Source organism: Amycolatopsis sp. NPDC051102 (assembly GCF_040682815.1).
In the GTDB taxonomy this organism is placed as follows: Bacteria; Actinomycetota; Actinomycetes; order Mycobacteriales; family Pseudonocardiaceae; genus Amycolatopsis.
This window is the reverse complement of the sequence record NZ_JBFBBT010000008.1, coordinates 1-225,481: the sequence shown is the minus strand read 5'-3', so window position 1 is coordinate 225,481 and position 225,481 is coordinate 1. Positions and strand designations below refer to the sequence as shown.

At 71.4% G+C, this 225,481-nt stretch carries 213 protein-coding genes; 126 read left to right on the top strand and 87 right to left on the bottom strand.

Annotated elements, in window-relative coordinates; genetic code table 11:
- Positions 1–149: 149 nt before the first annotated feature.
- The 5 genes from AB0M93_RS23755 to AB0M93_RS23735 are packed head-to-tail and all read right to left on the bottom strand — an operon-like array spanning position 150 to position 8,423.
- A complete protein-coding gene (locus AB0M93_RS23755; protein WP_364276354.1) occupies positions 150–4,820 on the bottom strand; it encodes a DEAD/DEAH box helicase in 4,671 nt (1,556 codons plus the stop codon).
- Entirely contained in the window at positions 4,813–5,601 is a 789-nt protein-coding gene (locus AB0M93_RS23750) for a DeoR/GlpR family DNA-binding transcription regulator (protein WP_364276353.1), read from the bottom strand. Before AB0M93_RS23750 ends, AB0M93_RS23755 begins: the two co-directional genes overlap by 8 nt.
- A complete protein-coding gene (locus AB0M93_RS23745) occupies positions 5,573–6,850 on the bottom strand; it encodes an MFS transporter (protein WP_364276352.1) in 1,278 nt (425 codons plus the stop codon). The genes AB0M93_RS23750 and AB0M93_RS23745 overlap by 29 nt, the downstream gene beginning before the upstream one ends.
- On the bottom strand, positions 6,847–7,875 hold the full coding sequence (pdxA, locus tag AB0M93_RS23740) for a 4-hydroxythreonine-4-phosphate dehydrogenase PdxA (protein WP_364276351.1): 1,029 nt from the start codon (positions 7,873–7,875) through the stop codon (positions 6,847–6,849). The genes AB0M93_RS23745 and pdxA overlap by 4 nt, the downstream gene beginning before the upstream one ends.
- Complete coding sequence (locus tag AB0M93_RS23735; RefSeq protein WP_364276350.1) at positions 7,872–8,423, bottom strand: four-carbon acid sugar kinase family protein; 552 nt, start codon at positions 8,421–8,423, stop codon at positions 7,872–7,874. The genes pdxA and AB0M93_RS23735 overlap by 4 nt, the downstream gene beginning before the upstream one ends.
- 182 nt (positions 8,424–8,605) lie before the next feature.
- On the opposite strand from AB0M93_RS23735, the gene AB0M93_RS23730 reads away from it, so the two are divergent.
- The 4 genes from AB0M93_RS23730 (at position 8,606) to AB0M93_RS23715 (ending at position 12,749) form a co-directional block, all read left to right on the top strand.
- Positions 8,606–10,444 (top strand): Hsp70 family protein, encoded by a 1,839-nt coding sequence (locus tag AB0M93_RS23730; RefSeq protein ID WP_364276349.1) that lies wholly within the window; start codon positions 8,606–8,608, stop codon positions 10,442–10,444.
- A gap of 51 nt (positions 10,445–10,495) precedes the next feature.
- On the top strand, positions 10,496–10,690 hold the full coding sequence (locus tag AB0M93_RS23725; RefSeq protein WP_364252571.1) for a DUF3046 domain-containing protein: 195 nt from the start codon (positions 10,496–10,498) through the stop codon (positions 10,688–10,690).
- A 240-nt stretch (positions 10,691–10,930) separates the two neighbouring features.
- The gene (gene recA, locus AB0M93_RS23720) at positions 10,931–11,977 is read left to right on the top strand and encodes a recombinase RecA (RefSeq protein ID WP_003054505.1); all 1,047 of its coding nucleotides are present in this window, start codon (positions 10,931–10,933) and stop codon (positions 11,975–11,977) included.
- A 244-nt stretch (positions 11,978–12,221) separates the two neighbouring features.
- Complete coding sequence (locus tag AB0M93_RS23715) at positions 12,222–12,749, top strand: regulatory protein RecX (RefSeq protein ID WP_364276483.1); 528 nt, start codon at positions 12,222–12,224, stop codon at positions 12,747–12,749.
- A gap of 188 nt (positions 12,750–12,937) precedes the next feature.
- On the opposite strand, the gene AB0M93_RS23710 is transcribed toward AB0M93_RS23715, so the two are convergent.
- The 5 genes from AB0M93_RS23710 to edd form a co-directional block, all read right to left on the bottom strand.
- A complete protein-coding gene (locus tag AB0M93_RS23710; RefSeq protein WP_364276348.1) occupies positions 12,938–14,638 on the bottom strand; it encodes a DUF6119 family protein in 1,701 nt (566 codons plus the stop codon).
- 268 nt (positions 14,639–14,906) lie between these two features.
- A complete protein-coding gene (locus AB0M93_RS23705) occupies positions 14,907–16,160 on the bottom strand; it encodes an MFS transporter (RefSeq protein WP_364276347.1) in 1,254 nt (417 codons plus the stop codon).
- Positions 16,161–16,176: 16 nt separating this feature from the next.
- On the bottom strand, positions 16,177–18,144 hold the full coding sequence (locus AB0M93_RS23700) for a PEP/pyruvate-binding domain-containing protein (RefSeq protein ID WP_364276346.1): 1,968 nt from the start codon (positions 18,142–18,144) through the stop codon (positions 16,177–16,179).
- A gap of 215 nt (positions 18,145–18,359) precedes the next feature.
- Positions 18,360–18,965: a bifunctional 4-hydroxy-2-oxoglutarate aldolase/2-dehydro-3-deoxy-phosphogluconate aldolase gene (gene eda, locus AB0M93_RS23695; RefSeq protein WP_364276345.1), complete on the bottom strand. Its 606-nt coding sequence runs from the start codon at positions 18,963–18,965 to the stop codon at positions 18,360–18,362.
- The gene (gene edd / locus AB0M93_RS23690; RefSeq protein WP_364276344.1) at positions 18,962–20,845 is read right to left on the bottom strand and encodes a phosphogluconate dehydratase; all 1,884 of its coding nucleotides are present in this window, start codon (positions 20,843–20,845) and stop codon (positions 18,962–18,964) included. Before edd ends, eda begins: the two co-directional genes overlap by 4 nt.
- Before the next feature lie 235 nt (positions 20,846–21,080).
- On the opposite strand from edd, the gene AB0M93_RS23685 reads away from it, so the two are divergent.
- The 4 genes from AB0M93_RS23685 to AB0M93_RS23670 are packed head-to-tail and all read left to right on the top strand — an operon-like array spanning position 21,081 to position 24,906.
- Positions 21,081–21,368, top strand: coding sequence for a hypothetical protein (locus AB0M93_RS23685; protein WP_003054488.1), 288 nt, complete (start codon positions 21,081–21,083; stop codon positions 21,366–21,368).
- A complete protein-coding gene (locus tag AB0M93_RS23680; protein WP_364276343.1) occupies positions 21,365–22,189 on the top strand; it encodes a hypothetical protein in 825 nt (274 codons plus the stop codon). Before AB0M93_RS23685 ends, AB0M93_RS23680 begins: the two co-directional genes overlap by 4 nt.
- Positions 22,190–22,240: 51 nt before the next feature.
- Entirely contained in the window at positions 22,241–24,157 is a 1,917-nt protein-coding gene (locus tag AB0M93_RS23675) for a fumarate reductase/succinate dehydrogenase flavoprotein subunit (RefSeq protein ID WP_364276342.1), read from the top strand.
- Positions 24,154–24,906: a succinate dehydrogenase/fumarate reductase iron-sulfur subunit gene (locus AB0M93_RS23670; RefSeq protein WP_364276341.1), complete on the top strand. Its 753-nt coding sequence runs from the start codon at positions 24,154–24,156 to the stop codon at positions 24,904–24,906. The genes AB0M93_RS23675 and AB0M93_RS23670 overlap by 4 nt, the downstream gene beginning before the upstream one ends.
- 59 nt (positions 24,907–24,965) lie before the next feature.
- On the opposite strand, the gene AB0M93_RS23665 is transcribed toward AB0M93_RS23670, so the two are convergent.
- Entirely contained in the window at positions 24,966–26,705 is a 1,740-nt protein-coding gene (locus AB0M93_RS23665; RefSeq protein ID WP_364276340.1) for a restriction endonuclease, read from the bottom strand.
- A 196-nt stretch (positions 26,706–26,901) separates the two neighbouring features.
- Between AB0M93_RS23665 and AB0M93_RS23660 the strand changes: the two genes are divergently transcribed.
- Positions 26,902–27,123, top strand: a complete 222-nt coding sequence (locus tag AB0M93_RS23660; RefSeq protein WP_364276339.1) for a hypothetical protein — start codon at positions 26,902–26,904, stop codon at positions 27,121–27,123.
- Positions 27,120–28,235, top strand: coding sequence for an amidohydrolase family protein (locus AB0M93_RS23655; RefSeq protein WP_364276338.1), 1,116 nt, complete (start codon positions 27,120–27,122; stop codon positions 28,233–28,235). The genes AB0M93_RS23660 and AB0M93_RS23655 overlap by 4 nt, the downstream gene beginning before the upstream one ends.
- A 177-nt stretch (positions 28,236–28,412) precedes the next feature.
- On the opposite strand, the gene AB0M93_RS23650 is transcribed toward AB0M93_RS23655, so the two are convergent.
- A complete protein-coding gene (locus AB0M93_RS23650; RefSeq protein ID WP_364276337.1) occupies positions 28,413–28,508 on the bottom strand; it encodes a DUF397 domain-containing protein in 96 nt (31 codons plus the stop codon).
- Positions 28,505–29,356 carry a helix-turn-helix transcriptional regulator gene (locus AB0M93_RS23645; protein ID WP_364276336.1) on the bottom strand — a complete coding sequence of 284 codons (852 nt, stop codon included), beginning with the start codon at positions 29,354–29,356 and terminating at the stop codon, positions 28,505–28,507. The genes AB0M93_RS23650 and AB0M93_RS23645 overlap by 4 nt, the downstream gene beginning before the upstream one ends.
- A 170-nt stretch (positions 29,357–29,526) precedes the next feature.
- On the opposite strand from AB0M93_RS23645, the gene AB0M93_RS23640 reads away from it, so the two are divergent.
- The 3 genes from AB0M93_RS23640 to AB0M93_RS23630 all read left to right on the top strand — a co-directional run bounded on the left by AB0M93_RS23640 (position 29,527) and on the right by AB0M93_RS23630 (position 31,715).
- Complete coding sequence (locus AB0M93_RS23640; protein WP_364276335.1) at positions 29,527–30,570, top strand: DUF4037 domain-containing protein; 1,044 nt, start codon at positions 29,527–29,529, stop codon at positions 30,568–30,570.
- Entirely contained in the window at positions 30,563–31,219 is a 657-nt protein-coding gene (locus AB0M93_RS23635) for a YoaK family protein (RefSeq protein ID WP_364276334.1), read from the top strand. Before AB0M93_RS23640 ends, AB0M93_RS23635 begins: the two co-directional genes overlap by 8 nt.
- A gap of 148 nt (positions 31,220–31,367) precedes the next feature.
- Complete coding sequence (locus AB0M93_RS23630) at positions 31,368–31,715, top strand: GNAT family N-acetyltransferase (protein ID WP_364276333.1); 348 nt, start codon at positions 31,368–31,370, stop codon at positions 31,713–31,715.
- A gap of 13 nt (positions 31,716–31,728) precedes the next feature.
- Here AB0M93_RS23630 and AB0M93_RS23625 read toward each other — a convergent pair whose 3' ends face one another.
- The 5 genes from AB0M93_RS23625 to AB0M93_RS23605 form a co-directional block, all read right to left on the bottom strand.
- Positions 31,729–32,466 carry an SDR family oxidoreductase gene (locus AB0M93_RS23625; protein WP_364276332.1) on the bottom strand — a complete coding sequence of 246 codons (738 nt, stop codon included), beginning with the start codon at positions 32,464–32,466 and terminating at the stop codon, positions 31,729–31,731.
- 75 nt (positions 32,467–32,541) lie between these two features.
- Entirely contained in the window at positions 32,542–33,402 is an 861-nt protein-coding gene (locus AB0M93_RS23620) for an amino acid ABC transporter permease (RefSeq protein ID WP_364276331.1), read from the bottom strand.
- Positions 33,399–34,046, bottom strand: coding sequence for an amino acid ABC transporter permease (locus AB0M93_RS23615; RefSeq protein WP_364252523.1), 648 nt, complete (start codon positions 34,044–34,046; stop codon positions 33,399–33,401). The genes AB0M93_RS23620 and AB0M93_RS23615 overlap by 4 nt, the downstream gene beginning before the upstream one ends.
- 86 nt (positions 34,047–34,132) lie before the next feature.
- The gene (locus tag AB0M93_RS23610) at positions 34,133–35,059 is read right to left on the bottom strand and encodes a glutamate ABC transporter substrate-binding protein (protein ID WP_364276330.1); all 927 of its coding nucleotides are present in this window, start codon (positions 35,057–35,059) and stop codon (positions 34,133–34,135) included.
- A gap of 67 nt (positions 35,060–35,126) precedes the next feature.
- Positions 35,127–35,855 (bottom strand): amino acid ABC transporter ATP-binding protein, encoded by a 729-nt coding sequence (locus tag AB0M93_RS23605; RefSeq protein ID WP_364276481.1) that lies wholly within the window; start codon positions 35,853–35,855, stop codon positions 35,127–35,129.
- A 278-nt stretch (positions 35,856–36,133) separates the two neighbouring features.
- Here AB0M93_RS23605 and AB0M93_RS23600 point away from each other — a divergent pair, with 278 nt between their 5' ends.
- From AB0M93_RS23600 to AB0M93_RS23580, 5 genes are all read left to right on the top strand, one after another.
- Positions 36,134–36,805, top strand: a complete 672-nt coding sequence (locus AB0M93_RS23600; RefSeq protein WP_364276480.1) for a response regulator transcription factor — start codon at positions 36,134–36,136, stop codon at positions 36,803–36,805.
- A 2-nt stretch (positions 36,806–36,807) separates the two neighbouring features.
- The gene (locus tag AB0M93_RS23595; protein ID WP_364276329.1) at positions 36,808–38,205 is read left to right on the top strand and encodes a HAMP domain-containing sensor histidine kinase; all 1,398 of its coding nucleotides are present in this window, start codon (positions 36,808–36,810) and stop codon (positions 38,203–38,205) included.
- Between the two features lie 283 nt (positions 38,206–38,488).
- Entirely contained in the window at positions 38,489–39,379 is an 891-nt protein-coding gene (locus AB0M93_RS23590) for a hypothetical protein (RefSeq protein ID WP_364276328.1), read from the top strand.
- The gene (gene shbA / locus AB0M93_RS23585; RefSeq protein WP_364276327.1) at positions 39,372–40,172 is read left to right on the top strand and encodes an RNA polymerase sigma factor ShbA; all 801 of its coding nucleotides are present in this window, start codon (positions 39,372–39,374) and stop codon (positions 40,170–40,172) included. The genes AB0M93_RS23590 and shbA overlap by 8 nt, the downstream gene beginning before the upstream one ends.
- 293 nt (positions 40,173–40,465) lie before the next feature.
- Positions 40,466–40,687: a hypothetical protein gene (locus tag AB0M93_RS23580; RefSeq protein WP_364276326.1), complete on the top strand. Its 222-nt coding sequence runs from the start codon at positions 40,466–40,468 to the stop codon at positions 40,685–40,687.
- Between the two features lie 198 nt (positions 40,688–40,885).
- Here AB0M93_RS23580 and AB0M93_RS23575 read toward each other — a convergent pair whose 3' ends face one another.
- From AB0M93_RS23575 to AB0M93_RS23565, 3 genes are read right to left on the bottom strand one after another with little or no spacing between them, the layout of a single operon-like run.
- A complete protein-coding gene (locus AB0M93_RS23575; RefSeq protein ID WP_364276325.1) occupies positions 40,886–41,812 on the bottom strand; it encodes a TAXI family TRAP transporter solute-binding subunit in 927 nt (308 codons plus the stop codon).
- 37 nt (positions 41,813–41,849) lie between these two features.
- Positions 41,850–42,260 carry a hypothetical protein gene (locus AB0M93_RS23570; protein ID WP_364276324.1) on the bottom strand — a complete coding sequence of 137 codons (411 nt, stop codon included), beginning with the start codon at positions 42,258–42,260 and terminating at the stop codon, positions 41,850–41,852.
- 12 nt (positions 42,261–42,272) lie between these two features.
- Positions 42,273–42,788: a DUF2231 domain-containing protein gene (locus AB0M93_RS23565; protein ID WP_364276323.1), complete on the bottom strand. Its 516-nt coding sequence runs from the start codon at positions 42,786–42,788 to the stop codon at positions 42,273–42,275.
- 115 nt (positions 42,789–42,903) lie between these two features.
- Here AB0M93_RS23565 and AB0M93_RS23560 point away from each other — a divergent pair, with 115 nt between their 5' ends.
- The gene (locus tag AB0M93_RS23560) at positions 42,904–43,590 is read left to right on the top strand and encodes a helix-turn-helix domain-containing protein (protein ID WP_364276322.1); all 687 of its coding nucleotides are present in this window, start codon (positions 42,904–42,906) and stop codon (positions 43,588–43,590) included.
- A 1-nt stretch (position 43,591) separates the two neighbouring features.
- On the opposite strand, the gene AB0M93_RS23555 is transcribed toward AB0M93_RS23560, so the two are convergent.
- Complete coding sequence (locus tag AB0M93_RS23555; RefSeq protein ID WP_364276321.1) at positions 43,592–44,494, bottom strand: 2-dehydropantoate 2-reductase; 903 nt, start codon at positions 44,492–44,494, stop codon at positions 43,592–43,594.
- A 47-nt stretch (positions 44,495–44,541) separates the two neighbouring features.
- Between AB0M93_RS23555 and AB0M93_RS23550 the strand changes: the two genes are divergently transcribed.
- The gene (locus AB0M93_RS23550) at positions 44,542–45,102 is read left to right on the top strand and encodes an ABATE domain-containing protein (RefSeq protein WP_364276320.1); all 561 of its coding nucleotides are present in this window, start codon (positions 44,542–44,544) and stop codon (positions 45,100–45,102) included.
- 10 nt (positions 45,103–45,112) lie between these two features.
- On the opposite strand, the gene AB0M93_RS23545 is transcribed toward AB0M93_RS23550, so the two are convergent.
- Genes AB0M93_RS23545 through AB0M93_RS23535 form a run of 3 tightly spaced genes read right to left on the bottom strand, consistent with a single transcriptional unit; the run spans position 45,113 to position 48,953 of the window.
- The gene (locus AB0M93_RS23545) at positions 45,113–47,098 is read right to left on the bottom strand and encodes a hypothetical protein (protein ID WP_364276319.1); all 1,986 of its coding nucleotides are present in this window, start codon (positions 47,096–47,098) and stop codon (positions 45,113–45,115) included.
- Complete coding sequence (locus AB0M93_RS23540; RefSeq protein ID WP_364276318.1) at positions 47,095–48,228, bottom strand: 5'-methylthioadenosine/S-adenosylhomocysteine nucleosidase; 1,134 nt, start codon at positions 48,226–48,228, stop codon at positions 47,095–47,097. Before AB0M93_RS23540 ends, AB0M93_RS23545 begins: the two co-directional genes overlap by 4 nt.
- Positions 48,225–48,953, bottom strand: coding sequence for an NUDIX domain-containing protein (locus AB0M93_RS23535; protein WP_364276317.1), 729 nt, complete (start codon positions 48,951–48,953; stop codon positions 48,225–48,227). The genes AB0M93_RS23540 and AB0M93_RS23535 overlap by 4 nt, the downstream gene beginning before the upstream one ends.
- A 517-nt stretch (positions 48,954–49,470) precedes the next feature.
- Between AB0M93_RS23535 and AB0M93_RS23530 the strand changes: the two genes are divergently transcribed.
- A complete protein-coding gene (locus AB0M93_RS23530) occupies positions 49,471–51,303 on the top strand; it encodes a phosphatase PAP2 family protein (RefSeq protein WP_364276316.1) in 1,833 nt (610 codons plus the stop codon).
- Complete coding sequence (locus tag AB0M93_RS23525; RefSeq protein WP_364276315.1) at positions 51,300–52,625, top strand: jacalin-like lectin; 1,326 nt, start codon at positions 51,300–51,302, stop codon at positions 52,623–52,625. The genes AB0M93_RS23530 and AB0M93_RS23525 overlap by 4 nt, the downstream gene beginning before the upstream one ends.
- Here AB0M93_RS23525 and AB0M93_RS23520 read toward each other — a convergent pair.
- Positions 52,610–53,350, bottom strand: coding sequence for a serine/threonine protein kinase (locus AB0M93_RS23520; RefSeq protein WP_364276314.1), 741 nt, complete (start codon positions 53,348–53,350; stop codon positions 52,610–52,612). The genes AB0M93_RS23525 and AB0M93_RS23520 overlap by 16 nt on opposite strands.
- Positions 53,351–53,758: 408 nt before the next feature.
- Here AB0M93_RS23520 and AB0M93_RS23515 point away from each other — a divergent pair, with 408 nt between their 5' ends.
- The 5 genes from AB0M93_RS23515 to AB0M93_RS23495 all read left to right on the top strand — a co-directional run bounded on the left by AB0M93_RS23515 (position 53,759) and on the right by AB0M93_RS23495 (position 59,496).
- Complete coding sequence (locus AB0M93_RS23515) at positions 53,759–55,195, top strand: RICIN domain-containing protein (protein WP_364276313.1); 1,437 nt, start codon at positions 53,759–53,761, stop codon at positions 55,193–55,195.
- Between the two features lie 80 nt (positions 55,196–55,275).
- Positions 55,276–57,045 carry a cellulase family glycosylhydrolase gene (locus AB0M93_RS23510; protein ID WP_364276312.1) on the top strand — a complete coding sequence of 590 codons (1,770 nt, stop codon included), beginning with the start codon at positions 55,276–55,278 and terminating at the stop codon, positions 57,043–57,045.
- A 109-nt stretch (positions 57,046–57,154) separates the two neighbouring features.
- The gene (locus tag AB0M93_RS23505; RefSeq protein ID WP_364276311.1) at positions 57,155–57,475 is read left to right on the top strand and encodes a hypothetical protein; all 321 of its coding nucleotides are present in this window, start codon (positions 57,155–57,157) and stop codon (positions 57,473–57,475) included.
- Between the two features lie 57 nt (positions 57,476–57,532).
- On the top strand, positions 57,533–59,026 hold the full coding sequence (gene miaB / locus AB0M93_RS23500) for a tRNA (N6-isopentenyl adenosine(37)-C2)-methylthiotransferase MiaB (protein WP_364276310.1): 1,494 nt from the start codon (positions 57,533–57,535) through the stop codon (positions 59,024–59,026).
- Positions 59,023–59,496 (top strand): hypothetical protein, encoded by a 474-nt coding sequence (locus tag AB0M93_RS23495; RefSeq protein ID WP_364276309.1) that lies wholly within the window; start codon positions 59,023–59,025, stop codon positions 59,494–59,496. Before miaB ends, AB0M93_RS23495 begins: the two co-directional genes overlap by 4 nt.
- Before the next feature lie 19 nt (positions 59,497–59,515).
- Here the strand turns inward: AB0M93_RS23495 and AB0M93_RS23490 are convergent, their stop codons facing one another.
- On the bottom strand, positions 59,516–59,962 hold the full coding sequence (locus AB0M93_RS23490; protein ID WP_364276308.1) for a hypothetical protein: 447 nt from the start codon (positions 59,960–59,962) through the stop codon (positions 59,516–59,518).
- A gap of 533 nt (positions 59,963–60,495) precedes the next feature.
- Complete coding sequence (locus AB0M93_RS23485) at positions 60,496–61,809, bottom strand: DUF349 domain-containing protein (RefSeq protein WP_364276307.1); 1,314 nt, start codon at positions 61,807–61,809, stop codon at positions 60,496–60,498.
- 217 nt (positions 61,810–62,026) lie between these two features.
- Between AB0M93_RS23485 and miaA the strand changes: the two genes are divergently transcribed.
- A complete protein-coding gene (miaA, locus tag AB0M93_RS23480; RefSeq protein ID WP_364276306.1) occupies positions 62,027–62,929 on the top strand; it encodes a tRNA (adenosine(37)-N6)-dimethylallyltransferase MiaA in 903 nt (300 codons plus the stop codon).
- A gap of 10 nt (positions 62,930–62,939) precedes the next feature.
- A complete protein-coding gene (gene dapF / locus AB0M93_RS23475) occupies positions 62,940–63,767 on the top strand; it encodes a diaminopimelate epimerase (protein WP_364276305.1) in 828 nt (275 codons plus the stop codon).
- Between the two features lie 6 nt (positions 63,768–63,773).
- Here the strand turns inward: dapF and AB0M93_RS23470 are convergent, their stop codons facing one another.
- The 5 genes from AB0M93_RS23470 to AB0M93_RS23450 form a co-directional block, all read right to left on the bottom strand.
- On the bottom strand, positions 63,774–64,700 hold the full coding sequence (locus tag AB0M93_RS23470) for a RimK domain-containing protein ATP-grasp (protein WP_364276304.1): 927 nt from the start codon (positions 64,698–64,700) through the stop codon (positions 63,774–63,776).
- Positions 64,697–65,452: a hypothetical protein gene (locus tag AB0M93_RS23465; RefSeq protein ID WP_364276303.1), complete on the bottom strand. Its 756-nt coding sequence runs from the start codon at positions 65,450–65,452 to the stop codon at positions 64,697–64,699. The genes AB0M93_RS23470 and AB0M93_RS23465 overlap by 4 nt, the downstream gene beginning before the upstream one ends.
- A 19-nt stretch (positions 65,453–65,471) precedes the next feature.
- Positions 65,472–66,830, bottom strand: a complete 1,359-nt coding sequence (locus AB0M93_RS23460; protein WP_364276302.1) for a hypothetical protein — start codon at positions 66,828–66,830, stop codon at positions 65,472–65,474.
- A 132-nt stretch (positions 66,831–66,962) separates the two neighbouring features.
- Positions 66,963–69,488 carry a valine--tRNA ligase gene (gene valS / locus AB0M93_RS23455; protein ID WP_364276301.1) on the bottom strand — a complete coding sequence of 842 codons (2,526 nt, stop codon included), beginning with the start codon at positions 69,486–69,488 and terminating at the stop codon, positions 66,963–66,965.
- Positions 69,489–69,497: 9 nt separating this feature from the next.
- Positions 69,498–70,751, bottom strand: coding sequence for an MFS transporter (locus AB0M93_RS23450; RefSeq protein ID WP_364276300.1), 1,254 nt, complete (start codon positions 70,749–70,751; stop codon positions 69,498–69,500).
- A gap of 64 nt (positions 70,752–70,815) precedes the next feature.
- Here AB0M93_RS23450 and AB0M93_RS23445 point away from each other — a divergent pair, with 64 nt between their 5' ends.
- From AB0M93_RS23445 to AB0M93_RS23435, 3 genes are read left to right on the top strand one after another with little or no spacing between them, the layout of a single operon-like run.
- Positions 70,816–71,319 carry a winged helix-turn-helix domain-containing protein gene (locus tag AB0M93_RS23445; protein ID WP_364276299.1) on the top strand — a complete coding sequence of 168 codons (504 nt, stop codon included), beginning with the start codon at positions 70,816–70,818 and terminating at the stop codon, positions 71,317–71,319.
- 42 nt (positions 71,320–71,361) lie between these two features.
- Positions 71,362–72,810 carry a GTPase HflX gene (hflX, locus tag AB0M93_RS23440; RefSeq protein WP_364276298.1) on the top strand — a complete coding sequence of 483 codons (1,449 nt, stop codon included), beginning with the start codon at positions 71,362–71,364 and terminating at the stop codon, positions 72,808–72,810.
- 51 nt (positions 72,811–72,861) lie between these two features.
- Positions 72,862–73,890 (top strand): esterase-like activity of phytase family protein, encoded by a 1,029-nt coding sequence (locus AB0M93_RS23435; RefSeq protein ID WP_364276297.1) that lies wholly within the window; start codon positions 72,862–72,864, stop codon positions 73,888–73,890.
- Positions 73,891–73,966: 76 nt separating this feature from the next.
- Here the strand turns inward: AB0M93_RS23435 and lexA are convergent, their stop codons facing one another.
- Entirely contained in the window at positions 73,967–74,626 is a 660-nt protein-coding gene (gene lexA, locus AB0M93_RS23430) for a transcriptional repressor LexA (RefSeq protein WP_051736098.1), read from the bottom strand.
- A gap of 361 nt (positions 74,627–74,987) precedes the next feature.
- Between lexA and AB0M93_RS23425 the strand changes: the two genes are divergently transcribed.
- The 4 genes from AB0M93_RS23425 (at position 74,988) to AB0M93_RS23410 (ending at position 81,593) form a co-directional block, all read left to right on the top strand.
- Entirely contained in the window at positions 74,988–75,449 is a 462-nt protein-coding gene (locus AB0M93_RS23425) for a LysM peptidoglycan-binding domain-containing protein (protein WP_364276296.1), read from the top strand.
- An 859-nt stretch (positions 75,450–76,308) separates the two neighbouring features.
- Positions 76,309–76,803, top strand: a complete 495-nt coding sequence (gene nrdR, locus AB0M93_RS23420) for a transcriptional regulator NrdR (RefSeq protein ID WP_033261941.1) — start codon at positions 76,309–76,311, stop codon at positions 76,801–76,803.
- A gap of 34 nt (positions 76,804–76,837) precedes the next feature.
- Complete coding sequence (locus AB0M93_RS23415) at positions 76,838–79,651, top strand: vitamin B12-dependent ribonucleotide reductase (protein ID WP_364276295.1); 2,814 nt, start codon at positions 76,838–76,840, stop codon at positions 79,649–79,651.
- A 235-nt stretch (positions 79,652–79,886) separates the two neighbouring features.
- Positions 79,887–81,593, top strand: a complete 1,707-nt coding sequence (locus AB0M93_RS23410; protein ID WP_364276294.1) for a hypothetical protein — start codon at positions 79,887–79,889, stop codon at positions 81,591–81,593.
- A 1-nt stretch (position 81,594) separates the two neighbouring features.
- On the opposite strand, the gene AB0M93_RS23405 is transcribed toward AB0M93_RS23410, so the two are convergent.
- On the bottom strand, positions 81,595–82,143 hold the full coding sequence (locus AB0M93_RS23405; protein WP_364276293.1) for a helix-turn-helix domain-containing protein: 549 nt from the start codon (positions 82,141–82,143) through the stop codon (positions 81,595–81,597).
- 77 nt (positions 82,144–82,220) lie between these two features.
- Between AB0M93_RS23405 and AB0M93_RS23400 the strand changes: the two genes are divergently transcribed.
- Positions 82,221–82,832, top strand: coding sequence for an NAD(P)H-dependent oxidoreductase (locus AB0M93_RS23400; RefSeq protein ID WP_364276292.1), 612 nt, complete (start codon positions 82,221–82,223; stop codon positions 82,830–82,832).
- The gene (locus tag AB0M93_RS23395) at positions 82,832–83,146 is read left to right on the top strand and encodes a multidrug efflux SMR transporter (protein ID WP_364276291.1); all 315 of its coding nucleotides are present in this window, start codon (positions 82,832–82,834) and stop codon (positions 83,144–83,146) included. Before AB0M93_RS23400 ends, AB0M93_RS23395 begins: the two co-directional genes overlap by 1 nt.
- Here the strand turns inward: AB0M93_RS23395 and AB0M93_RS23390 are convergent.
- The gene (locus tag AB0M93_RS23390) at positions 83,136–85,148 is read right to left on the bottom strand and encodes a prolyl oligopeptidase family serine peptidase (protein ID WP_364276290.1); all 2,013 of its coding nucleotides are present in this window, start codon (positions 85,146–85,148) and stop codon (positions 83,136–83,138) included. The two genes, AB0M93_RS23395 and AB0M93_RS23390, sit on opposite strands and share 11 nt — an antisense overlap.
- A gap of 112 nt (positions 85,149–85,260) precedes the next feature.
- On the opposite strand from AB0M93_RS23390, the gene AB0M93_RS23385 reads away from it, so the two are divergent.
- The gene (locus tag AB0M93_RS23385) at positions 85,261–86,235 is read left to right on the top strand and encodes a neutral zinc metallopeptidase (protein WP_364276289.1); all 975 of its coding nucleotides are present in this window, start codon (positions 85,261–85,263) and stop codon (positions 86,233–86,235) included.
- On the opposite strand, the gene AB0M93_RS23380 is transcribed toward AB0M93_RS23385, so the two are convergent.
- Positions 86,228–86,797 (bottom strand): TIGR03086 family metal-binding protein, encoded by a 570-nt coding sequence (locus tag AB0M93_RS23380; protein WP_364276288.1) that lies wholly within the window; start codon positions 86,795–86,797, stop codon positions 86,228–86,230. The genes AB0M93_RS23385 and AB0M93_RS23380 overlap by 8 nt on opposite strands.
- Before the next feature lie 83 nt (positions 86,798–86,880).
- Between AB0M93_RS23380 and AB0M93_RS23375 the strand changes: the two genes are divergently transcribed.
- From AB0M93_RS23375 to AB0M93_RS23365, 3 genes are all read left to right on the top strand, one after another.
- On the top strand, positions 86,881–88,293 hold the full coding sequence (locus tag AB0M93_RS23375) for a PLP-dependent aminotransferase family protein (RefSeq protein ID WP_364276287.1): 1,413 nt from the start codon (positions 86,881–86,883) through the stop codon (positions 88,291–88,293).
- Positions 88,290–88,736 (top strand): hypothetical protein, encoded by a 447-nt coding sequence (locus AB0M93_RS23370; RefSeq protein WP_364276286.1) that lies wholly within the window; start codon positions 88,290–88,292, stop codon positions 88,734–88,736. The genes AB0M93_RS23375 and AB0M93_RS23370 overlap by 4 nt, the downstream gene beginning before the upstream one ends.
- 102 nt (positions 88,737–88,838) lie before the next feature.
- Positions 88,839–89,270 (top strand): CBS domain-containing protein, encoded by a 432-nt coding sequence (locus tag AB0M93_RS23365; RefSeq protein WP_364276285.1) that lies wholly within the window; start codon positions 88,839–88,841, stop codon positions 89,268–89,270.
- Here AB0M93_RS23365 and AB0M93_RS23360 read toward each other — a convergent pair.
- Positions 89,267–89,824 carry a hypothetical protein gene (locus AB0M93_RS23360; protein ID WP_364276284.1) on the bottom strand — a complete coding sequence of 186 codons (558 nt, stop codon included), beginning with the start codon at positions 89,822–89,824 and terminating at the stop codon, positions 89,267–89,269. The two genes, AB0M93_RS23365 and AB0M93_RS23360, sit on opposite strands and share 4 nt — an antisense overlap.
- Before the next feature lie 2 nt (positions 89,825–89,826).
- The gene (locus tag AB0M93_RS23355) at positions 89,827–91,380 is read right to left on the bottom strand and encodes a DUF4139 domain-containing protein (RefSeq protein ID WP_364276283.1); all 1,554 of its coding nucleotides are present in this window, start codon (positions 91,378–91,380) and stop codon (positions 89,827–89,829) included.
- Between the two features lie 85 nt (positions 91,381–91,465).
- Here AB0M93_RS23355 and AB0M93_RS23350 point away from each other — a divergent pair, with 85 nt between their 5' ends.
- The 3 genes from AB0M93_RS23350 to AB0M93_RS23340 all read left to right on the top strand — a co-directional run bounded on the left by AB0M93_RS23350 (position 91,466) and on the right by AB0M93_RS23340 (position 94,158).
- Positions 91,466–93,262, top strand: coding sequence for a Xaa-Pro dipeptidyl-peptidase (locus tag AB0M93_RS23350; RefSeq protein WP_364276282.1), 1,797 nt, complete (start codon positions 91,466–91,468; stop codon positions 93,260–93,262).
- Positions 93,262–93,921, top strand: coding sequence for a YdcF family protein (locus AB0M93_RS23345; RefSeq protein WP_364276281.1), 660 nt, complete (start codon positions 93,262–93,264; stop codon positions 93,919–93,921). Before AB0M93_RS23350 ends, AB0M93_RS23345 begins: the two co-directional genes overlap by 1 nt.
- Before the next feature lie 72 nt (positions 93,922–93,993).
- Positions 93,994–94,158: a BBE domain-containing protein gene (locus AB0M93_RS23340; protein ID WP_364276280.1), complete on the top strand. Its 165-nt coding sequence runs from the start codon at positions 93,994–93,996 to the stop codon at positions 94,156–94,158.
- A 4-nt stretch (positions 94,159–94,162) separates the two neighbouring features.
- Here the strand turns inward: AB0M93_RS23340 and AB0M93_RS23335 are convergent, their stop codons facing one another.
- On the bottom strand, positions 94,163–94,804 hold the full coding sequence (locus tag AB0M93_RS23335) for a response regulator transcription factor (protein WP_364276478.1): 642 nt from the start codon (positions 94,802–94,804) through the stop codon (positions 94,163–94,165).
- A complete protein-coding gene (locus tag AB0M93_RS23330; protein ID WP_364276279.1) occupies positions 94,801–95,904 on the bottom strand; it encodes a histidine kinase in 1,104 nt (367 codons plus the stop codon). The genes AB0M93_RS23335 and AB0M93_RS23330 overlap by 4 nt, the downstream gene beginning before the upstream one ends.
- A gap of 97 nt (positions 95,905–96,001) precedes the next feature.
- Between AB0M93_RS23330 and AB0M93_RS23325 the strand changes: the two genes are divergently transcribed.
- Together AB0M93_RS23325 and AB0M93_RS23320 are read left to right on the top strand one after the other, a co-directional pair.
- Positions 96,002–96,856, top strand: coding sequence for a M23 family metallopeptidase (locus AB0M93_RS23325; RefSeq protein ID WP_364276278.1), 855 nt, complete (start codon positions 96,002–96,004; stop codon positions 96,854–96,856).
- 255 nt (positions 96,857–97,111) lie between these two features.
- On the top strand, positions 97,112–98,161 hold the full coding sequence (locus AB0M93_RS23320) for a DUF4192 domain-containing protein (protein ID WP_364276277.1): 1,050 nt from the start codon (positions 97,112–97,114) through the stop codon (positions 98,159–98,161).
- A gap of 233 nt (positions 98,162–98,394) precedes the next feature.
- Here the strand turns inward: AB0M93_RS23320 and galE are convergent, their stop codons facing one another.
- The 3 genes from galE to AB0M93_RS23305 all read right to left on the bottom strand — a co-directional run bounded on the left by galE (position 98,395) and on the right by AB0M93_RS23305 (position 101,372).
- Positions 98,395–99,375 carry a UDP-glucose 4-epimerase GalE gene (galE, locus tag AB0M93_RS23315; protein WP_364276276.1) on the bottom strand — a complete coding sequence of 327 codons (981 nt, stop codon included), beginning with the start codon at positions 99,373–99,375 and terminating at the stop codon, positions 98,395–98,397.
- A 99-nt stretch (positions 99,376–99,474) separates the two neighbouring features.
- Positions 99,475–100,659, bottom strand: a complete 1,185-nt coding sequence (gene galK, locus AB0M93_RS23310; protein ID WP_364276275.1) for a galactokinase — start codon at positions 100,657–100,659, stop codon at positions 99,475–99,477.
- Positions 100,656–101,372 (bottom strand): metal-dependent transcriptional regulator, encoded by a 717-nt coding sequence (locus AB0M93_RS23305; protein ID WP_081911239.1) that lies wholly within the window; start codon positions 101,370–101,372, stop codon positions 100,656–100,658. The genes galK and AB0M93_RS23305 overlap by 4 nt, the downstream gene beginning before the upstream one ends.
- A 113-nt stretch (positions 101,373–101,485) precedes the next feature.
- On the opposite strand from AB0M93_RS23305, the gene AB0M93_RS23300 reads away from it, so the two are divergent.
- From AB0M93_RS23300 to AB0M93_RS23285, 4 genes are all read left to right on the top strand, one after another.
- Positions 101,486–102,331 (top strand): sulfurtransferase, encoded by an 846-nt coding sequence (locus AB0M93_RS23300; RefSeq protein ID WP_364276274.1) that lies wholly within the window; start codon positions 101,486–101,488, stop codon positions 102,329–102,331.
- Positions 102,332–102,492: 161 nt separating this feature from the next.
- Positions 102,493–103,662, top strand: coding sequence for an acetoin utilization protein AcuC (locus tag AB0M93_RS23295; RefSeq protein WP_364276273.1), 1,170 nt, complete (start codon positions 102,493–102,495; stop codon positions 103,660–103,662).
- A 2-nt stretch (positions 103,663–103,664) separates the two neighbouring features.
- Positions 103,665–106,346, top strand: a complete 2,682-nt coding sequence (locus tag AB0M93_RS23290) for a GNAT family N-acetyltransferase (RefSeq protein ID WP_364276272.1) — start codon at positions 103,665–103,667, stop codon at positions 106,344–106,346.
- Positions 106,347–106,349: 3 nt separating this feature from the next.
- Positions 106,350–107,483 (top strand): serine hydrolase domain-containing protein, encoded by a 1,134-nt coding sequence (locus AB0M93_RS23285; RefSeq protein WP_364276271.1) that lies wholly within the window; start codon positions 106,350–106,352, stop codon positions 107,481–107,483.
- Here AB0M93_RS23285 and AB0M93_RS23280 read toward each other — a convergent pair.
- On the bottom strand, positions 107,480–108,502 hold the full coding sequence (locus AB0M93_RS23280; RefSeq protein ID WP_364276270.1) for an acyl-CoA dehydrogenase family protein: 1,023 nt from the start codon (positions 108,500–108,502) through the stop codon (positions 107,480–107,482). The two genes, AB0M93_RS23285 and AB0M93_RS23280, sit on opposite strands and share 4 nt — an antisense overlap.
- Before the next feature lie 8 nt (positions 108,503–108,510).
- A complete protein-coding gene (locus AB0M93_RS23275; RefSeq protein ID WP_364276476.1) occupies positions 108,511–109,674 on the bottom strand; it encodes an acyl-CoA dehydrogenase family protein in 1,164 nt (387 codons plus the stop codon).
- 69 nt (positions 109,675–109,743) lie between these two features.
- Here AB0M93_RS23275 and AB0M93_RS23270 point away from each other — a divergent pair, with 69 nt between their 5' ends.
- From AB0M93_RS23270 to AB0M93_RS23210, 13 genes are all read left to right on the top strand, one after another.
- Positions 109,744–109,935, top strand: coding sequence for a ferredoxin (locus AB0M93_RS23270; protein ID WP_364276269.1), 192 nt, complete (start codon positions 109,744–109,746; stop codon positions 109,933–109,935).
- An 83-nt stretch (positions 109,936–110,018) separates the two neighbouring features.
- The gene (locus AB0M93_RS23265; RefSeq protein ID WP_364276268.1) at positions 110,019–110,876 is read left to right on the top strand and encodes a 3-oxoacyl-ACP reductase; all 858 of its coding nucleotides are present in this window, start codon (positions 110,019–110,021) and stop codon (positions 110,874–110,876) included.
- Positions 110,873–111,631 carry a glucose 1-dehydrogenase gene (locus tag AB0M93_RS23260; RefSeq protein ID WP_364276267.1) on the top strand — a complete coding sequence of 253 codons (759 nt, stop codon included), beginning with the start codon at positions 110,873–110,875 and terminating at the stop codon, positions 111,629–111,631. The genes AB0M93_RS23265 and AB0M93_RS23260 overlap by 4 nt, the downstream gene beginning before the upstream one ends.
- A gap of 85 nt (positions 111,632–111,716) precedes the next feature.
- Positions 111,717–112,505, top strand: a complete 789-nt coding sequence (locus AB0M93_RS23255; protein ID WP_364276266.1) for an ABC transporter permease — start codon at positions 111,717–111,719, stop codon at positions 112,503–112,505.
- On the top strand, positions 112,505–113,353 hold the full coding sequence (locus tag AB0M93_RS23250; protein ID WP_206792201.1) for an ABC transporter permease: 849 nt from the start codon (positions 112,505–112,507) through the stop codon (positions 113,351–113,353). Before AB0M93_RS23255 ends, AB0M93_RS23250 begins: the two co-directional genes overlap by 1 nt.
- Positions 113,350–114,672, top strand: a complete 1,323-nt coding sequence (locus tag AB0M93_RS23245; RefSeq protein WP_364276265.1) for an MCE family protein — start codon at positions 113,350–113,352, stop codon at positions 114,670–114,672. The genes AB0M93_RS23250 and AB0M93_RS23245 overlap by 4 nt, the downstream gene beginning before the upstream one ends.
- Positions 114,669–115,706, top strand: coding sequence for an MlaD family protein (locus tag AB0M93_RS23240; protein ID WP_364276264.1), 1,038 nt, complete (start codon positions 114,669–114,671; stop codon positions 115,704–115,706). The genes AB0M93_RS23245 and AB0M93_RS23240 overlap by 4 nt, the downstream gene beginning before the upstream one ends.
- Positions 115,703–116,734 (top strand): MCE family protein, encoded by a 1,032-nt coding sequence (locus AB0M93_RS23235; protein ID WP_364276263.1) that lies wholly within the window; start codon positions 115,703–115,705, stop codon positions 116,732–116,734. The genes AB0M93_RS23240 and AB0M93_RS23235 overlap by 4 nt, the downstream gene beginning before the upstream one ends.
- Positions 116,731–117,924, top strand: a complete 1,194-nt coding sequence (locus tag AB0M93_RS23230) for an MCE family protein (RefSeq protein WP_364276262.1) — start codon at positions 116,731–116,733, stop codon at positions 117,922–117,924. The genes AB0M93_RS23235 and AB0M93_RS23230 overlap by 4 nt, the downstream gene beginning before the upstream one ends.
- A complete protein-coding gene (locus tag AB0M93_RS23225) occupies positions 117,921–119,087 on the top strand; it encodes an MCE family protein (protein ID WP_364276261.1) in 1,167 nt (388 codons plus the stop codon). The genes AB0M93_RS23230 and AB0M93_RS23225 overlap by 4 nt, the downstream gene beginning before the upstream one ends.
- Positions 119,084–120,313, top strand: coding sequence for an MCE family protein (locus tag AB0M93_RS23220; RefSeq protein ID WP_364276260.1), 1,230 nt, complete (start codon positions 119,084–119,086; stop codon positions 120,311–120,313). Before AB0M93_RS23225 ends, AB0M93_RS23220 begins: the two co-directional genes overlap by 4 nt.
- The gene (locus AB0M93_RS23215) at positions 120,310–120,798 is read left to right on the top strand and encodes a hypothetical protein (RefSeq protein WP_364276259.1); all 489 of its coding nucleotides are present in this window, start codon (positions 120,310–120,312) and stop codon (positions 120,796–120,798) included. The genes AB0M93_RS23220 and AB0M93_RS23215 overlap by 4 nt, the downstream gene beginning before the upstream one ends.
- Positions 120,795–121,277 (top strand): hypothetical protein, encoded by a 483-nt coding sequence (locus tag AB0M93_RS23210; RefSeq protein ID WP_364276258.1) that lies wholly within the window; start codon positions 120,795–120,797, stop codon positions 121,275–121,277. The genes AB0M93_RS23215 and AB0M93_RS23210 overlap by 4 nt, the downstream gene beginning before the upstream one ends.
- On the opposite strand, the gene AB0M93_RS23205 is transcribed toward AB0M93_RS23210, so the two are convergent.
- Positions 121,274–121,777, bottom strand: a complete 504-nt coding sequence (locus AB0M93_RS23205; RefSeq protein ID WP_364276257.1) for a DUF4231 domain-containing protein — start codon at positions 121,775–121,777, stop codon at positions 121,274–121,276. The two genes, AB0M93_RS23210 and AB0M93_RS23205, sit on opposite strands and share 4 nt — an antisense overlap.
- A 24-nt stretch (positions 121,778–121,801) precedes the next feature.
- The gene (locus AB0M93_RS23200; RefSeq protein ID WP_364276256.1) at positions 121,802–122,281 is read right to left on the bottom strand and encodes a hypothetical protein; all 480 of its coding nucleotides are present in this window, start codon (positions 122,279–122,281) and stop codon (positions 121,802–121,804) included.
- Positions 122,282–122,344: 63 nt separating this feature from the next.
- Between AB0M93_RS23200 and AB0M93_RS23195 the strand changes: the two genes are divergently transcribed.
- The 3 genes from AB0M93_RS23195 (at position 122,345) to AB0M93_RS23185 (ending at position 125,853) form a co-directional block, all read left to right on the top strand.
- On the top strand, positions 122,345–123,586 hold the full coding sequence (locus tag AB0M93_RS23195; protein ID WP_364276255.1) for an aminotransferase class I/II-fold pyridoxal phosphate-dependent enzyme: 1,242 nt from the start codon (positions 122,345–122,347) through the stop codon (positions 123,584–123,586).
- A 116-nt stretch (positions 123,587–123,702) separates the two neighbouring features.
- Entirely contained in the window at positions 123,703–124,680 is a 978-nt protein-coding gene (locus AB0M93_RS23190; protein ID WP_364276254.1) for a ferritin-like domain-containing protein, read from the top strand.
- Positions 124,681–124,746: 66 nt separating this feature from the next.
- Positions 124,747–125,853 (top strand): FAD-dependent monooxygenase, encoded by a 1,107-nt coding sequence (locus tag AB0M93_RS23185; RefSeq protein WP_364276253.1) that lies wholly within the window; start codon positions 124,747–124,749, stop codon positions 125,851–125,853.
- Positions 125,854–125,908: 55 nt separating this feature from the next.
- On the opposite strand, the gene AB0M93_RS23180 is transcribed toward AB0M93_RS23185, so the two are convergent.
- Positions 125,909–126,952 (bottom strand): LacI family DNA-binding transcriptional regulator, encoded by a 1,044-nt coding sequence (locus AB0M93_RS23180; protein ID WP_364276252.1) that lies wholly within the window; start codon positions 126,950–126,952, stop codon positions 125,909–125,911.
- A 160-nt stretch (positions 126,953–127,112) separates the two neighbouring features.
- Here AB0M93_RS23180 and AB0M93_RS23175 point away from each other — a divergent pair, with 160 nt between their 5' ends.
- The 6 genes from AB0M93_RS23175 (at position 127,113) to AB0M93_RS23150 (ending at position 133,899) form a co-directional block, all read left to right on the top strand.
- Positions 127,113–128,393, top strand: a complete 1,281-nt coding sequence (locus AB0M93_RS23175) for an ABC transporter substrate-binding protein (RefSeq protein WP_364276251.1) — start codon at positions 127,113–127,115, stop codon at positions 128,391–128,393.
- The gene (locus tag AB0M93_RS23170) at positions 128,393–129,313 is read left to right on the top strand and encodes a sugar ABC transporter permease (protein WP_364276250.1); all 921 of its coding nucleotides are present in this window, start codon (positions 128,393–128,395) and stop codon (positions 129,311–129,313) included. The genes AB0M93_RS23175 and AB0M93_RS23170 overlap by 1 nt, the downstream gene beginning before the upstream one ends.
- Positions 129,314–129,321: 8 nt before the next feature.
- A complete protein-coding gene (locus AB0M93_RS23165; protein ID WP_364276249.1) occupies positions 129,322–130,209 on the top strand; it encodes a carbohydrate ABC transporter permease in 888 nt (295 codons plus the stop codon).
- A 17-nt stretch (positions 130,210–130,226) separates the two neighbouring features.
- Positions 130,227–131,588, top strand: a complete 1,362-nt coding sequence (locus AB0M93_RS23160; protein ID WP_364276248.1) for a GH1 family beta-glucosidase — start codon at positions 130,227–130,229, stop codon at positions 131,586–131,588.
- Positions 131,589–131,645: 57 nt separating this feature from the next.
- Positions 131,646–132,812: a HEPN-associated N-terminal domain-containing protein gene (locus tag AB0M93_RS23155; protein WP_364276247.1), complete on the top strand. Its 1,167-nt coding sequence runs from the start codon at positions 131,646–131,648 to the stop codon at positions 132,810–132,812.
- A gap of 73 nt (positions 132,813–132,885) precedes the next feature.
- A complete protein-coding gene (locus AB0M93_RS23150) occupies positions 132,886–133,899 on the top strand; it encodes a hypothetical protein (RefSeq protein ID WP_364276246.1) in 1,014 nt (337 codons plus the stop codon).
- Positions 133,900–133,908: 9 nt separating this feature from the next.
- On the opposite strand, the gene AB0M93_RS23145 is transcribed toward AB0M93_RS23150, so the two are convergent.
- Positions 133,909–135,705: a long-chain fatty acid--CoA ligase gene (locus AB0M93_RS23145; RefSeq protein ID WP_364276245.1), complete on the bottom strand. Its 1,797-nt coding sequence runs from the start codon at positions 135,703–135,705 to the stop codon at positions 133,909–133,911.
- 127 nt (positions 135,706–135,832) lie between these two features.
- Here AB0M93_RS23145 and AB0M93_RS23140 point away from each other — a divergent pair, with 127 nt between their 5' ends.
- The 6 genes from AB0M93_RS23140 to AB0M93_RS23115 are packed head-to-tail and all read left to right on the top strand — an operon-like array spanning position 135,833 to position 139,994.
- A complete protein-coding gene (locus tag AB0M93_RS23140; RefSeq protein ID WP_364276244.1) occupies positions 135,833–136,243 on the top strand; it encodes a polyketide cyclase / dehydrase and lipid transport in 411 nt (136 codons plus the stop codon).
- 11 nt (positions 136,244–136,254) lie between these two features.
- Positions 136,255–137,049, top strand: a complete 795-nt coding sequence (locus AB0M93_RS23135) for a metallophosphoesterase (protein WP_364276243.1) — start codon at positions 136,255–136,257, stop codon at positions 137,047–137,049.
- Between the two features lie 26 nt (positions 137,050–137,075).
- Positions 137,076–137,513: an SRPBCC family protein gene (locus AB0M93_RS23130; RefSeq protein ID WP_003074379.1), complete on the top strand. Its 438-nt coding sequence runs from the start codon at positions 137,076–137,078 to the stop codon at positions 137,511–137,513.
- Position 137,514: 1 nt separating this feature from the next.
- Entirely contained in the window at positions 137,515–138,648 is a 1,134-nt protein-coding gene (locus AB0M93_RS23125) for an ArsA family ATPase (RefSeq protein ID WP_364276242.1), read from the top strand.
- Complete coding sequence (locus tag AB0M93_RS23120; protein ID WP_364276241.1) at positions 138,645–139,040, top strand: hypothetical protein; 396 nt, start codon at positions 138,645–138,647, stop codon at positions 139,038–139,040. The genes AB0M93_RS23125 and AB0M93_RS23120 overlap by 4 nt, the downstream gene beginning before the upstream one ends.
- A gap of 15 nt (positions 139,041–139,055) precedes the next feature.
- Positions 139,056–139,994 carry an ROK family protein gene (locus AB0M93_RS23115; RefSeq protein WP_003074370.1) on the top strand — a complete coding sequence of 313 codons (939 nt, stop codon included), beginning with the start codon at positions 139,056–139,058 and terminating at the stop codon, positions 139,992–139,994.
- Between the two features lie 248 nt (positions 139,995–140,242).
- On the opposite strand, the gene AB0M93_RS23110 is transcribed toward AB0M93_RS23115, so the two are convergent.
- Positions 140,243–140,719: an SMI1/KNR4 family protein gene (locus tag AB0M93_RS23110; RefSeq protein ID WP_364276240.1), complete on the bottom strand. Its 477-nt coding sequence runs from the start codon at positions 140,717–140,719 to the stop codon at positions 140,243–140,245.
- Positions 140,720–140,745: 26 nt separating this feature from the next.
- Between AB0M93_RS23110 and AB0M93_RS23105 the strand changes: the two genes are divergently transcribed.
- Positions 140,746–141,588, top strand: a complete 843-nt coding sequence (locus tag AB0M93_RS23105) for an NUDIX hydrolase (RefSeq protein ID WP_364276239.1) — start codon at positions 140,746–140,748, stop codon at positions 141,586–141,588.
- Here AB0M93_RS23105 and AB0M93_RS23100 read toward each other — a convergent pair.
- Genes AB0M93_RS23100 through AB0M93_RS23090 form a run of 3 tightly spaced genes read right to left on the bottom strand, consistent with a single transcriptional unit; the run spans position 141,585 to position 144,020 of the window.
- Positions 141,585–142,724, bottom strand: a complete 1,140-nt coding sequence (locus tag AB0M93_RS23100) for a glutamate--cysteine ligase (RefSeq protein WP_364276238.1) — start codon at positions 142,722–142,724, stop codon at positions 141,585–141,587. The genes AB0M93_RS23105 and AB0M93_RS23100 overlap by 4 nt on opposite strands.
- A gap of 10 nt (positions 142,725–142,734) precedes the next feature.
- Positions 142,735–143,256, bottom strand: coding sequence for a hypothetical protein (locus AB0M93_RS23095; RefSeq protein WP_364276237.1), 522 nt, complete (start codon positions 143,254–143,256; stop codon positions 142,735–142,737).
- Positions 143,253–144,020, bottom strand: a complete 768-nt coding sequence (locus AB0M93_RS23090) for an alpha/beta fold hydrolase (RefSeq protein ID WP_364276236.1) — start codon at positions 144,018–144,020, stop codon at positions 143,253–143,255. The genes AB0M93_RS23095 and AB0M93_RS23090 overlap by 4 nt, the downstream gene beginning before the upstream one ends.
- A 212-nt stretch (positions 144,021–144,232) precedes the next feature.
- On the opposite strand from AB0M93_RS23090, the gene AB0M93_RS23085 reads away from it, so the two are divergent.
- Together AB0M93_RS23085 and AB0M93_RS23080 are read left to right on the top strand one after the other, a co-directional pair.
- Positions 144,233–144,994 (top strand): lysophospholipid acyltransferase family protein, encoded by a 762-nt coding sequence (locus tag AB0M93_RS23085; RefSeq protein ID WP_364276235.1) that lies wholly within the window; start codon positions 144,233–144,235, stop codon positions 144,992–144,994.
- Positions 144,995–145,011: 17 nt separating this feature from the next.
- Positions 145,012–145,500 (top strand): polyadenylate-specific 3'-exoribonuclease AS, encoded by a 489-nt coding sequence (locus AB0M93_RS23080; protein ID WP_364276234.1) that lies wholly within the window; start codon positions 145,012–145,014, stop codon positions 145,498–145,500.
- Here AB0M93_RS23080 and AB0M93_RS23075 read toward each other — a convergent pair.
- Positions 145,472–146,170 carry a TetR/AcrR family transcriptional regulator C-terminal domain-containing protein gene (locus AB0M93_RS23075; RefSeq protein ID WP_364276233.1) on the bottom strand — a complete coding sequence of 233 codons (699 nt, stop codon included), beginning with the start codon at positions 146,168–146,170 and terminating at the stop codon, positions 145,472–145,474. The two genes, AB0M93_RS23080 and AB0M93_RS23075, sit on opposite strands and share 29 nt — an antisense overlap.
- A gap of 68 nt (positions 146,171–146,238) precedes the next feature.
- Here AB0M93_RS23075 and AB0M93_RS23070 point away from each other — a divergent pair, with 68 nt between their 5' ends.
- Positions 146,239–147,348, top strand: coding sequence for an NAD(P)/FAD-dependent oxidoreductase (locus AB0M93_RS23070; RefSeq protein WP_364276232.1), 1,110 nt, complete (start codon positions 146,239–146,241; stop codon positions 147,346–147,348).
- 141 nt (positions 147,349–147,489) lie between these two features.
- Here AB0M93_RS23070 and AB0M93_RS23065 read toward each other — a convergent pair whose 3' ends face one another.
- Complete coding sequence (locus tag AB0M93_RS23065; RefSeq protein ID WP_364276231.1) at positions 147,490–148,572, bottom strand: 3-deoxy-7-phosphoheptulonate synthase; 1,083 nt, start codon at positions 148,570–148,572, stop codon at positions 147,490–147,492.
- Between the two features lie 283 nt (positions 148,573–148,855).
- Between AB0M93_RS23065 and AB0M93_RS23060 the strand changes: the two genes are divergently transcribed.
- Entirely contained in the window at positions 148,856–149,881 is a 1,026-nt protein-coding gene (locus tag AB0M93_RS23060; protein ID WP_364276230.1) for a 6-phosphofructokinase, read from the top strand.
- 50 nt (positions 149,882–149,931) lie between these two features.
- Here AB0M93_RS23060 and AB0M93_RS23055 read toward each other — a convergent pair whose 3' ends face one another.
- From AB0M93_RS23055 to AB0M93_RS23040, 4 genes are all read right to left on the bottom strand, one after another.
- The gene (locus AB0M93_RS23055) at positions 149,932–150,765 is read right to left on the bottom strand and encodes a CU044_5270 family protein (RefSeq protein ID WP_364276229.1); all 834 of its coding nucleotides are present in this window, start codon (positions 150,763–150,765) and stop codon (positions 149,932–149,934) included.
- Entirely contained in the window at positions 150,758–151,333 is a 576-nt protein-coding gene (locus AB0M93_RS23050) for an RNA polymerase sigma factor (protein WP_364276228.1), read from the bottom strand. Before AB0M93_RS23050 ends, AB0M93_RS23055 begins: the two co-directional genes overlap by 8 nt.
- Positions 151,334–151,398: 65 nt before the next feature.
- Positions 151,399–152,835 carry an aromatic amino acid ammonia-lyase gene (locus AB0M93_RS23045; RefSeq protein WP_364276227.1) on the bottom strand — a complete coding sequence of 479 codons (1,437 nt, stop codon included), beginning with the start codon at positions 152,833–152,835 and terminating at the stop codon, positions 151,399–151,401.
- 35 nt (positions 152,836–152,870) lie between these two features.
- Entirely contained in the window at positions 152,871–153,353 is a 483-nt protein-coding gene (locus AB0M93_RS23040; RefSeq protein WP_364276226.1) for a group II truncated hemoglobin, read from the bottom strand.
- Positions 153,354–153,421: 68 nt separating this feature from the next.
- Between AB0M93_RS23040 and AB0M93_RS23035 the strand changes: the two genes are divergently transcribed.
- Positions 153,422–153,754, top strand: coding sequence for a helix-turn-helix domain-containing protein (locus AB0M93_RS23035; protein ID WP_364276225.1), 333 nt, complete (start codon positions 153,422–153,424; stop codon positions 153,752–153,754).
- A 13-nt stretch (positions 153,755–153,767) separates the two neighbouring features.
- Here the strand turns inward: AB0M93_RS23035 and AB0M93_RS23030 are convergent, their stop codons facing one another.
- Positions 153,768–154,076: a metalloregulator ArsR/SmtB family transcription factor gene (locus AB0M93_RS23030; RefSeq protein ID WP_364276475.1), complete on the bottom strand. Its 309-nt coding sequence runs from the start codon at positions 154,074–154,076 to the stop codon at positions 153,768–153,770.
- A gap of 157 nt (positions 154,077–154,233) precedes the next feature.
- On the opposite strand from AB0M93_RS23030, the gene AB0M93_RS23025 reads away from it, so the two are divergent.
- The 8 genes from AB0M93_RS23025 to AB0M93_RS22990 all read left to right on the top strand — a co-directional run bounded on the left by AB0M93_RS23025 (position 154,234) and on the right by AB0M93_RS22990 (position 163,523).
- Positions 154,234–155,448, top strand: coding sequence for a glycoside hydrolase family 18 protein (locus tag AB0M93_RS23025; protein WP_364276224.1), 1,215 nt, complete (start codon positions 154,234–154,236; stop codon positions 155,446–155,448).
- Positions 155,449–155,502: 54 nt separating this feature from the next.
- Positions 155,503–156,168: a DUF2461 domain-containing protein gene (locus tag AB0M93_RS23020; RefSeq protein ID WP_364276223.1), complete on the top strand. Its 666-nt coding sequence runs from the start codon at positions 155,503–155,505 to the stop codon at positions 156,166–156,168.
- Positions 156,169–156,259: 91 nt separating this feature from the next.
- Complete coding sequence (pyk, locus tag AB0M93_RS23015) at positions 156,260–157,684, top strand: pyruvate kinase (protein ID WP_364276222.1); 1,425 nt, start codon at positions 156,260–156,262, stop codon at positions 157,682–157,684.
- A gap of 36 nt (positions 157,685–157,720) precedes the next feature.
- Positions 157,721–158,617 (top strand): acyl-CoA thioesterase II, encoded by an 897-nt coding sequence (locus tag AB0M93_RS23010; protein WP_364276221.1) that lies wholly within the window; start codon positions 157,721–157,723, stop codon positions 158,615–158,617.
- Between the two features lie 350 nt (positions 158,618–158,967).
- The gene (locus AB0M93_RS23005) at positions 158,968–159,870 is read left to right on the top strand and encodes a helix-turn-helix transcriptional regulator (RefSeq protein WP_364276220.1); all 903 of its coding nucleotides are present in this window, start codon (positions 158,968–158,970) and stop codon (positions 159,868–159,870) included.
- Between the two features lie 13 nt (positions 159,871–159,883).
- Positions 159,884–160,087, top strand: a complete 204-nt coding sequence (locus AB0M93_RS23000; RefSeq protein ID WP_354823618.1) for a DUF397 domain-containing protein — start codon at positions 159,884–159,886, stop codon at positions 160,085–160,087.
- A gap of 151 nt (positions 160,088–160,238) precedes the next feature.
- Positions 160,239–160,448, top strand: a complete 210-nt coding sequence (locus AB0M93_RS22995) for a hypothetical protein (RefSeq protein WP_364276219.1) — start codon at positions 160,239–160,241, stop codon at positions 160,446–160,448.
- Positions 160,449–160,508: 60 nt separating this feature from the next.
- Positions 160,509–163,523 carry an AAA family ATPase gene (locus tag AB0M93_RS22990; protein ID WP_364276218.1) on the top strand — a complete coding sequence of 1,005 codons (3,015 nt, stop codon included), beginning with the start codon at positions 160,509–160,511 and terminating at the stop codon, positions 163,521–163,523.
- 141 nt (positions 163,524–163,664) lie between these two features.
- On the opposite strand, the gene AB0M93_RS22985 is transcribed toward AB0M93_RS22990, so the two are convergent.
- From AB0M93_RS22985 to AB0M93_RS22975, 3 genes are all read right to left on the bottom strand, one after another.
- Positions 163,665–165,275, bottom strand: a complete 1,611-nt coding sequence (locus AB0M93_RS22985) for a succinic semialdehyde dehydrogenase (RefSeq protein WP_364276217.1) — start codon at positions 165,273–165,275, stop codon at positions 163,665–163,667.
- Between the two features lie 110 nt (positions 165,276–165,385).
- Positions 165,386–166,405 carry a hypothetical protein gene (locus AB0M93_RS22980; RefSeq protein WP_364276216.1) on the bottom strand — a complete coding sequence of 340 codons (1,020 nt, stop codon included), beginning with the start codon at positions 166,403–166,405 and terminating at the stop codon, positions 165,386–165,388.
- 73 nt (positions 166,406–166,478) lie between these two features.
- A complete protein-coding gene (locus AB0M93_RS22975) occupies positions 166,479–167,096 on the bottom strand; it encodes a TetR/AcrR family transcriptional regulator (protein WP_364276215.1) in 618 nt (205 codons plus the stop codon).
- A 94-nt stretch (positions 167,097–167,190) separates the two neighbouring features.
- Between AB0M93_RS22975 and AB0M93_RS22970 the strand changes: the two genes are divergently transcribed.
- Both AB0M93_RS22970 and AB0M93_RS22965 read left to right on the top strand, forming a co-directional pair.
- Positions 167,191–168,342, top strand: a complete 1,152-nt coding sequence (locus AB0M93_RS22970; protein ID WP_364276214.1) for an acyl-CoA dehydrogenase family protein — start codon at positions 167,191–167,193, stop codon at positions 168,340–168,342.
- Positions 168,343–168,355: 13 nt separating this feature from the next.
- A complete protein-coding gene (locus tag AB0M93_RS22965) occupies positions 168,356–169,492 on the top strand; it encodes a CaiB/BaiF CoA-transferase family protein (RefSeq protein ID WP_364276213.1) in 1,137 nt (378 codons plus the stop codon).
- Here AB0M93_RS22965 and AB0M93_RS22960 read toward each other — a convergent pair.
- Complete coding sequence (locus tag AB0M93_RS22960) at positions 169,489–170,019, bottom strand: GNAT family protein (RefSeq protein WP_364276212.1); 531 nt, start codon at positions 170,017–170,019, stop codon at positions 169,489–169,491. The two genes, AB0M93_RS22965 and AB0M93_RS22960, sit on opposite strands and share 4 nt — an antisense overlap.
- A gap of 235 nt (positions 170,020–170,254) precedes the next feature.
- Here AB0M93_RS22960 and AB0M93_RS22955 point away from each other — a divergent pair, with 235 nt between their 5' ends.
- From AB0M93_RS22955 to AB0M93_RS22935, 5 genes are all read left to right on the top strand, one after another.
- On the top strand, positions 170,255–170,422 hold the full coding sequence (locus tag AB0M93_RS22955; protein WP_004558947.1) for a hypothetical protein: 168 nt from the start codon (positions 170,255–170,257) through the stop codon (positions 170,420–170,422).
- 361 nt (positions 170,423–170,783) lie between these two features.
- Complete coding sequence (locus tag AB0M93_RS22950; RefSeq protein ID WP_364276211.1) at positions 170,784–171,266, top strand: helix-turn-helix transcriptional regulator; 483 nt, start codon at positions 170,784–170,786, stop codon at positions 171,264–171,266.
- Between the two features lie 123 nt (positions 171,267–171,389).
- Positions 171,390–172,310: a lytic murein transglycosylase gene (locus AB0M93_RS22945; protein WP_364276210.1), complete on the top strand. Its 921-nt coding sequence runs from the start codon at positions 171,390–171,392 to the stop codon at positions 172,308–172,310.
- A gap of 109 nt (positions 172,311–172,419) precedes the next feature.
- Complete coding sequence (locus AB0M93_RS22940) at positions 172,420–172,773, top strand: hypothetical protein (protein ID WP_364276474.1); 354 nt, start codon at positions 172,420–172,422, stop codon at positions 172,771–172,773.
- A gap of 13 nt (positions 172,774–172,786) precedes the next feature.
- A complete protein-coding gene (locus tag AB0M93_RS22935; RefSeq protein WP_364276209.1) occupies positions 172,787–173,140 on the top strand; it encodes a DUF3817 domain-containing protein in 354 nt (117 codons plus the stop codon).
- Here AB0M93_RS22935 and AB0M93_RS22930 read toward each other — a convergent pair.
- Positions 173,118–174,551 (bottom strand): MFS transporter, encoded by a 1,434-nt coding sequence (locus tag AB0M93_RS22930; RefSeq protein WP_364276208.1) that lies wholly within the window; start codon positions 174,549–174,551, stop codon positions 173,118–173,120. The genes AB0M93_RS22935 and AB0M93_RS22930 overlap by 23 nt on opposite strands.
- 135 nt (positions 174,552–174,686) lie before the next feature.
- On the opposite strand from AB0M93_RS22930, the gene AB0M93_RS22925 reads away from it, so the two are divergent.
- Positions 174,687–175,250 carry a TetR/AcrR family transcriptional regulator gene (locus AB0M93_RS22925; protein ID WP_364276207.1) on the top strand — a complete coding sequence of 188 codons (564 nt, stop codon included), beginning with the start codon at positions 174,687–174,689 and terminating at the stop codon, positions 175,248–175,250.
- Between the two features lie 19 nt (positions 175,251–175,269).
- Here the strand turns inward: AB0M93_RS22925 and AB0M93_RS22920 are convergent, their stop codons facing one another.
- Both AB0M93_RS22920 and AB0M93_RS22915 read right to left on the bottom strand, forming a co-directional pair.
- Positions 175,270–176,862, bottom strand: a complete 1,593-nt coding sequence (locus AB0M93_RS22920) for a cation acetate symporter (protein WP_364276206.1) — start codon at positions 176,860–176,862, stop codon at positions 175,270–175,272.
- Positions 176,859–177,296 (bottom strand): DUF485 domain-containing protein, encoded by a 438-nt coding sequence (locus AB0M93_RS22915; RefSeq protein ID WP_364276205.1) that lies wholly within the window; start codon positions 177,294–177,296, stop codon positions 176,859–176,861. Before AB0M93_RS22915 ends, AB0M93_RS22920 begins: the two co-directional genes overlap by 4 nt.
- Positions 177,297–178,308: 1,012 nt before the next feature.
- Here AB0M93_RS22915 and AB0M93_RS22910 point away from each other — a divergent pair.
- The 4 genes from AB0M93_RS22910 to AB0M93_RS22895 are packed head-to-tail and all read left to right on the top strand — an operon-like array spanning position 178,309 to position 184,072.
- Complete coding sequence (locus AB0M93_RS22910; RefSeq protein WP_364276473.1) at positions 178,309–182,310, top strand: nitrate- and nitrite sensing domain-containing protein; 4,002 nt, start codon at positions 178,309–178,311, stop codon at positions 182,308–182,310.
- On the top strand, positions 182,307–182,759 hold the full coding sequence (locus tag AB0M93_RS22905) for a roadblock/LC7 domain-containing protein (RefSeq protein ID WP_004561253.1): 453 nt from the start codon (positions 182,307–182,309) through the stop codon (positions 182,757–182,759). The genes AB0M93_RS22910 and AB0M93_RS22905 overlap by 4 nt, the downstream gene beginning before the upstream one ends.
- 7 nt (positions 182,760–182,766) lie before the next feature.
- Positions 182,767–183,480, top strand: a complete 714-nt coding sequence (locus AB0M93_RS22900; RefSeq protein ID WP_364276204.1) for a DUF742 domain-containing protein — start codon at positions 182,767–182,769, stop codon at positions 183,478–183,480.
- A 28-nt stretch (positions 183,481–183,508) separates the two neighbouring features.
- Positions 183,509–184,072: an ATP/GTP-binding protein gene (locus AB0M93_RS22895; RefSeq protein WP_004561255.1), complete on the top strand. Its 564-nt coding sequence runs from the start codon at positions 183,509–183,511 to the stop codon at positions 184,070–184,072.
- 45 nt (positions 184,073–184,117) lie between these two features.
- On the opposite strand, the gene AB0M93_RS22890 is transcribed toward AB0M93_RS22895, so the two are convergent.
- The 4 genes from AB0M93_RS22890 to AB0M93_RS22875 form a co-directional block, all read right to left on the bottom strand.
- Positions 184,118–184,678, bottom strand: a complete 561-nt coding sequence (locus AB0M93_RS22890; RefSeq protein ID WP_364276203.1) for a dihydrofolate reductase family protein — start codon at positions 184,676–184,678, stop codon at positions 184,118–184,120.
- A gap of 79 nt (positions 184,679–184,757) precedes the next feature.
- Complete coding sequence (locus AB0M93_RS22885) at positions 184,758–185,408, bottom strand: DUF899 domain-containing protein (RefSeq protein ID WP_364276202.1); 651 nt, start codon at positions 185,406–185,408, stop codon at positions 184,758–184,760.
- Positions 185,405–185,845, bottom strand: a complete 441-nt coding sequence (locus AB0M93_RS22880; RefSeq protein ID WP_364276201.1) for an SRPBCC domain-containing protein — start codon at positions 185,843–185,845, stop codon at positions 185,405–185,407. The genes AB0M93_RS22885 and AB0M93_RS22880 overlap by 4 nt, the downstream gene beginning before the upstream one ends.
- Positions 185,838–186,164: a metalloregulator ArsR/SmtB family transcription factor gene (locus AB0M93_RS22875; RefSeq protein ID WP_364276200.1), complete on the bottom strand. Its 327-nt coding sequence runs from the start codon at positions 186,162–186,164 to the stop codon at positions 185,838–185,840. Before AB0M93_RS22875 ends, AB0M93_RS22880 begins: the two co-directional genes overlap by 8 nt.
- A 138-nt stretch (positions 186,165–186,302) precedes the next feature.
- Between AB0M93_RS22875 and icmF the strand changes: the two genes are divergently transcribed.
- A complete protein-coding gene (icmF, locus tag AB0M93_RS22870; protein ID WP_364276199.1) occupies positions 186,303–189,536 on the top strand; it encodes a fused isobutyryl-CoA mutase/GTPase IcmF in 3,234 nt (1,077 codons plus the stop codon).
- Here icmF and AB0M93_RS22865 read toward each other — a convergent pair.
- On the bottom strand, positions 189,533–190,228 hold the full coding sequence (locus AB0M93_RS22865; protein WP_364276198.1) for a class I SAM-dependent methyltransferase: 696 nt from the start codon (positions 190,226–190,228) through the stop codon (positions 189,533–189,535). The two genes, icmF and AB0M93_RS22865, sit on opposite strands and share 4 nt — an antisense overlap.
- Positions 190,229–190,305: 77 nt before the next feature.
- On the opposite strand from AB0M93_RS22865, the gene AB0M93_RS22860 reads away from it, so the two are divergent.
- The gene (locus AB0M93_RS22860; protein ID WP_364276197.1) at positions 190,306–191,136 is read left to right on the top strand and encodes an LLM class F420-dependent oxidoreductase; all 831 of its coding nucleotides are present in this window, start codon (positions 190,306–190,308) and stop codon (positions 191,134–191,136) included.
- Between the two features lie 8 nt (positions 191,137–191,144).
- On the opposite strand, the gene kstR is transcribed toward AB0M93_RS22860, so the two are convergent.
- Positions 191,145–191,771 carry a cholesterol catabolism transcriptional regulator KstR gene (kstR, locus tag AB0M93_RS22855; RefSeq protein ID WP_308670047.1) on the bottom strand — a complete coding sequence of 209 codons (627 nt, stop codon included), beginning with the start codon at positions 191,769–191,771 and terminating at the stop codon, positions 191,145–191,147.
- Between the two features lie 140 nt (positions 191,772–191,911).
- Between kstR and AB0M93_RS22850 the strand changes: the two genes are divergently transcribed.
- The 3 genes from AB0M93_RS22850 to AB0M93_RS22840 all read left to right on the top strand — a co-directional run bounded on the left by AB0M93_RS22850 (position 191,912) and on the right by AB0M93_RS22840 (position 198,285).
- A complete protein-coding gene (locus AB0M93_RS22850; protein ID WP_364276196.1) occupies positions 191,912–193,966 on the top strand; it encodes an acyl-CoA dehydrogenase family protein in 2,055 nt (684 codons plus the stop codon).
- Between the two features lie 123 nt (positions 193,967–194,089).
- A complete protein-coding gene (locus AB0M93_RS22845) occupies positions 194,090–197,125 on the top strand; it encodes a DEAD/DEAH box helicase (protein WP_364276195.1) in 3,036 nt (1,011 codons plus the stop codon).
- Positions 197,125–198,285, top strand: a complete 1,161-nt coding sequence (locus AB0M93_RS22840) for an SWIM zinc finger family protein (RefSeq protein WP_364276194.1) — start codon at positions 197,125–197,127, stop codon at positions 198,283–198,285. The genes AB0M93_RS22845 and AB0M93_RS22840 overlap by 1 nt, the downstream gene beginning before the upstream one ends.
- A gap of 5 nt (positions 198,286–198,290) precedes the next feature.
- Here the strand turns inward: AB0M93_RS22840 and AB0M93_RS22835 are convergent, their stop codons facing one another.
- A complete protein-coding gene (locus AB0M93_RS22835; RefSeq protein ID WP_364276193.1) occupies positions 198,291–199,526 on the bottom strand; it encodes an alpha/beta hydrolase in 1,236 nt (411 codons plus the stop codon).
- Between the two features lie 65 nt (positions 199,527–199,591).
- Between AB0M93_RS22835 and AB0M93_RS22830 the strand changes: the two genes are divergently transcribed.
- Positions 199,592–200,977 carry a wax ester/triacylglycerol synthase family O-acyltransferase gene (locus tag AB0M93_RS22830; protein WP_364276192.1) on the top strand — a complete coding sequence of 462 codons (1,386 nt, stop codon included), beginning with the start codon at positions 199,592–199,594 and terminating at the stop codon, positions 200,975–200,977.
- On the opposite strand, the gene AB0M93_RS22825 is transcribed toward AB0M93_RS22830, so the two are convergent.
- Entirely contained in the window at positions 200,961–201,458 is a 498-nt protein-coding gene (locus AB0M93_RS22825) for a nitroreductase family deazaflavin-dependent oxidoreductase (RefSeq protein ID WP_364276191.1), read from the bottom strand. The two genes, AB0M93_RS22830 and AB0M93_RS22825, sit on opposite strands and share 17 nt — an antisense overlap.
- Positions 201,458–202,306 carry an alpha/beta fold hydrolase gene (locus AB0M93_RS22820; RefSeq protein ID WP_364276190.1) on the bottom strand — a complete coding sequence of 283 codons (849 nt, stop codon included), beginning with the start codon at positions 202,304–202,306 and terminating at the stop codon, positions 201,458–201,460. The genes AB0M93_RS22825 and AB0M93_RS22820 overlap by 1 nt, the downstream gene beginning before the upstream one ends.
- 89 nt (positions 202,307–202,395) lie before the next feature.
- Between AB0M93_RS22820 and AB0M93_RS22815 the strand changes: the two genes are divergently transcribed.
- The 6 genes from AB0M93_RS22815 (at position 202,396) to AB0M93_RS22790 (ending at position 207,686) form a co-directional block, all read left to right on the top strand.
- Complete coding sequence (locus tag AB0M93_RS22815) at positions 202,396–203,445, top strand: acyl-CoA dehydrogenase (protein ID WP_364276189.1); 1,050 nt, start codon at positions 202,396–202,398, stop codon at positions 203,443–203,445.
- A 5-nt stretch (positions 203,446–203,450) separates the two neighbouring features.
- A complete protein-coding gene (locus tag AB0M93_RS22810) occupies positions 203,451–204,605 on the top strand; it encodes an acyl-CoA dehydrogenase family protein (protein ID WP_364276188.1) in 1,155 nt (384 codons plus the stop codon).
- Complete coding sequence (locus tag AB0M93_RS22805) at positions 204,602–205,510, top strand: OB-fold domain-containing protein (RefSeq protein WP_364276187.1); 909 nt, start codon at positions 204,602–204,604, stop codon at positions 205,508–205,510. The genes AB0M93_RS22810 and AB0M93_RS22805 overlap by 4 nt, the downstream gene beginning before the upstream one ends.
- A complete protein-coding gene (locus AB0M93_RS22800) occupies positions 205,507–205,896 on the top strand; it encodes a MaoC family dehydratase (protein WP_364276186.1) in 390 nt (129 codons plus the stop codon). Before AB0M93_RS22805 ends, AB0M93_RS22800 begins: the two co-directional genes overlap by 4 nt.
- Entirely contained in the window at positions 205,893–207,062 is a 1,170-nt protein-coding gene (locus tag AB0M93_RS22795) for a lipid-transfer protein (RefSeq protein WP_364276185.1), read from the top strand. Before AB0M93_RS22800 ends, AB0M93_RS22795 begins: the two co-directional genes overlap by 4 nt.
- A gap of 81 nt (positions 207,063–207,143) precedes the next feature.
- A complete protein-coding gene (locus AB0M93_RS22790; protein WP_364276184.1) occupies positions 207,144–207,686 on the top strand; it encodes a DUF5134 domain-containing protein in 543 nt (180 codons plus the stop codon).
- A gap of 215 nt (positions 207,687–207,901) precedes the next feature.
- Here AB0M93_RS22790 and AB0M93_RS22785 read toward each other — a convergent pair whose 3' ends face one another.
- Genes AB0M93_RS22785 through kstD form a run of 6 tightly spaced genes read right to left on the bottom strand, consistent with a single transcriptional unit; the run spans position 207,902 to position 213,340 of the window.
- Positions 207,902–208,354 carry a riboflavin kinase gene (locus AB0M93_RS22785; protein WP_364276183.1) on the bottom strand — a complete coding sequence of 151 codons (453 nt, stop codon included), beginning with the start codon at positions 208,352–208,354 and terminating at the stop codon, positions 207,902–207,904.
- A gap of 52 nt (positions 208,355–208,406) precedes the next feature.
- Positions 208,407–209,255 (bottom strand): MaoC/PaaZ C-terminal domain-containing protein, encoded by an 849-nt coding sequence (locus tag AB0M93_RS22780; protein ID WP_364276182.1) that lies wholly within the window; start codon positions 209,253–209,255, stop codon positions 208,407–208,409.
- Between the two features lie 9 nt (positions 209,256–209,264).
- Complete coding sequence (locus AB0M93_RS22775) at positions 209,265–210,296, bottom strand: ferredoxin--NADP reductase (RefSeq protein WP_364276181.1); 1,032 nt, start codon at positions 210,294–210,296, stop codon at positions 209,265–209,267.
- Entirely contained in the window at positions 210,289–210,546 is a 258-nt protein-coding gene (locus AB0M93_RS22770) for a hypothetical protein (protein WP_364276180.1), read from the bottom strand. The genes AB0M93_RS22775 and AB0M93_RS22770 overlap by 8 nt, the downstream gene beginning before the upstream one ends.
- Positions 210,543–211,679, bottom strand: a complete 1,137-nt coding sequence (locus AB0M93_RS22765) for a Rieske 2Fe-2S domain-containing protein (protein WP_364276179.1) — start codon at positions 211,677–211,679, stop codon at positions 210,543–210,545. The genes AB0M93_RS22770 and AB0M93_RS22765 overlap by 4 nt, the downstream gene beginning before the upstream one ends.
- Entirely contained in the window at positions 211,676–213,340 is a 1,665-nt protein-coding gene (gene kstD / locus AB0M93_RS22760; protein ID WP_364276178.1) for a 3-oxosteroid 1-dehydrogenase, read from the bottom strand. The genes AB0M93_RS22765 and kstD overlap by 4 nt, the downstream gene beginning before the upstream one ends.
- A 201-nt stretch (positions 213,341–213,541) precedes the next feature.
- On the opposite strand from kstD, the gene AB0M93_RS22755 reads away from it, so the two are divergent.
- The 9 genes from AB0M93_RS22755 to AB0M93_RS22715 all read left to right on the top strand — a co-directional run bounded on the left by AB0M93_RS22755 (position 213,542) and on the right by AB0M93_RS22715 (position 222,493).
- Entirely contained in the window at positions 213,542–215,143 is a 1,602-nt protein-coding gene (locus AB0M93_RS22755) for an FAD-binding protein (protein ID WP_364276177.1), read from the top strand.
- A gap of 34 nt (positions 215,144–215,177) precedes the next feature.
- Positions 215,178–216,341 (top strand): 3-hydroxy-9,10-secoandrosta-1,3,5(10)-triene-9,17-dione monooxygenase oxygenase subunit, encoded by a 1,164-nt coding sequence (gene hsaA, locus AB0M93_RS22750; protein ID WP_364276176.1) that lies wholly within the window; start codon positions 215,178–215,180, stop codon positions 216,339–216,341.
- A complete protein-coding gene (hsaD, locus tag AB0M93_RS22745; protein WP_364276175.1) occupies positions 216,341–217,186 on the top strand; it encodes a 4,5:9,10-diseco-3-hydroxy-5,9,17-trioxoandrosta-1(10),2-diene-4-oate hydrolase in 846 nt (281 codons plus the stop codon). Before hsaA ends, hsaD begins: the two co-directional genes overlap by 1 nt.
- Complete coding sequence (hsaC, locus tag AB0M93_RS22740; RefSeq protein WP_364276174.1) at positions 217,186–218,097, top strand: iron-dependent extradiol dioxygenase HsaC; 912 nt, start codon at positions 217,186–217,188, stop codon at positions 218,095–218,097. Before hsaD ends, hsaC begins: the two co-directional genes overlap by 1 nt.
- A complete protein-coding gene (gene hsaB, locus AB0M93_RS22735; protein WP_364276173.1) occupies positions 218,094–218,633 on the top strand; it encodes a 3-hydroxy-9,10-secoandrosta-1,3,5(10)-triene-9,17-dione monooxygenase reductase subunit in 540 nt (179 codons plus the stop codon). The genes hsaC and hsaB overlap by 4 nt, the downstream gene beginning before the upstream one ends.
- 130 nt (positions 218,634–218,763) lie before the next feature.
- Complete coding sequence (locus AB0M93_RS22730; protein WP_364276172.1) at positions 218,764–219,354, top strand: hypothetical protein; 591 nt, start codon at positions 218,764–218,766, stop codon at positions 219,352–219,354.
- A 76-nt stretch (positions 219,355–219,430) separates the two neighbouring features.
- On the top strand, positions 219,431–220,186 hold the full coding sequence (locus AB0M93_RS22725; RefSeq protein ID WP_364276171.1) for a Crp/Fnr family transcriptional regulator: 756 nt from the start codon (positions 219,431–219,433) through the stop codon (positions 220,184–220,186).
- 148 nt (positions 220,187–220,334) lie between these two features.
- Entirely contained in the window at positions 220,335–221,804 is a 1,470-nt protein-coding gene (locus tag AB0M93_RS22720; RefSeq protein ID WP_364276170.1) for a hypothetical protein, read from the top strand.
- Positions 221,801–222,493 carry a hypothetical protein gene (locus tag AB0M93_RS22715; RefSeq protein WP_364276169.1) on the top strand — a complete coding sequence of 231 codons (693 nt, stop codon included), beginning with the start codon at positions 221,801–221,803 and terminating at the stop codon, positions 222,491–222,493. The genes AB0M93_RS22720 and AB0M93_RS22715 overlap by 4 nt, the downstream gene beginning before the upstream one ends.
- A gap of 62 nt (positions 222,494–222,555) precedes the next feature.
- Here the strand turns inward: AB0M93_RS22715 and AB0M93_RS22710 are convergent, their stop codons facing one another.
- The 4 genes from AB0M93_RS22710 to AB0M93_RS22695 are packed head-to-tail and all read right to left on the bottom strand — an operon-like array spanning position 222,556 to position 225,280.
- On the bottom strand, positions 222,556–222,810 hold the full coding sequence (locus AB0M93_RS22710; RefSeq protein ID WP_364276168.1) for a Smr/MutS family protein: 255 nt from the start codon (positions 222,808–222,810) through the stop codon (positions 222,556–222,558).
- Positions 222,807–223,208, bottom strand: a complete 402-nt coding sequence (locus AB0M93_RS22705) for a hypothetical protein (protein WP_364276167.1) — start codon at positions 223,206–223,208, stop codon at positions 222,807–222,809. The genes AB0M93_RS22710 and AB0M93_RS22705 overlap by 4 nt, the downstream gene beginning before the upstream one ends.
- Positions 223,193–224,254 (bottom strand): MBL fold metallo-hydrolase, encoded by a 1,062-nt coding sequence (locus AB0M93_RS22700; RefSeq protein ID WP_364276166.1) that lies wholly within the window; start codon positions 224,252–224,254, stop codon positions 223,193–223,195. The genes AB0M93_RS22705 and AB0M93_RS22700 overlap by 16 nt, the downstream gene beginning before the upstream one ends.
- Before the next feature lie 9 nt (positions 224,255–224,263).
- Positions 224,264–225,280 (bottom strand): acyl-CoA desaturase, encoded by a 1,017-nt coding sequence (locus AB0M93_RS22695; protein WP_364276165.1) that lies wholly within the window; start codon positions 225,278–225,280, stop codon positions 224,264–224,266.
- Positions 225,281–225,481: the final 201 nt, after the last annotated feature.

Sequence of the window (225,481 nt, the reverse complement as noted above, 5' to 3'; positions counted from 1 at the left end):
CGGTGGTGCCGGGGGCGGAGTGGCGGCGGTGCCGGGGATCGGGGGTTCCGGAGAGCGGCGGTGCCGGAAAGCCGCGGTGCCGGGGATCTGCCCCCGGCCCTCAGGCCCGGAGCCTTCCCCGACGGTCCCTCCCTGCCCCGGCCGAACCCTCAGGCCCGGAGCCGCAGGCCGGAGGGGGTGGCTCGGAAGCCCGCCTCCTGCAGTACTTCCGCCAGTTCCGACGTCAGCGCTTGCTCGCCGTCCGCGCGCTGGACCGACAGCTGGCCCAGCCAGCCCTCGCGCACCGCGGCCGACAGGGCCTGCGCTGCCTCCGACAATGCCTTCCTTTCCTCCGTGAAGCTCAGCAGTGACCTTCCTCCTCGCTCGACGTACAGGGCCGGGACCCCGTCCACCAGCACCGCCAGCGCGCCCGCCTTGCGGGCCGGGCGGTGCTTCGTATCGCCCGTTGCCGCCGGCCAGGGGAGGGCCGCGCCGTACGGCTGGGCCGGGTCCGCCGCCGCCAGGACCACCGGGCGGCCCGGGGCCGGGCGACCCGGGCCGGACAGTGCCCGCAGGCGATCGACCGCGCCCTTGGCCGCGAACTGGGCCGCGCCGAGGCCCTCCACCACGTAACCGCGGATCACCTGGCCCGTGTCCTCCATGCCGCGGAGCACCTTGTAGATCCCCGAAAACCCGCCGGTGACGCGTTCGGTGTCGAGGGCACCCCGGGTCAGGACTCCGTGGCGTTCCAGGAACGCTTCGGTGCGCGCGTGGGCGCGGCGGGTGGCGTCGGTCTCGCGGGATGGGGTCAGCGCCCAGCGGCCCGCCACCGTCGGCGGCCCGGACCGCGACGGCATCTGCGGCCGTCCCGCGCGCAGCCGGGCGTACCGTCCGCGGGGGGCCTGGCGCCGCGGCTTGTGCGCGCCGTGCCCGGCGACCTGCGCCCGGAGCGGGCCCAGCGTGTCGCCCGTGACCAGGCCGGCCCAGACCAGGTCCCACAGCGCCGCCACGACCTCGGCGTCGCTCGGGGCCTTGTCCACCAGCACTGTCGCGCGGTCCACCAGCTGGCGGAAGAACAGCGCGCCACCCTCCAAAGTGGACACGATCGCGTCGTGCAGCGGGCCGGTCGGGATGTCCTCGACGACCTCGGGCAGCAGCAGGTCGGCGACGTCGGTGGGGGCGAGGGCGATCCAGCCGTCGCCGCCGGACAGGGCGCCGCAGCCCGCCCACGTGACCTCACCCGCCGTCGTCAGCTCGTCCAGCAGGGCGGGGGAGTAACCCGGCAGCCGTCCGGGCAGGATCAGTGACTCCACCGCGCTCGCCGGCAGCGGTGCCCCGGCGAGCTGCTCGACCACCGACAGCACGTCGTCCGCCGTCGGCGCCGCCCGGACGCGTCCGCCGAACCCGTGCCACGACGGCAGGAACCGGCCCAGTGCCGCCGGCTCGACCGGCTCCACCTCGGCCCGCAGCTTCGCCAGCGACGTCCGCCGCAGCCGCCGCAGCACCGCCGAATCGCAGTACTCGACCCCGGCACCGTGCGTCTCCGGGTGCCCGACCGGGCTCAGCTCGCCGCGCACCAGGCGGCCTTCCCCGGTCATCCGGTCGAGCACCCCGGTGACCACGGCCGTGCCGAGACCGAACCGCGCGGCCGCGTCCGCCGCGGCGAACGGGCCCCGGCCCCGGGCGTAGCGCGAAAGCAGGTCCCCGAGCGGGTCCGCGACCGGTTCGGTGAAGGCTTCGGGCACGCCCACCGGCAGGGCGGTGCCCAGCGCGTCCCGCACGCGACCGGCGTCCTCGATGGCCAGGAAGCGTTCCGCGCCGCCGATCCGCACCCGGATCGCCCGCCGCGCCGCCTCCAGCTCGGTCAGCCACGCTTCCTGGATCCCGCGTTCGGCGGCCTCTTCGACGGTCAGGTCGCCGAGGAACCGCAGCAGGTCGGCGGCGTCCTCCGCCGAGCGTGCGTGCCGATCGGGCTCGAGCCGCTGCAGCGACCGTTCGACCTCGGTGACGGCCTCGGGATCCAGCAGCTCCCGGATCGCCTCGGTGCCCAGGAGTTCGGCCAGCAGCGCGGAATCCAGCGACAGCGCCGCCGCCCGCCGCTCGGCCAGCGGCGCGTCGGTCTCGTACAGGAACATCCCGACGTAGCCGAATAGAAGGCTGCGCGCGAACGGCGATGCGGCCGGCGTCTCGACCTCCACCAGCCGGACCTTGCGGGCGCGGACGTCCGCCATCAGCTCGCGCAGGCCGCTCACGTCGTAGACGTCCTGCAGGACCTCCCGCATCGCCTCCAGCACGACCGGGAACCGTTCGTACTTCGCCGCGACCGAAAGCAGCTGCGACGCGCGTTGCCGCTGCTGCCACAACGGGGTGCGGCGCCGCGGGTCCCGGCGCGGCAGCAGCAGCGACCGCGCCGCGCACTCCCGGAACCGCGCCGCGAACACGGCCGAGCCGCCGACCTCGGCGACGATCAGCTGCTCGACCTCTTCGGGGTCGAGCAGCACGTCGTCCGCGCCGATGGTGACCTCGCCGCCCTCGGCGTCCAGCGCGTCCGGCAGCCGCAGGACGATGCCGTCGTCGGAGTGCGCCACCTGCGCGTCGACGCCGCGGTTTTCCCGCAGCCGCGCGGCGATGGCCAGCGCCCACGGCGCGTTCACCTGCGCGCCGAACGGCGAGTGCACGATGATCCGCCAGTCGCCGAGCTCGTCGCGGTAGCGCTCCAGCAGGATCGTCCGGTCGTTCGGGACGTGCCGGGTCGCGGCCTTCTGCTCGGCCAGGTAGGCGAGGAGGTTGTCGCGCGCCCGCTCGTCCAGCCCCGCCGCCTCGGCCCGCGCGCGTGCCTTCTCCTCGTCCGAAGTGGACAGTTCGCGGACGAACTTCCCCAGCGCCCGGCCGAGTTCCAGTGGACGGCCCGGTGCGTCGCCCTTCCAGAACGGCATCCGTGCCGGCTCGCCGGGTGCGGGCACCACGATGACCCGGTCGTGGGTGATGTCGGTGATCCGCCACGACGAGGTGCCCAGCAGGATCGTGTCGCCGACGCGCGACTCGTACACCATCTCCTCGTCGAACTCGCCGACGCGCGAACCCGCCTTGTCGTCCGAGCCCGGCGTCATGACGGTGAACAGGCCGCGGTCCGGGATGGTGCCGCCCGAGGTGACCGCCAGCCGCTGCGCACCCGGCCGCCCGCGCAGCTCGCCGGTGATGCGGTCCCAGGTGATCCGCGCCCGCAGCTCGCCGAACTCCTCGCTCGGGTAGCGGCCCGCGAGCATGTCGAGCACCGCGTGCAGGGCGTCGTCCGGCATGGCGGCGAACGGGGCCGCCCGCCGCACCAGCGACGCCAGGTCCGGCACCGTCCACGGTTCCAGCGCGACCATGGCCACGACGTGCTGCGCCAGGACGTCGAGCGGGTTGCGCGGGTAGCGCACCGCCTCGATCGCCCCGCTCGCCATCCGTTCCGCGACGACCGCGCAGGAGACGAGGTCACCGCGGAACTTGGGGAACATCACCCCGGACGACACCGCGCCCACCTGGTGCCCGGCCCGGCCGACCCGCTGCAGCCCGGACGCCACCGTCGGCGGCGCCTCGATCTGCACCACCAGGTCGACCGCGCCCATGTCGATGCCCAGCTCCAGCGACGACGTCGCCACCACGCAGGGCAGCTGCCCGGACTTCAGCGCCTCTTCGACGTGCGTGCGCTGCTCCCGCGACATCGACCCGTGGTGCGCGCGGGCGATCACCGGCGGCGCGCCCGTGGTCACCCCGGACTGGCCGACAGCCTCCGCCGGGAACGCGTCGGCGGCCGTGAGCTCGGTCTGCTCGGCGGCCAGCTCGTTCAGCCGGGCGGTGAGCCGCTCGGTGAGCCGCCGCGAGTTGGCGAAGACGATGGTCGAGCGGTGTGCGCGGATCAGGCTCAGCACCCGCTCCTCGACCGCCGGCCAGATCGACGGCCGCTGCACGGGGTTGCCGGCCATCTCTTCCAGCGTGCCCAGGCCGCCCGGCGCGATGTCCCCGGGTGGGAACGCCTCGGTGAGCGACTCCAGCGATTCGAGGGCGTCGAGCGGGCTCGGCGCCGGCCCGCCGCGCGGGGCGTCGAGATTGCTCATGTCCTCGACCGGGACCTCGACGCGGACCTCGATGGTCTTCGCCAGCTTCGGCTGGACGACACGCACCGGGCGGCCGCCGGCCAGGAACGCGCTCACCTCGTCGACCGGGCGCACCGTCGCCGACAGGCCGATCCGCTGCGCCGGCTTCGGCAGGAGCGCGTCCAGCCGTTCCAGGGAGAGCGCGAGGTGCGCGCCGCGCTTGCCGCCGGCGACCGCGTGCACCTCGTCGACGATCACGGTCTCGACGCCGCGCAGCGACTCCCGGGCCGACGACGTGAGGATGAGAAACAGCGACTCCGGCGTGGTGACCAGCACGTCCGGCGGGGTCTTGCCGAACGTGCGCCGCTCGGCCGCGGTGGTGTCGCCGGTGCGCATGCCCACTTCGATCCCGGGCACCGGCAGTCCGAGCCGGCGGCTGGCCTGGGAGATGCCGGCGAGCGGGGCCCGCAGGTTCCGCTGGACGTCGACCGCCAGCGCCTTCAGCGGCGAGACGTAGAGGATCCGGCAGCGCTTGGTGGCTTCCGCCGGCGGCGGCTCCACCGAGAGCCGGTCCAGCGCCCAGAGGAACGCCGACAGCGTCTTGCCGGACCCGGTGGGCGCGACGACGAGGGCGTGCTCGCCCGCGTGCGCGGCCCGCCAGGCCCCTTCCTGCGCCGCGGTGGGCGCGGCGAAGGCTCCCGCGAACCAGTCCCGGGTCGCCGGGGAGAAGAGGTCGAGCACGTCGGTTGCCACGTCATTCATGATGCGCGGCACCACCGACAGTTTCCGGCTCGCCGGCCACGATCACGCTCTGGGCGAACTGCGGGAACGTGACGTCGACCTTCGGCTCGTCGGTGATCAGCCGGTACTCGCGGTCGAGCGGCGCCCAGTAGGAAAAAGGGGCCTGGTCCAGCTTGGATTGGTCGGCCAGCACGTACGCCTCCGTGCCCGCGTGGAGCATCGTGTGCTTGACCACCGACTGCTCCAGTGACGGGCAGCACACCCCCTTGCCGGCCACCACGCCGTCCGCGCCCAGGAACACCCGATCGGGTGAGATGTGCCTCAGCTGCGCGAGCACGCTCTCGCCGAGGATCGCTTCGCTGGGGTGCCGCAGCCGGCCGCCGAGGACGATCAGGTCGATCCCGGCGAAGCCGGCGAGCTCGCGGATCGCGTTCACGCCGTTGGTGACGACGGTCAGCCCCTCGCGGTGGGCGAGGTGGCGGGCGAGCCTGCCGGTGGTGGTGCCGGCGTCGAGCAGTACCACTTCGCCGTCCTGGACCAGCGCGGCGGCTTCCCGGGCGATGATGTCCTTCGCCGCCGCGTGCTCCCGGTCCTTTTCGCGGGGACTGCGTTCCGTGTCGAGCGCGCCGCCGTAGGTGCGGACGACGTGGCCCGCCCCGGCGAGCGAGGCGAGGTCGCGGCGGATCGTCGACTCGGAGACGCCGAACTCCTCGGCCAGCTCCGCGATGCCGCCGGCGCCGTCGCGGACGGCCTCCAGCAGCATCGCGCGCCGGTCACGGGTGCCTGGTCGCGGCTGGGACATGCGCCGACTCTTCCACAGTCGCGGATTTCAGCCCGAAGAACGCCAGTCCGGCGGCCACGGCGAGGAACGCGGCCAGGACGACGAACCCCGTGGTCGCGGTGCCGGTGACGTCGGTGAGCCAGCCGACCAGGTACGGCCCGGCGAACCCGCCGAGGTTGCCCAGTGCGTTGATCAGGCCCATCGCCACGGCGACCACCTCGATGCCCAGCACCCGGCCGGGGATCGCCCAGAACGGCCCGTACGGCATGTAGACGCCGGTCGCCACCACGCAGAGCAGCACCAGCTGCACGGCCGCCGGCCAGCGCACGAGGTTGCCCAGCAGCAGCCCGGCGATGGCGCCGAGCAGCGGCACCGTGACCGCGAGCCGCCGGTTGCCGGTGCGGTCGGACCAGTGCGCGCACGCGACCATCCCGGCCAGGGCCAGCACGTACGGCACAGCCGACAGGAAGCCGACGGCGGTCGCCGAGCCGCCGGTCATCGTCTTCACCACCGACGGCAGCCAGAGCGAGAACCCGTAGAAGCCGGTGATCCAGAAGAAGTAGACACCGACCAGCAGCAGCACCTGGCGGTTCGCGAGCGCCTGCCGGTAGCCCTGCTTCGCGAACGCCGGCTTCGCGTCCTCTTCGGCCTGCAAGGTGCGTTCGAGGTACTCGCGCTCCGCCGGGGAGATCCACCGGGCCCGCGCCGGCCGGTCGGCCACCGCGAACCACCAGACGACCGCCCACAGCAGCGGCGGCAGCCCCTGCAGGACGAACACCCAGCGCCACGACATGTGATCGAGCATGAACCCGGACAGCGGCGACATGAGGATCGCCGAGATCGGCAGGCACGTCATCCACAGCGCGTTCGCCCGCGCCCGTTCGGCCTGCGGGAACCAGGACGCCAGCAGGATCAGCACCGCGGGCCACACGCCGCCTTCGAACAGCCCGAGCAGCAGCCGAGCCAGGTGCAGCTGCGTTTCGTTCTGCACCAGGCCGCACAGCACCGCCGCGAACGCCCACGCGACCATCAGGATCAGCACGGTCTTGCGGGCGCTCCACTTCGCCGCCAGCACCGCCGCGGGGATCTGCAGCACGAGGTAGCCGACGAAGAAGATGCCGCTCGCCAGCCCCTTCGCACTGGCGGACAACGGGAAGTCGTCGCCGATGTAGGGCAGGATCACCGCGACGTTCGTGCGGTCGAGGTAGGCCAGCATGTACATCACCACCGCGACCGGGATGACGTACGCCCAGCGCCTGCGGGGGATCACCGGAGGGTCGGCGGGTAGATGGCGGGCAGTTTCCGGGCGAACGGCGCCAGGGTGGCCGCGGCCTTGAACGCCGCCCGCATGGTGCCGTGCGACGCCCGGCCGGTGCCGGCGATGTCGAACGCCGTGCCGTGGTCGACCGACGTGCGCAGGATCGGCAGGCCGACCGTCACCGACACCGTGCCGTCGAAGTCGTACGTCTTCGACGCGATGTGCCCCTGGTCGTGGTAGAGCGACAGCACGCCGTCGAACCGGCCCTGGATCCCTTGGTGGAACACGGAATCCGCGGGGATCGGGCCGACCACGTCGAGCCCGGCCACCCGCGCGGCGGCCACTGCGGGGGCGATCGCGATGATCTCCTCGTCGCCGAACTTGCCGTTCTCGCCGCCGTGCGGGTTCAGCGCGGCCACCGCCAATCTCGGTTTCTCCGTGCCGAACACCTCCAGCGCGGTGTACGCCTCCCGGATCGCGTGCTCGATGTTCTCCCGGGTGATCTGGTTGATCGCTTCGCGCAGCGAAAGGTGCCGGGTGGCGAAGAAGATCTTCAGCCCGGAGACCCAGAACATCGTGTTGAACCGGGTCGACCCGGTGAGCTCGCCGAGCATTTCGGTGTGCCCGAGGTGCTGCGAGCCGGCCGCCCAGATGGCTTCCTTGTTGATCGGTGCGGTCACGACGGCGTCGACCTCGCCCGCCAGCGCGAGCCGGGTGGCGACCTCGATGGCCCCGACCGCCGCGGCGCCCGCGGTCGCGTTCACCTCGCCCCACGGCAGGTCTTCGGTGACCACGCCGAGGTTGAGCACGTCGATCACGCCGGTGGTGAAGCGCGCGTCGGCGACCGTGGCGATCGGGTTGATCTCCAGGTGCAGGCCCAGGTGCCGGACCAGGCGTTCCAGCACGATCGCGTCGCCCACCGCCACCCCGTGCGCCATTTGCAGGGCTTCGGGCTCGGCGAGGGTCTTCAGGGTGATCTCCGGGCCGATGCCCACGGGGTCGCCGAGGGTGACGGCGAGGACGGGGAGGTCGCTCACGGGTTCTTCCTTCCGGTGGCCAGGACGTGGTTCGGGTGTTCCAGGCAGGCGGCTGTGACAACCGAGGCTTCGCCTCGGGCCGGGGGCTTCGCCACCTTCGGCGTCGATCTCGAAGCCTTCGGCCCCGAGCGCCTTGGTGACTCCGACGGCGATGTGGCCGCCGGTGGCGTACAGCCCGCCGATCCGGTGCGTGCCGAGCACCGGCCGGGCGGCCTCTCGGAGCGCGGGCGGGAGCCGCGCCGCCACCTCCGGATCGACCGGCGCCCCGGGCGCGAGCTCGCATGCCCACCACACGGTGCCCGGCCGCGAAGAGTTCGCCCCGCCGCCGCGCCGGCCTCCCGCACCACCTGCGTGGCGTGTGGTGGCGAGACGTGCCGGGTACCCAGGTTCACCACCGGCGCGTCGATCCCGCTTTCCGCGCGCAGGCAGGGCGCGCCCGGTGTCAGGGGCGTGTTGACGGAGACCGCGCGCAGCCCGGAGCGCGCATACAGCGCTCCGGTCGCGTTGCTGCCGGTCAGGTCGTCCCCGAGGACGAGCAGCTTCGGCACCGGACCCTCCCTTCTTGCGCGATCCGAGCAACTGAGTTGCGCGAACTGTGCAACTATCGTGCACCTTGATCCCCGTCCGCGTCAAGGAGCAGTGACTTTCGCGGGTCCGCACGCACGGTGACCGCGCACATGGCAGCATCACCGCGGGCGCTGCTGAGGCGCCTTTCGCGAAGGGGAGTGCTGTGCGGATCCTGTCGGTGGACCTCGGGACGTCCAACACCGTCGCCGTGCTTTCGGCGCACGGTATGCCGGCCCGGGTCGTCGAGGTGGACGGCTCGGCCAACATGCCGTCGGCGGTGTTCGCCACCGAAGAGGGCACGATCATGGTCGGCCGCGATGCCGAGCGCCGCGCCCGCCTCGACCCGACGCGCTTCGAACCGAACCCCAAGCGCCGCATCGACGAGCAGACCCTGCTGCTCGGCACCGACGTCGTCCCGGTCACCGAGGCGCTCGCCGCCATCCTGCGCCGGGTGCTCGAAGAGACGTCCCGCCAGCTCGGTGGCGAACAACCCGACGAGGTCCGGCTGACCCACCCCGCGCAGTGGGGCCAGACCCGCCGCAACGTCCTGATGTCGGCCGCCCGGCTCGCCGGGATGGGCCCGAACATCCTGCTGGTGCCCGAGCCGGTCGCCGCGGCGGCGCACTTCGCGTCGTTCCCCGGCAAGGCGCTCGCCCCCGGCCAGGCGCTCGCGGTCTACGACCTCGGCGCCGGCACGTTCGACGTCGCCGTCGTCGGCGCGACGCAGAACGGGTTCACCGTGCTCGCCGAGGACGGCCTGCCCGACCTCGGCGGCCTCGACGTCGACCAGGCGCTGATGGTGCACGTCGGGCGCGAGGTTTCGCACTCCGACCCGCAGCGCTGGCAGCGGCTGCTGCGCCCGGAGTCCACCGCCGACCGGCGCACCCGGCGCGCGCTGCAGGAAGACGTGAAGGCGGCCAAGGAGGCGCTGTCGCGGCACCCGCAGACCGAGGTGCCGATGCCCGAGCCGTTCAAGGACGTCCTCGTCACCCGCGGTGAGCTGGAAGGCCTGGTGCGGCCGGCGATGCTGCGCAGCGTCGAGCTGCTGTCGCGGACGCTGCGCTCGTCCGGGCTGGCCCCGGACCGGCTGGCCGGCATCTACCTCGTCGGCGGGTCGAGCCGGCTGCCGCTGGTCGGCACCATGATCGCGGAGAAGCTCGGCGTCGTGCCGGGCAGCCTCGACCAGCCGGAGACGGCCGTCGCGCTCGGCGCCCAGCACGTGGCCAGGGACGGGCTTTCCGTGCGGACGCAGAACGTCGAAGGCGCGGTGGCCGCGGGTGCTCCACCGCACCGCCCGCAGTACGCTCCGCCGCCACCTCCGCCGCAGCAGTACTACGGGAACTTCCCGCCCAGCGGCCCGCAGCCGATGCCGTCGAACTTCCCGTCGTACGCGCCCGCACCGGACAAGGCCGAGCCGAAGCCGGGCGGAAAGAAGAAGCTGCTCATCGGGATCGCGGCCGCGGTCGTCGTGGTGCTCGCCGCGGGGCTGACCTTCTTCCTCGCGTCGTCGTCCTCGGTCGCCACCTACACCGCGGACCAGTGCAGGACACCGGGACAGGCCGACGACAAGGGCTTCACCGGCTGCCTGCGCCAGCTCGCCGGGAAGATCGCCGACACCGGCGACTGCAAGCCCGGCATGGGCAACGGCCCGGCCGCGCCGGCGCAGAGCCTCGGCGCGGCCTCGACCTGCTCCGCGCCGGGCCGGGCGGGCACCCAGGTGACCTACGTCCACGGCGCCGGTGCCGACGTGCTCAAGCAGTACACCGACGGCCTGCTCGCCTCGGCCGGCGGCGACCGCACCGAGGCCGACTGGGGCGGCAACGGGCTCAAGGGGCACTATTCGTCGGCCGCGGGGAAGACGTCGGCGGTGCTCGTGTTCACCGTCTCGGACCGGCCGCTGGCCGGGTTCATCTACCAGCTGAACACGAGCGAGCAGGCCCAGGTGACGACGCCGGGCACGCTCGCCGACTACTTCGAGGCGAGCGTCCAGCCGGGGGAGTAGCCGGCGACGGCGTGTGCGGGCCGTGCGCGCCCGCCGGTTAGAGTGGGCCCGATGCGGATCACGGTTTTCCGGCGGCTGATGGCCGACGAGTTCGGCCCCGGGCGGGCCCAGGTGCTGGCCAGGGACCACGTGCTCAGCGGCCTCGGCGGGCGCACCGTCGACCAGGCGCTGACCGCGGGAATTCCGGCGAAGGAGATCTGGCGCGAGGTCTGCGACGCCTTCGACATCCCGGCCGAACGGCGCTGACCTGGGCGGATACGCCCGGGACCTGACCCGGGCGGGCGAAAATCCTAGCGCAAGGGTGTGTCGCTGCCGACCTCGAACAGGTGTTCGTCTAAGGTGTTGTCCACATCGGGTCCAGCGATCCACAGATTGGGCGCCGCGCCTGGAATTGTCGGTCCCCGCCGCTAGCGTCGGACCGGACAGCTGAAGAACCGACACAGAGCCCCCGGAAAGCCGGGGCTTCGACCAGCGAGGTGGACTTCCATGCCTGCAGCACCCGACAAGGACAAGGCGCTCGAGCTCGCGCTCGCGCAGATCGACAAGCAGTACGGCAAGGGCTCGGTGATGCGCCTCGGCGAGGACACCCGGCCGCCCATCGCCGTGATCCCCACCGGCTCGATCGCCCTCGACGTCGCGCTCGGCATCGGCGGGCTGCCCCGCGGCCGCGTCGTCGAGATCTACGGCCCGGAATCCTCCGGTAAGACGACGGTCGCCCTGCACGCGGTGGCGAACGCGCAGCGCGCCGGCGGCATCGCGGCGTTCATCGACGCGGAGCACGCCCTCGACCCGGAGTACGCCAAGGCCCTCGGCGTCGACACCGACGCGCTGCTCGTCTCCCAGCCGGACACCGGTGAGCAGGCGCTGGAGATCGCGGACATGCTGATCCGCTCCGGCGCGCTCGACATCCTCGTCATCGACTCCGTGGCCGCGCTCGTGCCCCGCGCCGAGATCGAGGGCGAGATGGGTGACTCGCACGTCGGCCTCCAGGCCCGCCTGATGAGCCAGGCGCTGCGGAAGATCACCGGTGCGCTGTCCAACTCGGGCACCACGGCGATCTTCATCAACCAGCTCCGCGAGAAGGTCGGCGTCATGTTCGGCTCCCCGGAGACCACGACCGGTGGTAAGGCGCTGAAGTTCTACGCCTCGGTCCGGCTCGACGTGCGCCGCATCGAGACGATGAAGGACGGCGGCGAGGCGGTCGGCAACCGGACCCGCGTCAAGGTCGTCAAGAACAAGGTGGCCCCGCCCTTCAAGCAGGCCGAGTTCGACATCCTGTACGGCCAGGGCATCTCCCGCGAGGGCTCGCTCATCGACATGGGCGTCGACCAGGCCATCCTGCGCAAGTCGGGCGCCTGGTACACCTACGAAGGCGACCAGCTCGGCCAGGGCAAGGAGAACGCGCGCCGGTTCCTGCGCGACAACCCGGACATCGCCAACGAGATCGAGAAGCGGATCAAGGAGAAGCTCGGCATCGGCCCGCAGCTCGACGCGGCAGCCGTCGAGGCGGTCCCGGCTCCGGTCGACTTCTGATCGAAGAGTGGGGTGGGGGGTGCGGGATTGGGTGAGGTGTGCTCGCGGAGTGCGCTCGCCCTTATCCCTTCGCCGTGTTCTCCGGGGGTCGAACCCCCGGACCCCCGCCAGGGGGCGAGCCCCCTGGACCCCCGGTGGGGTTGCGTTGGGTGGTGACGTTCGGCCTTGGCGGCGTGCGGCTTTGGTGATGTGTGTTGCTGGGGCTTGAGAACTGGGAGTGATCTAGGTGGCCAGGGCGCCCAAGGTGCCGCCTGCTGAACTTTCTGCTGAGGAGCGGTACAAGAAGGCCAAGGAGATCTGCTTCGATCTTCTGGCCGCTCGGCCGCGGACCCAGGAGGAACTGCGGCAGGCGTTGCAGCGCAAGGGGTTCGACGAGGAGACCAGCGAGACCCTGCTCGGCAAGCTCGACCGGGCCGGGCTGGTCAACGACGAGGAGTTCGCCCAGCTGTGGGTGAAGTCCCGGCACGCGAACCAGGGCCTCTCCCGCACCGCGCTGGTGGCCGAGCTGCGGCGCAAAGGCGTCGACGGCGACGTGGCCGCGCAGGCGGCCGGCGAGGTCGACCGCGAGTCCGAGGAGCAGATGGCTAGGGAACTGGTCCGCAAGCGCCTCGGCTCGCTCGGCAACGTCGACGAACAGACCGCCCTGCGGCGGCTGCTCGGCTTCCTCGCACGCAAGGGCTACCCGCAGGGGCTGGCCTACACCGTGATCAGGGAAGAACTCCGCGAGTACGGCGCGGAGTCCACCCTGCTCGACGACGCCGTCATCGACTGATGGCGGACAGCTGAACCGTCGAGCACTTCTCCCAGAACGACCCGGCGGGCCCAAGGCTTAGCGATGTGGCCGACTTGCCGCGCCGGGTCGGCGGGGAGGACGATTTGACGATGACGGTCTACTTCGACCAAGAGCCCGTCATCGTTGACAGGTCGAGCTGCTCGTCGACTGATGCCGCGTTTCCGAACCTAAGGGATCACGCTGACCTGCAGTGGGATGTTGGCGGATGTCAGCGAGATCGCAGCAGAGACCAAGGCTGACCGTGCGAAGGTGAAGAGGGTATTCGGGAGAAGCGGCTTGTCGGATCGATGGATGGCGTACACCAGACCTTCAGGCCTGGAGCCGAGCGTTTCGGCTCTGGCCGGGTCTTGCTCCCGGACTAGTTCGACGAACTCGGTCCATGTGGCCGGATCGGTGAGACTTTCTACGGCCACCAACCCTTGCGCGAAAAGATGACTGAGGACGGACGAGCCGGTCTCGCTACTGACTTTCTTGACATGGACAAGGACGTTGCTGGGGCCGAGCAGATCGCAGGTTTCGAACCCTTGCGGATGGATCCTTGTTCTCAGCAGCTTGCGATCTAGGCACAGGAAACGGTCGTCCGCCGTCGGGACGTATTCGTTGTAGTCGCGTTCGTGCACTGAGTTGGTCTTGGCATTGCGCGGAGCCATGTTCCAAGCCGGAAGCGTCCATTCCGGGGTGTTCGCGAACGCTTCGGTGACGATCCGGTCCACGTGCCGGAGGTACTTGTCACCGAGCCGGTACCAATCGCCGTCGAGGAGGATGTAGCGACACTTGGGGTCGATGATCTCGGCGGCCATCCAATGCAGCGCACTGACACTTCCGCCGAGGGATTTGCCGGTTTCGTCGAGGCCTTCGATCGTGCTGGCGCGCAGTGTTCGGAGCTGGTCCACGGCGGTCCGGCTCGCGATCCCCATGCGAAGGTCATCGATCCCGAGGTCATCGGTGTCGATCTGAACGCTTCCGACGTGGCCGCGGTAGACCCGAACGTCCGGACCGTCGTAGTACTTCGCGGGATAGGCGATGCCTACTTCGCCGCGGTCGGAATCGGGCTGCGCCAGCAGGTCCACTGCGGTCGAGTCGAGTAGATCATGCAGATCGTGTCCGGGTGCGAGTCGGCGCACCCATTGCAGTGGCTCCAGGCGATCGCGAACCTTCAGTTGGGCAACGACCTGAGTCAACTCCCGCAAGTCCGATATCAAGGACTCCCCTTGGATACCAAGAGGAAGCTGAACTCCGTCGCCGCACTCCAAGTTGAGCCGGAAGTTGCGGTAGCTGCCGCACTGCCGGACGTAGGCCAGGTCGACTGTAATGTCACCGTGCACCTTGCCGCTGAGTTTACGTACTAGCTCGGCGTGCTCTCTCAGACCGAATGCCCAGAGGCCTTGGCCGCCGGGGACCATGTTCTGGTCGACTCTCGCCTTGGCACTGAGCGCCCACCGTGTGATGCGACGGATCTCGTCGGGGTCAAGCAGCCGGACCGCCGCTTCGAGGCCGAACTCGCGGTCGAGCTTGCTGTCCCGCAGGTATCGCCATCCATGTCCGAAGGTCAGTGCGTAGTGGACGTCGTCGATCTTAAGGAAGAGAGCTGCGGAGGCAGTAGTGCTGGTGAAGCCGAGGTTCACTCCGGTCAACGAGGTGATCGCCGGTACCCAGTCCACCACTTCCGCCGGTGATTCACCTGAGATCAGCAGGCCGGGTGTCGAACCGACCCGAACTTCGTGGTGGGTGAATCTCTCCGCGGTGTCTTCGAGGATCTTCAGTGCGGCAAGTTCCTGCAACGAGTCGGCTGGATACATCCGGTACAGGCTCATCTTGCGTGTCGGGAATGAGTTCGGTTCGTCTTCTCCGATCGGGTGCTCGGTCATCCAGGGATCGATATCAACCCTCGGCCGGCCAAGTCCACGGTTCGTAAGAGTGTTCACTCGGTCGGATGCCGGGTGAGACTTCACGGTTATCCAATGTGGACATAAAGAGGTCATTTTCTGGGTGATTCGATTACCTCGACAGGGAAGTAAGCGCTGATTCCCTCGCCCGAGTTGACGGGCGGAGGGGCGAGCGTGGCGACAGCGCTCTGGTCCGGTCGATGGGATGCATCACGGCGGGCGTCCGGGCGTAAGGGCGCGGTCCCGGCCGTCACGCCGACACCGCTTCCCGGGGAACCGGGTGGCGCCGGTCCGAGCGGTGCTTGCGGACCGCCAGCAACAGCAGCGCCAGCAGGCCCATCGCCACGCACGTCACCACGGCCGTCAGCACCAGGAACTCGTTCAGCTGCCCGGCCGCCAGGTACGCGCCCAGCGCCACCGCGACCAGGGCGCACACCGCCCTGTCCACAATGGACTCCATGGACAAGAGGGTCGCGCGGTAGCGGGAGTCCGGGATGGAGTCGTTCAGCAGCTGCTTCTGGATCGGGAACGCGATACCCGTCGCCACCGCGAACACGCACAGCAGCACCACCGCCGGGAAGGGGCCCACGAAGACCATCGCGCCGAGGCACAGGGCCATCACGATCGTCAGGGTGAACACCGAACCCACCGGGCCGATCGCGCGGCGGAGCCGGTGGGGGCGGGCCGCGCCCAGGGCCTCGAAGACCGTCATCGCGGCCAGGACCGCGCCGTACCAGTTCACCGAGAGCGACTTCGACTCCAGGATCGGCTGGAACAGGTTCACCTGGCAGATCCGCACCAGCGTGAACATCGCGATGCCCTGCACCATCAGCAACACCAGCCAGCGGGACGAACGCAGCGCCGACAACGCGCCGCCGACTCCCGCCAGCACCGATGCCGTCTTGCCTGCCGCCCGGCGGCCGCCGGGGATCGGCGGGAGCTTGCACGCGAACACGAGCGCGATACCCGCGTTGATCGCCGTCAGCCAGTACGGGGAAGGGAGGTTCCACGCCATCAGCAGACCGATCACCGGCCACAACACGATCTTGCCGACCAGGCTGTACGCGCGGCCGACGCCTTCCACCCGCAGGTAGTGTTCCCCCGCGCCGGAGGCGTGCAGATACTCGTACAGGTACGCGCTCTGCGCGCCGGACACCAGCGAGCGGGCCAGGGCGATCAGGACGAAGTGCACGAGGAAGCCCGCGTACGAGCCCGACAGCACCGGCACCAGGTTCGCCGTCACCAGCACGCCGGCGCCCGCCGCCAGCGAGGTGCGGTAGTCGAAGCGGTCGGCGATCATCCCCGTCGGGATTTCCAGCAGGCAGAACACGATGTAGTAGATGCTCTGGATGCCGAAGATTTCGCCGTCGGACAGCCCGGCGAGCTTTTGGTAGGAGTAGAAGATCGGGACCCACAGCAGCAGGCCGAAGAAGAACTGGAACCCGTAGCTCAGCCGGACGGCGCGCTGAACGGCGGGTGTCGCTGGCAGGCGAAGGCCCAGCATGGTCTGTCTCCCGGAATCAGGCCGAATAGGGGCGCAGCTGCACGAGGTGGAGGTGGTCGCCGTCGGCGAGCCACTCGATGTCCACCGGTGAGCCGAACGTGTAGTCGGGCGAGAAGTGTCCTTGCAGCAGGCGGCCGGCGATCGCCAGCCGCTGCAGCTGGTCGTGCGCCCGCGAGCCGAGGTCTTCGGACGCGTCGCCCAGCGACACCGTGCGGCCGCCGCCCTCGACCGTCGAATACAGGTACTGCATCGGCAGGGCCGACCCCTCGACGACGTCGGTGACGCGCGGCGACACGTTGACGTACACCGTGCGGAAGTCCGCGCGGTTCAGCGGGTTCGTCGTCACCAGCACCCCGCCGAAGTCGGCCGCGACCTGCTCCTGGATGACGACACCCATGTAGCACTCGTCGAGGGAGATCCCGGCCTGCTGCCGCAGCCGGACGCTGCGCACCGACACCAGCGACGCCCAGACCTCCTTGACGCTGGCGAAGATGCGCTCCGCCGTGGTGACGTGGTTGAGCGACTCGTAGATCCCGGCGGCCGAGAACCCGGCGAGGTCCTCGGCGTTGGACGAGCTGCGCACGACGAACGCCTGCACCCCGGCCAGCTGCGACACCAGGGCGGAGTCGATCTCGCCGGCGAGCGCGCCCGGCATGCGCGCCGACCTGATCAGGCCCTGCAGCTCGACGCACAGCGGCTCGATCTCCCGCGCGTCCAGTTCCAGGGCCATCTTCAGCTTGCCGATGGCCTGCTGGATCCGCGGCGACGACTCGAGGAACCGCCGTTGCAGCGAGAACGGCAGCGCGACCCCACGCGGCACGCGGACGTGCTCGTCGAGCAGCCGCCGGGCCGCGGCGCCCAGATCGGCGTCCGCCGGGACGTCCAGCAGCCGGGCCAGGTACGGCAGCAGGTTCTCCCGCGGCGGCCGCGGCACCTGGTAGAAGCCGAGCAGCCGCTCCGAACCGCCGGCCAGGACGTGGTGCAGCTCGCCCAGGTTGGCCGCCTTCGTGCCGTAGCGGTGGCGGTCGGACGCGCGCAGCCGCGCGAGGTTCACGATCGGGCTGTGGTCGGCCTCCGGCTGCTCCAGCGTGACGCGCTGGGCGTACCAGGCCGGCGGCGCCGCGTCGGCCGGCTCGTCGATCTCGCGCAGGGAGAACCCCTGGGCGTCGACGGTGTACTCGACCCACTTGCCGTCGAGCCCGCGGCGCTCGACCTCCGCCAAGGCGCCGAGCTGGACGGCGTTCGGGATCTGCCAGCCGGTGGCGAGGACGTTGGTGTGCGACAGCGGCGTCGTGTGCCGGGCGTTGACGATCCCCGACAGCCGCGGGATGTCGTCCGGCACGCGGTCCATCACGATGATGTCGGTCCAGTCCAGCGTCGCGGCCCGGTACTCGGCCTCGGTGCGGAACGCGCGCAGCCGTCCGGTGGCCGTGCCGGGGTTCAGCGCGACGAACGGCGCCGTGGAGAACAGCTCGTGTGCGTAGACGCGGGGCAGCTCGCTCGCCGGGATCTCCCGGACGATCCGCTCCTGCCGCTGGTTGGCCGGCTTGAACACCAGCGGCAGCGACGGGTCGGTGTACTGCGCGACGAAGGCGTGGAACTCGCGGATCAGCTCGGCCGGCATGGTGTCGACTTCGACCGTTTCCAGCGAAAGCAGCTGCGGGTGCAGCGCGAGAATGCCGAGGAGGAACCGGCGGTCCGGCGCGTGGTAGAAAGTCTCGTTGTACGAGTCGATCTCCGTGCGCACGCGTTCTTCGGGGACGCCCAGGATCTCTTCGCCGATATAGATCGCGTGAAAGGAATGGCGCGCGTTGTTCAGAAAGTGGATCTTCGCCTGCTCGCGGTCGACCACGACCTTGACGAAGGAATAGCCGCCGAGCGTGCCGCCCAGCTGGTGGAGTGCGGACACCGAAAGGCGTTCGCCGACAAGGGCGGCGACGGTCTCGGGGGCAGGACTGGGGGCGACCACGCTGGTCAGGGACACTGATTCTCCTCGCTGGAAATAGCGAAGAGAAACGATAACAGGCAGGTAAATAACCCACCAGAGTGACCGTTGCGCCATTCAGCGGGACGGGGCCCGTTCCGATGACCGGCGCCACACCCGCTCGGAGCACCGTTCCAGCGCGCTGGAACGGTGCTCCCGGAATGCGGACGCGCATTCCGCCGTTCGGGTAAGCCGATGAGGCGGCGTGATCTCCGCTACAGCGCGGCGGCTTCCGCGGCCAGCTTCTCGATGGTGGCGGGGTCCAGCGACGACGTCAGCCACGAGCCGCCGATGCAGCCGACGTTCGGCAACGCCAGGTACGACGGCGCCGAGGCCACGGTGATCCCGCCGGTCGGGCAGAACTTCAGCGAGGGCAACGGACCGGCGATCGACTTCAGGTATGCGACGCCGCCGGACGCCTCCGCCGGGAAGAACTTCAACGCCGTGAGCCCGCGCTCGGCCAGCCGCATCGCTTCGGAGACCGTGCTCGCGCCGGGCAGGAACGGCAGCCCGGAGTCGAAGCACGCGTCGACGACGGCGTCCGTGCAGCCCGGCGTCACGAGGAACTTCGCGCCCGCGTCGGCCGCCTGCTTCGCCTGGTCCGGCGAGACGACGGTGCCGGCGCCGATGACGATGTCCGGCACCTCCGCGGCGACGCGCTCGATCGCCGACAGCGCCGCCGGGGTGCGCAGGGTCAGCTCGATGACCCCGATCCCGCCGGCGAGCAGGGCCCGGGCCGTGGGCACCGCGTCGTCGGCGTCGTCGATCACCACGACGGGCATCACGGGGGACAGCTCGAGCAGGTCCTGACCGGTGGTCACTGACCGACCTCCTGGGGTGCGAAAGCGGGCGTTCCGAAGTGCTCCGGGGTCAAGCCGCCGAACACCGAAGCGCCCTGGTCAGCGGGGCCGACGGCACGGCGCAACGCGGCGAACAGCTCTCGGCCGGTGCCGGTCCAGGATGCTTCGGACGGCGGGGAGTCCACAAGCTCGCGCCGGGCGAGTTCTTCGTCACCGACCAGCACGTCGAGCGAGCCCGAGGACGCGTCGAGCCGGATGACGTCGCCGTCGGCGATGCGCGCGATCGGGCCGCCCGCCGCGGCTTCCGGCGTTACCTGGATGGCCGCCGGGATCTTGCCCGACGCGCCCGACATGCGGCCGTCGGTGAGCAACGCCACGGCGTGCCCGCGGTCCATCAGCACGCCCAGCGCCGGCGTCAGGCCGTGCAGCTCCGGCATGCCGTTGGCCCGCGGGCCCTGCTGCCGGACCACCACGACGACGTCCCGGTCCAGTTCGCCGGCCTCGAACGCGGCCGTGAAGTCCTCCTGCGTGGTGAACACGCGTGCGGGCGCCTGGACGACGCGGTGCTCCGGCGCCACCGCCGACACCTTGACCACCGCGCGGCCGAGGTTGCCCTCGACCATCCGTAGCCCGCCATCGGCGGCGAAGGGCCGCCACACCGGCCGCAGCACGTCCTCGTCGAGGCTGCGGGTGGGCACGTCCCGCCAGACCAGCTCGCCGTCGGACAGGATCGGCTCCGCGCGGTAGCGGTGCAGCCCGAACCCGGCCACCGTGTGGACGTCTTCGTGCAGGAACCCGGCGTCGAGCAGCGAGCCGACGAGGAACTGGATGCCGCCGGCGGCGTGGAAGTGGTTGATGTCGGCGCTGCCGTTCGGGTAGACCCGCGCCAGCAGCGGCACGACGGCCGAGAGGTCGGAGAAGTCGTCCCAGGTCAGCTGGATGCCCGCGGCCGCGGCGATCGCGACCAGGTGCATCGTGTGGTTGGTCGACCCGCCCGTGGCGAGCAGCGCGACGACGCCGTTGACGAACGCCTTCTCGTCGAGGATCCGCGAGACCGGCGTGTACTCCTCGCCGCGTGAAATCGCCACGACCCGCCGTCCGGCCTCTTCGGTCAGCGCGCGACGCAGCGAAGAACCCGGCTGGACGAAGCTGGCGCCCGGCAGGTGCAGGCCCATCACCTCGACGACCATCTGGTTCGAGTTGGCCGTGCCGTAGAAGGTGCAGGTGCCGGCCGAGTGGTACGACGCCGCTTCGGCGTCGAGCAGGTCTTCGCGGGTCGCGAGGCCCTCGGCGTAGAGCTGCCGGACGCGCGCCTTCTCCTTGTTCGGCAGTCCGGAGTTCATCGGGCCGGCCGGGACCAGCAGCGCGGGCAGGTGCCCGAACGACAGCGCGCCGATGAGCAGGCCGGGGACGATCTTGTCGCACACGCCGAGCAGCAGGGACGCGTCGAACATGTCGTGCGACAGCGCGATCGCCGTCGACATCGCGATGACCTCGCGGCTGAACAGCGACAGCTCCATGCCCGCGCGGCCCTGCGTGATGCCGTCGCACATGGCGGGCACGCCGCCGGCGAACTGGGCGACCCCGCCGGCGGAGCGCACGGCCTTCTTCAGCCATGCCGGGTACTCCTGCATCGGCTGGTGCGCCGAAAGCAGGTCGTTGTAGGACGACACGATCGCGACGCCGGGAGCGCGCGCGGCCCGCAGCGCCTCCTTGTCGACGCCGTCCATCGCGGCGAAACCGTGGGCGAGGTTGCTGCAGGCGAGACCGCGGCGGACCGGGCCTTCGGCGTACGCCGCGGCCATCCGGTCGAGGTAGGCCGTGCGGGTCGCGGCACTGCGCGCGGCGATGCGGGCGGTGACTTCGGCGATGACGGGGTGCAACGATGGGGTCGGGCTCATGTCCGGCTCCGGATCACTGGGGTGGGGTGGTCCGCGGGACGGCAGCGCTGACGCCTCTGGGTCGTGACACTGGCCACACTACCTCGGGAAAACGCCGAATCAAAATCGATTCAGAAGATCGCCGCGCGTGACCCCGATCACCCTCGGAACCGTTAGTGTGCTAGTTGTCACACTGCACGACGCGTGGCAAAGCCTTAGCCGGGTTCCCTGCCAGCCCCACCACACGGGAGGCATGATGTCCACCTCCGAGATCGCCGAGCTGCGGCGAACCATCGGCCAGCTCCGGCAGTGCGTCGGCGCACTGCGCTCTCGCTACGGCGACGCGTCGGCCGTGCGCCGGCTCGCCAACGACGTCGAGCGCCTCGACATCGACACCGCGGACCTCGACGGCGTGCCCCTCGCGGTGCCCGCGCAGGCGAAGGCCGCCGAGCGCGTCCCCGTCCCCGACACCCCTTACGACCCGGCGCTGTGGCACGGCGCCGATGACGAAGGCGTCGGCGGCTACAAGCGCGACCAGCGGTGAGCGCTCCCGCTGACAACGGCGTCGGCACCGGTGTCCGGGCCCCGAAGCGGGCCCGGATCGCCGAGCGCACCCTCCGCACGGACCGGTGGTGGCTCCAGCCGCTGCTGACCGTGCTCGGACTGTCGGCGTTCATCATCTACGCGACGGTCCGGTCGTTCGTGCGCACCGCGTACTGGGTGCCCGACTACCACTACCTGACCCCGTTCTACTCGCCCTGCCTGTCCACCTCCTGCGTCGAGGGGTCGAGCCACTTCGGCCACTGGTTCGGCGACCTGCCCGGGTTCATCCCGCTCGGGTTCGTGGTGCTGCCGTTCCTGCTCGGGTTCCGGCTGACCTGCTACTACTACCGCAAGGCCTACTACCGGTCGGTGTGGTTCTCCCCGCCCGCCTGCGCCGTCGCGGAACCGCACGCCAAGTACACCGGCGAGACGCGGCTCCCGCTGATCATCCAGAACGTCCACCGCTACTTCTTCTACGTGGCGCTGATCGTCTCGCTGATCAACACCTACGACGCCATCACGGCGTTCCACGGGAAGACCGGCGGCTTCGGCTTCGGGCTGGGCAACGTCATCCTGCTCGCCAACGTGATCCTGCTCTGGGCCTACACGCTTTCCTGCCACTCCTGCCGGCACGTGACCGGCGGCCGGCTGAAGCACTTCTCCAAGCACCCGGTGCGCTACTGGATCTGGACGCAGGTCACGAAGCTCAACACCCGCCACATGACGCTGGCCTGGACGACGCTCGGCACCCTGGTGCTGACCGACTTCTACGTCATGCTCGTCGCCAGCGGCGCGATCTCGGACCTGAGATTCGTCAACTAGCGTCCCGCTTTCCCCATAACGACGTCCCCAGTTCCGAGGTGGAATCTCTTCATGACCGAGGTCGAACGGCACAGCTACGACGTGGTGGTGATCGGTGCCGGTGGCGCCGGTCTGCGCGCCGTGATCGAAGCCCGCGAACGCGGCTTCCGCGTCGCGGTCGTGTGCAAGTCCCTGTTCGGCAAGGCGCACACGGTGATGGCCGAGGGCGGGTGCGCCGCCTCGATGGGCAACGCGAACTCGAACGACAACTGGCAGGTCCACTTCCGCGACACCATGCGCGGCGGGAAGTTCCTCAACAACTGGCGGATGGCGGAGCTGCACGCCAAGGAGGCGCCGGACCGCGTCTGGGAACTCGAAACCTACGGCGCGCTGTTCGACCGCACCGCCGACGGCCGGATCAGCCAGCGCAACTTCGGCGGGCACACCTACCCGCGGCTGGCGCACGTCGGTGACCGCACCGGGCTCGAGCTGATCCGCACGATGCAGCAGAAGATCGTCTCGCTGCAGCAGGAGGACTTCGCCGAGACCGGGGACTACGAGGCGAAGATCAAGGTCTTCGCCGAGTGCACGGTCACCGAGCTGCTCACCACCGACGGGAAGATCGCCGGCGCGTTCGGCTACTGGCGCGAGAGCGGGCGGTTCGTCCTGTTCGAGGCGCCCGCGGTCGTGCTCGCCACCGGCGGCATCGGCAAGTCGTTCAAGGTGACGTCGAACTCGTGGGAGTACACCGGTGACGGTCACGCGCTGGCCCTGCGGGCGGGCGCGAAGCTGATCAACATGGAGTTCGTCCAGTTCCACCCGACCGGGATGGTCTGGCCGCCGAGCGTCAAGGGCATCCTCGTCACCGAGGGCGTCCGCGGCGACGGCGGGGTGCTGAAGAACTCCGACGGCAAGCGGTTCATGTTCGAATACGTCCCCGACGTGTTCAAGGGCCAGTACGCCGAAAGCGAAGAGGAAGCCGACCGCTGGTACTCCGACCAGGAGAACAACCGGCGCACGCCCGACCTGCTGCCCCGCGACGAGGTGGCCCGCGCGATCAACTCCGAGGTCAAGGAGGGCCGCGGCTCCCCGCACGGCGGCGTCTTCCTCGACATCGCCAGCCGGCTGCCGGCCGAGGAGATCCGCAAGCGGCTGCCGTCGATGTACCACCAGTTCAAGGAACTGGCGGACGTCGACATCACCGCGGAGCCGATGGAGGTCGGCCCGACCTGCCACTACGTCATGGGCGGCATCGAGGTCGACCCGGACACGGCGGCGGCGAGCGTGCCCGGCCTGTTCGCGGCCGGCGAGTGCTCGGGCGGCATGCACGGGTCCAACCGGCTCGGCGGCAACTCGCTGTCCGATCTGCTGGTCTTCGGCCGGCGCGCGGGGCTCGGCGCGGCCGAATACGTGCTCGGCCTCGAGGGCAGGCCCGCCGTCTCCGAGTCTGATGTGGACGCTGCGGCGAAGATGGCGCTCGCGCCGTTCGACCCGCCTTCCGGTGCCTCGGCGGAGAACCCGTACACCCTGCACACCGAGTTGCAGCAGTCGATGAACGACCTGGTCGGCATCATCCGCAAGGCGGGCGAGATCGAGCAGGCGCTGATGAAGCTCGCCGAGCTGCGACAGCGGATCCTGCGCGTCACGGTCGAAGGGCACCGGCAGTTCAACCCGGGCTGGCACCTCGCGATCGACCTGCGCAACATGCTGATGGTCAGCGAGTGCGTCGCGAAGGCGGCGTTGACGCGGACCGAAAGCCGCGGCGGGCACACGCGGGACGACTTCCCGGGCATGGAAGCGGACTGGCGCAACAAGCTCCTCGTGTGTTCGGCCTCCCCGGGCGACAACCCGGTGGTGCCGGACATCGACGTCGAGGTGAAGGAGCAGGTGCCGCTGCGGCAGGACCTGCTGGAGCTGTTCGAGTTCGGCGAACTCGGGAAGTACTACACCGATGCGGAGCTCGAGACGCACCCCGGGAGCAAGGCATGAGCTACAAGGCGAGTTTCCGGGTCTGGCGCGGTGACGCCGAGGGCGGCGCGCTGCAGGACTTCACGGTGGAGGTGAACGAGGGCGAGGTCGTCCTCGACATCATCCACCGGCTGCAGGCGACCCAGGCCGCGGACCTCGCCGTCCGCTGGAACTGCAAGGCGGGCAAGTGCGGCTCGTGCTCGGCGGAGATCAACGGCCGCCCGCGCCTGCTGTGCATGACGCGGATGTCGACGTTCACCGAGGACGAGGTGATCACGGTGACGCCGATGCGGACGTTCCCGGTGATCCGCGACCTCGTCACCGACGTGTCGTTCAACTACACGAAGGCGCGCGAGATCCCGTCGTTCACCCCGCCGGCCGACCTGAAGCCGGGCGAATACCGGATGCAGCAGGTCGACGTCGAGCGGTCACAGGAGTTCCGCAAGTGCATCGAGTGCTTCCTGTGCCAGAACACCTGCCACGTGGTGCGTGACCACGAGGAGAACAAGGAAGCCTTCGCCGGGCCGCGGTACCTGATGCGGATCGCGGAGCTGGAGATGCACCCGCTGGACGTCGCGGATCGTCGAGACGCGGCCCAGGACGAGCACGGCCTCGGGTACTGCAACATCACGAAGTGCTGTTCGGAGGTGTGCCCGGAGGGCATCCACATCACGGACAACGCACTGATCCCGATGAAGGAGCGCGTCGCAGACCGCAAGTACGACCCGATCGTCTGGCTGGGCAACAAGCTCTTCCGCCGGGACAAGTAGGGCTTTCTCGTCGACGCTCGCGAACCGCGCCCCAGGTCGGTTCGCGAGCGTCTTTTGTGCTAGGCCTCCGGCGGTACGATCTTCGCCTCCATGCCCGCGTGTTCGGTCAGGAGGTAGAGCAGGTTCGAGCCGTCGATGAGCTCGAGCGGCTTACCGGCGGCGAAGTCGTAGCTGGCCGGGCCGTAACCGGAGGTCGTCACCAGGATGCCTTTCGACGCCCCTTCGTTCTGCATCGTCCCGAAGAGGTCGCGGACGGCCGAGACGTCGACGGTGTTGCGGTATCGCTTGGCCTGGATCACCACCTTCCCGCCGAAGATGGGACGCGGGTCGTACGCGACGCAGTCGACGCCCCCATCACGTGAGGGGCGGGTTTGTTTGGTGTCGAGACCCATCTTGCTGAACAGGTTCTGGATGAGGGCTTCGAACTCGCTGGGGGTCAGTTCCATGAGGTTCGGCCGCTGATCGAGGCTCGAGAGGACATCGGTTTCCTCGATGAACCGCTTGTCCACCATGTCGAACTCCAGCACCGGGCGCACCGGGGCCAGGTCGCTCGGCCGTTTGGACACCGAGGCGTTGAGCCGCTCCAGGCAGGAGAGGGGCTCAACGAGGGCCAGGTCGAGATCGGCGAACACCTCGCGGGTGGTCCGGACGGTGACCAGGCAAGGGCGCACCTCTTTGCCGGTTCCCGGGTCGGTGGTCGTGACCATGCCGTTGAAGACGACAGTGTCCACGAGCCCGGTTCGGTCGGCCTCGAAGATCTCGTGCAGGGTCCGAAGGGCGATCTGGGCCACGACGGAGCCGTACAGGGCCTTGATGTCGCGGGCCGGTCGTGCGGTGGAACTCACCTCGTCCTTGGACTTGACGTACTTGTATTCGCGCACAGCCGGAACACAGGTGAGGTCCGGGAGTTCGTACTCCACGACGATCTGGGTGGATTCGGGGATGTAGGCCAGCCGGTACTGCTGGGGGAAATTGTCCGGGTAGTCGGAATTGGCGAGCACCAGCGTGAAGTAATCGAGAACCGCCTGGGGCTCGCGACGTGCGAAGGCGGCTGCGAGGGCGGCCACGTCTGCGTTGTGTGCGGATACTTCGCTCTCCCGTTCCGCGCACTCTTCGTCGTAGGCCCTTTTGGCCTTCTTCAACGCTTCAATGCGCGCGTGCTCGGCCTGTTGGTGCTTCCGTGCGGCAGCCGAATTCCGTTGTTGTACGGCGCCCAGTTCTTGTTGCCAGCGAGCGTGCGCGTGGGCGAACTGCTGCTGGGCAGCGAGAACACCCCGCTCGTGCTTGCCCTTGCCGAAAACCTTGGCCATTCCGGTCGGCGGTGGCGGGGCGAACTGGGCGAAGGAGGGTTCGGCAGGGGCGTTCTCGAGTCGCGGCGGGGGCGTGGGGCGCCCGATGGTTCCCGGTTGGAACGGCGGGTGCTCAGCAGTGCGCTTGAGTGATTCGAGGTTGATGAAGTCGTCGACTTCGAGCGTCGCGGAGAGGAGCTGTTCCAGCTCTGCCACCTCTGCTTCGAGGTCGGCGTTCTGGCTGGCCACCCGCGCCTGCTGGAGTTCGAGATGGGCTTGCTTCTGCTGCTTGATGGCGTCGGCTTGCGCCCGGGCATCGGCCTTCGCGTGTTGTTCGGCCAGCCGCAACGCGGCGGCTTGCGTGCGGAGAGCTTCCCGTTCCGCCCGTTGGGCATCCCGCTGGGCTTGCGCTTGCTGACGTGCATAGGTCGCCGCAGCTCGCTGCCTTTCCCGCTGGCGACGGGCTGCGTCCCGCTGCATCTGAACGAGAATCCCGGTACGCCGTGCCATCGGTGCTCCGCCCCCTTCATGTCGCCTGATCAATCGGTGCGAACTGTCTTCGGAGATGGCTGAAAGCACACGCGCCGACGTGGATGTTGATCGCTGACCGTCGAGCAACTGATACACCTTGTGATCGTTCCGTTATCAGCGCCGGGCGACGGGGCAGCCCGGTTCGGCTTTGGGCGGCGCACGGCAGTATGGCGGTATGGAGATCGAGCTGCTGCCGCCGTCGGCTGGCCGTGCCGTGGTCGAACTGCTCATGCCGTGGGAGTGGACGCACCCGGCGAAGCAGTTCCTGGCCGAGCGGTACGGCCGGCTCGGCTACCGCGTGACACACCGCGCCGACTTCGCCGACGGATACCCGCGCCTCGCGCCGGCGCTGGCCGCGCCGTGCGCCTTCCTCATTCACCGCAAGGATCGCCGATGACCGTGCTTGCCGGTGCGCGGGTGTTCGACCCCGAAACCGGGGAGACGACCCGCGCGGACGTCCGGCTGGACGGCTCGCGCATCGCCGAGGTGGGCCTCGGGCTCGAGGGTGAGCGGGTCGACTGCTCGGGCGGGCTGCTGATTCCCGGGCTCATCGACTGTCACGTGCACGTCGCCTTTCCGCGGCCCGAGCCGTTGCCACGCAGTGCGCGGATCCTCGAAGCCGTGCCGGTCCTGCGTGGGCTGCTGGCGCGCGGGATCACCACCGTCCGGGACGCCTGGGGCGCCGATGCCGGGTTCAAGCACGCGTTGCGCGCAGGCTGGGTCAGCGGGCCGGACCTGCTGATCAGCCTGCGGCAGCTGGGGCCGACCGGCGGGCTCGGCGACAGCTGGGAGCCGCCCGCGGGCGCCGTCGACCACTACGGCGACCCGTCGCTGCCCGACCCGCTGTTCGACGGGCCGGATGCGGCGCGCGCGGCGGTCCGCCGGATGGTGCGGGCGGGCGCCGACTGGATCAAGGTCGGTGCGAGCGGGGCGATGCGGGCGGTGCGGTCGGGCACCGACGTGCGCCCGACCGACGATGAGCTCGCGGCGCTGGTCGACGAGGCCCGCCGCTGTGGCCGGGACGTCCTCGCGCACGCGCACACGTCCGCCGCGGTCGTCTCGGCCGCCCGCGCCGGGGCGCGCAGCATCGAGCACGGCACGTTCCTCGACGACTCCGCGGTCGCGGCGTTGGCCGACGCCTGGTACGTGCCGACACTGGCGCCGATCAGCGACAGCGAGTTCGCCGAGACGCACCGCCGCTCGCTTCGGCTCGCGGCGGAAGCGGGCGTCCGCATCGCCGCCGGCTCGGACCTCGCCCCGCGTCCCCATGTCGACTTGACGACCGAGCTGCGGTTGCTGGCCGCGGTCCTCGGGGAGGCGGCCGCCCTGAAGGCGGCCACCTCCGAAGCGGCCCGGCTGCTCCGCCTCGCCGACGACCGCGGCCGCATCGAGCCGGGCCTGCGCGCCGACCTGGTGCTGCTCGACGGCCCGGACCTCGACGTGTCCGACCTGCCGGGCCGGATCCGGCAGGTCTGGCACGACGGGGAACGCGTCAGCGCAGGGAGCTGAGGAGTGCGTTCCCGGCGGGATGGGGGACGGTCAAGCGGCAGCTGGTGGGCGTGTTCGAGTCGCGGTGGTCCCGGTGTCGTGGGCGACTTCGACGCAGGGGTGGGGTTCCTGCCTCCGCTGGGGCTGCTGGTGAACCAAGTCCACCTCCCGCGGTTTTGTTGGGGCCGGAGGAATGCCTCAGCGCAGGGAGCCGAGGAGTGCGTTCCAGGCGGAGTGGGGGACGGTGAGGTGGCCGGTTGTAGGTGCCTTCGCGTCGCGGATTGCCGTGGTCACTCCTTCATGCGCTCGAACTCGTCCGCCAGCCGGATGAGCACCTCCCTTGACTGTGCCTCGGGCAGGGCCGCTTGCTCCAGCTTCGCCACCAGGACGTAGAACGCCTCGACCGCGACCCGGTCGTCGATGAACAGGCCTGCCGCGAAGGTTTCCTCGTAGACGACCGGTGGATGTTCCGGAAACTCCAGGAGGGTGAACCGGCTGCCCACGAGGTGGTAGGGGTGTGCGGAGTCCGGCAGGACCCGGATGGTGCAATGCGGCAGATTGGTCGACAGCACCAGGTACTGCAGCTGCTCGTGCATCAGCGCCGGATCGCGGACCATGGTCCGGAGGCTGCGTTCATAGACGAAGTACAGGCAGCGAGGCGGATTCTGCCGCTGCAGGAGCTGCTGGCGCTCGACCCGCGCCTGCACCAGGATCTTGAGGCGGTCCGCGGTGTAGCGCCCGGTCAGTTCGTGCAGCTCCTTGACGTAGTCCTCGGTCTGCAGCATGCCCGGGATCGCCGTCGGGCTGTGCGAGACGATCGTGCCGGCCAGGTTTTCCTGGACGATGAGCGACTTCATCGGGTCGACGAGCTTGTCGAAGTAGGGGCGTACCCAGTACAGGTCGCCGAGGGGCTTGGTCAGTTCGAGGAGCCGTGCGCGTTCGGCGGCTTTGGTGCCGCAGTGGGCGAGGTAGATCGCCGCGTCGATCGGCGAGATGCGGCGGCCGTTCTCCCAGGCCGACACCTTGGACGCCGACCAGTCCGCGCGGCGGGCCAGCTCGCGCAGGCTCATCCGTTTCTGCTCGCGCTGGCCCTTGAGTTCGCAGGCCATTTCGCGCGTGCGCACCGTGCTCTTTTCGGTCATGCCCCGCACGCTAGAGGGGACCTCCGACAAAACGGGGCAGGCCGCGCGCGGATTCACCGCAAGGAGGTCGCTGTTCTGCCTATGTGACAACGGAAACCGGCCGCGAAGCGCTGCGAAGCAGCTTCGCATAATGAAGCGCGCTTCGCGCTTTCGCACGGCACAATGAGCCCATGGAATTCACTCCTGGAATCGAACTGTCCCGGCGTTTCCACGCCGAAGCGGTCCGGCCGATCCTGCGTCGCGAGCTTCCGCGGCTCCGCTACACCGCCGCGCTCATCGGGTTCGGCTCCGAGGTGCTGGGCTTCGACTCGCCCCGCTCCACCGACCACAACTGGGGACCGCGGCTGCTGCTGTTCGCCGACGGCGACCACGAGCGGATCCCCGGCCTCCTCGCCGATCACCTCCCGCGCACGTTCCTCGGGTATCCGACGCACTTCGCGACCGACGGGACGGGCACCCGGTACCTCGCCCCGGCGACCGGCCCCCTCGACCACGGCGTCGTCGTCGCGAAGCTCGACGAGTGGGTCCGCGGGACGCTCGGGTTCGACCCGCGGCGGCCGGCCCGTGCCGACTGGCTCGCGACCCCCACCCAGATCTTCGCCGAGTTCACCGGCGGCGCCGTCTTCCACGACGACCTCGGGCTCGAAACCCTGCGGCGGCACGTCGCCTGGTACCCCGAAGACGTCTGGCGGTACGTGCTGGCGTGCCAGTGGCAGCGGATCGGCCAGGAAGAGGCGTTCGTCGGCCGGTGCGGCGAGGCCGGGGACGAACTGGGGTCCGCGGTCGTCGCCGCGCGGCTCGTCCGCGACCTGATGCGGCTGTGCCTGCTCATGGCGCGCCGGTACCCGCCGTACAGCAAGTGGCTCGGCAGCGCCTTCGCACGGCTGCCCGCGGCCGCGCGGCTGACGCCGCACCTCACCGCCGCGCTGGCCGCGACCGCCTGGCACGACCGCGAACGGCACCTCGTGGCCGCGTACGAGTGCGTGGCCGGGCTGCACAACGACCTCGGCCTCACCGCACCCGTGGACCCGCGGGCCGGCGGCTACCACGATCGCCCGTTCCAGGTGATCCACGCCGGCCGCTTCGTGACGCCGTTGCTCGCGGGAGCACCGCCCGCGGCGCTGACCGGGGCGATCGACCAGTTCGTCGACAACACCGACGCGCTCGGCGACCGCACGTTCACCCGCGGGGTGGTTGACTGCCCGCATGGCTGAACCGGAACCGCGGCACCTGGCCGCCTTGCTGCTGACGCTGACCGTCGTCACCGGGGTGGTCGACGCCGTCAGCTTTCTCGGGCTGGGGCGGGTGTTCGTGGCCAACATGACCGGGAACGTCGTCTTCCTCGGGTTCGCGGCGGCGGGGGAGACGACGCTGTCGGTGGTCGCGTCGCTGACCGCGGTGCTCGCCTTCCTGGCCGGGGCGTTCGCCGGTGGCCGGCTCGCCCGCCGCGAGGACGACCGCGACGCCCTGCGGCAGGCCACCGCGGTGCAGGCGTCGCTGATCGCGGTGGCCGTCGTGCTGTCCGCGACGCTCGGCAGTGGCACGCGGCTGGGAGCCGAGCTGCTGATCGTCACACTCGGCCTGGCGATGGGGCTGCAGAACGCGGCCGTCCGCCGGATCGGCGCGCCCGACCTGACGACGACGGTCCTGACCATGACGCTGACCGGGTTCGCCGCGGATTCGAAGGTCGCCGGTGGTCCGGGTGCGCACCCGGTGCGGAAGGCCGCCGCCGTCGGGGCGATGCTCGCGGGGGCCTTCGCGGGCGGGCTGCTGCAGCTGCACGTCGCGATGTGGACCGCGCTGGCGGTGGCGCTCGTGCTGGTCCTGGGGGTCCTCGTGGCGCTGCGGCGGCCCGTGCGATGACGGACTGGGTGTGGCTGGAACTCGACGTCGACGCCTTCGACGACCGCGCGTTCGAGCCCTTACTGCGCCGCCCCGGCGTCCGGTTCGGTCACTGGCCGAGCTGGGTGACACCGCCGAACACCGGCGGGCGCTGTACGAGCTCAACCGGGTGTGCGCCGCGGACATCCCCGGCCGCGGGCCGTTCTATACCTACGACGAGTACGTCGCCCAGCGGATCGAAGTGCCGTCCTTCACGCCCGACGGCGTGTTCGTCGCGCTGCGCGGCGGCGACTGGATCGGCATGTCCGCGACGTCGCTGCGTCCCGAGTACGCCTTCAGCGACATGACCGGCGTCCTCGCGGCCCACCGCGGGCGGCACCTCTCGCTCGCGCTCAAACTGCTCGCCGTCCGCTTCGTCCGCGCCGCCGGCCATCGGCGGCTGGTCGCGTGCCACCACGCGGCGAACATCGCGGCGATCATGATGAACCGCCGGCTCGGGTTCGTGGACCGCCGGTGAGCACCGGCCGGGGCTAGCCGAGGGCCCGGCCGCCGTCGACGAGCAGGCGCTGGCCGGTGACGAAGCCCGCTTCCTCCGACGCGAAGAAGCTCACCGCCGCCGCCACGTCCTCCGGCGTGCCCAGGCGGCCCGCCGGGACCGAGGCCCGGTACTCCTCGAGCTCGCCCGCCGGGACCTCCGCGTGCCGCTCCACCGGGATGAACCCCGGCGCCACCGTGTTGACCGTGATGCCGTCCGGTCCCAGTTCGCGGGCCCACGCCCGGGCCAGACCGATCTGCGCGCTCTTGGCCGTCGCGTACGCCGAGCGGCCGGGTGGCGGGCGGTCCGCGACCTCCGAGTCGACGTGCACGATCCGGCCGTGGCCGCGGGCGCGCATCCCCGGCAGCACCGCGTGCCCGAGCAGCACCGGCGACCGCACGAAGAAGTCCAGCTGGGCCAGGTGATCGGGCCAGTCCACGCCCGACAGCGGCGCCTCCGGCTGCGGGCCGGTCGCGTTGAGCACCAGGACCGCGATCGGGCCGAGCAGCGCCGTGACCGCGTCGACCAGCTCGCCGACCTGGCGCCGGTCGGTCACGTCCGCGGCGAACGCCGCCGCGCGGCCGCCTTCGCCGAGGATGCCTTCCGCCGCCGTCTTGAGGTCGGCGTCGTCGTGCCGGCCGTTGACCGCGACGGCGAACCCGTCTCTGGCCAGCCGGCGCGCGATCACCCGGCCGAGGCCGCGGGAACTGCCGGTCACCAGTGCGACACCCATGTGCCCGACGCTAGGGGACACCCCGGGACACGACAAGGCCCCCGGGACGGATCCCGGGGGCCTCGAACGGGTGACTCAGGCCGACGCGGCGGCGAGCGTGTCGGTCACCGGGGGCGGCGCCGCCACGACCTTCTTGTTGCGGCGGTTGCGCCGCTCCAGGTAGGTCGCCAGCGCCGTCAGCAGCAGGCACATCACGACGTAGATGCCGGTCGCCACGATCGTCGACGGCACGATCGGCCGCCCGAACGTGCCCTGCGAACCGATGTAGCGCGCGTAGTACAGCAGCTCCTGGTAGGTGATGATGAAGCCGAGCGCGGTGTCCTTCAGCAGCACGACCAGCTGGCTGATGATCGTCGGCAGCATCGCCCGGATCGCCTGCGGCAGCAGCACCAGGAACATCACCTGCGTCTTGCGCATGCCCAGGGCGTACGCGGCTTCGCTCTGCCCCTTCGGCAGGGACTGGATGCCCGCGCGGAAGACCTCGGCGAGCACCGAGCCGTTGTACAGCGTGAGGCCGAAGACCACGCCGAGGAACGGGCTCGTCGGCACGCCGACGGTCGGGAGGCCGAAGTAGAACAGGAACATCAGGATCAGCGCGGGGATGGCGCGGAAGAACTCGACGACGAACGTGGCGATCCCGCGGATCCAGGCGTGGTCCGACAGCCGGCCCGCGGCGAAGATCGCGCCGAAGATCAGCGCCAGCACGGCCGCGGCCGCGAACGCCTGGAGCGTCGAAAGCACCGCGTTGCCCAGGTCGCGCTGCACCTGCGCGTACTGCAGCCACTCCCACTTCCGGGCGGTGAACTGGCCGCTGTCGTAGAAGCGCCACCCGATGTAGGCGATGAACGCGAGGACCACGAGGGTGCCGACCACCGCGTACGTCCGGTACCGCAGCCGCGCCTTCGGGCCGGGGACGTCGAACAAGACGTTGCTCATCGGGCCACGCTCCAGCGCTTCTCCAGGCTGCGTTGGACGAACGACAGCACGGCGACCAGGATGATGAAGCCGAGGGCGACCCACAGCAGCCCGATCAGCTGGTTCTCACCGCGTTCGGACAGGTACGAGCGGATCGCGCCGGCCTCCGCGACGGAGAAACCGGCGGCGATCGTGGTGTTCTTCAGCAGCGCGATCAGGGTGCTGATCAGCGGCGGGACGACCGACCGCAGCGCCTGCGGCAGCACGACCTGGCCGAGGATCTGGCCGAAGGTCAGCCCCAGCGCCCGGCCCGCCTCGGCCTGCCCGACCGGCACGGTGTTGATGCCCGAGCGCACGACCTCGCAGATGAACGCCGAGGTGTACACGGTCAGGGCGGTCACCGCGGCCGGGAAGTAGTCCAGCTTGACGATGTCCAGCAGCGGGTACGCGAACACGAAGAACGCGAACACCAGGGTGAGCGGGGTGTTCCGGGCGATCGTCACGTACGCCGTGCCGACGGCGCGGAAGACGGGGACCGGGCTCACCCGCAGCATGGCCAGGATCGTGCCCCAGATCAGGCTGCCGACGGCCGAGAGCAGGAACAGCTCGATCGTGGTGAGGAAGAACGGACCGAACAGGTCCAGGTTGTTGAACAGGACGTCCATGGAGCCTTCCCCGCGTCCGTGGTCATGGGATGGATGGAGAAGGCCGGTGGACCGGGAAGCCCGATCCACCGGCCGTCACGCGAGTGTCAGTACTTTTCGAGGGTCGGCTTGGTCGCGGCCGAGCCGGACTTGCCGAGGGTGGCGTCGTAGATCTTCTGCCAGGTGCCGTCGTCCAGCGCCTTCTGCAGGATGTCGTTGATCTTGTCGCGCAGCACCTTGTCGTCCTTGTTCAGGCCGATGCCGTACTTCTCGGTCGAGAACGTCTTGCCGACGACCTTCAGGGTGTCCGGCTCCTGGGCGGCGTAGCCCTTCAGGATCGCGTCGTCGGTCGTGACCGCGTCGACGTCCTTCGACTGCAGCTTCTCGACGCACTGCGAGTACTTCTGGAACTCGACGATGTTGCCCGGCTCGGTCAGGTTCTGCTGCCGGACCCGCTGGATCGGGGTCGAGCCGGTGACCGAGCAGACCTTCTTGCCCTTGAGGGTCTCCGGGCCGGTGATCGAGGTGTCGTCCTTGCGGACGAGCAGGTCCTGGCCGGCGACGAAGTACGGGCCGGCGAAGGAGACGAGCGCCTTGCGCTTGTCGGTGATCGAGTAGGTGCCGACGTAGTAGTTCACGTCGCCGTTCGCGATCGTCTGCTCACGCGCACCCGAGTCGACCGTGCGGAAGGTGATCTTCTCCGGGTCGAAGCCGAGGCCGGCCGAGACGAGCTTCGCGATCTCGATGTCGAAGCCGCCGAACTTGCCGGTCGTCGGGTCCTTCAGTCCGAGGCCCGGCTGGTCGTCCTTCGCGCCGACGGTCAGCGCGCCCGCCGACTTCATCTTGGCGAACACCGGGGAGCCGGCCAGGTCGACGCCCTGCGCGACCGGGTAGCTGAGCGCCGCGGGGGCGTTCGTGCCGCTCTGGTCGCCCGAACCCGGCGATGCCGGTGTGCCTTCCTTGCCGCAGGCGGTCAGCGTGGTCAGCGCCAGCCCACCGGCGAGCAGTCCCACCGCGAGGGTGCGGATCCTCATGTGAATCTCTCCTGTGTGTCGTCACCCGGGCGCCGTCGGCGCCGCGGAACGTGCTCAGTGGTTGTTCTCAGTGGGTCAGGATCTTGCCGAGGAAATCCTTCGCGCGCTCGCTCTTCGGCGCGGTGAAGAACTCTTCCGGCGTCGTGTCCTCGACGATCTCGCCGTCGGCCATGAAGATCACCCGATCGGCTGCCCGCCGGGCGAAGCCCATCTCGTGGGTGACGACGAGCATCGTCATGCCGTCCTTGGCCAGGCCCGTCATCACGTCGAGGACTTCCTGGACCATCTCCGGGTCCAGCGCCGAGGTCGGCTCGTCGAACAGCATCACCTTGGGCCGCATGGCCAGTGCCCGCGCGATGGCGACGCGCTGCTGCTGGCCACCCGACAGCTGAGCCGGGTACTTGTCGGCCTGGTTGGCGATGCCGACGCGCTCCAGCAGCTCCATCGCCGTCTTGCGCGCTTCGGCCTGCGCGGTCTTGCGGACCTTCACCGGCGCGAGCATGACGTTTTCGACGATGGTCTTGTGCGCGAACAGGTTGAACGACTGGAACACCATGCCGACGTCGGCCCGCAGCGCGGCCAGCGCCTTGCCCTCGGCGGGCAGCGGGACGCCGTCGACGGCGATCTCGCCCGAGTTGATCGGCTCCAGCCGGTTGATCGCCCGGCACAGGGTCGACTTGCCGGAGCCGGACGGGCCCAGCACCACGACGACCTGGCCGCGAGGCACCTCGAGCGTGATCTCCCTGAGCACGTGCAGGTCGCCGAAGTACTTGTTCACGGCGGACGCCTTGATCATCGGCGCCGCCACCTCCGCGGTCATCTGGCCTCCCGGGTCGTTCGTGCAAATCGGGCATGGGTCACCACGCGATGGCGAGAACCTACCGTTGCTTTACCGGCTGGCAAGGCCGCTTGAGCAATACTTAGGGTTTCAACTGAGTATCGATGTCCATTTTGGGGGGTGTCCACCCGGAGTCACGCGGAGTGACCGTCCGGGTGGCCGGTGCGGGGCCTGCCCGGACGTCCTAGAGTTCGCCGTACCGGCCGGTGAAGCAGGTCACCATGGGAGGCGGACGGGTGCGGGTGCTGCTGGTGGAGGACGACGACCGGGTCGCGGGTGCGCTCATCCCGGCGCTGACCCGCCGTGGCCTGGCGATCGCCCGGCTCGCCACCGGCGCCGGCGTGCTCGACCGGGTGCACGAGGTCGACGTCATCCTGCTCGACCTCGGCCTGCCGGACATCGACGGCGTCACGCTGTGCCGCCAGATCCGCGCGGTCAGCGACGTCGCGATCATCGTCGTGTCGGCGCGCGGCGAGGTCGACGACCGGATCCAGGGGCTGCGCGCGGGCGCCGACGACTACCTCGTCAAGCCCTACGACGTCGAGGAGCTGCTCGCCCGGGTGGAGGCCGTGCGCCGCCGCCGGGGAGAACATGTCACTGAGCCGGTGGTCATCCGGGTGGGGGACGTCAGCGTCGACCTGTCCCGGCACGAGGTGCTGGTCGACGGTAAGGCCGTCGCGTTGTCCCGCAAGGAGTTCCAGGTGCTCGCGCTGGTCGCGGGCGCCCGCGGCGCGGTGTGCTCGCGCGAGCACGTGCTCACCGAGGTGTGGGGGCACCGCGGCGCGGCGGAGAGCCGCTCGCTGGACGTCCACGTGGCGACGCTGCGGACGAAGCTGGGCCGGCCGGCGCTGATCGAGACCGTCCGCGGGGTCGGGTACCGGCTCGGCGGCCAGGTCGCCCGGAGCTGAGCGTGCGCGTCCGGCTGCAGGGCATCGTGCTGACGCTGGTCGCGTTGCTGGTGTTCGGCCTCGGCATCCCGCTGGCCCGGAGCATCGCCGCGGGCGCGCAGCAGGACCTGTTCCTCGACCGGCTGACCGACACCGCCCGGTTCGCGTCGCTGGCGCAGCGCCCGCTGCTGGACAACAACCAGTCGCTGATCGAATCCGACCTGATCCGCTACAACGAGGTCTACGGCGTCCAGGTGGTGGTCGTCGACCAGGACAGCAAGCTGTTCGCCAGCTCGCTCGCGCCGTCGGCCCCGCAGATCGACCTGAAGGCCGAGCGGATCAGCGGCCCGATCCACGAGGCGCTCGCCGGCCGCCGGTCCCAGCCGGCCGGCGTGCTGATGCCGTGGGATTCGACGCCGCTGGTGCTCGCCGAGCCGGTGCTCGCCGACGGCGAGGTGCACGGCGCGGTGCTCACGGTGTCCGGCACCGGCACCGAGCGCGCCGACGTGCTGTGGTGGTGGCTGCTGCTCGCCGCGGGCGGGATCCTCGCCTTCACCCTCGCCCTCGCCGTGGCGGTCCCGGTGGTCCGCTGGATCCTGCGGCCGGTGCAGCGGCTCGACGACGCGACCGGTGCGCTGGTGGCGTCGGTGATCGGCGGCCGGGAAGCCGAGCCGGTGGGGGAGGGCGGCGGCCCGCCGGAACTGCGTCAGCTCGGGCGGTCGTTCGACCGCATGGCCGAGAGCGTGTCGGGGGCGCTGGCCGCGCAACGCGCGTTCGTCGCGGACGCGTCCCACCAGCTGCGCAATCCGTTGACGGCGTTGAAGATCCGGCTCGGCAACCTCGAGGGCCACGTCGACGACGAGCCGGCCGCGGCCGACCTGGAGGCGGCGCGGGTCGACGCGGGCCGGCTGCACCAGATCCTGGACGGACTGTTGTCGATGGCCCGCGCGGAGGCCTCCGGCGGCGAGCTGGACCCGGTGGTGCTGGACGAAGCCGTCGCCGAGCGGGTGGCCGACTGGACGGTGGTCGGCGAGGCCCGTGACGTGCGCCTGGTGGTGGAAACGGCCGGGGACGGCGCCACGGTCCGGATGCCCCCGCGCGGCGCCGAGACGATCCTGGACGCGTTGCTCGACAACGCACTGAAGTTCACGGCGGCGGGCACGGAGATCCGGATCGCGGTGTCCCGCGAGGCGGACCGGGTGCGGTTGTCGGTGCGGGACCACGGGCCGGGGCTGCGGCCGGACGAGCTGGACCGCGCCCGCGACCGGTTCTGGCGGAGCCCGGCGCACCAGAACGTGCCGGGCTCGGGGCTGGGCCTGGCGATCGTGAGCGAGATCGTCGCGCACTCGGACGGCGAGCTGGAGCTGGACCTGCCCGAGGGCGGCGGGCTGCGGATCGCGATGGTGTTCCCGGTGGCTTAGGGGAGAGCGCCGGGTTCTATTCTCCCGGATTTCCGTCTTCTCTCGCGCATCCGATTCCGGAGCCTTGCTCATGATCGAAAGAACGCACCAGGATGCGCGCTGTCGAGGCGCAGCCTCCACGTCAGTTCGTCTGGTCTTCCATTACAAGTAGAATATAACGGAAATATAACGAAGGGCCTCGCGGTTCGCCGGGGTGCACCTATAAGGCTGAAGTCCGGGTTGCCGAGGTCCTCGCGTCTTCCGCAGCCACCGCGCTACGGCTCACCCACCGGAGAACACTTCGATGACGTTCGAGAAGGACCACGCGCTCGACAGGCCGCCCGGGGGGCGAGGCCTGCCGCTGCTGCGGCAGGTCGTGGCACCCGCTGCGGAGACTCGTCGTCGCTCGGAGCTCCAGGAGCTGTTCGACCTGGTGCTGCCCGGCAAACCTGCGCCGGAAGACGAGCTGTGGATGGGGCGCGGCCCGGCGCGGCCGATGTCGATCCCCGATCTGGAGCTGCTGTGCGCGTTGGAATCAGACGGTTTCGACGGGCTGGTGTGGTCGGAGCTGGAGAACCGGCTCGCCGGCTACGGCGTCGGGGTCGTCGGCGCCTGGGTCGGCACCGGAGAGATCTACCGCCGGGCCACCGAAAAAGGGCGGCCCGTCAGGCCACCGCGGCCCCCCTTCAGCCGGGACGAGCAGATCGAGCTCGCCTATGAGACCGTCGGCGCAGGGATCAGGCTGTTCCAAGAACAGGGCTTGCAGGATGACGGCTGGCGTCCGGACCGCGGTGCCCGGCTGTCCACCTACTTCCTGGGCTCGTGCGTGCTGTGCTTCGCCAACGCCTGCCGCAAGCAGCTGAGCGCCCGCCGGCGTTCCGAGCACGACGTGTTCGTCGCCGGATTCGACTGGCACGAAGCCAGCGTGCCCTCGGCCGAGCACGTTGCGCTGGCCAGGATGGACGTCGAGGTTGCCCTCACCGGCAAGCTCGGGAAGCTGGACAAGCTGGGGGTACCGCCGGATGTGGCCCGGGTGGTCCTGAACTACCTGGTGCTGGGCTATGACGCCGCCGCCATCGTCGAGCTGATCAACAGCGAATCCACCACCTACACGCTCAAGGCCGTGCGCGGAATTCGGACCGCGTACCGCGCCTACGTCAAACAGCAGCAGCGCGAAGGAGGCCGGCATGCCTGAATCGAGTGCGGCGGTGGTGTCCCGGGAGCACGCGCAGGCATTGGTGAACCGGTCTTCGGTGGGAACGCGCGGTGCGCGCCGGCTTGCCGCGAGGGTTTCATCCGACGCTGTGGCGGCCGTGCTGGACCGCGCGCACCGGACTGAACCCGCCCCCGGACTGGCCAGGACGACGGAGTTCAGTGAGCAGTACATCAAGGCGGAGTCGTCGCCCCGGCCTGGCGGGAGGCTCACCAAGGAGGATCTCGACCCTCTGGTGCGGGAAGCGGGCAAGGGCAACCCGGCGGCAATCCACTCCCTGCTGCAGCTGATCGAGCCGGTGGTGGTCCGTTACTGTCGCGCGCGGATGGGCGGCCGCGACCTGTCCTACCTGGCAGCTGACGACGTCGCCCAGGAGGTCTGCCTCGCCGTGCTCAAGGTGTTGCCGGACTATCAGGACCGCGGCGGCTCGTTCCTCTACCTCGTCCACGCGCTCGCAGCCAACAAAGTCGCCGACGCCTACCGTGCAGTGGCCCGCGACCGCTCCGAGCCCGTCCCCGAACTCCCCGAGCGCCCGCTCGCGAGCGGCAACGAGCCGGAGACGCACGCGTTGCACCTGGATCTCGGCGCCCGCCTCGGCCGGCTGCTTGCGTCGTTGCCGCGGATGCAGCAGGAAATCCTCACCCTGCGCATCGCAGTCGGCTTCTCCGCGGCCGAGACCGCCGAAGCGCTCGGCATTTCGGCGGGCAACGTGCGCGTGACGCAGCACCGGGCGCTGACCCGGCTGCGCGGCATGATCCGTGACGACGAGTTCTGATCCCGGCTCACGTGGAAAAACGGCCGGGTGCGGTGCCGTCCTGCGCCCACAGGAAGAGCCGACGCTGCACCCTGCGCAGTTCGCGATCTTGCTATACCCCCGTTTTGCGGGTCACACCCCGGCTCGTTATGCATTGCTGCACACTTTCGTCCACCGCTCGGCTCGCCGGATTACAACAATGTGATTCCCTTGTGTTCCAGGAGTAATTCCGGCGCATTGGAACGTACCGCCGGTACATCCGCCGCGCATCGGGCAACGGCCCAGTCACCATTCAACGAAAGAGAGGGCCCATCGTGGTCTACCTCGTGCCGCCCAGGCGGCCCAAGCGGTCCTGCGGCGCGCTCAGCGCGCTGGAGGCATTGACCTTCACCGCCGCGCTGATCGGCGTGATCGTGCTCGACAGGCTCGGCAGTGACCTCCTGGTCGCCGCCGGAGTGGTGGTCACGCTGCTGGCACTGGTCCGCGGCATCCCGCTGCCGCACCCGCGCTCCTGGTCCGGGAGTGTGACCGCGTGAACCCCGAGGACGCCACCTCGCCGAGCTCGCCGCCGACCGCGAAGCCGCACTGCTCATGACCACATAGCCGGCATCGGCGTCGGTCCGGCCTCGCCAAGGTATCGGCAGAGCCGGACCGACGAGCCGGCTCCCGGAGTTCCAGCCGTCGAGTACGCCGGCGACATCGGCCCGAAAGGGTCGCCGGCCATCGGTCGTGGCTCAGGTCTTCTGCGCCCGGTAGTAGCGCAGCGCGCCCGGGTGCAGCGGGATCGGCTGGGTCTCGATGCCCGGGTGGACGTCGATCGACAGGGCTGCCGGGTTGGCCACCGCCAGCTGGGGGCCGGCGTCGAACAGGCCGCGGACCAGCGCTTCGGCGACGTCGTCACGCATCGACTTCGAGACCACCAGGAAGTTCGGGACCACCAGTGTGGTCACCGGCAGGAGCTGGTTGTACGTGCTCGCCGGGATGGTCGCCGTGCCGTAGACCGGGCTGATGGCCTGCATCTTCGGCATCAGGCCGCCGATGTCGAGCAGGCGCAGCGCGTTCCCGTTGTTGTAGCCCGCCAGCTTCGGCGTCGGCAGGCCGCCGGACCAGATGAACGCGTCGACCTCGCCGTTCAGCAGCGCCGCGACGGACTGGTCGAGGTCGAGCCGGCGCTTGGTGACCGAGCTGGTCAGGTTGGCCACGTCCAGCAGCCGGTCGGCGATGTACTCGACGCCGGAGGCCGGCGAGCCGACCGCGATCCGGCGGCCGTGGAGCTGGCCCACCGACTGGATGTCGGAGTCCCGGCGGACCACGAGGTGCAGGTAGTCGTCGTGGATCCGGGCGAGCGCGGCCAGGCCGGGGTTGGTCCGGTACCGGTCGGCGGCGACGTCGGCGGCGACGAAGGCGACTTCGGCTTGCCCGACGAGCACCTTGGCGACGTTGTCGGGTGACCCCTGCGTCTGCAGCACCTGCGGCCGGTCGATGTCCAGGTCGTTCTGCCACGCCGTGGCGAGCGTCTGGGCCAGGCTGTCGTAGACGCCGCCGGGGTTGCCCGCGGCGATCCGCAGCTTGAGCCCGCCGAAGCCATCGGTGCAGGCGGCGAGCACCAGCAGAAGGGCGGCCGCCAGCGCGAGCCCACGCGTCCGACGGTTGCTGGTCACGGGCCGATCGTGCCAGACTTCGCCCGGCGCGGGCAGGTCAGCTGCCGACGCCGAGCGCCGCGAGCAGCACGAGGACCACGGTGGCGACCGCGAACAGCCCGTGCGCGCCCACCACAGCGACCGGGAAGTGCTGCTCCGGCGCCCGTTCGCCGCTCGACGCGCCGCGGGCGCGGTAGCCGGGGAGCCAGCGCGCGAGCATGGTGAACCCGAGCAGGGCCACCGGGACGAGCAGGACGAAGGCGATCCACGCCAAAGCCGTGCCGCCGGCGAGCAGGTACACGATCCACAGGACCAGCCCGGCCGCGGCGAGCGCGAAGTGCCCGAAGACCAGGCCCGGCGCGAAGCGGCCGGTCCGCGAGCGGGTCCCGCCCTTGGCGATCCAGGTACCCAGCATGACGAAGCCGCCCACGGCGGTGACCAGCCAGGCGATCAGCGCGGCGATGTCCATGATCGGTCTCCTTCAGTGCGTCCGGTAGCCCTCGGCCTGGGTGGATTCCGCGGCGACGCGCACGCCGTAGCGGTAGGCCAGCTTCCCGCCCAGGTAGCCCGACGCCGCGAGCACGACGAGGGCGGCGGCCGACAGCACGAGCGGGCCGGTGCCGACCGGTCCGGGGCCGTCGGATGCCGCGCGGCGCCAGAAGAACCCGGCGACGTAGGCAGCCGTGACCGCCAGGTTGAGGCCCATGTGCGTCAATGCGGTGCGGAACGCCGGGGTGCCGGCCGGGATGGCCAGCAGGTCGAGCACGCCGACCAGGGCGGCGGCGAGCGCGCCGACGACGCCGATGGCGACCAGCCAGAGCGAACCGCGCGCGAGGAAGCCCGGCTCGGCCACGATCAGCGAGCCGATGTCGAACACCAGGCTGGAGACCCAGGCGCCGATCGGGACGGTGATCAGGATCGGGTGGAACGGGTGCCCGTACGGACCGGCCAGCACCGCGCTCACCGGCTGCTTCGACTGTTCGGCTTGCTGACTCATGGCGGCTCCTTTTCGCCAACAAAGTTTGGTCTTATTGCTCGGTCGGGTCAAGGTGGCCTGGTGAAGGTGACCCGATCGGAGTTACGGGCACGAGGTTCGGTGTTAGCCTGCTGTCGTGGACCGGGAGCCGATGAGTGCGCTGGCCGCGCTGGACGATCCGTCGCGGCGCGGCATGTACGCGCACATCCGCCGGGCCCGGCATCCGGTGACCCGCGACGAGGCCGCCGAGGCGGTCGGGATTTCGCGCAAGCTGGCGGCGTTCCACCTCGACAAGCTGGTCGCGGCCGGGTTGCTGCGGACGCGCTACGAGTTCGCCGGCGGGGTGCGGAAGGTCGGGCGCGCCCCCAAGGTGTACGAGCCTTCGGACATCGAGGTCCGGGTCAGCGTCCCGCCGCGCCGCCCCGACGTCCTGGCCGAAATCCTGCTGGACGCCGTGCTCGGCGAAGGCGACGACGAGACGGCCCGCGATGCCGCGCTGCGGTCCGCGCGGCGGCACGGCCGGGACCTCGGCGCCGCCGAACGCGACCTCGCCCGGCCCGGGCGCCTGGGCACCGAGCGGGCGCTGACGCTGGCCTCGGCGCTGGTCGAGCGGCACGGCTTCGAACCGGACCGCGAGACCCCGGCCTGCCTGCGGCTGCGCAACTGCCCGTTCCACCCGCTGGCCGCGAGGGCGCCCGAGCTGGTGTGCGGGATCAACCAGGCGTTCCTCGGCGGCGTCCTCGAAGGACTCCAGGCCGCGACGGTCGAAGCGGTCCTCGATCCCCGGGCCGGCGAGTGCTGCGTGGAGCTGCGGCCCGCGTAGGTCAGCTGTCCTCGCGCAGCCGCAGCACGGCGTGGAGGACGTCGTTGACCGGTGTCGGGACACCGGCCTGCCTGCCTAGCCGTACGACGGCGCCGGTCCAAGCGTCCAATTCGGACGGACGCCCGGCGGCGATGTCCCGCTGCAGGGACGTGGTGCCTTCGGCGGGCTGCCGGTCGAAGAACGCCATGGTGTCGTCGACGACGCCGGCGGGCAGGGTGACGCCGGCGGCGCGGGCGAGGCGTTCGATTTCCGCCATGGCGTCGTGCAGCGTCCGCCGGGTTTCGGGATGGTCGCGCAGCGCGCCGAACGTGGCACCGGTGACCGCGCCGAGCCCGCCGGCCGGGGCGATGAAGAGGAACTTCGCCCACAGGTCGGCCCAGATGTCGCCTGGCGCGGTGGTGCCGATCCCGGCGTCACCGAACGCGGCACGGATCCGTTCGACCCGGCCGGTCGCCCGGTTGTCCCATTCCGCGATGTCGAGCGAGCCGGTGCCGCCGACGTGCCGGACGGTGCCGGGTCCGGTGAGCGCGGCGATCACCTTCGCGACGCCGGGGAGGACGGCGTCCCTGCCCAAGGTGCGAGCGACCTGGGCGGGTGCGTCGACGCCGTTCTGCGTGGTGATCACGGCGTCCACCCCGGCCGGAAGCGCGGCCACGGCGGCGTCCAGCTGCCAGGTCTTCACGGCGAGCAGGGCGACGTCGGCGGCGCCGAGGTCCGCGGGATCACCGGTGGCGTGGACGGGAAGGGTGGTGGCGCCGTCCGGCCCGAGCACGGTGAGGCCGTCGCGGCGCAGGGCGGCGAGGTTTTCGCCGCGGGCGAGGAAGGACACGTCGTGTCCGGCGGTGGCGAGCCGGGCCCCGAAGAACCCGCCCAGGCCACCTGCCCCGATGATCGCGAATTTCACGAGTCTCACGTTACCTGTTCAAGCGGTAACCCGGTAGTCTGATCGACGTGGGAGACAAGCAGGCGTTCCGCTTCCACGGTGGCCGCCCCTCGGTGAACTTCACGGCCACGGTCGGCATGCGGCGGCGCGACGGCGGTTTCGAGCGCCTGCCGGACCCGGCCGCATTGGGCCGGTGGTTCGTCGAAGCGGGGCTGGTTCCGGAGGAGCCGGCCTGTGTGGAGGCGGACCTGGCGGCGGCGAGGGAGCTCCGTGAGGCTGTCTACCGGTTGATGCGCGCCCGGCTGTCCGGGGCGTCGGTGCGGCCGGCGGACGTCGACGTCGTGAACCGGTGGGCGGAGGAGCCGCCACCGGTGGCCGCGCTGCGGATCACGGCGACCGGGCTGGGTGTCGAGCAGGTGCCGGCGACGGTGCCGGCTTTGCTGGGACTGATCGCCGCGGACGCGGTCGCGGTGCTCGGCGGGGCGGCGGCCGGCCGGTTGCGGGAGTGCGCGAATCCGGAGTGCTCGCTGTTGTTCGTCGACACATCGCGGGCGGGCGTGCGGCGGTGGTGTTCGATGAGCGGCTGCGGGGCGCGGGAGAAGATGCAGCGCTACCGGTCAGACCGATAGCGCTGCCTGGTCATCGACCGGACTCGGTGATGCTCCCACCCGGGAGTGCGTTGATGTAGGGGTCGCGTTTGATCCAGTTCTTTCCTTCGGCGGCGATGCCTTCCAGGATGTGCAGGGTATTGGTGAAGCCGGCGGCTTCGAGAGACATCTTCGCCAGCGCGAGCGAGCTTTCGTCCGAAGCTGCCTGGCTGGATTCGTGATCGGTGATGTCGATGTTCTGCGGCTCGCCGTTCATGAGTACGAGTTCCATGCTGTAGCTCAATTCGGAGCTGGTGGCGACGTGGACCGACGAGACAGCGTCGAATCGGAAGTTGTTGCGTTCTTCGCCGCGGAGGCAGGCGTTCTCGAAGTCGATCTCCGTGCTCAATTCCCGCACGCCATCGACGGTGATCAGGAAAAGCCGGATGTCGTACTTCGAGTAGCGCCATGGCGCGCCGTTGACCCGCGCTCGTTTGCAGGATTTGGCGGGAGTCTGCAGGAACGCATGGGTGAGGATGTCCCGCCACGCCAGCCGGTAGTGGTTCAGCGCCTTGTCGAGCAGCTTGATCTTGTCGGCGTTGAGCCACAGCTCCATCTCGGTTTCGGAGGGGCGGGTCGAGTCGAGTTTGTGTTCCCAACGCGTGTAGGCGGCTTCCCGTAGAGCCAGTACTTCGTCACATTCGAGCTGCTCTTCCGCTACCCGGCGGCGCTCGCTGACGATTCGTGACCAGCCCGCGCCGGCTGCTGCCGCCGCCAAGGTCGCGACAACCGTCGCGGCAGAGTTGGAAATCAGGCTCGCCATGACAGCCGAAGCGATCGTGTAAGCGGCTGCCACGATGAGGACGATGGTCGCGACGACGCAGCGGAGTTTGACCGACGGCCCGACGCGGTACTGCGCACGGTACCGGTACAGCTGGCCGGCTTGCCACTGGCGGATCACGTTGCCGGTTTCGTAACGGATCAACCATCTGACGCGTTCAGCGGGGATGCGGCTTTCACGGTAGATGTCGGCGATCTCGTTGCGTAGCGCAGCTCGGAACCCGGCCGTCATGGAAAGGCATGCCTGGCGGGTGTCGTCATGGGGAGCGTAACGGGCGAAGTATTTAGTGAACGCGCTATCCACCTGGCGTCTGAAGCCTTCCTCGAGGATGGCTCCACGCCGCGGGTGGTAGCGGTAAAGACGGTCCTTCGCGGTGATCCGGGCCGTCCGGTAGTGCCATTCATGTCCGTTGCGGACGGCGATGACGGCCGCTGCCGTGGCGGCGAAGTAGGCGACGATCGGCAGGACCTCCGCGGTCAGCAGAATCGTCCGCCCCAGGTAGGCGACGGCGAGGACGCCGAGAAATGTCCCGATCGTGGCCCGGGCGCGGTCCAGCGCGGTGGTTCCGGAAGGAGCGGGCCGGCGGACTCGAGGTCGCGCCGGCTGGGGGTGGAAGTAGGCCCAGACGCGATTCTCCCGGCCGTTGCTCAGCTGCGCGGCATCGGCGTTGCGACGGGCTTCGGCCCAGAAGCTGTCACGAAGTCCTCCCGTGAGGACAAGATCGAGGTGGCGCAGGATCTGCTTGCGCTGCGGCGAATCCAGTCCCGCGAGCGCCCTGATCGCCGGTTGGGGGTTGCTGTCGTGTGTCGCAAGGCAGCTCAGCAATTCGCACAGGACGGCGAGCGCGCGGCCCCACGCATCGTCCGGGAGCGACGCACAGATCGTCGGCAGGCCGGCCAGCTGGTCCCGTTCCTCGGCCGTGAGATCGCGGTAGGACCGCTTGGAAAGCATCGCGAGCACCCAGTGGAACTGCACCTCCCCGCCGGTGAGACCGTGCCCGCGAGCTTCTTCGATGAGTTCGCGGGCACGACTGGGAATGCCGTCGTCCAGGTACCGGAGACCGACGGTGTACTTATCCCTGGGCGACGCTCCGGGGAGCACTTGGTAGACGGTCGAATCATGGACCTCGGTGGCGACGATGCCGACATGTGCACCGGCGCCGACTGTGGCGTGGGTCGTCGGGTGCGGGCCGCTCATGAGCGGTCTTTCGCTGCGGTGATGAGAGCGGTGATCTTGACTGCCGGCCCGGCCAGGTCGGCGATGAGGCCGCCGAGTCGTTTGAGCGCGAGCACGAACTTCTTCTTGTCCTCGGGAACCGGGGATTTCAGCGCTTCGTCGGCGACGTCGAGTTCGGTGCGGGCGGCGTCGTGGGTTTCGTCGTCCAGCCGGCCGCGGCTGCGTTCCCGGGCGAGATCGTTGCGAAGCGCGGCGAGCTCGGCAGCGAAGTCGGGAGTGCCGGCCGGGCTCGGGCCGGCGTTTTGCCACACCGTGCTGCCGGTGACATTGACGCCCTGAATTCCGACCTGCCCGTGGGAGGTGGAGTAAACGGTGCCGTGACCGGGGTCGGTTCGGTCGTTCATGGTCGGATTCTTCCGTTCGTGGACGAGCTCGGTGGCGAGGTGGACGGCGAACGCCGCAGCGTTGGCTGCGGCCTGTGGTTGCCAGTTGCGGTCGGCAGCGGTGGTTTTGGTGCCGTCCGCTCTGTCACTGATTCCGCGGACGACGGCGACGGGCGACCCGCTGAGGTGCGCCGCCTGGGCGACCCCGGCAGCCTCCATCTCGATCGCCAAGGCGTCGTTGTAGTGCTGGCGAATCCAACGAGCTTCGGCCGACAGCCTGGAGTTGTGGACGACTTCACCGGCCGCGACGGCGCCGAAGTGCACGGCAGTTCGCGGTGGGAGACCTTCTTCCCACCGGCCGGCGCGAGCGATGTGCTGAGCGATCTGGCTGATTTCGTGATTGGTTTCCCACACCCGCGGACGAGCTTTGAGGCCGTCGTCCTCGCTGGTGCCGCCGTGGTAGGCATAGACATGGGTGGCGACGACGACGTCGCCGAGCGGGGTGTCCCACAGCGCGCCGGCAACACCGACGAACATGATCGCGGCCGGGGAGAACTCCGCGATGGCGCGTTCGGAAAGCACGGCGGCCGCCTGCGTGCCTTTGCCGGTGAGCCCGAGCGCGACCCGGCACGAAGTGCCGCCGATCGTGCCGATCTCGAACCGCGTGCCGCGGTCGTGCCGGTGGGGCGCGATTTCGGTCAGCCGCCGGCGGACGGCCTTGTACTCGTCGTTGAACGCGGTGAGCATCACTACCAGGTCGTCGGTCATCCTTGCGCCTCCGCTGTCGTCGGGATGGGGCGTACCAGGGGTGGGAAGAGCGTCGTCCGGGTGCCGGACCGGAACAGGCGGGCCGGGCGGCCTCGGCCGGCGCGCCGCTCGGCGCCCGACGGGATGATGAAGTCGTCGACTGCCTGGACTTTGCGGTAGAAGTTCCGTGGGTCGAGCTCGACGCCCCAGACCGCCTCGTAGACCTTTTGCAGGTCGTTGATCGTGAACGTGGGGGCGCAGAACGCGGTGGCGAGGGCGGTGTGTTCGAGTTTGGCTCGAGCTCGTTCCAGGCCGTCGCCCAGAATCTTTTCGTGGTCGAAGGCGAGGCGGGTGCGCCCGCTCAGGATGTCGGTGACAGGTGTCCACGCGGCTTGGGCGGCGTCGGTGCCGGCGAGCGGTTCCGGGAGCCTGGGCGCGATCGCCAGGTAGGCCACGGAGACGACCCGCCCCCTCGGGTCGCGGCCGGGGGTGCCGTAGGTGCCGAGTTGTTCCAGATGCAGCTGGGTGGCGTCGAGATTGGCTTCTTCTCGTAGTTCCCGGTGTGCGGCCGTGATGATGTCTTCGGTGCCCGTTGCGAGAAACCCGCCTGGCAGAGCCGGCATGCCTTGGAACGGGGCGATACCCCGCTCGACGAGAAGGACGTGCAGGACTGATTCGCGCAGGGTGAAGATCACCAGATCGACGGCGAGCAGCACGGGTGGGGGCGTCCAGTGTTCGGCGGGCATGGGGTCGACTCTAATTAATGTCAGATAGACAGTAAAGATGAATCTGCAGAGCGCTGGAGATGACAGAACGTGAGCAGGTTGCTGCGGATGGGTGGATGACAAGCGTTGTCGGTGCTGACGAAGGTGATCATCAGCCTGGCCGTTGAACAGCCGGGGTTGCGCCCACGCCGCAAGGCCGATTCGCCGTCCGCCTCCTCGGCGGAGGTTGTCGAAACCGGCCCGCTGGCAGCGGCTCGTTGCCACGACCACCCTGGGCGATCTGCGGGCTGGGCGCGCACTGGTGGGTGCCGGTGCGCGTCGCCGTCCACGGACGCCTCGCGTCCATACCCCGCCCCCACGGCCCGAAGCGGGTGAATTCGTCGAATTCGTGGTCCCCGGGCAAAAGATCAGGTTACTGCCCGGCGAATTAGTCCGGACGCTCCTTGACCCGGCCCGGCGCGGCGCTGATCATTCCCGCAGCGATTCACCGTGCGCTTTTCCGGCGCCTTCCCTGGAGAACCCTTTGAGCCTCGCGCCCTTGGACCGGCGGACCTTCCTGCGCTGGTCCGCTCTCGTTCCCGCCGTTGCCGCCGTGCCTGTCGTGGTGGGTGTGCCCGCCTGGGCGGAAGAGGCGGCGTTCGTCGATGCCTACCGCACCAACCTTCCGGCGAACCGCACTCCGGAGACCAACGCCGTCGTGCGGATCCTGACCGGGATGCAGCGGCTCTGGCGGACCGGGTCCACTTGGGACAGTGGGGTCGTGATCGACGCGGCCGTGCTGCGCGCGAACGTCCGGCACTGCGTCGCCGTCACCCGCGCCCGGACCGATGCCGAAGCCAAGCGCGCCTTCGTCTACGACCGCCAGCACCAGTCCTACGCCGCCATCGGTGGCCTCGGGCCCCTTGCCGGTCTCTACCGCCGGGGTGCGCTGGCCGTCACGAGCATCACCACCGCCCCCGACGGTACGCCGCCGGCGAAGATCGACGATGCCGTTCCGGCGGACGCGCCGGTGGGTTCGGCGCTCGGCGCCGGTTCGCACGACTCCGAGCTCGGCCTGGTGGCGCAGCTCGTCGACACCGTCCGCGGCACCTTCGCCTCCGGCAACCCGGGCAAGTACGCCTACCAGTACCCGCGGCCGTGGCGGCTGACCGCCGACAGCCGGGTCGTCCCCACCGGCGAGACCGACGCGCTCGGCTACCCGGTCTACCGGTCCGACGTGGTCGTCGCGCCGCAGCTGCTGCGGCAGCGCAGCACCAGCCCGGTCGACGACGGCGGTTTCCCGAGCGGGCACACCAACGCCTTCCACCTCGCCTGCCTCGCGCTGGCCTACGCCGTCCCGGAGCGGTTCCAGGAACTGGTCGCGCGGGCCTACGACCTGGCGGACACGCGGATCGTCGCCGGGATGCACTCGCCGGTGGACGTGATCGGCGGCCGCATCATGGCCACCGCCCTCACCGCCGCCACCCTCGCCGACCCGGAGAACGCCGCGCTCAAGGCGGGCGCGCGCGAGCAGGCGCTGAAGTACTGCACCGCGCAGACCGGCACGACCGCCGACACGCTGTTCGCCCGGGCGCACACCGGCGCCGACGAATACGGCGACCGCCGGGCCAACGCCGCGATGGTCGCCCGCCGGGCCACCTACGGCCTGCCGGACCGCGCCGCGCGGACCGCGATGCGCGTCCCGAAGGGCGCCGAGGTGCTGCTCGAGACGCGTCTGCCGTACCTGGACGCGGCGCAGCGGCGGGAAGTCCTGCGCACGACGGCGTTCCCGGCCGGGCACCCGCTGCTCGACGGCCCGGAGCTGTGGGGACGGCTGAACCTGTTCGCCGCGGCCGACGGCTTCGGCGCGTTCGACACCGGCGTGCGCGTCACGATGGACGCCGCGCGCGGCGGGTTCTGCGCGAACGACAGCTGGCGCAACGACATCGGCGGCGACGGCGGGCTCGTCAAGGCGGGCACCGGGACGCTGACCCTCAGCGGCGGCAACAGCTACCGCGGTGGCACCCGGATCGAGGCGGGCACGCTGGTCGCGGCGGCCCCGGCCGCGCTGGGCGCCGGCGACGTCGAACTCGCCGGTGGCGCGCTGCGCGTGTCCGGCCTGCGCGTGGGCGGCTACCACCAGACCGGCGGCACGCTGTCCGTCACCGCCGGCTCGGCGCTGCTGGTCCGCGGCGAAGCCACGCTCGAGCGCGGCAGCGTCCTGGAGATCCGGTCGCCCGGCTCCTGCCCGGCCCACGAGGTCGAGGTGCTGTGCGCGCGGCGGCTGCGCGGCCGGTTCGCCGCCATCCAGGTCGACCGCCCGGGGTACCGGGTGGTTCCGCGTTACACGCCCACCGGTCTTTCCCTCCGAATCCTGCGGGAGTCCTCGTGAAGAAACGCCTGGCCGCACTGCTGCTCGCCGCCGCAGTGTCCACAGTGGTCAGCCCGGCCGCCGCGCACGCCGCCGACGGCGGCAGCTTCTCGGTGCTGAGCTACAACGTCGCCGGCCTGCCCGAGGGGATCTCGAGCGCGCCGACGCCGCGCGACCCCGCGACGACCGCGATCGGGCAGCGGCTCGGCCCCTACGACGTCGTGCACGTCGAGGAGGACTTCAACTACCACGCCAAGCTCTACGCGGCCGACCAGCACCCGTACCGCACGCCGACCAGCGGGGGCGCCGGGATCGGCAGCGGGCTCAACACGCTGTCCTCGCTGCCGTACGACACCGACGACTTCGAGCGCGTCCACTGGACGTCCTGCCAGGTCGACTCCGGGGACTGCCTGACCCCGAAGGGCTTCACCTTCATGCGGGTGCGGCTGGCCGAGGGCGTGTACGTCGACTTCTACAACGCCCACACCAACGCCGGGACCAACGACGGCGACGAGGCTTCGCGCGCGTCCAACCTGGCGCAGCTGACCGCGTTCATCCGGACGCACTCGGCGGGCAACGCCGTGGTCGTCATGGGCGACACGAACACGCGCTACACCCGCGCGGCCGACACGATCGCCGGGTTCGCCGCGGACAACGGCCTGACCGACGCGTGGGTGAAGCTCGTGCGCGGCGGGGTCGCGCCGGCGCCGGGCAGCCCGGCGCTGGTGTGCGACGAGCAGGCGGTCACCAACGACTGCGAGGTCGTCGACAAGGTGCTCTACCGCGGCAGCAAGCTCGTCTCCCTTGACGCGACGCTCTACAACAACGAGCACGCCAAGTTCCTCGACAGCGCGGGCAAGATGCTGTCCGACCACGACCCGATCACCGTGCGGTTCAGCTGGACCCGCAACCCGGCGCTGCAGCTGTCCGAGCAGTTCGGCGGCCCGCACGGCGACTACTTCACCGACGTCGCCACCGTGCCCGCGGCCGCCCGGGCGCGGACGTTCTCGCTGCGCAGCGGGTCCCGCGTCGACCAGGTCGGGGTCACGCTGGAGAACGGCACCACGCTCACCCACGGCGCCGCCGGCGGGACGGCGGCGTCGCTGACGCTCGGCAGCGGCGAGTACGTCACCACGGCGACGCTGTGCCAGGGCAAGTACAACGGCACGACGCGGATCTTCTCGGCCCGGTTCACCACCAACCTCGGGCGCGCGCTCGCCGGCGGCTCGACGACGTCGGACTGCGTGACCCGGACGGCACCGGAGGGCTGGCAGATCGCCGGCTTCCACGGGCGCGCCGGCGACGAGGTCGACAAGCTCGGCTTCGTCTACACGCAGCGGTAGTCGCCCGCGGGCACCCGCTCCGCCCCGCCCTCCGGCTGCGCCACCGGACGGCGGGGCGCCACGCTGCGGAGCAGGTGTTCGGCGGCGGCCATGGTGGGCCGGGCCGCCGGGTCCGGGTGGAGCAGCCGCAGCACGGCCTCGACGACCGGGCTGCCGGTGCTCCCGCCCGTGGCGAACGCCGAGCCGGCCGGGGGACGGCCCGCCAGCGCGGCGTACAGGGTGGCGCCGAGGGAGAACACCTCGGCCGGGAAGTCGGGGAACCCGCCGTCGGCCACCTCCGGGGCGAGGTACGCCTCGCCGCCGGGCGCGTGGCTGCTCGCGCTCGTCGCGAGTTCGGCGTGGCCGTCGGGGGCGATCAGCACGCGACCCGGATCGACGGCGGGGTGCAGCACGCCGTCGTCGTGCGCGGCCGCCAGCACCGCCGCCAGCCGGGCACCGAGCTGGGCGACGTGCTCGGGCGGCAGCACGCCGTGCTCGTCGAGCAGCTCGGCGAGGGTGCGCGACGCCGGGTACTCGAGCACCAGGTACGTCGTGCTGTCCTCGTCGACGACGTCGCAGACGGGCGTCCTCGGCGAGGGGATCGCCGGCTCGTCGAACAGCGGCCGGAGGGCGACCAGCCGGTCGAGCCGTTCGTCCCGGGCGCGCCAGACCGAGGCCGCCGTGCCCTGTCCCGCGGGCCCCAGCAGCCGGTACCGCTCACCGATGAGTGTTCCTTCGCGCGCCACGTCGTCGTCCCTCCGTGTCGTCGGCTCGTCTGCGGGGACTACGGCGGGAACGCGGATCCGGTTCGGCCGATCGGCCCGATTCACCCACCCGAATGCCGTTACTTCACGAGGCGCGCCCTCGCCCGCGCGAGGGCGGTGACGATCGCGGTCAGCGGCCGGTGCCGCCGGGCGAGGTGCGACGAGGGCGTCGTCGCCGAGAGTCGAACGGGCATACCGGCTCTCCCAAGGGGTGCCGACGGGCGGCCGCGGAGCGCGAAGTGAGCGCTAACATAGCGGTCCCGCCGGACCGGGTCAATCGGCCGTTGCGCTCGCGCCGTCCGACGTTCGGCCCTGCCGCCCGGTTGCCGTGTCACTTAAACTTCCGGTTGTTCTGTTAGCGCTAACAGACAGGCTTGCGAAGGAGCCGTCATGCTACGACGACGTGGCACGGTCTTGTCCCTGCTCGTGCTGGTCACCCTGCTGCTCGGCGCGCCGGGCGCGTCCGCCGCGCCGGTGACGGTGACCAACGGCAGCCAGTTCACCGACCCGGCCGGTGCCCTGGTGCACGCCCACGGCGGCGGGATGCTCAAGGTGGGCGCGTACTACTACTGGTTCGGCGAGAACCGCAACGCCGACGACACCTTCCGCGCCGTCTCGGTCTACCGCTCGGCCGACCTGAAGACGTGGGAGTTCCGCAACGACGTGCTGACGCAGTCCTCGGCGGCCGAGCTGGGCCGGGCGAAGATCGAGCGGCCGAAGGTCATCTACAACAGCTCGACCGGGCAGTACGTGATGTGGATGCACAAGGAGAACGGGGACGACTACGCCGAGGCGCGCGCGGCCGTGGCCACCTCGTCCACTGTGGACGGCACGTACACCTATCGCGGCAGCTTCCGTCCGCTCGGCGTCCACATGTCGCGTGACATCACGCTGTTCAAGGACGACGACGGAACCGCGTACATGGCTTCCGCGGCCCGCGAGAACGCCGACCTGAACGTCTACCGGCTCACCGCCGACTACACCGGTGTCGCGGCGCTGGTGCAGACGCTGTGGCCCGGTTCGTACCGCGAGGCGCCGGCGATGTTCAAGCGGAACGGCGTCTACTTCATGGTCACTTCGGCCGCCACGGGCTGGCAGCCGAACCAGCAGAAGTACGCCACGGCCACCAGTGTCACGGGTGGCTGGAGCGGGCTGGCGAACGTCGGGGATGCCACCGGCTACGGCAGCCAGACCGCCTACGTGCTGCCCGTGCAGGGTTCGCAGGCGACCTCCTACCTCTACCTCGGCGACCGCTGGGCGGGGGCCTGGCAGCGTCCGGTCAACGAGTCGCGGTACGTGTGGCTGCCGCTGAGTTTCCCCAGTGCCACCACGTTGTCGATGAGCTGGTTCCCGAAGGTGAGCATCGACGTGGCCACCGGGGTGGTCACCGGCTCCGGCACCGGCAGCGCGTACGAGACGCTGGTGGCGCGCCACAGCGGCAAGTGCGCGGACATCCCGGGTTCGTCCCGGACCGACGGCGTGGCGCTGACGCAGTACACGTGCAACAACGGCTGGAACCAGCAGTGGAGCGCGGTCGACACCGGCGACGGCTACGTCACCCTGATCGCGCGGCACAGCGGGGAGTGCCTCGGCATCGCGGGCGGCTCGACGGCGGACGGCGCGGCGGCGGTGCAGGGCGCGTGCACTTCGGGCGCGAACCAGCAGTGGCAGGCGCAGGCCGTCAGTGGCGGATACGTCCGGTGGGTGGCCCGCCACAGCGGCAAGTGCCTGGACGTCGTTTCCGCGTCCACGGCCGACGGTGCCGCCGTGAAGCAGTACCCGTGCACCGGGGTCACGAACCAGCAATGGCTTCGGAAGGCGGCCTGATCGCGGCTCCCGGCCCTTGACGGCCCCGGGGCCGGGTCGCTAGCTTTTTGCGAAACTCCTTCATGTTTGGGGCCGCCATCATGCGCATGCTCGTGGCTTTGCTCACCGCCCTGGCGATGACCTCCGGCGTCGTCGCCTCCGCCTCCGCCGTCGCCGAAGACGTCCCGCCACACCGGCTGACCGTGCGGGGATCGGCGTTCGTCGACGAATTCGGGCGCGAAGTGGTGTTGCGCGGCTTCAACGTCTCGGGGGAGACGAAGCTGGCAGAAAACGGTTTCCTGCCGTTCGCCGGTGCGGCCGACGCGCGCCGCTCGGCGCAGGCGATGCGGGCGCTCACCGGCGCGAACGCCGTGCGGTTCCCGATCGCGTGGGCCGGGACGCAGCCGGTGCGCGGCCCGGTGAACACGCAGTATCTGGCGGCGCTGACCGAGCAGGTGAAGGCGTTCCTGGACGAGGGTTTCACCGTCCTGCCGGACTTCCACCAGGACCTGTTCTCCCGTTACCTGTTCAACCGCGGCAGCTGGTACACCGGCGACGGCGCGCCGAAGTGGGTGGTCGACCTCGGCGGCTACCCGGCGGAAAGCTGCGGCATCTGCGCCCACTGGGGTCAGAACATCACGCAGAACGGCGCGGTCCAGGACGCCACGAAGGACTTCTGGCACAACGCCCGCGGCGTCCAGGACGAGTTCGTCGGCCAGGCCGTGCAGACGATGTCGTACCTGCGCACCAACCTGAGTGCGGCGCAGTTCGCGGGGATCGCGGGCATGGACCCGTACAACGAGCCCTTCGCCGGGCGGTACGACCAGGGCCAGGACAGCAAGGCGTGGGAGCAGAACGTGCTGTGGCCGTTCTTCGAGCGCTTCCGCAACGCGATGGATTCCGCCGGCTGGCAGGACAAACCGGCGTTCGTCGAGCCGAACATGTTCTGGAACGCCAACATCTCGTTCCAGCTCCACCCCGGCGGCTTCCAGGACACCGGCGCGATGGGCCCGCGATACGTGTTCAACACGCACTTCTACGACCAGCTGGCCCAGTCGGGCGTGTTCATGCCGGGCAAGGCGGGCGACGGCCAGTACAGCGCGAACTTCGCCACGGTCCGCGACCGCGCGACGGCCCTGGGCACGGCGGCGATCGTCACCGAATTCGGCCACCCGATGACCGGCTACACCTCCGACAAGACCCCGACCGTGGACAAGGCGATGTACCAGGCCCTGGACTCGCGGGTGCCCGGCGCGAACTGGTGGCGCAAGCCGGCGGAGTCGGGCCCGGTGCTGTCGGCGACGCAGTGGCAGTGGGACATCTACAGCGGCCGCCACCACGAGCTGATGAACGACAACCCGGACAAGGTCAAGACGGACGGCGACGCCTGGAACGGCGAGGACTTCTCCTCGGCCCGCACGGCGGACGACGGAACGGTCCAGCTCCGCCAGGACGCACGGCTCCTGGACCGCCTCTACCCGGCGGCGGTGGCGGGCCACACGCTGGCGTTCACGTACGAGGACCGGTCCCGCGACGGCAGCCAGACGCTGACGTGGAACCAGGTGCCGTCGTCGCTCCCGGCCACGGCTGCGCTGACGGCCGCCGGGCGGTACGGCGTGCTGGTCTGGCAGGGCGCCGCGGCGGGAGCACCGACGGAACTGCACGTCCCGGCGGGGATGACGCCGACGGTGGTGACGGACGCCGCTGCGGTGAACCGGGTGGGAGACAAGCTGCAGCTGGCGGCGACACCGGGCTTGCACTACGCGCTGATCGCGGAACCGGCGGCCGCGCCGACGGCGGCGCAGCTGGCGGCGGTCCGCGCGGAATTGGCGGCCTGGGCGGCGGGTGCGGGATTCGGGACAAAAAGCTGACAATTTCACCGTGTGTCATTCTCATCGCCCGGATGTCTTATTTCGAGCCGCTCTCGACCGGGATATCGTCAGCGGATCGAAGGGGGGAAACGGGATGAGAATGCGACGCTTGACGGCAGTCGTTTCACTGGGATTCGCCACGTGGTGCGGCCTGGTGGCGCCTCCGGCCCAGGCCACGACCACGACGAGCTGCCCGAGCGCGACACAGCCGCTGAACCAGTTCAGCACGTTGATCATCCCGGCCACGTGTGCCGGCTTCCCGGACGAAGGCGCGCCGTACGTGTTCCGGATCGGCACGCTGTACGGGTGGCGGCTCGTCGGCCTGGACGTGCTGCTGGTCTCACTGGGCCCGGCCACGGCGAGCTGCACGGCGTACCAGGTGCGGGCCGACGGCTCCCTGCTGGCGACGGGCTGCACCTACGTGCGCTGACCCAGGCCGGGCGGGCGGCGGCTTGCCCTGGTCAGGCGCGGGTTACCCTGAGAGACGATGACCGAGAACCAGGCACCCAGGGCGTACCAGATCCGCACCTTCGGCTGCCAGATGAACGTGCACGACTCCGAGCGGCTCGCCGGGCAGCTCGAGGACGCCGGGTACGTCCCGGTGGGCGCCGGGAGCAAGCCCGACCTCATCGTGTTCAACACCTGCGCCGTGCGGGAGAACGCCGACAACAAGCTGTACGGCACCCTCGGGCACCTGCGCCCCGACAAGGTCGCGAACCCGGACCTGCAGATCGCCGTCGGCGGGTGTCTCGCGCAGAAGGACCGCGGGGAGATCGTCAAGCGGGCGCCGTGGGTGGACGTCGTCTTCGGGACGCACAACATCGGGTCGCTGCCCACGCTGCTGGAGCGCGCCCGGCACAACGCCGAGGCCGAGGTCGAGATCCTCGAGTCGCTCGAAACCTTCCCCTCGACGCTGCCCGCGCGTCGCGAGTCGTCCTACGCGAGCTGGGTGTCCGTTTCGGTCGGGTGCAACAACACCTGCACCTTCTGCATCGTCCCGGCGCTGCGCGGCAAGGAACGCGACCGGCGGCCCGGCGAGATCCTCGCCGAGGTCGAGGCGCTCGTCGCCGAGGGCGTGCTCGAAGTCACGCTTCTCGGCCAGAACGTGAACTCCTACGGCGTCGAGTTCGGCGACCGGCTGGCGTTCGGCAAGCTGCTGCGCGCCTGCGGCACGATCGACGGCCTCGAGCGCGTCCGGTTCACCTCGCCGCACCCGGCCGCGTTCAGCTCCGACGTCATCGACGCCATGGCCGCGACGCCGAACGTCTGCCACCAGCTGCACATGCCGCTGCAGTCCGGGTCCGACCGGGTGCTGCGCGAGATGAAGCGGTCCTACCGCTCGGCGCGGTTCCTGGAGATCCTCGACGAGGTCCGCGCGGTCATGCCGGACGCGGCGATCACCACCGACATCATCGTCGGCTTCCCCGGCGAGACCGAGGAGGACTTCCAGGCGACCCTGGACGTCGTCGAGCAGGCCCGCTTCTCCAGCGCGTTCACCTTCCAGTACTCCAAGCGCCCGGGCACGCCGGCCGCGACGATGGACGGCCAGCTGCCGAAGGAGGTCGTGCAAGAGCGCTACCAGCGCCTGGTCGACCTGCAGAACGCAATCTCCTGGGACGAGAACAAGAAGATCGTCGGCCGCCGCGTCGAGCTGCTCGTCGCCGAGGGCGAGGGCCGCAAGGACGCCGAGACGCACCGGATGAGCGGCCGCGCCCGCGACGGCCGGCTGGTCCACTTCACGCCGACCGGCGCTTCCGTCGACCGGGCGGTCCGCCCGGGTGACGTCGTCGAGACGGTGGTCACCTACGGCGCCCCGCACCACCTGGTGGCCGACGGCGACCTGCTGTCCCACCGGCGGACGCGGGCCGGCGACAACGCGGAGGCCGGGCTGCGGCCGAAGACGAGCGGTGTGACGCTGGGCCTGCCGGGCTTCGGAGCCCCCGCCGCCCAGCCCGAACCGGTGAGTGGGTGTGCGCTGTGACTGAGCCGCGTGGCAACGGCGAGCTGGCCGAGCTGGCCGCCGAAATCGACGAAGCGGGCGCGCGGGCGTCCCGGACGGTGGAGCTGGGCCGCCGCGGGTTCACCATCGCGGTGTTCACGTTCGTGCTGCTGATCTGCCAGATCCTGCCGTGGGTGGGCGACCACGCGGGCTGGCGCGTACTGGCCGGCGAGGGCGGCGGCATCCCGCAGCTGTTCGCGGCGACGTCGACGGGCGTCGGCATCCTGGCGTCGGCGTTGGCCCTGGTGACGCGACGCTGGTGGCTGGCCTGGGTCTGCGCGGCGGGCGGCTGGTTCGCCTCGGTGGACGGGCTGCTGGCGATCTGGTCGCAGCAGTCGTCCCACGCCCCGGGCTCCGCGGGCGGCGGCCCCGGGATCGGCATGATCATCGCCTTCATCACGATGATCTGCCTGGCGGTGCAGTGGATGCGGACGGCGTTCTCGCGGTCTTGAGCACCGGTGGGGACGGGGCTCAGCCGACGCGCAGGGTGAGGGTGCTCGCCGAGTAGGCGGCGGCGTAGAGCGTGGTCTCGGGGTGGTAGAGCCGCAGCGAGACGGTGGCGCTCAGGCTGAAGCTGAGGGTGAAGGAGAAGCCCCCGTTCGGCCGGCAGGTGGTGTCGGCGATGTTCACCCAGGCACCGGCCTGCAGCTGCTGCACGATGACGGTTTCGACGGACCCCTCGGAGCGGGGCGCGTCGAGGACCTTGAGGCTGCCTTTCAGGTCGACCTTCTCGTTGACCTTGACGTGGTCCTTGCCGAGCTTCCCGTCGACCTTCACCTTGCCTTTGCCGGCCTGGGTGGCGTGGTTCAGCTCAGCGGCCGGCGCGGCTCCGGCGGCGGCGGGGGTCAGCCCGGCGAGGGCGATGCTGATCACCAGCGCGGAGAGGATCCGGCGGGCGCTGCGGGGTGTCCTGGTCATGACCGCAGTCCAGCATCGGGGGACGCGGAAGGCGCGCGGTGATACCCGGTCGGGGCGGTGACCGAACCCCTTCGGGTGGGCTGGCTTGCGCGCTTGGCCGCGGCTTGCACGGTTGCCGCTTGCGCGCTCGGCCGCCGCTTGCACCGGTTGCCCGTAACCGCGGTCGGCTGCGGCTGCGGCTGCCGCTGGCCGCTCGCGCGGCTGCGGCTTGCGCGGTTGGCGTTCGCGCGGCCCGTTCGCACGGCTGCGATTGCGCGGCTGGCTCGCACGGCCGCGGCACGCAGGACCCGCCCTCCCTGGGGGCTGCCCCCGCTTCCAGCGTATCGACGCCGACCGACAAAACCGGCCGAAAACGCCCCGGGGCGGCCGCGTTGCCCACAACACGACGACCCTGTGGAGAACCACGAAGGCCCTCCTCGCCAGCCAAAACAGCTGGCAAGAAGGGCCTTCGCGAAACCCAAACTCAGCGATCCGCAACTCCAGCGGTCCGCAACCTCAGCCTGAGCGACCCTGAAACCTCAGCCGCCACAACCTCAGCGATCCGCAACCGCCGCCTCGGCGGCCTGCAGCCACTCACGCCACTGGGCGGCCTGCTCGTCGGCCTTCTTCGCCCGCCGCTCGTCCCCGGCCGCGCGTGCCTTCTCCGCCTGGGCCTCGTACTGCTCCACCCGCTCCCGGAACTGCGCCGCCCGGGCCTGGGCCTCCGGGTCCGTCCGCCGCCAGCGGGAGTCCTCCGCCGACTTGACCGCGTCCTGGACCGCCTTCAGCCGGCCGTCCAGCTCGCGGATGCGCTCGCGGGGCACCTTGCCGATCTCGTCCCACTGCTCCTGGATGCGCCGCAACGCGCTCTTCGCCGCCTCCAGGTTGGCCGACGCGTCGATCTTCTCCGCCTCGATCAGGAGCTCTTCCTTGCGGGCCGCGTTCGCGCCGAACTCCGCGTCGCGCTCGGAGAACACCGCCGACCGGCGGGCGAAGAACTTGTCCTGGGCCGCGCGGAAGCGCTGCCAGAGCGCTTCGTCGCTGTCCTTCGGGGCCCGGCCCGCCGCCTTCCACTCCGTCATCAGGTCCTTGTAGCGGCCCGCCGTCTCGCCCCAGTCCTCGGACTCGCTGATCGCTTCGGCTTCGGCGATCAGCTCCTCCTTGCGCTGCTTGGCCGAGGCGCGCTGCTTGTCCAGCTCGGCGAAGTGGGACCCGCGGCGGCGGTTGAACGCCTCGCGGGCCTTCGAGAACCGCTTCCACAGCTCGTCGTCGGTCTTGCGGTCGACGCCCTTGACCGTCTTCCACTCGTCGAGGATCGTGCGCAGCCGGTCGCCTGCCGCCTTCCACTGGGTGGACTCGGCCGCGATCTTCTCCGCTTCCTCGGCCAGCTCCTGCTTCCGGGCGATCGCTGCCGCGCGGGCCGCCTCGCGCTCCTGCTTCGCGCTGGCCAGGGCCTTCTCGGCGTGCGCGATGACGTACTCCAGCCGCGCGGCGAGCGCGGCCAGGTCGCCGACCACCGCCGCCTCGGGCAGGCCGTCGCGGATCTGGGTGGCGCTCGACAGCGCGTGCTTCGGGTCGCCCGCGCCGGAGATCAGCCGGGTCTCCAGCAGCTCGACCTCGGTGCGCACGTCGTCGAAGCGGCGGGCGTAGTGCACCAGGCCCTCGTCGGGGCTGCCGGCCTGCCAGACGCCGACGGCGCGCTCCCCTTCCGCGGTGATGACGTAGACGGTGCCCTCGTCGTCGATCCGGCCCCAGGTCGCGGGGGTGGGCTCGGCGGGCGGCACGGGCGGGGCGGCGTGCCCGGCGTGCAGCGCGTGCGGCACCGGGTGCGGGGCCGGGGTACCGGTGGAAGTGTTCTCCTGGGCCATCGCAGGCTCCTTATCGCCTGTACGCCCGCTCGCGCGGGCGCCCCGCCGTGGAGCGGGGCCGGGTAATGCGGTCGTCACGGGCCGTGCTCGGATGCTACGGCCCCACGCGGCATTCAAGCAGCTCAGCGCGCACCGTGGTACTGGATGAGCCACCTGAAGCTCGTGATCCTACTTCCGGTGGACGCTCTCGATCGGGCCGCCGGTATCGTCGACCGCCGTGAACAGCCCCGTCGCGGTCGTCGGCCCGACGGCCACCGGCAAGACCGCGCTGGCCGTGGAGCTGGCCCGCGAACTCGGCGGGGAGGTCGTCAACGCCGACGCCATGCAGCTCTACCGGGGCATGGACATCGGCACCGCCAAGGCCACCGAGGCCGAACGCCGTGGCGTCCCGCACCACCTGCTCGACGTGCTGGAGGTGACCGAGACCGCGTCCGTCGCCGTCTACCAGCGCGAGGCCCGCGCCGAAATCGAGCGGCTGCTCGCCGCGGGCCGGGTGCCGGTGCTGGCCGGCGGGTCCGGCCTGTACGTCCAGGCCGTGCTCGACGACCTGCGGTTCCCGGGCACCGACCCGGCGGTGCGCGCGCGACTGGACGCGGAGGCGGCGGAGCTCGGCACGGCCGCGTTGTACACCCGGCTGGGGGACCGCGATCCGGTGGCCGCGGCCGCGATCCTGCCGACCAACACCCGGCGGATCGTGCGCGCCCTCGAGGTCATCGAGATCACCGGCGAGCCGTTCTCGGCGAACCTGCCCGAGCCGGGGCCCGCCCGCTACGGCGCCGTCCTGATCGGCGTCGACCGCGAGCCCGCGGAACTCGACGAGCGCGTCGACGAGCGCGTCCGGCGGATGTTCGCCGCCGGGCTCGTCGACGAGGTGCGCGAGCTGGAGAAGCGCGGCCTGCGCGAAGGGAAGACGGCGGCGCGGGCGCTCGGCTACCAGCATGTGCTCGCCGAGCTGGACGGCGAAGGCGACTTCGACGCGGCCGCCGCGGCGACCGCGCAGGCGACGCGGCGCTTCGTCCGGCGGCAACGCTCCTGGTTCCGGCGCGACCAGCGGATCCATTGGTTCGACGGCGCCGATTCCGGGCTGGCCGCGCGCGTCCTCGATACCCTGGGCCGGTAATCTTGCCCCCATGGGCGGAATCGAATTCCTCAAGGGGCACGGCACGCAGAACGACTTCGTGCTGCTCCCCGATCCGGCGGGCCGCCTCGAGCTGACCGCGGCGCGGGTCGCCGCGCTGTGCGACCGCCACCGCGGTCTCGGAGCCGACGGCGTGCTGCGGATCGTCCGCGCCGCCGCGCTCGGCGAGCCGTCCGCGGGCGAGTGGTTCATGGACTACCGCAACGCCGACGGGTCGATCGCGGAGATGTGCGGCAACGGCGTGCGCGTGTTCGCCCGCTACCTGGTCGACGCGGGCCTGGCCGCCGAGGGCGAATTCGCCGTCGGCACCCGGGCGGGTGATCGCCCGGTGGTGGTGCACCCCGACCGCTCGGTGACCGTCCACATGGGACCGGCGACGATCACCGGCACCTCGGTCACGGTGGTGGCCGGCCGCCCGTTCTCCGGTGTGGCGGTCGACGTCGGCAACCCGCACCTGGTGTCCCTGCTCGACGACGACGTCGCGGACCTGGACCTGCGCGACCAGCCCGACTTCGACCACGACGTCTTCCCGCACGGGGTGAACCTCGAATTCGTCAACCGCCTCGGCGAAGGCGCGCTGCGGATGCGCGTGCACGAGCGCGGGGTGGGGGAGACGCGGGCGTGCGGCACCGGCACGGTCGCCGCGGTGGCGGCGGCCTTCCACCTGGCGGGCACGGACACCGGCGCGTCCACCGTGGACATCCCGGGCGGCCGGGTCGAGGTGACGGTGTCCCGCGGCGCGTCGACGCTGTCGGGCCCGGCGGAGATCGTGGCGCGCGGCGAGCTCGACGAAGCCTGGTGGGTCGCGGCCGGGTCCTGACGCCGGTCACGAGCCGGTCAGCCAGGCCGCCAGCGCGGCGGCGATCGGCTGCCCCGTTCCGTGCTGGAAGTAGGTGAACCCGGGGGACGGGTTCACCTCGAAGCACACGACACGGCCGTCGGGGACCAGCTTCAGGTCGATCCCGGCGAACGGCAGCCCGAGCGCCGCGGCGAGCCCGGCGCACCGGTCGGCGACGTCCGGGTCGGGCTCGTGGGTGCGCAGCGTGGCCGTCGTCCCGGCCCGGCGCGCGTAGCGGTAGTCGACCGCCGTCGTCGTGATCTCGGTCGCGAACACCCGGTCGCCGACGACGTGCACCCGGACGTCGGGGCCGCCGAGGTGCTCCTGGAACTGGACCGGGCACCAGCGCAGCCGCGCCAGCCGCCCGGCGTCGGCCGCGGGGTCGAACGTGGTGACGATCGAGCGGACGCCGCTGATCGACTTGTACACGAGCGGGCCGTGCCGCCTGGCGAACGCGAGCACCTCCGCCGGGTCGCTGGACACCAGGGTCGACGGCGTGCCGAAGCCGTGCCGGGTGATCAGCTGCGCCTGGTACGGCTTGGAGACGTTGGAGCCCATCGCGAGGAGCCGGTTCGCGACCCGGCACTGCCCCGAGCTCCCGGTCAGCTCGGTGAAGCTGGTCAGCGCGTCGCAGAACCGCCGCGCGTGGGCGAGTTCCGCCGGGTCGAGCCCCGGGAAGAGCTCGGGCTCGACCGGCCGCACGTACACCCCGGTGACCCGGGCGAGCTCGACCGTCCGGTCGCGGGTGCGGAGCACGCCGCCGACGTCGGCCCCGGGGTCCAGCCGGAGGTCGATCGTGTCGTGGGCCGCCGCGCGGGAGTCGACGAGGACGACGTCGGCGTGCCGGGCCCGCAGCTCGGCGGCGACCAGGTGGACCGGGGGCTCGTCGGGCAGCCCCCACAGCAGCACCGTCATGGTGTCTCCAAGGCGTGCAGCAGCCGGTCGACCAGCAGGTCGCCGCCGGGACGGAGGGCGGGCACCGCGGTGAGGCCGGCGAACCACCAGTCCTCGCCGCCGACTAGGAAGTCGATGCCGAGCAACGCCGTTTCGGCGCCGAGGAGCTTCGTCAGCCGGCGCACGCCGGTCGCCGTGGCGGGCGGCACGTCCCGGTCGAGCACTTCCTGGTCGAGGCAGAGCACCTGCCGCGGCCGGACCGGCCCCGGCGCGGCGGCCCGGGCACCGGCGAGCGCGGCGTCCCCGGGCGGCCACGGCGTGCCGGTGCCCAGCCGGACCGGGGCGCAGCGCAGCCCGGCGGCGTGCGCGGCCGCCCACGCCTGCACCGGGTCCGGTGCCGGGCCGGCGAGGCACTGCGGGGTCGGCGTGTTGCGCACCGGGCACGGCAGGCCGGCGAGCCAGCTGAGCGTGTAGGCGAACAGCTCCGCCGAGGCGTAGTCACGCTCGTCGGGTGCGGCCCGGTACCAGGCGAGCGCGGGCGGTTCGCGGACGCGGTTCAGCACGCCGGTCAGGGCTTCGCCGTCGAGCACGACGCCGTCCGCGAGCTCGATGGTGGTGCGGACGTCGCCCGCCGGGCCGATCCGGTGGTCGTGCCGGCGGGCGAACGACAGGCGTTCGGTCGTCACCGCGACGCACGCCCGGCCGGCCAGGGTGGCCCGGCGGGCGAACCACTGGCTGTCGGTGTCGTCGAGCGAACAGAGGACGAGCAGCACGGTGGCGCCTCCTGGTCCGTCACGCCGGCGGCGCGTCGAATTCCGTCTTGGCGGCGACGGCGTCGGCGACCTGCTGCTCCAGCTCCGCCCGCAGCTGCCGGGTCTCGGCGTCGGTCAGGGGCTCCTGGCCGGTGAGCGGCGTGAGCAGGTCGGGCCGCAGCTCCGGGCCGACGAACCCGCCGAGCTTGCTCAGCTGGTCCTCGACCGCGCGCAGCCGCTGTTCGAGGCCCTGCCCGCCGGGCCCGAGCGGGCCGGGGTCGGGGTCCGGGCCGTGCTCCCGGTCCTTGAAGACGTCCCGGATGTCCTTGACCCGCTTGTCCAGCGCGAGTTCCTTCTGGAGCTCCTTGCGCAGCTCCTTCTGGATCTCCTTGCGGAAGTCCTTGTCCTTGATGAAGTCCTTCCGGCCGTCCTTGATGTCCTTGATGATCGACTTGCCGACGCACAGGGAGATGTTCAGCTCCGACAGCACCGCGCTGATCGGGTTGGCCACCGTGCTCGCCCCGGCGCCGGCGAAGAGCAGCCCGACGACGTACCCGTCGGAGTCGACGATCACCGAGCCGGAGTCGCCGTGGTCGGAGAAGATCGCGTTGTGCGCGGTGTCGGCGGCGATGCTGACCTGGTTGGCCAGGGTGTGCACGCCGAGCCCGTCGCCGTAGTCGACGTTGACGGTGGCCGCGATCCCGTCGACGGTGCCGTAGGACAGGCCGGTGGTGCGGCCGCGCTTGCGGACCGCCATGCCCAGGGCGGCGGCCTTGCTGCCCCGGACGTCGCCGATCTCGGCGACCGTGCAGGAGCTGGCCCTGCCCGCGTCGATGGAGATGACAGCTCCGTCGACGTTGCCCGACAGGGTGGCTCGCAGGATCGCGCCGAACTCGTCCGACGGCACGACACCGGTGTCGATCCGGCTCGGCTGCACCATCCGGTCACCGGCGTGCCAGCCGGAATCGACCGCCGCGACGTGGAAGTTGGTCAGGGCGGCGTGGGCGTGGGTCGCGTTGTCGATCACGATCGCGCCGAGCGTGCCGGCGAAGATGTGGTTGTCGATCACGCGGCTCGGGCCCATGCTGATGCCGCCCTGGAGCGTGGCGTAGTGCGTGGTGTCCGCCTGCGCGGAAACGTCGATTTCCACGCTGGTGACGTGCAGTTCGTACCGGCGTTCCACAACGTCGGTGACGGCTCCCTCGATCTGTTCCGGAATGCGTTCTTCGTGCGGGACGTCGTCGGTTTTCCGGGCGACGTGCACCCGGATCGCGACCTGATCGGTCCGCTGCCCGCCGACCTCCTTGTAGCCGACGTCGACGCCGGTCACGCCGGGCCGGGCGAGCAGTTCCTGTTCGACTCGTTCCTTGATGGCGACGAGCTCGTCCACCGTGGCCATTGTGCACCTCCGTTCGATCGTCGCGCGACGATCGAAGGTACAGACACACGGTGGACCCGCCCTGATACATTCACGGCCAAGATTGTTTTGCGGCCGTTAATGAATTTCCTCCCGGTTGTTTTTCCGGCAATACTAGGCCGGGCTGCCGACCTTCGCCCCGACGGAGAAATGACCTTCGCCGGTGGTGATGTCCACAATGGCCCCGGCCAGGCGGATGTCCGGTTCGATCAGCGCGAACCGGGCCAGCACCTCGGCCGGGCCCGTCACCGTCAGCGCCTGCACGGCCGAGCGCATCGACACCTTCGCGTCCGTCTTCGCCCGCCGCACCGCCGCGATCACCTGGCTCGCCAGCGGCAGCAGTTCCCGCTCGCCGTCGCCGGGTTCCGGGACGGGCCACGCCGCCCGGTGCACCGAGCCCGGCTGCCACCACGACCAGACTTCCTCGGTCGAGAACGGCAGGAAGGGCGCGAACAGCCGCAGCAACGCCGACAGCGCCGTCACCAGCGCCACCCGCGCGGACTGGGCCGCGTCGGGGCCCCGGTCGCCGTAGGCCCGGCCTTTCACCAGCTCCACGTAGTCGTCGCAGAAGGTCCAGAAGAACGTCTCGGTGACCTGCAGGGCCCGCGCGTAGTCCAGGTCTTCCAGCGCGGTCGTCGCCTTTTCGGCCACCGCGGCCAGCTCGGCCAGCAGCGCCCGGTCCAGCGGTTCGGCGGCGGCCGCGCCCGGCAGCGGCACGCCGAGGCCGAGCACGAACCGGCTCGCGTTGAGCAGCTTCGTCGCCAGCCGGCGGCCGACCTTCATCTGGCCCTCGTCCACCGCCGTGTCGACGCCGGGCCGCGCGCTCGCCGCCCAGTAGCGCACCGCGTCGGAACCGTGCTGCTCCAGCATGTCCACCGGGGTCGTCGCGTTGCCCTTGGACTTCGACATCTTCTTGCGGTCGGGGTCGAGCACCCAGCCCGCGATCGACGTCTCCCGCCACGGCAGCTCGCCGTGCTCCAGCTCCGCGCGCACCGCCGTCGAGAACAGCCAGGTGCGGATGATCTCGTGCGCCTGCGGCCGCAGGTCCATCGGGAAGACGCGCGCGAAGAGGTCGTCGTCGACGCTCCACCGGCCGACGATCTGCGGCGTCAGCGACGACGTCGCCCAGGTGTCCATCACGTCCGGATCGGCCGCGAACCCGCCGGGCACGCCGCGCTGCTCCTCGGTGAACCCGGGCGGGACGTCGCTGCTCGGGTCGACCGGGAGGGTGTCCGGCAGCAGCGGGGTGTCGTACTCGGGCTCGCCCTGGGCGTCGAGCCGGTACCACAGCGGGATCGGCACGCCGAAGAACCGCTGGCGGCTCACCAGCCAGTCGCCGGCGAGGTTCTCGACCCACGACGAGTAGCGCACCTTCATGTGCTTCGGCACCCAGTTGAGCTCCTCGCCGCGGGCGAGCATCTTTTCCCGGAACGCCTGGTCGGTGCCGCCGTTGCGCAGGTACCACTGCCGGCTGGCGACGATTTCCAGCGGCTTGTCGCCCTTTTCGTAGAACTTCACCGCGTGCGTGATCGGCCGCGGCTCGCCGCGCAGCGCCCCGGCTTCGCGCAGCAGGCGGACCATGATCTCGCGTCCGGTGTGGACGGTCTTGCCCACCAGCGGCGCGTACGCCTCCGCGGCCACGCCGTGCGGTGCGTCGGGCAGGAACCGCCCGTCGCGGCCCAGCATCACCCGCGTCGCCAGGCGCAGCTCGCGCCACCACGTCACGTCGGTGGTGTCGCCGAAGGTGCACACCATCGCGATGCCGCGGCCCTTCTCCGGATCCGCCAGGTGGTGCGCCACCACGGGCACCTCGACGCCGAACACCGGCGTCCGCACGGACTTCCCGAACAGCGGCTTGAACCGCTCGTCGTCCGGGTGCGCGACCAGCGCGACGCACGCGGGCAGCAGCTCCGGCCGGGTCGTCGCGATCACCACGTCTTCGCCGTCCGGCCCGGTGAACGCCAGGTCGTGGAAGGCACCCCGGCGTTCGCGGTCCTCCAGCTCGGCCTGGGCGACCGCGGTGCGGAAGCTGACGTCCCAGAGCGTCGGCGCTTCGGCTTGGTACGCCTCGCCGCGTTCGAGGTTGCGCAGGAACGCGCGCTGCGAAATCAGCCGCGAGTCGTGGCCGATCGTCTGGTAGGTCATCGTCCAGTCGACCGACAGCCCGAGGCGCCGCCACAGCTGTTCGAAGATCTTCTCGTCGGTCTCGGTCAGGGTTTCGCACAGCTCGACGAAGTTGCGCCGCGAGATCGAGACCACGTCCTTGCCCGGCTTCTCCGGGGCGCGGAAGTCCGGGTCGTAGGGCAGCGAGGGATCGCAGCGGACGCCGAAGTGGTTCTGCACCCGGCGTTCGGTCGGCAGGCCGTTGTCGTCCCACCCCATCGGGTAAAAGACTTCGAGCCCGCGCATCCGCTTGAACCGCGCGAGAACGTCGGTTTGGGTGAAGGAGAAGACGTGCCCGATGTGCAGCGACCCGCTGACCGTCGGCGGCGGGGTGTCGATCGAGTAGACCTCCGCACGGGTCTTCGTCCGGTCGAAGCGGTAGGCGCCGGTGGATTCCCATACGGGTACCCACTTGACCTCCAGACCGTCGACACCGACCTTGTCCGGAACTCGCGGGCGTTCGTATGGGGTACTCATGGAACAACCCTAGGCGGCGCCGGAACCGGTTTTCGCCTCGGTCGGCAGATCCCGCATGCGCCGCAGCGGCGACCACAGCACCCAGACGACCGCGGTGGTCTCGCCGGCGACCGCGACCCAGATCGCGCCGGTGAGGCCGAGCCACTCGCCGAGGCCGCCGCCCAGCAGGCCGCCGAGGGGCATCGTGCCCCAGACGACGCACCGCACGCTCGCGTTCATCCGGCCGAGCAGCCGGTCCGGGCAGATCGCCTGCCGGTAGGACACCTGGGCGACGTTGTAGACGATGATCCCGAAGCCGGCGGCGGCTTCGCCGAGCACGGCGAGGCCGAACCGCCAGTCCGGCGCGGTGAGCGGGAGCAGCAGGTGCCCGGGCAGGGTGAACAGCGGCACCAGCCAGATCGCCCGCGCCTGGCCGATCCGCCGGGTCAACGCCCCCGAGCAGAGGGCGCCGAGGATCCCGCCGGCACCCCCGGCCGCCAGCAGCACGCCGATCGCGGCCGGCGGGAGACCGGCGACCCGCGTCAGGAACAGCACCAGCACGGCGGCGAGCGCCGCGTTGAAGAAGTTCGCCGTCGACGTCGTCCCCACGATGGCCCGCAACGGGCTGTCGGAGAAGACGAAGCGCAGCCCTTCGCCGATCTGCCGGAGCAGCGGGGGGTGGCTGCCGCGGTCCGGTTCGGCTTCCCGCATCCGGATGCGCAGCAGGCACAGTGCCGAGGTGAGGAAGCCGAGGCTGGTGACGAGCACGGTGCTCGCCGCGGTCACCAGCTGGACCAGCACACCGGCGGCGCTCGGCCCGGCGATCTGCGCGGTCGACTGGACGGCCTGCAGCTTCGTGTTGCCTTCCAGGAGGTGTTCCCGGCCGACGAGCGAAGGCAGGTACGACTGGTAGGCGATGTCGAAGAACACCGTCGCCATGCCCGCGAACAACACCACCGCCAGCAGCTGCGCGAACGTCAGCACCCCGGCCCACCAGGCGAGCGGCACGGTCAGCAGCAGCGCGAAGCGGGTGAAGTCGGCGGTGAGCATGACCCGGCGGCGGCTGAGCCGGTCGACCCAGACCCCGGCGGGCAGCCCGATCAGCAGGAACGCGGCCGTCTCGGCCGCGGTGAGCAGGCCCATCTGGAACGGCGTCGCGGCGAGTGTCACCGCCGCGAGCAGCGGGACGGCGGTGTTGCCGACGTACGTGCCGAACTGGCTGGCCGTGTCGCCGGCGAACAGCCGCCGGAAGTCGGCGTGGCGGAAGAGCGACCCCCTGTGCATGGTCCCCGAGTGTGGCGTGAGTGATTGGAAAGTGTCAATCACTGTTCGCTCTAAGCTGGAGGCCGTGCCACCCGAGAAACGACGTACCGCCACCGAAGCCGAGGCCGCCGCGCTGGCCTCCGGAATACGGCTGCGCATCATCCGGTTGACCTTCTCGGAGGCGCTGACGAACAAGGAGCTCGCGCAGCGGCTGGGCCGGGACCCGGCGACGACGCTGCACCACGTGCGCCGGCTCGTCGAGACCGGCTTCCTCGCCGCGCAGCCGCCGCGCCGCGGGACCCGGGGGGCCAAGGAAATCCCGTATCTTTCGACGGGCCTTTCGTGGACACTCGACTCATGCGGTGACAAGGGCGTGGAACAGGCGGTTCTCGAGGCCTATCTGGCCGAGATCGCCGAGACCGGATTCGACGGCGTGCACCAGTCACGCCTGGTCGTCCAGGTGGCCCCCGAGGAGCGGGCGGAGCTGGAAACGCGGCTCAACGCCCTGCTCGAGGAGTTCCGCGCGCGCCCCCGCCGTCCCGGCGCGGCGCGCACCGCGATCTACCTCGCCACCTATCCCAGCACGTAATAGTTCGGTTCCCGCGGCGACTCGTGGGAACATGGAGGCACGATGACAGAACTGACACACACCGAAGACCACGACGACGACCTGTACGACGGCGACCCGTCGACAGGCGAAATGGAGCTCGAGGACCGGGCGTCGCTGCGCCGGGTCAGGGGACTGTCCACGGAGCTGGACGACGTCACCGAGGTCGAGTACCGGCAACTGCGGCTCGAGCGCGTCGTGCTGGTCGGCGTGTGGACCGAGGGCACGGCCCTGCAGTCCGAGGCGTCGCTGGCCGAGCTGGCGCGCCTGGCCGAGACGGCGGGCTCGGAGGTCCTCGAAGGCCTCATCCAGCGGCGGACCAAGCCGGACCCGGCCACCTACATCGGCTCGGGCAAGGTGCGGGAGCTGCGGGACATCGTCGGCTCCACCGGCGCCGACACCGTGATCTGCGACGGCGAGCTCTCGCCGGGCCAGCTGCGGCAGCTCGAGGAGAAGGTCAAGGTCAAGGTCATCGACCGGACCGCGCTGATCCTCGACATCTTCGCCCAGCACGCCCGGTCGAAGGAGGGCAAGGCGCAGGTCGAGCTGGCCCAGCTGCAGTACCTCATCCCGCGGCTGCGCGGCTGGGGTGCGTCGCTGTCCCGGCAGGCCGGTGGCCGCGCCGGCGGTGCGAACGGCGGCGTGGGCCTGCGCGGTCCCGGTGAGACCAAGCTCGAGACCGACCGGCGGCGGATCAACAAGCGCGTGGCGAAGCTGCGCCGCGAGATCGCCGCCATGGACACCATCCGCGAGACCAAGCGCGGGCGGCGGCTGGCCAACGAGGTGCCCAGCGTGGCGATCGTCGGCTACACCAACGCCGGCAAGTCGAGCCTGCTCAACGCGCTGACCGGGGACGGGGTGCTGGTGGAGGACGCGCTGTTCGCCACCCTCGACCCGACCACGCGGCGCGCGCAGACCCCGGACGGCCGCGGCTACACGCTGACCGACACCGTCGGGTTCGTGCGGCACCTGCCGCACCAGCTGGTGGACGCCTTCCGCTCGACGCTGGAGGAAGCCGCCGACGCGGACCTGCTCGTGCACGTGGTCGACGGGTCCGACCCGGCACCCGAAGAGCAGGTCAGCGCGGTGCGCGAGGTGCTCGGCGAGATCACGCGCAAGCGCAAGGAGCCGCTCCCGCCGGAGCTGCTGGTGATCAACAAGACCGACGCGTCCGACGAGGTCAGCCTGGCCCGGCTGCGGCACGCGCTGGCCGGTTCGGTCCATGTCTCGGCCCGGACCGGGGCGGGCATCGCGGAGCTCGTCGAGGTGATCGCCGAGCGCCTGCCGCGCCCGGAGGTCACGGTCGACGTGCTGGTGCCGTACTCGCGCGGCGAGCTGGTCGCGCGGGCGCACGCCGACGGCGAGGTCCTCGAAGAGGAGCACGCCGAGGAGGGCACGCGCCTGCTGGTGCGGGTCCGCCCGGACCTCGCGGCGGCTTTGCGCGAGTACGAGACCAACTCGACCGGGGCCTGACACGTCTCCGTAGTGTGCGATCAGGGGATCGCACACTACGGAGGTGGCTGGGTGCGCTGGGTCGTCGCTCTTGCGGCAGTTTCGGTGGCCGTGCTCGGCGGGCCGGTACCGGCTCTCGCGGCCCCGGCCGCGCCTGCGCCGGAGACGCTGTGCACGGTGAAGGACTCCCGCATCGGCGAGCTGTCGGGCCTGGTTTCGGACGGCTCGCGGCTGTACGCGATCAACGACGGCGGCAGCAAGGTCGAGGTGTTCGTGCTCGGCCGGGACTGCAAGGTGCAGAAGGTCCTGACCGACAAGACGGACCCGTTCGACGTCGAGGACCTGGCCCGCACCCCGGACGGGACGCTGTGGCTGTCCGACACCGGCGACAACAAGAAGGGCCGGCTGACGGTCGCGCTGCTGGAGCTGAGCCCGGCGGGCAAGCTCACCCTGCACCGGCTGACGTACCCGGACGGCCAGCACGACACCGAAGCGCTGATCATGGACAAGGCGGGCACGCCGTACCTGATCACCAAGGACATCCTGGGCGAGGCCCGGGTGTACCGGCCGTCAGGGCCGCTGGCGAGCCCGGGACCGACGACCCTGGAGAAGGTCGGCACGGTCAAGATTCCGGAGACCGACACCCAGGGCGGCCCGGTGGGGTCGATCGGCTCGGTCCTGGTGACCGGCGGCGCGTCGTCGGCGGACGGCACAGTGGTGGCGTTGCGGACCTACACGGACGCGTATGTGTACGCGGCCCCGGACGGCAACGTGCTGATGGCGTTGCAGCGCCAGCCGGTCCGGATCCCGTTGCCGGGGGAGAAGCAAGGCGAGGCGATCGCATTCGACCCCGACGGGACGCTGCTCTCCGGCAGCGAAGGGGCGGGCCAGCCCCTCCGCGCGGTGCGGGGCGCGGCGGCGTTGGCCGCGCAGTCCGGCGCACCGGCGGAGGGGACGACCTCGACCGGCACCGGCGCGTCGTCCGGCGCGGCGGGGGACGGGGCCGGGCTCCCCATCCTGCCCGCTGCCGGGATCACGCTCGCGGTGGTCGGTCTCGGCTGGTTCGGCTTCAGCAAGCTGCGTCGCCGCACTCGCCGCTGACCTTCGGCTCCCCACGGCCGAAGATCAGCCGATCCGGTGAACTTCCGGGCCGTGCGAAAGCCCGGAAGCGCTCTTCCTAGAGGCGCCTGAGCACTGCGACGACCTTGCCGAGCACCGTGGCGTCGTCACCGGGGATCGGCTCGTACGCCTCGTTGTGCGGCATCAGCCAGATGTGGCCGCCCTTGCGCTTGAACGTCTTGACCGTGGCCTCGCCGTCGATCATCGCCGCGACGATCTCGCCGTTGTCCGCGTCCGGCTGCTGGCGGACGACGACCCAGTCGCCGTCGGTGATGGCCGCGTCGACCATCGAATCGCCGGTGACCTTCAGCAGGAACAGCTCGCCCTCGCCGACGATCTCCCGCGGCAGCGGGAAGACGTCCTCGATGGCCTGCTCGGCCAGCACCGGGCCACCGGCGGCGATCCGGCCGACCAGCGGCACGTACGCCGCCTTCGGCATGACCGGCTGCTGGTCCATCTCGATGCCCATGGGGTTGTCGTCGGTCGCCGAGAGGACGCCGACCGCGCGCGGGCGGTTCGCGTCCCGGCGCAGGTAACCCTTGCGCTGCAGGGCGCGCAGCTGGTGGGAGACCGACGACGTCGACGTCAGCCCGACCGCTTCCCCGATTTCGCGGACGCTCGGCGGGTAGCCGAACCGGCTCACCCACGAGCGGATCACGTCGAGGACCTGCTGCTGGCGGACGGTGAGGGTCTCGTCCACGTCGTACACCTCGGGCATGGTGTGCACCTTGCCCGAGTCGCCGGGGGACCCACTGGTCCTGCCCGCCTTGTTCTCCTTCGCCACTGCGTCGCCTCCCAGACGTTCGCTGCACGTATCTGCGCGCCGGCCGCCGCCCGCGGGGGTGCGGGCAGCCTCGCCGGCGGCATCTGCCCGGCAGATGCCCTGGTCACCGACGTTAGCCCCCGGGCACGACGATTTCAAACATCTGTTCGATCGACACGCCGTGTCCGCTCGATTTTGTCGGTGGCAGGTGGTAGACCTTCGCACGGGCGTTCGATAGAACGCCTGTTCGACCTTGATCCACGGGCCGCCCCCGGTCCGGGAAACGGGCGGACACCAGGGTTTCGAGGAGGTTCGGATGTCCATTCTGGCCGAACGCGGGCACGCTCGCCCGGCGACCCCGGTCCCGGCGCCACTTCGTCCCGTGCGCGTGCTGCGCGGGCTCCGCGGCGAGGTCAAGCGCCCGCCGACGCGCGCCCGGGTCGTCGCGGGCCGCCGCCCGGCCGGCTCGCCCTGCGCGGCGCCCCGCCGGGTGGGCGTGCGGTGGCCGTGGCTCGCCGCGCTCGCGGTGGGGAGCTGCCTGGTGGTCACGGGATTGGGCCTGGCCGGCGGCGGCGCTTCGGGTGCCCCGGTGCCGCAGCGCACGGCGACGGTGTCGGTCGAGCAGGGCGACACGCTCGCTTCGCTGGCCGCCCGGTTCGCGCCGGAGAGCGAGCCCGGTGCGGTGGTGGCCCGGATCAAGGAGCTCAACCGCCTGGACCGGCCGGTTCTGGTGCCGGGGCTGCCGCTCACGGTCCCGGTGGCCGATTCCGCCCCGTGACGGCGGGCGGTCCTGAGGTTGGCGACGGCTCGTGCTCGCGCTGGCCGGATCCCGGCATGTCCTCGGTCGCCGACCCCCGCGCTGGGGACGGGTGACGGTCACTCGCTCCGGTGAAACCGTGGTCGCGCAGTTCCGCGTGAGCCCCGCTTGCGAGGCGTTCGGCACTGCTCCACCTGGGTGGCGGCGCCCTTCGGCTTGACTCCGGGCGGCGGGCGATCCTGACTCCTCCGGCGGCTCGGAGCGGTTGGCGGACGATCCTGTCGCCGTGGCGAGGCCGACTTCTTCGGCGGCGAGCGGCAGTCGATCCTGCCGCAGTGAGGCTGGCTCCTCCGGCGGTCCGACTCCGGCCGTCAGTCGATCCTGCCGTCGAACCAAGACCGGCTCGCGAACACCCGGGCGCATCCGCGATGCCTCGCGGTCGTCAACCCCGTACCACCACACCTGGCCAAGATCACCCTCTCCGGTGAACCCGCAACCCCGCGCATCCCACCCCCGATCCCGGCCCCGAAGCACTCGGCACACTGCTCCACCTGGGTGGCAGCCGCCCGCGGCGCCCAGCCTCCCGGCCGCGCGCGATCCGGCCGCTGCGGCAAGGCCGGCCCGTTCTCACCCGGGCGTGGTCCGACACGCCCCGGCGGCTTGCGCACACCTCCGTCGAGTTCTACGCTCGCCCGCTATATGTAGTAGTTACACCGCTGTAGTTGGTCCACAGGTTGGGGTAGACTGGGCAGCAGTTGTCCACAGCTGGTCGGCGTTTACCCACCGGATGTCCACAAAACGATCACCAGGTGCAGGGGTGCAGGGTGGCCGGCGGATGTCGACCGGGGCGGCCGGCGCGGGAGGGGAAGGTGATCGGCGGATGCGGTGCCCGTTCTGCCGGCATGCGGACTCTCGGGTCGTCGATTCCCGAGAGGTGGATGAAGGCCAGGCGATCCGCAGGCGGCGCTCGTGCGCGTCGTGCGGACGGCGGTTCACGACGTCGGAGACGATGGTGCTCGCCGTCGTCAAGCGGTCCGGCGTCACCGAACAGTTCAGCCGGGACAAGGTGGTGAGCGGCGTCCGCCGTGCCTGCCAGGGCAGGCCCGTCGACGACGACGCGCTGCAGCAGCTCGCGCAGCGCGTGGAGGAGTCGATCCGCTCCGCCGGGCTGGCGGAGATCCCGAGTCACGAGGTCGGCCTGGCCATCCTGGGCCCGCTGCGTGAGCTCGACGGGGTCGCCTACCTCCGGTTCGCCAGCGTCTACCGCTCCTTCTCGTCCGTCGAGGACTTCGAGAAGGAGATCGCCGACCTGCGTGAGGCCATGGCGGGTGCTGCTGCCGAGAAGGACAGCGATCAGCGCGAAGACGGCGACTGAGCCGTTCCGCTGCGGGAGTGAGGGTGCAGAACCGATGACCGAAACCGTGGACACGGGAGCCGGCGCGGCCGCCGGCAAGAAGAGCAAGGCCACCGGCGGGCTCAGCGTGAAGCGCGTCTTCACGACCGAAGGGCAGCACCCTTACGACCAGGTCACCTGGGAGCAGCGGGACGTCGTCATGACCAACTGGCGTGACGGCTCGGTCAACTTCGAGCAGCGCGGCGTGGAGTTCCCCGATTTCTGGTCGGTCAACGCCACCAACATCGTCACCAGCAAGTACTTCCGCGGCGCCGTCGGCAGCCCGCAGCGCGAGCGCAGCCTGAAGCAGCTCATCGACCGCGTCGTGAAGACCTACGTCAAGGCCGCGCGCGACCACGGCTACTTCGCCGCGCCGAAGGACCTGGAGATCTTCGAGCACGAGCTCACCTGGATGCTGCTGCACCAGGTCTTCAGCTTCAACTCCCCGGTCTGGTTCAACGTCGGCACGCCGTCGAAGCAGCAGGTCAGCGCCTGCTTCATCCTCGCCGTCGACGACACGATGGAGTCGATCCTCAACTGGTACCGCGAGGAGGGCCTCATCTTCAAGGGCGGCTCCGGCGCCGGCCTGAACCTCTCCCGCATCCGTTCCTCCAAGGAACTGCTGACCTCCGGCGGCACCGCCTCCGGGCCGGTCTCGTTCATGCGCGGCGCCGACGCGTCCGCGGGCACCATCAAGTCCGGCGGCGCCACCCGGCGCGCGGCGAAGATGGTCGTGCTCGACATCGACCACCCGGACATCGAGGAGTTCGTCCAGACGAAGGCGCGCGAAGAGGAGAAGATCAAGGTCCTCCGCGACGCCGGGTTCGACATGGACCTCTCCGGCGCGGACATCTCCTCGGTGCAGTACCAGAACGCGAACAACTCGGTCCGCGTGTCCGACGAGTTCATGCAGGCGGTCGAGAACGGCACCGAATTCGGCCTGCGCGCCCGGCTCACCGGCGAGGTCATCGACCGCACCGACGCGAAGAAGCTGTTCCGCAGCGTGGCCCAGGCCGCGTGGGAGTGCGCCGACCCCGGCATCCAGTACGACGGCACGATCAACGACTGGCACACCTGCCCCGAGTCCGGCCGGATCACCGCGTCGAACCCGTGCAGCGAGTACATGCACCTCGACAACTCCAGCTGCAACCTGGCGTCGCTGAACCTGCTCAAGTTCGTCACGCCCGAGGGCACGTTCGACGCGCCGCTGTTCGCCCGGGCCGTCGAGTTCGTCATCACGGCGATGGACGTCTCGATCTGCTTCGCGGACTTCCCGACCGAGCCGATCGCCGACACCACGCGGAAGTTCCGCCAGCTCGGCATCGGGTACGCCAACCTCGGCGCGCTGCTGATGGCGCTCGGCCACGCGTACGACTCCGAAGGCGGCCGCGCGCTCGCGGCGGCGATCACGTCGCTGATGACGGGCGTGTCCTACCGGCGCTCGGCCGAGCTGGCCCGGGCCGTCGGCGCGTACGAGGGCTACGCGCGCAACGCCGAGTCGCACCAGCGCGTGATGCGCAAGCACGCGGCGGCGAACGAACTGGTCCGCACGTACCACTCGAACGACGCCGCCGTCCGCGCGCTGGCGACCGAGGAGTGGAAGAAGGGCATCGACATCGGGACGAAGCACGGCTGGCGCAACGCGCAGGCGTCGGTGCTCGCGCCCACCGGCACCATCGGCTTCATGATGGACTGCGACACGACCGGCATCGAGCCGGACTTCTCGCTGGTCAAGTTCAAGAAGCTGGTCGGCGGCGGCTCGATGCAGATCGTCAACCAGACCGTGCCGCGCGCGCTGACGGCGCTGGGCTACCTGGACGAGCAGGTCGAGGCGATCGTCGAGTACGTGGCGCAGCACGGCCACGTCGTCGACGCGCCGGGGCTGCGGCCGGAGCACTACGAGGTGTTCGACTGCGCGGTCGGCGAGCGCTCGATCGCGCCGATGGGGCACGTCCGGATGATGGCCGCGGTGCAGCCGTTCCTGTCCGGCGCCATCTCCAAGACGGTCAACATGCCGGAGTCGGCGACGGTCGAAGAGGTCGAGGAGATCTACTTCCAGGGCTGGAAGCTCGGCCTGAAGGCGCTCGCCATCTACCGCGACAACTGCAAGGTCGGCCAGCCGCTGTCGACGGCGAAGAAGGAGAAGGCCGCGGCGGAGCCGGAAAAGGTCGTCGAATACCGGCCGGTGCGGAAGCGCCTGCCGAAGAAGCGCCCGAGCCAGACGGTGTCGTTCACCGTCGGCGGCGCGGAGGGCTACCTGACGGCCGGCTCGTACCCGGACGACGGCCTCGGCGAGATCTTCGTCAAGCTCGGCAAGCAGGGTTCGACGCTGGCGGGCGTGATGGACGCGTTCTCGATGTCGATCTCGGTCGGCCTCCAGCACGGCATCCCGCTCGAGTTCTACGTCTCGAAGTTCTGCAACCTGCGCTTCGAGCCGGCGGGCATGACCGACGACCCGGACATCCGGATCGCGACGAGCGTGATGGACTACCTGTTCCGCCGCCTGGCCCTGGACTACCTGCCGTACGAGAAGCGTTCCCAGCTGGGCATCCTCTCGGCCGACGAGCGGTCGGCCGAGGTGGAGGCCACGTACGGCAACCCGGGCGTCGACCTGGAGGCCTTGCAGTCCACAGTGGACGCATCGCCGGAGCCGCACGCGGAGGAAACCGGCCACCCGCACCGGGAAGCCCAGACGACGACGGAGCTGATGGAGCTCCGCCTCGGCAAGGCGGCGGACGCCCCGCTGTGCATGACGTGCGGCACGAAGATGCGCCCGGCCGGCTCGTGCTACGCCTGCGAAGGCTGCGGCGCGACCTCGGGTTGTAGCTGACCTGCGCGCCGGCCGGGGTGGTGCCACCCCGGCCGGCGCGGCGCTACGAAAAACGTATCGGCGTCCGGAAATTCCACGTTTTCGTTCGTGAAACGCCGAGCTGGGTACGCTTGACCGTAATCCGCGGCCCCGCTCATGGCGCCCTTCCCCGGCCCGGTTATCGTGCTCGCCGGGGAGTTGACTGGCGATTCCCTGTGCTGCGCACCTTTCGTGTGGAACCGGGGAGCAACCCACGATGACCTCGCTCGTCGTCGACGAAACGATTCCGGAAACGGCAAGACCCACGCGTGAACGGCGCGGAAACGGGTGGCTGATCGCGCTGGTCATCGCGGTTTTCGCCGTGCTCGCGTGGCAACGCCGCTGGGTCTGTGACGACGGCCTGATCGTGCTGCGCACCGTCTACAACCTGCTCGACGGGAACGGGCCGGTGTTCAACGCCGGCGAACGCGTCGAAAGCAACACGAGCACCTTGTGGACCTACCTCGTCGCCCTCGGCGGGCTGCAGCCGTGGCTGCGGCTGGAGTGGGTGACCGTCGTGCTCGGGCTGCTGTCCGCCGTCGGCGGGCTCTTCTTCGGGCTCGACGGGGCCCGGCGGCTGTTCCCGGGCCGGCGGATCGTGCCGGCCGGCGCTCTGGTCGTCCTCGGGCTGCCGCCCTTCTGGGACTACGCGACGTCCGGTCTGGAGACCGGGCTGGTCACGCTCTGGCTGTCCCTCCTGTGGTGGCAGCTGGTCCGGCACGCCACCGGCGGCGCGGTCCGCAGCTGGCCCACGCTGCTCCTGATCGGCTGCGGCCCGCTGGTGCGGCCCGAATTCGCCCTCGTTTCCGCGGTCGTGTTCGCCGCGCTGCTGGCCGTCGTGCGGCCGGGCTGGCGCCGCGGCTTCGGGTGGCTCGCGCTCGCCGGCCTGCTGCCGGTGGCCTACCAGGTGTTCCGGATGGGCTACTACGGGCTGATCACGCCCAACACCGCACTGGCGAAGGAGGCGACCCAGGCCCGCTGGGACCGCGGCTGGTTCTACCTCGTCGAATTCTTCGGCGCGTACTGGCTGCTGATCCCGGTCGTGCTCCTGCTCGCCGTCGCCGTGCTGGTGCTCCGGGACCGGACGAAGCTCGTCGTCGTGCTCGCGCCGGTGGTCGCCGGGCTCGTGCTCGCGGTGTACGTCACCCGGGTCGGCGGGGACTACATGCACGCCCGGATGCTCCTGCCGGTGCTCACCTGCCTGCTCCTGCCGATCATGGTCGTCCCGCTGACCCGGTGGACCGCGCCGCTCGTGGTGGCCGTCGTGGCCTGGACGGTCACCAGTGCCGTCGGCCTGCGGCCGGTCTCCGCCGAGCAGCACAAGATCGGCGCGTACGGCATCAGTGACGCGCGCGTGTTCTGGGTCGACTCCACGCACAAGGAGCACCCGATCACCGCGGACGACGCCGCGTCCCTGATCGGCTACCTGCCCGAGCTCGCCGCGGCGCGCGCGGGGCACACCGGCCCGGTCGTCGCGGTGAAGGTCAACTTCGAGTGGGTCGTCTACCCGGGCACCCGCACGGTGATCGACACCCCGGGCGCGCTCGGCTTCCCCGGGCTCCTCCTGCCGCGCACCGAAACCGTGATCGACGACCTCGGGCTGGCGAGCCCGCTCGCCGCGCACAGCACCGTGGTGCCCGGCCGGCCGGCGGGTCACCAGAAGGAGCTGTCGGTCGCCTGGATCATCGCGGACGCCGGGGCCGGCACGGCCGTGGAGCTCTCGGCGGCCGGGCACGAACTCGTCTGGTCGGAGTCGATCGCGGCCGCGCAGCGGGCGCTCACGCGGCCCGAGATCCGCGAGATGCTCGACTCGGTCCGGGCCCCGCTGACCTTCGACCGGTTCCGGGACAACCTGCTGCACGCCTTCGGCCGCAGCCGCCTCCGCTACAGCCCGGACCCGATCGCCGCCTCGTTCGGCGGCTGAGTCACAGCAGCCGCGCCGCCAGCTGCCGCAGGGTCGCGGCGATCCGCGCCGGCGGCACACCCCGGGACGTCTGGTGCAGGAACAGCTCCGGCGCCAGCGGGGCCAGCAGCACGTCGGCCAGGACGTCGGGATCCGCTGCGCCGGCCGCCTCCGCCAGGACGCGGACGTGCGTCCGCCAGAACCCGTACGCGCCGGTCGTGAAGCGGGAGTGGCCGACCTCCGCGCCGAGCACCAGGGCAGCGTGCCGCTCCAGCAGTTCCACCATCGCCGTGTAGAACGCGGCCAGCCGTTCGGCCGGCGGCGCGCCGGGGCCCAGGGGCGGGTCGCCGCGCAGGAGGACCTCCTGCAGCCGGCGCTCGTGCTCGTCCAGCAGGGCGACGGCGATCGCCGCCCGGTCCGGGTAGCGGCGGTACAGCGTTCCGCGGCCGACGCCGGCCGCCTTCGCGATGTCCTCCATCGTCACCTCGGCCGCGCCGCGGGTGGTGAACAGCTCCTCGGCCGCCGCGAGGATCTTGGCTCGGTTGCGGGCCGCGTCGGCGCGTTCGGGCATGCCACCGAGCCTAGGGAATATCCGGACACGGCGTCCAGTTGACTTAAGTGGACACCGCGTCCACTTAAGGAGGAATCGTGCCCCACCTGCTGCACCTCGACTCCAGCGCCCGCCGTTCGGCGTTCTCCCGCGAGCTCTCCGCGCGGTACGCCGCCACCTGGACGGGCACCCGCACCTACCGCGACCTCGCCGCCGACCCGGTCGCGGTGATCGGCGAGGCCTGGACGGAAATCTGCGACGCCCTGCTCGCCGCCGGGATCACCGACCCCGCGCACTACGCCGACGTCGTCGAAACGCCCTCGCAGAAGCAGGCGTGGGCGATCGTCGAGCCGCTGCTGGCCGAGCTGCTCGAAGCCGACGTCGTGCTCATCGGCGCGCCGATGTACAACTTCTCGATCCCGGCCGCCCTCAAGGCGTGGATCGACCAGGTGACGTTCCCGCGGATGTCCCTGCGCGGCCGGAAGTTCGTGATCGCCGGCGCCCGCGGCGGGACGTACGCGGAAGGGACGCCGCGGGCGCCGTTCGACCACCACGAGCGCTACCTGCGGGACTTCATCGCCGGGCACTACGACGTCGACGACGTCCGGTTCGTGCACGCCGAACTGACCAACGCCCTGGTCGACCCGCACCTCGCCGCACGCGACGGCGAGCGGATCGCGTCGCGGGCAGCCGCGTTGCGGGCGATCTGATGGGCTGGGTGACGCTCGTGCTGGCCGGGCTCGTCGAGATCGCCTGGTCCCAGAGCATCAAGCCGACGGAGAACTTCACGCGGCCGTGGCCGATGCTGCTGTGCTTCGTGCTCGGCGCCGCCGCCGTCTACCTGCTGTCGCGCGCGATGGACACCGTCCCGGTGGGCACCGCCTACGCGGTGTTCACCGGGATCGGTGCCGTCGGCGCGATCGTGCTCGGCGTCGTCTTCGCCAAGGACCCGCTGAGCGTCGGCCGGGTGGCCGCGCTGGCCCTGATCGTCGGCGGCGTCGTGCTCGCGCGGGTCACTTCGTGAGCTGCTCCCACAGGAACTCGAACACCAGCGCCCACTTGAAGGCCAGCTGCTCGTTGTCCGCGGCGGCACCGTGGCCGCCTTCGATGTTCTCGTGATACCGGACGTCGTGCCCCTGCTCACTCATCCGCGCCACCATCTTGCGGGCGTGGGCAGGGTGCACGCGGTCGTCGCGCGTCGACGTCACGAACAGCGACGGCGGATAGCCGCCTCCACTGTGGACGTTCTGGTACGGCGAGTACTTCGAGATGAAGTCCCACTCCGCGGCGTCGTCGGGGTCGCCGTACTCGGCCATCCAGGACGCCCCCGCCAGCAGCAGGTGGTAGCGGCGCATGTCCAGCAGCGGCACCTGGCTGACGATCGCGCCGAACCGCTCCGGGTAGCGCGTCAGCATGACGCCCATCAGCAGGCCGCCGTTGCTGCCGCCCTGGATGCCGAGCTTTTCCGGCGTCGTGATGCCGCGCTCGACCAGGTCCGCGGCCACCGCGGCGAAGTCCTCGTACACGCGGTGGCGCTCGGCCTTGATGGCCTGGGTGTGCCAGCCGGGCCCGTACTCGCCGCCGCCGCGGATGTTCGCGACGACGTAGGTGCCGCCGCGGGCCAGCCACCCGCGGCCGATCATGCCGCTGTAGGACGGCGTCAGCGAGATCTCGAAGCCGCCGTAGCCGGTCATGAGCGTCGGGCCGCCCTCGGCGCCGGACGGCCGCACGACGAAGTACGGGATCTTCGTGCCGTCCTCCGACGTCGCGAAGTACTGCGCGACGCTCATGCCCGAAGCGTCGAAGAACGCCGGAGCCTGCTTCAGGATTTCGACCTCTTCGCCGACCTGACCGTAGCTCAACGTGGACGGCTGGAGGAACCCGCTGGAGTCGATCAGGTACTCGTCGCTGACGTCGGGGTCGGTGTCGAAGATGTCCGCGCTGCCGAACTCCGGGCCGCCGGCCAGCGGCGCCTCCTGCCAGCCGTCCGGGCCCGGGGTCAGCGTGCGCAGCTCGGTGCGGACGTCGCGCAGCGTGCCGAGCAGCAGGTGGTGGCGCGTCCAGGCCCAGTAGCTCAGCGAGGTGTGCTCGTCGGGGGTGAACAGCGTCGTGAAGTCGCGGTCGCCGGCCATGAAGGCGTCGAAGCCGATGGCGATCAGGGAGCCGGCCGGGTGTTCGGTGCCGCCGACGGTCCACGCCGTCCGCGGCCGCACCAGCAGCCATTCGCGGTGCACGGACGCGCTCGCGTCGTCCGGGACGTCGATCTTGACCAGCCCGTCGGGCGTCTTCAGGTGCAGTTCCGAGCGGTAGAAGTCGATCGCGCGGCTGACGAAGTCGCGCTCGAAGCCCTCGGTCGGGTCGTGGGACGCGCCGATCGAGACGTCGTCGGGCTTGCCCTCGAAGACCGTGACGGCTTCGGCGAGCGGCGTGCCGCGGCGCCACTCCTTGGCCAGCCGCGGGTACCCGGAGCTGGTCAGCGAACCCGGGCCGAAGTCCGTTCCGATGTAGACGCGGTCCTCGTCGATCCAGCCGATCCGCGTCTTCGCCTCCGGGACGGTGAAGCCGTCCGCGACGAACTCGTGCGCGTCGAGGTCGAACTCGCGGACCACCGTGGCGTCCGCGCCGCCGCGGGACAGCTCGACCAGGCCGCGCCGGTAGTCCGGCCGCAGCACGGTGGCGCCCTGCCAGACCCAGTTCTCGCCCTCGGCCTCGGCCAGCGCGTCGACGTCGAGCAGCAGCTCCCATTCGGGCTCGGCCTGCCGGTAGGACTCCGGCGTCGTCCGCCGCCACAGGCCCCGCGGGTGGCTCGCGTCCTGCCAGAAGTTGTAGAAGAACCCGCCCCGGCGGCGCACGTACGGAATCCGGTCGTCGGCGTCGAGCACCTCACGCAGCTCGTCACGCAGCTCGGCGAAGCGCGCACCCGTCGTGAGCTCGTCCAGCGTCTCGTCGTTGCGGGCACGCACCCAGTCCAGCGCGTCGTCGCCGGTCACGTCTTCCAGCCACAGGTAGGGATCTTCGACACTCATGACCACAGTCTCGCCCGGCACCGGGCCCGGCGGCCAGCGGATGGCGTTTTCCTTTCGTGATCCCCACCTTCCGGGGTGTCCGTATGCTGGTCCCACACAGCAGGGGGAGAACGTGAACGACGCCGAACCGCCGTGGCCGGGACCGGCCCGGCCACCGGAACCCGCGTGGGTGCCGGAGCCGAACCCGTGGGCGCCCGGCTGGGCGGCCGCGCCGCCCGTCCCGATCGCCCCACCGCGCAACCGGCTCTGGGGCGCCGTCGGCGGGGTGCTGATCGCCGTGCTGGCCTTCTCGCTGATCGCCGCCACCACCCCGCGCCGGGTCGACGGGCGCGCGTATGCCGCGCAGGGCGCCGACACCGGTCGCGCCTACAGCGGCGGCACGGAAGTGAAGCCCGTGCCGGAGCTGGCCCGCAACCCGCTGCTCGACGCCGGCATCACGCCCGGGCCGGCGACGTGCGCGCTGCCCGACCTCGGCCGGGCCGCCGACCAGCTCAAGACGTACTACGACAAGCTCGTCGACTGCTTGCAGGAGTCCTGGCGCCCGGCCCTGGACAAGGCGAACGAGCCGAGGCTGCTCGCCTTCGTCTCGGTGACGCTGCCGGAGCACAGCGCGTGCGGCGCGGCGCCGACCGAGAACGAAGCCGTCGCCTACTACTGCGGCGGCGACACGACGATCTACGCCCCGACCGACTGGATGCTCTCGGACGCCGGCCTCAACAAGGCCCGGCACATCGCGACGATCGCCCACGAGTACGGCCACCACGTGCAGCGCGAAAGCGGCATCCTGTCCGCGGCGGCGGACAAGATGACCTCGCCGGACGAGAACAGCACGGCCGACAAGGAGGTCGTCCGCCGGATCGAACTGCAGGCCAACTGCTTCGGCGCGCTGTTCCTGGCGGCCGTCGCCGGCTCGGGCTCGATCAGCCGGCCGCTGGCGAACGCCGCCGTCGCCGACTACGGGCGGGCCGACAACAGCGACACCCACGGCTCGCGCGAGCACCAGCTGTCCTGGGCGAAGGCGGGCTACGACGGCAAGAACACGAAGGCGTGCGACACGTGGAGCGCGCCGGTCGCCGAGGTCAGCTGACCCAGGCGGGATCGCGGCCCAGCAGGGCGAGGAACCGGTCGAGGGCGCTCGCGTCGTCGGGAACCGCGACGCTGTGGGCGAACGAGCCGTTCTTCTCGCGGCCCTCGTCCGGGATCCGCTCGGCCAGCCGCAGCGCGGCGTGCACGGCCTCGGCGTCCGGTTCGTAGGGCAGGCCCAGCGTGCGGGCCAGGTCCCAGCCGTGCGCGAGGGTGTCGACCAGGTGCATGTGCGCGGCGATCGCGCCGGGGAACGTGCCGAAGTGGTTGATCGTGAGCTGCCGCTCCAGCACGTCGTCGCCGGCGAAAGCGTTGAGGAAGTCGTCGACCGACGCCCGGTACGCGGCGCGGGCGTCGTCGCCGAGAACACCGGCGTCCCAGTCCGGTGCCGAGCCTTCACGGGCCGCCGTCGCGAAGGCGTGGTTCTCGCTGACCTGGTGGCGGAGCAGGTCGGCCAGGGTCCAGCCGGCGCACGGCGTGGGCCGGCCGAGGTCGGCGGGCGTCACGGCGGCGACGAGCTTGTCGAGGACGAGCAGGGTGCGGCGGTCGAGTTCGCGGAGATCCATGCTTCGCACGCTAAGTCGCGGAGCGGACCACGAACAGTGCCAAATCCGGCCCAACCTTCGTGGGCCAATCTAGACTCGGGCCGGTGGAAATCCACATCGACCTGACCGGTACCCGCGGCCACCGCGACGCGATCTACCGGCAGCTCCGCGCGGCCATCCTGGCCGGCCGGATCCGGCCCGGCGAGGCGCTGCCGCCGACCCGCGAGCTCGCGCAGCGGCTGGCGGTCTCCCGCACGACCGTCAGCGCGGCCTACGACCGGCTCACCGCCGAAGGGTTCCTCGCCGGGCGCGTCGGCGCGGGCACGTTCGTCACCGCTTCGCCGGCGGAGCGCCCTTCGCCGGTCCTCGACGCTCCGGGCGTGCGGCCGCTCCCTGAGTGGGACGCCATGCCGCGGCCGCCAGCGCCCTTCGCGCCGGCGCCGGAGTTCGACTTCCGGCCGGGCGTCCCCGATCTTTCGCTGTTCCCGTTCGACACCTGGCGGCGGCTGATCACACAGCGGCTGCGTGCCGGCCAAGCCGACTTGATGACCTACGGCGACCCGCAGGGCCACGCCGCGTTGCGCGCCGAGATCGCCCGGCACGTGGGCGTCTCGCGGGACGTCCGGGCGAGCGCGGCGCAGGTCGTCGTGACCGCCGGCGCGCAGCAGACGACCGACCTCGTCGCGCGGGTGCTGCTGCGGCACGGCGAGCTCGCCGCCGTCGAAGACCCCGGCTACCCGCCGCCGCGGCTGGTGCTCGGCGCCCGCGGCATCCGCGTCGCGCCGGTGCCGGTGGACGCGGCCGGGATCGTCGTCGAGGCCATTCCGGCGGGGACGCGGCTGGTGTACGTGACGCCGTCGCACCAGTACCCGCTTGGCCTGTCGATGTCGCTGGAGCGCCGGCTCGAGCTGCTGGATTGGGCCGAGCGGAACGACGCGGTGCTCGTCGAGGACGACTACGACAGCGAGTTCCGCTACACCGGGCGGCCCCTGGAGCCGTTGCACAGCCTGGATTCCCGCGGCCGCGTCGTGTACGTCGGATCGTTTTCGAAGGTGCTTTCACCGGCCCTGCGGCTCGGGTTCCTCGTCGCGCCGCCGTCGCTGGTGCCCGCGTTGGTCAAGGCCCGCTACCTCACCGACTGGCACGCGCCGAACGTCGAGCAGGCGGCGCTGGCGGCGTTCCTGGCCGAAGGCGGGTTCGCCCGGCACGTCCGGCGGATGCGGAAGGTCTACCGCGCGCGGCACGAACTGCTGACCCGGGAGCTGGCGTCGTTCGCGGACTTCCTCACGCCGTTGCCCTCCTCCGCCGGCCTGCACCTCAGCGCGGTCGCGGCGGCGGACTGCGGTCCGCTGGTCCGCGCCGCTCGCCGGCGTGGCGTACGGCTCTACTCGCTGGGGGACTTCGGGGTGGGGGAGCGGCGGCACGGGCTCGTCTTCGGTTACGGTGCGGTCGCGGCCGAGCGGATCGGACCGGGACTGGCCCGGCTGCGGGCGCTGGCGGACGAGGGAGCGGCATGACCGACGACGTGATGGTGGCAATCGACGCCGGTCTGCGGCAGCACATCGGCGGCGACCGCGCGGGCGCGTACGCGACCTTCACGGCGCTGTGGGCGTCGATCGGCGACGACGGCGACCCGCTGCACCGCGTCGCGCTCGCCCACCACATGGCCGACGTCTGCGACGACCCGGCCGAAGAACTCGAGTGGGACCTGCGGGCCCTGGCGGCGGCCGACTCGCTGACCGACTCGCGGGCCCAGGAGTACCACTCGTCCCTGGCGGTGCGCGGGTTCTACCCGTCGCTGCACCTGAACCTCGGCGAGGACTACCGCAAGCTCGGCGACCTGACGGCGGCCCGCGAACAGCTGGCGCTGGCGAGGGCGCGCCTGGACGCCCTCGCCGACGACGACTACGCGGCCGGGATCCGGCTGGCCCTGGACGGCCTGGCCGAACGGCTCGGCTGAATCGGTTCGAATACCACGAAGACGCCCCGTTTGCCGGACTTTCGCGGGGCGCCGCCGGGCCCTAACCTGTGGTGATCCAGCTCACCGACGGGAAGGATCGCCATGCGGATTGCGGATCTGCTGCGCAAGAAGGGGTCGGCGGTCGCGACGGTCACCCCGGAGACGACGGTGACCACGCTGCTGGCCGGCCTGGCCGACCACAACGTCGGCGCGATGGTGGTGGTCGCCCCGGACGGATCGATCGCGGGCATCGTCTCGGAACGCGACGTGGTCCGGCGCCTGCACGACCACGGCCCGGGCCTCCTCGACGGCCCGGTGTCGGAGATCATGACGACGCTGGTGGCCAGCTGCACCCCGGACGACTCGGTGGACCAGCTGTCGGTCCTGATGACCGAGCGGCGCATCAGGCACGTACCGGTGCTGGACAACGGCAGGCTCGCGGGGATCGTGTCCATCGGGGACGTCGTGAAGAACCGGATGGAACAGCTGGAGCAGAGTCAGGAACAGCTGCAGGCCTACATTTCCCAGGGTTAGTGCGGGGGCCAGCTGTAGGCGTAGCCGAGGGAGAAGGTGCGGTCGATCCAGTCGCCGGCCGGCTCGCCCGCTTCCGGGTGAGCCGGTGCGACCGCGCGGACCGCGTCCAGTTCGGCGGAAAGATCCTCGGCGGAGAGCAGCGTGCCGTCGCGGAAGGTGAGTTCGCGGACTTCGGTGCACACCCAGGCCGGCCGGAAGCCCATGTTGAGGTAGGGGCGTTCTTCGTGTTCGCCGCGGCCGAGCAGCAGGCGGCCGGTGAATCCGGTGGCGATGTCGAGCTTCCGGTAGTGCCAGGCGTCGTAACCGTCGTGCCACCGCGGCCGGGCTCCGCCGAACGGCGGCGGGGTGTCTTCCGACCCCAGTTTGAGATCCCGCAACACCAGCCGGCCCTCGGCCACGGCGTACCCCTCGATGTGCCCGCGCCAGCAGGCCGTGCTGGTCGGCCTCGGGGTGAATCCGTGGGCGGCCGGGTCGAACAGCCCGGTTCCGTCCACCGCGGTGATCGCGAACCGGGCTCTTCCGAGCGTGACTTCGTCGGAAAACTGAGTGGTCACCGCTACTCCCGCCAGCCGGACAGTTCCACGCCCTTGGCGACATCCACGCGATAGGACAGCGTCACCGTCTTGCTCTCCCCGGGAGCCAACGCCAGCCGCCACGTCAACTCGCCGAGCTCTGACGTCTCCACCGGCTCCGGCGACGTCTTCACGTCCTTCACCGCGATCGCGTCGTCCCGCGAAACCGGCGCCTGGTCCAGGACGGTGACCGTCGCGGAACGCGGCCCGTGGTTCCCGACCGAAATCCGGTACTCCGCCTCACGTCGTTTCTGTCCGGACAGCGTCGCCTTCGAAGCCGTGCGGCGGACCAGTTCCCGCTCCACCCGGATCCGGTCGTCGACTCCCAGCGCCAGTTCCAGTTCCTCGCCGGGAGCCCACGGTTCGAGCACGGTCGTCCCGACGAACTCCGTGTCGTGGAACACCGAAGCCTGTCCGGGCCGCAGCGCGTGCTCCGAGGTGTTGACGACGGTGGCCCGCAAGTACGCCTCCTCGGCCAGCACCGGCGCGGTGACATACCCCAGCGAAGCAGTGAGATCCAGCTGCGCCAACGTCGTCCGGTGGCCCTGCCCGCCGGACGGCACCGCCACCGGCCGCGAAGGCCGGTACGTCACCGCCGTCGTTCCCTGCTCGGCCGACGCCAGTTTCGGCGCCATCGCCGGCGCCGCCGACAGCCGGGCCATCCGCGCGCCTTCGGGGATTCCGCCGCCCGCCGCGCCGTAGGCGGCCGCGGGCGCCACCGGCACCGGGTGCACGCGGTCGAGGTACCACGGCTGCAGTTCCGGGACCACCACCGACACCGCGGGCCGGGCCGTCGACAGCGCCAGCTCGCACTCCGGCCAGTCCTCGCCCGTGTACTGGCTGACCAGCCCGTACGACACCACGGTCACCTCGGTGCCGCGCACCCGGACGTCGTAGCGGGGCTCCCAGCTCGCGCCGGCGACCACATAGGACAGTTCCAGCTCGGCTTCCCCGGCCGGCTCCGCGATTTCCAGCTCCACCACCACCGACGTGCTGTCCCGGCCGGGCTGCGCGCCCTGCGCCTCGATCCGCCGGTCGAGCGCGGCGAGGTCCTCGCGCAGCCGCGCGATCCGTTCGCTCAGCACCCGGCGCGCCTTCAACGCGGCCGCCAGCCGCGCACTCAGCGCGTCCGTGACCTCGGCGACGCGCGAAGGCTCGGCGGTGCCGGCCGCCAGCGCCTTCGCGAAGCTGCCGCCGCTGCGCTTCGCCAGCGAAGTCAGCAGATCCACCTTCATCGTTTCGGCCGCTTCGTCGTCCGCGACGCCGTCGAGCGTGGCCTGGTCGGCGCGACGCTGCTCGACGAGCGCCTCCAACGCCGCGTCGGCCGGGGCGGCGTGCCACTCGGTGCGCACGTCGACGCCGGTGATCAGCGCCGGCCCGGTGCCGGTGACGCGCACCGAAGCCGGGTCGAGGGCCGGCGGGAGCCCGGCGAACGTGAGGCGTGGCCCGCCGTCGAGCGGGGCCTTGCCCCGGCGGGTGATCCGCGCCTGCTGCGGGTAGACGGTCACGGCGGCGATCGGCGCTTCCACGGTCGGCATGCCTCCGACGTTAGTCTCTTGACACCCCCGCGGGCGGAGCGGAAGTGTCTTCAGTCGTCCGCTTCGCCCGGCTTGGGGGTCCTGAGTGAAAGCCGCAGTCCTGCTCGCCGCCGTCCTCGTGCTGCCGCTGACCGCGGGCGTCGCCGAAGCCGCGCCACCGGCCCCGGTGTTCACCGGCGGCCAGGCCCAGCCGGTGTTCGACCCGGCTGACGTCGTCCGCGAAGACGTCTGGGTCACCGCGCCCGTCGACAGCGACCACGACGGCACCGACGACCTCGTGCACGCCCAGGTCGTGCGCCCGCGCGCGACCCAGCAGGGCCTGAAGGTGCCCGTCGTCTACCAGGCCAGCCCGTACTACGCCGGCGGCAACGACGTCGCCAACCACGACGTCGACGTCGAGCTGTACGCGCCCGGGTACGCCCGCGGCCCGGAAGGCCCGCGCGTCGCCGCGCACGGCGTCGGCCCGGCCACCCCGATCACCTGGCGCTACCAGGACTACTTCACCGCGCGCGGGTTCGCCGTCGTCTACGGCGAATCGCTCGGCAGCGGGCTCTCCACCGGCTGCCCGACCACCGGTGACGTCAACGAGACGATCGGCGCCCGCTCGGTCGTCGACTGGCTCAACGGCCGCACCTCCGCGCGGGACGCGAACGGCGTCGCGGCGAAGGCGGACTGGAGCACCGGCAAGACCGGCATGATGGGCGTGTCCTACAACGGGACGCTGCCCAACGCCGTCGCGAGCACCGGGGTCGCGGGGCTCGAGACGATCGTGCCGATCGCGGCCATCTCCAGCTGGTACCAGTACTACCGCAACGACGGCGCGGTGGTCGCGGCCGGCGGGTACCAGGGCGAGGACGCCGACGTGCTCGCCGAGTACGTCTACACCCGCGCCGACCGGCAGGTCTGCCGCCCGGTGATCGACGGCCTGACCCGTGACCAGGACCGGGTGACCGGCGACTACACGCCGTTCTGGGACGTCCGGAACTACCGCAATGACGTCGCCAAGGTGCACGCGTCCGTGCTCGCGGTGCACGGCCTCAACGACTGGAACGTCAAGACCGACCAGGTCGCCGAGTGGTACGAGGCGCTGAAGGCCCACGGTGTCGAGCACAAGATCTGGCTGCACCAGTCCGGCCACGCCGACCCGTACTCGCTGCGCCGCGACGTCTGGCTCGCGACGCTGAACGAGTGGATGTCGCACTACCTCTACGGCGTCGACAACGGCATCCAGAACGAGCCGAAGGCGACGATCCAGCGCGAGGACCTGTCCTGGACCGACGAGGCCGACTGGCCCGCGCCGGGCACCGCCGACGTCCGCGTGTACCCGTGGCCGGGCGGCCGGTCGAAGGGCACGATCGACACCCGCAACCCGGTGCCGGGCACGGCGGCCGTCGAAACCCTCGCCGACGACTCGTCGAAGACCATCGAGCAGCTGGCCGGCCTGGCCTCGTCGGGCAACCGCCTGCTGTACGCGACTTCGGCGGCGAAGCAGGCCGTACGCCTCTCCGGCACGGCTCGCGCCGACCTGGCCCTGGCGTTCGACCGGCCCGCGGCGAACGTCTCGGCGATCCTGCTCGACCGCGCGCCAGACGGCACGTCCCACGTGATCAGCCGCGGCTGGACCGACCCGCAGAACCGCACGTCCCCGGCCCGTACCGAGCCGATCACGCCCGGGCGGACCTACCGGATCGGCGTCGAGCTGATGCCGAAGGACTACATCCTCGCCGCGGGGCACCGGCTGGAGTTCCTGCTGGCCTCCAGCGACCACGACTACACGCTGCGCCCGAAGCCGGGCGCGGGGCTGGCGCTCGACCTGACGCGGACGGCGGTCACGCTGCCGGTCACCGGCGGCAAGCCCGCGCTGCGAGCCGCGTTCGGCTGATGCTGCCGGAGCACCTGCACGCCGACGTCCGGACGCTGTGGGACTACCACGACCTGCGGCACGAGCCGCGGCGCTCGGACGTCGGGATCGGTCTCGGCAGCCGCGACCCCGGCGTGGCCGTCCACACGGCGGAGCTGTTCCATGCCGGGTGGTTCCCGCTGATCGTCTTCACCGGGGCCAACGCGCCCACGACGGTGGACCGCTTCCCGCGCGGCGAAGCGGTCCACTACCGCGAGATCGCGCTGGAGCTGGGCGTGCCCGACGACGTCGTGCTGGTCGAGCCCGAGGCCCGCAACACCGGCGAGAACATCGCGTTCACCCGGCGCCTGCTGGCCGGGCGCGAGATCCGGTCCGTGACACTGGTGACGCGGCCGTACGCGCAACGCCGTGCCTACGCGACGGCCAAGCGGCTCTGGCCGGGCGTCGACGTCGTGTGCGCGTCGAAGGCGGTTTCGTTCGAAGAGCACCTCACCGGCGAAGAGGACCTCGAGCGCGTGGTCGGCATGCTCGTCGGCGAGACCCAGCGGATCACCGAGTACGCCGCGCAGGGGTTCGCGATCCCGCAGGACGTCCCGGCCGAAGTCGCGCGGGCCTCCGGCCGGCTGGCCGACGCGGGGTTCACCCAGCGCCTGATCCGCGCCGACGATCACTCCGTGTAAGACGATGCCCACCATGACCTCGACCGCCAAACCGCCGCCCCGCGGTGGTGGTGCGGCCGTCGGGCCCTTGACGTGCTCGAGACGCTGCCCGGCGACATGGGGGTGCTCGTGGCCGGGCTCAACGCGCCGCCCGCGCCGTTCGTGCCCGAGGTCCCCCCACTTCCGGCCCGGTTACGCCCGGCCTACGACCCGCGGAACGTCTTCCACCACAACGCGAACATCCCACCCGCGCCGTGACGGATCAGCCGGCGATGCCCGCCCGGTAGGCGAACGCGACCGCCTGCGCGCGGTCGCGCAGCCCGGCCTTGGCGAACAGGTGGTTCACGTGGGTCTTCACGGTCGCCTCGCTCACCACCAGGGTCCGGGCGATCTCGGTGTTCGACAGGCCCGCCGCGATCAGCCGCAGCACCTCGAGCTCGCGCACGGTCAGGCCTTCGACCTCCTTGACGCGCGGCGGGGTGGTGCGGGCGGCGGCCTCGACGAGCCGCCGCTGCAGCTCGCCGTCCACAGTGGACTGCCCGGCGGCGGCCGAGCGCAGCGCCCGCGCGATGGACTCGGCGTCGGCGTCCTTGGTGAGGAACCCGCGGGCGCCGGCCCGCAGCGCGGCCAGCAGGGCCTCGTCGTCGGCGTAGGTGGTGAGCACGACGACCTCGGTGCCGGGGTGCTCCGCGCGGATCCGCTCGGTGGTCTCGACGCCGTCGCAGCGCGGCATCCGCAGGTCCACCAGCACGACGTCGGGCCGGAGTTCGGCGACGAGGCCGAGCGCGGCGAGCCCGTCGGCGGCGGCGCCGACCACCTCGATGCCCGGCAGCAGCCCGAGCAGCGTGACCAGGCCTTCCCGGACCACCGCCTGGTCGTCGGCCAGCACGACCCGCAGCGTCACGCCGGCACCGTCAGGTGAATCCGCCATCCGTCCTCCCCCGGCCCGCTCTCCAGCCGCCCGTCGAGCAGCGCGACCCGTTCGCCCATCCCGCGCAAACCGTAGCCTGCCGCGGGCGCGTCCGGCGGGCGCCTGCCCTGCCGGTCGGCGACGGTCAGGTGCACCGTTCCGTCGGCGTAGCCCAGCGTGACGTCGACGTCCGCCTGCGCCGCGTGCTTGCGTGTGTTGGCCAGCGCCTCCTGCACCGCGCGGACGAGCGCGGTGCCGACCGCCGGGGTGAGCTCGCGGGGCTCGCCCTCGACCGTCAGGTCCGCCCGGGCGCCGCTGTCGAGCCGGTAGGCGGCGAGCAGATCGGCGATCGCGCGTTCGACCGGGACGGCGTCCTCGCGCAGCGCGGCCACCGCCTTCCGGGCCTCGGCCAGGCCGTCCGACGCCAGTTTCTGGGCCCGTTCGATCTGGGCGACGGCGTCCGGGCTCGCGCCGTCGCGCACCAGCATCAGCCGCGCGCCCTGCAGGTTCAGCGAAAGCCCGGCCAGCGAGTGCGCCAGGACGTCGTGCAGCTCGCGGGCGATGCGGGCGCGTTCGGCGAGCGCCGCCGCGCGGGCGTGCTCCTCGTTGGCGGTCTGCGCGCGGGCGAGCGCCAGCTCCGTCTGCTCGATGCGGGCCAGCCGGGCGCGGCGGTTCAGCCCGAGCAGCAAGATCACGACGACGACCGCGTAGGTGGGCACGGCGCCCTGCCAGGTGCCGTGGAGGACCGCCCAGCAGGTGATCGCGGCCAGGTCGATCGCGACGGCCAGCACGATCGGGCCGGTCCGCTGCTTGAGGACGACGAAGAAGGTGGTGCCGAACATCGTCACCGACGCCCAGCTGTTCGGCGCGATCGCCATCAGGGTGGCCGCGGCGGCGATCACGGCGACCGCCACGACCGGCGCCCACCGGTGCGCGACGGCGTCGTGGAGCCACAGCACCGGGACCGACAGGACGAGGGTGAGTCCGATCAGGACCCAGGCGAGGGTGTTCGCGCGGGGCATGGCGGCGAACATCGGCCCGGCGACCAGCGCCCAGCGCAGCCAGTCCTGCGCCTGGGGTCGTCCGATCGCCATTCCGGGGTCCCTCCGCGGGGGTGTTGTACGGAAAATGTACCGGCGCGGGCTTCCCTGGGTGGCGGCAAGATGTCCCGTTTGTCAAGGAGGTTCCCCCATGTCCAGGTTGCGACGGCTCGCCCTGTTCGCCGCCGCCGCGGCGCTGCCCGCGCTCGGCCTCACCCTCGCCGGCCAGGCGACTGCCTCGGCCGCGCCGAACTTCCAGGTGCCGTTCAAGTGCGGCGTCACGGTGACTGCGGCGACGTTCAGCGGCCACAGCCCGGCGTACTCGGTCGACTTCCAGAAGGACGGCATCACCGGCATGCCGGTGCTCGCGGCGGCGTCCGGCACGGTGACCCGGGTGGCCGACGAAGGCAGCACGAGCTACGGCAAGTGGATCGAGCTGGACCACGGGGGTGGCTGGCGCACCCGGTACGCGCACCTGTCGGCCCAGGAGGTCTCGGTCGGGCAGTCGGTGTCCCTCGGCCGCGAGATCGGCAAGGCCGGCGCGACCGGCGGCGTCAGCGGGCCGCACCTGCACTTCGAAGAGCGCCTGGACGGCGTGGTCCAGAAGGCCGTGCTGAACGGCGTCGCGGTGCCGTACTACGGCCACACGAACTTCACGAGCAAGAACAACTGCGGTGGCAACCCGTACTCCGCGGAAGAGGTCTGCGGATCGGGCTTCTCGGTGGTGGACCAGCAGGCGCTGGCGAACTCGTCGGGCACGGCGTACCTGCTGTACAACGCCGCCACCAAGGCGAACTGCGTGACCACGCTGAAGGCCACCTCGCTCGGCACGGCCAGCGCGGTTTCGGCGTTCCTCGAGGTCCAGGGATCGGCCCGGGTGACCGACTCCGGCAGCTTCACGTACTACGCCGGGCCCGTGAAGAAGACCGCCGGCTCCACCTGCGTGAAGTGGGGCGGTTCGGTGGGTGCCAACACCTACGAGAGCGGGTTCGAGCACTGCGGCTGAGCTCGGGACATCCGGGGCAGCGCCCGGTCCGCGGCTTCGGCGCGAGCCGGGGGCTTCGGTTCCGAGCCGGGGGCCATCCGGACCCCCGCAAGACGACGAGTGTCCGGCCGGTGGGGCCGGGCAGCATAGCCCGCCCCACCGACAGGAACGCCCCGCCCGGCCCGCGCCGGGCGGGTTCTGTCCACATCGGCCCCGCCGATCCACAGATTTGCCGCCACCGCCCCAGCCGGCCCCGTCCTGCCCCACCGTGGAGGCATGACCACCGCCACCCCGGCCGGCCCCCCGCCGGCCGACCTCCGAAACCCCGCGCAGCTGCTGGCCGCGCTCCCGTACCTGATGGGCTTCCGGCCCGCGAAGTCCGTCGTCCTGGTCGGCCACCAGGGCCCCACGGGCCACGACGTGGGCCTGGTCCTGCGCGGCAACCTCCCGCGCCGCGAACACCGCGCCCACCAAGCGCGGGCACTGGCGTCGCGGTTCGCCACGGGCCCGCACACCGGCGTGTCGCTGGCGGTCGTCGGCGGCCGGCGAAGACCCGGCAGCCCGCCACCGCACGCGGGCTTCGTCGACGTCCTGGCGGACGAGCTGGCCGGGCTCGGCGTCCCGGTGATCCACGCCCTGTGGGCGGCGAACATCAGGGAGGGCGCGCCCTGGGGCTGTTACGCCGGAAGCGACTGCGGCGGCGAGTTACCGGACCCCCGCACAACGGTGGCGGCAGCGGCCGCCACCGAGCGCGGCACGGTGGCGTTCGACAGCCGCGACGAACTCGAGGCGCTGCTGTCCCCGCGTTCACCGGAAGCACTGGCCCGCCGCTCGGCCGCCTTGGCGCGGTTGCCGTGCCCGGACGTGAACGAGGCGGCATCGGTGATCCGCGCGGCGTTCAAGCGTCAGCACCGCGGCGAGGGGCCGCCGACGGACGAGGAAGTGGTGACGGTGACGAGCGCCCTGACGTTGCCGGAGATCCGCGACATGTGCCTCGCAATGGCGATCCCCGCGGAGACCTCGACGGCGTGCGAGGCCGAGCGTCTATGGCTGACGCTGGTCCGGGAGACACCCGCACCGGAACGCGCGGAGCCGGCGGTATTGCTGGGCTTCACGGCGTACATGCGCGGCGACGGCGCCTTCGCGGGCATGGCACTGGAGAACGCCTTGGCGGCGGCGCCGGGCCACATGCTGGCGAAGTTGTTGAAGGCGGTCCTGGACCGGGGAACCCCACCGGAGGTGATCCGCGGCCTGGCCGCCGCGGCCGACCCGATGGCCGGCCTGGGACTGGAGCCGGCGGACTTCGACACGGAGCAAGCGGTGTGAGGCTGGGCCCAGACTGGTGCGGCGGCTGCCGTCACGCCGCGAGGCCGTGAGCGGCTTCGGGAGCCTTCTCAAGGTCGACCCGAGCGCGCTGCCGGAGGGCGAGCGGCCAGGTGGGCCGCCGGTGGATCCGAGCGCTGCCACCGCGTCCACTGTGGACACGGCCGGCATCGGAACCGCCGGTGTCCAGATGAACCGGCGGGCTCAGGCGCTGCCCCAGCCCGCCGGCCGTGCCGTCAGCCTCGCCGCGACTGGGTGAACTCCCAGGCGTCGCGCACGATCCCCGCCAGGTCGGTCCGCTCCGGCTTCCACCCGAGCTCCTCGCGGGCCCGGTCGCTGGCCGCGACGAGCACCGAGGGGTCGCCCGCGCGGCGCGGGGCCACCGCGGCCGGCACCGCGTGGCCGGTGACCTCGCGGCACGCCTCGATCACCTCGAGAACGGAGAATCCCGTGCCGTTGCCCAGGTTGTAGATGCGGTGCTCACCCGCCGTGGCGTGCTTCAGCGCCAGCAGGTGTGCGTCCGCGAGGTCCACGACGTGGATGTAGTCGCGGACCGCCGTGTGGTCCGGCGTCGGGTAGTCGTCGCCGAAGATCTGGATGCGCTCGCGGTCGCCCGTGGCGACCTGGAGGACGAGAGGAATGAGATGGGTTTCCGTGGTGTGGCGCTCACCGAAAGTGCCGTACGCGCCCGCGACGTTGAAGTAGCGCAGGCTCACCGCGGCCAGACCGTGCGCGACGGCGAAACTGGTGATCGCGTGGTCGATGGCCAGCTTCGTGGCGCCGTAGGTGTTGGTCGGCCGCGTCGGCGCCGTTTCCGGGATCGGCGACTGTTCCGGCTCGCCGTAGGTCGCCGCGGTCGAGGAGAACACCAGCCGGGGCGTGCCGTGTTCGCGCATGGCCTCGAGCAGCCGCAGCGACGTGACGACGTTGCCTTCCCAGTACTTCGCCGGATCCGTCATCGACTCGCCGACCAGCGACTTGGCCGCGAAGTGCAGCACGCCGTCGAAACCCTCGCCGAGCAGGCTGCCCGCCACCTCGGCGGCGTCGCCTTCGATGAACCGCGCGTCCGGGTGGACGGCGTCGGCGTGCCCGGTGGACAGGTCGTCGACGACGGTGACCTGGTGCCCGGCCTCGACCAGCCGGGCGGCGCAGACGCTGCCGACGTACCCGGCTCCGCCCGTCACGACCAGCTTCAGGGCGTTGCTCTGCTCCGACACATCCAGGCCTTCCTGCCGAGGGTGACTGTGCTGCACAGTCTTCCCCCTGGCCGACGCGCGGGTCCGCGCGGGGTTGCCCCCGGACGGACCCGCGCGGTCTCAGGCTTCGTCGCGGCCGGCGCCGCGGGAGGGCACCGCCGTGAACATCCGCGGCCGCCGGTAGCCGGCCTTCTCGTACGCCGCGTCGACGGCCGCCTTGACCGCGTCCAGGTCGGCGTCGCGGACCAGCGCGATCGCCGAACCGCCGAAGCCGCCGCCGGTCATCCGCGAGCCGAGCGCACCGGCCGCCCGCGCCGAGTCGACCGCGAGGTCCAGCTCGGCCGTGGAGATCCGGTAGTCGTCGCGCATGCTGACGTGCGAGGCGTCCAGGTACGGCCCGATCTCGGCCAGCCGCCCGGCGCGCAGCAGCTCGACCGTCTCCAGCACCCGCTGGTTCTCGGTGACCACGTGCCGCACGAGCGGCGCCAGCTCGGCCGGCAGCCGGCCGAGGGCGTCGTCGAGGCCCTCGACGGTGACGTCGCGCAGCGCCTTCACCCCGAGCAGCTCGGCCGCCCGTTCGGTGCCGCGGCGGCGCTCGCCGTACCCGCCTTCGGCGTGCGAATGCTTCGTGCGGGTGTCCATGATCAGCACCTGCAGGCCGGCTTCGGCCAGGCCGAACGGCACCTGCTCCTGCTCGCCCGAGCGCACGTCGAGGAACAGGACGTGGGACTCGGTGCAGCAGAGGGACGCCGTCTGGTCGAGCAGGCCGGTCGGGGCGCCGACGAAGTCGTTCTCCGACCGCTGCACCCAGCGCGCCACCTGGGGCCGCGTCGGGACGCGGTCGCCGGTGCCGTCCAGCTCCAGGCCGGCCAGCCCGAGCAGCGCCAGCGACACCGCGCATTCGAGCGCGTGAGACGAGGAGAGGCCCGCCCCCGACGGCACGTCCCCGGCGACGACCAGGTCGGCCCCGGCCGTGAAGCCCTGGTCGCGCAGCACCCAGGCGACGCCGGCCGGGTACGCGGCCCACCCGTCGACGGTGCCCGGCGCCAGGTCGGCGATCTTGAGCTCGCCGCTGCGCTGGATCTGGCCGTCGTCGCCCAGGGTGGCCACGGACAGGATGCCGTCCTCGCGGGGCGACGCCGCCGCGGCCAGCCGGTGCGGCAGCGCGAACGGCAGCACGAAGCCGTCGTTGTAGTCGGTGTGCTCGCCGATCAGGTTGACCCGGCCGGGCGCCGACCAGACGCCGGCCGGCGCGGTGCCGTGGACCGTGCGGAACGCGGCCACGGCGTCCGAAGCGGGGCTCATCGGGCCTGCGCCAGGACGGCGTGCAGCGCGGAGCTGGCGACCTGGGCGGTGGTGTCCCCGCCGGTGACCTCGATGGTGCCGCCGCTGGCCTTGCCGACGGTGACCGTGCCGCCCGGCACGATGCCGACGGACTTGAGCTCGGTCATCAGCGACTCGTCCAGCTGGACGTGCTCGGCGATGCGCCGGATCTCGACGCGGCCGCCGCCGGTGCGGGCGAACTCGTCGAGCCGGACCAGGTCGGCCTCCGCGGGCGGCGCGGGATCGCCGTCGCCCAGCTTGTCCAGGCCCGGGATCGGGTTGCCGTAGGGGGAGGTGGTCGGGTGGTCGAGCAGCTTGACCAGCTTGCGCTCGACGGCCTCGCTCATCACGTGCTCCCACCGGCACGCCTCGTTGTGCACGTGCTCCCACTCGAGCCCGATCACGTCGACGAGGAGGCGTTCGGCGAGGCGGTGCTTGCGCATCACCGCGATGGCCAGTTCGCGGCCGTGGTCGGTCAGCTGGAGGTGCCGGTCGTCGGCGACCACGACGAGCCCGTCGCGCTCCATCCGGGCGACGGTCTGGCTCACGGTCGGGCCGCTCTGCTGCAGGCGCTCGGCGATGCGGGCGCGCAGCGGAACGACACCTTCTTCTTCGAGCTCGTAGATGGTACGCAAGTACATCTCGGTGGTGTCGATGAGATCGTTCACGCTGTCCCCTTCGTCCGCGTTGCTCATCGTAGTCGTTGGCCCCGGCAGCGGCGGCGGGCCTCGGCGGTAACAACCCGCCGGTGGGGGATATGTCCGCACCCCGGCGCGGCCGGGTGGGCGGCGGCTGGAAGATGGGAGGCATGCGTCCGCTGATCAGCACCACCGACCTCGCCGCCGCGCTGGCCGGCCCGGCCGGAGACCGGCCCGTGGTCCTCGACGTCCGCTGGCGGCTCGCCGGCCCGCCCGGTGCCCAGTCCTACCGGGAGGGTCACCTGCCCGGCGCGGTGTTCACCGACCTCGACCGGGCGCTGGCGGGCGAGCCGGGCGAGGGCGGCCGGCACCCCCTGCCCGACCCGGCGGACCTGCAGCGCGACCTGCGCGCGGCCGGCGTCCGGGCGGGCACACCGGTGGTGGCCTACGACGACGCGGACGGTTCGGTGGCGGCCCGGGCCTGGTGGCTGCTGCGCTGGGCCGGCCACGACGAGGTGGCGGTCCTCGACGGCGGTTACGCGGCGTGGACGGCCGAGGGCCGCCCGGTGAGCACGGACGAGGTGCGGCCGGAGCCGGGGGACATCACGGTCCGCCCCGGAGGCATGCCAGTCCTGGACGCGGACGAAGCGGCAGCCCTGGCCCGCGACGGCCTCCTGCTCGACGCCCGCGCAGCCCAGCGCTACACGGGCGAGACGGAGCCGGTCGACCCGCGGGCGGGCCACATCCCGGGAGCGGTCAACGCCCCGTTCGCGGCCCACACGGACGACACCGGCCGCTGGCGGACCCCGGAGGAGCTGGCGGCGAGGTTCGCGGACCTGGGCTTGCGCCCGGGCGAGCCGGTCGCCGCGTACTGCGGATCAGGGGTGACGGCCAGTTCGGTAGTCCTGGCCCTGGAGCTGGCCGGCCACCCAGGAGCGGGCCTGTACGCGGGCTCGTGGTCCCACTGGTCCCGGGACCCGCAGCGCCCGGCGGCAACGGGCAACCTCCCCGGCTGAGCAGCAGCGGCCGGCGTGGGGAGAGGCACCCGGGCCGGGCCGCTCCGGTCGGGCCGCGCAGCTGGTGCCGAACCACGGACCTCCGGGGCCGCGCCCCGCTCTCACCGCCCGGGCGGCCTTCACTCCACGGATCTCCCCGAACCGCACTACAGTCGGGTGGTATGTCGCCGGCCGTTGTTTGGGACCGTGCCCTGCTGGGTTATGACCTCGGCGGGGATCACCCGTTCAATCCCGTCCGGCTGGAGCTCACCGTCCGGCTGGCCACCGGACTCGGCGTGCTCCAGGACGTCGAACTGCTCGTCCCCACCAGCGCCGGGGACGAAGAACTCCTCCGGGTCCACGCCCCCGAATACCTCGCCGCCGTGCGGGAGGCTCCGCTTGTCGGGTGGGATGTCGGGCACGGGCTCGGGACCTCCGACAACCCCGTCTTCTCCGACATGCACGATGCCTCCGCCCTCGTCGTCGGCTCCACGCTGCTCGCCGCCCGGAAGGTCGCCGAAGGCGAGGCGCGCCGGGCCGTCAACATCGCCGGGGGGCTGCACCACGCCATGCGGGACCAGGCGGCCGGCTTCTGCGTCTACAACGACTGCGCCGTCGCCATCTCGTGGCTGCTCGACCACGGCTTCGAGCGCATCGCCTACATCGACACCGACGTCCACCACGGCGACGGCGTCCAGGCCGCCTTCTACGACGACCCGCGCGTCCTGACCATCTCCCTGCACCAGCACCCCTTCACGCTCTGGCCCGGCACCGGCTACTCCGCCGAGACCGGCCGCGGGAAGGCCGACGGCACCGCCGTCAACGTGCCGCTGCCGCCGCGCACCCGGGACCCCGGGTGGCTGCGGGCCTTCAACGCCGTCGTCCCGTCGCTGCTCGCCGACTTCGAACCGCAGCTGCTCTTCACCCAGTGCGGGGTCGACTCCCACGAAGAGGACCCCCTCGCCGACCTCTCGCTGTCCGTCGACGGCCACCGCACCATCTACGCCACCCTCCGCGACCTCGCCGAGACCTACGCCGGCGGCAAGTGGATCGCCGTCGGCGGTGGGGGCTACCAGCTGATCCGGGTCGTTCCGCGGTCCTGGACGCACCTGATCGCCACCGTCCTCGACCGGGACGTCGATCCCGCGACGCCGCTGCCGCCCGAATGGGTCGCCACCGTCGGAAAGGCCGCTCCGCACGCCGAACTCCCGCAAACCATGACCGACGACCGCGACACCGGGTTCAAGCCGTGGGGCGACGGCGAGGACGACCCGGTCGACATCGCCGTCCGGGACACCCGCCGCGCCGTCTTCCCGCTGCACGGTCTCGACCCGGACGACCCCAGGGACTGACGATGGCCGGCCGGGATCCCTTCGACTACCCCCGCGACTGGGAGGCCGACGTCGTGCTGTCCGACGGCGGCACCGTCCACCTGCGCCCGATCGTGCCCACCGACGCCGACGGCCTCGTCGCCTTCCACGCGAAACTCTCCGAGCGCACGCGCTACTTCCGCTACTTCGGCGCCTACCCGCGCATCCCCGAGAAGGACCTGAAGCGCTTCTCCACGGTCGACCACCACGACCGGGTCGCGTTCGCCGCCTTCCTCGGCGACGACATCGTCGCCGTCGGCCGGTACGAGCGGCTCGACCACGGGCCGTCGGCTGAGGTCGCCTTCGTCGTGAGCGACGCGCACCAGGGCCGCGGGCTCGGCTCGATCCTCCTGGAGCACCTTGCCGCCGCCGCGTCGGAGTGCGGGCTGCGGCGGTTCGTCGCCGAGGTGCTCGCCGAGAACGCCGCCATGGTGCGCGTCTTCCGCGACGCCGGCTACCAGGTCAGCCGCGAGATCGAGGAAGGCGTGCTGCACCTCGAGTTCGACATCGACCCGACCGAGGAGTCCCTCGCCGTCGCGCGCTCGCGCGAGCAGGCCGCCGAGGCGCGCAGCGTGCACAACCTGCTGCACCCGTCCTCGGTCGCGGTGATCGGCGCGTCCGCCGAGCCGGGCAAGGTCGGCCACGTCGCCTTCGTGAACCTCCTGGCCGCCGCCTTCACCGGCACCGTCTACCCGGTCAACCCGGAGCACCGCGCGATCCGCGGCGTCCGGGCGTATCCGTCGGTGTTGGACATCCCGGACCCGGTCGACCTGGCCGTCGTCGCGGTGCCCGCCGAGGCCGTCGAGTCCGTTTTGGACGCGTGCCTGGCGAAGGGTGTGAAGACGCTGCTGATCCTGTCCAGCGGGTTCGCCGAAGCCGGCCCGCACGGCCTGCACGCCGAGCTGCGGCTGGTCGGGGAGGCGCGGGCGCACGGCATGCGCGTGGTCGGCCCGAACGCGCTCGGCGTGCTCAACACCGCGCCCGGGATCCGGCTGAACGCCACCCTCGCGCCGCGGCTGCCCGGCCGCGGGCGCACCGGGTTCTTTTGCCAGTCCGGCGCGCTGGGCACCGCGATCCTCGCCGACGCCGAAGCGCGCGGCCTCGGCCTGTCGACGTTCGTCTCGGCCGGCAACCGCGCCGACGTCTCCGGCAACGACCTGCTCCAGTACTGGGAAACCGACCCGGACACCGACCTCGTGCTGCTGTACCTCGAGTCCTTCGGCAACCCGCGTAAGTTCGCGCGGCTGGCCCGGCGCCTTGCCCGGACCAAGCCGATCGTCGCGGTGAAGTCGGGGCGGCACGCGGTCCGGCCGCAGCTGGCGGCGACATCGACGGAGATCGACGAGGCCAGCGTCCAGGCCCTGTTCGAGCACGCCGGTGTGGTGCGGGTGGAGTCGCTGGCGCAGCTGTTCGACACCGCGCTCGTGTTCGCCCACCAGCCGCTGCCCGCCGGGCCGCGGGTCGGCATCGTCGGCAACTCCAGCGCGATCGGGCTGCTGGCCGCCGACACCGCGCGGATGCAGGGGCTGCGGCTGGCGTCGGACCCGGTGGACGTCGGGCCGCAGGCCGGGCCGGAGGAGTTCGCCAAGGCCGTCCGCGAAGCCCTCACCTCGCCGGAGACCGACGCGCTGGTCGTCGTGTTCGCGCCGCCGGTGGCGATCCCCGGCACCGCGTATGCGCGCGCCCTGCGGGAGACCGTCGTCGAGCTGGGGGAGCGCAAGCCGATCGTCTCGACCTTCCTCGCCGCCGAAGGCGTCCCGGACGAACTCGCGGTGCTCTCCGGCGACGGCGTGCCGACGCGCGGCTCGATCCCGTCGTACCCGAGCCCGGAACGCGCGGTGAACGCCCTGGCCCGGGTCGTGCGGTACGCGGCATGGCGGCAACGCCCGCAGGGCACGCTGGTGCGGCCCGCGGGGATCCACACCGAACAGGCGCAGGGCATCGTGCGTGAGCTCCAGGACGCCGACAGCGGCAAGACGACGTTGCTTTCGGACGCCGAAGTGGTGCGGCTGCTGGACTGCTACGGCGTCGGCGTGGTGCCCTTCCGCATCGTGTCCACTGTGGACGAAGCGGTTTCGGCGGCGGCCGAGCTGGGTTACCCGGTGACGCTCAAGGCCGTCGACGAACGGCTGCGCGGCCGCCCCGACCTGGCGGGCGTGCGGCTCGATCTGGCGTCCGAGGACGCGGTCCGCACCGCCTACGAGACGCTGCGGGACATCTCCGGCGACGACGAGGTGTACGTCCAGCGGATGGCGCCCAAGGGCCTGTCGTGCGTGATCGGCCTGCAGGACGACCCGTCGTTCGGCACGCTCGTCTCGTTCGGGTTGTCCGGGCTGGTCAGCACGTTGCTCGGCGACCGCGCCTACCGGGCCGTGCCGCTCACCGACGTCGACGCGGCGACCCTGCTGCGCGAGCCGCGGACGGCGCCGCTGCTCACCGGCTACCGCGGTGACGAGCCCGCCGACCTGGCCGCGCTGCAGGACATGGTGCTGCGCGTGGCCGCGCTGGCGGAGGACAACCCGGAAGTGCGGTCGCTGGTGCTGGACCCGATCCTGGCGTCGCCGGACGGGGCTTTCGTCGCCAACGCCCGCCTGGTCTTGGGGCCGCCGCCGTCGCGGCCCGACACCGGCCCGCGCCGGCTGCGCGCGATCAACCCGCTGGACTGAGCCATGTCCGCACTGACCGAGCTGCTGTCCCGGCACACCGGCGATCTCCCGGGCGCGGTGGCGCTCGTGGCCCGCGGCGACCACGTCGAAGCCGCGGCGGCCGGCTCGGCCGACGCCGGGGGGACCGTGCCGATGGCCCGGGACTCGCTGTTCCGCATCGCGTCGCTCACCAAGCCGATCGTCGCGGCCGCGGTCCTGCTGCTCGTCGACGACGGCGAGCTGGCCCTGGACGCCCCGGTGGCGCGGTGGCTGCCCGAGCTGGCGTCGCCGGTGGTCGTCCGGACGCCGGCGGGCCCGGTCGACGACGTGGTGCCGGCCGTCCGCCCGATCACGGTGGCCGACCTGCTCACCTTCCGCTGCGGGTACGGCTTCGCCGCCGACATGACGCTGCCCGCGGTCGACCTGCTGCTCCAGGTCCTGGGCCACCCGGCCGCGTCCCCGCGCGCCTTGCCGCCGGACGCCTGGCTGGCGGCGCTGGCCCAGGTGCCGCTGCTGCACCAGCCGGGCGCGGCGTGGCTCTACAACACCGGCTCCGACATCCAGGGCGTGCTGATCGCGCGGGCCGCCGGGCGGCCGCTGCCGGAGTTCCTGGCGGAGCGGCTGTTCGAGCCGCTCGGCATGGCCGACACCGGGTTCGCCGTGCCGACGGCGGCGCTGGGCCGGTTCACCAGCGCCTACCGCCGCGGCGAAGAGGGGCTGCGGCTGATCGACTCGCCGGAGGGCCGGTGGAGCGCGCCGCCGCCGTTCCCGTCCGGGGCCGGCGGACTCGTCTCGACGGCCGACGACCTGCTGGCGTTCGCGCGGTTCCTGCGCGACGAAGGCACGGCGGGCGGTCACCGCCTGCTGACGCGGGAGTCGGTGCACCGGATGACGACCGACCACCTGACCCCGGCCCAGCGCCAGGCCGCCCGGCCGTTCCTGCACGGCCAGGGCTGGGGGTTCGGCGGATCGGTCGACGTCGACCCGGCGGAATCCTGGGAGATCCCGGGCCGCTACGGCTGGGTCGGCGGCGCGGGCACGGCCCTGCACCTGGTCCCCTCGACCGGCACGGTTTCGGTGCTGCTCACCCAGGTCGAGCTGACCACCCCCGCGCCCACCCCGCTGATGCAGGAGTTCTGGACCTACGCGGCGAGCTAGCCGCGGTCCGCCAGAAGGCCGCCGAGGGCCAGCAGCTGGGCGGTGGCCGGGCCGAGCTCGAACTCCAGGCGCTTGGCCGCCGTGAAGTAGCGGTGCACGACGTGGTCGACGTCGATGCCGACGCCGCCGTGGACGTGCACTGCCGTGTGGGCCACGCGGTGGCCCGCTTCCGCCGCCCAGAACTTCGCCGTCGCCACCGCTTCCGCGGCCGGGACAGCCGAGGTCAGCCGCCACGCCGCCTGCAACGTCGTCAGGCGGACCGCTTCGACGTCGAGGTAGGCGTCCGCCAGCCGCTGGCGGACCGCCTGGAACCCGCCGATGACGTGGTCGAACTGCTTCCGCTCGGCCGCGTACGCCGCGGTCAGCTCCAGCGCCCGCTCGACCACGCCCAGCTGCTGGGCGCACACTCCGACCGTCCCGCGCAGCCGCAGCCACTCGCCGACGTCGCCCAGCGAAACGCCGGGCACGTCGGACAGCGTAAGCAGCCCGGCGTCCGCGTGGTCGACCGTCTGCTGCGGCCGCACCGAGACCCCGGGCGCGGCCGCGTCGACCAGGAACACCTCGCCGGCCGCGGCGACCAGGAACCCGTGAGCGAACGCGGCGAACGGCACCGCCGGCTGCGTGCCGGACACCCGGCCGTCCGCGGCGGTGAACCCGGACAGCGCCACCGCGAGAACACGTTCTCCCCGCAGCACCGGCAGCACCCAGCGGTCCACCAGCTCCGGCGTGCCGAACTCCGCCAGCGCCGACGCCGCCATCGTGATCGACGTCCGGTACGGCACCGCCGCCACCGCGCGGCCGATCTCGGTCAGCACCGCGCACTGCTCCGGCAGCCCGAACCCGCCGCCGCCGAGCGACGACGGCAGGGCCGCGTCCAGCACGCCCGCCTGGCCGAGCGCGCGCCACGCCGTGGCGTCGAAACCGCCGGTGCCGTGCGGGTCGTGGGTGGTCTTGTCGTCGAGGATCCGCCGGGTCAGCGGGGCGAGGTCTGCCGACGCCTCGGAAAGGGTGAAATCCATGGGTGCTCCTAGCGCGTGACGGGCAGGCCGAGTGCGGTGGCGGCGATCATGTCCCGCTGGATCTCGTTGGTGCCGCCGCCGAAGGTGAGGATCAGCGCCGACCGGTGCAGCCGCTCGATCCGCCCGGCCAGCAGCGCGCCGGGCGAGCCCTCGCGGACGACGGCGGCCGCGCCGAGCACCTCCATCAGCAGCCGGTAGGCCTCGATCGCGAACTCCGTGCCGAACACCTTCGTCGCCGACGCCTCGGCCGGGCCGAGCTCGCTCGCCGCGGCCGCCCAGGCGATCCGCCAGTTCCGGAGCTTCAGGTACTCCGCGCCCGCGTGCACCCGCGCGAGGTGCAGCCGCACCCATTCGTGGTCGATGGCGCCGGTCTCCTTCGCCCACGCCAGGACGTCGGCCAGCGCCTTGCGGATCGGCGCCGACGACGTCAGCGCGACCCGCTCGTGGTTGAGCTGGTTGGTGATCAGCGGCCAGCCGGCGTTTTCGTCGGCCACGCGCGCCGACACCGGCACGCGCACGCTGTCGTAGTAGGTCGCGCTCGTCCCGGCGCCCGCGACCGTGTGCACCTTCGTCCACGAAAACCCGGGCGCCGACGTCGGCACGATGAGGATCGACAGCCCGCGGTGCTTCTTCGCCGACGGATCGGTCCGGACCGCGAGCCAGACGTAATCGGCGTACTCGATCAGGCTGGTCCACATCTTCTGCCCGGTGACGACGTACTCGTCGCCGTCGCGCTCGGCCCGCGTCCGCAGCGACGCCAGGTCGGTGCCGGCCTCCGGCTCGGAGTAGCCGATCGAGAAGTGCAGCTCGCCGGCGGCGATCTTCGGCAGGTAGAACGCCTTCTGCTCGTCGGTGCCGTAACGCATGATCGTCGGGCCGACGGTGTTCACCGTCAGGAAGGGGACCGGCACCCCGGCGACCGCCGCTTCGTCGGTGAAGATCAGCTGATCGAGCATCGAGCGGCCCTGCCCGCCGTACTCGGGCGGCCAGCCCAGCGCGAGCCAGCCGTCCTTGCCCAGCTGCCGGACGATTTCCTTGTACGCCACGCCGTCGCCGTACTCGCCGCCGCCCGAGCGCAGGCCCTCGCGCCGTTCGGGCGTCATCAGCTCGGCGAAGTACGCCCGGAGTTCCCCGGCCAGCGCCCGCTGCTCGGGTGTGTAGTCGATCCGCACAGCCACCTCGATCCGGCGTTACAATAGAACCTGTTCTAGTTGTACCAGGGCTCACGTGGCGGAGGAAGCATGGAGATCGGCGTCGACCGGCCGGCCTGCGAGGCGAACGCGGTGTGCGTCGGGCTAGCCCCGGCCGTCTTCGACCTCGACGACGAGGAGGAACTCGTCATCGCCCCCGGGCCGGTGCCGGCCGACCAGGTGGAACGTGTTTCCGCTGCGGTCAAGGCGTGCCCGAAGAACGCGCTGTTCATCACCGATTAGCGGTGTTCACCTGAAGGCTTGCTCAAAACGAGAACAGATTCTACTGTAGGCGCGGAATCCAGGACTCGATGAGGAGGCCTCGCGTGAGCCTGACCGGCAGGACAGCGATCGTCACCGGCGCCGCCGCCGGGCTCGGCCGGGCCGAGGCGCTGGCGCTGGCCGCCCGCGGCGCGACCGTCGTCGTCAACGACATCAGCGAGCCGAAGGACGTCGTCACCGAGATCGAAGCGGCCGGCGGCAAGGCGGTCGCGGTCGCCGGCGACGTCGGGGACCGCGCCACCGCCGACGCGCTGACGCAGGCCGCGCTCGACCTCGGCGGGCTCGACATCGTCGTCAACAACGCGGGCGTGCTGCGCGACCGGATGCTGTTCTCGATGTCCGACGACGACTGGGACACCGTGCTCCGCGTCCACCTGCGCGGCCACTTCCTGTTGTCCCGCAACGCCGCCGAGCACTGGCGCGACAAGTCCAAAGCGGACGGCAAGCCGGTGTACGGGCGGCTGGTGAACACCGCGTCCGAGGCGTTCCTCATCGGCTCGCCCGGCCAGCCCAACTACGCCGCGGCGAAGGCCGGCATCACCGCGCTCACCATGTCGGCCGCCCGCGGCCTGGCCAAGTACGGCGTCCGCGCGAACGCGATCTGTCCGCGCGCGCGGACGGCGATGACCGAGGGCGTGTTCGGTGCTCCTCCCGCCGAGGGCACCGATCCGCTCTCGGTCGAGCACGTCGCCCCGTTCGTCGCCCACCTCGCCTCCCCGGCGGCCGAGCACGTCAACGGCCAGGTGTTCGTCGTGCACGGCGGCACGGTCGCGCTGGTGGCGCCGCCGCGGATCGAACAGCGCTGGCAGCTCGGCGAGCTCGAGACGTCCTTCACCACCTTCTTCGCCGGCCGCGACCCCGGCCGGATGTTCGCCGCCACCGAGATCCTGGAGGAGCTGTGAGGCTGGACGGGAAGATCGCCCTGATCACCGGCGCCGCGCGCGGGCAGGGCGAGGCCGCCGCCCGCGCGTTCGTCGCCGAGGGCGCGAAGGTGGTGATCGCCGACATCCTGGACGACGAGGGCAAGCAGCTCGCCGCCGAGCTCGGCGACCACGCCGTCTACCAGCACCTCGACGTCGGCGACGAGGACGGCTGGACCGCCGCGGTCGAGCGCGCGACCACGGAGTTCGGCGCGCCGGACGTGCTGGTCAACAACGCCGGCATCCTGCACTTCTCCGAGCTCGCGCAGACGACGCTGGCCGATTACGAACGCGTGATCCGGGTGAACCAGATCGGGGCGTTTCTCGGCATGCGTTCGGTCGTTGAACCGATGACCGCCGCCGGCGGTGGCTCCATCGTCAACGTGTCCTCTGTGGAGGGACTGGCCGGGATGCCCTACCTCGTCGCCTACACCGCGAGCAAGTTCGCGATCCGCGGCATGACCAAGGTCGCGGCGATGGAACTCGGCCGCAAGCACATCCGCGTCAATTCGGTGCACCCCGGCGCGATCGAAACGAAGATGGTCGAGACCGCGGCGGGCGGGCAGAAAGTCGACATGTCGTTCGTCGGGAAGAAGGTCGCCCTCAAACGGGTCGGGCAGCCGGAGGACATCGCGAAGCTGGTGTTGTTCCTGGCCAGCGACGAGAGCGCGTACTGCACGGGAGCGGAGTTCGTCGCGGACGGCGGCGCCACGGCGACGCACGCCCTCAATTTCTAGCGAACACCGCTAGTGAACACCGCTAACGAAACGCGGGCGCCGGGTGTGGAGAAGACTCGGGGGTGAGTGACTACGGGGAGGTGTGGTGAGCGGAAGCACTGGCACGCTCCCGGGAACCGCGGCCCTGACCCAGGTCGGCCGGCTCGCGACGCTTTCCTGGGAAGTGCTGCGCGCGATCTTCAAGCGCCCGTTCCAAGCGCGGGAATGGATCCAGCAGTGCTGGTTCTTCGCCAGCGTCACGATCCTGCCGACCGCGCTGGTCGCCATCCCGTTCGGCGCGGTGATCGCCCTGCAGCTCGGTTCCCTGACCGCGCAGATCGGCGCGCAGTCGTTCACCGGCGCGGCCTCCGCGCTGGCGATCGTCCAGCAGGCCAGCCCGCTGATCACCGCGCTGCTGGTCGCCGGCGCGGGCGGCAGCGCGGTGTGCGCGGACATCGGCGCGCGCAAGATCCGGGAAGAGATCGACGCCATGGAGGTCCTCGGCGTCAACCCGATCCAGCGGCTGATCGTGCCGCGGGTGCTCGCCGCGATGGTCGTCTCCGTGCTGCTGAACGGCTTGGTCAGCGTGGTCGGCGTGCTGGGCGGTTACTTCTTCAACGTCGTCCTGCAGGGCGGCACCCCCGGCGCGTACCTGGCCAGCTTCAACGCCCTCGCCCAGGTGCCGGACCTGTGGGTCAGCGAGATCAAGGCGCTGCTGTACGGCTTCGTCGCCGGGGTCGTCGCGGCCTTCCGCGGGCTGAACCCGGCCGGCGGCCCGAAGGGTGTCGGTGACGCGGTCAACCAGGCCGTGGTGATCACGTTCCTGCTGCTGTTCCTGATCAACGTCGTGCTCACCGCGATCTACCTGCGGATCGTCCCGCCGAAGGCGATGTGATGACCGCCGAACCGCTGGACGCCGACCGGACGCTCGAGTACATCGCGCGCCCCGGCCAGAGCCTGGAGGGGCTCGGCAAGCAGCTGGCGTTCGCCGCGAAGGCGCTCGCGTGGTCGCCGCGCACGATCCGCCGCTACAGCCGGGAAACGCTGCGGCTGCTCACCGAGGTCTGCTTCGGCACCGGCGGCCTGGCCGTCATCGGCGGCACGCTCGGCGTGATGATCGGGATGACGCTGTTCACCGGCCTCATCGTCGGCCTGCAGGGCTACTCCGCGCTGAACCAGCTCGGCACGGCCGCGCTCACCGGGTTCATCTCCGCCTACTTCAACACCCGCGAAGTCGCGCCGCTTTCGGCCGGCCTCGCCCTGTCCGCGACCGTCGGCTGCGGCTTCACCGCGCAGCTCGGCGCGATGCGGATCTCCGAGGAGATCGACGCGCTCGAAGTCATGGGCGTGCCGAGCATGCCGTACCTGGTGACGACCCGGGTGCTGGCCGGCGTCGCCGCGGTGATCCCGCTGTACGCGGTCGGCCTGCTTTCGAGCTACCTCGCGTCCCGGCAGATCACCATCTGGCTCTACGGCCAGTCCGCGGGCACCTACGACCACTACTTCACGCTCTTCCTGCCACCCGGCGACGTCCTTTGGTCGTTCGGGAAGGTGATCGTGTTCAGCGTGCTCGTCATCCTTTCCCATTGCTATTACGGTTTCCACGCCAGCGGTGGCCCGGCCGGCGTCGGCGTGGCGGTGGGCCGCGCGGTGCGGACGTCGATCGTGCTGATCTCGGTGCTGGACTTCTTCCTGTCGCTGGCGATCTGGGGCGCGAACACGACGGTGAGGATCTCCGGATGAGGCGCGAGCTGTGGCAGCGGCTCCGGTACCAGGTGCTGGGGCTGGTCTTCCTGCTCGTCGCCGCGTTGTTCATCGCGCTCACCCTCGCCGTCTACCACAAGGCGTTCACCCCGGTGACGCTCGTGAAGCTGGAGACCGACCGCGTCGGCAGCCAGCTGCGCACCGGCGGCGACGTCAAGGTCCGCGGCATGCTCGTCGGCGAAGTCCGGTCCGTGCTCGCCAAGGGCGACCACGCCGAGCTGGAGCTGGCCCTCGACCCGGGGAAGACGCCCGTCATCCCGGCGAACGTGTCCGCGCGGCTGCTGCCGAAGACGCTGTTCGGCGAGCGGTACGTCGCCCTGCAGCTGCCGGAGAAACCCGCGCGCCCGATCGCGGCGGGCGACGTCATCCCGCAGGACCGCAGCAGCGCGGCGATCGAGCTGCAGAAGGTCCTCGACGACGTGATGCCGCTGCTGCAGGCCGTCCAGCCGGAGAAGCTGTCGAGCACGCTGACGGCGGTGTCGACCGCGCTCGAGGGACGCGGCAAGCAGCTCGGCCAGACCCTCGTGCAGCTGAGCGACTACCTCGGCAAGCTCAACCCGTCGCTGCCGGACATCAAGGCCGACATCAGCGGCCTGGCGAACGTCGCGAACACCTACGACAAGGCGGCGCCGGACCTGCTGCAGGCGCTGTCGGACCTGACGACGACGAGCCGGACGATCGTCGACCAGCGCGCGCAGCTGAGCGACCTCTACGCGACCGTCACCGCGGCTTCGGTGGACCTGACGAGCTTCCTGCAGGTCAACAAGGACAACCTGATCCGGCTCACCACGGCGGTCCAGCCCACCCTGGACGTCCTCGCGAAGTACGCGCCGGAGTACCCGTGCCTGATGCGGCAGCTCGCGGAGTCGGTGCCGCGCGCGGAGCTGGCGTTCGGCAAGGGCACCGCGCACCCCGAGGTCAGCCGGGTCACCATCGAGTTCGCCGCCAGCCGCGGCAAGTACCTGCCCGGCGTCGACGAGCCGAAGTACGAGGACAAACGCGGCCCGCGCTGCTACCCGCAGGTGCCGAAGCCCGGCGTGTGGCCGCAGTACCCGCCGGACGGCGCCATCCAGGACGGTTCCAGCAAGCCGCCGCCGCCGAAGAACCCGCCCGAGACGCTGCCGGCCGGTGGCGGCGCGGTCGGCGGGGACGGCACGATCGTCGGCTCGGCCTACGAGAACGACCTGATCGACCTGCTCGCCTCGCCCGCCCTCGGCAGCTCGCCGGGTGCTGTGCCGGGCTGGGCGGGGTTGCTCGTCGGGCCGCTCTACCGCGGGGCGGAGGTGGAGCTGAAGTGAGGAGTTTCGTCCCGTCCCTGATCAAACTCGTGGTGTTCGCCGTCGTCACCGTGTTGTTCACCGGGATCCTCGCGGCCACCATCGCGAACACGAACTTCGGCGAGACCTCGGGTTACCTGGCGAAGTTCACCGACGCGTCCGGCCTCAAGGAAGGCGACGACGTCCGCATCGCCGGCGTCAAGGTCGGCCAGGTCGACACCATCGAGGTGGTCGGGGGGGAGCGGAACCTGGCGCAGGTGCGGTTCGACGTCGAGCACACCTACCGGCTGCCGGAGACGGTGACCGCGACGATCAAGTACCGCAACCTCGTCGGCCAGCGCTACCTCGCGCTCGGCACCGACGTCCCGGGCGATCGCACGCTGCCCGACGGCGGCACGATCCCGCCCGAGCGCACCAAACCCGCGCTCAACCTGACCGTGCTGTTCAACGGCTTCAAGCCGCTGTTCAAGGCGCTGAGCCCGAAGGACGTCAACCAGCTCTCGGCCGAGATCATCAGCGTCTTCCAGGGCGAGGGCGGCACGATCACCAGCCTGCTGCAGCACACCGCGTCGCTGACGACGGCGATCGCGAGCAAGGACCAGGTGATCGGCCAGGTCATCGCCAACCTCAACACGGTGCTCGGCACGGTCAACGCCCGCGGCCCGGAGCTGGGCGACCTCGTCGAGCAGACCCAGAAGCTGGTCAGCGGGCTGGCCGAGCAGCGCAAGCCGATCGGCGACGCGGTCAGCGCGCTCGGCGACCTCGCGGTGTCCACGACGGGCCTGCTCGCCGACGCGCGCCCGGCGCTGAAGAACGACGTGGCGCAGCTCGGCGTGCTGTCGCAGAACCTCGGCGATTCGGGGCAGCTGCTCAACCACCTGCTCGAGGTGCTGCCGGGCAACCTGCAGAAGTTCACCCGGACGCTGAGCTACGGCAGCTGGTTCAACTACTACCTGTGCGGGATCACGGGCACCATCGGCATTTCCTCGCTCGACATCACGCTGCCGATCATCCCGATCCCCGGCACCCAGCGCGCGGAGAGGTGCGGTCCGTGAAGCCGCTGAAGGAACGCAACCAGGCCATGGTCGGCGCGGTCGCGCTCGTGCTGATCGTGCTCGTCACGGCCACGACGTACTTCTCCGACCAGCTCCCGTTCTTCGGCAACGGCACGACGTACTCGGCCTACTTCGGCGAGTCCGCCGGGCTGGCGCCGGACAACGAGGTGGAGGTCGCCGGGGTCAAGGTCGGCACGGTGTCGTCGGTGAAACTCGCGGGCAAGCAGGTTCTGGTCAAGTTCCGCGTCAAGGACGTCCGGGTCGGCGACGCGACGACGGCGTCCATCGAGATCAAGACGCTGCTGGGGGAGAAGTACCTCGCGCTCGACCCGAAGGGCGGCGGCGCGCAGGAGCCGAACTCGACCATTCCGCAGACGCGCACGCGCACACCGTTCCAGCTGCAGGACGCCTTCGAGCAGCTGTCGACGACGGTCGGCGACATCGACACGAAGCAGCTCGCGGACAGCTTCAACGCGTTGTCCGACAGCCTCAAGGACAGCCCGCAGTACCTGAAGGACACCCTGAACGGCCTGTCCTCGCTGGCCAAGACGGTGTCGTCCCGCGACGCCGACCTGCACACGCTCCTGGCCAACACCAGCCAGGTGTCGAAGACGCTCTCCGACCGCAACGCGCAGCTGCAGCGCGTGATCAGCGACGGCAACCTGCTGCTCACCGAGCTGCAGAACCGCAAGGCCGCGATCAACGCGCTGCTCACCGGCACGCAGCAGCTTTCGCAGCAGCTCACCGGGCTCGTCCAGGACAACCGCGCGCAGCTGAAGCCGACGCTGGACAAGCTCGGCAAGGTGACCGACATCCTGCAGCGCAACCAGGGCAACCTGGACAGGAGCCTGCAGCTGATGGCGCCGTTCGCCCGCGTCGGCGCGAACGCCACCGGCAACGGCCGCTGGTTCGAGGGCTACCTGTGCGGGCTGCTGCCGCCGACGATCACCGCGGCCGGGCTGCACATCAACCCCGAAGGCTGCACGCCGCCGATCGCGGCACCGAACCAGGGGGTGGGCCACCGATGACCATCCACACCGCCCGCGGCCGCAGCCTGGTGACGTGGCTGGCGTTCGCCTGCGTCGTCGCGCTGATCGTCACCGCCGGGCTGTACCTGGTGTTCCGGTCCTCGAACGGCACCAGGCTTTCGGCGTACTTCGGCAAGACTGTCGGGCTGTACGCCGGTTCGTCGGTGCGGGTGCTCGGCGTGCCGGTCGGCGAGGTCACCGACGTCACGCCCGAGGGGGACGCGGTCCGCGTCGACATGCGCGTCGACGACGTGCTGCTGCCCGCCGGCGTCGGAGCCGTGGTTGTCGCGCCGAGCCTGGTCAGCGACCGGTACGTCCAGCTGACCCCGGCCTACGACAGCGGGCCGGTGCTCGCCTCCGGCACGGTCCTGCCGCGCGACCGCACGGCCACGCCGGTGGAGCTGGACGACCTGTACTCCAGCCTGGACAAGCTGTCGACGGCGCTGGGCCCGAACGGCGCCAACTCCGGCGGCGCGCTGTCCGGCGTGCTGGACACCGCCGCGAACACGCTGAAGGGCAACGGTGCTTCGCTGAACTCGACGGTCGGGCAGCTGGCCGGCCTCGCGAAGACCCTGGACGGTTCGAAGGACGACCTGTTCTCGACCGTGCAGAACCTGAACTCCTTCACCGGTGCCCTGGCCCAGAGCGACCAGCAGCTCAACGAGTTCTACGGCCGCGTCGCCGACGTCAGCCGGTTCCTCGCCGCGGATTCCTCCGACGTCGGGGCCGCACTCCAGTCCCTCGGCGGCGCGCTGGGGGACGTCCAGCAGTTCGTCAACGACAACAAGACGGCCCTGGAGTCCAATGTGGACAAACTGGCGTCGCTGTCGAAAGTCCTCGTCGACCAGCGCGCCGCGCTCGCCGAGGTGCTCGACATCGCGCCGACCGGCGCCACGAACTTCATCAACTCCTACGACGCGGCGTCGGGCACCATCGCCGTCCGCGACAACCTGAACGAGCTGACCAACCCGCCGATCCTCACGGTGTGCCGGCTGATCAGCTCGGTCACGCCGAAGGAAGTCCCCGACGCGCTGGGGAACATCTGCAAGCAGCTGGCGCCGGTCCTGGACGGCGTGCTGAAGCTGCCGACCATCCCGCAGGTGCTCAACTCCCTGCAGAACGGCACCCTGCCACCGCTGCCCCTCCCGCTCGTCGACGTCATGGAACAGATGTCGGGCGGTGCGAAGTGAACGGGCGCAAGCGGATCGCCGGCGCGCTGGCCGGGGTGCTCGTGCTGGCCGGCTGCAGCGACGGCGGGTTCAACGGCCTCTACGGCACGCCACTGCCGGGCGGCGCCGACGTCGGCGACCACCCGTACCACGTCACCGCCCTGTTCACCGACGTGCTGGACCTGGTGCCGCAGTCCAGCGTGAAGGTCAACGACGTCGCCGTCGGGCGCGTCGACAAGATCACCCTGACGCCGGACACGCGGTCGGCGCTGGTCGCGATGACCGTCAACGGCGACATCGCGCTGCCCGCGAACGCCCGCGCAGAACTGAAGCAGTCGAGCCTGCTGGGGGAGAAGTTCGTCGAACTGAGCGTGCCCACGGCCGAGCGGGCCACCGGGAAACTGGGCGACAGCGGGCAGATCCCGCTCGGCCGCACCAACCGCAACCCCGAGGTCGAGGAGGTGCTCGGTGCGCTTTCCCTGCTGCTCAACGGCGGCGGTGTCGAGCAGATCCAGAAGATCAGCCACGAGCTCAACGACGCGTTGTCGGGCAACGAGCCGGAGATCCGCGCCCTGCTGTCGCGAGTGGACGAACTGGCGACGCAGCTCGACGGGCACAAGACGGAGATCCTGCGTGCGATCGACGGGCTCGGGAAGCTGTCGAAGACGCTGACCGGCCAGACGCAGAACCTGACGAACGCGCTGGACAACCTCGCGCCGGGCCTGAAGGTCGTCACCGACCAGCGTGACCAGCTCGTCGGGATGCTGACCGCGCTGAACACGCTGTCCGGCGTCGCGGTCGACACGGTGTCGAAGAGCCGCGACCAGCTCGTCGCGAACCTCAAGGCACTGCAGCCGACGTTGACGAAGCTCGGCGAGGCCGGGCAGAACCTGCCGAACGCGCTGCAGATCCTGCTCACCTACCCGTTCCCGGACTACGCGGGCAACGTGATCAAGGGCGACTACGCGAACGTCGAGGCGAACGTCAACCTCGACCTCGACACGCTGATCCAGAACTTCACGAACTCCTCGCAGCCGCCGATCGCGCTGCCGCAGGCCATCGGCGGCGGGCAGCCGTCCGCGGCGGCGCCGCCGTTGCCGCTGCCGGACCTGGGGACCACCCCGCCGGCCGCCGGTTCCGACCTGCTGGGCGGGCTGCTCGGCCTGATCGGGGGTGGCCGGTGACCCGCAAGATCCGCGTGCAGCTGTTCGCGTTCGTCGTCATCGCGGTGGTCTCGGTCGTCTACGCCGGCGGCCGCTACGCCGGGCTGGACCGGCTGTTCGGCAACCGCGGCTACGTCGTCACCGCGCAGCTGACCGACTCCGGCGGCATCTTCGTCAACTCCGAGGTCGCCTACCGCGGCGTCACGGTCGGCCGGGTGACGTCGATGACGCTCACCGAGCACGGCGTCGACGTCGCCCTCGACATCGACGCGGGCGCGCCGGACATCCCGGCCGACGCGCACGCGCAGGTGGCGAACCGCTCGGCGGTGGGGGAGCAGTTCGTGGACCTGCTCCCGCAGCACAACGGCGGCCCGTTCCTCGAGGACGGCTCGGTGATCACGGCGGACAAGACGTCGCTGCCGCCGTCGCCGGACACCGTGCTCACCCACCTCGACGACCTCGTCGCGAGCGTGCACCCGGATTCGCTGCGGACGGTCGTCGACGAGACGTACAACGCGTTCGCGGGCGCGGGACCCGAGCTGCAGCAGCTGCTCGACAGCACGGGCTCGCTGACGGCGGTGGCCGCGCAGTACGTGCCGCAGACGCAGGGGCTGCTGGCGAACTCGCGGATCGTGCTCGGCACCCAGGAACGCCAGGCCGCGAACATCACCGACTTCGCCTCGGGGCTGCGCACGATCGCCGGCCGGCTCAAGAAGTCCGATCCGGACCTGCGGCGGGTGATCGCGCAGGCCCCGCAGCTGAGCCGGCAGATCAGCGACGTGCTCGCCGCGTCGGGCACCGACCTGGGCGTGCTGTTCGCGAATCTGCTGACCACCGCGCAGATCACCACTTCCCGCAAGGACTCGATCGAGGAACTGCTCGTGGCGTACCCGATCATCGGGGCGTTCTCGCCGTCGACGTCCCCGGACGGCACCGGTCACCTCGGCGTGGTGTTCAACTTCTTCGACCCGGCTTCGTGCACGAAGGGCTACGAGGGCACGAAACAGCGTCCGGCGAACGACGAAACCGAAGCGCCGGTGAACATGAACGCCTACTGCGCCGAGCCGCCGGGCAGCCCGACCGGGGTCCGCGGGGCGCAGAACGCGCCGTACGCCGGGAAGCCGCCGGCGATCCCGGCCGCGCCCCGGCAGCAGGCCGCGCCGGCGCCCCAGCAGCTCCCCGGGATGCTCAGCCTGCTGACCGGGCCGACCTCGGGCGGGCTCGGCAAGCTGCTGGGCGCGCCGTGAAGCAGCGGCTCCTGGTGGTGGCGGCGGTCGTGTCGGTGCTGGCGGCGGCCTTCTCGGGCTGGTCGTGGTGGCGCGCGGCGGCGGACGACTCGGCCGCGCGCGGCCGGGCGCGTGACGCGGTGCTGGCGGCGGCGGGCCCCCAGCTGGTCACGCTGAACACGATCGACTACCGCACGGCCGCCGCCGACGTGGACCGCTGGATCGCGGCGACGACCGGCCAGTACGGGAAGGACCTGGCCGGCGACCGCCAGCTCCAGATCGACCGCGCTGTCGCCGCACGCACGGTTTCGTCCGCGTCGCTGGTCCAGGCGGCGGTGACGGAGATCGATCCGTCGCGCGGCGCTGCACGGCTCTTGGCGGTGCTGGACGTCCGGGTGTCGACGGCCGGCGGTGCTGTTGCGCCACGCATGAACCGGCTGACGGTGGACGCGACGCGATCCCCGGACGGCTGGCGGATCGCGGGCGTCCAGGCGGCGGGCTCATGACCCGGGTGCTCGCCGTGGTGATCGCGCTCGCCCTGGGCTGCACGGCGTGGTTCGCCATCGAGACGGCTTCCCTTTCACCCGGCGACAATGCGGCCCTGGTGGACACCGCGGCGACGGCTTCGGTGGCGTCCGAAGTGAGCGACGCGGTGAAGGCGGTGTTCTCCTACGACTACGCGAACCTGGCCCGCACCGAGCGAGCGGCGGCGGACGTCCTGACGGGCGACGCGGTCCGCCAGTACCAGGCCCAGTTCGCCTCGGCACGGACCCGGGCGGCGGCGGAGAAGCTGGTCCGCACCACGACGGTCCGGGCGGTGGGGGTGCGCTCGTTGCGTGGCGACGAAGCTTCCCTGCTGTTGTTCCTGGACCAGCAGACGGTGGCCCAGGGCGGGGGAGCACCGTCGTCGTCGGTGGCCCAGCTGGCGGTGACGGCGAAGCGGGTCGACGGCCGCTGGAAGCTCGCCACCCTGACGGCGCTCTAGCCCCCGGCGCCCGGTGAAGGCGCCGGCCCCACCGCCTTCCGCATCGTGCTCGACCAGCGCGCACCCTCCTCGCTGATCACGGCGTTCAGTTCGTCCGCCAGGATTTCCCGGCGCGTCCCGGCGTCGCGGTACGGACCCACCCGGCCGGCGTAGCGGTACGCCAGCCGCCGGATCGCCTCCGCCGAACCGCGGTAGCTCAGGTAGTTCGTGTGCAGCTGGAAAAGCTGCTGGACGCCCTCGAGCACGACGACCACCGCGGCGAACGACGCCGTCCAGGCCGGCGGGGCGGCGACCGCGGCCAGGACCGGGACCGCCGCGGCCACCGCGATCGACACCGTCTTCAGGCCCTGGTAGCCGAGCCGGGTCCGGGTGGCGGCCTTGTGGTACCACGCGAACTCCGCGCGGAGGTGCTGCCAGACGACGTCCGTCTCGTCCTGGGGGTCGGGCAGCGAAGGGAGTGCCTCGTCGAGGCGTTGCCACTGCAGGCGTTTACCCGGCATGGCCATACAGTGGCACACCGGCGCTCAGCCGTCCCAGACTCCCGCGCCCTGGCGCAGCACTTCGACGCCCGACGGCGAGGAAACCGGCCACAGCTCCACCACGTACCGGTAGTGCTCCCCGTACTCGTGGTCGTTCCAGTCCACCGGCGGCGGCCCGGCCGGCACGTACGACACCCGGGCCCGGTACAACCCCGGCAGCACCGAGAAGAACTTTTCCTGCGACGGGTAGTCCGCCGGCCCGGAAATCACGAGTTTCCCGCTCGGAACCGGAAGATCCGCTTCCACCACGTGTTCGGCGGACGGCGCCAACGCGGGCGGCGACGGCACCAGCGTCACCGACGACTCCACCAGGTCCGAGCGTGCCGTCGCGATCGCGATCCCGCCGGGCTCCGCCCCGATCCGGTGGGATTCCACCGCTTCGGGGGACCAGCCGCTGCCGTCCAGCCGGGAACCGGAGTCGCGCAAGGAGAACTGCCGCTGGTCGGCGTGGACTACGAGGTGCACACGAACCACCCTAGCCAGGACCCGCCCCGAAATGGTATCGACACCGGGTTTAGCGTGGACGCCATGACCACTGCTTCCGTCGACGTCGACACGGCCCGCAGCGAGTACGCGGCCCTGGTCGGCCGAGGCCTCTCCCTGGACATCACCCGCGGCAAGCCGTCCCCCGAGCAGCTCGGCCTTTCGAACGCGCTGCTCACTCTCCCGGGTGACGGCACCTTCAAGGCCGAGGACGGCACCGACGTCCGCAACTACGGCGGCCTCAACGGCCTGCCGGAGCTGCGCCGCATCTTCGCCGGCGCGCTGCAGGTGCCCGCCGGCCAGCTGCTGGCGGCCGGCAACTCCAGCCTCGAGCTGATGCACGACGCCGTCGTCCAGGCCCTGCTGAGCAAGCTCCCCGGCGCCGAGCGCCGCTGGGCCGACGAGCCGCGGGTGAAGTTCCTCGCGCCCGTTCCGGGCTACGACCGCCACTTCGCGCTCACCGAGCGGTTCGGCATCGAGCTCGTCCCGGTCGCGATGACCGACGAGGGCCCGGACATGGACGCGGTCGAGACGCTGGTCGCCGAGGACCCCGCCGTCAAGGGCATCTGGTGCGTGCCGAAGTACAGCAACCCGACGGGTGTCACGTTCAGTGACGACGTGGTCAAGCGCCTCGCCACCATGCGCACCGCGGCGCCGGACTTCCGGATCTTCTGGGACAACGCCTACGCCGTGCACCACCTCACCGACGCCGAGCCGGAGCTGGCCGACCTGCTGGCCCTGGCCACCGAGGCGGGCAACGCCGACCGCGTCTTCGTCTTCGGCTCGACGTCGAAGATCACGCTCGCCGGCGCCGGCGTCGGCTTCTTCGGCGCGTCCGAAGCGAACCTGGCCTGGTGGACCGGGAACGCCGGCAAGCGCACGATCGGTCCCGACAAGGTCAACCAGCTGCGGCACGCCCACTTCCTCAAGGACGAAGACGGCGTCCGCGCCCACATGCGCAAGCACGCCGAGATCATCGGCCCGAAGTTCGCGGCCGTCGACCGCATCCTCACCGAGGAGCTGGCCGACCTGGCGTCGTGGACCAAGCCGACCGGCGGCTACTTCATCACGCTGACCGTCCCGCAGGGCACCGCGAAGGAGGTCGTGCGGCTGGCGAAGGAGGCCGGTGTCGCGCTGACCCCCGCCGGGGCGACCCACCCGCACGGGAACGACCCGGCCGACGCCGTCATCCGGATCGCGCCGACCTTCCCGAAGCTCGCCGAGGTCGAAGAGGCCGTCCGCGCGCTCGCGGTGTGCGTCCGGCTCGCGGTCGCGCAGCGCGGCTGACCTGCGCAAACGCAAGTCGATCAAAAATTTTCCCGATTTGACCGAGCCGGGGGACGCCCAGGTACGTATGACCGGTGGGTGAGGTGGACGAACTCGTCACGAGAGGACGTCCCCCGGTGTTCGGAAAACGCTACACAGAGCAGCTGATCGAGCGCAGCGCGGAGAACGCGACCGACCGCCGCCGCTTCCTCAAGGCTGCGGGAGCGGCGGGACTCGGCGTCGCGGGTGCCGGCGCGCTCGGCACGGCGCTGTCGCTGGGCCTCGGCTCGGCGGGTGCCACGTCGCAGTACGGTGCGCAGGGAGGTGACAAGGCGAAGGAGGCGGCGAGCGACGCCGCCGTGCTGAACTTCGCGTTGAACCTCGAGTACCTCGAGGCGAACCTGTACTCGTTCGCCGTCTACGGCTACGGGCTGAACGAGAAGTACGTCAACGGTGTCGGCAACCTCGGCAAGGTCTCCGGCGGGCACGCGGTGCAGTTCAAGAGCGAACACACCAAGCAGATCGTCCAGGAGATCGCCGGCGACGAGGTCGCGCACGTCAACTTCCTGCGCAAGGCGCTGGACAAGGCCGCCGTCGCGCAGCCGGAAATCGACTTCCAGAACAGCTTCACCGCGGCCATGCAGGCCGCGGGCGTCATCAAGCAGGGCCAGACGTTCGACCCGTTCGGCAGCGAGAACAACTTCCTGCTCGCCGCCTACCTGTTCGAGGACGTCGGTGTGTCGGCCTACAAGGGCGCGGCGCCGCTGGTGAACAACAAGACGTTCCTCGACGCGGCCGCGGGCATCCTGGCCGTCGAGGCATACCACGCCGGGATCGTGCGGTCGGCCCTGTTCGAGCGCGGCCTCGGGGACATCACCAACAAGATGTCCGACGCCCGCGACAGCCTCGACGGCAAGGCCGACGACGACGAAGGCGTCCTCAAGTACGGCAAGGCGAACCTCGTCCCGGCCGACGCCAACGGCATCGCGTTCGGGCGCTCCGCCGAGCGCGTGCTCAACATCGCCTACCTCAACCCGGACAAGGTGTCCTCGGGCGGGTTCTACCCGCGCGGCCTGAACGGCGAAATCGCCACCAGCGGTGCGAAGGAGAAGTAGGCGCCGCGTGCCGCCGCCACGGTAACGTCACCGGCGGCGGCACGCGGAGTCGACGGGGGGCGCGAAGTGCGGGTACTGGTCGCGGGTGGCGGGATCGCGGGCACGGTCACGGCGATGGCGCTGAAGCTCGCCGGGCACGAGCCGGTCGTCTACGAGGCTTATCCCGCAGGCGGGGACGACATCGGCGCGTTCCTCACGATCATGCACAACGGCATGGACGCCCTGCGCGCGATCGGCGCCGACCGGCCCGTGATCGACAGTTCGTTCGCCGCGTACGGCGTCGAGCTCGTCGCCCCGACGGGGGAAACCCTGGGACGGCGCGAGTTCGACATCGAAGGCCTGGACAGGCCGCGCACCCTGACCCGCGCGACGCTCTACCGCGTCCTGCAAGACGAGGCCGCGCGCCGCGGTGTCCCGCTGGAGCGCGGTCGCCGGCTGGTGGGCGCCCGGCCCGGCGCGGGCGGGATCACGGCGGAGTTCGCCGACGGCACCACCGCGACCGGCGACGTCCTCGTCGGCGCGGACGGCCTGCGTTCGGTGGTCCGGCGGCTGATCGACCCGGCCGCCGACGAACCCCGCTACACCGGGCTGACCGTCGTCTACGGCTACACGCGGGCGGGCGGATTGCCTGCCGCGCCGGGGATCTACCGGATGATCCGGGGCAGCCGCGCGGCCTTCGGCTTCACGACGGACCCGGACGGCGCCACGTTCTGGTTCGCCCGCATCCCGGACACCGAGCGGTCCCGCGAGGAGCTCGCGGCCGTCACCCCGGCGGGCTGGCGGGAGTTCGCGCACGCGGCGTTCGACGGCGATCCGCTGCCCTGCGCGGACATCGTCGCGGCCACCGGGGACGAGGTCTTCGGCGGCCACTCCTACGACGTCCCCGAGACACGGGTGTGGTCGACGCCCGAAATGGTCCTGACCGGGGACGCCGCCCACGCCGCCTCCCCGGCGGCAGGGCAGGGCGCGTCGATGGCGCTGGAGGACAGCGTGGTCCTGGCGCAGTGCCTGCGCGATCTGCCGGACCCGGCCTCGGCTTTCGCGGCGTACGAGGGGTTGCGCCGGGAGCGCGTGGAGAAGCTGGTCGCGGCGAGCGCGGGCCAGGACGTCGGCGAAGAGAGCGGCTGGCTGTACTCGCACCACATCGACTGGGACGCGAAGATCACCGTCTAGGGGTCTGCCGCGGCTTGTCGTGAGTGGTAACGCGAGTTAGAACCCTCCTTGCCACTCACGACCGGGAGCCGCAGGAGTCGCGGACCACCAGTTTCGTCGGCAGCAGCACTGGTTCCGGTGCGTCGGCGTTCTCGAGCATCGCCAGCAGCGCGCCGGCCGCCGCCGTGCCGAAGCCCGGTTTGTCCTGGGCCACCGTCGTCAGCGCCGGGTCCACCAGGGACGCCACCTCGATGTCGTCGAACCCCACCACGGCCAGGTCGTCCGGCACCCGCAGCCCGGCCGCGCGGGCCGCCAGGAGCGCCCCCACCGCCATCTCGTCGCTCGCCGCGAACACCGCCGTCGGCGGGTCCTTCCTGGCCAGGAGCCGGCGCATGCCGACGAAGCCGCTCTCGCGGTAGAAGTCCCCCGTGATCACCAGGTCCTCCCGCGCCTCCAGCCCCGCTTCGGCCAGGCCGCGCAGGTAGCCCTCGGTGCGGGCGCCGGCCGGCGCGTTGCCGCGCGGGCCGGTGATCGTCGCGATCCGGTGGTGGCCGAGGGCCGCCAGGTGCTGAACCGCCGCCGCGGCGCCGCCGGCGTTGTCCGACGTCACGTACGTCGCCCGCGGGCCCGACAGGGCCACGTCCACGGCGACGCACGGCAGCCCCGACTGGGCGAACGCGGTGAACGCGTCGGCGTCCGTCCCGCTGTCGATCAGCACCAGCCCGGCCAGGTGGTGCCGCCGGGTCATGCTCACGTAGGCGATCGGGTCGGCCAGCGACACGCCCGGGTGGCGGTCGCGGGCGTCGTCGCTCGTCGCGAGCATCAGCAGGTGGTAGCCGTGCGAGCTCAGCGCGGACTTGAGGCCGAGCAACAGGTCCTGCAGGAAGGGGTGCCGCCAGCCGGGCCGCCGGTGGTCGGTGTCCCAGACCAGCCCGACCATCGCCGACTGCTGCCGCGACAGCGCGCGCGCCGACTCGTTCGGCGAAAAATCGAGGTCCCGCGCGACGCGTTCGACGCGTTCGCGGGTCGTCGCGCTGACCGTGGCCGGGCGGTTGAAGACCCGGGACACGGTGGCGACGGATACCCCGCAGAGCTGCGCGACTTCGCGGGCGGTGACCATGCTGACCTCCGTTGTTGTAACCGGTTACATCTGTAGCACACGATCCCTGACAGCGTAAACGCCGAGGGCTGTTGCCATTTCGTTACTTGACGGCAACGGGCTGGGAGCGCTCTCATGGGACCCGCGTTTTCCCGACGGCCCGCAGAACAACGGAGATCTCATGCGCCCGAAAACGACAAACCGCCGGATCCGCCTGATCGCGGGGGTGAGTGCCGCCCTGGTCGCGCTCACCGCGCTGAGCGCGTGCGGGGACAGCGGTGCCGCCGGCGGCAAGGTCAAGCTGAGCCTCGGCCTGTTCGGCAACTTCGGCTACACCGACCTGATCAAGGAGTACCAGGCGGCGCACCCGGACATCGAGATCACCGAGCGGACGGCCGCCTACTCCGACCACCACAAGAACCTCGCCGCGCACCTGGCCACCGGGGCCGGCGCGGCGGACGTCGAAGCCATCGACACCGGCTACGTCGCCCAGTTCAAGGCGACGCCGGACAAGTTCGTCGACCTGAACACCGTCGGCGGCGACCAGCTCAAGGACCGCTGGCTGGGCTGGAAGTGGGCGGCCTCGCTGGCCAAGGGCGGCCAGCAGATCGGCTACGGCACCGACGTCGGCGGCCTGGCCATCTGCTACCGCCGCGACATGTTCAAAACCGCCGGGCTGCCCGAGGACCGGGACGCCGTCTCCGCGCTCTGGCCGACGTGGCAGGCGTTCTTCGAGACCGGCAAGCGCTTCCAGTCCCACGCGCCGAACGGCGTCAAGTTCATGGACGGCGGCCCGACCGTGCTCAACGCGATCGTCGGGCAGGCGCCGCAGGGCTACTACGACCAGAACGACAAGCTCATCGTGGACAGCAACCCGGCGCTGCGCCAGGGCTGGGACCTCGTGGTCGACGCGGTCAAGGCGAACCTGAGCGCCGGCCTGCTCTACAGCACGCCGCAGTGGAACACCGGCTTCACCCAGGGCCAGTTCGCGACCGTCACCTGCCCGGCCTGGATGATGACCAAGATCAAGGACCAGGCGCCGGACACCGCCGGCAAGTGGGACGTCGCCGCCGTGCCCGGCGGGGGCGGCAACTGGGGCGGCTCGTACCTGACCGTGCCCAAGCAGGGCAAGCACACCAAGGAAGCCGCCGAACTCGCCGCGTGGCTGACTGCCCCCGAGCAGCAGGCGAAGGTGTTCACCAGCAAGGGGCTGCTGCCTTCGGCGCCGTCGCTCTACAACGACCCGAAGATCACCGGCTACACCAACCCGTTCTTCAGCAACGCGCCCGTGGGCAAGGTCTTCACGGACGCGGCGAAGAAGCTGAACCCGCAGTACCAGGGCCCGAAGGCCGGCGACGTGCAGACCGAGTTCGGCAACGCGATGCAGCGCGTCGAACAGGGCAAGCAGGACGGTCCGGCGGCGTGGCAGCAGCTGGTCGGTGACGTCGCGAAGATCAAGTAATGGCACTCACCTTCGCCGAACGGCGGCAGAAGTGGGACGTCAAGCTGTCGCCGTTCGGCTTCATCAGCCCGTACTTCCTGATCTTCGGCGTCTTCGGGTTGTTCCCGCTGCTCTACACCGCCTGGGTGTCGCTGCAGCAGCGGAACCTCATCGACGCCGAAGGCGCGAAGTTCATCGGGTTCGGCAACTACGAGCAGCTGCTGTTCCACGACCCGTACTTCTGGAACTCGATGGGGAACACGGTCAGCCTGTGGCTGCTGACCACGGTCCCGCAGATCCTGTTCGCGCTCGGCATCGCGCACCTGCTCAACCGCAGGCTGCGCGGGCGGATGTTCTTCCGGATGGGGATGATCCTGCCGAACATCACCTCGGTGGCGGCGGTGACGATCATCTTCGCGCAGCTGTTCGGCCGGGACTTCGGCCTGGTGAACTGGGTGCTGAGCTGGTTCGGCGGCGGGCACGTCGACTGGCAGGCCGGCACGGCCAGCTCGCACACCGCCATCGCGTCGATGGTGGTGTGGCGCTGGACCGGCTACCACGCGCTGATCTTCCTGGCGTCGATGCAGGCGATCCCGTCCAGCATGTACGAGGCCGCGACCCTCGACGGCGCCAAGGGGTGGCAGCAGTTCTGGCGGATCACCGTGCCGCTGCTGCGGCCGCAGATCATCTTCTCCACGGTGATCGCGACGACCGGGAACATGCGGCTGCTCGCCGAGCCGCTGCTGTTCAACCCGGGCACCGCGGCCGCCACCGGCGGCTCCGACCGGCAGTTCCAGACCGCCGCGCTCTACCTCTACGAGCAGGGCTTCACCAAGTACGACTTCGGCTACAGCTCGGCGATCGCGCTGATCCTGGCCGTGGCCACGATGCTCGTCGCGGGCCTGTCGTACCTGGTGACCCGGCGGATCCAAACGGACTGAGGAGCGAGATGACTTCCGTGCTGACCCCGGCCGCGCCCGCGCCGCCTGCCGCCTCGTCCGGGCGGCTCCGGCGGCTCGGGAAGCGGGTCACCAGCCCGTGGACCTACGCCGCGCTGATCGCGATCCTGGCCGGCTCGGCGTTCCCGGTGTACTGGTCGTTCGTCGTCTCCTCGCAGACGACGGAGGCGGTGGGGAGCGTGCCGCCGGTGCTCGTGCCGGGCGGCCACCTGTTCCAGAACATCGCCCGCGTCTTCGACGAGACGGACTTCGCGCTGGCGCTGGGCAACTCGCTGATCGTCGCGGGCACGATCACCGTCTCGGTGGTGCTGTTCTCGACGCTGGCCGGGTTCGCCTTCGCCAAGATGCGCTTCCGCGGGCGGACGGCGCTGCTGCTCGTCGTGGTCGCCACCCAGGCGATCCCGACCGAGCTGGGTGTCGTGCCGCTGTACATGATGATGGCCGACTTCGGGTGGGCCGGGCAGCTGCAGGCGGTGATCGTGCCCGGCCTGGTCACCGCGTTCGGCGTGTTCTTCATGCGCCAGTACTTCGAGCGCGCGCTCCCGCTGGAGCTGCTGGAAGCCGGGCGGATGGACGGCTGCGGGTCGCTGCGGCTGTTCTGGCACGTGGCGCTGCCCGCCGCCCGCCCGGCCGCGGCCGTGCTCGGCCTGTTCACCTTCATGCAGGCGTGGAACGACTTCTTCTGGCCGCTGGTGGTGCTGGTGCCGGAGAACCCGACCGTCCAAACCGCACTGTCCACCCTGGCCAGTGGCTACACCACCGACTACACGCTCGTGCTCACCGCCGCCACCATCGGCACCGTCCCCGTCCTGATCGTGTTCCTGCTGTTCGGCCGCCAGATCGTCGGCGGCATCATGCAGGGCGCGCTCAAGGGCTGACCTCCCCGGAGTAGACCGTGACCAGTAGTTTCCCGCCCGGCTTCCGCTGGGGCGTCGCAACATCGGCGTTCCAGATCGAGGGCGCGACCACCGCGGACGGCCGCGGACCGTCCATCTGGGACACCTTCGCCGCGGTGCCCGGCGCGGTGGCGGGCGGCGACACCGGGGAACCGGCGGCCGACCACTACCACCGCTGGCCGCAGGACTTGGCCCTGCTCACCGGGCTCGGCGTGGATTCCTACCGGTTTTCGGTGTCCTGGCCGCGGATCCAGCCGGACGGCCGTCGCCCGGAGCGCCGTGGTCTCGACTTCTACCGGCGGCTCGTGGAAGGGCTGCGGGAGAAGGGAATCGAGCCGTTCCTGACGCTGTACCACTGGGACCTGCCCCAGGCGCTGGAGGACGACGGCGGCTGGCGGTCCCGCGACACCGCGTTGCGGTTCGCCGACTACGCGGCCCTGGTCCACGCGGAGCTGGGCGACCTGGTCGAGCACTGGACGACGCTGAACGAGCCGTACCCGTGCGCGGTCGCGGGCTACGGTGAAGGCCGCCACGCACCCGGGGCGCGGGAGGGTGACGGCGCGCTGGCGGCCGCCCACCACCTGCTGCTCGGCCACGGCCTGGCGGTGCGCGCGATGCGGGCGCTGGCGCTGCCGCACCACCAGTTCGGCATCGTGCTCAACCAGTCGCCGGCGGTCCCGGTCTCGGACTCGGCGGCGGACGCGGCCGCGGCCGCCCGCCAGGACACCCTGCTGCGGCGCCAGTTCACCGACCCGCTGTTCGGCGGCCGCTACGCCCCGGGCCTGCCGGCGATGTTCAGCGGCGTCTCGGACTTCGCGTTCCGCCGCGACGAAGACCTGGAAACGATCGGCGTGCCCCTGGACTACCTGGGCGTGAACTACTACTACCGCCTGCACGTCGCGGACGCGCCCCACCGCGAGCCGGACCCGGCGGCGCGGACGGTGACCGACATCGGGGTGGACACGTCCCGGTTGCCGGACGTCCCGCGCACGGGCATGGGCTGGCCGGTGGAGCCGGAGGGCCTGACGGAAGCCCTGGTCGGCCTGCACAACCGCTACCCGGACCTGCCACCGGTGTACGTCACGGAGAACGGCTGCGTGTACGCGGACCGGAGCGATTTCGCGGACTACGAGCGCATCAGCTTCCTGAGCGACCACATCGAGGCGGCCCGCGCGGCCGCGGCGGCCGGCGTGGACCTGCGCGGCTACTTCTGCTGGTCCCTGCTGGACAACTTCGAGTGGGCGCACGGGTACAAGCACCGCTTCGGCCTGGTCCACGTGGACTACGAAACCCAGCAGCGCACACCGCGGTCGAGTTACCGCTGGTACCGCGACTTCATCGCGGCCCAGCGGACGCCGTAGAACGCGAAGGCGCAGCGGCCGGTAATATCCGCGCCCATCAGGGGGAAGGTGGGCGCATTGGAGCAGCAGTCGCCGAGTCCGGACGGGGCCGGGCAGTGGGTGTGCCGGGCCTGTGTGGACGACCGCGCTTTGGCGGACATCATCTCGGCGGCCGCCGAGACCGCCGAGGTGTGCGGGTTCTGCGGGAAACCTGGTGCTGCGCCCCTGGACGTGCTGGTCGACGCCTTCGTGAACGGGGTATCGAACGAGTACGGCGACATCGACGGCGAGGCCGTTCCCTACGACTCTGCCGAGGGGGGCTACCAGTTCGTCGAACCCAAGGACACCTGGGACATCGTCGAGGAGTTCGCTGACGTGCTCGTCGGCCGGGGGCTGGTCGAAGCCGTCCAGGGCGCGATTCCCTTCAGCTTCTGGACGGAGAAGGATTGGGCGCGTCGACGGCGGGACGAGGTGCTTCGTGACAGCTGGGCACGATTCAGCCACGCGGTCACGTACGAAACCCGGTACGTCTTCTGGCTGCGACGTTCCGCGGACGACGAAGATGCGGAATCGTCCGGCGAGGTGCCGGCGGGCCGGATCCTCGACCACGTCGGAGCGCTGATCGACACCGCCGGATCGGTGCGGACGCTTCCGGCGGGAACCCGGTTCTGGCGCGCTCGTCCGCACGACGAGCGAGGCGACTGGGGCGGCCGGGACCTCGGGACCATCCCGTCGACGCTCGCGCGGCAGTCGAACCGGATGAGCCCGGCGGGTATCCCGTTGTTCTACGGTGCAGAAGAACAGCAGACGGCGATCGCCGAGGTCTCGCGGCTCGACTCCGGATTCGCCCGGGTAACCGTCGGTCAGTTCGAAATCTCGGCTCCGTGCCGCGTCATCGACTTCACAGGGTTTCCGGACGTCCCGAGCGTGTTCGACCCGGATTGGGGAGGACGCTGGCGTGAGTTCCGCTTCCTGCATGAATTCGTCGCGCGGATCAGCCAGCCGGTCGAGAAGAGCATGGAGCACATCGAATACGTGCCGACGCAGATCGTCACCGAGTACCTCCTCAAGATCTTCCGGGGCGGGGAGGTCGACGGGATCTTGTTCAGGTCGGCGGTCAACGGGGAGGTCGACGTGGTCCTCGACGTGCCGAACGAGCGGTGCTTCGATCAGGTACCCGAAGAGGCGCCGCGGAAGCTGAGCTTGCGGCTGGTCAAGAGCTCGATGCGGACCACCGACCTGTGAGCGGGCTTTCGGCTGCGGGAGCGCCGCTGTGCCGCTGATCGGCCCACTTTCGGCTCAGCTGCAGAGCGCGATCGTGGCGGGGCTCGTCGCCATCCTCGTCGCCGTGCTCGCGGAGGTGTTCCGCCGCCTCGCGGCGCGCCGGGAAAGCAGGGCCGCATCCAGGCTGACGTACGAAAACTACGCGAACCCGCTCGCCGTCAGTGCCGCTGATCTCTTCTACCGGATGCGGGAAATCTTCGCCGCCGACGGAAGCGGTTTCTTCCTGTCGGGCGAGGTCCACGTAACGACGTTCGAGCGCTACAAGGTGCTCAGTACGCTGTATCGGATGGCGAGTCTGCTCGCCTGGATCCGGGCGCTGCGCCGAGAGCTGCTGCTTCTGCAGCCCAAAGTTTCCCGTAAGAAGGAACTCGAAGAGGCGTTGAACGCCTTCGGTGAGGCATTGGCCGAAGGAGGGCACATCGAGGCGACCCGCCTGTGCGGCCTGGCAGAGGTCTGGGGTCTCGGCGCGACTTCGGGCGAATCCTCCCGGCGGGCGGGCATCCAGGTGGACCACGAGCTGAAGCAGGCTTTGCACGCCGGGACAGTCGCGCGATTCTGCGACCTCGACGAGGTCGCGCAGCTCGAAGCCCTCGAGCGGATCCACGCTGTGGTGGCGGCAGCAGCCGGCGCCGACGTGCTGGACAGAGCCGGCCTCGTCGGCAGCCGATCGCGTGTCGCGGGCCTCCTCTCCGTCCGGGAAGCCTGGATCTACCGGGATTGGCAGGCCGCGATCGGCGATGTCCTGCTGCGCGAGACGTCGTCCGGCCCGCGCAGGTTCCAGGTGATCGGCTACCGGGACTTCGAAACCCTGGTGGAGGACGGCGATGAAGCCGACCGCCGGTGGCTGCGGCGGCTCTACACCGTCATCGACGACGTCGACGTCCACGCGGACCGCACTTCGGACGCCCGGATCGGGCAGCTCCTCGCGGTGTACGTCGCCACCGCCGGGCTCATCAAGGTGCTCAGCGCGGCCGGGGGGAGAAGGTCGCCGATCAGTGGCGACCTTCTCACCTGCGCCAAATCGGTGGTGCGGAACCCGGCCGGCTGAAGCGACGGGCTACTTCTTGTACAGGCCCTCGATGTCGGTGGCGTAGTTCTTCGAGACCACGTTGCGCTTCAGCTTCAGGCTCGGCGTGATCTCGCCACCGGCCTCGGTGAAGTCGTTGGCCAGCACGGTGAACTTCTTGATCGCCTCGGCCTTGGACACCGACTTGTTCGCCTCGTCCACCGCGGCCTGGATCTCCGCGAGCAGGTCTGCGTCCGAGGCCAGGTCCGCCACCGTGGCGGAGGCCGGCTTGCCGTGCTGGGACTTCCAGGACGGGAAGTACTCCTCGTCCACCGTCACCAGGGCCGCGATGAACGGGCGCTGGTCGCCCACCACCATCGCCTGGCTGACCAGCGGGGACGCCTTGATCGTGTCCTCGAGGCCGGACGGGGCGACGTTCTTGCCGCCCGCCGTGACGATGATCTCCTTCTTGCGGCCGGTGATCTTCAGGAAGCCGTCCGGGTCGAGTTCGCCCAGGTCGCCGGTGTGGAACCAGCCGTCGGTGAGCGCTTCCTTCGTGGCCTGCGGGTTGTTGTAGTACGCCCGGAACACGACGTCGCCCTTGAGGAGGACCTCGCCGTCGTCGGCGATGCGGACCGACGTGCCGTTGACCGGCTTGCCGACCGTGCCCACGCGGAACGCCGTCTGCGTGTTGACGTTCGCCGCCGCGGACGTCTCGGTCAGGCCGTAGCCCTCGAACACCGGGACGCCGATGCCGCGGAAGAAGTGCGCCAGCCGCGCTCCCAGGGGAGCGCCGCCCGACACCGCCGCGACGCAGCGGCCGCCGAGGGCCGCGCGCAGCTTGCCGTAGACGAGCTTGTCGAACACCGCGTGCTTCAGCTTCAGCCCGACCCCGGCCCCGCCGCGGTCCTGCGCCTCGCTGTAGGCGACGGCGGTGGCCTCGGCGGCGTCGAAGATCTTGCCCTTGCCCTCGCTGTGGGCCTTCTGCTTCGCCGAGTTGTAGACCTTCTCGAACACGCGCGGCACGGCGACGACGAACGTCGGCCGGAAGGTGCCCAGGTCGGCGACCAGGTTCTTGACGTCCGGGGTGTGGCCGAGGGTGACGCGGGCGGTCAGCGCGGTGACGGCGATCGCGCGGGCCAGCACGTGCGCCAGCGGCAGGAAGCACAGCAGCGAGTTGCCCTGCTCCATCAGCTGCGGGAACGCCTCGATGTCGGCGCGGATCTCGGCCAGCAGGTTGCGGTGGGTCAGCTCGACGCCCTTGGGGCGGCCGGTGGTGCCCGAGGTGTAGACGATGGTGGCGAGCTCGTCCGCGCTCACCTCGCGGCGCCGGTCGTGCAGCTCGTCGTCCGACAGCGGCGCACCCAGCGCGGACAGCTCCTCGACGGCGGGGGAGTCGCCTTCGATCTGCCAGATGCTGGCCAGCTCGGTGAGCCGGTCGCGGATCTCGCCGACCGCCGCGGCGTGGCCGTTCGTCTCGACGAACACGCCCTTCGCGGCCGAGTCGGACAGGATCCAGTGCACCTGTTCGGGGGAGGACGTGTCGTAGATCGGGACGGTGACCGCGCCGGCCGCCCAGATCGCGAAGTCGATCAGCGTCCACTCGTAGCGGGTCTTCGACATGATCGCGACGCGGTCGCCGCGGCCGATCCCGGCCTTGGCCATGCCCTTGGCCACGGCCAGCACCTCGGCCGCGAACTCCTTGGCGGTCACGTCCAGCCAGCTGCCCTCGACCTGGCGGCGGAAGCTCACCACGTCGGAGAACCGCTCGGCGTTCGCCCAGACGACATCGGACATGTTCTCGTCGTCGGCCACCGGCTTGCCGGCGGGAGCGCTGTATTCGCGCACGTGGACCTCCGTGTTCAACGCGTGCGGCAGGCGACACCGCTGTTACCCGCCAGTCAACTTAGCGTGGTGAGCACCTTAAGACCATGCTGATCGGCGCCGCGCGGCGAGGCCGTGACATTCTTCGCACGTGACCGCGCCACCCTCCCTCGACATCGTCGACGAGACCTTCCTCGCCGTGCCGCCGGCCACCGTGGCCGCGGTCTTCGCCGAACCGGCGTCCTGGCGGCGCTACTGGCCCGACCTGGTCCTCGAGGTCTACACCGACCGGGGTGACAAGGGCCTGCGCTGGACCGTGCGGGGTGCGCTCGTCGGTACGATGGAGGTCTGGCTCGAGCCGGTGCTCGACGGCACCCTGCTGCACTACTTCCTGCGGGCGACGCCCGCTGACGCGGCCGGGGCGCCCCGTGCGCTGGGGCCGCGCGAACTGCGCCGGGAGTTCGACCGGCGGGCCCGCGCGGCGAAGGCGATCGCCCTCGGGCTGAAGGAGATCCTGGAGGACGGGCGCGAGCCCGGCGTACCTCCGCGGGGCGAGGGCTAAGGGGACCAGGGGTGCGAGTTCACGTCGTCTCGGACGTGCACGGCAACGCGGACGCGTTGAAGCGGGCGGGCGACGGGGCGGACGCCCTGGTCGTGCTCGGCGACCTGATCGACTTCGTCGACTACCACGACCACGACAAGGGCATCATGGGCGCCCTGTTCGGCGCCGAGAAGGTCGGCCAGTTCGCGCGCCTGCGCCGCGAGGGCACCCGTGACGAAACCGTTGCCTTCTCGCGCACGCTCTGGGCGAGCATCGACGACCCGGCCGCCGCGGTCGACGAGGCCATCCGCGACCAGTACGCGACGCTCTTCGCGGCGATGACCGCGCCCACCTACGCCACCCCCGGCAACGTCGACACCCCGGACCTGTGGCCCGAGTTCGCCGGCGAGGGCATCCGGGTCCTGGACGGCGAGGTGGCCGAGATCGGCGGCCTGCGGTTCGGGTTCGTCGGCGGCGCGCTGCTGCCCGACGGCGTCGTCCCGCGCCGTCGCCAGGGTGCCGCCTGGCGCCCCTACCTGCGGGATCGCGAGGACTACGACCGGAGCGTGGCCGCCCTCACCGACGTCGACGTCCTCTGCACGCACGGTCCGCCCGCCCTGCCGGAGCTGGTCTACGACGTCGTGGCGCGCCGCAGCGAGATCGGCTCGGTGGCGCTGCTGGAGCTGATCCGGGCGCAGCGGCCGCGCTGGTCGGTGTTCGGGCACGTGCACCAGCCGCTGGCGGCGCGGGCCCGGGTCGGCCTGACCGAGTGCCGCAACGTGGGTCACTTCAAGGAGACCGGGCAGCCCTACGTGCTGCGCTGGTGACCAACCGCGGCGGCTACGCTTCGACCATGGCCGAGCAGTCCACACAGTCCATCGAGGTCGACGCCGAGCCCAGCCGGGTGATGGCCGTGATCGCCGACTTCCCCGCCTATCCGGAATGGGCCAAGGCCGTCCGGGAGACCGAGGTCCTCGACACCGATGCCGGCGGGCGGGCCAAGCAGGTCAAGCTCACCCTCGACGCGGGCCCGATCAAGGACGTCTACACCCTCGAATACGACTGGGACGAAGACGGCCTCGGCGTCAGCTGGCACCTGGTCAAGGGCCAGATGCAGAAGGCGCAGAACGGCCGCTACGCGCTGGCCGACCTGGGCGGCGGCCGGACGCGGGTCACCTACACCCTGTCGGTCGAGCTGGCGCTGCCGATGATCGGGCTGCTGCGCCGCAAGGCCGAGAAGATGGTCATGGACACCGCGCTGAAGGAGCTCAAGAAGCGGGCTGAGGGGTAGCGTGCGGATCCTGCTGTTCACCGGCAAGGGGGGTGTCGGGAAGACCACGCTGGCCGCGGCCACCGGCGCCGCCCTCGCCGCCCGCGGCAGGAAGACCCTCGTCGTGTCGACCGACCCGGCGCACTCGCTCGGTGACGCCTTCGGCAGCCCCCTCGGCACCGAACCGTCCGAAGTGGACTCGCTCCTCTCGGCCGTGCAGGTCGATTCGCGCACCCTGGTGGACACGAGCTGGGAAGGGCTGCGCGGCGAGCTGCGGGCGGTGCTGGCCGGCGCGGGCCTGGACGGGCTCGACGCCGAAGAGCTCACCGTGCTGCCCGGCGTCGACGAACTGCTCGCCCTGTCCGAGGTCCGCCGGCTGGCCGGGGACGGCCCGTGGGAGACCGTCGTCGTCGACTGCGGGCCGACGGCCGAGACGCTGCGGCTGCTGGCCCTGCCCGAAGCCGTCTCCGGTTACCTGACCCGGGTGTTCGGCCCGCGCGGCCGTGTCACGGACTCGGTGCGCCGCCTCGGCACTCACCTCGACGGCCTGCGCGAGCTGCTCACCGATCCGGCGGTGACGACGGTCCGGCTGGTCCTGACGCCGGAGCGGGTGGTCGTCGCCGAGGCCCGGCGCACGCTGAGCTCGCTGGCCCTGCGCGGCATCGCCGTGGACGGCCTGATCGCCAACCGGCTGATGCCCGCGCCCGGGATGTGGCGCGGCGGCGCCGCGTCGTGGCTGCGCACGCGCCGCGCCCAGCAGGACGCCGTCCTCGCCGGGCTCGCTGCGGCCGGGATCGCGCCGGTCACCCGCGTCGAGCACCGCGCCGCCGAGCCGGTGGGGCTGCCCGCGCTGCTGGAGATCGCCGCCGAGCTGTACCGCGGCGGTGACCCGCTCGACGGCGACGGCTCCCCGGTGACCCCGCTGCTGCGCGTGCGGCAGGCCCCGGACGGGTACACCCTGCGCGTCGCGATCCCGCTGGCGCGGGACGCCGAGGTCGATCTCGCCCGCGTCGACGACGACCTGGCGATCACCGTGGACGGCTTCCGCAGGCTGATCGCCCTGCCGCAGCCGCTGCGGCCGTGCCGGATCACCGGCGCGGAATCCGACGCCGACGGCCTGGTCGTGCACCTGGCCGGGAACCGGGGACGCGGGTGAGCGAAGAGGAACACGGGCCGCGCCTGGCGGAGGAGATCCGCCTGCTCGCCGAACTGGTCGCCGAAAAGGCGGCCCCGTGGCTCGAAGGCGTGCTCGCGGCCGGGCACGGGACCCCGGACGAGGCGAAACCGGAGGGTTCGGCGTGCGGCTGGTGTCCGCTGTGTGCGATCGTCGCGGTGGTGCGCGGTGAGCGGCCCGAGCTGGTCGCGCGGCTGGCCGAGCAGCTCGCGCAGCTGGTCGCCCTGCTGCGCGCGGTGCTCGCGGACCGCTGGGAGCCGGAGGAGGGCGTGCACATGCCCGGGTTCCGGCCCGCGCCGCGGCCCGCGGACCCGCGGCCGTCGCCGCGGGTGCAGCACATCGCCGTCCGCCGGCGCGACGAGTGGGAGAGCTGAGTGCGGACGATAGGGGTGGACGTCGGCGGGACGAGTGTCCGGGCCGGCGTGGTGGACGAACGCGGCTCCCTGCTCGACACGGCCCGCGTCGCGACACCGACCGAGGAAGGCGCCCTCGAGGACGCGATCGCCGGGGTGGTCGAGGACCTGCGCAACCGGCACGAGGTGGCCGGGGTCGGGCTCGCGGTGGCGGGTTTCGTGGCCCGCGACCGCCGGTCGGTGATGTTCGCGCCGCACCTGGCCTGGCGCGGCGCCCCGGTGGCGGACCGGATCGAAAAGCGCGTCGGCCTCCCGGTGCTGCTGGAGCACGACGTCAACGCGGCGATGGTGGGCGAGCACCGCTTCGGCGCGGCCCGCGGCGCCCACGTGGCGGCCCTGGTGGCGCTGGGCACGGGCATCGGCGCGGGCCTGCTGCTGGACGGCAAGCTGTTCCGCGGCGCGTACGGCGTGGCCCCGGAGCTGGGCCACCTGACGGTGGTCCGCGGCGGCCGCCCGTGCCCGTGCGGCAAGTACGGCTGCTGGGAGCGCTACTGCAGCGGAACGGCCCTGGCGGCGACGGCGGTGGAGCTCCTGGCCCGCCACCCGGGCCGCTCGACGGTGCTGGCCCCCCAGGTGGCGGGCGACCCGGGCTCGGTGACGGGCAGGCGAGTGGCGGGCGCGGCGCGGGACGGCGACCCGATCGCCCAGCTGGCGATGGCGGAACTGGCCAAGTGGCTGGGCGAGGGCCTGGCCCTGGTGGCGGACGTGTTCGACCCGGAGATCATCGTGATCGGCGGGGGAGTGTCGGAGTCGGCCCCCCTGTTCTTGGACGAGGCCCGCGAGCACTACGCGGGCGCGATCACGGGGGCACGGCACCGCCCGCTGGCCCGGATCAGGACAGCGCACCTGGGCGACGACACGGCGATCGTGGGCGCGGCGGCCCTGGCCCTGGAGGCGGCGAAGACCCCGGTCTGACCGCGATCCACGCCGCGCGATCCAACCCCCGGTTCGTCCTGCGCGATCCACAGCGCGATCCAACCCCCTGTCTGCCCCGCGCGATCCGCCCTGCGCTTGGCCGCCGCCAGTGTCTTCGTCTTCGCCGGCTGGATCCTCGTGGCGCAGTTCGTCGTCAAGCCCCTCGTGCCCGGCATGGTCACGGCCGCGATCCTGCTCGGCGGCCTCACCCTCGGCGTCCTCCTGACCGCGGTCATCGGCGGCCGCGCTCACTCCGCCGGGAAGCTGCCCGACGGCACCAGGCCTTCGGCGAACGCCCGGAACGTCGGCGCCAGCGGCAGCTCCGACTCCAGCTCCGCGTCGAACCACGTCACCGACGGCTCGGCCGAGAGCCGGTAGTCCAGCGCGATCCACGTGTGGCCGTCCCCGGACAGCACCACCACCCGCTTCGGCAGGCCCCACTCCGTGCTCAGGTAGGGCGAATCCAGGATCGACAACCGCCCGCCGACGCCGAGGAGGTGGTCGAACGGAACGTGCGTCCCGCTGTACGACGTCGCCTCGCTCGTCGGGAAGGCGTCGCAGTGCGCGGCGACCGTGCCGCCGTTGCGCAGGCCCAGCAGTTCGCCCAGCTCGAGGGGCAGGCGGACACCCAGCTCGCGGCCGGCGTGGGCGAAGGTCCGGGCGTTCAGCGGCTCGCCGGGACCGGCGTCCCAGAAGGTGTCCTTGAGCCGATCGAACGGGATCATGCCCGCGAGTGTGCCAGGCTGGACACGTGAGTCACCTGTCCGCGAGCGTCTTCGTCCGCTGTTCCTGCGGGCACGTGCACTGGGGCCGCTACGGCGCCGCGGGCCTCCTGCTCGTCGACCCCGCCCGCGGCGTCCTCCTGCAGCGCCGCGCCTGGTGGGTGCACCACGGGCGCACCTGGGCGCTCCCCGGCGGCGCCATCGAAGCCGGCGAGACGGCCAGAGGCGCCGCCGCCCGCGAAGCCTTCGAGGAAACCTCCGTCCCCGCCGACGCTTTCCGCGCCGTCTCCGCCTCCGTCGTCGACCACGGCGACTGGAGCTACACCACCGTGCTGGCCCTCGCCGACGGCGCCGAGGCGCGCGTCGCCAACCCCGAAAGTGCGGAGGTGCGCTGGGTGGATCCCGACGACGTCCCCGGTTACCCCCTTCACCGCGACTTCGCCGCCGCCTGGCCGCACCTGCGGGACCGCGTCGGGCAGGAGCTGGTCCTCGTCGTCGACGGCGCCAACGTCGTCGGCTCGCGCCCGGACGGCTGGTGGCGCGACCGGCACGGCGCGGCCGAACGCCTCCGCGCCCAGCTCGCCAAGCTCGCCGAAGCCGGCGTGCCCGACCCGGCCGACACGACCGTGACCTGGTGGCCGCGGATCATCCTGGTCGTCGAAGGCAAGGCCAAGCACGTCACGTCGGTGCCGGGCGTCGAGGTCGTCGCCGCGGATACCGACGGTGACTCGAAGATCGTCGAGGTCGTCGCGCAGCAGAAAGCGCGGGTCCTGGTCGCGACGGCCGACCGGGAGCTCAAAGGACGCGTCGAAGCGCTCGGCGCGTCGATCCTCGGCCCCGGCACGCTCCGCACGCAGCTGGACCGGCTTTAGTCCTTCGCGATCCCGTCGCGCATCTCGGCGACCAGCGAGGCGACGACGGCCTTCAGGCTGCCCTTGTGCCGCTCCGCCACCGCCCGCTGCCGCCGGTAGCTCGGCCCGTACCGCAGGATCGTCTCGACGTCCCGCAGCTCCGCCACGCAGTCGAGCCGCCGCGCCACCGGTTCCAGCCGGTCCAGCAGGTCCGCGACGTCGTCGGTGACGAGCCGTTCGCGCCCGGCCGCGTCCAGGATGATGATCGCATCGGTGCCGTAGCGGGCCGCGCGCCACTTGTTCTCCTGGACGTGCCACGGCGGCAGCGTCGGCAGGATCTCGCCGTCTTCCAGGCGCTCCGCGAAGTCGTCGACCAGGCACTGCGTCAGCGCCGCGATCGCGCCGACCTCCTCCAGCGTCGGCAGGCCGTCGCAGACGCGCATCTCGATCGTGCCGAGCTTCGGCGACGGCCGGATGTCCCACCGGATCTCGGAAAAGCTGTCGATCACGCCGGTGGTGAACATGTCCTCGACGTAGCTCTCCAGTTCCGCCCACTTCCGGAACTGGAACGGCAGCCCGGCCGTCGGAAGCTGCTGGAACATCAGCGCCCGGTTCGACGCGTACCCGGTGTCCTCGGCGCCCCAGTACGGCGAGGACGCCGACAGCGCCTGCAGGTGCGGCGCGTAGTTGAGCAGCGCGTCGAGGATCGGCAGCACCTTCTCGCGGTGGTCGACCCCGACGTGGATGTGGACGCCGTAGATCAGCATCTGCCGTCCCCACCACTGGGTCCGGTCGATCAGCTTGGCGTAGCGCTCCTTGTCGGTGACCTTCTGCTGGTACCAGTTCGAGAACGGGTGCGTCCCGGCCGAGAACATCTCGACCCCGAGCGGGTCGGCGACGCCGTGCACGACGTCGAGCGAGTCGTTCAGGTCGGCCTTGATCTCGCCGATCGTGTCGCAGACGCCGGTGATGATCTCGATCGTGTTGAGCAGCAGCTCCTGCTTGATCTTCGGGTGCTCGGCCTCCCCGTCGGGCCGGACGGCTTCGAGGATCTGCTCGGCCACCGAGGACAGCTCGCCGCTGCGGCGGTCCACCAGGCCGAGTTCCCATTCCACGCCGACGGTCGATCGCCGCGAAGGGCTGAACTCGATGTGCATCGCCGTGGAGTCAGACCTGGGCGCCGGTGCTGGGGTCGGCGCCGGGCGGCGGACCCTGCCGGACGCGGAGCAGCAGCAGCGCGATCGCCGTCGCGAGCGCGAGGATGCCCAGCGGCGTCGCCACCGTCGGGCCGACGCCGATCGCCCCGGGCAGGATCAGCAGGAACAACCCGGCCAGGAACAGCAGCAGGATGAGGAACGCACCCATCTTCGGCCGGGGCAGCGGCGGCGGCTCCGGCGGGACGTAGTGCTCGTCGTCGTCCGCCGGATCGTCGGAGAACATCGTGGTGTCCCACGTCGTGCCCCCGGACCGCCAGCCGGGCTCCGGCGGGGTGTCCACGGCCGGCGGCTCGGGCGACCGCTCCGGCGTCTTCCGCGGCTCGTTCCCCGCGCCGGCCCCGGTGGCACCCGCGGTGTCCGCCCGGTCGGCGATGTCGTCTTCGGGCAGCCCGAACCCGCCAGCGCGCAGGTCCGCGACGATCTCGGCGAACGTCGCGTCGACGTCCTCCGGCCCGTCCTTCCCCCGGCTCATGCGGTCTCCTCCGGCTGGACAGCGTGCGCCTTCGCGAACTCGACGCTACGCGTGAAAATCACCTCGGCGTCGTTGTCCTGCGTCGCCACGTGGTAGCTGTTCTCCAGCACCACCTCGGTGACGTCGGTGCTCGAGACGCCCTGCAGCACCAGCTGCGAGTTCACCGGCTCGACGACATGGTCGACCGACGAGTGCAGCAGCAGCACCGGCTGGGTCACCTTCGCCAGGTCGGCGCGCACGACCGCCCACAGCTTCGCCAGGCTCGCCGCCGCCCGCACCGGCGTGCGCGGGTAGGCCAGTTCCGTCTCGCCCGGCTTCTTGATGTCGTTCGCGATCGCCGGCACCGACGGCACGATCCGGCCCAGCACCGGCAGCAGCCTCGTGTCCCACTTCAGCCGCGTCACCGACGGGTTGACCAGGACGATCCCGGCGATCCGGTCACCGAACTCCTCGGCGAGGCGCAGGGTGAGCGTGCCGCCCATGGAGAGGCCGCCGACGAAGACGGTCCTGCACGTCGAGAGCAGCGCGAGCAGGGCTTCGCGGACGGCGCCGTACCAGTCTTCCCACGTCGTGCGGTTGAGGTCCGGCCAGCGGGTCCCGTGGCCCGGCAGCAGCGGGCAGCGCACCGTGAACCCGGCCCCGGCCAGGTGGTCACCCCAGGCCCGCATGCTCGCCGGGGTACCGGTGAACCCGTGGCAGAGCAGGAACCCGGTATCGGCCGAACCGGTGTGGCCGAACGGTTCCGCGCCGGCGAGCACGCCCATGCGATCGCCTTCCGTGTGAGCGGGGCAGTCCCTCCATGCTCTCACGCCCGGCGGACCTTGTGGGGTTCCGCCCGTGCCCCGAATTCGCTGTGAGATCGATCGCTGCCGAAGCGGTAACCGGGTGGTCTGCGTTGTGCGGCGGCCACCGGTGTTCGTACGCTGTTCGTCTCGGGTGAACAGGGGCTGCGCTGCGATGGAGGACTGAGGCACCGGTGCTGTACTGGCTCATGAAGTGGGTATTCATCGGACCGCTGCTCAAGACGCTGTGGCCGACCAAGGTCGTCGGCGCGGAAAACATCCCCGAGACCGGCGGCGCGATCCTGGCCGGCAACCACCTGGCGGTCGCCGACTCGTTCTTCATGCCGCTGCGGGTCAAGCGCAAGGTGACCTTCCCGGCCAAGTCCGAGTACTTCACCGAGCCCGGCTTCAAGGGCACGCTCAAGAAGTGGTTCTTCACCGGCGTCGGCCAGTTCCCGATCGACCGCTCCGGCGGCAACGCCGCGCAGGCCGCCCTCGACACCGCCATCCGCCTGGTCAAGGCCGGCCACCTGCTCGGCATCTACCCGGAGGGCACCCGGTCCCCGGACGGACGGCTCTACAAGGGCAAGACCGGCGTCGCCCGGATCGCCCTGGAGTCCGGCGGCGTCGTGATCCCGGTGGCGATGGTCGGCACCGACAAGGTCAACCCGATCGGCTCCAAGATGTGGTGGCCGCGCCGCCTCGAAGTCCGCTTCGGCAAGCCCCTGGACTTTTCCCGGTACGAGGGTCTCTCGGGTGACCGCTTCATCGAGCGGTCGATCACCGACGAAATCATGTACGCGCTGATGGAGCTGTCCGGCCAGGAGTACGTCGACATCTACGCGGCGAAGGCGAAGGAACTGCTCGCGGCCGAGGCAGCCGGCGTGAAGCCGAACGTGCCGACCCAGCCCGCCGCACGTGACGCAGCCCGGGTGCCCGATTCGAAGGTCGGCTGACCCACTACTGTTCACCGGTGCGGTTTTTCTACGACACCGAGTTCATCGAAGACGGCGTGACCATCGATCTGGTGTCGATCGGGGTGGTGGACGAACGCGGCCGCGAGTTCTACGCGGTCTCGACGGAGTTCGATCCCGCGAAAGCCGGGCAGTGGGTCCGCGACAACGTCCTGGACAAGCTGCCCTCGCCCGCCGACCGCGCTTGGCGCAGCCGCGAGAAGATCCGCACCGACCTGCTGGAGTTCTTCGGCAAGCCGCCGGGCGGCATCGAACTGTGGGCCTGGTTCGCGGCCTACGACCACGTGGCGCTGGCCCAGCTGTGGGGCCCGATGCCCGCCTTGCCGCGCCAGCTGCCGCGGTTCACCCGCGACCTGCGTCAGCGCTGGGAGGACGCCGGGAAGCCGAAGCTCCCGGCCGCCCCCACCGACCAGCACGACGCCCTCGCGGACGCGAAGCACAACCTGGCCCGCTGGGAAGTCATCGAGGAGTACTTCCACCGCCGCTGAGGCGGACGGCGATGCCGTCGAGGAGGAACTCGAGGCCGGCCCGGAAGGTCTCGCCGGCGTCCAGGTGCGGGCCGTCGCGAACCATCGACTCGACGGCGGGGAACCGGCCGGCGGCGAAGGCGCGCTCCAGGTAGGGGCCGTAGGCGGCCTGCCACTGCCGCTTGTCCATCCCGCTGGCCCGTTCCGCCCGCCGTTCGCCGATCTCCCGGCGCACCGCGCCGACCACGTACGCGTTGACCGCGGCGACGGCCGGCACGACGGTGTCCAGGTCGATGCCGGCCAGCCCGGCCAGCACGGCGTTCCCGCTGGCCAGCGTGTTCGGCCCGAGCTGCGGCCGCCCGCCGAGCAGGTCGGCGAGCCATTCGTGCCGGTGGACGGCCCGGCGGACGGTTTCGGCGTGGGAGCGCAGCACCTCGCGCCACCCGTCGCCGGCCGGCCGGATCCCGGCGTAGACCGCGTCGACCATCAGGTCGAGCAGCTCCTCCTTGGTGTCGATGTAGCCGTACAGCCGCATCGGCCCGACGTCCAGCGCGCCGGCGACCTTGCGCAGCGACACCGCGTCCAGGCCGTCGGCGTCGGCCAGCCGGATCGCCGCGCGCACGATCGCGTCCCGGCTCAGCGGCGCCGGTGCCGCCCGATCCGGCGGCTCGGGTCGTTCCCACACCAACATGCCGCGGACGATACATCGGCTGTCGCGATACACTGTATCGAGACATACAGCGTATAGAGGGGACCACGATGACCATCGCCATCATCGGAGCGGGCATGGGCGGCCTGGCTCTGGCCCGGGTGCTGCACGTGCACGGCATCGACGCGGTCGTGTACGAGCGCGAGCCGGCCCGGGACGCCCGGGACCAGGGCAGCATGCTGGACATCCACTCCGGCCAGCGCGCACTGCGCGAAGCCGGTCTGCTCGACCAGTTCTTCGAGATCGCCCGCGGCGAGGGTCAGGACATGCGGCTGCTCCAACCGGACGGAACGCTGCTGCTGCAGGAGGACACCCCCGACGACGCACCGCTCCTGCGCCCGGAGGTGGACCGGGCGGACCTGCGCAACCTGCTCCTGGATTCCCTGCCCGAAGGGACGGTGCGCTGGGGGCACGCGTTCGAGTCCGCGGACGCCGGCGTGCTGCGCTTCGCGGACGGCCGCAGCGCGCGGTACGACCTGCTGGTCGGCGCGGACGGCGCGAACTCCCGGGTCCGCCCCCTGCTCACCGACGCCCGCCCGGAGCACCTGGGCCAGAACGCGGTCGAGCTCGGCATCCCGGACGTCGACCGCACGCACCCGGACCTGGCGGCCATGGTGGGCCGCGGCAACTGCTGGGTCTTCGGCGACGGGATTTCCCTGGCGGCCCAGCGCAACGGCGACGGCCGCGTCCGCATCGGCATCAGCTTCTACAACACGCCGGAGGACTGGTTCGCGACGAGCGGGATCCCGTTCGACGACCCGGCGGCGGCCCGGGCCCGCCTGATCGAGCTGCTCCCCGGCTGGGACAAGCGGTTCACGGCGTTGATCGAGGCCAGTGACGACCGGGTGGTGCCGCGCACGCTCACCACCCTGCCGGTGGGCCTGACGTGGGAATCCCGCCCGGACGTGACGCTCCTCGGCGACGCGGCGCACCTGATGCCGCCGGTGGGGGAGGGGGCGAACATGGCGCTGCTCGACGGAGCGGAGCTGGCGCTGGCGTTGGCGGCGCACCCGGAGGACCAGGCGTCGGCGGTGCGGGAGTACGAGCGCGAGATGTTCGAGCGGACGGGCGCGGCGGCCCGGATGTCGGCGGGGATGCAGGAACTGCTGATGTCCCCGGACGCGGCCCAGCGGCTGCTGGAGTTCTTCCAGCCTGGCTGACTCCCGGCAGTCCGAGTTCGGCCGGCCAGGCCGACTCCCGGCAGTTTCGGTTCGTGCGGCCGCGCGGGCCGGCCGCACGAACCGAAACTGTCGGTGCCCACCGGTAACGTGAAAACCGGGGATCCCCCGGGCGGGGACCCCTCAGCGGCGCGCCCGCACCGCCGAGGCCAGCTCGTCCAGCAGCGGCGCGGTGTCGTCCCAAGCCAGGCAGGCGTCCGTGATCGACTGCCCGTAGGTCAGCTCGCCGGCGTGCCCCAGCGAAAGCTCCTGCCGCCCGCCGGCCAGGAAGCTCTCCATCATCAGCCCGGAAATCCCGCGCTCCCCGCCGGCGATCCGCTCGGCGAGCTCCCGCACCACCGCGCCCTGGCGCACGTGGTCCTTGCCGCTGTTGCCGTGCGAAGCGTCGATGATCACCCGCTCGGGCAGCCCCGCCTTCGCCAGCCGCGCCAGGGTGTCGGCGACAGTTCCGGCGTCGTAGTTCGGGCCCGCGTTGTGGCCGCGCAGGATCACGTGGCAGTCCGGGTTGCCCGACGTCGTCAGCAGGGCCGCGAGGCCGTCGGTGTTGATGCCCGGGAACACGTGGCTCGCCGCCGCCGCGCGGGTGGCGTCGATCGCCACCTGGACGTCGCCCTCCGTCGAGTTCTTGATGCCCACCGGCATCGACAGCGCGCTGCACAGCTGGCGGTGCACCTGGCTGGCCGCGGTCCGGGCGCCGATCGAGCCCCACGTGACGATGTCGGAGATGAACTGCGGCGTGATGGGATCGAGGAATTCACACCCCACCGGCAGGCCGAGCGCCGACACGTCGAGCAGCAGCTTGCGGGCCATCCGCAGGCCCTTGTTGACGGCGAACGTGCCGTCGAGGTCCGGGTCGTTGATCAGGCCCTTCCAGCCCAGCGTCGTGCGCGGCTTCTCGAAGTACACGCGCATCACGATGTGCAGTTCGCCGCGCAGCTGCTCGGCCTTCGCCGACAGCCGCTGGGCGTAGTCCAGGGCCGCTTCGGGGTCGTGGACCGAACACGGGCCGACCACGACGAGCAGCCGGTCGTCGCGGCCTTCGAGGATGTCGACCGTTTCGGCGCGGCCGTGGCGCACCACCTTCGCGACGGCGGCGTCGACCGGATGGTCTTCGCGCAGCAGCGCGGGCGAAATGAGCGGACTGATCGACGTGGTGCGCGCGGCGTCGAGGTCACCGATGGTGGCCGGTCCGGCGGAGAGCGTCATGGCGGGGGTGTTCCTTCCTGGTGGACACCGACCCGCGGGGGACACGCCGAGCCGGTTTCGAAATCCGGCTCGGGGTGGGAGGTCAGCGCAGGTTCACGCCGCCGTGCCCACCCGGGGCCGGCTTCGTAAACCAGAAATAGCGCTGCACGGGCTCAACGTAGCACAGCGCGCCCGCGGACCGATCCGGCAGGTGGTACGGGCTGCACCGATCAAGACGAGAGCCGCTACGCTGGCGTCTGACGAAATGTGACTGTCATCTCCCGAGAACAGACGGAGGCTTCTCATGCGTGTCGGTGTGCTGACCGGCGGCGGCGACTGCCCGGGGCTCAACGCGGTGATCCGCGCGGTGGTGCGCAAGGGCATCGAGGTGCACGGCTGGGACTTCGTGGGCTTCCGCAACGGCTGGAACGGCCCGCTCACCGGCGACAGCCGCCCGCTGGGCCTGAACGACGTCGAGGACATCCTCACCCGCGGCGGCACCATCCTGCGGTCCTCGCGCACGAACCCGTACAAGGTCGAGGGCGGCGTCGACAAGATCAAGCAGGTCCTGGCCGACCAGGGCGTCGACGCGCTGATCGCGATCGGCGGCGAGGACACCCTCGGCGTCGCGAAGCGGCTGACCGACGACGGCGTCGGCGTCGTGGGTGTACCGAAGACGATCGACAACGACCTCGGCGCCACCGACTACACGTTCGGCTTCGACACCGCGGTCTCCATCGCGACCGAGGCGATCGACCGGCTGCACACCACGGCCGAGTCGCACCACCGCGCGCTCGTCGTCGAGGTCATGGGCCGGCACGCCGGCTGGATCGCGCTGCACTCCGGCCTCGCCGGCGGCGCGAGCGTCATCCTGGTGCCGGAGCGGCACTTCAACGTCGACCAGGTCGTCTCCTGGGTCGAGCGCCGCTTCGAGAAGGAGTACGCGCCGATCATCGTCGTCGCCGAGGGCGCGCTGCCCGAGGGCGGCGAGGAGAAGCTGCTCACCGGCGAGAAGGACGCCTTCGGGCACGTCCGCCTCGGCGGCATCGGCACCTGGCTGGCCGACGAGATCGCCCACCGCACCGGCAAGGAGTCCCGCGCGGTGGTCCTGGGCCACGTCCAGCGCGGCGGCACCCCGACGGCCTACGACCGCGTCCTGGCCACCCGCTTCGGCCTCAACGCGGTCGACGCGGTCGCGGACGGCGACTTCGGCGTGATGGTCGCCCTGAAGGGCACGGACATCGTCCGCGTGAAGCTGTCCGAGGCGACGGCGGAGCTGAAGACGGTCCCGGTCGAGCGTTACCAGGAAGCCGAAGTCTTCTTCGGCTGAGTTGCCCGCCGAAGGGCCGCCCCGGGAGTCCGGGGCGGCCCTTCGCGCGTTCAGGGGCGCTGCCGCACCGCGTCGACGATGCCCTGGCTCACCACCGCACCGTCCATTCCGGAGCCGAGGTAGGCGAAGGTGACCGGGTCGAACAGGAACTCGTCCTGGTTGCCGATCCCGTGCTCGGTGGTGCTGTCCCAGGTGACGCCGAGGACCGTCCGGCCGGTGGCGTCCTTCGCGCCGGTGCGGGCGACCAGCCCGGGCACCTTCGCCACGGCCTCGTAGAGCGCAGCCCGCGCCGCCGGGCGCAGGTAGCCGCCGGCCAGTTCGACCACCTCGCGGCCGAGGTCGTGCAGGGTGTCGCCTTCGCCGTAGGTGCTCTGGTGCAGGTAGGCGAGCATGGCGTCGGCGTCCGTCGGCAGGTCCGGGGGAGCGGCGGGGTGCGGCACGCACCGGCTCGTCGCGCGCTTCCCGTCGCGGCAGCCCGCCACCGCGGTTTCGTGGCCGAAGACGAACGCCAGTCCGTCGTGCGTGCCGTCTGCCGAAGCCCACGTTTCGTTCTCCCGGCCGTCCGCGAGCCGCGTCTTCGTGTAGACGAACTGGTCCGGCCGCGGGATGACGTCCGGCAGGGCGCGCGCCTTCGCGGCCGCGGCGTGCAGGATGCGCACCGGTTCGGGCTCGGGCACCGGGCCGGCGTCTTCCGCCGGCGTGAGCACGACGACGGCGGCGGCGGCCGCGGCGAGCCCGGCCACCGTGACCGAGGCCCATACCCGGCGCCGAGCCGGCCGGCGCGCCGTGGCGGCGAGCAGCTCGGCCCGTTTCCGGGCCAGGTCGTCGCGCGCCGGCAGCCCGGCCGGTCCGGCGAAGTCCCGGAGCAGTTGCATCTCATCCATGGTTCGAGACCTCCTCGGGTGCCGGCACGGTGCGGACTTTCCGGCGGGCCCGGTGCAGGCGCGACCGGACGGTGCCCAGGGGGATCGCCAGCGCGACGGCGACCTCGTCGTAGCTCAGCCCTTCCCAGGCAATCAGCAGCAGCACGTCCCGGTCCCGCCGGGCCAGCCCGGCCAGGGCCCCGGCCAGCCGGTCGTTCATCGCCTGGGCGGTCACCCGCTCGGCGACCCGGTCCGCGTGGCCGTCCTGGTCGGCGGGCGGCCCCAGGGCGGCGCGCAGCCGGTACTCGCGGGCCTCTTCGCGACGGCGCTGCCCGACGAGGTTGGTCGCGATGCCGTAGAGCCACGGCCGCGCGCTCGCGAACGCCGGGTCGTAGCGGGCACGCCCGCCGAACGCGATCAGGAACGTCTCGCCCATCAGGTCGTCGGCGGCCTGGCCGCCGAGCCGCCGGGCGAGGTAGCGATGGATGTGCGGGGCGTGGCGGTCGAAGACCACCGCGAACCGCTCGGGGTGCCGGATCGACGCGGTGATGACCTCCGCGTCGTCCCCGGCTTCACCTGGTGGACTCATGAACCGCCTGCCTGTCGTGAGGTCATCTCCCCCGTTGTTGGCAGGACGGGCGGATCGAGTTCACGCTAGATGCGGGCCAGCACGTCCAGGACGCCGACGGCGGCGGCGATGTCTTCGGTGAGCGGCCGGTCGTCGACGCTCTCGTCCAGCACCGCGGCTGCCGCCTCGAAGGCGTCGCGCACCGGCAGCTCCACCAGATCGGCCTCGCGCATCCGCAGCGCGCGGACCGCCGCCACCAGCTCGCACGCCAGGACCTGCTGGTAGGCCGAGCACGCCGCGGTCGCCGCGCGGGCCGCCTGGGTCGAGAAGCTCGCGTGGTCCTCGATGCCGCGGGAGACGACCGCCGTGCCGAGCGTGGCCGGGAGCGCCGCCTGGCGCAGCTCCGTCAGCGCGTCGTGGGCCACGTACTCCAGGATCATCACGCCCGAGCTGCCCGGCGGCCCCGCCGCCAGGAACGGCCGCAGGCCGGTGAACTCGGGTTCCAGCAGGTCGCCCAAGCGGGCCACCGACAGCTCCGCCACCTGGTGCACGGTCGCCCGGGCCTGGTCCAGCGCCGTCGACACGTACGCCGTGTGGAAGTGCGCGTGGTGGTACGCGTCGCCGTGCACCGTCGAGATCATCGGGTTCTCGGTGCTCGCGTTGATCTCGACGGCGAGGACGTCCCGGAGGTAGTGGATCGCGTCCAGCGCCGGGCCCTGCACCTGCGGGAACGCCCGCAGCCCGAACGGGTCCTGGATCCGGCGCCCCGGCTTCGGCGTCTGGTGCATGCCCAGCAGCCGCCGCATTTCGGCCGCGCAGGCGACCTGCCCCGCGTGCGGACGCGCTTCGTGCACCGGGGTCGCGTACGCCTCGGGGTTGCCGTCGAGCGCGACGTACGTCAGCGCCGCGACGGCGTGGCTCGCGCGGGTCAGCGTGTCCAGCCGCATCGCCGCCAGGGTCGCCTCGGCGAGCGTCGCGGCGTTGCTGCTCATGAACGCCAGCGCGTCGCCCGCGCGCACCGGCACCGGCGGCGCGTCACCGGTGACCCACGGCCGCTCGCCGGTGAGCGCCAGCGCCGCCTCGGCCAGCGGGGCCAGGTCGCCGGTGCCGATCGCGCCGAGCCGGTGCACCAGCGGCCGCGCGCCGGTGCGGACCGCGTCGGCCAGCGCGCCGATCAGCTCGGGGCTGATCCCGGACCGGCCGGCCAGCAGCTGGTTGAGCCGGATCAGCAGCATCGCCCGCACGTGCCCCGGTGGCATCTCGTCGCCGCTGCCGCCGGCGTGGCTGCGCAGCAGCCGCAGGCCGTGCTCGGTCGAGCTCTCGACCGAGTCGTCCTTGTTGGCCCCGACACCGGTGGTCCGCCCGTAGACCACCCGGCGGGTGCTCAGTTCTTCGGCGAGCTTCCACGCGTGCTCGGCCGCGCGCAGTGCGGCGATCGAGACGTCGATGCCCAGCGGGCCCTCGGTGCGCGCCGCGGTCACGACGTCCGCGCAGCGCAGGGTCCGGCCGTCCACCCGGATCAACGGCAGCCCTCCTTCCGGCTGCCCTCACTATGCGGCTAGGGCGACGGCGGCTGCCAGGGGGGCATCGTCCAGTCCCAGCGCGGGACCGGCTCGTGCGGGTTCGGCTCGGCGCCGGGTGCGGAGAAGATGACGGCCAGGCGGCTGCCCCACTCGAGGTAGCCGGCGAACGCGGCGCGGAACTCGGGATCTGCGGGCAGACCGGCCTCGTCGGCGGCGTCGAGCAGCAGGTTCACCCACCGGCGGCGCTGCTCTTCGGTGATGCCTCGACCGAGGTGGCGGCCGACCATGTGGGCGTGGCCGCCGCGGCTGTCGGAGTAGCCGGCCGGACCGCCGAAGACCTCGCCGAGCCAGACCGCGACGTGCTTCGGGTGGTCAGGGTCCATGCCGCGGAAGACGGGTTCGAGCAGCGGATCTTCGAGGACGTGGCCGTAGAAGATCGTCAGCAGCTTCTCGAGGGCTTCGTGGCCGCCTGCCCATTCGTAGAGGGTCGGGGGCGGCGGCGTTTCTGGCACGATCACCGGATCAGGCAACCAGGGCCGGCCCGGCCGGGCAACCACGTACTTTCCGGTGCGTAGGGGGGAGACGGATGAAGCGGTACCACTGCGCGACGGAACTGGCGGTCGACCTCATCGGGGGCAAGTGGAAGCCGGTGATCCTGGCGCACCTGAAGGAGGGCGCCCACCGCTACGGCGAGCTGCGGCGCCGGATGCCGGGGGTGAGCGAGAAGATGCTGACCCAGCAGCTGCGCGAGCTGGCGGCGGACGGCATCGTCCGCCGCGAGGAGTTCGACGGCCGGGTCCCGCACGTCGAGTACCACCTGACGGCGGTGGGGGACGAGCTCCGCCCGGCTCTGACGGCGCTGTACGAATGGGGCGAGCGCCGCGCGGCCGAGCGGGGGATCACGTTCGGACCGGGCTGACCGGGCGGTCGGCTCAGGCCGGGCCGGTTTCGTCCAGGCGGCGTTCCAGGGCGTCCAGCCGGTCCGACCAGAAGCGGCGGTAGGGCGCCAGCCAGGCGTCCACCTCGGCCAGGGGTTCCGGGCGCAGCGCGTAGCACCGCCGCTGCGCCGCGACGCGCACCGTCACCAGCCCCGCCTCCCGCAGCACCCGCAGGTGCTTGGACACCGCGGGCTGGCTCAGCGCCAGCTCGTCGACGAGCTCGCCGACCGAGCGCTCGCCGTCACGCAGCAGGTCGAGGATGCTCCGGCGCCGGGGCTCGGCGAGGACGTCGAAAGTCTGCATCACCCCTGAAATGTGCTCCGCCGGGCATATTCCTGTCAAGGAATGTGGACCTCACATGGTCTGAACCATTGACCTAGTGGTCTAGTCCACTTACGGTGGGTGTGGTCCCCACCACTCCGGCACCGATGCCGTGGGTAATTCCCCGGAGGGAGAACGCATGTCCCGTTTCCGCAGGAAAAGCTTCTCGGCCCTGCTGACCGTGGCGGCCGCCGCGGGTCTCGTCGCGGGCGGGGTCACCGCCCCGGCCGCCACCGCCGCGACCGAGGCGTCCGTCGGCAAGGTGGTCGGCTACTTCACCGAATGGGGTGTCTACGACCGCAACTACCACGTCAAGAACATCGAGACGTCGGGCTCGGCGAGCAAGCTGACCCACATCAACTACGCGTTCGGCAACGTGACGAACGGCGGCTGCGCGCTCGGCGACGCCTACGCCGACTACCAGAAGACCTACGACGCCGCGGGCAGCGTCGACGGCGTCGCCGACACCTGGGACCAGCCCCTCGCCGGCAGCTTCAACCAGCTCAAGAAGCTCAAGGCCAAGCACCCCGGCCTGAAGGTCATCTGGTCCTTCGGCGGCTGGACCTGGTCGGGCGGGTTCGGGCAGGCCGCGCAGAACCCGGCGGCGTTCGCGAACTCCTGCTACAACCTGGTCAACGACCCGCGCTGGGCCGGTGTCTTCGACGGCATCGACATCGACTGGGAATACCCCAACGCCTGCGGCCTGTCGTGCGACACCAGCGGTGCGGCGGCGTTCAAGAACCTCCTCCAGGCGTTGCGGGCGAAGTTCGGCTCGAAGCTGGTCACCGCGGCGATCACCGCCGACGGCACCAGTGGCGGCAAGATCGACGCGGCCGACTACGGCGGCGCCGCGCAGTACGTCGACTGGTACAACGTGATGACGTACGACTACTTCGGTGCCTGGGCTGCGCAGGGCCCGACCGCGCCGCACTCGCCGCTGACGTCCTACGCCGGCATCCCGACCGCGGGCTTCTACTCCGACGCGGCGATCCAGAAGCTCAAGAGCAAGGGCGTCCCGGCGAGCAAGCTGCTGCTGGGCATCGGGTTCTACGGCCGCGGCTGGACCGGCGTCACGCAGAGCGCCCCGGGCGGCACCGCGACCGGCCCGGCGCCCGGCAAGTACGAGCAGGGCATCGAGGACTACAAGGTGCTGAAGACGTCCTGCCCGGCGACCGGCACCGTCGCCGGCACCGCGTACGCCAAGTGCGGCAGCAACTGGTGGAGCTACGACACCCCGTCGACCATCGCGGGCAAGATCTCCTACGCCCGGACCCAGGGCCTGGGCGGCGCGATGTTCTGGGAGCTCTCCGGTGACACCACGAACGGCGAGCTGATCACCGCCGTCGCGAAGTAGCGCACGCGGGGGCACCGGCGAAACTTGTCGGTGCCCCCGTTTATCGTCGCGGGCGTGACGTTCAGCGGATTCGGCGAGTACGCCGTCGACTTCTACGACGGCCTCGTGGAAGACAACTCCAAGCCCTACTGGGACGACCACGTCGAGACCTACAAGTCCGACGTCCGCGCCCCGATGGAGGCGCTGCTGGCCGAGCTGGCGCCCGAGTTCTCCGACGGCTTCGGCGAGCCCAAGGTGTTCCGCCCCTACCGGGACGTCCGGTTCGCCAAGGACAAGACGCCGTACAAGACCCACTGCGGGGCGGTCATCGAGCAGGGCCGCGGCGGCGGCGCCTACTACGTCGAGGTGGGCCCGGAAGGCTTGCGCGTCGGCGGCGGGTGCTTCCACCTGGCGTCCGACCAGATCGCGCGGTTCCGCCAGGCCGTCGACACGGAACTGCACGGAGAGGCGCTGCGGAAGATCCTCGCCAAGCTCGAGCGGGCGGGCTGGGAGGTCCGGGGCGACCGGCTGAAGTCGAAGCCGCGCGGGTTCGACGCCGGCCACCCCCGGCTGGACCTGCTGCGCTACCGCTCGGTCTACGCGGTCCGGGTGTGGGAGCCGGACGACGTCCTGCACGAACGGGGGGCGCTCGATCGGGTGAAGAAGGCCTGGCGGCAGGTGCGCGAGTTCAACGAGTGGGCCCGCGACCGGGTCGGCCCGAGTGAACAACCCCGTCGCTGACCGCGCCTGACCAGGCAGGCTTCTGAACACTTTCTTGAACATTCGGGATCGGTACAGACGTACGAGCGAACAGGGTCTACGCTATGTGGACGTGAGCCGACGCGCGAAGATCGTTTGTACCCTGGGCCCCGCCACCGCGACCCCGGAGAAGATGCGGGCACTGGTGGATGCCGGCATGGACGTGGCCAGAATGAACTTCAGCCACGGCAGCCACAGCGACCACAAGCAGGTCTACGACCTGATCCGGGGCGCCGCCGCCGACAGCGGCCGCGCGGTCGGCATCCTCGCCGACCTGCAGGGCCCCAAGATCCGCCTGGGCACGTTCGCCGGCGGGCCGGTCGAGTGGCACAACGGCGACATCGTCCGGATCACCGTCGAGGACGTCGCCGGCACCCACGACCGGGTCTCGACCACCTACAAGGGCCTGGCGAGGGACGCCAAGCCTGGTGACCGCCTGCTCGTCGACGACGGCAAGGTCGGCCTGGTGGTCCGCAAGGTCGAGGGCCCGGACGTGGTGTGCGAGGTCACCGAGGGCGGCCCGGTCAGCAACAACAAGGGCGTCTCGCTGCCCGGCATGGACGTCTCCGTGCCGGCGCTGTCCGAGAAGGACATCGAGGACCTCGAGTTCGCGCTCGAGCTGGGCGTCGACTTCATCGCCCTGTCCTTCGTCCGCTCGCCGGCCGACATCGACCTGGTCCACCAGGTGATGGACCGGGTCGGCAAGGGCAGGCTGCCGGTCGTCGCCAAGATCGAAAAGCCCGAAGCCGTCTACAACCTCGAGGCCATCGTGCTGGCCTTCGACGCGGTGATGGTCGCCCGTGGCGACCTCGGCGTCGAGCTGCCGCTGGAGCAGGTCCCGCTGGTGCAGAAGCGCGCCATCCAGATCTGCCGCGAGAACGCGAAGCCGGTCATCGTCGCGACGCAGATGCTCGAGTCGATGATCAACAACTCCCGCCCGACCCGCGCCGAGGCCTCCGACGTCGCCAACGCGGTGCTCGACGGCGCCGACGCGCTGATGCTGTCCGGCGAGACCTCGGTCGGCCGGTACGCGATCGAGGTCGTGGAGACGATGGGCCGGATCATCGAGGCGGTCGAGACCGACTCGCCGATCGTGCCGCCGCTCTCGCACGTCCCGCGCACCAAACGCGGCGTGATCTCCTACGCCGCCCGCGACATCGGCGAGCGGCTCAACGCGAAGGCCCTGGTCGCGTTCACGCAGTCCGGTGACACCGTGCGCCGCCTCGCGCGGCTGCACACGCGGCTGCCGCTGCTGGCGTTCACGCCCGAGGAGTGCGTGCGCAGCCAGCTGTCGATGACCTGGGGCACCAACACCCACATCGTCCCGCAGGTCAACTCGACCGACCAGATGATCCAGCAGGTCGACCACGCGATGCTGGAGATGGGCAAGTACCAGAAGGGCGACCTGGTCGTCATCGTGGCCGGCTCCCCGCCGGGCACCGTCGGGTCGACCAACCTGATCCGCGTGCACCGCCTCGGTGAAGACGACCACGCATAAGGGACGCGTCACCCGTCCAGCGCATAAGGTCTGGCCATGACTGAAATGGCCAGGACGGCCGCCACCGAACTGGAGATCCCCGGTGGCGGCCAGCCGGTGCTCGACCGCCTGATCGCGCTGCTCGACCTGGAAAAGATCGAAGAGAACATCTTCCGCGGCGTCTCGCCCGCCCACTCGCCGGTGCGGGTGTTCGGCGGGCAGGTCGCCGGCCAGGCGCTGGTCGCGGCCGGGCGCACCGTCCCCGAGGAACGCCGGGTGCACTCGCTGCACGCGTACTTCATCCGCGGCGGCGACCCCAGTGTGCCGATCGTGTACGAGGTCGACCGGATCCGCGACGGCCGGTCGTTCACCACCCGCCGGGTCGTCGCGATCCAGCACGGCAAGGCGATCTTCTCGCTCTCGGCGTCGTTCCAGACGGACGAACCGGGCATCGAGCACTCCGAGGCCATGCCCGAGGGCATCCCGGCGCCGGAGACGCTGCCGACGCTGATGGAACGCGCCGAGGGGTACGCCATCGGCGCGCACGCCCGGCCGCGGCCGATCGACCTGCGGTACGTCAACGAGCCGCCGTGGGTCACCCGGGAGACCGGCGAGCGGCCCGCGCGCAACCAGGTGTGGATGCGCGCCGACGGGAAACTGCCCGACCAGCAGCTGCTGCACGTCTGCGTGCTGACCTACGCCTCGGACATGACACTGCTCGACTCGGTGCTCGCGCGCCACGGCGTCTACTGGGACACCGACAAGGTGCTCGGCGCCAGCCTCGACCACGCGCTGTGGTTCCACCGGCCGTTCCGCGCGGACGAGTGGTTCCTCTACGACAGCGCCTCGCCGACGGCGTCCGGTGCCCGCGGTCTGGCCACCGGCCGGTTCTTCGCCGAGGACGGCACCCTCATCGCGACGGTCGTCCAAGAAGGACTCTTGCGCGTCTTGTGAAGTTCGCCGGGAAATCACCCTTCCGGGCGACGAATAGCTCGAATATTCGTCCCGAATAAAGGGCACTCGGCCGACGTGAGGGGGCCGGGACCGATCGGGGGACGGCCCCGGACCCCTTCGCCCGACGACCGGGCAGCACTTCGCGCGATCATCGTCTACCCTGCTCAGAGGCCCGTCGAAGCCACGGCGGGCCGACCGTCGAGCGCCCGTTGCAGTGCAGGGTGCGAGGATACAAGAGCATTTTGCAAATTGCAGATCCGGTGCCGGCAATCGCCTCGTGTTAATGCTCCACCGACTCTGCGACCGGCTGGTTAGATACAGGAAGCACGTCGAGATCCGGAGGTGCCGCGATGGCAAGGGGACAGAGCCCCACGGTTCGCCGCCGGAGGCTCGCGGGGGAGCTGCGCCGGCTCCGCGAAGCCGCGGACCTCACCATCGACGAGGTGGGGGAGAAGCTCGAGTGCTCCGCCTCGAAGATCAGCCGCATCGAAACCGGCCACGTCGGGGTCACCCCGCGTGACGCCCGCGACATGCTGGCCCTCTACGGCATCACCGGCGACGAGCAGGAGGCGCTCGTCCAGCTGGCCAGGGAGGCCCGCAAGCGCGGCTGGTGGCACGCGTACAACGAAGTCTTCACCGGCACCTTCGTCGGGCTCGAGGCCGACGCCAGCTCACTGCGGGCGTTCCAGGCGCTGCTGGTGCCGGGGCTGCTGCAGACCGAGCGGTACGCCCGCGCGGTGATCCGCGCGCTGCGCCCGGACGCCGAGGACGCCGAGATCCGCCGGCGCGTCGCGGCCCGGATGGCGCGCCAGGAACTGCTGTCCGAGACTCCGCCGCCGGAGTACTGGGCCGTGATGGACGAGGCCGTGCTGCGCCGCGTGGTCGACGGCCCCGAGGTGATGGCCGAGCAGCTGTACCGCATGGTCACCGTCGCCGAGAAGCCGAACGTGACCATCCAGGTGGTGCCCTTCGGCGCCGGAGCGCACCCCGGCATGGAAGGCCCCTTCCTGATCATGGGGTTCCCCGAGCAGGCCGACCCGGACGTCGTCTACGTCGACGACAGCACGTCCAGCGGCCTCTACCTGGAGGAACCCACAGACGTCCGGCGCTACGGGCTGATGTTCGACCATCTGCGCGCGGCCGCACTGAAGCCGGACGACTCGGTGGAGCTGATCGCCGAGGCGGCCGGACGGTTCGCCGAACAGGCGGCCGTACCGGCTCCGGTGCACCATCTGGAACCGAGGACACAGTAAGGAGTTGGGGACCATGGAAGCAGAACTCTCCGGGGCGCGGTGGCGCAAGAGCAGCCACAGCGGCGGCGGCAACGACTGCGTCGAGGTGGCGTTCGTCGGCGGCGGCGCCGCGGTGCGCGACTCGAAGGACCCCGAAGGGGGTGCGTTCCGCCTGCCCGCGTCGGGCTGGCAGGGGCTGCTGGCCGCGGTGCGGACCGGCGGCCCGGCCCTCGACTGAGGCGCTCGGGAAGACCCCTTACCCCCGCCGAGCTGGGCTCGGCCGGGAGTAAGGGGTCTTTTCGCGTCCAGGCATACGTGATCACCCGATGCTCGGGGTGCTCCCTCAGGACGAACCTGAGTGTCACCAACGACGGAGACAGGGGAACACGATGCACAGCGATCTGCTGCTCGACGCAGTCCGGGCCGAAGCGGCCTACCGGGCCGAGGAACTGCGGAAGGCCGGGCGCAGCGCCTGGGCCGCCCGCGCCCGCCGCGCCGTCCGCCACCTGCGGGCCGCGCACAGCGAGGTCGACGTACCGAAGCAGGAGCGCCGGGAGGCCACGCGGGAGACCGCGGGTGTCGGCGAGACTGCCCGGTAAGGGCCGGTGAAGGTGTCAAAGGCGATAAGCGGTCGGAAACTGTCGGTGGGGTGAGCAACAATGCTCCTCGTGCCCAGACTCGGCTCCGGAATCCCGCTCGTCGCCCGTACCCACGAGATGCGGCGGCTCCGCGCCGCCTTCGCCCGGGCTGAACGCGGCGAAGCCGGCGCGGTGCTGCTCTCGGGGGACGCCGGGGTCGGCAAGACCCGGCTGCTGACCGCGCTCGGCGAGCACGTCGAGGCGTGCGGTGGGCTGGTGCTCACCGGCCGCTGCATCGACGTCCGCGAGGGTGGTCTTCCTTATCTTCCGTTCGCCGAGGCGCTCGCCCCGCTGGGCAGCGCGACGGACCCGGCGGTCGCCGCCGCGGTGCGGGCCCGGCCCGCGCTCGGGCGGCTGCTGCCGCAGGGCCCGGGCTTCGAGGAGCCCCGGACGGCCGAACACCCGCCGATGACCTCCAACGACCGGGAAACCATGGTGCGTCCCCGGCCGGAGCAGGACCTCGGTCAGCTGCAGTTGTTCGACGCGGTACTGGGGGTGCTGACCGAGGTCGCGGAGTCGCGCCCGGTGGTGGTCCTCCTGGAGGACCTCCACTGGGCCGACGCCTCGACCCGCAACCTGCTGTCCTTCCTGCTCAGCCGGCTGCGGGCGCAGCGGCTGCTGGTCGTGGGCAGCTACCGCGAAGAGGACGTGCACCGCCGTCACCCGCTGCGCGGCCTGCTCTCGGAGCTGGTCCGGCTGGCCACGGTCGAGCGCGTCGACCTGCACCCGTTCGGCGCGGTCGACGCGCGCAAGTTCGTCGAGGCACTGGCCGACGAGCCGCTGGCGTCGGACGTCGTGGCCGACATCGTCAGCCGCTCGGAGGGCAACCCGTTCTTCGCCGAGGAGCTGCTCGCCACCAAGACCGAGTGCAACGACCTGCCCGCCGGGCTGGCCGAGGTGCTGCTGTCCCGGCTCGAACGCCTCTCGCCGGACGCCCGCCGCGTCGCGCGCGTGATCTCGGTCGCCAACGAGCCCGTCATGCACGCCGCGCTCGCCGAGGTCTCCGGGCTGGGGGAGCTCGAGCTCGACGACGCGCTGCGCGAAGCCGTCCAGCACCACGTGCTGGTGGTGCTCTCCGACGGCTCCTACACGTTCCGGCACGCGTTGCTGCAGGAAGCGGTGTACGGCGATCTGCTGCCGGGGGAGCGGTCGCGCACGCACGCGGCGTACGCGGCGCGGATCAAGGCGCGGCCCCAAGGCCGCGGGCACGACGCGAAACTGGCCTACCACTCGATGCAGAGCAGCGACCTGGTCACCGCGCTGCCGGCGTTGCTGCGCGCGATGGACGAAGCCGAGAAGCTCGGCGCACCCGGGTCGGCGCTGCAGCACGTCGAGCAGGCACTGTCCATTTGGGACGCCGTCACCCCGGCGGACCGGCCCGCCGACTTCGACGAGCTGCGGCTGCTGTACGAAGCGTCCTACTTCGCGGGCACCTCGGGCGAGCCCGAGCGGGCCGTCGCGTTCGCCCGCTCGGCCACCCAGTCGCTGACCCCCGACATCCCGATCGACCGCGCCGCGAAGGTGTGGCGGCGGCTGGCGGACGCGCTGCTGGCGCTGGAGGGCACCCTCGAGGAGGCCGTCGCGGCCATCGACCGGGCCTGGGACCTGGTCAAGGACACCGAGCCCAGCTCGGCGCGGGCCTGGGTGCTGGCCAGCCGGGCCGGGTTCCTGCGGATCCTCGAAGAGCCCGAGGCGGCGCTGGAGAGCGCGCGGATGGCGGTGTCGGACGCGCAGGCCGTCGGCGCGGCGGGGGCGGAGGCGTCGGCGCTGGTCACCCTGGGCACGCTGGCCGACTCGCGGGGCGAAGCGGCCGAGGCGCGCGAGTGGCTGCACAAAGCCGAGCGGAAGGCGCGTGATTCCGGCGCGCTCAACACGGAGATCCGGGCCATCTACTTCCTCGCGCTCAGCTACGACGACGAGGGCGCGTTCACCGAAGCGCTGGAGCACACCGCCCGCGGCGTCGCCCGGGCCGAGGAGTCCGGGCTGAGCTGGAGTTCGTTCGGGCTCGAGCTGCGGGCGCGGCAGCTGATGCTGCGCTACCTGATGGGCGACTGGCCGGACGAGAGCGCCGGCCGGGCCGGGCGCGGGGTGTCCAGCGCGGTCGCCGCGCGGATCCAGGCGATCTGGTCGCTGTTCGTCGTCGCCCGCGGCCGGTTCGACGAGGGCGCGAAACTGCTCGGCGGCCTGCGGCAGCACTGGACGGCGGACATGCAGATCCCGCTGGCGGCCGGGGGCGCCGGGATCGAGCTGGCGTACTGGCGGGGTGACCACGCCGAGGCGGTGCGCCGGGCCGAGGACCTCATCGGCTGGCTGGAACGCATCGAGTCCGGCCTGCTGGCCGGCATCCGCGTGGCCGCGCTGGGCGTGACCGCCGCGGCCACCCTGGCCGCCGGCGCCCGGGTCCACGGCGACCAGGCCGCGGCCGACGCGGCGATCGCGGCCGGCGAGCGGATGCTGACCCACGGCCGGATGTGCGCGGTCGTCGGGCAGCCGCGGTCGGGAACGCTCGGGCCGGAAGGGCGGGCGTGGCTGGCCCGGCTGGAGGCGGCGGCGTCCTGCCTGTCCGGCCGCGGCGACGCGGGGAAGTGGGCGGCCACGGCGGAGGCGTTCGGCTACGGAGCGGTGTACGAGCAGGCGATCTGCCGCTGGCACGAGGCCGAGGCGTTGCTGGCCGCGGACGCCGACGCGGGCGCGGCGCTGGAGTCGGCCCACGCGGTGGCGGTCCGCCTCGGCGCGATCCCGCTGCGCGACGCCGTCCGCGACCTGGCGCACCGCGCCCGCGTCGAGCTGGCGGGCGTCGAGCCGGCGGCGCCGGCCCGCACGGTCACCGACCCGCTGACCGACCGCGAACGCGACGTCCTCGAGCGCGTGGCCCTGGGCCGCACGAACCGCCAGGTCGGCGAAGAGCTCTACATCAGCGAAAAAACGGTGAGCGTCCACCTGTCCCGCGTGATGGCGAAGCTGGGCGCCAGCCGCCGTGCGGAAGCGGTCGCGATCGCCTACGACCGCGGCCTGTTGACCGCCCCCACCGCGTGATCAGAAGGTCAACTCACGTGATTGGGAAGTCGACACGCGTGATTGAAGGGTCGACACGGCTGAGCCTGCGGGGTTCGCCGTGTCGACCCTCAAATCACGAGTGCTGACCCTTCAATCACGTGAGTTGACCCTTCGATCACGTCAGCGGGGGAGGCGGCGGAGGGCTTTGAGGCCGAACGTCATGCCGCGGGACCACAGCGAACCCGGGATCGCGCGCGGCGGGCGAAGGGCGAGGCCGCGCTGGAGGGCGATCGACTGGGACTCCGTGTACTTCAGCAGGCCCTCGGCGCCGTTGCGGCGGCCGACGCCGGAGTCCTTCATCCCGCCCATCGGGACGCCGACGCTGCCGAACGTCGCCGCGTAGCCCTCGTTGACGTTGACCGTCCCGGCCTTGAGCCGGGCCGCGACCTCCCAGCCCGCGCGGCCGTTGCGGGACCAGACGCTGGCGTTGAGCCCGAACGGCGTGTCGTTGGCGCGCTCGATCGCGTCGGTGACGTCGGTGTAGCCGTAGATCGACACGACCGGCCCGAACGTCTCCTCCGCGAACGGCAGCATGCCGGGGGTGACGCCGGAAAGCACCGTGGGCTCGTAGAACAGCGGGCCGAGGTCGGGCCGCGCGCGGCCGCCGGTGAGCACCGACGCGCCCTTCGCGCGGGCGTCCTCGACGTGCGCCGACACCGCCGCGAGCTGCTCTTCCGACGTCAGCGAGCCCATCTGGGCGTGGTAGTCGAGCGCGCCGCCGAGCCTCAGCGCCGCGGTCCGCGCCACGAAGGCCCGGGTGAATTCGTCGCGGATGTCCTCGTGGACGTAGATCCGCTCGACCGACACGCACAGCTGCCCGGCCGAAGAGAAGCACGCCGTCACCGCGCCCGTCGCGGCCTTCGCGACGTCGGCGTCGGGCAGCACGACCATCGGGTTCTTGCCGCCGAGTTCGAGCGAGTACGACGTCAGCCGCTTCGCCACCTGGCCGGCCAGCTCCTTACCGGTCGGCGTGGAGCCGGTGAAGCACAGGTAGTCCGACTCCTCGACGAGCGCGGTGCCGATCTTCGAGCCGCGGCCGAGCACGATCTGCCACGTCCCGGCGGGCAGCCCGGCCTCCTCGGCGAGCTCGTGCAGCCAGAGCGCCGACAGCGCCGTCTGGTTGTCCGGCTTCTGCACCACGGCGTTCCCCGCGGCCAGTGCGGGCAGGACGTCCATCGCCGTCAGCGCCAGGGGGTAGTTCCACGGCGAGATGATCCCGACGACGCCCTTGGGGTGCCGGATCTCGCCCGCGCGGGTCAGGCCGGGGATGACGCCGGCCATGCGGCGGGGCGCGAGGAGCTTCGGGGCGTGCTTGCCGTAGTAGGCCGCCACCAGCGCGGTCGCGCTGACTTCGTCGAACGCGTCGAGCCGCGCCTTGCCCGCTTCGACCTGGACCAGGTCGAGCACCTCGTCTTGGCGGGCGAGCACGAGGTCGTGCAGGCGGGTGAGGACGCGGGCGCGTTCGGCGGGGGAGCGGTCCGCCCACGCGCGCTGGGCGACCCGCGCGCTGCCGAACACCGCGCGGACGTCGGCGTCGGTGGCCTGCGGCAGGGTCGCGATCGGCTGCCCGGTGAAGGGCGCGGTCATCCGGATCGGCGCCGAGTCCGCGCCGCCCGCCACCCGGGCGACGAGCTGGGCCGCTCGCGCCGAGCCCGGCGCCCCGGCGACGCCGCCGACGGTGGGCGGCAGCGGGGTGTCTTCGACGGCCTTCGCGGGGGTCGTGCTGGTCATGACGTCTCCGTTCCACGGCGTCCGGAGTCCCGCGCGACGCCGCGCAGGGGTTACCGACGAGTACACCATACCGTCGGTACGTCAGATGTCCAGCCTGATGTGAATATCTTTCACGTATTGGGTGGGTTCAACGGCGGCAGCTGGTAGTTCGGCTCGGTCGGCGACGCGGGTTCCTGCTGCGACGGATGGGACTGAGCCTGCGTCACGCCGCCGTAAGGGTCGTCGAGCCGTGATGACACCCCGCCGGCTTCCGGCACCTCGCCGGACTGCGCGGGGAACGGGTTCCCGAACGGCTGCGCCGGCGGCTGCGCGGCGAACGGCTGGGAAGGCGGCCCGCCGGCCGGTTGTGCCGGGAACGGCTGCGAAGGTGGCCCGCTCGGCGGTCGCGTGCCGAATGGCTGCGGGTTGCCCGACGGCGGCGTCGGGAACGCCTGGCGCTGCGGCCCGCCGTAAGGCCCGCCCGGCGGGTACTGCGGGTACGGCTGCGCCCCGTACGGCCCCGGCGGCGGCCCGCCCGCGACGGCCGTGGCGGGCGCCCGGCGCCCGGCCAGCACCGCGAACACCAGCGTCACCAGGGCGACGACCCCGCCGCCGAGCAGCAGCCAGAACCCCGTCCCGGTCGCGTAGTGGGACTTGACGGTCCCTTCGTCGGTCTCGTAGCTCAAGGTCGCCGAGACGTCCATGCCGAGCATCCAGACCGCCGCGGTCACCCCGGCGGCCCCCGCCACCAGCGCCGTCCGCGCGCCCGAACGCAGTCCGGGGCCCGCCGAGCGGCGCGCGCCGGCGAACGCCAGCCCGGCCCCGGCCAGCAGCACCACCGCGCCGGCCGACAGCGGGATCCCGTACCGCGCCACGTGGGTCTGCTCGTAGAACTTCTTCGCCTCGGCCTCCGGCTCGACGGTGAACGAGCGCGACCAGGCGCTGATCGTCTGGCTGCTCTCCGTCTTCCCGTCGACGACCTGCTCGAACGACGTCTGCGGCAGGAACGACCCGGCGATCACCAGCACCGCGGCGAGGACGCCGAGGATTCCGGCGAACAGCCGGAGGAAGGCGCCCGGGTCGGCAGACGGCTGTGCCGGCGGCGGGGTGGGCGGCGGCCCGTAGGAGTACGGGTACGGGGCGGCGGTCATCGGAACTCCCCTCGTTCGCCAGGATTGGACCACGAAATCCGCCTGCGGGATAAGGGGCAAAGCACGGTTGTGGTCAGCTCGGCGCAGTGGTGGCGTCCTGGTAGAGCAGGACGGCGATGCGCTTCCACTCCTCCAGCAGCTGGCGGCGCCGGGCCGGGTCGCCGCCGAGTTCGGCGTCGAGCGCCAGCCCGCGGGTGAGGTTGACGGTGAGCCAGAACAGCATCTCCGCGCGTTCCGGCGGGAGTTCGCCGGCGACCTGCGTGACCTGCTCCAGCGTGGCGCGGCCGAGCGCGCGGTCGACCGGGCGGATGGCCGCGCGCAGTTCGGGGTCGGTGCGGGCGGCGACCCACAGCTCGGTGACGGCGGTCGAGAGCGTGCCGGAGTAGCCGGCCCACAGCAGGTCGATCGCCGCGGCGACGCCGCTGCCGCCGCTGGGCAGCTCGGCGAGCGAGGCCGCGAGCTGCCGGCGCAGCTTCGTCGTCAGGTGCTCGACCGCGGCCGCCATCAGCTCGGCCTTCGCGGTGAAGTGGTGCTGCACCGCGCCCTTTGACACGCGCGCGCGGGCGCAGATCTCCTGGACCGACGTGCGCGCGTAGCCGACCTCGACCAGGCAGTCGATGGTGGCGTCGAGCAGCGCCGTGCGGGTCTGCTCGCGCCGCTGCGCCTGGGTCCGGTGCGCCGTCTCGGTCACCGCGGCCTCCCTGCTTTACCTACCGGACGGAATGGATGTACATTCCGATCAGAACTTACATGCTGCTCGTCATGTTTTCCAGCAGGAGGGTCCCGTGCCACTGCAACTGCCGAAGAGTTCGTGGAGCACCACCGAGCTCGACGACCTCCGCGAACTCGCGCGGTCCTTCCTGCAGAAGGAAGCCGTCCCGCACCAGGAGCGCTGGGCGGCCGAGAAGAAGGTCGACCGCGACCTGTGGACGAAGGCGGGCGACGTCGGCCTGCTCTGCCTGTCCATCCCCGAGGAGTACGGCGGGGGCGGCGGCACCTTCGCCCACGAAGCCGTCCTCTACGAAGAGCAGGCGCGCGCGGGCGACAGCGCGTGGGGCGTCACCGTCCACAATGGAATCGTGGCGCACTACCTGCTCGCCTACGCCTCCGAAGAGAAGAAGCGCGAGTGGCTGCCGAAGCTGGCCAGCGGCGAGCTGGTCGGCGCGATCGCGATGACCGAGCCCGGCACCGGCTCCGACCTGCAGGGCATCAAGACGCGCGCGGTCCGCGACGGCGACCACTACGTCCTCAACGGCGCGAAGACCTTCATCACCAACGGCCTGCACGCCGGCCTCGTGGTCGTCGCGTGCAAGACGGACCCGGACGCGGGCGCGCAGGGCGTCTCGCTGATCGTGGTCGAGACCGACACCCCGGGCTTCCGCCGCGGCCGCGTGCTCGACAAGGTCGGGCTCAAGGGCCAGGACACCGCCGAGCTCTTCTTCGACGACGTCCGCGTGCCGGTCGGCAACCTGCTCGGCGACGCCGAGGGCCAGGGCTTCATCCAGCTCATGCTGCAGCTGCCCCAGGAACGGCTGATCATCGCCGTCACCGCGGTGGCCGGCCTGGAGGCGGCGGTCGACCTCACGCTGGAGTACACCAAGGAGCGCACGGCGTTCGGCCGGCCGATCTTCTCCTTCCAGAACACCAAGTTCAAGCTCGCGGAGGCGGCGACCGAAGCCGCGGTGGCGCGGGCGTTCCTCGACCAGTGCATCGAACGGCACCTCAAGGGCGAGCTCGACGTCCAGGGCGCGGCGATGGCGAAGCTGTGGACCACCGAGCGCGTCAACAAGGTCATCGACGACTGCGTGCAGCTCTTCGGCGGCTACGGCTACATGACCGAATACCCGATCGCGCGCGCGTGGGCCGACGTCCGTATCTCCCGGATCTTCGGCGGCACCAGCGAGATCATGAAGGAAATCATCTCCCGCTCGCTCTGAAAGGACCACGGTCATGAAGGCAGGTCCGCTCAGCGGCCTGAAGGTGGTGGAACTCGCCGGGCTCGCGCCCGGGCCGTTCGCCACGATGATCCTCGCCGACCTCGGCGCCGACGTCGTCCGCGTCGACCGCGCGCAGCCGGGGGAGGACGTGCTCGGCATCGGCACCGACCCGCTCGCCCGCGGCCGCCGGTCCGTCGGCATCAACACGAAGACGCCCGAAGGCGTCGAGCTGGTGCTGAAGCTGTGCGACACCGCCGACGTCCTCATCGAGGGCTTCCGGCCCGGGGTCGCCGAGCGGATCGGGCTCGGCCCGGACGTCGTGCACGCCCGCAACCCGCGGCTGGTCTACGGCCGGATGACGGGCTGGGGCCAAGACGGCCCGCTGGCGAAGGCGGCCGGGCACGACATCAACTACATCGGCCTCGCCGGCGCGCTCGAACCGATCGGGCGCGCCGGCGAGCGGCCGGTGCCGCCGCTGAACCTCGTCGGCGACTTCGGCGGCGGCGGGCTGCTGCTGGCGATGGGCATCCTGGCCGCGCTGTACGAACGGAACACCTCCGGGCGCGGCCAGGTCGTCGACGCGTCGATGGTCGACGGCGCGGCCCTGCTCACCACGAGCCTCCACGGCATCAAGGCGGCCGGGCTCTGGTCGGACGAACGCGGCGAAAACATGCTCGACGGCGGCGCGCCGTTCTACGACACCTACGAAACGGCGGACGGCAAGTACGTCGCCGTCGGCGCGATCGAGATGCGGTTCTGGGGCGACCTGGTCAAGGTCCTGGAGCTGGACCCGGCGGAGCTGCCGCTGCACATCGACAAGACGCAGTGGCCGAAGCTGCGCGAGATCGTGGCGGGGGCGATCGCCAAGCACACCCGCGACGAACTCGTCGCACGCGCCGAAGGCACCGACGCGTGCCTGACGCCGGTGCTGTCGCCCACCGAAGCGGCGTCGCACCCGCACAACGCGGCGCGCGGCACGTTCGTCGAGATCGGCGGCATGGTGCAGCCGGCCCCGGCGCCGCGGTTCGACCGGACGCCGCCCGCGACGCCGGAAGCCCCGCGCCCCAAGGGATCCGACACCGAAGCCGTGCTCGCCGAGCTCGGCGTCACGGACCTGGGCACGCTGCGTTCGGCCGGGGTGATCGCCTAGTTCTTCGCGAAGTCGGAGCGCACGACCGAGTAGATGACGTGGTCGCGCCACTCGCCGTCACGGAAGTCGTAGCCGCGAAGGACGCCTTCGCGGGTGAAGCCGGCTTTCTCGAGCGAGCGTTGTTCGGCGCGGTTGCCGAGCTCGGTCGTCGCTTCGACGCGGTTCAGCTGCGTGTGCGCGAAGAGGTAGGCGACGAGCAGGCGCTGGGCCTCGGTGCCGTAGCCGTGGCCGCGGGCTTCCGGGGCCAGCACCAGGCCCATGTTCCAGCAGTAGGCCGCCGGCCCGGTGCGGGTCCGGTGCCAGGAGACGAGGCCGAGCACGCGGCCGCCGAGCGTCGGCACGAGCATGCCGGTCTCGGCGGTGAGCATCCCGGTCTCGTGCCACCGGCGGCGCAGGTAACCGGGATCGTGCCAGCCGAACCACTGGTGCTCGCCGGTGGCGGCCGGATCGTTGGTCAGCCGTTCGAGGAGCTCGAGATCGGCCTCGGCCACCGGCCGGAGCTCCACTCCGGAAGCTTCGTCGTCCATCGGGTGACCTTATCGGCCGCTTGACCGGAACCGGCCCGGCGACGCGGCGGACAGCTCACTCGAGGCATGGCCGGTGACGGAACGGGCATGACGCGTGCTCCGGCGGGCTTCACGCGTGATCCGGCGGGCATCACGGCGCTCGGAGAGCTGATCGAGGTGTCTTCCGGGGCCGCCTTCCCTACAGTATCGGTGTGGCCACTCCCAGGACGGGGACGGCGAGCCGGGGAGGAAACACATGTCGGGCGGCGTGAAGAAGATTCTCATCGTGGGCGTGGTCGCGCTCGTCCTCTTCTTCCTCATCACCCAGCCCACGCAGTCCGCCGACTTCGTGCACCGCGTGCTCGGCTGGCTGAAGGACGGCGCCGAAGCGATCGTCACGTTCTTCCGGACGCTGTTCTCCTGACCTGGTGCTTCTCCGTACCGGTACCGCCACGGGCGGTGCCGGTGGCTACCCTGCGTGTTAGCGGACGGTAAATCACCCAGCGTCACCGATCTCGGATTTCGGACTCCAACGCTCGACCATCCGGGTGGATTGCGGTCGAAAACGCGCAGGTCGCCGAATTCATGGCATCGGGGGTCTGGCGAAGGGGACCACCCCGGCCCTACGGTGCTCACATTGCGTGATCGGGTGGTTCGCCACCCCCTCGGAGAACCCCGGTACGCAGGCAGTTTCCACTCAGCAAGGTGCAGGTTGGTGCGTGCGGCACCACCGCGTGGGACAGGCGTCAGGGCCTGTCCGTCGGGGACCTACCAAGGAGGCAGGGATGACCGGAGATCCCGGAGTGGACGCGTTGATCCGGCAGTGGGCCGCCGAGCGCGAGCAGACCCCGGAGGAGCAGGAGGTCGACCGGATCGCGTCCGCGTGGCTGGCCGACGCACCCGCGCAGGCTCCGGGCATTCCCGGCCAGCGCGCCCGGACCGGGCAGTCCCGGTTCGTCCCCGTCGAGTCGGCCGACCCCGGCTACCTCGAAGCGATGCGCCGCCGGCTGCCGGAGGTGCCCGAAGAACTCCTCACCGCCGCCGCGGGCTGGTGGCAGATGGTCGGCGGCGTCGCCGAGGCCGAGGAGTGGTGGGACGCCGGCCTCAGCCCGCTCGACCAGCGGGCGCTGGACTACCGGGCGGCCGGGCTGGCGCCGTCCGACCTGAGCCGCCGGCTCGGGCCGATGACCGTTCTGCAGCACCTGCGCCGCGGCAGCGCCCCGGCCTGGTGCGTGGCGCGGCTCGCGCGGCAGCAGAAATCAGCCTGACGAGACGGTTTCCACTCGGCCGGGTGACCCGGTGAGGTGAGACGATCGGGACGGCCCGCGTAACGCCAACGTGCGCGGGCTCGTTGACACTTCGTCGACACCACGCTGGAGGACCGGAGTTTCGTGCGCACCAGGACCGGAAAGACCGAGGACGACCCCATCGGCGCCGACGCCGAGGAAGCCGCCCCCGCCGTACCGGCACCGGCGCCGCGCTCCGCGGGCGTGGCCGTGCTCACCCGGCTGATCGTGGTTCTCGCCGTGCTGGCCGTGGCCGGCGGCGGGATCTGGCTCATCACCCGCGCGGCGACGCCGGAAGCGAGCCCGACGACCACCGAAATCCCCGCGTTGCAGGTCAAGGCGGCCGACGTCCGCCCGGGCTCGGTCGCCCCGGCCGGCGGCGCGGTGGCGGGCGGGGCCGAGCAGCAGACGAGCCCCCAGCAGGCCCGCCCGAGCAGCACCGGCCCGGCGACGCTCACGCAGTGGGCGAGCCAGGTCGCCGCGGTCACGGGCGTCCCGGCCCGGGCGCTGCAGGCGTACGGCAACGCCGAGCTGGCGATGCGCGCGGACCAGCCGTCCTGCAAGATCTCGTGGGCGACGCTGGCGGGCATCGGCCGCATCGAGTCCAACCACGGCCAGTACGCGGGCGCGGTCCTGGGCGCGGACGGCCGCCCGTCCAAGCCGATCATCGGAGTTCCGCTCGACGGATCGGCGGGCGTCCAGGCGATCGGCGACACGGACGGCGGCCGCTACGACGGCGACGTGGGCGTGGACCGCGCGGTGGGCCCGATGCAGTTCATCCCGGGAACGTGGCGCAGGTGGGCCTCCGACGGCAACGGCGACGGCCTCGGCGACCCCCAGCAGATCGACGACGCGGCCCTGGCGGCAGCGAGGTACCTGTGCGCGGGCGGCCGCGACATGGCCAGCCCGAGCGGGTGGTGGGCGGGAATCCTGTCGTACAACAACTCGACGGAGTACGCCCAGAAGGTGTTCGGCCTGGCCGACGGGTACGCGAAGGCGGCGCAGTCGGTGCGCAAGCAGGGCTGAGAGCCCGGCCACCTCGGCCGCGACCGCGCATCGGCTCTCAGCCGGCCAGTGCTAGCGTCGAAGTGTGCCAGCTTCCCCGCCGCCGGCCGCCTCCCCGTGGGGACGGCGGATCGCGATCGTCGCGACCTGCTTGGTGAGTCTGCTCGTCTGCTGCGGGCTCGCCTGGTGGCAGTGGGACCGCTTCACCTCGGCGAACGGCACCTTCCAGAACCTCGGCTACGTCCTGCAGTGGCCCCTGTTCGGCCTCTTCCCGGCTTTCATGTTCTGGCGGATCCGCCAGCTCCGGCTGAAGGCCGAAGCCGACGGCACCGCGGGTGAGCCGCCGAAGCCGGCGCCCGTTGCCGAGGTGCCCGCTCCGCGTCCCCGTCCGGACGTCAAGGTCACGGACGAGGACGCCGAGCTGGCCGCGTACAACCGTTACCTGCGCGAGCTCAACGCCCGTGATCAGCAGGCCGCAGAGTGAGGACGACGATCCGATGACCACCAGCACCGAAGGCAGCACCGAGGGCGCCCGGACCGCCGCGCCGCTCGCCGGCCCCCTGGTCCGGTTCCGCACCGCCGCCTACGTCACCGGTGTCGGCCTGCTCGGCCTGTGTTTCGTGATGGTGCTGCGGTACGGCTTCGGCAACCCGACGCCGTCGGCCGTCTACTCGCCGATCCACGGCGTCCTCTACATGATCTACCTGGTGCTGACCATCGACCTGGCGATCAAGGCCCGCTGGTCGATCAAGGGCACCGTGCTCGTGCTGCTGGCCGGGTGCGTCCCGTTCGTCTCGTTCCTCGTCGAGCGCCGGGTGACGCACAAGGTCAAGGCCGGGCAGAAGCTGTAGCCCGGCGGAACGTCAGCGCCACCAGGACTGTGCAGGCCGCGATCACCGCGGCCGTCGTGAACGCCGACGTCATGCCGTCGACCACCAGCTGGGGTCCGGTGGTGCCGGCCGCGGCCGACGAGCGGGTCGCCGAGCCGAACACCGTCACCAGGATCGCCAGCCCCAGCGTGCTGCCGACCTGCTGCATCGTCTGCAGCACGCCGCCCGCGGCGCCCGCGTCCTCGGCGGGCACGGTGGCCATGATGATCACGTTCAGCGGCGCGAACGCCAGCCCGCCGCCCAGGCCCATCAGCAGCAGCGGACCGAGCAACGCCGGGAAGTACGTGCTGTCGGTGGTGAGCAGCGCGAGCCAGCCGACGCCGGCCACCATCAGCACCGAACCGGTGAGGGCCAGCGGCTTCGGCCCGTAGCGGGGGAGCAGCCGCGGCACCAGCCGGCTCATGGTGAAGATCAGTGCCGCCATCGGGAGGAAGGCGAAGCCGGTGGCCAGCGCGGCGAAGTGCCGGATGTCCTGCATGAACTGGGTCAAGAAGAAGAACATCGACATCATCGCCATCGGCGCGAGGAAGAAGTTGGCGTAGGCCGCGCTGCGGTTGCGTTCGGCGAACAGCCGCAGGGGGACCAGGGGCAGCGCGGTGCGGGCTTCGAGGGCGACGAACCCGGCGAGCAGCGCCAGCCCGCCGGCGAGCGAGCCGAGCGTGACCGGGTTGCCCCAGCCGTCGGACGCCGCGTGGGTGAAGGCGAACACGAGCGCGCCGACGCCCAGGGTGCCGGTGACCGCGCCGGGCAGGTCCAGGTGCGCCCGGCGGCGTTCGGGTTCGGCCACGAACCGCGGCGCGAGCACCGCGATCGCCAGCCCGAACGGCACGTTGATGAACAGCGCGGCGCGCCACGAGATCCACTCGGTGAGCAGGCCGCCGACGATCAGGCCGATCGCGAAGCCGCCGCTGGACATCGCCGAGAACAGCGCCAGGGCGCGGACGCGGGCCTTGGCTTCGGTGAACGTCGTCGTGACCAGCGCCAGGGTGCTCGGGCCCGCCATCGCGGCGCCGACCCCCTGCAGCACGCGGGCGGTGATCAGCAGCGCGGCGGAGCCGGCGAGGCCGCCGGCCAGCGAAGCGAGGGTGAACACCGTGATGCCGGCGACGAACATGCGGCGCCGGCCGAACAGGTCGCCCGCCCGGCCGCCGAGCAGCAGCAAGCCGCCGAAGACGAGGCTGTAGGCGGTCATCACCCAGGACAGGCCGGTGGCGGAAAAGCCCAGGTCGGACTGGATGCGCGGGAGCGCGACGTTCATCACCGTCGCGTCGAGGACGAGCATGAGCTGGCAGGTCAGGATGATCGCGAGGACCAGCCCGCTGCGGTGGGGGCGCGCCGGTACGGGCGCGCGGTCGAGCGTCTGTTGCGACAAGGGATACTCCCCCGAGGAGTAAGAGAGGAAGCGGAGAGCTTCTCCGCTTGGTGCGGATCCGATAATATGGAGAGCGTCTCCGGATGCGCAAGTGAATTCGGAGAATCTCTCCGGTTAAGTGGCGAGGAGGCCGGGATGCCCGAGGCGGGTGAGCGTCCGATGCGGGCGGACGCGCGGCGCAACTACGAGCGCATCGTCGCGACGGCGAAGGATCTCTTCACGGCGCACGGCGCCGACGTGCCGCTGGACGACGTCGCCAAGAAGGCCGGCGTCGGCGCGGGCACCCTGTACCGGCACTTCCCGACGCGGGAGAAGCTGTTCGAAGCGGTCTACCGCGACGAGATCACGGTGCTCGCCGACCGCGCGTTCGTCCTGCACGACGAGCTGCCGCCGTGGGAGGCCCTGGAAGCGTGGCTGCTCGCCCAGGTCACCTGGGTCGTCGAGCGGCACAAGCTGGCGACGATCCTCAAGGAGTCCATCGACTCCGGCTCGGAGACCTTCCAGTACTGCCAGAAACGGCTTCGCGAAGCGACGGGCGTGCTCGTCGAAGCGGCGCAGGAAGCCGGGCTGGTCCGCCCGGACGTCGTCGGCGCGGACGTCCTCCGGCTCGGCCACGGCGCCGGCATGGCCGTGCGCAACTGCAGCCCGGAAGACGGCAAGCGCGTGTTGAACGTGATCCTGGACGGCCTGCGCGCCTGACGCAGGCCGGCGGTGCGGATCAGCTGCCGATGCCGGTCATCGACCGGACTTCCATCTCCGCCTGCTTCTCCGCGTCCGCCTTCGGCCGGCCCACCAGCGTCCCGACGAATCCGCAGAGGAACGAGAACGGGATCGACACCAGGCCCGGGTTCTTCAGCGGGAACCAGGCGAAGTCGACGCTCTTCAAGATCGAGTCCGGGGCCCCCGAGACGACCGGCGAGAAGAGCACCAGCAGCAGGCACGCGATCAGGCCGCCGTACATGCCCCAGAGCGTGCCGGTGGTGTTGAACCGCTTCCAGAACAACGAGTACAGCAGCGTCGAGAGGTTGGCCGACGCCGCCACCGCGAACGCCAGCGCGACCAGGAACGCGACGTTCTGCCCGTTCGCCAGCACGCCGCCGACGATCGCCAGCACACCCACCACGATCGCGGTCAGCCGCGCCACCCGGACCTCGTCCGCCGGTTCGGCCTTGCCGCGCTTGAAGATGTTCGCGTAGACGTCGTGGGCGAACGAGGCCGACGCGGTGATCGTCAAGCCGGCCACCACCGCGAGGATCGTCGCGAACGCCACCGCGGCGATCACGCCCAGCAGCAGCGTCCCGCCGATGTGCAGGGCCAGCAGCGGCGCCGCGGAGTTCTCCCCGCCCGGGGCGGTCTTGATCTCGTCCGCGCCGACCAGCGCGGCCGCACCGAAGCCGATGACCAGCGTGCACACGTAGAAGATGAGCATGCACACGGTGGCCCAGACGACCGAGCGGCGCGCCTCCAGGGAATTCGGCACCGTGTAGAAGCGCATCAGCAGGTGGGGCAGCGACGACAGGCCGAGCACCAGGGCCAGCGCGAGCGACACGAAGTCGAGCTTGGTCGTGTTGTCCATGCCGTAGGAGCCGCCCGGCTCCAGCAGGTGCTCGCCCAGCGGGCTCTTCTCGGTCGCCGCCGAGAGCAGGTTCGAGAAGCTGAAGCCGTACTTGCCGAACAGGAACACCGCCATCAGCACCACGGCCAGCATCAGCACGCCGGCCTTGATGATCTGCACCCACGTGGTGCCCTTCATCCCGCCGACCAGCACGTACACCACCATGATCAGGCCGACCACGCCGATCACCAGCGCCTGCCCGAGCCGGGTGTGGATGTCGAGCAGCAGGGCGACCAGGCCGCCGGCGCCCGCCATCTGCGCCAGCATGTAGAAGAGCGAGATCACCAGGGTCGACGTCGCCGCCGCGGCCCGGACCGGGCGCTGCTTCATCCGGAAGCTGATGACGTCGCCCATCGTGAACCGGCCGGTGTTGCGCAGCAGCTCGGCGATCAGCAGCAGGTCGACCAGCCAGGCGACCAGGAAGCCGATGGAGTAGAGGAAGCCGTCGTAGCCGTGGACGGCGATCGCGCCCGCGATGCCGAGGAACGACGCCGCCGACAGGAAGTCGCCGGAGAGGGCGATGCCGTTCTGGCGGCCGGTGAAGGCGCTGCCCGCGGCGTAGTAGTCCGACGTCGAGGAGTTCCGGCTGCCGGCGCGGTAGACGACGTACAGCGTGATCGCCACGAACAGGGCGAACACGACGGTGTTGACGACGGGGTCGCTGGCGGGCGGCCCGCCCGCGGCGAGGGCGCTCATCGGCGCTTCTCTTCCACCAGGCCCGCGCGCGCCCGCAGCTGCTCGACCCGCGGGTCGAGCCGGCGGCGCGCGTAGCGCAGGTAGAGCCAGGTGATCAGCGCGGTGCTGGCGAACTGGCCGAGGCCGAACAGGATGGCCACGTTGACCTGGCCGAACACCTTGCGGCTCATGAAGTCGTGCGCGTAGGCGGCCAGCAGCACGTAGGTCATGTACCAGGCGAAGAAGGCGAAGGTCAGCGGGAAGACGAAGCCGCGGAACCGGCGGCGCAGCGAGACGAACTCGGGGCTGGCCTGGATCGCGCGGTAGTCGGGGTCCGGGGGTGTGGCCGGGCCGGGGGACCGGCCGGCGGCCGGGTCGCCCCCGGCGGGCAGGACCGGGATCCGGCTCGTCTCCTCGAGGGCGTTGCCCGGCGCGGGCCGCGCTACGTCGTACATGGTGCCTCCGGCAGAGTGCCTCCGTGGCGGCGGACCCGGAGTGCCTGCGTGCGGGCCCCGGACCGCCCTTGCGGACTGCGAGGGCACATCGTAACTACGCCGTCCGGCCCAGCCGAAGGCGCCCGGACCGGCCGGTCGGTCGGCCCGGAAGGGTATTCGTTTTCCTGTCGAACACGTCGAATGCGCGATCGGGGACAAGGGTGCCGGGGCAACCTCGGCAATCCGGAAAAGAATTGTGACGCCACGTTGTTGCACCGGCCAATCGCTGCGACGAATGGGTTAACCGGCGCAAACGCTTCGGCAAGTTGGTTACGGAATGTAGCGAATTCCGCGGCCGGGTCACGCCTGAAGGTGTTCCCGGACGCGGGCGCGGTGGTGAAGATCCACTGGTCAGCGCGGTGTTCTGTCAGAAATCACCAGGTCGTGGCACGTCGACGCGGAACGCCACAACATCGGGCACACCTTGAGACTTGACCCACCCGTTGGTGGTACAGAGTGTAGATCGTCCGAGGGACACTGCTACCCTGGATGGGCTAATCGGGTGACGACCGGATGCTCCTGGCCTCCGCGTCCGGTAACCGGAATTCCCTCTTCGGGGGCGGTGAGGTGGAATGGCGTGGCCCGAGTCCGGCCGGGAAAGCACTTTTCGCAGGTCAGCGCCCGAGTGGAGAAGAAAATTGACCGGCGGGGCATCGGGGGTACGATTCTTTGGCCCAGCTGACCGCAGCGATCGATTGGCACCGATAAAGTTGATCTCGATCACCGTGCACAACGCAAGTTGCGACGTGCACGTGCAGAGTCCCGGGCACGGGACGGCGGGACGGTGCCTGCCCGGCGACGGGCGCGCGGACGGCGGGGCTGCCGGGGACGAGCGAGGGCGCCGGGGAAGCGGCAGGGCAGGGGCGGCACGGCCGTCCGGCGGCCCGCCGCGAGCCGGGACGCCGCGCCGCCGACGCGGATCCATGACGCCGGACAGGGAGTCACTCACGTGACCGTTGCAGGAGAAGGCCAGGTGCCCGTCGGGGAACTGCTCGGCCGAGCACCCCGGCGGTCGAAGGGGAAGGCCGTGTGGCGCGCGCTCGTGCAGTGGCGCGACTGGAGCCTGCCCGTCAAGCTTTCGGCCGTCACGGTCGTGCCCATCGTCCTCGCACTGGTGCTGGGCAGCACGACGATCGCCGCACAGGTCGGCCGCTCGGGCGAGTACCAGCGGCTCGACCGGCTCGTCGCGCTCGGCGGTGGCGTGCGCACGCTCACCGGCGCGCTGCAGCAGGAGCGCACGGTCACCTCGGCCATGCTGACCGCGGGCACCGTCGGCGGCACCCCCGAGCTGGCGTCGGCGCGCAAGGCGACGGACGCCGCGATCGGCCCGTTCACCGCGGAGCAGGCCCGCGCCGCCGAAGCCGAGCCCGGCGTGGCCGGCGCCGCGGGCGCGGCCACGGCGCAGGTCGGCAACCTCGCCTTCCTCCGCCGCCAGGTCGACGGCGGCCAGCTCGACCCGGCCCAGGCCATCTCGGCGTACGCCGCCCTCACCGGCTCGCTCATCAGCCTGGACACCGCGGTCACCGCGGGCGCCGGCGACGGCACCCTCGGCGGCACCCCCGCCGGCCTGCACGAACTGCTGGTCGCCGGCGAACAGGTGTCGCTCAGCCAGGCCCTCGTCTCCTACGGCATCGGCCGCGCCTCGCTGTCGCCGAGCGAGCTGGCCACCCTGCGCGCCGCCGAGCTGCGGCTCGCCGACCGGCTGGTCGACTTCCGCTCCGCGGCGGGCGACACGCTGCAGCGCGACTTCGCGGCGATCGCGGAGGGCACGCAGGCGCAGAGCCGGGCCCGCATGGTCGAGACGGTGCTGAACGCCTCGCCCGGCGGCGTGGACGACGCCTTCCGCGCGCTCCCGGCCCAGGAGTGGACCGCCGCCTCGGCGGCGATGCGCACGCAGATCGGCCAGGTCGCCGACCGGCTGGGCACGTCGGCGTCGGCGACGGCGGCGGAGCTGGTCGACGAGTCCAGCAGCGGCGCCGGCCTGCTCGCGGTGCTGCTGTTCGCCGCGATGGTGCTGGCCGTCGCGGTCGTCTTCCTCATCACCCGCCAGCTGCTGCGCTCGCTGAAGGTGCTGCGCCGCAGCGCGCTCGACGTCGCCGAGACCGCGCTGCCGGAGGCGGTCCGCAACATCCAGGAGGGCCGCGCGCAGGGCACCGACGTCCGGCCGGTCCCGGTGCACACCGACGACGAGATCGGCGAGGTGGCGCGGGCCTTCGACAAGGTGCACCACCAGGCGCTGCGGCTGGCGACCGAGCAGGCCGCGATGCGCACCGGCTACGGCAGCGTCTTCGTGAACCTGTCGCGGCGCAGCCAGAGCCTGGTGCAGCGGCAGCTGCAGCTGATCGAGCAGCTCGAGCGGGACGAAGAGGACGCCGACCAGCTGGCGACGCTGTTCCAGCTCGACCACCTGGCCACCCGGATGCGGCGCAACAACGAGAACCTGATGGTGCTGTCCGGCGCCGAGCCGGGCCGCCGATCCGGGAAGCCGGTCGGCACCACCGACATGCTCCGCGCGGCGGTGTCGGAGATCGAGCAGTACCAGCGGGTCCAGGTGCAGCCGCCGCCCCCGGCCCGGATCGTCGGCTACGCCGCGAGCGACCTGATGCGCCTGGTCGCCGAGCTGCTGGACAACGCCGCGGCGTTCTCCGCGCCGGAGACCACGGTGACCGTGGCGTCCCGGCTGGGCGAGGACGGCTCGCTCCACATCGACATCCTGGACAAGGGCATCGGGATGAACGAGTGTGAGGTCATCGAGGCCAACACCCGGCTGACCGAGGCCGGGTCGGTCGACCTGGTGACCTCGCGCCGGATGGGCCTGTTCGTCGTCGGCCGGCTGGCCAGCCGGCACCGGATCGGGGTGTCGCTGCACGGCGGCAAGGACATCGTCGGCGTCCGCGCCACCGTCGTCGTCCCGGCGGAGCTGGTGATGCCGGTGACCGACGGCCCGGCGACCGGCCCGATCGGCGCGCTCCAGCAGCACCCGGCGAGCCCGGCGGCGGGCAACCAGCTGCCGCGCCGCCCGGTCAACGGCACCACCCGCCCGCGCCCGGTGGTGCCGCCGCAGCCGGCGATGGGGGAGGAACGCTGGCCGTCGGCGAGCGACCTCGCCGGGCTGTCCGGCGTGCGGCCGCCGTCGGACCTGGAGATCTCCGGCACGGCGCTGTTCGCCCCGATCCCGAAGGACGACGACGTCCCGCCGCAGCGCCCGGCCCTGCCGCCGGTGCCCGCGGTGCTGCCGCTGCCCCAGCAGCCGCCGCGCGCGGACGACCTGCCGGCGGGCAAGGACCTGTTCACGGCCAACGAGACGACGCTCAGCGACTGGTGGCAGGAGGCGACGGCGGGCTCGGAACCGCCCCCGCCGGCCCCGGCGCCGGACCGCTCGGAGACGACGCCGATTTTCGACGAGATGCTGTCGGCGTGGTTCCGCGAGGACAAGCCGCCCGCGGAGGAGGAACCGGCCGCGTCCGAGGAGACGCCCCCGGAGGAGCGCCGCAGCTGGGACTTCGCGAGCGACGAGAACTTCCGCACGGTCCAGGAGCGGACCAAGGCCGAGCCGACGGCGTTCACGGAGGCGGGTCTCCCGCGCCGCCGCCGCGGCGAGCAGCTGCTCCCGGGCAGCGTCATCCCGCCGGCCCCGCAGGCCCCCGAGCCGGCCCAGCCCCGCCCGGACCTCCCGGTCCGCGACCCGGCGGACGTCCGCGGCCGGTTGAGCAGCTTCCAGCAGGGCGTGACGAGGGGCCGCCGCCAGACGCGCCAGGCCCGCCAGGCCGCCGCCCAGCGCTCGAAGCCGGCGCAGAGCGGGCAGCCGGTGCAGGGCTTGGGGACGGCCCAGTCGGCGGCCGGTCCGGAACCCGCGCAGCAAGCCGCGCCGCAGGGGCCGGATTCGGCTCAGACGCCTTCGAGTACGCCGGCCGGGCAGCCCGCGGCGGCGCACGAGGCGCCGCAGGAGCCCATCGTCCAGCAGCCGGCGGAGGCATCCGAACCGCAGGCCGCGGAAGCCCCGCAGCGCGCGGAGCACAGCAACGGCCTGCCGCAGCGGAGTGGTCAGTCGGCTGCGGGGGTGCCGCAGCCGAATGGTCTCCCGCAGCGCGGAGAGCAGAACGATGGCCTGCCGCAGCGGGCCGGCCAGCCGCAGCCGAACGGTCTTCCGCAGCGTGGAGAGCAGAGCGACGGCCTGCCGCAGCGGGCCGGCCAGCCGGCTGCGGGGGTGCCGCAGCCGAACGGTCTCCCGCAGCGCGGAGAGCAGACCGATGGCCTGCCGCAGCGGAGCGCCCCACCGGCCGCGGCGCAGGACTCTGCGCCCGCCGGTTCACCGCCGGGCGGCTTCCCGCAGCCGGGAGCGCGCACCAACGGCCTGCCGCAGCGGAAGCTGCAGGGCGACATCTTCGCCGCCGGTCTGCAGCCGGACGAGCAGCCGGCCGGGGACCCGGCTGCGAGCCGGCAGCCGGATCAGGCCCTGCCGCAGCGGCCCACCCCCCAGTCCCCTGACCTGCCGCAGCCTGCCACGCCCCAAACCAACGGGCTGTCGCAGCCGAGCCGCCGCGACCCCGAACCACCCTCGGTCTTCCACGAGTCCGGGCAGCTGCCCATCCCGGGTGGCCGTCCCGTCGCCCCGCCCTCCGCCCTGCCCTCCCGGAAGCCGCCGGAGACGCCCGCTCCGCGGCAGGAAGAATCCGCGGTGGAGGCCACCGCCGAGTGGAACTTCGGGCCCGATGACGGCTGGCGGGCCGTGCAAGCGGTGTCCCAGTCGACGCCCGCCACATTCACTTCGGCAGGATTGCCCCGGCGCCGTCGCGGGGAGCAGCTGCTCCCGGGCAGCGCCGGACCGTCCACCGGGGCCACGGCCCCCCGACCACAACGGGACGCACACGACGTGCGCGGCCGCCTGCGGAGCTTCCAGCAGGGCATCGAGCGCGGACGCCACCGCACCGCACAGGCGGCCGAGACCAACCACGAGACATTGGAGGGTGAATGACCTCGCCGAGTAGCGCGCAGCCGACGCAGAACCAGTTCGGCTGGCTGGTGAACGACTTCGCGGAGCGGGTGCCGGGAGTGGCCCACGCCGTGGTCGTCTCGGCGGACGGCTTGCTGCTGACCGCGTCGAACCGGCTCCCGCTCGACCGGGCCGACCAGCTCGCCGCCGTCGCTTCGGGCCTGGTCAGCCTCACCCAGGGCGCCGCCCGCTGCTTCGAAGCCGGCGCGGTCAACGAGACCGTCGTCGAGATGGAGCTCGGGATCATGGTGCTGATGTCGATCAGCGACGGCTCCTGCCTGGCCGTGCTGGCCGCTCCCAACTGCGACATCGGCCAGGTCGCCTACGAGATGACGATGCTCGTCGACCGGGTCGGCCAGATCCTCACCCCGGAGTTGCGCGCTCAACTTCAGGGCTCCGGAGGGTCGCTGATCGGCGAACCGGTGGGATGATGGCGCGATGAGCACGGGGTCCGGATTCGACGGCGAACCACCCGCGGGGCGCAACCCCGCCGGGCGTGGGGACGACGGCACGTTCGCCGACGTCCTCAACGGGTTCACGCTGGATTCCGGCCGTGCCCGCCGGAAGCGCAAGAAGAGCAAGGAGTCCCCGCCCCCGGCCGCCGGTGCGCACGCGGCCGCGGAACCGCCGGCGCCCGCGCCGTCGGCCGACCCAGGAGATCGCGTGACCTCTTTAGTCTCTCCACCCGGCAGTACCGACGGGGACAGCCCCAGACCAGGCGGTTTGTTCGACCCGGGGCCGCCCAGCGGCGAGTTCGTGATGCCCGCGGTGTTCGAACAGCCGTCCGCGCCCGAGGAGCTGACGGCCATCGTCCGGCCCTACGCGCTGACCGGCGGCCGCACCAAGGCCAATTACGCCCTGGAGCTGGAGACACTGATCTCCGCGAAGGACTACGCTGCCACCGGTGGCTTCCCCGAAGTGGCCGCGGAGCAGATCGAGTGCATCTCGATCATGGAAGAGTGCCGGACCCCCCGTTCGGTCGCCGAGATCGTGTCGGCGCTGCGGGTGCCACTGGGCGTGGCCCGGGTGCTGATCAGCGACGCGGCCGACGCGGGGCTGGTCACGGTGCACAAGACGATTACGGGCAATGACGGCGCCGAGGCACATCTGGTGTTGATGGAAAGGGTTTTGAGTGGACTCCGTCGGCTTTAAGGCACCGCGGGACACCGCGCCCCCGACCATGACCTCCGCCAAGATCGTGGTGGCCGGCGGATTCGGCGCGGGGAAGACGACGTTCGTCGGATCGGTGTCGGAGATCGTGCCGCTGACCACCGAGGCGATGATGACCGACGCCAGCGTGGGGGTCGACAACCTCGACCACACGCCGGGCAAGTCGACGACCACGGTGGCGATGGACTTCGGCCGCGTGTCGCTGGACGCGGACTTGATCCTCTACCTGTTCGGCACGCCCGGGCAGCAGCGGTTCTGGTTCATGTGGGACGACCTGGTCCGCGGCGCCATCGGCGCGGTGGTGCTGGCCGACACCCGCCGGCTGGCCGACTCGTTCGCCCCGATCGACTTCTTCGAGGACCGCGGCCTGCCGTACATCGTCGGCATCAACACGTTCGACGGCGTGCTGGAGCACGACATCAACGACGTGCGCGAGGCGCTGTCGATCGACCCGAACATCCCGATCGTCCGCTGCGACGCCCGGGACCGGGAGTCGACGAAGCAGACGCTGATCACGCTGGTCGAGTACGCCATGCGCCAGTGGATCGCGCTCCGGGCGGCCAACGCGCGCTGACTGTGGTGGATCAAGGGCCCGGGACACGCCCGGGCCCGGCGCCGCTCACGCGCGGCGGAAGCGCAGCAGCACGACCTGGTCGTCGAAGATGCGCGACTGCGCCAGCGTGAGGCCGAGCCGCGCGGTGCCCTCGGCGAACGGCCGCTTGCCGCCACCGAGGACGACCGGGTGCACGAAGAGCAGGTACTCGTCGATCAGCCCGCGCGCGGTGAGCTCGGCGGCCAGCTCCGCGCCGCCCATGAGCAGCAGGTCGGCACCGGGCTCGGCCTTCAGGGCCGCTACGGTCCCGGTCAGGTCGCCGCCGACGACCCGGGTGTTCCAGTCCGCCTTCTCCAGCGTCCGCGAGAACACGACCTTCGGCGTCTCCCGCCAGACGGGCGCGAACGCGACGTCGTGCGGATCGTCCGAGAGCGTCTCGGCGTGCGGCCAGAACCCGGCCATCATGTCCCAGACCCGCCGCCCGTAGCCGAACTCCCCGCAGCGCGCGCTCAGCGTCTGCGAGTAGGCGGACAGCTCCGGGCCCATGACCGGCCAGTCGAACTCGCCGTCCGGCCCCTCGACGCAGCCGTCGAGCGACGTGTGGACCATGTAGACGATCTCGCGCATTTCCGTCTCCTCCGGTTCGGGGCTTCCGGGAGGAGGTCGGAGCCGCGCCCGGCGACCGGACACGGCCCGACGCGGATTCTCAGTACTCGTCGTGGCGGCGCCACCACGAGCTGGGTGCGTCGTCGCCGCGGCTCTCCTCTTCCCAGGCCTCCTGGCGCCCCAGCGGTGTGATGTCGAGGTACCGGTGGGACGACATGAACGTCTCCCCGCCGCGGCCGGAGGTGAAGTACGTCCGGTAGACGTCGTCGCCGTCGCGCAGGAACACGCTGACGCCGAATCCGTGGCCGACGCCGCAGTCCTCGGTGAAGTCGCTGCCGTGCGCGGATGCCCACGGCACGTCCCAGCCCATGCGGGTCCGGTACCGCTCGATTTCGGGGAGCGTCGCGGGCGAGACGAGCGTGAGCGTGACGTCGCGGGCGTGCAAGTGCGCCAGGTGCGGCATGTTGTCCACGAGCAGGGAGCAGCCGGGGCAGCCCGCTTCGTCACCCGGGTGCAGCATGAAGTGGTAGACGATCAGCTGGCGGCGGCCGTCGAACAGGTCGAGCAGGCTCTTCGGCCCGTCGGCGGTCTCGAACCGGTACGTCGCGTCGAAGCGGACCATCGGCAGCCGGCGGCGTTCGGCGGCGAGGTGGTCGGCCGCCTTCATCAGTTCCTTCTCCTTGGCCAGCAGCGCTTCGCGCGCGGCCTGCCACTGCTCGGGCGAGACGATCTGGGGCAGGGTCGCGGTCATCGGGCGTCCTTTTCTCGGATGAAGCCGGTCAGGTCCTCGAAACTGGACGTCCAGCCCTCGTCGTGGCCGTCGCGGTCGGCGACGGTCGGGAAGCCGGTCTGGACGAAGGTCATCTCGGTCTTGCCGTCGAGGTCGGCCAAGCCGATCGTCACCAGGGTCTCGTCGCGCAGGTCGCCTTCGGTGTCCCAGGCGAAGGTGAACACCAGCCGCTCGGGCGCGGCGATCTCGCGGTAGACGCCGTGCATCCAGTGCTCGTCGCCCTCGGGGGAGCGGATGCACGCCCGCCAGGCGCCGCCGGGCCGGGTGGCGAGGGTGACGGCGGCGCCGGTGTAGCCGCGCGGCCCCAGCCAGCTCGCCAGCTGGTCCGGGTCGGTCCACGCGGCGAAGACGAGCTCGCGCGGGGCGTCGAACACGCGCGTGATGGTGAGGTCAGGCATCGCCGGTCAGCCTCCTCAGGTGATCTTCGAGCCGGTCGAACCCGTCGTCCCAGAACCGGCGGTAGTTCGCCACCCAGCCGGCCACGTCCTCCAGCGGCTTCGCCTCCAGCCGGCAGGGCCGCCACTGGCGGGTGCGGCCGCGGGTGATCAGCCCGGCCTCTTCCAGCACCTTCAGGTGCCGCGACACCGCGGGCAGGCTCATCGGGAACGGCTCGGCGAGCTCGTTCACCGTCGCTTCGCCGGCCGACAGGCGCGCGAGGATGGCGCGCCGGGTCGGGTCGGCGAGGGCCGAGAACGTCCGGCTCAACGTGTCCGTCATTTCACCACCTCGTTAATTAACGTACCTGTTAAATATAGGCCCGAACTGGCCGTTGTCAAGGTTCTCCGCGGTTGCCGTGAGAGCTGCGTCACCAGCCGTCGGGTTTCCAACAGTAGGAAGTCAAAGTATTTTGGAGGGATGACCAGCGAGCTGTACCGCCCCGTGCACCCCGTCCGGTTCGTCACCGCGTCGAGCCTCTTCGACGGGCACGACGCGTCGATCAACATCATGCGGCGGATCCTGCAGTCGCAGGGCGCGGAGGTCGTGCACCTGGGCCACAACCGGTCGGTCGACGAGGTCGCCACCGCGGCCATCGCCGAAGACGTCCAGGGTGTCGCCATCTCGGCTTACCAGGGCGGGCACGTCGAGTACTTCTCCTACCTGGTCGAGCTGCTCCGCGAACGCGGCGCCGGGCACATCAAGGTCTTCGGCGGCGGGGGCGGGGTGATCGTGCGCGAGGAGATCGAGCTGCTGCACTCGCGCGGCGTCACCCGCATCTTCTCGCCCGAGGACGGCTACGAGATGGGCCTACCGGGCATGATCAACTTCATGATCAAGGCCTGCGACACCGATCTCGCGGCCGAGGCCCCCGCGCTGGACAAGGTGCTCTCCGGGGACGTCGCCGCGCTCTCGCGGGTCATCACCCAGCTGCAGGCCGGCAAGCTGGCCGGCGACCTGCTCGACGGTCTCGCCGAGGCCGCGGGCAAGCGGGAAGTACCGGTGCTCGGCATCACCGGCACGGGTGGTTCGGGCAAGTCGTCGCTCACCGACGAGCTGATCCGCCGCTTCCGCCTCGACCAGGAGGACAAGCTGCGGATCGCGGTGCTCGCCGTCGACCCGTCCCGGCGCAAGGGTGGCGGCGCGCTGCTCGGCGACCGCATCCGGATGAACTGCCTGGACGGCTCCCCGGTGTACTTCCGGTCGCTGGCCACGCGCACGACGTCGGGGGAGATCCCGGCCGGGCTGCGCGAGTCGATCCTGGCCTGCAAGGCCGCCGGGTACGACCTGGTGATCGTCGAGACGCCGGGCATCGGCCAGGGCGACGCCGGCATCGTCGACTTCGTGGACGAGTCGCTGTACGTGATGACGCCGGAGTTCGGCGCCGCGTCACAGCTGGAGAAGATCGACATGCTCGACTTCGCCGACGTCGTGGCCATCAACAAGTTCGAGCGCCGCGGCGCCGAGGACGCCCGCCGGGACGTCGCCCGCCAGCTGGTCCGCAACCGCGAAGCGTTCTCGTCGGCGCCGGAGGACATGCCGGTGTACGGCACGAGCGCGGCGAAGTTCAACGACGACGGCGTCACCGCGCTGTACCAGCACCTGCGCGGCATGCTCGCCGAGCGGGGCCTCGGCGTCTCCGCGGGCACGCTGCCGCAGGTCGAGGGCAAGGTCTCGACCGACGCGTCGACGATCATCCCGGGCAACCGGGCCCGGTACCTGGCCGAGATCTCCGAGACCGTGCGCGGGTACCACGCGAAGACCGAGCAGCAGGTCGCGTCGATCCGCAAGCGCGACGCCCTGGCTGTCGCGCGCGAAGAACTGGCCAAAGCGGACGCGTCGACCGACGCGCTGGACGGGCTGCTCGCCGCGGCCGAGTCCGATGTGGACGGTGAGACGACGCAGCTGCTGGAGCGGTTCCGGGCGCTGGCGGCGGAGTACCGCAAGGACGAGCTCGTCGTGAAGATCCGCGACAAGGAGCTGCACACGCAGCTGTGGCGCGACACGCTGTCCGGCAACCGGATCCCGCGCGTCGCCCTGCCGCGCTACACCGAGTCCGGTGAGCTGCTGTCGTTCCTGCGTCGCGAGAACCTGCCGGGCTACTTCCCGTACACCGCGGGCGTTTTCCCGTTCAAGCGCGAGGGGGAGGACCCGGCGCGGATGTTCGCCGGCGAGGGCGACGCGTTCCGCACCAACCGCCGTTTCAAGCTGCTGTCGGCCGACTCCGAGGCGAAGCGGCTTTCGACGGCCTTCGACTCGGTGACCCTCTACGGCCACGACCCCGACACGCGCCCCGACATCTACGGCAAGGTCGGCACGTCGGGCGTGTCGATCGCGACGCTCGACGACATGAAGGCGCTCTACGACGGCTTCGACCTGACCGCGCCGAACACGTCGGTGTCGATGACGATCAACGGCCCGGCGCCGACGATCCTCGCCTTCTTCCTCAACACGGCGATCGACCAGAAGCTGACGGCGTTCCGCGAGGAGCACGGCCGCGAGCCGTCCGACGCCGAGGCCGCCGAACTGCGCGAGTGGGTGCTGCGCAACGTCCGCGGCACGGTGCAGGCCGACATCCTCAAGGAGGACCAGGGCCAGAACACCTGCATCTTCTCCACCGAGTTCAGCCTCCGGATGATGGCCGACATCCAGGAGTGGTTCATCGAGCACGGCGTCCGCAACTTCTACTCGGTGTCGATTTCCGGCTACCACATCGCCGAAGCCGGCGCGAACCCGATCTCCCAGCTGGCGTTCACGCTGTCGAACGGCTTCACCTACGTCGAGTCGTACCTCGCGCGCGGCATGGACATCGACGACTTCGCGCCGAACCTGTCGTTCTTCTTCTCCAACGGCATGGACGCGGAGTACTCGGTGCTCGGCCGGGTGGCGCGGCGGATCTGGGCGGTGGCGATGCGCGAGCGCTACGGCGCGAACGAGCGGTCGCAGAAGCTCAAGTACCACGTGCAGACCTCCGGCCGGTCGCTGCACGCGCAGGAGATGAGCTTCAACGACATCCGCACCACGCTGCAGGCGCTGTGTGCGCTGTACGACAACGCGAACTCCTTGCACACCAACGCGTTCGACGAGGCGATCACGACGCCGTCGGAGTCGTCGGTGCGCCGCGCGATGGCCATCCAGATGATCATCAACAAGGAGTGGGGCCTGTCGAAGAACGAGAACCCGCTGCAGGGCTCGTTCATCATCGACGAGCTGACCGACCTGGTCGAGGAGGCCGTGCTGGCCGAGTTCGACCGGATTTCCGAGCGCGGCGGCGTCCTCGGCGCGATGGAGACCGGCTACCAGCGCGGCAAGATCCAGGACGAGTCGATCCTGTACGAGCGCAAGAAGCACGACGGCTCGCTGCCGATCATCGGCGTCAACACCTTCCGCAACCCGCACGAGGGCGAATCCGACGTCGAGGTCGAGCTCGCGCGGGCCACGGAGGACGAGAAGAAGTCCCAGCTGGACCGGCTCGCGGACTTCCAGCACCGCCACCACGAGGAAGCCCAGCAGGCCCTGAAGGCCCTGCGCGAAGCGGCCACCCGCGGCGGCAACCTGTTCGGGGTGCTGGTGGATGCCGCGCGGGTGTGCTCGCTGGGTCAGATCACGGAGGCGTTCTTCGAGGTCGGCGGCCAGTACCGGCGCAACGTCTAGCGGCGGACCGCCGTCAGGTACCAGACCGGGACCAGGACGCGGCCGTCGGTGTCCGTGGCCAGGCCGGCCAGCTCGGCGGACTCCTCGCCGAGCACCGCGCGGAGGCTCTGCCGCAGCTCTTCCGGCGTCATCGACGTCGTGTAGAGCGTCGGCTCGAGCTTCTCGATCGTCCAGTCCCGGCCGACCGTCTCCCGCAGGTCGGCCTCGCTGATCAGGTACGGCGCCGGGAAGCCGTCCGGCACCTGCGGGGAGAAGGCGAACAGGTGCAGCCGCGCGCCCGGCCGCGTCGCGCGGGTCAGTGCCGCCAGGTATTCGCGGCGCTGGTCCTCGCTCAGGCAGTGGTAGAGCGCGCTGTCGAGGACCGTGTCGAAGCGGCCTTCGCAGCCCTCGAGCTTGGTCGCGTCGGCGACGGCGAACTCGATGTCGAGGCCCTTCTCCGCGGCCCGGGCGCGGGCCTGCTCGACCGCCGACGGCGCGCCGTCCAGGCCGGTGACCTGCAGGCCGCGGGAGGCGAGGAACGCCGAGTTGTCCCCGAGGCCGCAGCCGATGTCGAGCACGGCGCCGGTGAACGCGTCCGCGTCGGCCAGCGCGACGACCGCCGGCTGCGGCGCGCCCAGGTCCCACGGCATCTTCCGGCCCATCGGCGTGTCGCCCCGGTAGAGCTCCTCGAAGTCGACGTCCTGAACGTCCATGACCACCCCATTATTCAACGTATGATGAGATCACTCCATCCTGCACCTCCTGTCGACCGGGTGGTAGTCCTGGAACCATGAAATTCGGGATTTCGACGTTCGTGACCGACGAGGGCATCCGGCCGGACGTGCTGGGTGCCGCCCTCGAGGAACGCGGGTTCGACTCGCTGTTCCTCGCCGAGCACTCGCACATCCCGGTCAGCCGGGAAACGCCGTACCCGGGCGGGGGCGAGCTGCCGCGCGTCTACTACCGCACGCTCGACCCGTTCGTGGCGCTCACCGCCGCGGCCACCGCGACGTCCGAACTGCTGCTCGGCACCGGGATCGCATTGCTGATCCAGCGCGACCTGATCCACACCGCCAAGGAGGTCGCGTCACTGGACCTGATCTCCGACGGCCGCGCGCTGTTCGGCGTCGGCGTCGGCTGGAACCGCGAGGAGATGCGCAACCACGGCACCGACCCGAAGACGCGCGGCGCGCTGATGGACGAGCAGCTGGCCGCGCTCAAGGAGATCTGGACCAAGGACGAGGCCGAGTTCCACGGGGAGCACATCGACCTCGACCCGCTCTTCAGCTGGCCGAAGCCGGTGCAGAAGCCGCACGTCCCGATCTACATCGGTGGCGAGAGCGAAGCGGCCCTGAACCGCCTCGCGAAGTACGGCGACGGCTGGCTGCTCCGGGGCTACACGAAGTACCAGGAGGCCCAGCGCGTCCGCGGCTGGCTGGCCGAGCAGGGGCGCGAGGACGTCCAGTTCGCCGTCTTCGGCGGCCCGACGACGCCGAAGGTGATCGACGGCTTCCGCGAGGCCGGCGTCGAGCGGTACACGTTCCTGCTGGACACGCTGCCGGAAGCGGAGACGCTCAAGGCGCTCGACGAACTGGCGAAGGTGGCCGCCGCCCACCGCTGAGGCGGCGGCTACTTGTCCAGCAGCAGGTGCACCGACAGTTCGAGGCGGTTCGCGACGTCGGCGGCCGAGGCGCGGCGGGTCACCCACGCCACCAGGTTCGCCATCCAGACGTCCGCGACGACGTGGAAGATGTCGCGGTCCGCCTCGGCCGGCTCGGCGATGCCCATCGCCTTGGCGAACATGTTCTCCATCAGCCGCCCGACCTGCTCGACCTCGGCGGCGGCAGAGGTGTCGGCGAACATGAACGCGCGCACCATGGCCTCGGTGAGGTGCGGGTCGCGCTGCATCAGGCGCGTGTTGCGGCCGAGCACGAACATGAGCCGCTCGGCGGGCGTGTCGCCGGGGATGGCCTGGCGCTCCAGCTTCTCCTGCGCGCGCTCGAACTCGCGGGCCAGCCCGGAGACGAGCAGGTGGATCTTCGAGGGGAAGTACCGGTACAGGGTGCCGAGGGCGACGTCGGCCTTCTCGGCGACGGCGCGCATCTGCACCGCGTCGTAGCCGCCCTTCGAGGCCAGCGCGAGGGTGGCGTCGATGATCCGGCGGCGCCGGTCGCGCTGGGCGGCCGACCCGAGCTCGTCCGCCCCGATCGCACTCAGGCCGTTGCCGCGGGCCTTGGTCTTGCCTGGCATCGGCATTCCCCCGTCCTTGGGAACTTGTTCCAGTTCACGACGTAGATTACCTGTCCTGGCGAACCTCGCGACAGCTGACCCACTGGCCGAAAAACTGTAACACGTTCTACACTCGCGAGTAGTGTCACGTACCGCGAGGAGGCCCGATGCCGGTCGCGCTCACCGACGAACAGGCCGCGCTGGCCGAGGCGATCCACGCCTGGTCCGCGGCGCACCACCCGCGAGAGGCGGTGCGCGCGGCGGAAACCGGGGCCGGCGCGGCAATTCCGGCCGGCTTCGCCGAGCTCGGCCTCTTCGGCGTCGCGGTGCCCGCGGCGGCCGGCGGGGCCGACGGCAGCGTCGCCGATCTCGCCGCCGGGCTCGCCGCGGCGGCGGAAGAACTCGTTCCCGGGCCGGTGCTGGGAACCGCGCTCGCCGGGCTGCTGCTGGCCGGGGTCCCCGAAGCGAAGGAGCTGCTCTCGGCCGTCGCCGAGGGGGAGGCCACGGTCGCGGTCCTGCTGGACGTCCTGTCCCTCGAGGACGGCGTCAGCGGGCCCGTTCCCGGCGCGGATGCCGGGACGTGGCTGCTGGTGCCGGTCGACGGCGGCCACGCGCTGCTCGCGCCCGGCACGCCCGGGGTGGGCGTCGAGCCGCTGGCCGCGTTCGACTTCTCGCGCCCGCTGGCCCGCATCCGGTTCTCGGGTGTCCGTGCCGAGGTGCTCTCGCTGCCGCCGGTCCGGCCGCTCGCCGCGATCCTGGCCGCGGCCGAGGCGGCGGGCGTGGCGCGGCGGTGCCTGCGCATCGCCGTCGAGTACGCCAAGGTCCGCGAGCAGTTCGGCCGGCCGATCGGGGCGTTCCAGGCGGTCAAGCACCTGTGCGCCGAGATGCTCTGCCGCGCCGAAGCCGCCGAAGCGCTGGCCTGGGACGCGGCTTCCGGGCAGCACCCGCTGTCGGTGGCGAGCGCGGCCGTCGTCGCCCTCGACGCGGCGATCGCCAACGCCAAGGACTGCGTCCAGGTGCTCGGCGGGATCGGGTTCACCTGGGAGCACGACGCGCACCTGTACCTGCGCCGGGCCGTGGCCCTGCGGCAGTGGCTCGGCGGGTCGTGGCGGCGGCAGGCGGCTTCGCTGGCGCTCTCCGGGACCGAGCGGACGCTGGGTGTCGACGTCGGTGACGACCCTTCGCTGCGGGAAGAGGTGGCGCGGATCGCGGCCCTGCCTGCCGCCTCGCAGCGCGTCGCGCTGGCCGACGCCGGGTTGCTGACGCCGCACTGGCCCGCGCCGTACGGCCGGGGTGCCGATGCCGCGGAGCAGCTGCGGATCGACGCGGCCTTGAGCGCGGCGGGAGTTCGCCGCCCGGACCTGGTGATCGGCGCGTGGGCGGTGCCGACGATCCTCGAGCACGGCAGCGACGAACAGCGGGCGCGGTTCGCCCGGCCCACCCTGCGGGGCGAGCTCACGTGGTGCCAGCTGTTCAGCGAGCCCGGCGCGGGGTCGGACCTGGCCGCGCTGCGCACGGCGGCCCGCCGCGTCGACGGCGGCTGGCTGCTGTCCGGGCAGAAGGTGTGGACGTCGCTCGCCCGCGAAGCCGACTGGGGCATCTGCCTGGCCCGCACCGACCCGGACGTGCCGAAGCACAAGGGCATCACGTACTTCCTGGTCGACATGCGCGCCCCGGGCATCACGACGCGGCCGCTGCGGGAGATCACCGGGGAAGCGGTGTTCAACGAGGTGTTCCTGGACGAGGTGTTCGTCCCGGACGCCGACGTCGTCGGCACCCCGGGCGGCGGCTGGCGGCTGGCGCGCACGACACTGGCCAACGAGCGGGTGGCCATCGGCAGCGGCTCGGCGGTCGGCGAGAGCGTCCAGTCCCTGATGTCCACAGTGGACCCCTCGGTGCTGGACGATGCCGCGTTGGACCGCCTCGGTTCCCTGGTGGCGGACGGGGTCGCGGGATCCGTGCTGGACCTGCGGGCGGCCCTGCGCCGGCTGGAGGGGCAGGACCCGGGAGCGGAGTCGAGCGTCCGCAAGCTGCTCGGCGTTTCCCACCGCCAGGACGTGGCCGAGTTCGCCCTGGAGCTGGCCGGCTCGGGCGCATTGCCGGCGGACGGCCAGGCACAGCACGAGTTCCTGCTGACCCGCTGCCTCTCGATCGCCGGCGGCACGACCCAGGTCCTGCGGTCCCTCACCGCGGAACGCCTCCTGGGCCTGCCCCGCGCCTGATGCCCCTCGGATCACGCGTGATGCCCCTCGGCGCACGGGTGGGTTGCGTCAGGCAACGGTGCGAAAGGACCGTTCGCGCCGCCGAGGGCAAAACTGTCGGTGCCGTGTTCTAGCGTTGCGGTCGTGGAGTTCAGCGCAGACACCCAGGCCACCTACCTCCCCGCGGATCCCCCGCGGGACGGGGTGCTGGCCCTGTGGGGCGATGACGTGGCCGGCGGGACCACGATCGAGCTCGTGCTGCCCCGCGGAGCCAAGTTCGCGCGGACGAAGGTCGACGCCGAGCTGGTGCCGCTGGAGCGGGCGCTGCCCCGGCTCCTGTCGGTGGGGGCGGAGGCGAGCCCGGCGGTCGCGGCGTGGTCGGCCGCGGTCAACGCGGGGGTGAACCTCGTCGCGCGGGGGCGGCTGCGGCCCGCCGTCTCACCGGCCGGCGCGGCGGCCTGGCGCATCGGCCCGCTCGACGCCGCCGACGAGGAACTGCTGCGCGGGCTGGCCGGCGCGCTGCCACCGGAGGCGTACGCGCTGCCGCTGACGGGGCTGAAACGCATCCGCCTGCACTCGCCGGACTCCCTGGTCCGCGCGCTCTGGGACGCGACGGCCGACCTGCTGGTCCGCAGCCCGGCCGCGCCCGTCGGCGTCGGCGACCCCGCGTTCGCGGCCCGCGAACCGGCGCTGCTGGGCCCGGACGGCGCTGCGTGGCTCGCGGAGCTGGAGGCCCGCGAACCGCGCGGGGTGCAGGTGCTCCTGCGGGTCGAGGGGCTGGACGACGACTCGTTCGCCGGGGTGCTGGCGGTGCGCAGCATGGCGGAGCCGAGCCTGGTGGTGGAGGCGGCCACGCTGTGGGACGCGCCGGACGCGGTGCTGAACCGCCTCGGCGACCAGGTCGAGACGCAGCTGCTGCTGGGCCTGCGCCGCGGCGCGCGGGCCTGGGCGCCGCTGGGCCGGGTGCTGGCCGAGCCGGCGCCGGCGTCGCTGGAGCTGTCCGACGACGAGGTCGTCGACCTCCTCACCGACGGCGCCCGCGAGCTGGGCGGCGCGGGGATCGAGGTGCTGTGGTCGAAGGGCCTGTTCGCGGGCGAGGTGAAGGCGAAGGCGAGCGCGACCCAGGCGCCGGCGAGCGTCGCGGGGCCGGAGTTCGCCTTGCGTTCGCTGCTGGAGTTCCGCTGGCAGCTCAGCCTCGGTGGCGAGCAGCTGACGGAGGCGGAGGTGGCGGCACTCGCCGAGGCGAAGCGGCCGCTGGTCCGCCTGCGCGGTCAATGGGTGCGCGTGGACCCGCAGCTGCTCGCCCGGGTCCGCGGCCGCACCCGCAAGCTCGACGCGGGCGAGGCCCTGGCCGCGGCGTTGACGGGCGAGCTGGAACTGGACGGCGAGCAAATCGAGTTCGCGGCGCCCCCGGCCCTGGACGGCCTGGTGTCGCGCATCCGCGACCGGGCGGCGGGCTCGGTGGCGCAGCCGCCGGGGTTGCAGGCGACGCTGCGGCCGTACCAGCAGGCGGGGCTGGCTTGGCTGGCCACGATGACGGGGCTAGGGCTGGGTGCCTGCCTGGCCGACGACATGGGGCTGGGGAAGACGATCCAGCTGATCGCCCTGCACTTGCATCGGCGGGAGCTGGCGAGGTCGGGCCAGCCGGACCGTGCGCTGGTTGGCGGGGCCATGCCGGAGGGCGGGGCGCTGCCGCAGGTTGGCGCGGTGCCTGGCGAGGCCATTCCACCATTGGGTGGGGAGCTGCCGCAGGTTGGCGTGCTGCCCGGCGAGGCTGGAGAACCGGAGGGTGAGGAGCTGCCGCGGGGTGGCGCGGTGCTTGGCGAGGCCATGCCGCCAGCGGCCGGTGTGCTGCCGCAGGCGGACGTGCCCGGCGAGGCCATCGGCCCAGCCGCCGGGTCGAGCGGCGAAGCCGGCGCTGCTCCCTACGGTGGGCCGACCCTCGTCCTCTGTCCCACCTCCCTCCTCGGCAACTGGGAGCGCGAGTTCGCCCGCTTCGCCCCGGACATCCCCGTCCGCCGGTTCCACGGCGGCGGCCGCCACCTCGACGACCTCGCCCCCGACGAGGTCGTCCTCGCCACCTACGGCGTCCTCCGGCGCGACCGCGAAACCCTGTCCGAAGTGGACTGGGGACTGGTCGCCGCCGATGAGGCGCAACACGTCAAGAACCCGCTGTCGGCCACCGCCAAGGAACTGCGCAAGATCCCCGCCCAGGCCAAGGTGGCCCTCACCGGCACGCCCGTCGAGAACCGGCTCACCGAACTGTGGTCCATTGTGGACTGGACCACCCCCGGCCTGCTCGGGCCGCTCGACCGCTTCCGGCGCACCGTCGCGCGGCCCATCGAACGCGACCGGGACAAGGCCGTCACCGAACGGCTGGCCGCCACCGTCCGGCCGTTCCTGCTGCGGCGGCGCAAGAGCGACCCCGACATCGCCCCCGAACTGCCGCCCAAGACCGAGACCGACCGGTTCGTCCCGCTCACCGCCGAGCAGACCACCTTGTACGAGGCCGTCGTGCGGGAGAACCTCGCCGAAATCCGCGAGACGCAGGGCATCAAGCGACGTGGCCAGGTTCTGCAGCTGCTCACCGAGCTCAAGCAGATCTGCAACCACCCCGCCCAGTTCCTCAAGGAGCCGCACGGCACGCTCACCGGGCGCTCCGGGAAGCTCGCCGCGTTCGAAGAACTGCTGGACGTCATCCTCGACGAGGGCGAGAGTGTGCTCGTCTTCAGCCAGTACGTCCAGCTCTGCCGGCTGCTCGAGCGGCGCCTCACCGAACGCGGCCTGCCCACCGAACTGCTCTCCGGCGAAAGCTCGGCGGCGAAGCGGCAGGACATGGTCGACCGGTTCCAGGCCGGCGAAATCCCGGTGTTCCTGCTGTCGCTCAAGGCGGGCGGCGTCGGGCTCAACCTGACGCGGGCCACCCACGTGATCCACTACGACCGCTGGTGGAACCCGGCGGTGGAGGACCAGGCCACCGACCGCGCCTACCGCATCGGGCAGGACCGGCCGGTCCAGGTGCACCGGCTGATCGCCGAGGGCACCCTCGAGGAGCGGATCGCCCAGGTCCTCGAAAAGAAGCGCGGGCTCGCCGAGTCGATCGTCGGCGCGGGGGAGGACTGGATCACCGAACTGTCCGACGACGAGCTCGCCGACCTCGTCCGGCTCGGGAGCGGGTGATGCCACCCCGGCGGAACTTCGGCACCACCTGGTGGGGCCGCGCCTGGGTCGACGCCCTGGAGCAGCGCGCGAAACTGGACCCGAACCGGCTGCCGCGCGGGCGGACGTACGCGCGGAAGGGCACGGTCAGCGAGCTCGACGTCGGCGCCGGGGTGGTGACCGCCCGCGTCCGCGGCAGCCGGCCGGAGCCGTACAAGGTGAAGATCACCATGCGCACCTTCACCGACGGCGAGTGGGACACGCTGCTCGACGTGGTCGGCACCCAGCTCGGGCACGCGGCCGCCCTGCTCGACGGCGAGCTGCCCGGCGCGCTGGCCGAGCAGGCCCGCGAGGCGGGCGCCGACCTGCTGCCGGGCCCGGGCGACCTGCGGCCGCGGTGCTCGTGCCCGGACTCGGCGAACCCGTGCAAGCACGTCGCCGCGGTGTACTACCTGGTCGCCGACGAGGTGGACCGCGACCCGTTCACGCTCTTCCTGCTGCGCGGACGCCCGCGGGCGGACGTGCTGGCCGAGCTGCGCGCCCGCCGCTCACCGGCCCGCGGCGAGAAACCCAAGCTGCCGAAGCGCGTGGACGAGGGCCTGACCCCGCGAGCCGCCTACGCGCGACGACCCGGCGCGATCCCAGACCTGCCACCACCACCGCGGATCCCCGGCCCGCCGGCGGTCCTGGACCTGGACCCACCCCCGGCCACAGGCTGGACGGCGGCGGCCCTGTCCACTCTCGCCGCGGACGCGGCCGCCCTGGCCCGCGACCTCCTGACCAGCGGCGCAACGGCGGCCGAGCTGACGTTCGAGGAGGACCTGGCCCGCCGCGCGGCGGGCCGCACGGCCCCGGAGCTCACGGCCCTGGCCACGGCGGCGCACGTGCCACCTCGCGACCTGGCCCGCTGGGCGGAGGCGTGGCGCGAAGCAGGCCGCGGCGGCTTGGCGGCCCTGCGGGAGAGCTGGCAGCCAGGGCCGGGCCCGTTGGCCGAAGCCGAGGCAATCCTGGCGGACGCGGGTCTGCCCGGGAAGCCGAAGGTGTGGCGAAACCGCCTCACCCAAGGAGAACTCCAGCTGCGCTACGGCCGCGACGCACGCTGGTACCGCTTCGTCCGCGGAGGGACGGAGTGGCGTCTGGACGGACCGCCCTCGGCCAGCCCGCTCGACCTCGTGTACTGACCGGACTACCGGTGCTCGGCTTTCCAGGCGTTGTACGTGTAGTCCAGGAACCGCGCCACCCCGCGCACCACGTGCGCGGACCGCACCGACGTGAACACGTCGAACGCGTGCTGCGCCCCCGCCAGTTCCGCGTACGCCACCGGCTGTCGCGACTTCTCGCGCAGCCGCTGGACGAACTCGCGTGCCTCCCGCACCGGGACCAGCGAATCGTCCCGGCCGTGGATCACGAAGAACGGCGGGGCGTCCGAGGTGATCCGGTCCAGCGGGGATGCCGCGATGTAGTCGTCCAGGTGCGACACCGGGTCGCGGTCCGGGGCGAACACGCGCCGGGCGATCAGGCTCTCCAGCCGGTACTTGCTCGCCGGGGCGCCGGACGTCGCCGCGAAGTCGTACACGCCGTAGTGCGGTGCGCATGCCTGGATGCTCGTGTCCGCGTCCTCGAAGCCCGGCTGCAGTGCCGGGTCGTTCTGGGACAACGCCAGCAGCGCCGACAGGTGGCCGCCCGCCGAGCCGCCCGTCACCGCGACGAACCGGGGGTCGCCGCCGTACGAAGCGATCGACGAGCGGATCCACGCCAGTGCCTGCTTCGCCGCGATGATGTGGGCCGGCCAGCGGTGGGCCGGGGCCAGCGGGTAGTTGATCGCCACGCACACCCAGCCGCGGCGGGCCAGGTAGCGCATCAGGGGCCGGCCCTGCTCCTCCTTGTTGCCGATCACCCACGCGCCGCCGTGGACCTGCAGCAGCACCGGGGCACCCGAAACCGGGGTGTGGGGGCGGTAGACGTCCAGCAGGAACCGCTTGCCGCCCGGGGCGTAGGCGATGTTGCGGTCGACCCGCACGTCCGGGGCGCCCATCCGGAACGGCAGCGCCAGCTCGCCCCACGGCAGGCCCAGGTCCGAGCGGCCCAGCTCGGCCGCGTAGTCCTCGCCCAGCGCCGACGTCAGCGCCTTCTCGATCTCCTCGCGGGCGCCGTGCCCGGTGCGGACCAGCGTGGCCAGCCCGGCCGCGGACGCCGCCGCCATCGCCAGGCCGGCCTTGGTCGACCGGTCGCCGACGCCGTGGCGGGCCACGTGGACCAGGGAATCCGCCGCCGTCAGCGCGAGGAACTGGGGCGCCAGCTCGCCGGTCAGCCAGCCGGCGAAGAACACCGGGATCGTCGTGGAGCGAGCCCGCAGCGGGCGGAGCGCGTTGGCGGTGAGACCGAGCTGGACCGCGCGACGGATCAGGAAATTCGGCTGCACCAGCGCGATGATACCGGCGAGTAGGGTGACGCGCCGCTCACCGGAAGTGGCTTACCCTGATCGGTATGCAGCGACTGAGCGGCCTCGACGCGAGCTTCCTCTACCTCGAGACGCCGTCCCAGGTTCTGCACGTCTGCGGGCTGCTCGTCCTCGACGGCTCGACCGTCCCCGGCGGCTACTCGTTCGCGAAGCTGCACGAAATGCTCGACGCGCGCGTCCGCGAGATCCCGGCGTTCCGCCGCAAACTGCACAACCCGCTCTGGAACCTCAGCCACCCGGTGTGGATCGAGGACGAGGACTTCGACCTCGACCACCACGTGCACCGCATCGGCGTGCCCGCCCCGGGCGACCGCACCGAGCTGGCCGACCTCTGCGCGCACATCGCCGGCCAGCAGCTCGACCGCGCGCACCCGCTGTGGCAGCTCTACGTCATCGAGGGCCTGGCCGACGGCCAGTTCGCCGTCCTGCTCAAGATGCACCACGCGAGCGTCGACGGCGTCAGCGGCGCCGGCCTGATCACCCACCTGGCCGGGCTGGAGCCGGACGGCCCGATGCCGGTGATCGACGAGCGCCGCAACGCCGGGACGCCGTCGCCGCTGGACCTGCTGCGCTCCGGCGTCGAGAGCGTCGCGCGCCGCCCCGCCGAGGTCGCGCGGCTGCTGCCGGACCTGCTGGGGCTGGTGCCGCGGTGGCTCGGCCGGGCGTTGCGGGGCCAGGGGATGCCGGTCCCGTTCACCGCGCCGAGGACATCGCTGAACGGCACGATCACCGGGCACCGCAGCGTCGCGTTCGCCCAGCTCGACCTCGCCGAGGTCAAGGACGTCAAGAACGCCTTCGGGGTCACGGTGAACGACGTCGTGCTCGCGCTCGTCGCCGGCGCACTGCGGGAGTTCCTCGCCGCGCGCGGCGAGCTGCCGGCGGAGCCGCTGGTGGCGACCGTCCCGGTCTCGGTGCACGACCGCACCGAACGGGAGCACGGCAGCAACAAGGTTTCGGCGTTCTTCGCCTCCCTGCCGACGCACCTGGCCGACCCGGCCGCGCGGGTGTTCTTCCTCGCCGAGGCCAACCGGCGGTCGAAGGACCACCACCACGACATCGACGCCGACATGCTGCAGGACTGGGCGCAGTTCTCGGCCGCGACGGCGTTCGGGCTCGCCGTGCGCGCGTATTCGGCGCTGCGGCTGGCCGAGAAGCACCCGGTGGTGCACAACCTGGTCGTCTCGAACGTGCCCGGGCCGCCGATGCCGCTGTACTTCCTCGGCGCGCGGATCACCGGCTTCTACCCGCTCGGCCCGGTCTTCCACGGCGCCGGGCTGAACGTCACGGTGCTGTCCAACGCGGGCAAGGTGCACGTCGGCCTGCTCGGCGCGCGCGAGCTGGTCAAGGACCTGTGGCCGCTCGCCGACGCGCTGCCGGACGCGCTCGCCGAGCTGCTCAAGGCCGCGGGCTGAGCACCACGACCGGGATCTCCCGCTCGGTCCAGGCCTGGTACTTCGCGAAGTCCGCGTACAGCTCGACCAGCCGCGGCCACAGGTCGGCGCGTTCGGGCCGGCCGGCGACCCGCGCTCGCACGGGGACACCGCGGCGGCCCTTGAGGTGGATGCGGCTTTCGGGGTGCGCCAGCAGGTTGTGGTACCACTGCGGGTGCTTCGGCAGGCCGCCCTGGGACGCGACGATGACGACGTCCTCGCCGTCGCGCAGGTACAGCAGCGGCGTGGTGAACAGCCGGCCCGACCTGCGGCCGCGGTGCTCCAGCAGCAGCGTCGGCACCGGCTTGCGGAACCCGGCGCCGATCCGCCAGGTGCTGCCGATCCGGCCGCCGGTCAGCCGGAAGACCGCCACCTGCGCCTTCGCCGCGTACTTGATGACCTTGGTCGTGACGGGCGAGTCCAGGCCGCCGGGGGCCTGCTCGGGCAAGCTGAAGCGTCCCATCAGAACTTCCTTCCGCGGAGCGAGTGGACGGCGGCGAGCAGGGCGGGCACCCACCGGCCGGCGGCGAGGACGCAGGCGGCGTGCCCGGCCGCGACCTCGTAGGTCGCCGCGCCCGGGATCCGGCGGGCGAGGGAGCGCTGGTGGGCCGGGGCGATGAAGCGGTCTTTGGTGGTCACGACGACGGCCGCCGGCAGGCGCAGCGTGGGCAGCCACGCCGTCGAATCGAACCGGCCGATCTCGTCGACGGCGACCGCGATCTCCCACGGTTTGGTCGACCGGAACTCCCGCAGGCCCCACCGGTGATCCTCGAACCGGCGCAGCGGGGCCGCGGGCGCGACCGGCAGCCGCACGTGCTCGCGCAGCCGCAGCAGCGCCCGGCCGAAGAGGTCGAGCGCGACGCGCTGCCGCAGCCCCCGGCCGAAGCTGCTCGCGGTCGAGCACAGCACCAATCCGGTAACGCGTTCTGGTTCGGCGCGGGCGGCGAGCTGGGCGACCAGGCCGCCCATCGAGTACCCGCCGAGGGCGAACCGTCCGATCTCCAGCGCGTCGGCGACCGCGGTGACGTCCGCCGCGCAGTCGGCGAGCCGGAACTCCGGTGAGCGGATGCCCCGGCCGTGCCACCGCTGGTCGAACACGACGACGCGGTGCTGCCTTGCCAGCTGCGCCAGCGCCGGGTACCAGGTCAGCAGGCCGGTGCAGGCCACGGAGTGCAGCAGGATGAGCGCGGGCGCGTCCCGCGGGCCGACGTCGGTGACCACCGTGCGGCCGCGGCCGGGCAGCTCGAGCGGGACCGGGTCGGGCACGCCGGCGGTCGGCGGCACAGTGACCAGGCGCCGGGGGACCGCCATGCCGGGTCCTCCTCCGGGGGTTGCCGTGCCGGTGCTTTCCGGTTAAGACTAGAACATGTTTCAGTATTGCGTCGATCCGGAGGGCGGGCGTGGACTTCACCCTTGACGAAGCGCAGACCGAGATCGCCGCGCTCGCCGCGAAGGTGCTCGGGTCGGACGACGACCCGTGGCGGGCCCTGGCGGCGTCCGGTCTGCTCGCGCTCGCGCTGCCGCCGGACCTGGAGGGCGACGGCCTCGGCGTCGCGGAGGTCGCCCAGGTCCTCACCGAAACCGGCCGGGCCGCCGCGCCGGTCCCCGCCTACGCCGCACTGGCGCTGGGTGTCCTGCCCGTCGAGACGCTCGGCACGCCCGCGCAGCGCGCGGCCCTCCTGCCGCCGGTCGCGGCCGGGGAAGCCCTGCTGACCGCGGCCCTGCACGAGCCTTCCGCGCCACTGGTCGCCGAGCCCGCGACCACCGCACGCGCCGGCGGCGGCCGCTGGATCCTCGACGGCGTCAAGACCGCGGTCCCGTACGCCGCGGAGGCGCACCGGATCCTCACCCCGGTGTCCACCCCGCACGGCACCGCCGTCTACCTGGTCGATCCGCACGCCGACGGCGTCACGCTCGTTCCCGGGCGCAACTCCGCCGGGACCCCCGAAAGCACCGTGCGCCTGGACGCCGTGGCCGTCGAGGAAACCGACCTGCTGGCCGACGGGGACGCCGTCGCCGTCCTGCGCCGGTTCGCGCTGGCCGGGGCGCTCGCGCTCGGCGACGGCCTGCTCGCCGGCGCGCTCGCGCTGACCGTCAAGCACGTCGGCGACCGCACGCAGTTCGGTCGTCCGCTTGCGGCTTTCCAAGCGGTGGCGGGGCAGATCGCCGACGTCTACGTGGCCGCGCGGACCGTGCACCTCGCCGTGGCGTCCGCGGTGTGGCGGCTGGCTTCCGGGCTCGACGCGGACGCCGAACTCGACATCGCCGCCTACTGGTTCGCCTCGCAGGCCCCGGAAGCGCTGGCGACCTGCCACCACCTGCACGGCGGCGTCGGCGTCGACGAAACCTACCCGCTGCACCGGTATTCCTCGGCGGTCAAGGATCTCGGCCGGGCGCTCGGGGGCGCCGCGCACCGGCTCGGCAGGCTCGGCGAACGAGTGGCGGGGTGAGGGAGATGCACGTCGAACTGACCGCGGCGCAACGGGAACTGCGGGCCGAGCTGCGGGCCTACTTCGCCGGGCTGGTCAGCCCGGAAGAACGCCGGGCCATGCGGCGGGAACGACACGGGCCGGTGTTCCGCGAGATCGTCCGCCGGATGGGCCGCGACGGCCGGCTCGGCGTCGGCTGGCCGGTCGAGTACGGGGGCCAGGGCTTCGGCGGGATCGAACAGCACCTGTTCGTCGACGAGGCCGCGCGCGCCGACGTCCAGCTGCCGTCGGTGACGCTGCAGACGGTCGGGCCGACGCTGCAGGAGTTCGGCACGGACGAGCAGAAGTCCTTCTTCCTGCCGAAGATCCTCGCCGGGGAGATCCACTTCGCGATCGGGTACACCGAGCCGGAAGCGGGGACCGACCTGGCGTCGCTGCGGACGACGGCGGTGCGCGACGGCGACGGATACGTCGTCAACGGCCAGAAGATCTTCACCACCGGCGGCCACGACGCCGACTACATCTGGCTCGCCGTGCGCACCGCGCCGGACGCACCGAAGCACAAGGGCATCTCGATCCTCATCGTCGACACGAGCGACCCCGGCTACTCGTGGACGCCGATCATCACCTGCGACGGCGCCCACCACGTCAACGCGACGTACTATTCGGACGTCCGCGTGCCGGCGAACCGGTTGGTGGGCACGGAAAACGCGGGCTGGCGGCTGATCACCACGCAGCTCAACCACGAGCGCGTGATGCTCGGGCCGGCCGGGCGCATCGGCGGCCTGTACGACCGCGTGCACGCCTGGGCGGCCGCGCACGGCCTGCTCGACCTCGCCGACGTCCGGGCCGTGCTGGCCGACGCGCTCGCCGTCACCCGGGTCAACGAGCTGCTGAACTGGCAGGTCGCGGTGTCTTCGACCACGGCTCCGGTGAGCGTCGCCGACGCGTCGGCGACCAAGGTGTTCAGCTCCGAGGCCATCCAGCGGATCGGCCGGCACCTGGAAGAGCTCGTCGGGCGCCACGGCGACCTGGCCGATCCGGACACCGCCGAGCTGGCGGACTGGCTCGACCTCACCGCCAAGCGCAACATCGTGCTGACGTTCGGCGGTGGCGTCAGCGAAATCCAACGGGAGCTGATCGCGTCGATCGGCCTGGGCCTGCCGAGGGTGCCACGATGAACGTCGAAGAGGCGGCCGCGGCGATCGCCGCCCAGGGGGAGTCCGCGCCGCGTCTCGCCCGGGATCCGGTCAACCAGGCCATGGTGAACAACTGGGTCGAGGCGATCGGGGACCGCAACCCGGTCTACACCGATCCGGCGGCCGCCGCGGCGAGCGTCCACAAGGGACTGGTGGCGCCACCGGCGATGGCGCAGGTGTGGACGATGAACGGCCTGCACGGCAGCCGGGCCGCCGACGACCCGCTCGGCGCGATGATGGCCGTGCTCGACGAGGCCGGGTTCACCTCCGTGGTGGCCACGAACTCCGAGCAGACCTATCACCGGTACCTGCGGCCGGGTGAGCACGTGGCGGCGGCGACACGTCTGGAGAAGGTCGCCGGGCCGAAGAAGACGGCGTTGGGGGAGGGCTGGTTCGTCACCACCCGGACGATCTGGTCCGTCGGCTCCGAAGCCGTCGCCGAGATGATGTTCCGGGTGCTGAAGTTCCGGCCGCCGGCGCCGAAGCCGCCGCCGTCGCCGGTGCTGCGGCCGGTGATCAGCCGGGACACGGAGTTCTTCTGGGACGGCCTCCGCGAGGGCGAGCTGCGGATCCAGCGCTGGGGCGAGACGCTGCGGCACCCGCCGGGACCGATGCCGCCCGACGGCTCACTGGACACCAAGCCCGACAACGTCGTCGCCAGTGGCCGGGGGACCGTGTACTCCTACGCCGTGCACCACCACCCGCCGGTCCCGGGCAAGGACCTCCCGTTCGTGGTGGCGCTGGTGGAACTGGAAGAAGGGGTCCGCGTGCTGGCCGAGCTCCTGGACGCGGCCCCGGACGAAGTCCACATCGGACTGCCCGTCGTCGCGGCGTTCGTCCGCGTCGACGACGAGCTGACCCTGCCCGCGTGGAAGGTGGCCCGATGACCGCCGTCGCCGAAGGGACCGAGCTGCCGCCGCTGACGATCGAGGCGACGCCGACGTTCGTCGTCAGCACGGCGCTGGCGACCCGAGACTTCCAGGACGTCCACCACGACCGCGACGCGGCGGTCGAACGCGGCTCGAAGGACATCTTCCTCAACATCCTCACCGACACCGGGCTGGTCCAGCGGTTCGTCTCGGAGTGGGCCGGGCCCGACGCGCTGATCCGGTCGGTCAAGATCCGGCTCGGCGTGCCCTGCTACGCCTACGACACGCTGACCTTCACCGGCCGCGTGGTCTCGTGCACCGGGCGGGACGCCGTCGTGTCGGTGTCCGGTGTGGACAGTCTCGGCGAGCACGTCGCCGGGACCGTGGAGGTGACGCTGCCGTGACGCTCTCGGGCAAGGCGGCCATCGCCGGGATCGGGGCGACGGAGTTCTCGAAGGACTCCGGGCGCAGCGAACTGCGGCTGGCGGCCGAGTGCATCTCGCACGCGTTGACCGACGCCGGGCTGAAACCGTCCGATGTGGACGGATTGGTGTCGTTCACGATGGACGGCAACGCGGAGATCGCGGTGGCGCGGGAACTGGGGATCCCGGAGCTGAAGTTCTTCAGCCGCATCCACTACGGCGGCGGGGCCGCGGCGGCGACCGTGCAGCAGGCCGCGATGGCGGTGGCGACCGGTGTCGCGGACGTCGTCGTCGCGTACCGGGCGTTCAACGAACGGTCCGGGCACCGGTTCGGCCAGGTGTCGTCCGCGGCGGCCGGTCAGGTCAATTCGTCCGGGGTGGACAACGCGTTCCACTACCCGATGGGCATCGCGACGCCGGCCGCGACGGTGGCGATGGTCGCGCAGCGGTACCTCCACGACTACGGCGCGACGAGCGAGGACTTCGGGCGGGTCGCGGTGATCGACCGCAAGCACGCGGCGACCAACCCGGAAGCGTGGTTCCACGGCCGGCCGATCACCCTGGAAGAGCACCAGGCGTCACGCTGGGTGGCCGAGCCCCTGCACCTGCTCGACTGCTGCCAGGAAAGTGACGGCGGGGTCGCGCTGGTCGTCACGAGCGTCGAGCGGGCACGCGACCTGGCGCGGCCGCCGGCGGTGATCGCGGCGGCGGCGCAGGGGAGCGGGCCGGACCAGTACGTGATGACCAGCTACTACCGCGACGACCTGGCCGCGCTGCCGGAGATGGGCGTCGTCGGGCGGCAGCTGTGGGGCCAGTCGGGCCTCGGGCCGTCCGATGTGGACGTCGCGGTGCTGTACGACCACTTCACGCCGTACGTGCTGATGCAGCTGGAGGAGCTGGGTTTCTGCGGCCGCGGCGAGGCGAAGGACTTCATCGCCGGCGGGGCGCTGGAGCTCGACGGCGCGTTGCCGCTCAACCCGCACGGCGGCCAGCTCGGCGAGGCGTACATCCACGGCATGAACGGCATCGCGGAGGGCGTCCGCCAGATCCGCGGCACGGCGGTCAACCAGGTGGCGGACGCGGCGCGGGTCCTGGTCACGGCGGGGACCGGGGTGCCGACGAGCGGGCTCATCCTGACGGGTGACTGAGTGTCACCTCAATGACGGCTGGTGCGCGGCCGTCGTGGATGTCACGGTGGGAGACACCATCCACGACGGAGAGTGAGGCCGATGGCGGTCGACTGGGCGCTCACGGCGGTGTTCGCGGTGCTGGCCCTGCCGTGCGTGCTGCGGCTGGTCCGCCTCGACTATGCGCGCCTGGGCGACGGCGTCCGCCACGGCGACCTGGCCGAGCTGCTGCTGGTGGTGGCGATGGTGGCGATGTTCTCCCCGGTCGGCGCCCCGATCCCGGCGGCGGGCTGGCAGGCGGTGCTGGCCCTGACGGCGGGCTGGTTCGCGGTGGCCTGGTGGCGCGGGCGGGGCTGTGTCCACCACGCGCTGTCGGCGGCGGCGATGTTCTACATGGTGACGGCGATGCCCCACGGCGGAATGGACCACGGACCCTGGCTGACGATGTCCACAATGGATTCCCGGCTGGCGTTGCCGCTGGTGGCAGTGGCGGCGGCCGGGTATTTCGTGCTGGACGCGGCGTGGTCGGGGGTGGTGGCGGTGCGGGGCCCGGCGGTCGTCGGGGCGGGGCACGCTTCCCGCGCGGTGTGCCGGGCGGTGATGGGGGCCGGGATGGGCTACATGCTGCTGGCCTCGGCTTTGTGAGCGGGGCGGCTTGGCGAGCACGGCAGCTTTGTGAGCACGGCGGCTTTGTGAGCACGGCACCGAGAGGTCCCCGGCCTGGGGGTCCCCCGGATTTCACGTTACCGGAAGGCACCGACAATTTCGGGCGGTGCGATGGGGCGGATCGGCTCTCCGACCGGCGGACCGACCGTTCACGAACGGCCGGTCCAGGCTGGGCTGAGAGGTGCGAGCAGACCTCAGCCCGCGACGCGGCGGACTTCGCCGAGCGCGCTCTCGCCGGCCTCCGGCAGCGAAGCCGCCGGGTGGTCGGCCGTCCACTGGGCCGCCGCCGCGATGTCCTTCTTCAGCGCCGTGATCAAGTCCTCCGCCGAGTCGTACTTCTCCTGCTCCCGCAGGTGCGAGCCGAGCCACACCACCAGTGTCTCGCCGTACAGGTCGCCGCTGAAGTCCAGTACGTGGGCCTCCAGCAGGCGGTAGCCGTCCGCTCCGTAGTACGTCGGGCGGCGGCCCACCGAGATCGCCGCCGGGAGCCTCGTGCCGTCCGGGCGGCCGATCCAGCCCGCCCACACCCCGTCGCCCAGTGAGCCGGACTGGTCGCTCAGTGCGATGTTGGCCGTCGGAAAGCCCAGCTCGCGGCCGCGCTTGTCGCCCGGCTCGACCGTGCCCCGCACCACGAAGTATTCCGGCATTCGTCGTCCTCCCGAAGTCTCCCCACCACGGTAGCCGCCCGGCCGGAGCCGCTCAGGAAGTGGACACCAGCACCGTGTCCGCCAGCACCGGCGCGTCGTCCCGCTCGGCCGCCGTCGTCGTCACCAGCAGCCGGTCGCCCTGGCGCCACACCCGGATGCGCAGCGTCTCGCCGGGGAACACCACGCCGGCGAACTTCGCCGCGAACGACGCCACCCGGGCCGGGTCGCCGTCCAGGAACTCGTTCACCAGCACCCGCGCCACGATCCCGTACGTGCACAGCCCGTGCAGGATCGGCCGGTCGAACCCCGCGGCCCGGGCGAACTCCGGGTCGGCGTGCAGCGGGTTCCGGTCGCCGCACAGCCGGTACAGCAGGGCCTGCTGCGGCAGCGTCGGCGTCTCGAGCACGAAGTCCGGCTCCCGCGTCGGCCATTCGACCCGGTCCGAGGGACCCCGCGAGCCGCCGAAACCGCCCTCGCCGCGGGCGAAGATGCTCGACCGGGCCGTCCACAGGGGATCTCCGGACGACGACGTGACCGTCACCTCCTGGACCACCACCGCCGCCTTGCCCTTGTCGAAGACGTCGGCGACCCGCGACCGCGCCACCGCCTTCCCCGCCGCCGGGATCGGCTGGTGCAGCGTGATCTCCTGCTTGCCGTGCAGCACCTTCGCCAGGTCGATCTCGATCCCGGGGAACGACACCGCCGGCGGGTCGAACACGCGCAGGTTGGCCGCGACCGTGGCGAACGTCGGCAGCACCACCAGGTCCCGCTCGTAGGTGTACCGCAGCTCGTCCGGGCCTGCGCCGAGCGCCAGGTGGTAGAGCAGCACGTCCGACGACGTCCAGGCGAAGCTCACCTCGCCGATCTCGGCACCGATGGCGACGTCGGGGTTGATGGGCACGGAGACTCCCTATTCGTAGCTGATCGAGACCTCGTCGGTGACCGGCAGCGACTGGCAGGCCAGCACGATGCCGTCCGCCATGTCCTCGGCGTCCAGGACCTCGTTGTGCAGCATCTTCACCTCGCCCGTCACGACCCGGCACGCGCACGCGCTGCACTGCCCCTCGCGGCACGAGTACGGCGCGTCCATCCCCGCGTCCAGCAGCCGGTCCAGGAGTTTCCGCTGCCGCGGCCAGGTCAGCGTGCGGGTGTCGCCGTCCAGCGACACCGTCAGCGACGCCGGTGCTTCGTCCGAAGCCGGCTCCTCCTCGGCGACGACGGACTCGAACGGGTTCCCGGTCAGCGACGTGAACTTCTCGACGTGCACCCGGTCCCGCGGCATCCCGAGCTGCCCCAGCGCTTCCCGCACCGCGGCCATGAACGGCGCCGGACCGCACAGGAACGCCTCGTACGACGTGTACACCGAAGCCAGGCCGCGCAGCTGCGAGACGTCCGGCAGGCCCTGGACGCTCTCGAGCCAGTGCACCACCACCAGCCGGTCGCCGTAGCGCTTCGCCAGCGACGCCAGTTCGCCCGCGAAGATCACCGAGCGCTCGTCGCGGTTCGCGTAGACCAGCACGACCCGCCCCGACCCCCGCTCCAGGGCCGTCTTGAGGATCGCCATCACCGGCGTGATGCCGCTGCCGCCGGCGAAGAGCAGGAAGTCCTCGTCCACCGACGCCGGGCAGAACACGCCCGCCGGCGCCAGCACGTCGACCTGCATCCCGGGCTTCAACGACGAGCAGATCCAGCCGGACCCGTAGCCGCCGTCGGTCCGCTTGACCGTCACCTGTACGCGATTCTCGTGCGGCGCGCTCGACAGCGAGTAGCACCGCGCCACCGAACCGGTCCGGTCGCTGGGGATCTTCAACGTCAGGAACTGGCCTGCGGAGTACGAGAAAGCCGCCGCGTGCTCGGGCGGGATCTCGAAGACCACCGACCGCGCGTCCGGCGTCTCGACGACGACGTCCGCGACGGTCAGCGTGTAGACCCGCTCAGCCATCGGCCACCGCCAGAGAGCCGTCGCGAACCGCGTCCCCAATGCTGTCGGCCAGCTTCGGGCACGTGTCGAGCAACGCCGACGGGCCGCCGGAGTCCGCGAACACCGGGCAGGTGTCGGCGGGCCGGGACGTCCACTGGATGCTCGTGTGCTGGATGCTGTTCTTCTTCACCAGCACGCACGTCCCGCAGCTGCGGCACTCGTGCGGCCGCAGCCCGCCCGACAGGAACTCGGTCTGCTCGGCGGTGGTCACACTTCCGCCTCGGTCTTCTGCCGCGCCAGATTCTCGGCCACCTCCGCCGCCCACGCCTCGTTCGCCTTCGTCGTGTCCACTTCGAACTCGAACCGCTGCGTCATGTCTTCGGTGACGTCGGCGGCGTCGACGTAGAACTGCTGGTACCACCGGCGAAGCTGGTAGACCGGACCGTCCTCTTCGCACAGCAGCGGGTTGTCGATCTGCGTCTTGTGCTTCCAGATCTCGACGTCCTGCAGGAACCCGGCGCCGATCCCGCGGGCCAGCTTCGCGGCCAGCTTGTCCGCGTGCTCGTCGGAGATCCCCGGCAGCTTCTTCACCTTCATGCCGTACTGCAGCACGAACGACGTCGGCGTGACGGGGTAGTGGCAGTTGATCAGCACGCTCTCGATCTCGTACCCCTGGAACGAGTTCACCAGCTTGTTGATCATGTACGACGGCCCGAAGTACGACGCCTCCGACCGCAGCAGGTTGTCCTCGCCGCCGTAGTTCGACGCCATGCCCATGTCCGGGCGGCCCTTGGTGTTGAGGTACTGCGTGGCGATGTGGCCTTCGAACACGTTCTTGAAGTACGTCGGGTAGGCGTAGTGGATGTAGAAGAAGTGCGCCATGTCCACGACGTTGTCTATGATTTCGCGGCAGTTGGAGCCCTCGATGAAGATCGAGTCCCAGGTCCAGTTGCTCCACTCGGCGCTGTCGGCGGCCTCGATCCGCGGGATCGCCAGCTCGTCGGACGGCGGGTTGCCCTCCGGGTCGTGCCACACGAGCAGCTGCCCGTTGCGCTCCTCCGTCGTCCACGACCGCGTCCGCGCGCGCAGCGGAACCCGCTTGGCGTAGGGGATCGAGACGCACTTGCCCTTGCCGTTCCAGCGCCAGTCGTGGAACGGGCAGGCCACCTCGTCGCCCTTGACGCTGCCCTGGGTGAGGTCGCCGCCCATGTGCCGGCAGTAGCCGTCGAGCACGTGCAGTTCGCCCGCCGAGTCCGCCCACACCACGAGCTTCGTGCCGAACGCGGTGATCGCATGCGGCTTCCCGTCGCGGAAGTTCTCCGCCAGGCCCAGGCAGTGCCAGCCGCGGGCGAACCGGGTCGGCGGCTCACCGGCGTAGATGGTGCGTACCGAGTCCTGCGTCATCGCTGCCCTCCCGTGGTCCCCTGATCTTCGTTCGCCAGCCGCGTCGCCGCAAGGTAGCCGAACACCATGGCGGGACCGATGGTCGCGCCCGGCCCGGCGTACGTCCGGCCCATCACGGCCGCGCTGGCGTTGCCCGCGGCGAACAGGCCCGGCACGGCCGAGCCGTCCTCGCGCAGCACCTGCGCGTGTTCGTCGGTGCGCAGCCCGCCCTTGGTCCCCAGGTCGCCCGGCACGATCTTCACCGCGTAGAACGGCGCCTTGTCCAGCGGGCCGAGGCTGGGGTTGGGTTTGTTGTGCGGGTCGCCGTAGTAGTGGTCGTACTTGCTGACCCCGCGGTGGAAGTCCTCGTCGACGCCCTTGCGGGCGAAGCCGTTGAAGCGTTCGATTGTCGCTTCCAGTGACTCGGCCGGGACGTCGATCTTCGCCGCCAGCCCGGCCAGCGTCGCCGACTTCGCGGCGATCCCGGCCTTGAACCAGCGGCCAGGGAGCGGCTGGCGCGGCCCGATGCCGGTGAACATGTACCGGTCCTTGTAGCGCTGGTCGAACAGCAGCCAGGTCGGGATGTGCTCGCCCGGTCCGTCGCCTTCGCCGTACATCGCGTGCACGGCCTCGACGTACGGCGCCGACTCGTTGACGAACCGCTCGCCGCGCGCGTCGACCATGATGCTGCGCGGCCGCGACCGCTCGGCCAGCGCGAACCACGGCCCGCCGGTGAGCGGCAGCGACGGCCCCCACCAGGCGTCGTCCATCAGGTCGAGCGCCGCGCCCAGCTTGAGGCCGGCGGTGATGCCGTCGCCGGTGTTGGCCTCCGCGCCGACGGTCCAGTCGACGCCGATCGGGGCCCGCTGGTACTTCTCGCGCATTTCGAGGTTCCGTTCGAAACCGCCGCTGGCGAGGATCACCCCGCGCCGGGCCTCGACGACCCCCTGCGGGGTGACCACGCCGGTGACGCGGTCGCCGTCGACCTGCAGGTCGACCAGGGGCGTGTCCAGCCGGACCTCGACGCCGGCCTGGGCCAGGCCGGCGCGCAGGCCGGCCGCAAGCGCTTGCCCCATGCTCAGCAGGCGCTGCCCGCGGAGTTTTCCGACGAGCCACTGCCGGCCCAGCGACAGCAGCCGGACGGCGCCGCGCGGGTGCCGGGCCAGCAGGCTCAGCCAGCGGTAGTCGGCCTGGGTGATCGGCACGCCGAGCGGGGGCGCGCTGTACGGCGGTTCCAGATGGGCCAGCTCGGGCCCGAGCAGCTTGCCGTCGAAGGCCATCGGCTCGACCGAGCGGCCGCCGGGCCGGCCACCGGGAGCTTCGGGGTGGTAGTCGCTGTAGTCGCGGACCCAGCGGAACTTCAGCGGCGTGTGGTCGCAGACGAACCGCAGCACCTCGGGGCCGTGCGCCAGGAACGTGTCACGCCGGACGGCCGGGACGACGTCGCCGACGATCGAGGCGAGGTACTCGCGCGCCCGCTCGGGTGGTTCGTCGATCCCGGCGGCGCGCAGGGCGTGGTTGCCGGGGATCCACACGCCGCCGCCGGAGCGGGCCGTCGAGCCGCCGAAGCAGCTGGCCTTCTCGAGGACCACCACGCTCAGGCCGTGGTGGACCGCAGCCAGCGCGGCGGTCATTCCGGCGGCACCACTGCCGACGACGACGACGTCGAACTGCTCCGTCATGCCACCTCTCCTGCTGTATCGATGGTTACCGGTCCGGCCGACAGCCACGGCGGAACAGCTGCCGGTGAGCGGGTCGCCGCCGGTCCGTGTCCGCCTGCTTTTCGACCAGACCGGTAACGTGTTCCAGGTAACGAGTATCCAGTTGAGAGCCGCTTTCGGTCACCATAGACGAGAACGTGTTTCAGTTCTAGGGTAGCGACCATGGACGCACTCGTCGCGGACGTGGTCATCGTGGGATTCGGGGCGGCCGGCGCCTGCGCCGCCCTCGAAGCGGCCGATGCGGGCGCCGACGTCATCATCGTCGAGCGCTTCGCCGGCGGCGGAGCCAGTGCGGTCAGCGGGGGCGTGGTCTACGCCGGCGGCGGGACCGGCCAGCAGCTCGACGCGGGCGTCGACGACTCCGTCGACGCGATGTACGCCTACCTGCGCGAGGAAACCGGGGATGTCGTCTCCGAGCGGACGCTGCGGCGGTTCTGCGAGGGCAGCCGCGAGATGATCACCTGGCTGGAGGGCAACGGCGTGCCGTTCGAAGGCAGCCTGTGCCCGTACAAGACGTCGTACCCCAGCGACGCGCACTACCTCTACTACTCCGGCAGTGAGGCGGCCGGCGGGTTCCGCGACGTGGCGAAACCGGCGCCACGCGGCCACCGCGTCAAGGGGCCCGGGACCTCGGGGAAGATGCTGATGGCGCGGCTCAAGGCGGCCGTGCGCGCCCGCGGCATCCGGGTGCTGACGCAGACGACCGCCCGCAGCCTCGTCCGCGACGACGCGGGCCGCGTCACCGGGCTCGTCGCCGACACCCTCGCCGAGGCTCCCGCCGGCGTGCGGGCGCGGCACCAGCGCTTCGCGCAGTACGCCGCCAAACCCGGCATCTACGTGCCGTCGCTGCGCAGGTCGCTGCACCGGCGTGTCGAGCGGTTCGAACGCGCGCACGGCCGTGAGCTGCGGATTTCCGCCCGGCGCGGGGTCGTGCTCGCCGCGGGCGGGTTCATCGCGAACCGCGAGATGGTCCGCGAACACGCCCCGGCCTACCGCGGCGGCCTGCCGCTCGGCACGTCCGCCGACGACGGTTCGGGGATCCGCCTGGGCGTCGAGGCCGGCGGCGCGACCGGCGAGCTCGGCCGGATCTCGGCGTGGCGGTTCATCACGCCGCCGAGCGCGTTCCTCGGCGGCATCATCGTCGACGCCGCGGGCCGGCGGGTCATCGACGAATCCCGGTACGGCGCCGCCGTCGGCGAGCGGCTGATCGAGGGCCACGGGAGCAAGGGCTGGCTGCTGGTCGACGCGCCGATCGTCGCGGAGGCGCGGCGGGACACGAAGGCGCAAAGCCAGTGGTTCCAGGGGCTGCAGCTGCGGTACCTGCTGCGGCGCGGCCGCGTGACCGCCACGACGGTCGAGGAGGTGGCGCGCAAGGCCGGCGTCGACCCCCAGGGGCTGCGGGCGAGCGTCGAGGCCTACCACGGCGACCGGGACCCGATGGGCAAACCCGCCGAGTTCGCGCGGCGCCTGGACAACCCGCCGTACTCGCTCATCGACATCTCCGTGCGGCCGAACCTCGGGTACCCGACGCCGATGCTGACCCTCGGCGGCCTGGTCGTCGACGAGGAGACGGGCGCCGTGCGGAGCACTGCGGGACAGCCGATCCCCGGGCTGTACGCGGCCGGCCGCACCGCCGTGGGAATCTGTTCCAGGTCCTACGTGAGCGGCCTGTCGCTGGCCGACTGCGTGTTTTCCGGCCGCAGAGCGGGGATCAACAGTGCCCTGGCGCAGGGTGTTCTCGACAAAAACGAGAACGTGTTCTAGTCTCTCGGGTAGTGGAAACGAGAGAGGACTGCGCATGAGCGAGCAGGTGATCGCCGGGGTCCGGGACCTCCTGCCGGTCCTGCGGGAACGGGCCCAGGACACCGAGGACGCGCGCCGCGTCCCCGAGGAGTCCGTCAAGGCCCTGCAGGAGACCGGGTTCTTCAAGCTGCTGCAGCCGAAGCTCCACGGGGGCTTCGAAGCCGACCCGGTGAGCTTCTACACCGCGGTCAAGCTGATCGCGAGCGCGTGCGGGTCGACCGGCTGGGTCGCTTCCATCCTCGGCGTCCACCCGTGGCACGTGGCGCTGTTCGACGCGCAGGCGCAGCAGGAGGTGTGGGGCGACGACCAGGACGTCCGGATCTCCTCGTCCTACGCCCCGATGGGCAAGGCCGAGGTCGTCGAGGGCGGCTACCGGCTCTCAGGCCGGTGGAGTTTCTCCTCCGGGTCCGACCACTGCACGTGGGTGCTGCTCGGGGGGCCTGCGTTCAAAGACGGCAAGCCGGTCGACTTCTGCACCTACCTGCTGCCGATCGCCGATTACTCCATTGTGGACGTCTGGGACACGATCGGCCTGCGCGGCACCGGCTCGAACGACATCGTCGTCGAAGACGTCTTCATCCCGCAGCACCGGGCGCTGAGCTTCATCGCGACGTCGAAGTGCCGGGTGCCGGGCCAGGCCGTCAACCCCGGCCCGCTGTACCGCCTCCCGTACGGTTCGGTGCACCCGACCACCATCACCGCGCCGATCATCGGCATGGCGCAGGGCGCCTACGACGCGCACGTCGAGCACCAGCGCAAGCGCGTCCGGGCCGCGTACGCCGGTGAACAGTCCAAAGAGGACCCATTCGCCAAGGTGCGGATCGCCGAGGCGGCCAGCGAGATCGACGCCGCCTGGCTGCAGCTGACCCGCAACATCGAGGAGCTGTACGAACTCGCCAAGCGCGAGGAACGGCTGCCCGCGGACCTGCGGCTGCGCGTCCGGCGCGACCAGGTGCGCGGCACCGAACGCGCGATCACCGCGATCGACCGGCTCTTCGAGAACTCCGGCGGCCGCGCGATCCAGCGGGGGACGCCGATCCAGCGCTTCTGGCGCGACGCGCACGCGGGCCGCGTCCACGCGGCCAACGACGCCGAGCGCGCCTACGTCATGTACGGCACCGGGGTCTTCGGGCTCCCCGTCGAGAACGCGATGTACTGATGGCCGCTCCCGAAGGCAAGTACGTCCAGGCCGGCTCGCTCAAGCTGCACTACCACGAGGCCGGTGCCGAACACGCCGAGACGGTGATCCTGCTGCACGGCGGCGGCCCCGGCGCGTCGGCTTGGAGCAACTTCGGGCGCAACCTGCCGGAGTTCGCCAAGCACTACCGGACGATCGCCGTGGACCAGCCCGGCTTCGGGCGGTCGGACAAGCCGGCCGAGCACCCGCAGTACTTCCGGCACAGCGCGGACGCCGTCGTCGGCCTGATGGACGCGTTGGGGATCGAACGCGCGCACTTCGTCGGCAACTCCTTGGGCGGGGGCGCGGCGGTCCGGCTGGCGCTGAACCACGGCAAGCGGGCCGGACGGCTCGTGTTGATGGGGCCGGGCGGGCTGAGCGTCAACCTGTTCGCGCCGGATCCGACCGAAGGCGTCAAGAACCTCGGGCGGTTCGCGGCCAAGCCGTCGCGCGAACGCATGGAAGCCTTCCTCCGGATCATGGTCCACGACCAGGCGCTCATCACCGACGAGCTGATCGACGACCGGTTCGCCGCCGCGAACACCCCCGAGTCGCTGGCCGCGATGCGCGCGATGGGGATGTCGTTCGCGCAGCCCGACACCTACGAAGAAGGCATGCTCTGGCGCGAGGCTCACCGCCTCCGCCAGCGCGTACTCTTGATCTGGGGCCGCGAAGACCGCGTCAACCCCCTGGACGGGGCGTTGCTGGCACTGAAGACGATTCCACGCGCGCAGCTGCACGTGTTCGGCGGCTGCGGGCACTGGGCCCAGCTGGAGAAGTTCGACGAGTTCAACCGGCTGGCCCTCGACTTCCTCGGGAGTTCCTGATGGGCATCCGGTCACTGGGCTACCTCCGCATCGAAGCCACCGACATGGCCGCGTGGCGCGAGTACGGGCTCAAGGTGCTCGGCATGGTCGAAGGCAGCGGCACCGATCCGGACGCGCTTTACCTGCGCATGGACGACTTCCCGGCGCGGCTGGTCATCTCGCCCGGTGCCGCGGACCGGCTGGCTGTCACCGGCTGGGAGGTCGCCCACGCGGGCGAGCTGGCCGAGCTGCGGTCCCGGTTGGACGGTGCTTCGGTGCCGTACAAGGAGGGCACGCCGGACGAGCTGGCCGACCGCCGCGTCGACGAGCTGATCAGCTTCGACGACCCGTCCGGCAACACCCAGGAGGTGTTCCACGGCGTCGCGCTGCAGCACCGGCGCGTGGTGAGCCCGTACGGCCACAAGTTCGTCACCGGCGAGCAGGGCCTCGGCCACGTCGTGCTGTCCACAAAGGACGATGAGGCGTCGCTGCGGTTCTACCGGGACGTCCTCGGCTTCCGGCTGCGCGACTCGATGCGCCTGCCGCCGCAAATGGTCGGCAGGCCCGCCGACGGGCCGCCCGCGTGGCTGCGGTTCTTCGGCTGCAACCCGCGCCACCACAGCCTGGCGTTCCTGCCGATGCCGACGCCGTCCGGGATCGTGCACCTGATGGTCGAGGTGGAGAACACCGACGACGTCGGGCTGTGCCTCGACCGCGCGATCCGGCGGAAGGTGCCGATGTCGGCCACGCTCGGCCGGCACGTCAACGACCTGATGCTGTCGTTCTACATGAAGACCCCGGGCGGCTTCGACGTCGAGTTCGGCTGCGAAGGCCGTCAGGTCGACGACGACAACTGGATCGCCCGCGAGAGCACCGCGGTGTCGCTGTGGGGGCACGACTTCTCGGTCGGCGCGCGGCCCCCGGGCGCATGACGTCCGTGGCGGTCGACCAGACCGAGTTCCGCAGCGTGCTCGGGCACTTCTGCACGGGCGTCACGGTCGTCACCGGCCGTGACGGCGACACTCTCGCCGGATTCGCCTGCCAGTCGTTCGCCGCGCTGTCCCTGGACCCGCCGCTGGTGCTGTTCTGCCCGGCGCGGACGTCACGGACCTGGCCGGTGCTGGCCGCGGCCGGCCGGTTCGCGGTCAACGTCCTGGCCGAGGACCAGCAGGAGGTCAGCGCGGTGTTCGGCGCGCGCGGCGAGGACAAGTTCGCCCGCGTCGGCTGGACGCCCGCGCCGTCCGGCGCACCGCTGCTCGACGGCGCGCTGACCTGGATCGACTGTGCGCTGGAAGCCGTGCACGAAGCGGGGGACCACTACGTCGTGATCGGCCGGGTCACCGCGCTCGGCGCGCCGTCGGACGCCCGGCCGCTGCTGTTCCACCGCGGCCGGTACGCCGTCACCGAGCCGGTCCGGGACGCGTTCTCGGCCCTGATGCCCTGGCCCCGCCCCGACGACTGGCTGTGACCGCATTGACTCCACCGGGTGGTTGTGGAGGGCTTCACAGGTGGGCCGCATCCCATTCACGAGAGAAAGCCGACCCCCGGCGCGCACACTGTTACCGAGAAGACACCTTCCCGGGAGGAGTGAGTCGCGCATGCGCGGACGGATCGCCCGCTTTCGGCGCCGGTTGCTGCCGGGCCGCAACCCGCTCGCCCGCACAGGCGACCGCGTCGAGGCCCTCCTCCTGCTGATGGTGATCGCCGGCGCGATCCTGGTGGTGCCGTTCGCGGCGGCGTTCGGCTCGGAGACGTACGCGGCGCAGACGGCCCGAGCGTCGGAGGAGAGCGCCACCCGCCACCCGGCCACGGCCGTCTCGCTGGCCGCGGCGTCGAACCAGCCCTACAGCACCGACGGCGCGGGCGCCCCGGCGGACCAGACGACGGTCCCGGCAGCCTGGCTGGACACCCGCGGCGCCCGCCACACGGGCGAGGTGTTGGCCGACGCGGGCAGCCCGGCGGGCACGCACGTGCAGGTGTGGCTGGACCAGCACGGCGAGCTGACGAGCGAACCGTTGTCCGCCTCGACATCGGCAGCCGACGGCGTGTTCGCGGCCATCATGCTTTGGGCGGCGGTGACGGGAGCACTGGCGGGGCTGTACGGTCTCGGCCGGTTCGTCCTGGGCCGCCTCCACGCGGCGGCTTGGGACAGGGCTTGGTCCGAGGCCCGCCACGACAGCCGGTTCTGATCGGACTCGACACGGGTAGACTACTTCGCCATCGTGATAACCGGCTGGTGCCGGACTCGTGCGGAGGATGGCGGAAGTGGCGCAGCCCGGTGGATCGGCACTCGACGTGTTGCTCGAGAAAGCGGCGTCCACATGGGCACCGACCAGCTTCTTGGCCCGCCTTCAGCGCACGACGTTGGAACGGCTCCTGGAACTCGGCAGTGTGCGGACCTACAGCGCTGGTGAACGGATCATCACCGAAGGTCATGAGGACTCCACCGTCTTCATGCTCCTGACGTCCTTCGCGAAAGTCACCGGACGGCGTGCGGACGGGGGCGAGGCTCTGCTCGCCATCCGCGTCGGTGGAGACCTCGTGGGCGAGTTCGCGGCGATCGACGAAGGCGCTCGGCAGGGCCGGATGGCCACGGTGACCGCTTGCGGCCGGGAGCCGGTGGTTGCCCTGGGGGTCGAAGCCGAGCCCTTCCACGAGACCTTGGCAGCGCACGACCTGCCGGCGCAGCGGCACCTGATGGCCGTGGTCGTCGAGAAGACGCGCGCCGCAAGCCGCCGACGCGTCGACAACGCCACACCCAACACCAAGGTCCGGTTCGCGAGGGCCCTCCTCGAGCTGGGCCGGACCTGCGGCGAGGGTGGCTTCGGCGGGTCCGTGCGAATTCGCGCCCCGCTGACGCAGCTCGAGCTCGGAACCCTGGTCGGGGTCAGTAAAGCCACGGCCGAGCGGGCGCTGAAGGAGCTGCGTGAGGCGAGACTCGTGGACACCAGCGAGAAGTACCCCGTCATCCGTGACGTCGCGGCGCTCGCGAAGCTGGCTCGGGTCGACGCCATCATTTGAGGGAAAAGTTGACCATGGACCGCGCGGCGGCCCAGAGTGGTGATCGCGAACCCGGTCTGCCGAACTCAGGCAGACCTGCCACCCCGGAATTGTCGCTGGGGCGTGCTAACCATTCGACATCGGCGGAAGTCCGTCATGTCAAACGATCTTGGCAGGTGGCCAAATGGCATGGAATCCCGAAGACGCTCGTACGAGCGCGCAGGTCCGCTACGACGAGACTGCGGACCTCGAGGTCTCCGAAGTCAAACGCGAGATCGACTTTGAGCTGATCGAGAGGAAGAAGCCGCGGCTGGTCACCGGCGTGCACTCCTACGTCGACGTCACGAACTTCAACCAGCTGCTTCGTGAGGAGCAGGACGACGCCGGCGAAGAGATGCTCCTGCTCCTGCACCTGTACGCCCGCGAGGTCACGCGAATAGTCGAGAAGGACTTCGGTGTGCAGAAGGTCCACTTCCAGGGGCCTCGCCTGCATGCCGTGGCTTACCGCCCGGTTTCCGACGAGGGGAGGATGGCTCTTCGCGCCGTCCTGGCGTCGCTGGCCGTGCGGCACATGATCGCCGTCTTCAACGCCGTGTTCGATCTGGGCGATCGTGGGTGGCGAGTCGCTGCGGGCCTGGACCACGGGCGGTGCCTCGCGACCAAGAACGGGTCGAGCGGTGACCGCGAGCTGCTGTTCCTCGGCAGCGCCGCCAACCACGCGGCGAAGATCCTGCAGTCCACCGGCATCCGGATGACCGACCGGGTCCGCTCGCTGCTGCCGGACGATCTGCAGGAGCGTACCGTCGAGGCTGATGACGGCACGTGGTCCCTTTGGCTGCCCGTGGCGGAAGTCGAACAGCGCGCCACCGCCGAGGGATGGCCGTGGCGCCAGGCGACGAGCCGCGTCCGACTCGAGGAGGCGGCGGAGAGCCACCCGGCCGGCAGCCTGACCAGCGCGCAGGTCAAGGAGAAGATCGACAAGAAAACGCTGCTTCCCTCGAACACGAAGCGGGTCGCCGCGGCATCGCTGTTCGCCGACGTCGACGGGTTCACCGCCTACATCGATCAGCAGGAAGCCCGCGGCGAAGATCTGACCGAAGCCGTCCGCCTCTTCCACGTCCTGCGCGGGGTTGGCCGGGATACCGCGGTTCAGGGCTTCGACGCGCTGCGGATCCAGTACCAGGGTGACCGGATGCAGGTGCTGGCCTACCGTCCGGTGAAGGACGAAATGCGTGCCGCATACGACACCATCCGTCTCGCGGCCGCGCTCACGACCGTCGCCGACGACATCGTGCCCGCCGTCGTCGGCACCGACCGCCACCGGCTCGCCATCGGAGCCTGCTGGGGTGAGACCCTCGTGTCCCGGGTCGGCGAACACGGCGAAATGGATTACGTGAGCTTGAGCAGCGCGACGGCCAGCGCGGCGACCATCCAGCAGCGGCTGGAGGGTGGGCAGATCGGTATTGACGCCGCTCTCCGGAACCTGCTGCCTGAATGGCTCCAGACCGTTTTCGGGTGGGATGCGAGCGTCAAGGCGTACGTGGCGACCGATTTCGACTGGATGTCGTTTTGCACGCTCGAGGAGTCGGAGAAACGCACAGAGGCGAAGTTCGCCGTGCGGCCGTGGCTCGGTCAGTGACCGGCGGTGCAACGAGCCGGCTGCGTGAGGACGACGCGACGCTGGCGGCCAGTCAACCTGGCCTCCGGCGTCGCCGGCAGAGCGGAAAACTCGTCCTCGAAGGAGAGCTCTCCGTTGCTCTCCCCGGTGACGCCACGGGGCTTTTCACCGTCCAGATCCGCTATCCGGGAACGAGCCCGTTCGAGCTCCCGGACGTCTACGACATGGTTGGGCGGTTCGACCGCAGCGGGGAGAACCATGTGGAGAGAACCGGCAGGTTCTGCATGTGGCTTCCTCTCACGGCGCCCGTCGCCGACTTCCAGCGCCCGGGTGGGTTGGCTCGATACCTCGACCTGGTCTGTCAGTTCGTCCGGCTGCAGGTCATGTACGAGGAGAGACGCAGGCGTGGAATAGAGCCTCACTGGCGGTGGGCGGATTGGGAACACGGCACGGCCGGCTACGAACAGTGGTTCCGCGAGAACAGTGTCGGGCTGGTTCCGGATCAGCTCGAGAAGCTGCTCGACGCGGTCCGTGCACGTCCGCGCGGGGCGGGGAAATGCCCCTGCGGATCCGGTAAGAAGCTGGGCAACTGCCACAAGAGGTGGCTCGCGATCGTGCGGCGGTCGGCCATGAGCGATCCGGCCCTCTTGACGGCCGGGTACGTCTGTCTCGAGAGCTGGCGTGAAGCAGTCCGCCAGCGCTCGACCTAGCGACACAAGGCTCGGAGCGGTGGCGGCACCGGCTGAGCTCGGCGCTCGACAGCCGGTTCTGATCACTTCCAGCGGAAGTGCACGAACACCCGGCCGAAGTTGTCCTTGTCCTTCTCGATCCGGTGGTAGAGCGCCTTGACGTCCTTGCGCTCGAGGAACCGCAGGACGTGCTTCTTCAGCTGACCCGATCCCTTGCCCGGGATGATCTCGACGAGCGGGGCCTTCTTGGCGACAGCCTCGTCGATGATCGCGCGCAGGGCTCGGTCGATCTCGCCGCCGCGGTTGTAGATGTCGTGCAGATCCAGCTTCAGCTTCACACGCCCTCCCGGGCTCGGAGGGCCGCTGCCCGTACGCGGCGGGTGCGGCCTTGCTCGGCCGGCACCGTGAGTGCGGCCCGGGCGGCCGGCTCGGCGCACGCCCGTCGCTGCAGCCGATCGGACGCGCTCGTCAGGTCGCTTTCCCGCCGGCCCTCGTCGAGTGTGACAGCTCGCAGCAGCACCCACTCGCGCAGCCGCCGCGCCGGGAAGCCGGGGGTGGCGAGCAGGGCCGCCGCGCGGAGGTCGATGTGACGCACGGTCGCCGACTCCGCCATCACCCGGTCCGGGTCCGTCAGCACCGCGCGGACCAGCTCCGGCTCGTCGTCGTCGGCGACGTTCGCGAACTCGAGCAGGTAACGCGCGTACCGCTCGTGTTCGCCGGTCACAGCGCCTGCCACCAGCCGTCCACCGGGGGTGGCTCGGTCGCGTCGATGCGCTCGCCCGGACGGGGGATCGCCAGCGGGAGGTCCGCCTCCTTCGCCTCGCTCCACACGCGGTCCGCCGGCTCGCCCCACGGGTGCATCGCCAGCTGGAACGTCGCCCAGTGCACCGGGACCAGCAGCTTCGCCCGGACGTCGAGACCCGCTGCCACACCTTCCTCCGGGGTCATGTGGATGTCCGGCCACTGCGGGGCGTACGCGCCGATCTGGATCAGGGCCGCGTCGAACGGGCCGTGCTCCGCGCCGATCTTCGCGAACCCGTCGAAGTAGCCCGTGTCGCCGCTGTAGAACACCCGGTGGGCCGGCCCCAGCAGCGCCCACGACGTCCACAGCGTGTCGTCGTTCGTGATGCCGCGGCCGGAGAAGTGCTGGGCCGGCGTCGCGACGAAGCGGACGCCCGCCACCGTCGCCTCTTCGTGCCAGTCGAGCTCGATGATCCGCGCCGCCGGGACGTGCCAGCGCTCCAGGTGCGCGCCCACTCCCAGCGGCACGAGGAAGGGGGCGTCGGACGAACCGACCAGCGCACGGACCGTCGCGAGGTCCAGGTGGTCGTAGTGGTCGTGGGAGATCACCACCGCGTCGATGCGGCCGAGCCCGGACAGCGGCACCGGCGGCTGGTGCAGCCGCCGCGGGCCGGCGAACGCCGCCGGGGAGACCCGGTCGCTCCACACCGGGTCGAGCAGCACGCGGGCGCCGTCGAGCTCCACCAGCGTCGATGCGTGGCCGTACCACGTCAGGTGCACACCCTCGGCCGACAGCACCGGCTCCGCCGCGACCAGCGGCACCGCGCTGCCCGGTTTGCGCAGCTCGCGGTGCTCGCCGAAGAACATCTCGCGGAAGATGGTCCGCATCGACGCCGCGGTCATCGGGTGCCGCGGCGCCGCGTTGCGGAACACCTTGCCGTCGAACTGCGGCGAGGAGCGGACCCGCTCGGCCCGCGCGCCCGTGGCCTTCGCGCCGAACGCCGCTGGCAGGTCGCGCAGGGCCGCGATCGTTTTCCTCATGCCCCGAGTCTACGAACCGTTCCTGAGAGGCGCCCCAGCTTCATGCAGGTGGGTGAGCGCCTGCCGGTAGGACTCGACGAGGCTCGTCTGCAGGTACGGGATGCCCAGCTCGGCGCAGTAGGCCTGGACGATCGGCTGCGCGCGCCGCAGGTGCGGCGAGGGCATGCTCGGGAACAGGTGGTGCTCGATCTGGTAGTTGAGGCCGCCGAGGGCCACGTCGGTGACGACGCCGCCGCAGACGTTGCGCGAGGTCAGCACCTGCTTGCGGAGGAAGTCGAGCTCGGGACGCCCGGTCAGCGTCGGCATGCCCTTGTGGTTGGGCGCGAAGATCGATCCCATGTAGACACCCCACAGTCCCTGGTGGACGGCGAAGAACAGCAGCGCCATGCCGGGGGAGAGCACGGCGAGCAGTGCGCCGAAGTAGAGGACGAAGTGCGCGGCGAGCAGCGCGGCTTCGAGACCGCGGCGGCGCAGCCCCGGCCGGCGGACCGCGCGGATGCCGGACCAGTGCAGGTTCAGGCCCTCCAGGGTGAGCAGCGGGAAGAACAGGAACGCCTGGTAGCGCCCGATGAACCGGGGCACTCCGCGGCTGGCGCGGGCTTGGTCCTTCGACCACACCAGGATGTCCGGGTCGACGTCGGGGTCGAGCTCTTCGTGGTTCGGGTTGGCGTGGTGGCGGGTGTGCTTGTCCATCCACCAGCCGTAGCTCATCCCGATGCCGAGGTTCCCCGCGAGCATCCCGGCGATCTCGGTGGGCCGCCGCCGCCGGAACACCTGCTTGTGCGCGAGATCGTGGGAGAGCAACGCGATCTGCCCGAACATGACGGCCATGAAGGCGGCCACGCCCAGCGTCCACCACGAATTCCCGAGCACCGCGAAGGCCACCCACCCGGCGGCGAACAACCCGGTCACCACGGCGATCCGGGCGGTGTAGTAGCCGGGCCGGCGCGCCATCAGGCCGGCGGCGGAGATGCGGTGGCTCAGCCGGGCGAAGTCGCTGCCGACGAGGTTCTCTGTGGTCGTCACGCACCCGAGTCTGCGCGCCCGGCGCGTGTGCGGGAATCCTGTGCGCCCCAGGCGGGTTGCGGGGGCCAGCCCTACCGGCCGCGCTGGTATACGCGCTCTGCCGCAGCCGGTCGTGAGTGGTATCCCACGTCAGGGTCTGGTCGTCGTTGGGCTCGTCCGGCGTGCGCACCCGGGCGGGGTCGGCCTTGTCGTAGATGACCG

Bases quoted from the DNA above. Each gene is read 5' to 3' on its own strand.
- AB0M93_RS22820 (WP_364276190.1), bottom strand. From the start codon at position 202,306: ATGGCGGTCCCCCGGCGCCTGGTCACTGTGCCGCCGACCGCCGGCGTG.
- AB0M93_RS23305 (WP_081911239.1), bottom strand. From the start codon at position 101,372: ATGAGCAACGCGGACGAAGGGGACAGCGTGAACGATCTCATCGACACC.
- AB0M93_RS22980 (WP_364276216.1), bottom strand. From the start codon at position 166,405: ATGACCGCCGCCCCGTACCCGTACTCCTACGGGCCGCCGCCCACCCCG.
- AB0M93_RS23285 (WP_364276271.1), top strand. From the start codon at position 106,350: ATGTCCGCACTGACCGAGCTGCTGTCCCGGCACACCGGCGATCTCCCG.
- AB0M93_RS22885 (WP_364276202.1), bottom strand. From the start codon at position 185,408: ATGACCGCGACCCTGCCCCAGATCGTCTCGCCCGAGCAGTGGCAGGCC.
- AB0M93_RS23675 (WP_364276342.1), top strand. From the start codon at position 22,241: ATGACCGAGGTCGAACGGCACAGCTACGACGTGGTGGTGATCGGTGCC.
- AB0M93_RS22965 (WP_364276213.1), top strand. From the start codon at position 168,356: ATGAAGGCAGGTCCGCTCAGCGGCCTGAAGGTGGTGGAACTCGCCGGG.
- AB0M93_RS23490 (WP_364276308.1), bottom strand. From the start codon at position 59,962: ATGACCAGGACACCCCGCAGCGCCCGCCGGATCCTCTCCGCGCTGGTG.
- AB0M93_RS23010 (WP_364276221.1), top strand. From the start codon at position 157,721: ATGACTGAAATGGCCAGGACGGCCGCCACCGAACTGGAGATCCCCGGT.
- AB0M93_RS23330 (WP_364276279.1), bottom strand. From the start codon at position 95,904: ATGGCGATCGGACGACCCCAGGCGCAGGACTGGCTGCGCTGGGCGCTG.
- AB0M93_RS23510 (WP_364276312.1), top strand. From the start codon at position 55,276: ATGCGCATGCTCGTGGCTTTGCTCACCGCCCTGGCGATGACCTCCGGC.
- AB0M93_RS22990 (WP_364276218.1), top strand. From the start codon at position 160,509: ATGCTCCTCGTGCCCAGACTCGGCTCCGGAATCCCGCTCGTCGCCCGT.
- AB0M93_RS22800 (WP_364276186.1), top strand. From the start codon at position 205,507: ATGACCGCCGTCGCCGAAGGGACCGAGCTGCCGCCGCTGACGATCGAG.
- AB0M93_RS23540 (WP_364276318.1), bottom strand. From the start codon at position 48,228: ATGACCGACGACCTGGTAGTGATGCTCACCGCGTTCAACGACGAGTAC.
- AB0M93_RS23110 (WP_364276240.1), bottom strand. From the start codon at position 140,719: ATGATCCCGTTCGATCGGCTCAAGGACACCTTCTGGGACGCCGGTCCC.
- AB0M93_RS23610 (WP_364276330.1), bottom strand. From the start codon at position 35,059: ATGAGGATCCGCACCCTCGCGGTGGGACTGCTCGCCGGTGGGCTGGCG.
- hsaB (WP_364276173.1), top strand. From the start codon at position 218,094: ATGACGTCCGTGGCGGTCGACCAGACCGAGTTCCGCAGCGTGCTCGGG.
- AB0M93_RS23100 (WP_364276238.1), bottom strand. From the start codon at position 142,724: ATGCACATCGAGTTCAGCCCTTCGCGGCGATCGACCGTCGGCGTGGAA.
- AB0M93_RS23130 (WP_003074379.1), top strand. From the start codon at position 137,076: ATGGCCGAGCAGTCCACACAGTCCATCGAGGTCGACGCCGAGCCCAGC.
- edd (WP_364276344.1), bottom strand. From the start codon at position 20,845: ATGAGCCCGACCCCATCGTTGCACCCCGTCATCGCCGAAGTCACCGCC.
- AB0M93_RS22790 (WP_364276184.1), top strand. From the start codon at position 207,144: ATGGCGGTCGACTGGGCGCTCACGGCGGTGTTCGCGGTGCTGGCCCTG.
- AB0M93_RS23005 (WP_364276220.1), top strand. From the start codon at position 158,968: ATGGCAAGGGGACAGAGCCCCACGGTTCGCCGCCGGAGGCTCGCGGGG.
- dapF (WP_364276305.1), top strand. From the start codon at position 62,940: ATGGGCGGAATCGAATTCCTCAAGGGGCACGGCACGCAGAACGACTTC.
- AB0M93_RS22925 (WP_364276207.1), top strand. From the start codon at position 174,687: ATGCCCGAGGCGGGTGAGCGTCCGATGCGGGCGGACGCGCGGCGCAAC.
- AB0M93_RS22960 (WP_364276212.1), bottom strand. From the start codon at position 170,019: ATGGACGACGAAGCTTCCGGAGTGGAGCTCCGGCCGGTGGCCGAGGCC.
- hsaA (WP_364276176.1), top strand. From the start codon at position 215,178: ATGAGCGAGCAGGTGATCGCCGGGGTCCGGGACCTCCTGCCGGTCCTG.
- AB0M93_RS23245 (WP_364276265.1), top strand. From the start codon at position 113,350: ATGAGGCGCGAGCTGTGGCAGCGGCTCCGGTACCAGGTGCTGGGGCTG.
- AB0M93_RS23030 (WP_364276475.1), bottom strand. From the start codon at position 154,076: ATGCAGACTTTCGACGTCCTCGCCGAGCCCCGGCGCCGGAGCATCCTC.
- AB0M93_RS22730 (WP_364276172.1), top strand. From the start codon at position 218,764: ATGCGCGGACGGATCGCCCGCTTTCGGCGCCGGTTGCTGCCGGGCCGC.
- AB0M93_RS23685 (WP_003054488.1), top strand. From the start codon at position 21,081: ATGTCCACCTCCGAGATCGCCGAGCTGCGGCGAACCATCGGCCAGCTC.
- AB0M93_RS23250 (WP_206792201.1), top strand. From the start codon at position 112,505: ATGACCGCCGAACCGCTGGACGCCGACCGGACGCTCGAGTACATCGCG.
- AB0M93_RS22995 (WP_364276219.1), top strand. From the start codon at position 160,239: ATGCACAGCGATCTGCTGCTCGACGCAGTCCGGGCCGAAGCGGCCTAC.
- AB0M93_RS23035 (WP_364276225.1), top strand. From the start codon at position 153,422: ATGAAGCGGTACCACTGCGCGACGGAACTGGCGGTCGACCTCATCGGG.
- AB0M93_RS23280 (WP_364276270.1), bottom strand. From the start codon at position 108,502: ATGGATTTCACCCTTTCCGAGGCGTCGGCAGACCTCGCCCCGCTGACC.
- AB0M93_RS23210 (WP_364276258.1), top strand. From the start codon at position 120,795: ATGACCCGGGTGCTCGCCGTGGTGATCGCGCTCGCCCTGGGCTGCACG.
- AB0M93_RS23590 (WP_364276328.1), top strand. From the start codon at position 38,489: ATGACGTTCGAGAAGGACCACGCGCTCGACAGGCCGCCCGGGGGGCGA.
- AB0M93_RS22840 (WP_364276194.1), top strand. From the start codon at position 197,125: ATGCCACCCCGGCGGAACTTCGGCACCACCTGGTGGGGCCGCGCCTGG.
- AB0M93_RS23195 (WP_364276255.1), top strand. From the start codon at position 122,345: ATGACCACTGCTTCCGTCGACGTCGACACGGCCCGCAGCGAGTACGCG.
- valS (WP_364276301.1), bottom strand. From the start codon at position 69,488: ATGAGTACCCCATACGAACGCCCGCGAGTTCCGGACAAGGTCGGTGTC.
- AB0M93_RS22895 (WP_004561255.1), top strand. From the start codon at position 183,509: ATGACCTCCGCCAAGATCGTGGTGGCCGGCGGATTCGGCGCGGGGAAG.
- AB0M93_RS22825 (WP_364276191.1), bottom strand. From the start codon at position 201,458: ATGGGACGCTTCAGCTTGCCCGAGCAGGCCCCCGGCGGCCTGGACTCG.
- AB0M93_RS23405 (WP_364276293.1), bottom strand. From the start codon at position 82,143: ATGCCCGAACGCGCCGACGCGGCCCGCAACCGAGCCAAGATCCTCGCG.
- AB0M93_RS23075 (WP_364276233.1), bottom strand. From the start codon at position 146,170: ATGTTGGTGTGGGAACGACCCGAGCCGCCGGATCGGGCGGCACCGGCG.
- AB0M93_RS23570 (WP_364276324.1), bottom strand. From the start codon at position 42,260: ATGGACATCGCCGCGCTGATCGCCTGGCTGGTCACCGCCGTGGGCGGC.
- AB0M93_RS23485 (WP_364276307.1), bottom strand. From the start codon at position 61,809: ATGGCCCAGGAGAACACTTCCACCGGTACCCCGGCCCCGCACCCGGTG.
- AB0M93_RS23170 (WP_364276250.1), top strand. From the start codon at position 128,393: ATGGCACTCACCTTCGCCGAACGGCGGCAGAAGTGGGACGTCAAGCTG.
- AB0M93_RS23415 (WP_364276295.1), top strand. From the start codon at position 76,838: ATGACCGAAACCGTGGACACGGGAGCCGGCGCGGCCGCCGGCAAGAAG.
- AB0M93_RS23535 (WP_364276317.1), bottom strand. From the start codon at position 48,953: ATGCCCGCCGAACACTGGACGCCCCCACCCGTGCTGCTCGCCGTCGAT.
- AB0M93_RS23470 (WP_364276304.1), bottom strand. From the start codon at position 64,700: ATGACGGTGCTGCTGTGGGGGCTGCCCGACGAGCCCCCGGTCCACCTG.
- AB0M93_RS23380 (WP_364276288.1), bottom strand. From the start codon at position 86,797: ATGGATCTCCGCGAACTCGACCGCCGCACCCTGCTCGTCCTCGACAAG.
- hsaD (WP_364276175.1), top strand. From the start codon at position 216,341: ATGGCCGCTCCCGAAGGCAAGTACGTCCAGGCCGGCTCGCTCAAGCTG.
- AB0M93_RS23565 (WP_364276323.1), bottom strand. From the start codon at position 42,788: ATGAGTCAGCAAGCCGAACAGTCGAAGCAGCCGGTGAGCGCGGTGCTG.
- AB0M93_RS22955 (WP_004558947.1), top strand. From the start codon at position 170,255: ATGTCGGGCGGCGTGAAGAAGATTCTCATCGTGGGCGTGGTCGCGCTC.
- AB0M93_RS22755 (WP_364276177.1), top strand. From the start codon at position 213,542: ATGGACGCACTCGTCGCGGACGTGGTCATCGTGGGATTCGGGGCGGCC.
- AB0M93_RS23065 (WP_364276231.1), bottom strand. From the start codon at position 148,572: ATGACGCTCTCCGCCGGACCGGCCACCATCGGTGACCTCGACGCCGCG.
- AB0M93_RS23450 (WP_364276300.1), bottom strand. From the start codon at position 70,751: ATGCACAGGGGGTCGCTCTTCCGCCACGCCGACTTCCGGCGGCTGTTC.
- hsaC (WP_364276174.1), top strand. From the start codon at position 217,186: ATGGGCATCCGGTCACTGGGCTACCTCCGCATCGAAGCCACCGACATG.
- AB0M93_RS23410 (WP_364276294.1), top strand. From the start codon at position 79,887: ATGACCTCGCTCGTCGTCGACGAAACGATTCCGGAAACGGCAAGACCC.
- nrdR (WP_033261941.1), top strand. From the start codon at position 76,309: ATGCGGTGCCCGTTCTGCCGGCATGCGGACTCTCGGGTCGTCGATTCC.
- AB0M93_RS23230 (WP_364276262.1), top strand. From the start codon at position 116,731: ATGACCATCCACACCGCCCGCGGCCGCAGCCTGGTGACGTGGCTGGCG.
- AB0M93_RS23390 (WP_364276290.1), bottom strand. From the start codon at position 85,148: ATGAGTGTCGAAGATCCCTACCTGTGGCTGGAAGACGTGACCGGCGAC.
- AB0M93_RS23320 (WP_364276277.1), top strand. From the start codon at position 97,112: ATGACCACCGCCACCCCGGCCGGCCCCCCGCCGGCCGACCTCCGAAAC.
- AB0M93_RS23370 (WP_364276286.1), top strand. From the start codon at position 88,290: ATGACCGACGACGTGATGGTGGCAATCGACGCCGGTCTGCGGCAGCAC.
- AB0M93_RS22985 (WP_364276217.1), bottom strand. From the start codon at position 165,275: ATGACCAGCACGACCCCCGCGAAGGCCGTCGAAGACACCCCGCTGCCG.
- AB0M93_RS23395 (WP_364276291.1), top strand. From the start codon at position 82,832: ATGGGCTGGGTGACGCTCGTGCTGGCCGGGCTCGTCGAGATCGCCTGG.
- AB0M93_RS22950 (WP_364276211.1), top strand. From the start codon at position 170,784: ATGACCGGAGATCCCGGAGTGGACGCGTTGATCCGGCAGTGGGCCGCC.
- miaB (WP_364276310.1), top strand. From the start codon at position 57,533: ATGACCGAGAACCAGGCACCCAGGGCGTACCAGATCCGCACCTTCGGC.
- AB0M93_RS23545 (WP_364276319.1), bottom strand. From the start codon at position 47,098: ATGAGCGGCCCGCACCCGACGACCCACGCCACAGTCGGCGCCGGTGCA.
- AB0M93_RS23095 (WP_364276237.1), bottom strand. From the start codon at position 143,256: ATGAGCCGGGGGAAGGACGGGCCGGAGGACGTCGACGCGACGTTCGCC.
- AB0M93_RS23725 (WP_364252571.1), top strand. From the start codon at position 10,496: ATGCGGATCACGGTTTTCCGGCGGCTGATGGCCGACGAGTTCGGCCCC.
- AB0M93_RS23300 (WP_364276274.1), top strand. From the start codon at position 101,486: ATGCGTCCGCTGATCAGCACCACCGACCTCGCCGCCGCGCTGGCCGGC.
- AB0M93_RS23620 (WP_364276331.1), bottom strand. From the start codon at position 33,402: ATGAGCAACGTCTTGTTCGACGTCCCCGGCCCGAAGGCGCGGCTGCGG.
- AB0M93_RS22700 (WP_364276166.1), bottom strand. From the start codon at position 224,254: ATGAGGAAAACGATCGCGGCCCTGCGCGACCTGCCAGCGGCGTTCGGC.
- AB0M93_RS23665 (WP_364276340.1), bottom strand. From the start codon at position 26,705: ATGGCACGGCGTACCGGGATTCTCGTTCAGATGCAGCGGGACGCAGCC.
- hflX (WP_364276298.1), top strand. From the start codon at position 71,362: ATGACAGAACTGACACACACCGAAGACCACGACGACGACCTGTACGAC.
- AB0M93_RS23175 (WP_364276251.1), top strand. From the start codon at position 127,113: ATGCGCCCGAAAACGACAAACCGCCGGATCCGCCTGATCGCGGGGGTG.
- AB0M93_RS22865 (WP_364276198.1), bottom strand. From the start codon at position 190,228: ATGGACGTTCAGGACGTCGACTTCGAGGAGCTCTACCGGGGCGACACG.
- AB0M93_RS22810 (WP_364276188.1), top strand. From the start codon at position 203,451: ATGCACGTCGAACTGACCGCGGCGCAACGGGAACTGCGGGCCGAGCTG.
- AB0M93_RS22935 (WP_364276209.1), top strand. From the start codon at position 172,787: ATGACCACCAGCACCGAAGGCAGCACCGAGGGCGCCCGGACCGCCGCG.
- AB0M93_RS23655 (WP_364276338.1), top strand. From the start codon at position 27,120: ATGACCGTGCTTGCCGGTGCGCGGGTGTTCGACCCCGAAACCGGGGAG.
- AB0M93_RS23165 (WP_364276249.1), top strand. From the start codon at position 129,322: ATGACTTCCGTGCTGACCCCGGCCGCGCCCGCGCCGCCTGCCGCCTCG.
- AB0M93_RS23670 (WP_364276341.1), top strand. From the start codon at position 24,154: ATGAGCTACAAGGCGAGTTTCCGGGTCTGGCGCGGTGACGCCGAGGGC.
- AB0M93_RS22915 (WP_364276205.1), bottom strand. From the start codon at position 177,296: ATGTACGACGTAGCGCGGCCCGCGCCGGGCAACGCCCTCGAGGAGACG.
- AB0M93_RS23070 (WP_364276232.1), top strand. From the start codon at position 146,239: ATGACCATCGCCATCATCGGAGCGGGCATGGGCGGCCTGGCTCTGGCC.
- AB0M93_RS23635 (WP_364276334.1), top strand. From the start codon at position 30,563: ATGGCTGAACCGGAACCGCGGCACCTGGCCGCCTTGCTGCTGACGCTG.
- AB0M93_RS22905 (WP_004561253.1), top strand. From the start codon at position 182,307: ATGACCTCGCCGAGTAGCGCGCAGCCGACGCAGAACCAGTTCGGCTGG.
- lexA (WP_051736098.1), bottom strand. From the start codon at position 74,626: ATGCCCGAGGTGTACGACGTGGACGAGACCCTCACCGTCCGCCAGCAG.
- AB0M93_RS23345 (WP_364276281.1), top strand. From the start codon at position 93,262: ATGCTGCCGGAGCACCTGCACGCCGACGTCCGGACGCTGTGGGACTAC.
- AB0M93_RS23000 (WP_354823618.1), top strand. From the start codon at position 159,884: ATGGAAGCAGAACTCTCCGGGGCGCGGTGGCGCAAGAGCAGCCACAGC.
- AB0M93_RS23425 (WP_364276296.1), top strand. From the start codon at position 74,988: ATGTCCATTCTGGCCGAACGCGGGCACGCTCGCCCGGCGACCCCGGTC.
- AB0M93_RS22850 (WP_364276196.1), top strand. From the start codon at position 191,912: ATGCCGGTCGCGCTCACCGACGAACAGGCCGCGCTGGCCGAGGCGATC.
- kstD (WP_364276178.1), bottom strand. From the start codon at position 213,340: ATGACGGAGCAGTTCGACGTCGTCGTCGTCGGCAGTGGTGCCGCCGGA.
- AB0M93_RS23025 (WP_364276224.1), top strand. From the start codon at position 154,234: ATGTCCCGTTTCCGCAGGAAAAGCTTCTCGGCCCTGCTGACCGTGGCG.
- AB0M93_RS23710 (WP_364276348.1), bottom strand. From the start codon at position 14,638: ATGACCGAGCACCCGATCGGAGAAGACGAACCGAACTCATTCCCGACA.
- AB0M93_RS23460 (WP_364276302.1), bottom strand. From the start codon at position 66,830: ATGGCCACGGTGGACGAGCTCGTCGCCATCAAGGAACGAGTCGAACAG.
- AB0M93_RS23640 (WP_364276335.1), top strand. From the start codon at position 29,527: ATGGAATTCACTCCTGGAATCGAACTGTCCCGGCGTTTCCACGCCGAA.
- AB0M93_RS23660 (WP_364276339.1), top strand. From the start codon at position 26,902: ATGGAGATCGAGCTGCTGCCGCCGTCGGCTGGCCGTGCCGTGGTCGAA.
- AB0M93_RS23090 (WP_364276236.1), bottom strand. From the start codon at position 144,020: ATGGGCGTGCTCGCCGGCGCGGAACCGTTCGGCCACACCGGTTCGGCC.
- icmF (WP_364276199.1), top strand. From the start codon at position 186,303: ATGACCAGCGAGCTGTACCGCCCCGTGCACCCCGTCCGGTTCGTCACC.
- AB0M93_RS23705 (WP_364276347.1), bottom strand. From the start codon at position 16,160: ATGCTGGGCCTTCGCCTGCCAGCGACACCCGCCGTTCAGCGCGCCGTC.
- recA (WP_003054505.1), top strand. From the start codon at position 10,931: ATGCCTGCAGCACCCGACAAGGACAAGGCGCTCGAGCTCGCGCTCGCG.
- AB0M93_RS23515 (WP_364276313.1), top strand. From the start codon at position 53,759: ATGCTACGACGACGTGGCACGGTCTTGTCCCTGCTCGTGCTGGTCACC.
- AB0M93_RS23755 (WP_364276354.1), bottom strand. From the start codon at position 4,820: ATGAATGACGTGGCAACCGACGTGCTCGACCTCTTCTCCCCGGCGACC.
- AB0M93_RS23295 (WP_364276273.1), top strand. From the start codon at position 102,493: ATGTCGCCGGCCGTTGTTTGGGACCGTGCCCTGCTGGGTTATGACCTC.
- AB0M93_RS22785 (WP_364276183.1), bottom strand. From the start codon at position 208,354: ATGCCGGAATACTTCGTGGTGCGGGGCACGGTCGAGCCGGGCGACAAG.
- AB0M93_RS23615 (WP_364252523.1), bottom strand. From the start codon at position 34,046: ATGGACGTCCTGTTCAACAACCTGGACCTGTTCGGTCCGTTCTTCCTC.
- AB0M93_RS22765 (WP_364276179.1), bottom strand. From the start codon at position 211,679: ATGACGCAGGACTCGGTACGCACCATCTACGCCGGTGAGCCGCCGACC.
- AB0M93_RS23325 (WP_364276278.1), top strand. From the start codon at position 96,002: ATGTCCAGGTTGCGACGGCTCGCCCTGTTCGCCGCCGCCGCGGCGCTG.
- AB0M93_RS22890 (WP_364276203.1), bottom strand. From the start codon at position 184,678: ATGCGCGAGATCGTCTACATGGTCCACACGTCGCTCGACGGCTGCGTC.
- AB0M93_RS23605 (WP_364276481.1), bottom strand. From the start codon at position 35,855: ATGATCAAGGCGTCCGCCGTGAACAAGTACTTCGGCGACCTGCACGTG.
- AB0M93_RS23365 (WP_364276285.1), top strand. From the start codon at position 88,839: ATGCGGATTGCGGATCTGCTGCGCAAGAAGGGGTCGGCGGTCGCGACG.
- AB0M93_RS23205 (WP_364276257.1), bottom strand. From the start codon at position 121,777: ATGCCGGGTAAACGCCTGCAGTGGCAACGCCTCGACGAGGCACTCCCT.
- AB0M93_RS22860 (WP_364276197.1), top strand. From the start codon at position 190,306: ATGAAATTCGGGATTTCGACGTTCGTGACCGACGAGGGCATCCGGCCG.
- AB0M93_RS22920 (WP_364276206.1), bottom strand. From the start codon at position 176,862: ATGAGCGCCCTCGCCGCGGGCGGGCCGCCCGCCAGCGACCCCGTCGTC.
- AB0M93_RS22775 (WP_364276181.1), bottom strand. From the start codon at position 210,296: ATGGCTGAGCGGGTCTACACGCTGACCGTCGCGGACGTCGTCGTCGAG.
- AB0M93_RS22875 (WP_364276200.1), bottom strand. From the start codon at position 186,164: ATGACGGACACGTTGAGCCGGACGTTCTCGGCCCTCGCCGACCCGACC.
- AB0M93_RS23055 (WP_364276229.1), bottom strand. From the start codon at position 150,765: ATGGATGAGATGCAACTGCTCCGGGACTTCGCCGGACCGGCCGGGCTG.
- kstR (WP_308670047.1), bottom strand. From the start codon at position 191,771: ATGCCGATGCCAGGCAAGACCAAGGCCCGCGGCAACGGCCTGAGTGCG.
- shbA (WP_364276327.1), top strand. From the start codon at position 39,372: ATGCCTGAATCGAGTGCGGCGGTGGTGTCCCGGGAGCACGCGCAGGCA.
- AB0M93_RS22830 (WP_364276192.1), top strand. From the start codon at position 199,592: ATGCAGCGACTGAGCGGCCTCGACGCGAGCTTCCTCTACCTCGAGACG.
- AB0M93_RS23060 (WP_364276230.1), top strand. From the start codon at position 148,856: ATGCGTGTCGGTGTGCTGACCGGCGGCGGCGACTGCCCGGGGCTCAAC.
- AB0M93_RS23290 (WP_364276272.1), top strand. From the start codon at position 103,665: ATGGCCGGCCGGGATCCCTTCGACTACCCCCGCGACTGGGAGGCCGAC.
- AB0M93_RS23750 (WP_364276353.1), bottom strand. From the start codon at position 5,601: ATGTCCCAGCCGCGACCAGGCACCCGTGACCGGCGCGCGATGCTGCTG.
- AB0M93_RS22900 (WP_364276204.1), top strand. From the start codon at position 182,767: ATGAGCACGGGGTCCGGATTCGACGGCGAACCACCCGCGGGGCGCAAC.
- AB0M93_RS22880 (WP_364276201.1), bottom strand. From the start codon at position 185,845: ATGCCTGACCTCACCATCACGCGCGTGTTCGACGCCCCGCGCGAGCTC.
- galK (WP_364276275.1), bottom strand. From the start codon at position 100,659: ATGAGCCCCGCTTCGGACGCCGTGGCCGCGTTCCGCACGGTCCACGGC.
- AB0M93_RS23050 (WP_364276228.1), bottom strand. From the start codon at position 151,333: ATGAGTCCACCAGGTGAAGCCGGGGACGACGCGGAGGTCATCACCGCG.
- AB0M93_RS23355 (WP_364276283.1), bottom strand. From the start codon at position 91,380: ATGCCGACCGTGGAAGCGCCGATCGCCGCCGTGACCGTCTACCCGCAG.
- AB0M93_RS23180 (WP_364276252.1), bottom strand. From the start codon at position 126,952: ATGGTCACCGCCCGCGAAGTCGCGCAGCTCTGCGGGGTATCCGTCGCC.
- AB0M93_RS23625 (WP_364276332.1), bottom strand. From the start codon at position 32,466: ATGGGTGTCGCACTGGTGACCGGCAGTTCCCGCGGCCTCGGCCGGGTG.
- AB0M93_RS22805 (WP_364276187.1), top strand. From the start codon at position 204,602: ATGAACGTCGAAGAGGCGGCCGCGGCGATCGCCGCCCAGGGGGAGTCC.
- AB0M93_RS23645 (WP_364276336.1), bottom strand. From the start codon at position 29,356: ATGACCGAAAAGAGCACGGTGCGCACGCGCGAAATGGCCTGCGAACTC.
- AB0M93_RS23270 (WP_364276269.1), top strand. From the start codon at position 109,744: ATGGAGATCGGCGTCGACCGGCCGGCCTGCGAGGCGAACGCGGTGTGC.